We start from the raw sequence: 194,708 nt of genomic DNA, 5'->3' as shown, positions 1-194,708 counted from the left end.
TTCGACGTGTCTTTCGTAAAACCTTTTTGTTAAGGTCATTTATGGATGAAAAGTAAAAGCGCCATCACTTTCGCGATGACGGCTTTATTTTGTCAGTTTTTCAGTGGCCTCCCCGAACTAAAGGAAGTTTTAAATCAGTGAAAAATCAACACTGATTTAAAACAGAACCTTAGTTTAAAATTTCTTCATTTTATTGCGCAACTCCGCTCTTATTTCTTGACGCATGGTATTCGTGCATAGATGTAGCTATTATGCTTGAAACTATTACTATGAGATACTGCAGTATCATAACTGGCAACCAAATTACTATGGCTAACCCATCACCTAAGTCATCTATTCCAGTATGTCTCACAAATAAGGTTAAAGCAAATATAACTGAATATATTGGAAATGATATAGCAACAAAAGCTATATTTAATTGACTTTCATCTAAAAGAAAAATACTTGTTAATAAGCTTAAAATAAAAAAAGGAAACGCTACCTAAAGCTAATAATTTATAATTGATAAGCAAACTAGAATATTTTAACAATTTATAAGTATTAAATCTAGCTGCTACAGCAAGAATGATGCTTATCCCAACAAAATATTTTATCATAAAACTTATTGATGCTTAGTATCCTTAATAGTGAAACAATAAATTTAGAAGGAATAATGAATATAAAGTATGTACCAGTTTTGCGATACATAAGCGAAGAACGTAAAGCCCTAATTAGTATAAGTAGTTTAAAAAAGACCATACCCTTATTAGAATTGGTGCGAGAACGGCCTGGACAAAAGAGAACAGGAACTTTTCAAGATACTTATCTAGAGGATTTCAGCAGATTTAAATTTCCAATACTAATAGATATACCTGCCTATATGAATATAAATAAAGGAACTAGGGATGGAGTTAGAGATTTTGTAGATAAATTCAAGCAAAACATACATCTAAAAGTAGATTATTATAAACTTCTAAGTATAAATAAGAATATAATACCAGTACTTTCATATATGCCAAAATGTGTATATGTTCAGGGTGAACTTAAACTTGACTATTTAGAACTTAAAAAAAGCTTTAATAGAGTTGCCTTCCGCATATTTAATTCCAAACACCTCAATGCCATGCTGATAGATATTAGCAAAGTTATTACCAATAATGACATATTGATTTATGATTTGGATAAAGCCTCTCCAAATGATCCTCAAGCAGCAATTATAATCCGATGGGTTAACAAACTTAAGTCCACTGTTAAATTTACCTCTATAATAATAAGATCTTCTATAAATAGCGAAGTTAAATACAAGAATCTCATTGATGGAAGAATTGTGAATGAAATTGATAATTCTCTGCTAAAGGACTATGTTAAATTAGGGTTCAACGCTTTCGGGGATTTTGCTGGCATTAGAAAAGATTCAACAATCTCTAAAGGTGGATATGCTGTAGTAAGTCCAGGTTTTTTGCAATATTCCTGGCACATAAACAGCTTTATAGGCTATAAAGCACGCTTTGATGACTATAAAGAGTTTATTAATCATATAAAACCTAGCATTACTTCCTCAACGTATTGGAAGCGATATACAGATAAACACCATAAAAATTGTCCTGGCTGTTTAGGTTTGGAAGCAGGCTCAAGTACTCAATACCGTGACTGGAAAAGATATGCTCTTCAGCATTATTTATATACTATGGAAGAATTTCTTTGATTAATTCTAATACTGAAAGCACTTGGGTTATTCTAAGTGCTTTTTACTTGCTTTGAAACAGGAATTAAAAATAATAGACTATATTATTTTTAATGCAAATGCACAAAATCATTAAACGTATGAAGATAAAACTTGTCTCCTTTTTTATTGAATTTTATTATGCTTATTGAGCAGTTCTCAGGAGGATTACCAAAGAAAAATCTTTTTTCCTGAGCAATATTAAGAATACCGCAAATTATTGAACGTATTACACCTCCATGTGTAATTATTGCAACACGTTCAAAGTCATTTTCAATTATCTGATCAATAGATTCTTTACATCTTTTCCAAACCATTTCACCATTTTCACCATTAGGGTAAGGTATATCCTTTTCAAACTTTGACCATTCTTTAAAAAGCTCAGGATAATTATCCCAGGTAGATAAATAAATATCTCCCATATTAATTTCTCTAAAATTTTCATCCTCTATCACTGTACTTTTTACTGAATTATTGAAAATTTTTGCAGTGTCAACTGCACGAGATAAATCACTGCAATAAATCCTGTCAAATTTAATATTTTTACAGCTTTCAGCAAGCTTTTTAGCCTGCATATATCCTTCTTCAGTCAACTTAGGATTTGCAGTGAATTTCTCTTTATCATAATTATCTAATCCATATTTATGACAATTCCCATGTCTAATCAAATAAATTTCCATGCTTATCCCTACTTTCTAATTGGCTCTATTTTAAACCAGTGTCGATTTTTACACTGAATTTATGCATTTGAAATTTCAGTCAAACGCTTTAAATCAATAATTCTATAGCCATAGGCTTCCCTTTTAAGAATACCTTCTTGGCAGAAAGCGGACAAAACATATAAAAAATGACGATAACTCACTCCCAAGTATTCTGAAGCTTCAGTATGCTTTTCTCTATAAATATTTTCATGCGAGGTCATAAGAATAAAATTTGCAAGTCGATTTTCCAGAGTGTAAGACTGATTTTTGGTGTAATTGGAAGTATTAGCAATGGCTTTCTTACTTAAAAATGCACAAAGATAATTTAAGAACTTCACGTCAGAAAGAAGTTGCGTTTTGCAAGCATTAATATCAATACCATAACAAATACATTTACTAGTAGCTTTTATAGCATTAGCGGTTTTCTGTGCCTCTAATAGTTCCATCTCACCTAAGAAGCTTGGAGACGTAATAAAATTTATGAGGGAAACTTTCCCATTAGCATGAGTAAGATACAACTTAGCCTTCCCTTCAATCAAATAATATAGATAATTAGGCTTGGTTCCTTCCTTAAAAATATGCTCCTCTGCTTCAAACTCAAAGAGCTTCAGATAATGCCTTACATCAAAATCAAAATATTCTGCCATCGGATATTTCTCTAAATATACCTTCTTTTGCTCTAGCGATAATTGTTTCATATACCGTCTCCTAATGTGTGTGAGATTTCTCATATCAATATAAATATAAGATATATATAATACAAAGTAAAGGAGGAAGAAAGCTTATGAATCAAAAAGATTATTGGAATAATGCAGCAGAATCAAAGGAATTCACAACAAAAATACAAATAGCTGAATTAGAAAAGTATGTGGACAAGAAAGCTTTTGTATTGGATGTGGGCTGTGGCTATGGAAGAACATTAAATGAACTACATGAGGCGGGTTTCACCAATACCCTAGGCATTGATTTTTCAGAAAAAATGATAAAGCGTGGAATCAAAATGTTTCCCGAGCTGAATTTAAAGGTTAAAAAATCAGCTGCTATAGATTTGGAAGCTAATAGCGTAGATGCGGTGATTTTATTTGCCGTTCTAACATGTATAGTAGAAAACAAAGAACAGACGTACCTTATTGATGAGATAAAACGAATTTTGAAGCCAAATGGCATTATTTATATCAATGATTTTCTGTTAAATGAAGATGAACGAAATATTAGAAGATATGAACAATTTAGAAATAAATATGGCAGCTATGGGATTTTTGAATTACAGGAAGGTGCCCTGTTAAGGCATCATGAAGAAAATTGGATAAAAGAACTTCTTAAAGATTTTAACATATTGGAATATCATAATCTAATTCATAAAACAATGAATGGACATGTATCAAAAGGATTTTATTATATAGGAAATAAGAAGGCCCGGCTAAGTAATTAAGGCTGCTGTTAATAAATTTAAAATGAAGTGTAATTATGATTTAATGAGAAAAAGCGCTCATCTAGCAAGGATTAGTACTTTTTCTCAATGATTGCTCAATGTTATTTATCAGCACTAAATTTTTCTTATTTAGATAATAACCGCTATTTTAAAATCACTCTACATATTCAGTAACTAAATCAGTAAAAAGAATACCTTCTAAATGATCTATTTCATGGCAGAAGCATTTTGCTAAATCTCCAGTACCTGTCAATATGATCTCTTCTCCATTTTCGTTTAATGCTTGTACTGTTACTTTAGCAGGTCTTGTCAGCTTCCCCCATTTATCTGGAATACTTAAACAGCCTTCTATAACTTCTTGAGTTCCTTCCTGCTTAATTATCTTGGGATTTACTAATTTTATAAGGCCTTGTCCCATATCTATTACAACTAATCTCTTTAATATGCCTACTTGTGGAGCAGCTAATCCTGCACCATTTTCTGAATTATACATGGTATCAGCCATATCATTTAGAATTTGTCTTATTTTATCATCTACCATTTCAACTGTTCTGCTTTTTTTACTTAATATTTCATCACCATACAGTCTAATTTGCCTTAAAGCCATTTAAACAACTCCTCTGCTTTGTTCAGCTCTAGATTTTCTTTCACTTTCTTCAAAAAGAAAAATATCCTCTATAGGTTTATGAAAGATTTTAGAAATATCATAAGCTAGCCATATAGAAGGCTCACATTTTTCTGTTTCTATAGCATTAATGGCTTGCCTCGATACGCCTATAAGCTGCCCTAACTGCTCTTGTGTCAATCCAAGGGCTTCTCTAAATTCTTTTAACCGATTTTTCATAAATCATCACCTCTATAACGTTTACCTTACATAGCAAATGTATCACTATTTAATTTTTATGTCAAGTTAACCTTACTCGTTAAATTTGTCATTAACTATTTTAGGCTTTAAAACTTCATAAAAAATCCATATTAGCTGCTTGTTTTTTCAATGCTAATATGGATTGGGTGATAAAGTTATATTATATATAAATTAGCTTGCCTTTTCTAATTTCTTTTGGCTCTTAGCAAAGCCTATTTGTGAAAAAGAGTATATAACCAGTGCTGCCCATATAACGCAAAAAGCTATCATATCAACTGCTTCAAAACTTTCATGATACACAAAAACTCCAATAATCAAGCTTATGGTTGGAGAAATATACTGTGTGAAGCCAATCAAGGATAAAGGGAGTTTCTTTGTGCTACTTGCGAAAAGCAGCAGCGGGACAGCTGTAATTACACCAGCTCCCATAAGCAATAGGATTACCAATGTACCTTCTGCCCTGAAAGCACCTATTCCGCTAACCTGCCTTGACATAATATATATTGCGGCAAGCGGTGTAAGCATAGCTGTTTCAAGAGTTAGTCCAACTATAGCGTTAGCCTTAACTGATTTCTTGATAGCTCCATATAACGCAAAAGAAATAGCTAGTCCCAATGAAATCCACGGAATCTTACCATATTGCACTGTTTTTATTAAGACACCAATAGCAGCAACAGCAAGGGAAGCCCATGTCCAATAGCTAAGCTTTTCTTTGAAGATTATAACTCCCAGCAGCACTGCTAATAGTGGATTTATATAATATCCAAGGCTTGCGTCTACAATCTTATCTGAATTAACAGCCCAAATATACAATCCCCAATTAAAGGCGATTAAAATTGATGCAATAAATATATAAAATATTTGTTTCTTGTCTTTAGCTATGCGCTTTAATTCATTCCATTGTTTTGTTACTGCGATTATTAAAACTGTAAAGACAAAGGCCCAAACAATTCTATTAGCTAAAATTTCTATTGGAAACACTCTATCAATAAGTTTCCAGTATACAGGCAGAATCCCCCATAATACATATGCAGCAATTGCATATATTACACCCACAGTCTTTTCGTTGTTCATTTAATTTCCCCCAATTCTGAATCTGTTTTTTAATTTTTATCTTGGAAACATATAATCCATAACATTTATCTCCTAAAGTTTATTTCTTAGCATTTACAAGTCATACAAATGCTCTCACTCTAATAGAAGGCTTTATTCTTGTTTACGCAAAATAACTTCTGCAGCTCAAAATAATAAAGTATAATAATACTATAAAAGATTATATAATATAAAAAGCTTTTTATATACAGTTAAAAAGCAATATTTAATATTAAACAATGATTTTAAAAGTAATTTAGAAAAGTTAGGAAGTGCTGTTTTGGATAAGCATCAAGAAAATAGACAAGCAAAGAAAAGATTATTATGGGAAACATTGATTGTCATTGCCATTACCATCATATTGTTTTTAATATTTAATAATCTCAGCTCAATTATCCCCATACTTCCTGTAATATATCTTTTAATTGAGAGAAAAGAAAGACATCGTTCATGGTCAGAAATAGGTTTTAAAATACGAAATATTTCTTTTGATTTAAGAATTGTTTGGTATTTTATCTTATTAGTTGGTGCAATTTCGCCGCTTTTAACATCTCTAACAGGAAAGTATTGTGTCCCCGGATATATTGAGCATGTAAAATCAAGATTACCCATGGATCTAAATACAATAATGTCTGCAATAATAGCAATAGCAATCGGCTCATTCTTAGAGGAAATTATTTTTAGGGGCTTCATTCAATACAGATTAGAATTGTTTACAACACCTGTTAAATCTATTATTATATCGTCTTTTCTTTTTACTTTTATGCACTATTCTAAAGGAAGCTTTCTTATTGTAACATTAGATATGCTTGGAATATTTATAGATAGCATAATATATGGAATTATATTTACAAAAACTAAAAACATATTCGTCTCATGGATTGCACATTATTTAAGTGACCTCATTGCTGTCATATGTTTATTATACTTTTATTAGTGTCAATAAAACTTATGGTAAATCAAATCGTACGAAACTATTATGAAAAATGCTTATGATTATTTATTTTCAATTATACAGTCTATCTCAACCAACCAGGTTCTGATATTGTTACTGCCTATTTTTCCAAGAGCTCTAATAGCCGCTTTTTTTACATCCTGCAAACTTAAGCCGTAGAGGCTTAATCTATCTTGATTACCTTTCACCATATAAAATAATTCCTTTGCCTCCGCTGAATTAATTGATACATTTTTTAACTTTCTTATAAGTTCTGGAAATTCTGCTTCAGAAAACTCATGCTTATCCTCGAGTAAATCAGGCAGTTTGTCATAATTCATTTCGGGTTTTATATTTTTATTAGAAGAAACAGCCTTTCTTTTATAACTGGATCTGCCTCTTCTTTTTTCACTAACAAGCTTCCTAAGCTTTTGAACCTGCCTATCTAGCAAAGGCAGTCCAACCTTAAGCTGCTCTAATATATCCTTAGGAAGCTGAAAACCATCTGGAAGATCAATAGGAAGATTCCAATTTACGCTAACTTTATCCAGTATTTCATCTCTCTCTAAATCTATCTTCTGTAAGCCTTTTGCTATTAGCATAACTGTTTCAGGAGCCAACCCCGTATGCTGCTCAAAATGCACACTGCCAAGCTTATAAATTTTGCCTGTGCTTTTATGCCGCACAGTGTACCTATATCTGAGAGGTCTCCCACATTCACATCGGCACTCACTATTCACCTTGAAATTATCTTCAAAATCCACCAAGATCCATTCTAATAGTTTTTCCATAGCTTCATCGACGTTCTCTAAATTTTCCTCCGTAAGCACTTCTCCCTTTTTCTTAGCCCAAGCATTTAGCCATTGTGTCTTCTTACCTCTTATAATATACTCATTAAGAAATATTTTCTGCTTATCATTCAGTGAGTTATAGGTCTCATCTAGTAATTTGCGATTATATTTTTCCATATTACTCCTCCTCCTGCACTGCATTAGCAGACTATATTATCAAATCATACTCGTTTTGATGAATAGTCTATTGAAAAAATAAAAATTATAATTAATTATTCTAAAATGGATTTTACCAGCCTGAATTATTCTGTGTATCATTAGTGTTATTATTATAATCAGAGCTTTGGCTGTAATCATAATTAGTGATATCTGTACTTTGCTGATAATCAGCACTGCTATTAAAATTATTGCTTTGTGATTGACCTGCATCAATACTTTGTGAATAATCATTATAGCTGCTAATATCATTATTTTGTGAATAATTCACTGAATCATTATAATAGGTATTATTGTCTATTGTAGTATCTTGATAATTCTGGTCATATGAATTTCCATTACTAGACCCGTATCTCTTGCCAAAATTTCCAATTAATATTATTACTAGAAATATAAAAATTAACATTCCCATAGCTATCACTTACTTTCTTTTAAATTTCTTTTTTGCAAACTTAACTAGCTTGTATACTCCTTTCCCAACCTGCATTAAATCTGAACCGGATATATTTATATTTACATTACTTTCGTTCACATAACTTTTAGGTTCTTCATCTTTTTTCACATTTTTATCATCTTCAGCTGAAGCTGCTACTACTTCGGATGATATTTTTATAATTGAAGTCTTTTGTTCTTCTTCAATATCCTTAAGTACTTTTAAAGATAAAGAAAGCATAAAATCCTTTGGATTGTATTTATTAAAATCTTTGTATGTCAAGTGCTTTTTAAGCCTTATATTTTCCATATTTATTTCTATTTCATTATTTTTAATTTTTTCTTCATAAGATTCCTTGATAAATTTATATGTATCTTTGATCTCATTATATTCCTTTATATTTTCAGCATTAAAATATTCGTCATATTCATCTCTAACTTTTTGAAAATAACTTTGCTTTTTCTTTTTATCAAACACAAAAATCACCTCGATATGTTTATTCTACATATTTTAGTGATTTCCTGCTTCTACCACTGCAAAACAAACTTGAAGTTGCATCCATCAAAAATACATTTTTTAGTCTTCATTTAGCTAATGGTTAATACAATAAATTATAAATATAAGCAAAATAATGTTTATAATAGTTGAAATACACATATTAATTAATTTGTTTTTAACAAGTAACTTATCTTTAAAATTAACGATAAGCTTGTATAAATCTTTGTACCACCATATAGTAGACAAAATAATGCCTATTATCGCAAATATAAATTCCATATTTAATACCAATCCTTTTAAAGTTTAATATAATAATTTTTTTATTTTTATATAATTTATAAATTCTAATTATTTTATTGCCAAGAAATATTATTTAGGTAGCAGCTCATATTTTTATGTGTTCAAAGAGTAACACATATACAGTATATGGGGCAACCATTGGGGTATACATTAGATATTTTGAGTAATATTCATCAACTGCCTTGTAAATGTATGGCATAAACACAAGTTACTAATGTAATTTGAACTTCTAATATAAAAGTAATGAGCAATATAAGAAGTTTATTAATTTTTACCATTTTATCACCTTTTTCATTAACATTAGTTTTATTTTCTGCTTTAATACTAAAATTTTATTATATGGCAGATAAATTTAATATAATTGCTGGATTCTTTACCCATGAGTTATGTATAATAGAATGTACCCTTAGAAATATTTGTTTTTACTTTAGGGTTAACTTAACAAATAAAAGGAGATTATTATGATAGAATACAAATTTGATACACAACTGTTAATTGCAGGAAAAAACCTTTCAGAAGATGCCATCAATGAATATATAACTAAAAACTTTCAAGGAGATTCCTTACTTGCGGTTGGAGATGAAGAGCTTATTAAAATTCATTTTCACACAAATACCCCTTGGGAAATACTGGAGTATTGTGCTTCCTTAGGAGATATTCATGATGTAGTTATAGAAAACATGGAGAGACAGTCCAATGGACTTCATGGCTAAACAAAACATAAAAACGGACATGCTTAAGCTTGCCCGTTTTATTTATAAAGTAATTTATTTTTCAAGCTCTATAAACAAAAACAACATTACAGAATTTAACAGTTGCTTACCGGCACAAAATATTATTTATTTACTGCTCTTTTATTAAGTATCTGATATATAAAATTTATGAAATATGTCAGAATAATTGGAACGACTGTACATGCTAGACTGTATGAGCTTCCCTTTCCATTATCAATACTAAAATATATCTTAAAAAAATTAATATTACGTGCATAAGCAAAAACTTGAATACTTAAAAATAAAATGCAATAAATTATCAGTGAGGTCCTTAATTTATTAAATCTTTCAAATAAAATGACACAAATAGTTAATATCAAACAAATGTTTCCTATAATTGATAAAAAGGCAATATTAAAGCTGTTCCCTATAAAAAGCCCAATTAAATAAATGGCAAAGAGAATATATACTATAATTTTAAATTTATTGTTATTTATAGTTCTCACATAAATCACTCCATTTTGAAATTAATTACTAAACACCTGCTTAAAATCCAAGCTGCTTATTTCTTAATTGCATAATCTATACTTCACTTCTCACTTATAAGTTTCAATCACTTTTCGTTCCAATTATAACATTTACTTGAATATAATGTATATATAAAAATCACACCATTATCTAATATTGTCTGCCCAGTTGTCCTGGCATATTTTTCAAATTGACACCTGACCTTTTCATCTTCATAAAAAATCAAACCCTCATCCGGAAATATGTCTCCTGCAATAAAGTTGTGACAAGAGAAGCATTCGCCTCTTTCCTGAAAGGCTTTTATCTTATAAAATCTTTCCTTCAGTAATTTTTTTCCTCTTCTCCTAGCTCTTTAACATGCAAATTAAAACCTCCCATAAATATCTATTCAATAACTGATATATACAAATATTATATATGTTTCAAACATTTAGTGATTATTTATTTTATATGTTAATGCTTTTTCAGAAATAGCATACAGCTTATGCGGATTTATTATTATCAACATCTCTTTTACACATCTGACCAAAATAGGCGAATTTTACTCCAAATAAGTATATCAGCGCTCCTAGTACAACTAAATATAATAATATGAATATTGGATTTAAAAATGAACTAGGAACCGAATTATATAAAGTTAAAGATCCGAAGAACATAAATATTACTCCTGCTCCCCACTTTATGTATACTTCTGGTATGTGTCTGCACATCCATGCTCCAAATAAAATTCCTATTCCATCTGCTATTAACATTCCTACTGTTGTCCCCATTAATATAAATAAGGGCTGCTTATTTTCAGCAGCAATAGTTATGGTCATGAGCTGTGTTTTATCTCCCATTTCTGCTAAAAAGAATGCAATAGCTACTGTAACTATAGGACCAAACTTTACTTTTTTATCTTCCTCTCCCTCCAGTTTATCTCCTCGAATAGTCCATAATCCAAAAACTAAAAACAAAACTGCAGCAACAAGCTTAACTGCGCCCATAGGTATTACAGTGCTTAAGTAGCTTCCAACTAAAACCGCTACAGCGTGATTTAAAATAGTAGCCGCTAATACCCCCAAAAGAACTTGTTTTACCTTATACTTGCTTGCCATAGCCATAGCTAAAAGCTGTGTCTTATCTCCCATTTCAGCAACCACCACAAGAAGCAAGGCTTTAATAAATGATGCCATATTTATCTCCCCTTAATTAAAAAAATTGATTAATAAAAAAATTATTTTCCCTCCTATCTAAATTGTGTTAAAAATAAATAAAGACCTTTAACACAAAGAAAACACACTATGTAGAAATCTTTTTTGATGAAAGAATTTATAACATCAAAAAAGACCTCTAACACAATGGATTCATTGTGCTAAAAGTCTCACTTAACTAAAATCAGTTACGATAAAGCCAGACCAAGGGTCAGTATGTTGACTTTATCACCTTTTTAAGGCAGTTACTCCCTTTTAACTATAAATATTTAATTACTACTAAAATTATATTATATACTATTGTTATTTGTCAATTGATATCCAGAATAATATTATACTTTACTCATAAATTGCATATTTACAACTGTATTAGTAAAGTTTTAATTGCAATTCATTATCAATTGATATTTTATATTTTTGGGTATCCAAATTAAATAGCATTACACAATTACATTTTCTTTAATATTCCCACTGTAAATTCTGTGCCTTCTCCAACTTTGCTTTCAACCTTAAAGGTGCCTCTATGTGCATCCACAATAGCCTTTGCTATGGTAAGTCCTATGCCAGATCCTCCAGTTTTCCTGTTTCTAGATTCATCCGCTCTGTAGAATCTGTCAAAAACATGGGAAATATCTTTTTCAGCTATACCTATACCGTTGTCCCTAACCTTAACAAGTATATATTCCTTATCTTCACCTATGAACACCTGTACTTCTCCGCCTTTAGGCGTATATTTAAGAGCATTGGATAAAAGATTTATAATGACCTGATTGATTTTATCCTTATCTCCATAGACCTTTTCAGCCCTCTCATAAAAACGCAGCTTAACCTGTTTATTGATAAATTCATTCTGAAAGTTTAAAACTATATTTTTTATTGCCTCACTTATATTGAACTTAGTTTTACTTAGTATAAGATTTTCACTTTCATATTTGCTCAAGGTTTCCAAGTCTCCAACAAGACGCATTAGCCTTTCTATTTCCTCCTGGCAGCTGGCAAGCCTTTCTGGAGTAGGCTGCCAAAGTCCGTCCATCATTGCCTCTATGTGACTATGTACAGTGGTTAATGGAGTTCTCAGTTCATGGGACACATCCTTCGTAAGGCGTTTTCTCATTATTTCTTGTTCATGAAGAGAAGCTCCAAGATTGTTAATAGTTAAAATCAACTCATTTATCTCCGTTATATCAGCTTTTTTATTTACCTTTTCATTGAAATTACCTATTGACAGCATCTTGGCTGATTTTATTACACTCAGTATAGGAGTGCTTAGCCCTCGTGCCATTAAAAAGCCAAGAATTAAGGCAACAATTAAAACTACAGAACCAATACCTAGAACTATGTTATTTAAGGTATTTAAAAACATTATCTCATTATCAGTGTAAAAGTAGGGACCAAAATAACCTATATCAATGCTGCCAACTACACTTTTGCTGTTTGTGATTTCATAGCTATTCTTTGTATACATACCCTTCCAGTTTGGATAGCGTGAGACCATGCTTGCTGTAAGATGCTTTTTTACAATTTCACACTTATCATAATCATAGGTGGAAGCATCCCATATAATCTTCCCTGAAGCATCTTTCACGGTTATAAATAAGCCCTTATCAATGGCATTAAAGCCTATATTCCCTATTACCTGGGTGTTCCATTTCTGATGGGAACCAGCTAGGTACTGCATACTTATATTTTTAACTATGTTTTTGTTTTCACTGTCCTGCTCAGCAATAACAAAATTCTTAAATTCCGTTTTTAGAAATAAATTTAAAAAAGAACAGATTAAAACCACGCAGATAATAGTTAACAGCATATAGGACAAGGATAATTTAAATCTTAAAGACTTAGCCATTTTTCCCACCGCCGAATCTATAACCAGTACCATGAACGGTCACTATATATTTAGGCTGTCTAGGATTGAGCTCAATTTTTTGCCTGAGGTTTTTTACATGGGTATCTATAACTCTATTATAGCCAAAATTCTCTTCTCCAAGCACTATATCCATAAGTTCTTCTCTCGTAAAAATTTTTTGAGGATATTTCAGTAAGGTCATTAGAAGCTTGAATTCTGTAGAAGTTAAATACAAGGAATCTCTATTTTTTCTTACTTCATGCTTAAGCACATCTACCACTAAATCATCATCCAGCTCTATTATATCTGACAGAGGCATTGCTTCATCACTTAATCTCCTCAATAACGCCACCACCCTTGCCACTAGCTCTTTCACGCTAAAGGGCTTTGTGATATAGTCATCCGCTCCCATATAAAGTCCAGCCACCACATCACTCTCATCAACCTTTGAAGTCAGCATGATGATAGGCACTCTGGATTTCATTCTGATATTTTTACATATATCTTCTCCTTTTATATCTGGAAGCATCAAATCCAGGATCACAAGATCAGGATTTTCTTTATCATATGTCTTCAGTGCCTGAGTTCCTTCGTAGGCCTCAAACACCTCAAACCCATGATTCTCCAGATACAGCTTTATCACTTCCACTATTTTCACTTCATCATCTATCACAAGAATTTTCTTTCCTTCAAGCATACCTTTGCTCCTTATCTTTAGATGTTAAATTCTATTACTTATTATTTTTTATTGAAAGAAAGATAAATATACCTACTGCATTACTCTTCTAGCAGTTACATAATCACTTCTTGTCATGGCAGAAACCTTAACTACATCCCCTGTGTGAGGTGCATGTATATATGTATTATTTCCAATATATATTCCCATATGATGAGGATTGCTCCAACTGCCAAAGAATACCAAATCCCCCGGCTTAAGCTCATCCCTTGATACCTCTGCTCCATCCTTTATCTGGTCATAGGTTGTCCTTCCAAGGTGAATTCCAAAATGCGCATATACATATTGTGTGAAACCTGAACAATCAAAGCCAGGAATTGGGCTTGTGCCTCCCCATACATAAGGAGTTCCTAGAAAATTAGAAGCATAAGCAATTATTGAATTGCTTGATATAGGTGATCCTCCTCTAGATAGAGAAATCTTAGGAGTGTTTTTCTTTATCAATGCAATTTGTTTAAGGGTATCGTTGACCTGAGCCTGAGATGAATTTACTTGTGAGCCTAAAGCTGCTTGCTGACTTTTTAGTTCTACAGCAAGGATTTTTTGCCTTTCTTTTGTGGAATTCAACTCCCCAATTTTATTACCATTTTCTTTATTCAGTACAACTAGCTTTTCCTTTTGTTTCTGAAGAGAGGCCTTTTCCTTTTTAACCTTATCTTGACTGCTCTTTAATTCGTCAATAACCTTATTATCATAACTCACTATTTTACTTACTAGTTCTATCCTTGAAATTAAATCTCTTGTGCTTTTTGAATCAAGAAGAATTTCTATATAGTCTAGCATACTATTCTTATACATAGCTCGTACCCTTTCACTTAATAAGGCATCCGCTTTATCCACCTCCTGCTGTGAATTATTAAGTTCAATCTCTGCACCACTTATGCTCTTCTCAATATTGGCAATACTCTTCTTATTTTCATCTATATTTCCCGAAATACTTCCAATCTTATCATCTAATATTTCAATATTCTGCTCCATACTATCCAGCTTACTCTGTACATTTTGAAGCTGAGCCTTGTCACTTTTCAATTGATTTTGCTGTCCTTGAAGCTTATCCCCCATTGAATCCGCCAATGCAGTGCTATTCATTAAGGACATAGCAAGCATCACCATTACAGCACTTTTCTTTAGTTTATTCATCTCTGTACCTCCGCTATTAAAATTCTTTTTCATAATAGCATAAGGTTGTGTGATAATTATGAAGTTTAGAGTTAGATTGTGTCTGTTCGTGTAACATTTTCAATTTGATTGTCATACAATAAATTATAACAAAAGAATAATTTCCATGTTGGTGGATTTAATAAACTCCAGATTAACTTTTAAAAGGAGGATTTAATATGTCTAATTGTATCTGCAACTTTCCGACTCTTGTAATATTAATTCTCATCGTTCTTCAATTTTCAAGACGTAAAGATGGACACGACGATGATGCAAAAGACAGTCCAGTAGGAAATGGCATATTATTTATCATCGCATTATTCTTCCTTTCTTGCGCTTCTTGCAGAAATGCAGAATACTAATATAGCCTATCTTAGGAGGGTCAAGTCCCTCCTTAATTATTATTTTTATAAAAAAAGATGTCCTATACTAAAATAAGACATCCTTTTTATTATAAATTTTTCTTATAGATTTCTAATAATCTTAAATAATGATTTGCCTCCCTTAAAGTGTGATCTCCTAGCAGCGGCACTATGATTGATCTTATTTGACAATCAATCAAACCTGAGGTTCCTTGTGCTTTAAAGTTTCTAATACTTATTGTAGCTCTGAGATCATTTTCAGTTATATTACAAATACTATCATTCAAAGCTATCGATTGCGCAGTTAAAATATCAAACTCATTTCCGAAATTATCTGCAGTCCTTATTAAAGCATCTTCTGTAGGATCTAAAAGTCCTCTTATAAACTTGGCATGTTCAGCCATTATTCTATTCCAGAATCTTTGCTGCTCTACAGCTTCACGAGCTAAATCAAATTGAATTCCATGCTGCAGCCTATATAACATCCTATGATATAAACGTGCTTCTCTTCTTATATGATCTATTAAAAGAGGATAATTAGTTGTAAATAGGCTGCAGTAAAGCATACCATTCAAAATATTTGTTTTATAATCAATCAATGCTCTAACAGCATGCATAATCCTATTATTTAAATCTCTTACAACAAACTCTAATCCTTCTGGATATGCTTGTCCATGACTTGGCACTATATCAGATTCAGCTACTGTAACATCTGAATTCAGCGCTACACCAGTATAAAACGAAGTAGCTTTTTCCGCTGATAAGGTAAATCTTGTAACAAGCTCTCCGGAATGTTTTACAAAGGGAGTAATAACTCCATTGGATAGTGCAATTGTTTCAGTCAGAAAACCTGTAAATAAATCTTTAAAATTATCTCCTTCTTGGGCAAGGTTCGCATTTTTGGGGGTGAAGCCTGCCTCTAAAAAAAATGAATGTTCCTTCATTATTCTCAGAAAAAATAAATTTAACTCTAAAGATTGCCTAATGAAGTCATCTGCCAATAACATACATTTCACCTCTCTAGATAAATGCTAATAATTATAAGAAAAATATTGTTTGCTTTTGTCGAATTACTATTTTGTAGTAATATTATATGTTTATCCTTTCTGTCCGTTACATTTTATCCATCATTGTGGATATATAACATGATTTTTATCCATAAAACGTGTTTTTACTCTTAATTTGTTTTATTTAAAGATATGTAGTATTTTTTTGTCGACAAAATCTCGTTTGATTCATATAATGTACTATGCAAGTTTTTATACTGATTTCAACATTATATGATGAAAGGAGCGATAAATTAATGGAAAGAATTTATAATGAACGTGGCACTCGAACAGGTTATGTTAAAAATAATACTATTTACGACGGACAAAATAACGTAATGGGCTATATGTCTGGACCTATGATTTTAGACGGAAATGGTAATACAGTAGCTTATATGAATAATGGCGTTATATATGCTGCTAACGGAATGCCAGTTGGATCTTATGATGATCCTCCTGCTGATCCTCCTGTTGGTTTTCGTTTTAGACGTAGATTTTTCTTCCCATTTTTCCCATTTTTCCCATTTTTCTTTCCATTCTTCCCCTTCTTCTTTTAATGTTTTTTATTAAATCAAGAATGTGGTATATGAATAATAACCTTGGCTTTTTAATAAGTCAGGGTTTTAATAGTATATTTGATTTTTTTCGTAAAATGAAAAAGCCCTGCTAACAAGGGCTTCTCATTTTATTAGTATTCTATTTTAAAGGATTTACTGCATTCCATTGCCCTTCTTTTCCCGTAGTTATTTCTAAGAGCAAGGGCTTATCAGTTTATTCTTTTTAATCTTTATTCGTAAATATAAAATTGTTTATAGCATAGGCGATTCCAGATTCATCATTTGACTTAGTTATATATTTTCCAACCTTCTTTATTTCCTCCACGGAATTTTCCATAGCTATTGGCATACCTGCATACTGCAGCATTTCCAAATCATTATAATTATCTCCAAAGGCTATAACTTTCTCTCGGCTTATTCCTAATTTATCAATCAATATTTTTAATGCATTACCCTTAGAAATATTTGCAGCCATAATATCTAAAAGGCAGTTAGCTGAACTTACTACTGTAAGTTCAGCAAAGTGAGAAAATTTATTTTGAAGCAACTTAACCTGCTCATTGTCATCACAAACCATTAAAATTTTTAATACATTTATATTATCTATAATTTCAATAGAGGTACTATCTATATATCCTATTGGCAGCTGCAAATCTTTATCTAAAATTTTATTAAGATTTTCAAATTTAGTAGCTCTTGGATTATTTCTATTTGAATATACCATATTAGCTGTATACACAAGAAAATTTATATTAAAATCCATGCAATAGTTTAAAATCATTTTGCTAAGATTTGGAGCTATTTCTTTTGAATAAATAATCTCTCCCGTAGTAATATTTCTAATTAATCCTCCATTACAGGATATTACATGGCCTTTCAAATCTAGTTGTTTTATGAAACTCTTCACCATAAGATCAACTCTGCCTGAAGCAATAATTACTTCCACTCCATTTTGCTGAAGTTTTTTTAGTGCTGCTTCATTTTCTTTTGATATAATATCTTTTGAATTTAATAGTGTCCCATCCATATCACATAAACATAACTCATAATTCATCATATGGTATCTTCCCCCTTCATCTAATATGTTCTCTATCATAGTATAACATTTACTTACCTTTTTCAAACTTATAAATACACAACTATATCTAATGCCACCATATGTTACTACTTTGCTCCTGTAATAGTGATGATTATGTCTCCATTGATTTTGAAAGAATCCTTAAACATATTAAAAATACTCTACATTATCGCTGCCTTAGGTGGACTTGCTTGCATTGCAGGGATAAGTCAAAAATCGGGTGCAAATGATTTTATTGGTATTTTATTTGGTCTTGGAGCTGCAATTCTGTATGCAACTGTAATGTTTTTAAATAAAAGATTGAAGGATATCACTGGAATTGAAAGTTCTATTGTACAATTGGGAATTTCCGCCGTATCACTGCTTCCATATGTACTAATGAACGAAAGGCTTCAGCTTTATAAACTCACAGCAACACCGATTGTATTGCTTTTAATTATAGGCGTTATTCATACTGGAGTTGTGTATCTATTTTATTTCTCATCTATGAGAGAACTTTCTGGTCAAAGTATAGCATCTTTAAGCTATGTTGACCCAGTGGTAGCAATCATCTTATCATCAATAGTTTTACATGAAAAAATGACCCTTGTGCAAATGCTTGGAGGCATATTGATATTAGGAGCCGCTTTTTTCAATGAGCTATTTATTCAAAAGAAAATTCAATAAATTTACGTAAAAAATAGCAGCTCCCAAACTCAAAATTAGAAGCTGCTATTTTTACCTGAAAATTTAATGAATTAGATGAAAATCTCCACAGCAAAGCGAATTCCCTTCAGGAAGTTTATTTAAAAGTTGTAACATCTCTTCCTTATCATTTATTTTATTAGTCCCACCATATCTATAAAATTATTAGTTTGCTTACTTATATTTAAAGTACTAGATATAATAAAATATATCATTAATTTATTGAATTCATTAGATAACTCATGACTCTTTATTCTTTCATTACCAGTTACAAGACTCTTTGGTAATAAGGATATTCCCATATCCGCTGCCACACATCTTATAATAGACTCCAGCGAATCCATCTCAATAATTTTGTTTGGAGTTTTTTTGTTTGCAAGTATCCACTTTTCCAAAATTCCTCTATAAGGACAATCCATATTGTTATTTACTAGAATGGGTTTTTTTAACAATTCTTCTTTTTTATTAATATGGGCAGAAGATATAATAACTAATCCTTCAGTAAAAGTAAACTCTTCTCTAATACCCCTTTGTTTAGTAGAAACATTAGTAAAAGCACCATCAAGCTCTCCATTTATAACCTGCTGTATAAGATTTTTATGGGTATCTGTTTTCAAAGCTAACCTTACATCAGGATATTTTTCCGAATACCTGCTTAAGCATTTAGGCACTATAGAAGCCGATATGGTTTGAGTGGCACCTATTTTTAAAGTGCATCCGCTTTTATCACCTTTAAAGGCTGCTTCAGCTTCATCTAGCAAGCTTATGATTTTTTCCGCATATGCAAGCAACTTTTCTCCGTCCTCCGTAAGAGTAACTCCTTTATTATGCCTTAGTAGTAAGGTAGTGCCAAGTTCTTTCTCCAGCAACTGTATACGCAGAGTTACGTTTGATTGAACATAGCCCATCTTTAAAGCCGCTTTAGAGATAGAATTTTCATATGCTACAATTTGAAATATTTTCAAGTCATTACTTTCCACTTTTCGTTACCCTCTTTTCTTAGTAATAAATATAATTTTAACATATTTTACTTATTAGGGTTTGTTTATGTTTGTATTATTTTAAATGATATTTGTGATGATTAATAACTATTATTCATAGGTTGTAAACCAATATATAATAGAAGCATTGATATAAAAGATGAAAGAGGTGCTAAAAAATGCTTGCAACACAATACAAAATAACATTGCCAAAGGATTACGACATGGATATAATAAGGCATAGAGTTGAAAATAATGGTTATAAAACAGATGGTTTTTATGGTTTAAAGTTTAAACTATATCTCATAACACAAAAGGGTGAAAATAATGATCTTCAAAATAGCTACTCACCTTTATACATTTGGACTGATAGTGATGGTTTGAACAAATTTTTATTTGATGGTTTCTACGACAATATAATATCTTCTTTTGGATGGCAGCAAGTGAATATCGGTGTAACTTTAATTGACAAAACTACAAATAAAATTAGAGGATGCAAATATTTATTTGAAATTACGGGAGACATTGAGCCTCAGGAGAGCTTAAGTAATTTTCAGCATAAAATTGAAGAAATACTTCCAAAAATTGAAGATGCGGAATATGTAGTTATATATAATCCAGATAAGTGGAGATACTCTGTATTTTACTTTATAGATGCTTTAAGCAAAATTAAAATAGAGAAAGGAACAATATATGAAATTCTTCATGTATCACAATAAATAAAGACTTTGATTTATCTTAAATATCAACATCTTAAAAAGAATTATGTAATATTATTATATATATATCAATAGCAAAGGAGCTACGAGTATGACATCAATATTATTAGTTGTAATCTATATTGCATTTATCAGTCTAGGCTTACCGGATTCCATTCTTGGTTCTGCATGGCCATCTATGTATGGACAATTGAATGTACCAGTGTCTTATGCAGGAATCATCAGTATGATTATTGCTGGGGGAACCATCCTATCCAGTTTGCTCAGCAGCAAATTAATCAGAAAAATAGGTACAGGATTGGTAACCAGTATTAGTGTCTCAATGACTGCAGTAGCTCTATTGGGCTTTTCATTTTCTCATTCTTTTTGGCAGTTATGTCTTTGGGGAATTCCCTATGGACTTGGGGCTGGAAGTGTGGATGCAGCTCTAAATAGCTTTGTGGCACTGCACTATAAGTCACGGCATATGAGCTGGCTGCATTGTTTTTGGGGAATTGGCGCAACAGCAGGGCCCTATATTATGGGACTTTGCCTGACTAATGGTCTTAAATGGAATTCTGGATACCAAACAATTGGTATCCTACAAATTATTCTTGTTATTTGCTTAATTATATCTTTACCTTTATGGAAAGCAAAACAGGAAGCAAGTTCTGAAAAAAAACATGAGGTTAAAAATCTCAGTTTAAAGGAAACTATAAAACTTCCAGGGGCAAAGTCAATATTCACAGCATTTTTCTGTTATTGTGCACTTGAATCCACAACAGGTCTTTGGGCAAGCAGCTATATGGTGCTTGCCAAGGGAATTGATGCCAAGACAGCTGCAACATGGGCATCTCTGTTTTATCTTGGAATAACAGTTGGACGTTTTATCTGTGGCTTCATTACGGACAAGTTGGGTGATAAATACATGATACGCATAGGACAGTGCATATTAGCATTTGGTATCCTGCTACTACTAATTCCTGCTGGAGATATTTTAACTCTTATGGGGCTAATTCTGATAGGTTTAGGCTGTGCACCTATTTATCCTAGCATTATTCACGAAACTCCTGCTAATTTCGGTGCTGATAAATCCCAGTCCATTATGGGTGTACAGATGGCCTGTGCCTACGTTGGAACTACTTTCATGTCACCACTCTTTGGTTTAATTGCAGAATACATAAACATAACTTTATATCCAATATATTTAATATTTTTCGCCATTATTATGGTTTTAATGGTAGAAAACATGAATAAAATTCATGATAAACAAGTTTTATAGCTAATAGAAAGGAGGATGTTTATTTCGAATATATATAAGTAACTCTTATGAAAGCATTTAATATACTATTAGTGATTAGACTTATAATTGTATCAATATGAAGGAGTATAGTATGTATAACAACCAATTTTCCAGTTGTCCTTACTACATTGATAATGCTGTGTCCTCTTCCTTCCATGAAAAATTGAGATATTCAGCATATAAATATGCGTTTGCAGCCTTTAGTGGTACCGTTACGCGAATTGAGGATTTTTCTCCAAGTCAAGCTGATGCATCCATGGGCTGCTATAAATTAATGTCTTTGGAGAGCATTGACAAAGTTCCTGTTAATTTTGTAATTTCTCCTCAAACTTATTTTGTATATCACAAGGTAGTGGAAGTAGGCGATGAGGTAACTGGGTTTTATGATGCAAACGCACCTGCCATTCTTATTTATCCTCCACAATATCCTGCAATTGTTATAGCAAAAAACGAAGTATATCAAAATGTTACTGTAGATTATTTTGACAATCAACTTGTAAGCAGCAATGGAAGCTTAAAACTTAATATTGATCCCTCCACTGAAGTAATTCTCACCAATGATCAACCTTTTAACATACATCCTGGGAATAGAATCTTAGTGGTTGTCTATGGACCTACTACTAAGAGCATACCTGCCCAAACTGAACCCTATAAAATAATTGTTCTTTGCTGAATTGATATATTTTTCCAATGTAAAAAGACATTTGTTTTACGTGCAAATGTCTTTTTGTATTGATTTTCATATAATAATTCTGTTTTATTTACTAAGATTTTAGTTTTTCATCCTCTACAGGCGATAATAATTCCTCCACTACTTTATGAATACTTAGGCTATCCTTATCATTAATCCATATATCTTTGACGACTATGTACCTGCAAGTGCTTTCCTTACTCTTTAAATAATTATATATTATGTGTGCTTCATCTATTTGGTCTTTACCAATATTTACAGAGTTTTTCAGAGCACCACAAAAATGAACTAGAATATTGCTTTCAAATTTATGCTTTAGTTCATTAATATTAAAATCGCTAAGCTTATATCTTTCACTGAAGATAAGTTCATTATATCTTATCAGAAAAAACTTGATTTCTTCATCATTTAAAAACTCTATTAAAGCAATATTTTTATTTTTCTCTATAAAGCTAATAATTTTTGCAGTGCTTACCAAATGCTTTACTGCTTTTATATAATCTCTATATTTAGCTGCAGTTTCAAAATTAAATTCAGTTGCTGCAGCATTCATCTCCTGCTCTATTTCTTCAAGAATGCTCAAATCAGTACCCTTAAGCAGGTTTATAATTTTTTCTAATATAGCAAAGTAATGCTCTTTAGAAGGATTAGCACTGCACATGCCAAGACACATACCCATAGAATACTTTAAACAGCCTGAAGCTTTTCTTGAGCTATTGGTGCACAATATTTTATTGTATTCCTTGATGGCATTAAGTCCATTTTCCACAGTATTTGCACTAGTATAAGGCCCAAAATAAAGTTTTTTCTCCTTGCTATCTATCTGGTTGCAGATTTCAATAGTTGGATATTGCTCCTCCATATCTATCTTTATATAGCAATAGCTCTGAGGACTTTTCATTTGCCTATTGTATCTGGGCTTAATTTCTTTTATTAATCTGCATTCAAGCAGCAAAGCTTCAAATTCAGTATCTGTCAGCCCGTAATCAAAGTCCTTAAGGTTTTGCACTAGCTTTACCACTTTAGGTGAATGGGCTTTCGAATTTACAAAATAAGATCCAACTCTACTTTTTAGATTTTTAGATTTACCTACATAAATAATAGTGTCTAAGGAATCTTTCATGAAATACACTCCCGGTGAAGAAGGGAGCCTTTTAACTTTTTCTTTTATATCCAAAATTATGTCCTCCCTTAGATGCAAGTATATGTTAGACTTCAAATTTATCTATAGAAGCTTTTAATTCATCAGCTAGTTTCTTTAACTGTTGTGTATTGGAAAGGATCTGTTCAATATTTGCCAGTTGCTCTTCACTTGCTGCAGCAACCTGCTGAGAAGCAGCAGAATTTTCTTCAGTAGAGGCTGATAAATTTTCCAGTATCTCAACCATTTTGTTCTTTTCATTGCTCATATCCGTATTGCTGTACTTAATGCTATTAATATTATCAACTATTTTGTCTATGGCTATGACAATTTTATTGAAAATATTCTCTGTAGTCTTCACAGCCTCTTCTTGCTCATTGGCAATAACTGTACTTTCCTCCATAGCTTGCACAGCCAATTTTGATTTATCCTGTATACCATCTATTAATTCTTTTACTTTGCCAGCGGCTTGTGCTGATTCGTAAGCTAACTTTCTAACCTCTTCAGCAACTACTGCAAAGCCCTTACCCTGCTCTCCTGCTCTAGCAGCTTCTATGGCGGCATTTAAAGCTAATAAATTAGTTTGAGAAGATATTTCGCTGATAGCTTCTGTGATATAGCCTATTTCCGTAGAAATTCCATCTACTTCATGGATAATTTCACTTGCCTTAATAGTTGAATTATTGTTATATTTTGATTTTTCAGCAAGCAGCTTGACTATGCTTAAGCCTTCGTGTACAAAGCTATTTGCTTCTTCGCTAGTATGGCTTGATTGAGTTGTAAGTTCTATAACATAATCCATCTTATCTGACAAATTTTTAATTCTACTTACACCATTCTCCGTATCTCTTGCCTGATCACTTGAAGCTTTTGCAATACCATCCACTGAATTTGCCACTTCATTTATAGATGAAGTATTTTCAGCTACTATTTTATCTAGTACTTTTGTGGAATCAACTACAACTTCCGTAGAATTTTTAATAGAGCTTATCAATTCTTTTATATTTTCAACCATGGCTTTAAACGATTCATTAAGTTTTCCAGTTTCATCTTTGTTTTTAATCTTCAATTCAGGAACATTAAAATTACCTGAAGCCACAACGTCAACAGCTTCACTTATTTTACGTATAGGATAAGATATGTGTTGTGCAAAGATAAATATTATTAAAACTCCAATAATTGTAATAACCACTAATACAATAAGCGTTATTTTTAATATCTCAGCTGAGCCTTGGTTGAAATCTGACATATATGTTCCTGCACTAACTACCCATTTCCAATTAGGATCAGCTTTCTGATAGGTTATTTTTTGAGCAATAGTACTTGAATTAGGAAGGGTCCACCAATATTTAACATATCCTCCCTCGCTATTCCCCACTTTTATCTGCTCTTGTACTAAATAAGAGCCATTCTTTTTATCTTTGGTATTCCATACATTCTTGCCTTCTAAGCTTGGATGAGCAGCTTCATTACCTTGTTGATCGTATGCTAGTAAATATCCATTTTTGCCAAGATCTATACTTTTATTAATAGGTCTTGTCCCATCTGTATTTTTCTTTCCCAGCATAAATTCTCTAACAGCTTCTTGAGCTTGGTCTAATGATAATTTACCTTCATCTACTAACTTTTGCTCCTTATCAATTTCTTGCAGAGTCATTTCAACACTATTTTTTAGAAGAATCTTTCCACTATATTCTAGTTGCTGTGAACTAACATAGTAGCTAATAAAGCCTAAGAGTAGAATTGGTACAATCAATAATAACAAAGAAATTAAAACAAGTTTAATTTTAATTGTAAAATTAATTGATCTCACCTTTTTCTTTTTCATAGAATAACCCCCATCAATACATTAAATTATGTTTGATTATCTATTCTACAAAAAAGTACATTTTCCTTTATATTGTTTAATTTATTTTTCGACATAAGTTTAGTTTGTTTGATACTTATTTATCATTAGTTTATATAAAAATATATGTTTTTCACTATTTATAAATTTCATTAAATTTGCATTCCAAAAAAATCCATATGGATATTATTGATTAACCTTAACAGACTAAAGTTTATATTTATAGCACCTATATCTATCCTTAATCTCAAAGCCTGAGGACAAAGCTATATTTAATTCCTCTGAACTGTCTTCATCAATAAAATATACAATTTCCTTCAATGCGCCAAATTCCTTATATAAGTTAAACAGCATTTCATTTATTAAAATACCTTCAATACCGTTATTTTTATATTCCTCATCAATAAATAATCCAAAAACCTCTGCTCCGTCTTTGAAGGTTTTAACAAAAATGCTCCCGTGAATGGCTTCATCCTGCCTGAAAACAAATACTCGAAAACGCTCCATATCCTTATGTAAATTCTTGCTGTTATAGTACATTTCAAAAGGAATTGCATATTTATCATGAAATGCAGCATATTCTTCAAAATTATTTTCAGTAATTCTTTCTACTTGTTCATATTCTTTATTCACAGGCGCTGATAAATTATAGAGCCTAGTGTCTATACTATGATCTAGGCATTCAATATTATTTCCCATAAAATACTTATTTGCATTTTCATTATCAATAGGAAACCCTATATATATTTCATATCCATGTAATTCCTTGCTTATGTAACCAATAAATTCTTCTGCAATTTGTCCATAATCTTCTTTTATTAAAAACATCTCTGTTTGAGCATATTTTTCGCTGGGCTCCCAGTAATACATACAAACTCCGCGTAACACATTTTCATTGTAGCAAGCTATTACCTTTCTATTTTCTTCTCTTATAGACCTTTCAATAGCTTCCTCAGTCTCTTTTATTGTTTTTTTTCTTGGATAGCTAGCATAGAAGTTATTCTGCCCAAGCTCCCATGCAAATTCTATTACTTCTTCAGTGTTATAAATTGTTTTTATCATATCCTCACCCCAACAGCTTATTCTAATCATATAGAATTTTTATTACGTTTTTATGTAATTATAACATTTATTTGTATATATTGTATATTTATAAATATTCCGATTCAAAGAAGCTAATAAGCAAAAGGTATCTGCAATATGAAGAAGCAGATACCTTTTGGCTTAAATATGTATATATTAATCTTTTATTACATCTTTTATATCCAATGTCACAATACCATCCGACAAAACAAAACATGGAATTCCTATCTTTTTTTCATCTTTTATTTCCTCAAAAAGATGACTTTCATCGCGAATTGCCATAAATTCTTTCAGCGCCGCAAGGTCTTCGCAAAAATCCCTAAACTGAAAAGCTATATTTTTCTGCTTCAATTCTTCTATAGCATCTATTGTATCCGAACATAAACTGCTTCCATAAATAATCATACATAACACCACTTTCATTAGTTCATTTAGAATAACGGCTTATAAGGTAAATACTTATGTCATTATTTTTAGATAATTATCTTCATTAATATTTTTCAGTATACAATAAATTAATATATAAGTAAACTAGCAATCAATCCATATATAATGCCTATCTTTGTTTGTCTTTTCTATTCTTCCATTATTATTTAAAGCTACTTTTATTGAACTTTTGTTTTCATTTCTTACTGTAAGCAATACTTTTTCTAAGTTCATTTTTCTGGCTTCTTCGATTATGAATCTCAGCAAAATTGTGCCATATCCCTTATTTCTTTCACTTTTGCGTATTGCATAGCCTACATGTCCACCTTCTTCTCTCAATTTATCCGTTAAAAAGTGTCTCAAATTTCCTCTTCCAACTGGTTTTCCATTAGCAAAAAGCCAGTAAGTGCTTGAAGGTACTTGCCAATCTTTCAGTCCAATTCCATTAGACTTATCCTCGCTTTGAATAAGCCACTGCTTATATTCTTCAAAAGTCATTCCATTTACAGTATTCATAAAACCATTTTCATCTTTTGGAATTTCCTGAAGCATCTCATAAATATCCATATCATCACTTACTGATAATTTTTTCAATTCTAAATTTATATTTTCAAATTTGCAATCCATTGCCTTCACTCCTTTACTATGTATAAACACTTTTTACTATATATCAACTGTAATATCATCCTTAAGCTCCCTAGTAAATATCTCTACAAGCTTTTGCTTCTCATTCCAATAGTATTTAGCTTTTTCCGTTACCATAGAATTAACTAACCGCTTATTATTTCCCATAACTATGTGTTCATAAACATCTTCATAGCTATTGGCTCCATTAATCCCTTTATCTAATGTGTACCATACCATCCTCAAGGCACCTTCTTCATCCAGTAAATCAGCTTCAAGAAGTAGCATTAACTCTATAGGTGTATCTTTTTCCTTTAGCAATTCCTTGGAAGAATGAAGATATATTAAGTTTTTTACCTTTTCAATAAAAGATAAATCCATTCCAGATTTTATACCATATTCATAAAAAGCCTTTGCTCCACGTTCAGAATGAGACTTTTTACCTTCCGAGGAATATCCTATATCATGGAAAATTGCTGCAGTATATAAGGCTTCTATATCTACATCTTTTCTTCCTTCTGCAAGTCTTTTAGCCCATCCAAATACGCGTAGAGTATGCTGATATTTAGATTTAAATTCCATAAAAGGATTAGGAGGCACCTCCCCATCATGTGCAATTAAATATTCTTTTACATACTTTAAATGTTCTTCATACAATTCATTCATATCCTTAAATATATCCTCCTACCTATGTGCACCTCTATGCTTTCTCATATCAAATAAAAGCTCGGTAAACCAATAATCAATGAATTCACCGCTTTTAACTAATTGCATGATTTCCTCCTTACTGGCCCATTTAACCGTCTGAACTTCTTCATATTGTAATTTTAAATCTTTAATATCTATTTCCCGCTCCAAAAGATAGTAATCATCAAAGCCTACTTCGAAATTTACGGTGAAAAATGGTCTTTCTTTTGATAAATCAATTTTATAGCCTATTTCTTCAAAAGTTTCTCTCTCAGCTGCCTCTATGCTTGTCTCCCCGAACATGGCACTTCCTCCAACAGTGATATCCCACATATTAGGCCATCCTGTCTTCCATGGCTGCCTCTGCTGAATTAACATTTGATTTTTTGAATTAAAAATACAAACATGGATTACAAGGTGAAAATCCTCTTTACCGAATTCACTACCTCGTTCCATTGTTCTGCCAGTTAAGTTTCTATTTTTATCGTAAATATCCCATAATTCCATAATAATTCACCTCATAAAATTTATTATTTTTCAATGAACCTCATCGTTAAAACGTGCAAATTCTAACCCTTCTTCTCCTAATTTCAGAACTATCTTGTCTTTATAATATACCCCTTCATATTTTGAAAGAGCAACTCCTTTGCTAATACTACCTATAAGAACCTTTTATCTATTCTTACTATTAGTTTTTCACACTACTCTTATCAAAGCTAATTACAGTTGTTCCCATATCCACTGGAGTATCTTTACTTTCCAAAATTGCATATCTAACCCCATTATCTGAAGAAGTCTTTGCTATTTTAGGGAAATACATAGACTGTCCCGGTATAAATTTATTTTTATCTGAATAAGTATCATATCCAGTATCTTTAATAATCTTTCCATCTGTTTCATACTCTTCCAGCTTATTTACTAAAAACTTTCCGTCATCCTGCAGACTTCCTTTAATTATTCTTACATATCCTTCTTTACCACTATTAAAGGAATCAATAAATTTATCCATCATCGATATATTATATACTTCAAGCTCTTTACCATCCTTCTTTGAAAACATTATTACGCTGCCATTTTTTAAAGATGTCTGAAAATCTCTGGCTTCTTCTATATCAGTTTTCTTTAAATCCGTTACTTCCTTGAAGGATAGCTGCAATGTCTTAGTTACATCCTCATTATTTTTATTAAAATAACCTGTGCCTTCAGCATAAGTGGTGGTCTTATTACTGACATTTTTATCGCCAGTTTTACCACTTGTACAGCCTGCAATAAATAAAGTTACCATTACAAGTAGTGGCAATGTTTTATACTTTTTCATGATATTTCTCCTTATCCTATTTATATCAATTCTGTATAGCAAGTTTATTGTAAATGTAATAACCTTCTTTATAAACCTATTTTTTCAAATACATTCTTATTATATCATATTCAATAACCTTACATTAACTACTTATAAAAAATAAGGCTATGTATTAAAAAGATGTTGATAAAGACGTTTTTCGTCTAGCATGGTTTCTTTCAGAACCCATGTAAGTAACTCTAAGGGCCGCTTTGTTATAATTAGCTACCAATTTTATTGCGCCATCCATGGCGCTAAAATTGCTTTGCCCGTCCTGGGCAAAATTACGCCAATTATAAGTCGCAATCCCTAAGAGTTTCTAGAACTTAAACGATAATATCAACATTTTAAAACATAGCCTACCGAACTGAAGGAAGTTTTAACTCAGTGTAAAAATCAACACTGAGTTAAAACAGAACCAAAAATATTAATAGAGCAGCTGCTTTTCAGCACTCTATGGCATACCTTGTATTATTTTGATATAATTATGCTATGTTTTATACGTATGCTATATAAAATATCCTGCTAAAGGAAGGTTTAATAAAATGAAAATCGCAATCTGTGACGATGAAGCTGTTCAAATTAAATATATTGAAAATCTTGTAAAAGTTTGGAGCAAGGAAAAAGCAGACACCTGCTGCATTGAAGGTATTTACAGTGCTGAGGAATTTCTGTTTAAATATGAGGATGGAAATCCCTTTGATTTAATTATACTTGACATACAGATGAAGGACATAAACGGTATTGAACTGGCTAAAAAAATTAGATTCACGGACAAAAATGTAAAAATTATATTTCTAACAGGCGTAAAAGACTATGTATTTGATGGCTATGAGGTAGGTGCAGCAAGATATATATTAAAGCCACTGAAAGAAAATGAATTCTTTCAGCTGCTAGATGCTATCATGGAAGAAATAACAAACAATCCTGATAATTATTTTGTATTTTCCTATTTAGGTGAAAATATGAAATTATCCTATAAGGATATTATAAAAATTGAAGTTCAGGGACATTATATTAATATGCTTACGGTGGATAAGGAATACACCTGGAAGGAAAGCCTTCTTAAAATGGTAGAAAAACTTAAGGATAAAGGCTTTGTACTAGCAAATCGTTCTGCCTTAGTTAATGTGATGCATATAGATAGAATTACAAAAGAGGAATGCATTCTCTGCAAAAATATAATAGTACCTATCAGCAAGAGAAGCTATAAGGAAGTTAATCAAGCCTTCATAGCTTATTATATGTAGGAGATGAGGCATGTTGAAAATAGTGATTATATTCTACCCTGCCTTTCTAATTATACTATTCACTCTCCTTCAAATAATGAGCAAAAAAATATCCTTTGTTTATTACGGACTTTTTTATGCCATCATGATAACAATGATATATGGAAATATAATTTCATCTTGGGAGCTTCAACTTATTATAGATGTTACTTCTACCTTAGTGCTGCTGTTATCTTTGCAAAATAGTATATTTATACGAAAAAATTATGAGGACAAGTTTGGTGTGTATCAGGATAAGGTACTTGCTAATCAGATGGAAGAGGTAAATAGTATTTATCTTACCATGAGAGGCTGGAGGCACGATTATCACAACCATATGCAAAAAATAAAGGCCCATATAGCCATGAATCAGATAGCTGAAGTAAAGGAATATCTTAATCAGTTAGAGAGCGACCTAGATTCCATTGATGTTAAATATAAGTCTGGAAATGTAAGTCTTGATGCCATATTAAACAGTAAATTATCTGTGGCAGAAAAGCTATGCATCAATATTAACTGCAAGGCTGCAGTTCCTGAAAAATTAAGTATTTCTGATATAGATCTCTGCGTTATTATAGGCAATTTAATAGACAATGCTATGGAAGCCTGTGAGAATATAAAATCAGGCGAAAAAAAATTCCTTAGAATATATATTTGTGTACGAAAGCAGCAGCTATACATATCTGTTACAAACTCTACAAACGAGCTTATAAGAAAACTTAATAAGGAATATATAAGCAGTAAACGTGGTAATCATGGGCATGGACTTAAACGAATAGACAATATAGTTGAAAAGCATGAAGGCTTTATCAATCGCAAGAATGAACCTGGTGTATTTGCTACAGAAATTATGCTTCCCTTAGCTCAAATATAGACTAATCATATTTTCTATTCGTGTACGATTTTTTACCGCTGGTGCACGAATTTTTTTTATGATTTTATACTGTGATAATATGTGCTTAGACAGATTATATACGAAAGGTAGGCATTATGGCAATGTCAGAAAAAAATAATGAAAATGACAACACTGCAAAATATAGTATTTTTAATAACATTATATTCATCTTCAAGGAAGAAATACAAGATTCTCCTAAGACAATATGGCTTCTTCCTATAAATATTATTTCAGAGTTTTTAGTACCTTTTATTGGAACTGTTATACCAGCCTTGGCGTTAAGCTTAATCACAGGAAATAATGGTGCAGGATATTTTGCTTTGGAAATAGGTGCAGTTTTAATTCTATATACAATTATTAATGGTGTTCAGAAATATTCTTCCACTTTAATGGATTATCAGCATGTATTTACACGATGTTATAATTTTACAAAAAAATTGATTTGGAAGAGTATTAATACCGACTATAACAATATTGAACCGTTGAAGCAGCAGCGACTTATGGAAAAAGCCAGTGAGGCGATCAACACTAATTGGGTAGGCATAGAGCTTATGTATAAAAGAACTCCTACTGCAATTATAAATCTTTTAGGAATGCTGAGTTATGGCACTGCAATAATGGTATTAGACCTAAGAATACTCGTAATTCTCATATTTATGAGTATATTTAACCTAAAGTTAAATGAATATGCCAGAAATTATATGATCAAAAGAAGAGAAGAAGAAACTTTCCTAAATAGAACCATTAATTATTTATATGATAAATCAGTGTCCTTGGAAAACGGCAAGGATGTGAGAATATATTACATGGAAAAATGGTTTAGGAAGATTTTTCAAAACACCATAGAAAAATTAGTAAAATTGAGAGCCAGCATAGAAATGCGACGGTATCTGCCTGTAGCATCAGATACAATATTTTCAGCATTAAGAGACTCTGCAGCCTATATAATTCTTATTACCCAGATACTACACAATAAAATTTCTATTTCTGAATTCACTTTATATATAGGGCTTATCTATGGATTTTCAAATTGGCTATTTGGCTTTGTAAATGCTTATAGTGAAATAAAAAAAGCCAGTGTGCAGGTTAATGATTTTAGATATATGCTTGAATTTCCTGATAAGTTCAAGAGAAAAGGCGGCATTAATATACCTTCAAAGGAGCAATATCCTTTAACTATAGAATTTAAGGATGTATCATTTAGGTATGAAGGCGCAGATAAAGATACATTATCCCATATTAACCTCACCATTAAAGCTGGTGAAAGGCTTGCACTGGTGGGTCATAATGGTGCAGGCAAGAGCACTATAGTGAAGCTTCTTTGCGGTTTTTATCACCCTACCTCAGGAGAAATCTTTGTAGGTGGACACCCTATCAGTGAATATAATGTTGATGAATATTATAAGCTTATAGTAGCCGTATTTCAGGATATTAATCCCCTATCCTTCACTATTGCTGAAAATATTTCTGGTAAAACTATAGAGGAAACTTATATGCCTAAAGTTAGAGAAGCTTTAAAAGCTGCTGGATTATATGAAAAAGTAGAAAGTCTTAAAGATAAGGAAATGAGCTATATAACCCAAGTATTCAGTAAAAATGGCCTTCAGCTTTCTGGAGGAGAAACTCAAAAGCTTATGCTTGCCAGAGCTATTTATAAGGATGCTCCTATAATGATATTGGACGAACCTACTGCAGCTCTTGATCCTATAGCAGAGAGTCGAATGTATGAAGAATATAATAGCCTTACCTCTAATAAAACTTCTATATTTATATCCCATAGATTAGCCAGCACTAGATTTTGCGATAAAATTGTATTCCTAGAAAATGGGCGCATATTAGAAATCGGAACTCATGACGAGCTTATTAAAATGTCAGGAAAATATACAGAAGTTTATGAGGTGCAAAGCCATTATTATAAAGATGCTAATATAGAAGATGGCAATTACTATGCAGTATAAGGAGGTTTAAGAATGTCTGAAATTAGTAAAAGTAAAAACAGCATAATCAAGGATACTATAAAAATAATGAAGCTGGTGCACAATATGCTGCCTTCCTATATTCCGCTTATCACCCTTCAAACTCTTATAGCAGCAATACTTCCATTTATAAATATATTATATGGAAGCAAAATAATTGATGGAATTGTAACTAAAAAAAGTAAAAACGCTCTTATTTCCTATGTAATGATAATGGTTATTAGCAATCTGATTCTTGGGCTTATACACTTTGCACTGGATAAGAAACGCTTAGTTAACGAACAATATATTGAGAAAATTAATAAAGCAAAGCTTGGTGAAAAATCCTTATCTATAGATTATGAAATATTAGAAAAAAAGGAAACCCTAGAGCTTTTACAGAAAGCAGCTGATGGAAGCAATTCCAGCGGAGGACTTACTAATTTATGCTCTAATGTGGTGGAGCTTCTTCAGCAGATATTTTCAATTATTTATGCTTTGCTGCTTTCTATAGGCTTATTCACATCCATTTCCAGCAATAAAAATGGAAATTTGTTTAGATTTATGAATTCACCTATAAGCAGTGTTGTTCTGTTTATATTTCTTATAATTGCTATACTTTTTTCTACCATAATTAGCAAGCAGTATTCAAAAATGAAATACAACTTTTATATAAATAACGTAGATAGCAATCGTAAATTTGGATATTTCTTTGATTTTATGTACAACTACTCTATTGGTAAGGATATACGAATTTTTCAGATGGATAAATTCTTAGATAAAAAGATGCTAAATATTTTTGGTGAGTTAAAAAAATCCTATACAAAATTATTTAAAAGCAGTATAAAATTCGAATATTACATTATAGTGCTTAATAAAGTATGGGAATATGCAGCTTACCTATTTGTAGGAATTAAAGCAGCTCTTGGAATAATCACTATTGGTAAACTCACCTTATATGTTGGTGTGCTCAAGCTTTTGAACGCATCAATTACAGAGCTGTTTTCAAAATACATCAACCTAGGAGTAATGTGCACATATATAAAGAATTATACCACCTTCCTAGATATAAAAAATGAAAAATACGAGGGCACTCTTCCTGTAGAAAAACGTCTGGATAATGAATATGAACTAGAATTTAAAAATGTGTCCTTTCATTACCCTAACAGTGAAGAAATGATATTAAAAAATATATCCATGAAGCTGAAGGTTGGCAACAAAATGGCAATTGTAGGCAGGAATGGTGCAGGCAAAACCACCTTCATAAAGCTTCTATGCAGACTCTATGACCCTACTGAGGGTGAAATTCTATTAAACGGCATCAATATTAAAAAATATGACTACAATGAGTACTTGAAGATATTTTCCGTAGTATTTCAGGACTTTAAGCTTTTTTCCTTCTCCGTGGCTGAAAATGTGGCCACCAGTGAGGAATACGATGAGGCTGCCATTTGGAAATGCTTAGAGCAGGCTGGCATTAAAAGCCGAATAGAGAAACTTCCAGAAGGTATTACTACCAGTATCTTTAACAATCAGGAAAAAGGTATAGAAATATCCGGCGGAGAAGCCCAAAAGCTTGCCATTGCAAGAGCTCTCTATAAAGATGCTCCTGTGGTGATACTGGATGAGCCCACCAGTGCTTTAGATCCTATATCTGAATTTGAAATCTATGAAAAATTTAACGAATTAGTTCAAGAGAAAACCTCCATATTCATATCACACCGAATGTCCAGCTGCAGAATGTGCAATAACATATTAGTGTTTGATAAGGGGCAGATAGTTCAAATTGGGAATCATGAAAAGCTAGTTAATGATAAAGAAGGTGTGTATTATTCACTTTGGGAAGCTCAAGCAAAATATTATATATAAAAAACTGCAGCTCAGCTAAGAATCGGCTAAGCTGCAGTTTTTTAATTTATGCTATGAATAAATCCTACTATGTATAAATATTATTTTAAATATATTATAATTTAAAGGGTAGATTATCTATATGAAATTATTTTTATGTTAATCCATTAAAGAGGTGTTATACAATGATATTGGAAAAAAGATTAGCAGAAAAAAGATTAACTGAAGCCTATATAAATGCCAAAATCGAAGATTTTGATGATAATTCTAAATATGTATTTTTTAGCGACTGCCATAGAGGAGTTAATACCCTCTCTGACGAATTTGCTAAAAATGAAAATATTTTTTTGTTCGCATTAGAATTCTATTATAACAAAGGATACACTTATGTGGAGCTTGGTGATGGAGATGAGCTTTGGGAACATTCTAATTTTAAACATATAAGACTGGCACATGACGAAGTATATTCTCTATTAAAAAAGTTTTTTGATGATAATAGATTGACTATGTTATATGGCAATCACAATATACATTTAAAATATCGGGATTTCGTTAAAAGAAATTATTATAAATTCTATGATGATTATAACGAGGAGGAAGTAGAGCTGTTTCCAGGCATTACTCCATATGAAGCAGTAGTATTTAAACATAAAAATACTAAACAGGAAATACTAGCTATTCACGGTCATCAAGGAGATAGAATGAATGACAGGCTGTGGCACTTTAATATGCTTACAGTACGGTATTTTTGGAGATTTCTTCATTCAATAGGTTTTATAAATCCTGCAAGTCCAGTAAAAAGCTCAGATAAAATTCATAAAATTGAACGTATTTATAGTGATTGGATTGAAAGAAACAAAATTATGGTAATATGCGGTCATACTCATAGACCACATTTTCCAAAATCTAATGAATTGCCTTACTTCAACGACGGTTCCTGTGTCCGAGCTAGCGGAATACAAGGCATAGAAATATCAGATGGAAAGATTGCCCTAATTGAATGGAAAATCAGGACGGATCTATACGGAAAACTTAATATAAAAAGAAAAATATTAAGAGGTCCTGAACCAATTGAGAGCTTTGATCTAAGAAAAATGTGACTAAGAAAGGTGCAGTTTTGGTGGCTGTACCTCCTTATTTGTCGCTATAATGATATCTGCAAGCTAAAATAAATATATTTTTCTCATCTATCTTATAAATAAGTCTATCTTTATCATTGATTCTTCTACTCCAAAATCCTGCCAAATTTCCAATCAAAGCCTCCGGTTTTCCGATACCTGTATTACCATTTCGTGATATATCTTCAATAAGCTGATTTATTTTTTTTAATGTTTTTTTATCCTCAGTCTGCCAATAAACATAGTCGTTCCATCCATTTGTTGTGAATACTTTATTCATTCATATCTACCTCAATGAGCTCATGCGCAGATATATTTCCCTTTTCCAGTTGCTCTTTTGATTCCATCAGCCAATCATAATTTGCCTTATTTCCCATCACATGCACATTTTCCAGCAAATTATTATAAGCCTCCTCTGACATCATAACCACATTTTTATTATCTTTTCGTGTAACAATCATAGTCTCATAATCATTTGTCACTTTGTCCATATAGTTTTTCATATTTTCTCGTAAATTTGTATAATTAACAGCTAACATACTATCACCTCCATTTAGTACAGTATTCTGTACTTTTATTGTACCGTACAAAATACTGTACGTCAATTACATTTTATTATATGCGTATAATTCTAAAAAATGCAACAAATACTTCTACTCATTCACAGTCCTTAATGAATTTTGAAAGCTAGTTTTACTTACATATTCATCTATAAGCCTGATATCTCTAATATCTTTTTCTCTTCCTAATTGTATCTTTTGCTTTTTTATGCTTTCTAAACTTGCTACTGGCAATCCATCAATGAATATTATTTCATCTACAAACCAGTTTTCTAGTATTTCTATTTTATCGTTTACTTCTACAATTTTTGAATTATCCTTTGCCAATCTGTACTTACATCCTTTTTCAATAAAATGTTAAACTAAATTTGTAGTGCATCCTAGGTCAATATCTCTTGTAGTTTCTTTAACTCCATGAATTACTAATCCAGCTCCAGAAGTTATCCAATATTCATTCAAAGGCAAATCCACATCTTTAAGAATTTTAATTATATCTTCTTTATATAACATTTTATTCCTTTCCTAACTACATTTCGTTATGTCGCTTCCCTCAAATTAATAGTATAAATTAACTGCCTTAAATAAATTCTAACCATCTTGCCCATACCTTAATTGATCTCCCATATATTCACTTCTCTCTCGCCATTTAATGCCTTTAGAAGCAATCCACATGGTATCATTATCATTAGAATTTTCTATATCCCAATCTTCCTGATCAGCCCAGTAATATATTCCATCTTTATATTCACAAGTTGCCTCAGAAATACAGTAAAAATAATTAGGCGGCGTTGAAACAATGCTCATTCTTTCAATATCACTGAAGAATATTTCTATTGCTGAAGGATTTATAAACTGCCTTTAGAATAAAATTTTAGCATTCAATGTGCAATCGCCGCAACCCATTCCTAAATCATTATTAATAGAATAACTATTCCATAAATGGATCTCACGTAGGCATCCATCATGAAACCACCCAAATGCATTTAATAATTTTTTTATATCATTCTCATTTTTAACATCTATCCAATTCATAGTTCAAGACCTCTTGTACTACATTTTTCCATTTTAATTATAGCATTGATTTGTAATAATACAATTTGTAATTTGAAAATCATAATTCTCACCTGCAGATAAATCTACTTTAGTGATATATTCATACATTAAGCGATTAATATTCCTTCCAAATATGTTGCTTTCGGACAAACATTAAGTTTTAAATTCGTATTTAGTAGTAATAATCGTGTACTTATTCCGAAATTATTTTGCAGTAACTATGAATTTAGGATTGAGAGTAGAAGTGGTTTTATTGTAATTATAGGTAAAACAAATTATAGAATCAGTGTAAAATAATTTTATGGACTTAATTAATGAACTAGAAAACTAGATATCGCGATAACTAGTTGAATCAATACTTATTTTAATCATTAACAATACTTTTTTCCTTATCACTGTCCATATTATAAGCTTCTGCCTGCATAGTAAAAAGCTCCGCATATAGACCATTATTTTGCATTAAGCTATCGTGAGTGCCTTCTTCAACTATTTTTCCTTGGTTTAAAACTAATATTAAATCCGCCATTTTCACAGTAGAAAATCTATGAGATATCAATATACTTGTCCTGTTTCCCACTAGCTCTTTGAAGTTTTTAAATAATTCATATTCCGATTTAGCATCCACAGAAGCTGTTGGTTCATCTAATATAAGTATTGAAGCATTACTCATAAATGCCCTAGCTATAGCTAATTTTTGCCATTGTCCTAAAGATAATTCCACGCCGTTTTCCCATATCTTTTCAAGCTTTGTATCAAATTTATTATCTAACTTATCTATAAAATCAAAAGCTCTAGATTTTCTAGCACAACTCTCTATTAGTGTCATATTATCCTTATTCTCTATATTTCCAAAGCCTATATTGTCTTTTACCGTAAAAGGATATTTCATATAATCTTGAAACACCACACTAATACCTTTATATAAGGATTCAATGCTATATTCTTTAATATTGACACCATCTATATAAATTTCTCCTTCAGCTGGATCATAGAGTCTAGTTAATAGTTTTATAAGAGTAGTTTTGCCACAGCCATTAAGCCCCACAATAGCACAGCTTTCATTGGCTTTTATTTTAAAGCTCACATTTTTCAATACATAATTATTTGAATTAGGGTACTTAAAGGAAACATTCCTAAATTCAATACAATTCATAACAGTATTATTAAATATTTTTGAAAGTGCATTATCTGATATTTTAGGCTTTAAATCAAGCACATAAAACAAATTTTCTATATAAAGATTATTTTCATACACCCCAGTTATGCCTCCCAAAGTTTCTTTAACAGAGGTATCCACATTAGTTAGTGCAGACATATACATGGTCATTGAGCCTATAGTCAGCCCTCTAGATAGCGTAAGGAAAATAATATAAAGTTTATAAATATACGAAATCACAGTATTTAAGCAGTCTATCAAGCTTAACTCTTTAAATTGTTTTTTACCAACATTTTTATCCTGCCTTAAATTTTCACTGTATATAGATAATATTATATTTTGAAAAAAATGCCCTATTCTATTTAATTTTACTTCCTTGATGCTATTGTAATGCAGCATGATTTTCTGGAGATTCCTTGCGAATCTTGTTTTTTCCGTCCTTTTACTATAAACATCGTATATCATTCTAGATATTTTCACATCTACAAAAAACATAGGAATAGCTGTAAGCATACATAACCCTAGCAATAGCGGATTTAGCTGAATAACTATCACAACTGCTCCCACTAATATTGAAAAGCTTTTTATCATATCCGTTATTCCATATACTATGGATATGGTTGCAGAGGATGCCTGATCATTTGCTTTTTGCATCTTGTTATAAAAATCGCTATTTTCAAAATATGAAAGATCCAATTCGTTAGATTTTTCAATAATAAGTTTAGCTATATAATTATTTAATTCTTTTACCTGTATTCTGCAAAAATAAGCATTAACCCTATTTATTAAGGAGGAAAAAACAGCTAATCCAAATTCCACTGCAACCCAAAAATAAACAGCATGTACATAGCTTTTATTATTTACAGCTAAAACTACATTATCAATTATGTATTTAGAAACTACAACATTTAATGAAATTATGATACCATTGAAAATAGTTATTATCAGAGTAACTATGGAACTTATAGTGGAACCTTTCAGTATTATTTTAACTGTTCTTAATAAAAAATTCATAACATTCTTCACATTATCAGCTACTTTATGAAATTTACTCATACTCTATTTTCCTTTCACCTTTATTTCATTGAAAAATATATTCCCTGTATAAAATTCCTAATATACAGGGAATGTATTTATATTGAAATTATTAGTGTGCTGCTTCATTATAAGCCATATTACTATTTGCTGAACTATTAGCTGAGCCATAAGAACATTCACAAGCACATGCTGGATTTGAAGGATTATAATCATTACAAGGTTGATATTCAGTTTGTTGTGGGTAATTATTAGAACAAACACATGCACAATTTCTATAGTTAGCTTGTACATCTAAAGCCTCTATTGTTCTACCTGCTGGATTTACTAATTTCATCTTTAAATCCCCCCCCTTTCTTATAAATATAGTTTTTTATAATAAACTTTTAATCTTTATATGAAAAATCAAAAGCCTATTATTCCAAAATTAAATTCAAGGACTCTATTAATTTTTTTATATTTATGCCAGGGTCTTTCTTGGAATTTATTGCTACGAATATATCTTTATTTTTTAGCATAGCGCTTGTTTTTATGTTAAATTCATCCATTTCTATTTTGTTAATAACCAAATTGCACATATCATATTCCTGCTTTATAGAAATCACTGGCTCATTATACAAATAATTGTCTATACATTCCTTTATTAAATATCTCTCACCAATACTTAGTGAGTGCTGATATTGATTATTTAAATTTACTAAAAAATTTTCTTTATACAAATTAAATTTTTCAGCTTTCACCCCTAATAAGGCAAGCTTTCTAATTATTTTTATGGCAAATTCAAGCTTATCTTTTAAATTTTCAATTACTTTTAATTGCAAAACATTATAACTGCAATTTTTGAGAATTCTTTGCGATACAAAATCTATCTGCTTATACTTTAGATCATTTAAGGTAAATTCTTCACTGATATAATCACTAAGAAAGTTTAATTGAAAATACTCAAATATTTTTTTTTCTAAATCCAGTTTTGTTTCATATTCTAAATCTGGTTTTGAATAATAAAATTGAATTTCATCCTCTTTTAAATCTTGAAAGATATTTATGGATGCTTTATTTTCAGTAAAATTATCTATTTTATCCAATATAAAATTTGATGAAATATCATCTTTATTCTGCATATCAGAAAAAGCTTCAATTAAATATTTCTCCATATCTAATTGATTAAAATTGCCAGTTACAATAATAGAAGCATTTGTAGGCTTGTACCACTTGTGATGAAAGCGTAAAATAGAATCATAATCAAAAGTATTTATATTTTCTACCTTTCCTATAGGCATCCTGTTTTTTAAATTTCTCAGTGCTATAATTTGTGGAAGTATTATTTCCTTTAGTTTATAATTTGCCTTTGTAGTCACACTGAAAATCTCATTGCATACTTCAGACCTTACTTCCTCCATAGGAGCTTCAGAAAAATTATTTCCAGATAAAATATTTTTTAGAGCATATAAATCATCGGCTAATTTTTCAGTGCTGCATTTGCATAAATACACAGTTTCCATGAATTTTGTATATCCGCAAATTCTATGTTTAATTTGATTTTCATATGGATTTATCATGTTACTGTGAATACAAAAATGTTCGGTAAAGTGAGAAATCCCTATTTCATTCTTATTTTCCATAAGGGAACCTACTTTTATAACCAAAGCAATACTTACTTCCTCACCGCTGCAGTTATCCTGGTACACATAATAGGTTAATCCATTTGAAAGAGTATTTTTTCTGAGTTTATTGTCATATTCTAAAGCTTCAGCTTTCATAATCTTTAAAATATCTCTACATCATTCATATATTCTAGGCTTTCAGCATCGTTTTCAAGGCACTTATGATAAAAAATCAAATAGTTTAACAGTGATTCCCTTGAATTATTACAGTAATATCTTTTCTTTTCGATATCAAATTCTTTATCAGTATAGCATTGACCGTGACAGACCCTGCACATTCTAGCACCCCAGCAACTACTACAATCCTTAATGGATGCCTTAACATAATCATCTATTAATTCTCTCTTTATCTTTTCTTTGTCCAATCCTTCATATATATTTCCTATGATAGGTGAACCATCTATTCTTTCACAAACTAAAAAATTGCCTTTTATCGTAACATATATTTTTCTACTTCCAGGTATGCAGCATCCATTTAAATAATATTTATCATTGCACTTTTTAAACAACTGCCTTTTTTGAATCTTAATAAGTGGACTCTCGACTACACTCTTAGCAAAGAATTCTTTATCCTCTTTACCCTTAAGTCCATTATTATATTTATTTTTAGACCATCTTAATAATGGGCTTTCTATTTTGTTAGTATTATTTTTATTAGCTATATTCGCTTCTTTGTAATTAATATTAGTCACATTAGGATAAGAAACTATCTTGCCAATTTCCCTAGGCAGCCAATCTAAGCTATCAAAGAAATTGTTTATCTTTTCTAATTTTTCCTCACTGTAGGGTGGAGCAAAAACCATGCTGAAGGTTATCCTATTTTTAGCCTCATCTCCAAATGCCTCTATTAAGCTTTTCAATCCCTTTATTGCCCTAGAAAAGCTTCCAACTCCATTAATATCTTTCCTATAGGCATTATGTATATCCTCAGGACCATCAATACTGCAGGCAATACTTAATCCATCCACTGATGCAAAATATTCTGCCTTTTCTTTGGTCATTAAGGTTAAATTTGTTGTAAAGGAAAAAGTTAATTCCCTGTCAGTAATTATCTCTTTAGCGTATTCTATAGAATATTTCAATAAATCGTAATTTATTAATGGTTCTCCTCCATAAAAGGTGACTGAAACTCCCTTTGTTTTACTACCATGTTCTTTAGCATATTCAATGCTCTTTTTAGCAACTTCTTTTGTCATATTTTCATATCCAAAATTTCTTTTTCCTTCATAGTTATCATTATAGATACAATACCCACATCGTAAGTTGCAGGCTTCTGTAAGTTCCAGTATAATTTGATCCAATTCACCATTTAAGCTTTTATCAAATTCTTCAAAATGACCAGAAGAGCAAAATTTAAAGTTATTAGGACCTGCTTTTAATATATCTTCCTCTTCTATTGCTTGTTTAACGTTTACTAAGGCTTCATGAAATTTTTCATCCTTAGTATCAAGCTCCATTATTTCCTCAAGCTCCCCTGAGATAATTTTCTCTAATATTTCATACTCATTTTTTTCACAGCTCAGCACTTTATTTGTACCTGTGTCATAAATATAATTATTTAAATCCGTTTTAAATAGTTTCGCCAAAGGCTTGGCCTGATAAGTATTTTCCTTAAAAAAATCCATGTATTCCTTTACATTGTATGTGGCTTGTCTCATGTTTATCATATTTTGACACCTCCAATATTTATGCTTTAAGTTTACCTTAAATGTATTTTTTTGTTAAACACCATATATTGTAATATTAGCCAATATTTCCTTTTCATTTGCATATACGTAAGTATTCTCTTTAACATAATTACTTTTTCGCAAAAATATGATCACCCTAGTGGATGACCTAAATTTTCACAAATTTCATTGTCTTTACCTAAACACCAAAGTAAAGCTCATGCCCTCTTTTTCGCATTGAGCAAACACTTCCCCATCCATCTTCTCCATTATATATTTGCAAATATACAGCCCTAGACCATTGCCCTGTTTGTCTTTTGCATTACTAGCCCTGTAGAAGCTGTCGAAAATATGATTGAATTCATTTTGATTTACGGTTTTGCCGCTGTTATATATTTTTATCAGTTGGCAGTAATCTTCTTCGTAAAAGGATATTCTTATTTCTTTTCCGTTCCCATATTTAAAGGCATTTTCTAAAATATTGCCTATGACTTCAAAGCTTCTGTCAATGTCCCCTTTGATTAATTTATTGCTGTAGTTCTCCACAACAAAATCTATCATTTTAAGACTGGATTCCTCTTGGTAGGTGGCTATAACCTTGTCTATAAGCGTACTTAAATAAAATTCGCCCTGTACCACCTGAATTTCAAGCACATCCTCACTGGAGGTTTTTATTATTTCCTTCACAAAATTCTCTATTTCCAAGGACTTTTCCTGTATTTGCTTTGCTGCAAATATCTTCTTTTCATCAGTAGCATAAAGTCCCTCTACTATAGCCTTTGCATAGAGCTTGATTGCATTTAATGGAGTTTTTATATCATGAGAAATAGAAAGTACTAAAAGCTTCTTCTCCTTCTCCAGCTTCAGCTCCTTTATTTTATGCTGCTCTAAATTTTCCCGAAGCACATTAATCCCCCAAATGAACCTTCCAAAATATCTATTTTTATTTTCCTTAATTCCTTTTTTCAAATTGCCCTTGGATAGTTCATAGGGCATGTCACTTATGATATTAAAGGGCTTTAGAATTACATTTCTTATATAAATTAAAATGGATGCTATTATGGCTGCAAATATAAATAATATAATCTCTGCTTTCACAAAAAGCTTTTCATTAAAATTACTACCAGAGTAATCAAATCTTAAATATCCTGTCAGCTTGTCTTTATCATATACTGGCCTAATTTCATATTCTAAGCCATTATGACTTTTGTAGAAGTCATCAATACTATCCTTGCTCTCCCCGTCAATGGGTAAAAAGGTCACTGCCTTTACAAATTTGTAGTTCTCCAATTTAGGCTTCACAAAAACTGGCTGCTGCTTTGCCTCATAGTAAATTTCATTTATTTCTACCTTGTACTGACCATCTGAGCCACTATTTTCTCCAAGGTAAAAAGCTAAAGCTGCAGACAGCAGAAGGTATAAAACTGCAATGCCTGCCAGTATTTTATCAAATTTCTTCATATTTATAGCCTACTCCCCATAGGGTGACAATTCTCTTAGGCTGTTTTGGATTATCCTCAATCTTGTCCCTAAGCATCTTAATGTGAACGGTAATAGTTTGATCCTCGCTAAAGCTATCTTTTCCCCAAACCTTATTGAATAAAAAGTCTTTCCTCAAAGTTTTATTTGGATTTTCCACCAGCAACAGCAATAATTCAAATTCCTTAGAGGTCATATTGATAAGTTTTCCATTCACATACACCTGATGTGCTTCCTTGTTTATTGAAATAGCTCCTGAATTAATAATTTTACGGTGATCTTTCAATTCATAATTTCTTTTCATAAGCACTGAAAGCTTTGCACTTAAAATGTCCACATCCACTGGTTTTTCAATATAATCATCAGCTCCAAGGCTAAAGCCATTAATCTTATCCTCTTTCCCAACCTTGGCACTTATAATAACAATTGGAGTATCCTGTTTCTCTCTTATAGAAGAGCAAACACTAAAACCATCTATTCCAGGAAGCATAATGTCCAGAAGCACTATTTTGCAAGTATCATTTTCCAAATACTCTAGGGCTGCCTCTCCACTTTCCACCTTCGTAATAGTAAAGCCATCCTTTTTTAAAAAGCTGCCTATTAAATCCCCAAGCTCTAAATTATCCTCTACCAGAAGCAAATCCACCATTTTACCATCCCATTTCCATTAGCCAATTATTTACCTTTCTTTCCCTGTCCTTAAAGCTATTTTCCTCAAGGAACTTGCCAAGCACAATATTCCCTTTTATAGCTCCATCTTCAATATACATTATTCTATCACACTTTGCCGCTACCTTCATATCATGAGTAACTAGCATCACTGTTGTACCATCTCTATTAATTCTATTAAGTTCTTTCATAACCTCTTTTGAGTTTTGCTGATTTAGCGCCCCTGTAGGCTCATCTGCAAAAATCATTTTAGGAGAATTAATAAGACTTCTGCAAATGCAGGCCCTTTGCAGCTGTCCTCCTGAAACCTGGTTTATATCATTTTCAGCAATTTGGCTAATTTCAAGCTTATGCATAAGCTCTTTAGCCCTATCATTAATTTTCTTCTTATCTCTCAGCTTTTTTGATTGATATGATGGTAGTATAATATTATCATATATTGAAAGATTTTTTAACATATGCATCTGCTGAAAAATAAATCCCATTTCATCCAGTCTTAAATCGCTGATTTCATTTGAGGAAAGGCTTTCAATATCTCTCCCAAAATAATTGACCTTGCCTGCAGTTAAACTATCCATTCCACTGGTTACATAGAGGAGGGTTGATTTTCCTGAGCCGCTGGGTCCCATCACTGCCACCATTTCTCCCTGCTGGATTTCAAAATTTATATTTCTTAACACATTATTCTGCACCTTATTTACAATATAGGTTTTACACAAATCTACAACCTTTAATGATTCCATATATAATTCCCACCTTATTCCATATTGTTTATTTCTTTTAGATCTACTTTTTTAATTAAGCCTGAGCTAAAGTAAGCAATAGCTGTAGTTATCACAAGCAGCACCAAGGGGTAAAATAAATATACCTCTTTTGCATCTATCTTGTATTCAATGTTATGAACTCCCATCATGCCAAATATCTGGCCTATGGTAATACTTGAGAAAAACTTAGAGGATATTATGGCTAATATAATACCCACAGTAAGCACCATGCTTATTCTTGCGGTCTGCCAATACCTAATGGCGCCATTCCTAAAACCTATGCTTTTAAGCATTGCTATTTCCCCTTTTTCCTTGTTAATGAAGGTCTTCACCATCAATATTGTGATTAAGGCATTAATTGCTATAACTATCAGAACAATTAAATTTTTCATAGCACCCAACTGCTCCAAGGAGCTGCCTAAAAATCTTGACACATATTGCTGAGGATTTTTGATAGAATAGCTAGGGTATTCCTTCTTCAGCTTGTCTATCAATGCTTGTGGATCCGTGCTTCCTTGAAAATTCCCTTGAAATGGGAAAAGTAGTGCTAAATATTTAAAGTCCATATCCATGGCAGGACTTAATCTAACCGATTGTCCCATATTGGTCATGCTTTCATATAGGCCTGTTACTATCAGTTCCTTTTTACTATTTCCCAATTGCATAGTCACAGTATCTCCTATGGACACCTTTAATTTATTGGCTACACTTTCTGTTAAGGCTATTTCATTTTCAAGCCTTGGCATTCTGCCCTTCAAAACATTATTGTTGGGAGTATCTTTGTTAATTGATTGCAATGACATTAATGTAAGCACATTATCCTTGTCCCCAGCATAAAACTTCAGTCTATAAATTACCTGTCCATACAATTTCATATTCATTCCCTTGGCACTAAAGTTTTCCTCTAGCTTATTTAAATCATTTATATATTCAGCTTTACTCATATCTTTAATATATTTATCCATGTTATCCGGTTCTATTAATACATCACTATACTCTAAGCCAAAGCTCCTAATTATATGTCCGTCCTTCAAGGTGTTTATGGCATTCATAGGTACTATGATCAAAATAGTTCCTATGCAGAAGGTTAAAATCAATACTACAAACCGCCTAATATTATGTGTAATATCATTTAATGCCAAGAAAAAAGGTACTGTTACCTTCCCATATTTTCTTAGCTTAAAGCCACCTTTGCTCTTAAAACTTTCACCCGTGCTTCCATTTCTTATAGCATCTATTGCAGAAAATTTATTTAACCTTCTTGTACACATATAGCAAAACAAAATTACTATTAAAACTATAAAGATGGAACATACAGCATTTACCATACTATTTCTCGAAGATGCCTTCATCAATATATTTGCAGAGGATTCTTCAAGCAGAACATCACTGAAATAGAAGCTTGCGCCAAAGCCAATTAATGCCCCTACAATTGTTATTGCAAAATATTTTATTAAATAAAGCTTTTTAATTTGAAAATCTTTAATACCTATAGCCTTCATTATGCCTATTTCCTTAAAATCATCCTGAAGAGTAAAAATAATTGTAAATCTTAAAATCAAAAATGAAATTATAATAAGGCAAAGGCTAACTATAATTAAAATTGCTGAAGGAAGCATATCCAAAACAAAGCTTTGGTTAATAAATGACTTATCAAAATTTATAATTGTATTGCAATTTATATGCTTAAATTCTTTTTCTAGGGCTGCTGTATCCTTTGACATTATATAATAGTTGTTCATAATGCCAGCTTCCTTGTAAGCTTTAAATACTTCATAATCCTCATCACTTATGAGAAGCCTCTTTGTCTCATTCATGCTGGAACCAAAAATAGCATCCTTGGTGAATAATTTTATTGTGAATTCCTTATTTATATTGCCAAGAGTTATCCTTACCTTATCTCCCTGCTTCAAATTATTTTTCACCTTGTCCGGTATGGAAAAAGCTATTTCTCCAGGCTTTAGCTTCACTTCATTTCCCTTATCATCCAGTAGTTTGCCAAACTTTTTAGGCTGAGCTTCTATAAAAATATTGCCAAAGGGTTCAAATGCCATTTCTGTGCTATTTTTCTCTATCTTAATATTTTCTTTAGATAATACGGTGGAGCTGTCCACATCATAATCATCTATTAGCTTTGAGCTATTAAGCCAAGCATTGAATTCCTTATTGTCATCCTTGCCATAGGAAGAAATAATGTAATCCGGTGCTTTAGCTTTGTCATGAAAATAATTAATGGACTGTGATATGGTTATTAAATTATTTACACTGCTGGCCAAAAAGGTAGCCGCCAAAATAATGAATATTAAAAGAATAATATTCATAGACTTTTTTCGTTTTAAATCTCTCTTTAGTATTCTAAAAAACATAAATCTTACCTCTCATAAATTATTTACTACAATCCTATTATAAAATGTCAATTATTAAATAATCCTTAAATATATTAATATTTAATTGTAATTAAAATAGTAAACTGATTATGCTGTACGGTAACCACAATATTCAGCTAAAATATAGCGATTTTGTTAAGAATAATTATTATAAATTTTATGATGATTACAATGAAGAGGAAATACTAGCTATTCATGGTCACCAAGGAGATAGGATGAATGATAGGTTGTGGCATTTTAATATGCTCACCGTAAGATATTTTTGAAGATTTCTCCATTCCGTAGGCCTCATAAATCCTGCAAGTCTAGTAAAAAATTCTGAAAAAATTCATAAAATTGAACGTATTTATGCTGATTGGATTGAAAATAATAAAACTATGATAAGCTACGGTAATACTCATAGGCCACATTTCCCGAAGCACAAGTAATTACCATATTTTAATGATGGTTCCTGTATACGTTCTAGTGGAATACATGGCATGGAAATTTCTGATGGAAATATTTTTTTAATCCAGTGGAAAATCAGAACAGATATAAATGGTAGTCTTAATATTACAAAATCAGTTTTGAGAGGACTAGAACCCCTTGAAAATTTTAATTTGAGAAAAAGAGGAGAGTGAACAGTATGTAAGAAGGAATAAGTAAGAGTGAAGAGGTATTTAAGAAATCAGTTTGCCAAACTGATTCCTCACCTTATTTCTTCAACCTTACTTCTTACTTATTATTTCTACAGCACATCAAATGAATAGCCTTCACTTTTAAGATATTCTATTATACTAGGAAGTGCATCAGCAGAATTCTGCCTCTGAGCAGAGGTATGCATAAGAACAATTAGATTATTCTTATGTCTAGATGTCATTTTTATATTTTGCAAAAGCTACTGAGGAGTCTTGTTCTCAGGAAACTCTGCATCATGGCTATAGCTGTGATTTCCAATTACGTGTCCCTCTGCCTTAATTCTTTTTACCACAGCCTCATTCCCAACAGTATTTTTCCCAATCAAGAAAAAGGTGGCCTTAATTCCATACTTTTTTAAGGTATCTAGCATTTTTGGAGTTACATTTCCAGAAGGTCCATCATCAAAGGTTAAATATGCAACCTTTTTCACCTTAGGAACTGGTGGTTGTGCAACTGGATTTTGCGGTGCAGTTGGTTTTGCAGCCGGTGGCTTGGCTTCTTGAGTTTGGTTAGCTGCAATAGATGGTAATTGCTGTACATTCTCAAATAAGGTAAGTGCTTTTATGGATTCAAATAGAATTGTGTTTTTAGTTGTATAAATCATTGCCATCCCCATCATTTCATATACTTATCCACTAATTCATAGCATCTTTCTTTTGTGGAATCTGCTAAAGATCCTTCATATAATACCTTTTCCATAGTGCCACCTGCCATTTCTGCTGAAGCTTTTTTAGCTTTAGCATCTCTATCTTTAATCCACCCAAGCTCTTCGGTCTGTAAATTTTTCATATCACTTGAAGATAGCTGACCCTTCAAGATTCCATAAATAGCATTTAATTCATCATCCCATTGCTTATATTCCTCACAGGCTTGTTGGTACATATCATTAGTGGAAGCAGATTTATTGTCAGAACTCTTGAACCCTGCTTGAATTTTATCTAGTTTGTCTTTATATTCTTGCTTTTTAGTCTTTTGATTAACGTCATTGCTTTCTGTACTAGATTTAATATCAGTTATTTTAATTTCAATATTGTCCGTATTAAAATCATACCAAACCGCGTCCTTTTTATTATCTTGTGCTTTAGTAAAATTATTATAAGCCTCTTCAGTAACAGCCTTGTTATCAATATAGTATGTGTGGGTTAAATCATCACCTTTTTGCACTGAGTCCTTATAGCCCAAAATCTGTAGTTTACTAACATCATTTTCAAAGCTAATTTTCCCATATCCATTGTTAAAGGCACTATTTGAGAAACCAACTGATCCATCTGCTTTGAGATTAGCAAAACCTCTCAGCACCTGAATATATCCGTTGACTTTCTTGCCATTATAATGTAATACTTCGTAAAATTCTACGAAATCTCCAGTAGTTAATTCCAGCACAACTTCAGGCCTTCCATCTCCATCCAAATCAAGTACTGCAAAATGTTTTAATTTGAAGGTAGTTTCATAAATTTCTCCATTAGTCAAAAAATCCTTCAAGTATACATCCTTTTTATTATCACTGCTATAAAATTCAGCTTTATTTTCCAATACTGCTTTATAGGCTTCAATTGCTTGGTTTGTATTATCATCGGCTAATAATTGAGTCTTTGAATTTTTATTATCATCCACAGAGGCTACCTTAGCATCTGTATTTATACTTTTATTATCTGAGTTTGAACCGCTATTTTTATTTGAACATGCAGTAACTGAAATACCTAATATAAGTACCATAAGTATACTTAGTATTTTACCATTCATACAATCACTCCTAATATATAATCAAAGTAAAAAATGTTATATTCTTGTATTCTATACTATTCAATACGCCCAAATAGTTTTAAGGTTCTTGAATAAATTTCTATTTTGGAGTAAATGAGGTTTCAGCATTATATGTATTGCCCTTATATGTTATAGTTATGTCCACATTCACAGTATACCCTGCTGTAGCCCTGCTTATGTCTACCTTTATTGGAGCGCCCACATTCCCACTTATAGGTGTATTCTTACTTTTGTAGTTACATTGTCCTACAAAGGTTCCACCAGGGCCGCTAACATTAATAGTAATTCTTTCATTTTTTGATGGAGTAGAATCACTTACGCTTACTGAAAAGCTTACATTTTCTTTTTGTACAGGTGCTGGAGTAGACGCCGGTGCAGTAGTTGAAGCCTTAGTTTCAGTATTACTTTTAGTCGGTGCCTGATTATTGACTTGAGAAGTTGGTTTTGCTGCTTGGTCCGAGTTGCTACTTGAAGCTTTATCAGCGGTATTTGTATTGCCAGTTGTTACAACACTATTGCCACTTTGCTGAGTTTTTGTTTCAGGTTTGCTGGTAACCGCACTATCTGTTTGCTCACAGCCAGAAAGCACAAAGGCACTAGCTACCAATAATACCGCTAACTTTTTTGTAATGTTTTTCATTTTATCTCATCTCTTTGCAAAAATAATATTTATTTTAACATAAATTGACATCTTTTGCAAAATAAAAAACACTATTAAAGATATTAGCAGCTATGCATGAATATTTTCTGGAAACATCAAATTGTTACTATCAAATATTTTTTCCATATTTCCTCGTACAAATAGAGTGGTGTCCTCTTCCTTGTGAAGATTAACTGCAAGCTCTTGCGTGTTCACTGGTGTAAATCTAAACTGCAGCTCTGTTACTATATTAAAGTTCCACGCAATGCGCTGTGATACTTCCTCTAAAGTTAAATTGGATTTTCCTAAAATATCATAAACCACAACTGCATTATCTTCTTGCTCCATGCAGAATATTAGATTTGCTTCTTGGTCATACCAAACATGCTCTGCAAAAACTCCCTGATAATAAAATTCATGAAGTATTTCATTATCAAGCATACTTAGGGCAGAATAATTAGAAAGAATTTTATAATGTGCCTTCACAAGTTCAATATTTTCTTCTATTTTCATATGAAGCTTATCCATTGTCACCTTCTGTTTGCCTAATACAATCATAGAATATTCATATTCCTGCTTTTTTGTAAAACCAAATTTAGGATAATACTCTAACACGCTATCGTTGGCAAACAAAAATATTAAATCACAATGATTTTTCCATCTCTCACAAATCTGCTCCAATAGATACCTTCCAAGGCCCATTTTCCATATTCAAACCTTCTTTATTTCATGATAGTATATTTGCTATAACAGCTTCAAGCTGCCTGTAATTTTATCTATCTCTTCTGATTTTGCAGGTCCTATAGCCAAGCAAGTTACAGTGTTTACCCCTTTAAACATGGTTACTCCAGCATCAACAATCAGTGAAACTGGTAGATTACTTTGCTTGGTCTGGTTGTAAATATCCATTAGCTCATTTTCAGAATTAACATATAAGCATATTTTAGCAACTCCACCATTTAGCCATTCATCTAAGTCTGAGCCCTTATTTACTTCTAATGATAATTGATATTTTCCTTTATTCCCATCAGCAGCACCTTCATCCATACTTTTGCTGCTTTTAAACATATTTAATACTACATCCAAGGAAGCATGACTGCCTTGTGCAATCATTTTACCTTTAGTCATTTGTAGATCTTTTCTCATTACAATTACTTGTTTTACCATTTTCTAAACATCCATTTCTTATTTCATATTAATTAGCGTTTGCCCTAATTTCTTTCTTTAGTTCCATAATACTTTAATTTAAGTTCAGCTCCAAAGTAATTTTTTTATCCGAGATCGATTGTATATTAATTTCTCTTCATTTTGCTTATGCTATTTTCTTTTACCATGTTCATCAAAATTATTCTTTAAGGCTATCTCCGTAGGAAATATAGAACCAATTAAGAAAATAAGTTGAATACCACAAAGTATTCCACCAAAAGTTCCTACAATTTTTATACTCTTTCCAATTATAAACAGCATAGCTATAGCAGAAAGAACAATCATAATGCATCCTACTTTTAACCATAACTTTCCACAATAATGATGTGCAAACTCCCACGTTTCTTTGCTTTTCATAGACATAGTTGTTCGATATCCAAAGAATTCGTTGATTTCCTTTGGTACGTTTTTGATGAAATATTTACCCAACATAATCATTATTAATGGAATTAATAAATCCATAACCATCATAAAAATCCAAAACCCCATTACTGTTTTGCCTCCTTAATTCTAAAGTAATCAATTTGAAAAAACTCTTTTCATTTATTTAATTATATATCATATAAATGAAAAGATATAAATATTTTGCATTTTATAGTGAATTTTCAACTCAGTTCATGAATAAAGTTCAAAATTAAAATCAACATAAAATGAAGCTATTTTATCATGTTCCATTATAAAAATTTGCATACTTATATTGGAAAAATAATAAAAATTAAAAAAATGTTAAAATATCCTTTAACCATGTTATAATGCAATGGTAATAACCATTTAATGGTGATGAGATATGAGTGGAATGTAGAGTTATACCTGTAGGTGAAAAGCTTAGAAGGTTAAGGGAAAGATATGGATTAAACCAGGATGAAATTGTGGGCACCGATATAACCCGAAATCTTATAAGCAAATTGAAAATAGCAAAGCTAAATTGACTAGAAGTACCGCAGAAATAGTTATGAAACATGCTGTAGAAAAACTAAAAGAAAAAAACCTTCCAATAGATATTGACATAGAATATCTATTAGAAGATGAAGAAACTCAAGCTAGAAAGATACTTGATGGATTCATTGAGGAGCTTAGAGCCCTTGCTGAAAATAAAGATGATAAGTATGTAGAAAGTTTTAAGAAAGCTGAAGAATTTTTATTAGAATGGAATTTCATAGATAAAAAGATAATTATTTGTGAGATCACTGGCGATTATTTTTATAGTAAGAATGACTTTTGAAAAGCTTCACTTTATTATGAAAATACTAAGTGCCTTATGAATTTAGATATGGAATTTGAACCGTTAATTCAGCTATTACAGAAGCTTTCTAACACGTATTCTTATATGGGTAATCTTAGAGAAGGAATAAATACTTGTAATTATGCTTTAGATAGATTTCCTGAAATGGATAATGGAAAAAAGATAGGATTTTTATTTAATATTGGACTTTATTATAATGAGCTTAAGGAATATGAAAAGTCTTTAGAATATATAAACAAAGTAATTAACCTGGCAGATAGCAATACAAAAGTGCGGCTTATGAGATACCATCAAGATACCAGCCAATAAAGCTCCCCATCTACCACATCCGATAACACTAATTCTTTTGAAAGTTTTTTCTGCATTATTCGAATTAATATCTTCATTAAATTTTATTTTTGAAATATGTGCTTTTATTATATCATCAACAGATACACCATATAATTCAGATATTTTCACCAATAACTCTATATCTGGAATAGAACTTCCTTTCTCCCATTTTGAAACTGCCTATCTTGAAACACATAATTTATTTGCCAGTTCGTCTTGGGTAAGTTTGTAATGTTTGCCTAGTTCGGATAAATACAACCCAATATCGCTATAGTTCATATGATCACCTCCACTGTAATTATATCTTATATTTAACCCCATAAACAGCGAAAGCATTTTGCATTTTAAGGAATATAGAGCAACTGCCCCAGCATTTTAACAGCTGATTTTTCAAGCACAATACAACAGCTAGCTATATAGTTTTATAGTTAGCTAGTTATATATTTATCTAGCAGCTGTGAGAATCTGAATTATAGAAATGAACAATTAAAGCTTTTCCTGTCATTTATATGTATTAATCAACCACAGCATTAAAATGCTTTGGCAAGAGTTTGGCAAAATAAAAAACACCAACCATAGAAGTCAGTGTTTTCAATAGCGAGATAAGTCTGTAAGCCGAGTTCTGTGTTTGACAGTCATCTATCTAGGCCTGCTGTTACCAGTCAGACTCAAGCGACGCACCCGGAGACGGGACGGGCAGCCCCATTAGTCTCCCTATTCGGTCTTGCTTCAAGTGGGGTTTACATAGCCGCAAAGTCGCCAATGCGCTGGTGAGCTCTTACCTCGCCTTTCCACCCTTACCAGAGCCAAGCTCTGGCGGTATATCTCTGTTGCACTTTCCTTAGAGTCGCCTCCACTGGGAGTTACCCAGCACCCTGCCCTATGAAGCTCGGACTTTCCTCTCCCCGGCATAACCGGGCAGCGACTGTCTGGCTTACTCGCAAGGTATATAGTATCATATAATAATCTACATTTCAATGGAATATTATGTATATATCAATATTTTTATAGAAAGTTATACGGACTCTTATTTTTCTCAGAAATCAGCACCTTTAAATCCATAGCTCTCTCTTTAGCTATTTTCTCAAATTCTCTGCCGAAATATTTCATAGCTGGCCACTCGGTATCAAAGTGTCCCGCATCAATTACTGCTATTTTTTCTTCGAAGAAGTCACTGACATGGTGATAGCTGGTGTCTCCTGTGATGATGCAGTCCGCTCCCATTTTTTTAGCTAACGAAAAATAATCTTCACCACTGCCATTTATTACAGCTGCCTTTGTTATTTCCCAGTCAGGTTCCCCTGAATATCTTAAATGCTGCATTCCAAAGGCTTTTTGGCAGTCTTCTATAACTTCCTTTAGGCTTTTTGCCTTTGGCAGCTTATATATACGTCCTACCCCTACAGCATCACCATTTTTATCTTCACCGCTAACTTCCATGATTTCAGCAGCTTCATATTTAAGAAGCTTCATCACAATATCATTCAAACCATTTTTAACAGAATCAAGATTAGTGTGACTGGCATATACATTTATATCATTTTTAATCAGCATTCTAAGCTTTTTTCCTATAAGAGTATCTTCATTTATATTTGAAGGCTTTAAAAACAATATAGGATGATGAGCTATGATTAACTCACAGTTCTTGTCTATGGCCTCCTTAATGACCTCTAAGGTGCAGTCTAAGGTAAATAGCACAGAGCTTATAGCAGCATTTTTATCTCCAAGCATTAAGCCTACATTGTCATAGCTTTCCTTAAATCTTGCTGGAGCTATGTTTTCCATTATATCCATTATATCTTTAAGAATTACAGACATCTTATTACCTCCTTTAATGCTTTATTTTTGTTTTCTATAAAATTCTTTCTTTCCATAGAAGCTTCTGAATCCACTTTTATGGCAGATAAAATTTTGTTGTTTAAATCTATCTTATAATCAATGAAATTCCTAAGCAGCGGATGCTTTTTTTCTAGAAAAATAGGACTTATTTCGTATTGAAGTTCCTCTAAATACCTTGGTTTGCATCTACCTGAAAGCTTTATAGTTTCATAATATTTTCCCTCATCATAGCATAGATCTTCCTCTAGTATTTTATACCCATTTTCATATAGAAACTTCCTGAGTACATCACTGTGCTGAGCTGGTGTCAGTAGGCAAAAGGAAAGTGAATCATATATATCTTCTCTTTCGCTTATTATGTCTATGATAAGATTGCCGCCCATACCTGCTATTATAGCTCCCTCTGCTTCTCCTGCCTTTAAGGTGTTAAAACCGCTGCCTATTCTGCACTGAATTTTATTTTCCAGTCCGTAGAATTTTATGTTTTTCTCTGCCTTTTGTATAGGACCTTTATTTATATCCGAAGCAATAGCTTTATTGCAAATATTGTCCAAAAGTAAATATATTGGAAGATAGGCATGATCCGTACCTATATCTGCTATAGAATCACATTTATCTACCATATCCGCTATAGATTTTAATCTGTTACTTATTATCATTTGCTTCCACCCTGTCTATTAATTAATATATAAAAGCTATGTTTTAAAGCATTGGCCATATTAATGAATATAACCTATCTTTTAAAACATAGCCCTAATTTATGCAAACTTGAATAATATTCTAAGCTGTAAAAACATGAATATAAGCACCACAAATAAAGATACATATAGATATTTATATGCAGACTTTTTATCATATTTTGCACTAAAGTATGCCGCGTAATACATACAAAAAAGTATTATCATATTAAAAACACCATAGGTCATCTGCTTGAAGGCAAATTCCTTGCTAGTTCCAAAATCCGTAGGGATGAATCTAGCATTAAAGGTTAACGGCATCTGCTGCGGCATGGCATTTCTAAGATATAATATAAAGGGATTTAGTGTGAGTATTATTATTAATATAGAAACCAATACTAAAGTCACAAAAAATTTTTTATCCTTATATAGCTCTACATTTTTATTGGGAACATACTCTTTAATATTATTATCAATATTTTTCTGCTTTAATATGTCTATTATCTTGTCCAAATTCTCAGGTGAAATACCATAACACATCTTCTCCGTCTTCAAGAATAATACAGCTTTATTAGAAGATACGTACATGTAGGTAGTACCAATTTTATCTATTATATTCCTTCCATAAGCGAACTTATCGCTGCCTATTCCTGAAAGCTTTATGCTGTGTATATTTTTTTCTGAGATTTCGTAGCCCATTATATCATTATAAAATATCTTTGTAGATTTTAGTCCCCAAAAATAGCTTATAGTTATATTATCTTCGTATACCATGTACTTAACGGAAAAATCCATAAGTAAATAGTACAAATAATATACATCCACAAGTATCAAGCCTATCTTTAATACATTATAAACTACATAAGAATCTACTAGCTTTAATAATATTACTATAAATGCATTGAACAGCAGTGCTAAAAATATAGCATACATGCTGGCAATACCTCTAATAGGTTTATATATTTCCATAAGACCACCCTTCCAGATTAATATTATAACATACTTTATCATTACTGTTAAATAACAGAGCACTATGCCCTTTTCTAGAAGCATGTGCTCTGTTTATTAATCTAGATAATCCTTAAGTTTTTTGCTTCTGCTTGGATGCCTTAGCTTTCTTAAAGCTTTTGCTTCTATCTGTCTTATTCTTTCACGAGTAACATTAAATTCTTTTCCAACTTCCTCAAGAGTTCTAGCTCTTCCATCATCCAGCCCGAATCTAAGTCTTAATACCTTTTCTTCTCTTGGAGTTAAAGTATCTAATACATTTATAAGCTGTTCTTTAAGCATAGTGAAAGCGGCTGCTTCTGCAGGTGCTGGAGCGTCATCGTCTGGAATAAAGTCTCCTAAGTGGCTGTCTTCTTCTTCACCTATAGGCGTTTCAAGGGATACTGGCTCCTGAGCTATTTTCATTATCTCACGTACCTTATCTACAGGCATCTCCATGATTTTAGCAACTTCTTCTGCTAAAGGCTCTCTCCCTAGCTCCTGAAGCAGCTGTCTTGATACTCTTATAAGTTTATTTATAGTTTCTACCATATGCACAGGTATTCTTATTGTTCTTGCCTGGTCTGCAATAGCTCTTGTTATTGCTTGACGAATCCACCAAGTAGCATAAGTACTGAATTTGTAGCCTTTTCTATAATCAAACTTTTCTACTGCTTTTATAAGACCTAAATTACCTTCTTGAATCAAATCAAGAAAAAGCATACCTCTTCCTACATATCTTTTAGCTATGCTTACTACTAGTCTTAAATTAGCCTCTGCCAACTTTTTTTTAGCGTAGGAGCTTCCTTCTTCTATCTTTTGTGCTAAATCTATTTCTTCTTCAGGAGAAAGCAATGGAACCTTTCCGATTTCCTTCAGGTACATTCTTACAGGATCATCTATTGCTATGCCTTCTGGCACTGAAAGATCCAGCTCCTCTTCAGTCACCTCTATTTCAGCCATATCTCCTATAACATCTATACCCATGGATTCTAGTACTTCATATATTTTTTCAACCTGCTCTGGACTAAGTTCAACTTCCTCCAGCTCATCCATTACCTCTTTATATGTTAACGTACCACTTTTCTTACCCTTATCTATAAGTTTTTTTACCACTGCCATCTTAGTATCTTTCATTAATGTTTCCTCCTTCCGCAGAACTACGCTTTTTCAATTTCTCTTTTGATTTGTATGAGCTGTCTTGCAAGTTCTAAGGACTCATCTAACTGCCCATTCTCTTCGCATTTCTTTATCTTAGCCATAATATGATTTTTTTCTTCCTCCAATTTGTACTTTTTAATCTCTTTAACGTAATCTATAATAAGTTGCTTATTTTCCAAATCTTCCTTCATCAAGTCTATTTCTTTAATAATAATCCACTCTTTAGAACTGTCAATATCTTCACATCTATCTTCAACATATCTTTCTATATCTCTTATTCCTTCTGACTTTGCGGCATTTATTAACTCAAATATTTTTTTATGTCCGCTAATTATTAACATTTCTTCTCTTACTGTTTCCAAAATATATTTATAACATTCATCATTTATATACATTATCTTCAAAAGAGTTCTTTCCGCCTTTAAATAGGCTGGTTCTATATATAATTTATAACCAATTGTTGGAATATTATTCATATTATTGTCTTTCTTGTTTTTCTTTGTCAAATCATTGTTAAGAAGATCATATATGGCTTGTTCTTTTATGCCCGTGTCCTGCGACATTTTTTTTATATACACATCTTTTTGTACTGGATTCAGCTCTGACAATATATCAGTGACGCTGCTCACGTATTTTATTACGTGTTCCTCATTTTTAAAATCTAATCCCCTACCTGCTTCTTTTATTTTATATTCTATGAGAGGAAGTGCATTTTCCATAAGATTTTCAAAAGCCTCTTTTCCATTGGCTCTCACAAATTCATCCGGATCTTTTCCAGATGGAACTCTTAATATTCTTACATCAAAGCCTTCATTTCTTAATATTTCCATACCTCTCATTGTTGCAGCAACACCTGCACCATCAGCATCATAAGCAAGTATTACCTTATCTGCATATCTTTTTAAAAGCTTTGCCTGGTAAACCGTAAGTGCCGTACCAAGTGATGCAACCGCATTAGATATACCATATTGATGAAGCGATATGCAATCCATGTATCCTTCCACTATAACAATAACTCTTGAACTATTGTTTTTAATAGCGAAATTCAGGCCATAAAGATTAGTACCTTTTTGAAATAAAGTGCTCTCTGGAGAATTCAGATATTTTGGTTTAGAAGCATCCAATACTCTCCCTCCAAAGCCTATGACTTTACCTCTGTAGTCAAAAACGGGAAACATGACTCTATTTCTAAACCTATCATACATGTTTCCTTTCTCGGATTTTATTATAAGCCCAAGGTTAAGCATATCTAGTTCGGTATATCCTTTTGATTTTAAATACTTTAGTAATGCATTCCACGAATTGTCAGCATATCCCAGTCCAAATTTTTTAATAGTATTGACTCCTATGCCTCTAGCTTTAAAGTATTGCTGTGCAGTCCTATTAATCGTTATATTTCTATAAAAATATCTTGCTACCTCTATATTTAATTTATATAGCTTTTCTTTAGCTGCTTCTATGGATTTTGTTTTTTCATCCTCATATTCTATTGATATATCAGCTCTCTTTGCAAGATATCTTACAGCCTCCATGTAAGTCATATTCTGGGTCTTCATTATGAAAGTGAATACATTACCAGCTTCGCCGCATCCAAAACATTTGTAAATTTGTTTATCACTGGATACGCTGAAGGACGGAGTTTTCTCATGGTGAAACGGACATAGTCCAGTATGATTTCTACCACTTTTTTTAAGTCTCACTACTTCAGATATTATTTCAACTATGTCACTCTCGTCTCTGATTTCTTGCATAACTTCTTCTGGAATTCTCAAAAAGGCATCACCTATCTTCAATAAATAAGAAGTTTTTTTCCACAAGTTCTATAATATTCGACACAAAAATTAAAAATCCTTCTAACTATTTATATAAATTTTAATTTTTTTACACGTTAATTATTTTTTTTACTTTTTCACATTAAACTTATCTTTAAAACACTGATATCGCCTTTAGTTTTGCTTAAGAATATTTTTTTAAATACAGCGTTTTATTATAATTTTATTTTGTCAATGATATAATAAAAATATTCCTATTTGAGGAATTTCATGATAAAAAATACTAATATATTACTAGCTTAGGAACATATATATCATTAAATACGTATAGACAAAAGTCATCGCTCATACCAGAAATATAGTCTGTCACTCCCTGGTAAGCTCCTTCTCTTTCTGAAATCTCTCTATAGAATTCAGGCAGTTTATCTAAATTTTTTAAGAAATACTCGTACACCTGTCTTACTACAAACTGTGCTTTCTCTCTCTCTTGTTTTAATATATCGCCCTTATATATATTCTTAAACAAGAAATTTCTAAGCTTAACCATAGCGTCCCCTACTTTTTCGCTGAGAGCTACTTGAAGTTCTCCTTTATTTATGTTTGCAATGGTTGTGTATATGCAGTCTTTTACTAAGGTATCAATTCTTTCACCGTGACTTATACCTAAAGTATCTATTATATCCTTAGGTATATCTTCTAATTTAAGTATTCCTGCTCTTATAGAATCATCTATATCATGATTTATATAAGCTATTTTATCGCTGTACCTCACAACCTGCCCTTCTAATGTATATGCTTTACTTTTGATATTATTAAACCCACTATGATACAAAATTCCATCTAGTACCTCTGGAGTAAGATTTAATCCCTTTCCTTGCTTCTCTAAAACTTTTAGCACCCTTACACTGTTCTCATTATGCTTGAAGCCTCCAGGTATAATTTCGTTAAGCACTTCCTCACCCGTATGAGCAAAGGCAACATGTCCTATATCATGTCCTAGAGCTATAGCTTCAATCAAATCTTCGTTTAGCCCGATACCTTTTCCTATGGTTTTGGCTACTTGAGCTACTTCTAAGGTGTGCGTAAGCCTAGTTCTATAATGATCTCCCCAGGTTTTTATATATACTTGAGTTTTATGCTTCAACCTTCTAAAAGATTTGCTGTGTATTATTCTGTCTCTATCTACCATATAAGCGGTTCTTATCTCATCTTCGTTTTCCTTTGTGTCCCTTTCGCCATGGTTTTTAGATAATTTTGCAAAAGAATTTAATAAAATAGTCTCGTTATATTCTATCTTTTCTCTTATATTCATCAAAAACCACCCCTTATTTTTTCTATTCTATAAAAGTTTAAAAACTCCTTTTTTTTATGTAATTAATGTATATTAATTCTCAATCTATAATATGTTTATAATGGAACATTTTTAAAAGGTGGGATAACTTATGGCTTATGAAGCAGTGAAATATAGCATTGAAAATTTGTCGGATAAAGAAATTAAAGATAATGTACTCTCCCATTATGGGCTTGAATATTCCGATATGTCACAAATTAAATTTAAAGATACTGATAAACAGAGAGCTGTATACAAAGTTGAATATTCTAACAAAAGTTACTGCCTTAAAAAAGTATATTTTAATGAACAAGACTTACTGTTTGTATATTCCTCCATAGAATGGCTTCACAGAAATAACATAAATGTACCTAAGCTTCTGCCTACAAAACATTCTGGCAGATATGTACTGTATAAAGGTATGCTTTTTATATTAACTCCTTGGATAGAAGGATCAAGATGTAATTATGATAACATAGATAACATACTAGCCTCCAGCTTAAATTTAGCTAAAATGCATAAATGCTCTAAAAATTTCAGTCCAATAATAGGAAGCAGAGCTAGATCAGGCTTTGACGATATGTTTACTTCAACCCAAAAACATTTTAATCAAATACTTACATCTTCAAATATGGCTTTTACTTATAAAGACAAATTTTCCAAAACCTTTTTGCAAAAATTTGATTCAAATCTAATATTGGCTAGGAATTCATTGAGTTTAGCTTCTAAAATTAATTCTGCAAACTTAGAAACTTGCTTATGCCATATGGATTATGTTAATAAAAATATTATTTTCGACACTAATAATGATTTATGGGTCATCGATTTTGACAAATGCCGAATTGATTACAAGGTTCATGATATATCTTATTTCCTTAGGCGTCTATTAAAAAGAGACAATACTAAGTGGGATATTGAAATTGCTATTAATTCCTTAAAACAATATGAAGAAATACTTCCTATAAATTTGGACGAATATAAATATATAATGTGCTATTTATGTTTTCCGCAGAAATATTGGAAGATATCCAGAGACTATTATAACAACATACAGAAGTGCAATAAAAATGCTTTTAATCTTCTTTTAAATAAAACTGTGGAAAAAACCGAATCTCAAGTTGAATTTATGACTAATCTTAAGGAATATGTAGAAACAAAATTCCATACAAAATTATAAGAAAAAGTCTATATCTTAAAATAAGCAAAAATTAAAACTGCTTTAAAACAAAGCTAAAAAAAGAAGCCCACATATAAAATGTAAGCTTCTTTTTTTATATATTAGTATAAACATTTTCTAAAGACAAATCATTATCTTGGATTTTTTACCTGTGCCTGTGCTGCTGCCAATCTTGCAAGAGGTACTCTAAAGGGTGAACAAGAAACATAATTAAGTCCTACATTGTGGCAGAACTCAACGGAGGATGGATCTCCACCATGTTCACCGCATATACCTAATTTAATATCAGGTCTAGTTTCCTTTCCAAGCTTTGCAGCTATCTTTACCAATTCTCCTACTCCCTGCTGATCAAGCTTTGCAAAAGGATCTGATTCGTAAATCTTTTTATCATAATAATCCTTCAAGAACTTGCCTGCATCATCTCTAGAGAAACCAAAGGTCATCTGAGTAAGGTCATTGGTACCAAAGGAGAAGAACTCTGCTTCCTTAGCTATTTCATTAGCTGTAATAGCAGCTCTAGGTATCTCTATCATAGTACCTATATGATATTTCATATCTATTCCTTTTTCTTTTATTATAGCTTCAGCGGTATTAACCACTGTATTCTTGACATATTTTAATTCCTTTATCTCTCCTACTAGAGGTATCATTATTTCTGGAATGATGTTCCATTCAGGATGCTTTTCGCTTACCTCTATGGCTGCCTCTAGCACTGCTCTAGTCTGCATTTCTGCTATTTCTGGATAGGATACTGCCAATCTGCAGCCTCTATGCCCCATCATTGGATTAAACTCATGCAAAGAATCTACAGTTGCCTTTAACTCATCGAAAGTAATACCCATCTCCTTTGAAAGAGCCTCTATATCCTCAGCTTCGGAGGGTAAAAATTCATGTAATGGAGGATCCAAGAATCTTATGGTAACTGGTCTGTATTCCATAGCCTCATATAAGCCTATGAAATCTTGTTTCTGCATAGGAAGTATCTTATCTAATGCCTTTCTTCTCTGCTCCTCAGTCTTTGCAACAATCATTTCTCTAACTGCTGCAATTCTATCCTCTGCAAAGAACATATGCTCAGTTCTGCAAAGCCCTATTCCTTCTGCTCCAAATTTAACAGCTTGAGCTGCATCTCTTGGAGTATCTGCATTAGTCCTTACTTTAAGACTTCTAATCTCATCGGCCCAGGCCATAAAGGTACCAAAGTATCCGCTTATTTCAGGCTCTACAGCAGGTATTGCTTCACCATATACATATCCGTTGATTCCATCTATAGATATGTAATCCTCTGTTCCATATCTCTTCCCATTAACTTCAAAATATTTTTCTTCTTCATTTACTCTAATATCTCCGCAGCCAGCTACACAGCATGTTCCCATACCTCTAGCTACAACTGCTGCATGAGAGGTCATACCTCCTCTTACTGTAAGTATGCCCTCTGATGCTATCATTCCTTCTATGTCTTCTGGTGAGGTTTCTAATCTTACAAGTACAACTTTTTCTCCTTTTTCATGTCTTTCCTTCGCTTCTTCTGCAGTAAATGCTACTTTTCCGCAGGCAGCACCTGGAGATGCTGGAAGACCTTTAGCGATTGGAGTCGTTTTCTTTAAAACCGTGCTGTCAAAAGTTGGATGAAGAAGTGTGTCAAGCTGCTTAGGCTCTACCTTCAATAAAGCTTCTTCTTTAGTCAGAAGACCTTCTTCTACTAAATCAACAGCTATTTTTAGTGCGGCCTGAGCTGTTCTCTTTCCATTTCTAGTCTGCAAAAAGAATAGCTTTCCATCCTCTATAGTGAATTCCATATCCTGCATATCCTTGTAATGAGTTTCAAGAGTATTCACTATACCAATAAACTGATTATAAACCTCTGAATTTCTTTCCTGAAGAGTTGAAATATCCTCAGGTGTTCTTATTCCAGCAACTACATCCTCTCCCTGAGCGTTCATAAGATATTCAGCAAATATATTTTTCTCACCTGTGGATGGATTTCTGGAAAATGCAACTCCTGTGCCTGAATTGTCGCCTTTGTTACCAAATACCATTTCCTGCACATTTACTGCTGTTCCCCAGTCACTAGGTATATCGTTAAGTCTTCTGTATACGTTTGCCCTAGGATTGTCCCAAGACCTAAATACAGCTGTTATTGCTTCTATGAGCTGTATCTGAGGATCTACTGGAAATTCCTCGCCTTTTTCTTTTTTGTAGAGTTCCTTAAATTCTTTAACTATAACCTTTAAATCATCAGCTGTTAATTCTGTGTCATATTTGTAGTTGTTTTTTTCTTTGACTTTATCAAGAATATCCTCAAAAAGCCTTTTTTCCACTCCCATGACAACATCTGCAAACATTTGTATAAACCTTCTGTAGGAGTCAAATGCAAATCTCGGATTATTGGTGAGCTCTGCCATAACTTTCACAGTTTCATCGTTTAGGCCCAAATTTAAAATTGTATCCATCATTCCTGGCATAGATACTCTAGCGCCAGATCTTACAGACACCAATAATGGGTTAGGTCCTTTTCCAAAGGTTTTTCCTGTAATTCTTTCAAGTTCTTTAAGTGCAACATCTACTTGCTCTTTGACCTCTGGAGAAATCTTTTTTCCATCATCATAATACTTGTTGCAAGCCTCTGTAGTAACTGTAAAACCTTGAGGAACTGGAATAGCTAATCTAGTCATACCTGCGAGATTAGCGCCTTTTCCGCCGAGAAGGTTTCGCATGTGTTCTGTACCTTCACTAAAAAGATACACATACTTATTGTTTACCATCATAACACTCCTCCGATTTGTATCAATCTATTTACTAACGGGATTTACCCCTTTAGTGCTAAATAATACTATTCATTTTCGCTTAAATTAACGAACAATTTGGTTATGTTAGTCTTTGAAACCTTTCCTACAATTTTATAAACTTCTTTGGTATCTTGAAAATCTCTCTCAATTACCGGCAAACTATCTACTTCATGATCAATTATTCTTTGTGCTGCAAGGTAAGCGCTGTCCTCTTTTTCAATAAAAACAATATTAGGCATCCTTGTCATTATGATACCTACAGGCACCTTATGTATGTCAGTGTTCCCTATGGCTATTTTCAGGAAATCTTTTCTGGATGCTGCTCCTATAAGCAAGCCATTGTTCTGTATAAACAATGTGCCCACATCATTTAAAAATAATGTGACAATAGCATCATATACAGTAGTTTCTTCTGTTACTACCACTGGATCTGACATTATATCCTTTACTTTTATGCCTATTATGTAATCATACAATGCGTTATCTGAATTTTTCTTTGAGCATACATATCCAACCTTTGGCCTAGCCTGAAGAATATCGCTCATTGTAAGGATTGCCAAATCAGCTCTCAACGCTGCTCTAGTAAGTCCAAGCATACTGGCAAGAGTGCCGCTTGTTACCGGTTGATTTTCTTTTACTAGTTCTATTATTTTATTTTGTCTAGCTGTTAGCTTAATAACCTTCACCTTCTTTCAAAGCATGTCTATCCATTTAAGGAACTTACATATACTATATGCAAATTTCTAATATAGCCTTATTTAGAGAAAAGCCCTTAGTAAGCTATACCTATACGTAGCGGGCTTTTCTCTAAAATTGAAGAAATGACTATTGGTTACAAGCTTTTATACAATATTTGTAATTTAATATAATGTTTTACAAGTCAATTATAAATCATTACATTAGTTTTGTCACCTTATTTTTTATCATTTTCTTCTTCTTTATCTTCCTCTTTGAATTCAACAGTATATTTATAAACATTAGATTCTGATTCATCTTTTGAATTTTGGCTATTATTTTTCATTTTTGTTTTTATATCTTCAGCAAAATCTGTAATTTTTCCCTTAACATCTTCTGCAATATCGCTAAATTTGTCACCAAAATTAGTTATTTTATCTTTTACATCATCTACGGTACCTTTTATATATTTATTTACTACTTCTACTGATCCATCTTCCTTAGTAATTTCTACAGTTACTTTTGTAACCACAGCGGTTACTAAGCCTAAAGTGAATAGCGGTGTAGCAAACACTGCAGTAAGTCCTGTTACAGTTAGTCCAGCAGTTATAGGCAGATCTATTAAAGTCCTGTCATCCTTTTTTACTTTAATTCTAGTAACATTTCCTTTGTTAATTACGTCCTTTATCCAACCTACGAACTCTTCCTTTGTGTTGTAGAAGGTCCCTTTTCCTTTTTGCTTATTTTCAAGATAAACAAGAGCTTCTAATACATCTCCGTCAGCTACCTCTAAAGCCTCCTTGGCTTCAGCGTAAGTAATACCTGTTCTTTCTCTGATTTGGTCAACTTTTTCAAGAGTAATTTCACTCATTTTTTTCACACTCCTTTATAAAATCAAACATTTGAAGACTTTTAGGTACTCTAGAATAACTGTTGGATATAAGTAGTAACAATGTCTTTTTTAGTTCTAGCTTAGCTTCCTCTGAAATATTTAATCTGTATATTTTGTCCATAGGTGTAGAATTAAGAAATTTCAATAAATTATAAGTTACCCTACTTATACCAAAGCCACCAGATTTATTGCAATCATCACATATACCTCCATAATATTGAAGACTTATATAGTTGGACGAATTAATTTTTTTTCTGCACAGGCTGCAATAGTTTAAATTAAGTCCATACCCTGTATTGCGAAGCACATTAACTTCATAAGCTCGAAGTAATAATTCATTGTCCAATGCCTTACTTTTAAGGAGATACAGTGTGGTTACCAAAATTTTAAACAATTCTCTATTGCTCTCTTCCTCTATCATTGAGATGTCTATTAGCTCACAAATATAGGAAGCATAGGTTAAAGAATCTAAATCATTAAGAAATTCTTGAAAGGAATTGATTATACTTCCCTCATTTAAATTATACATTCCTTTGCCTCTATATACCATATACTGGCCGAAACAAAAAGGTAATGTAACGGATAAAAATTTGCTTTTGCTTCTTTTAGCTCCACGAGCTATGACATTTATCTTACCAAGTTTATCTGTAAATATAGTAACTATTTTATCATTTTCTCCATAGTCTCTAACTTTTATAACTACGCCTTTACAATCAAATCCAGCCAGAAAATCATCTCCATTGTCATAGGTTACAATAATTTTAAGCTTTTATAAAAATAAAAGCAACTATTGTATGTGAAAATTTTGTATACTTTATTATAAATTTTTATTATTATATCCCAAACTATTTAAGAAGGATTGATTATCTCTCCATTCCTTTCTAACCTTTACCCAAATATTCAATTTAACTCTTTTGCCAAGCATTTTCTCTATATCGCTTTTTGCATATTTGGTTATGGTAGAAAGCATGCTGCCTTCTTTTCCTATTATTATTCCCTTATGAGAGGTTTTTTCGCAGAGCATGTTAGCTTCAATATTATACTTCCCATTTTCATCCTGTTTCATAGTCAATATTTCCACGGCAATACCATGTGGAACTTCTTCCTTTAGAAGCTTTAAGGCTTTTTCTCTTATTATTTCCGATACTACGAATCTTTCCTGAACATCTGCTACCATATCATCAGGATAGTACTGAGGTCCTTCAGGTAAATTATCAACAATCAGCTTCATTAAGGTATCTACATTCTTACCCTTTAAAGCTGATATAGGTATTATCTCTTGAAAGCTGAAAAATTCGGAATATCTTTTTAAGGTTTCGGCTACTCTGGTTTGAGTATTTTCATCAACTTTATTCAATACCAAAAATACAGGCTTGCCGCAGTCCCTAAGCTCTTCTAGAATCATTTCGTCACCGCGGCCTATCTCAGTGTCTGGATTGGTTAAAAAAAGAATCAAATCTACATTTTTCATGGAGTCCTTTGCTATTTTAACCATGAACTCTCCAAGCTTATGCTTTGGTTTATGTATTCCAGGAGTATCTACAAAAATAATTTGATAATCCTTTTCTGTCAAAATAGTATTAATATTATTTCTTGTAGTTTGAGGTCTGCTGGAAACTATGGTTAGCTTTTGCCCCATAATTTTGTTTAAAAGAGTTGATTTCCCAACATTTGGTCTTCCTATTATAGTTACGTATCCTGATTTATGCATTATTATTCTCCTTGTAAATGTCGTTTTTAGTAAATGCTCCTGGTAAAATATCCTTCAATTTAAAAATTTTATATTCCGTTTCATTCTTAGCAACTATTATTTCAGTATCTTCCTGTGAAAATTCAGCAATTACCTGTCTGCATATGCCGCAGGGATAGGTATAGTCATTCAAATCTCCTACAACTGCTATTGCTTTTATTTCTGTGCTGCCTTCAGATACAGCTTTAAATATGGCTGTTCTTTCAGCGCAGTTAGTAGCTCCAAAGGAGGCGTTTTCTATATTACAGCCTGCAAATATCTTATCATCCCTTGTGAGAACTGCTGCTCCTACTTTAAATTTAGAATAGGGCACATATGCTTTCTCTCTTATTTCAAGCGCTTCTTTAATTAAAAAACTATAATCCATAGTGTATATCTCCTTTTAAAATCTATGATCATTTAGCTGAATACTCTAAATATAAGAAGTGTAAGTATGGTGCCGAAAACCGCCCCAACTATAACCTCGAATACGGAATGTACCTTTGAATCCACTCTGCTTTGCGCCACTATAAAGGCTAAAAGATAACTTAACATTATAGGTAGTGGTTCTTGTGCAATGAGTGCTATGGTAGTAGCTATAGAAAAGGCTATGGCACTATGTCCGCTTGGCATTCCTCCCTTAAGCGGAGTACCTTCACCGAATATAGCTTTAACTACTATAGTTATTATGCTCACCATTGCTAAAATTACAAATAGCATATATGGATTTGAATGTTTTATTTTATTAACAACCTCAAAAGAAACCTTTGCTAACTTTTCTCCGAATATTATATAACCTACAAAAACTGCATTAATGGCTGTAACAAGCACTGCTCCAGCAGCGGTATTTTTAGCTATTTTGGCAAGTGGGTGATAATAGTTTGTGGTAGCATCTACCGCACTCTCAATAGCAGTATTTATAAGTTCTGCAAAGACCACCATAGTTATAGTGAGAGTTAATACTAAAAGTTCCGTTTTGCTTATATCATAAAAGAAGCATGCTGCCAAAACCACCAAAGTAGCCACCATATGTATTCTCATATTTCTCTGGGTTCTTACAGCATAAATAATTCCTTCAATTGCATAATTTAAACTATCTGTTAATCCTCTAAGTTTCATAACTACTACCTCTACATCATCTACTTATTTTGTATTTTGATAATATTTCCTCTTCTCTTTTGCGCATTCTCTCTTTATCCTTCTCCACCATATGGTCGTAGCCGAGAAGATGAAGGACAGAATGAACTACAAGATAGCTCATTTCTCTAACAAAAGAATGTCCAAATTCTTTTCTTTGCTCTTCTGCCTTCTCCAAGGAGAGCACAATATCCCCAAGCACTAGCTCTTCTCCATCTAAATAGGATATATCAAAATCTTTTCCCTCATAGCACTCTTTAAATACCTTGCCTTCCTCATAATCAAGCATTGGAAAGGAAAGTACATCTGTAACTCTATCAATTTTTCTATGCTCTTTATTTAGTTCCTTTATCTCATCATTATCAACTAGAACAACGCTTATCTGGGTCTTGCAATTCACTCTCTCTTCCTTAAGCGCCAAGTTTATTACCTGATTGAGTATATCCTCGTATTCTTTTTCCCATTTTATTTTATCCTGTTCGTTTTCAATTAGTAACATTTATATTGTCTCCTATCTCAACCTTTTTATTTTCCTTTGGATATTCTATTCTCTTATGATACATCGCTACTAATGTCTTTAAGAAAACCTCTTTAATTTTTTTGATTTCCTTCATATTAAGCTCGCTCTCACTTAACTGTCCATCTTTAAATTTATCCTCAAATATGCAATCAACCATTTCTTCTATTTTCTTATTGTCTCCGCTGCCTACAGCCCTTACCGCAGCTTCCACACTATCTGCCAGCATTACTATGGTAGCTTCCTTTGAGGTTGGAATTGGTCCAGAGTATCTAAAATCTTCCTCCAAAACCTCTTCAGGATTATCGGAGCTATTTTTCATAGTAACATAGAAATATTTAACCAAAGAATTCCCATGGTGCTGCTCTATTATATCTAAAATAGATTGAGGCAATTTATACTCTTTAGCTAATTCTAAGCCATCCTTCACATGAGATATTATGATAAGTGCACTTAAGTTAGGAGTTATCTTATCATGAGGATTTTCTGTATTCATCTGATTTTCCTTAAAAAACAATGGTCTTTTTATTTTTCCCACATCATGATAATAGGCACCCACTCTTGCCAAAACTGAATTAGCTCCTACAGAATCCGCTGCAAGCTCTGCAAGATTAGCTACTAATATACTATGATGGTAGGTTCCTGGAGCCTCCATAAGCAATTTCTTTAATATTGGATGATTAGGATTAGCCAGCTCCAGAAGCTTAAATATGGTAACTATATCAAAGGAGCTTTCCAGGAAAGGAAGCAGCCCTAGAGTTAGCACACCGGATAATATGCTTCCTACGCACACAAAACCAACTTTTTTTAATATTTCAGATATATTATTGCTTAAAAGTATTCCTACGCTAAGAATGCAAGCCACATTTATTATCACTATAAAAACCGAAGAAAATAATATATCATTTCTGCTTTGAGTTTTTTGAAGAAGAATAACTCCTATAATGGCATTTAAAAATACCAGTATAGCTATTTCCACATTAAATTCGGAGGAGGCTACTACAAAAACTGAGCTAAATGCACTTACCACCAAAGATATCCTGTAATTCATAAGCAGAGTAAGCAGCAGCGGCAAGCAGGCAAAAGGTATCATATATGGCGAAACCACCCCTAGTGCCCTAGAAATACCCACTGATAGTATCACTAAAAGATTTATCAGCACCAAATTTTTAATATTTTTTACTATATCCTTGTGGTATCTGAATAGGTAAAACCAGATAAGTAATAAAATCAATATTACAAGAGCACCTAAGCTTATATAAATGCTCCATTGAAACAGCGAGTTATTGTTTAGCAATCCTAATTTGCTCATTATTTGCAAATCTTTATCTGTAACCTGTTCTCCGCTTTTCACAATAATCTGATCTTTTTTTATCACTACATTCTGTACATCTTTTACCGCTTCCTTCTTTAGGCTTTCCGTTTTTTCAGAATCAAAGAAAAAATTTGGTTTTATTTGAAAATCGGCAATATTTATAGCTAATTGCTTAGATACTAATGAAAATGATGTGGAATTTATACTGCTTTCTATGGATTGCTGCGCTTTTTTAACATCTTCAGAATTATTTTCTTCTATTCGGCTATTATCATACATATCTGAAACAGCCTTGCTAATGGCCTCCTGAAGAGCTGTCATGTCAACTTGTTTCATGGTAAGCAGATAATTATAATCTGAATCATTAAGATTTATATTAGCGGAAGACTTAAATTTATCAATTTTCTGCTTGATATCTATATTTTCTCCTTGTACATCGTATAGGGAAGAAAAAAAACTATTTATATTACTTATGGCGGTATTTTTTACTCCATTTTCCTTTTCATATTGAAGAGGAACATCCTCCTGAGCTTTTTTGATTTTCAAATCCGTGGAATACTGATCAACAATTTCTCTAGGAGCTTTAATGTCATACTTGGCTATATCTCCAGCACTTAGAGTGTATCTTTTTGTAGTGACAGTTGTAACGAGTATAAAATATATAGAAAAAAAAGTAACAAAAAATACCGATATTACCTTAAGCGTACCTATTTTAAATTTACGTTTCTCTTTGTTTCCCCTCAAAAATATTCACCCTCTAACTTGCCACTAATTTGGCTGCGTATCCTCTATTCCTATGCTTTGCCTTACCACAAACACAATTTTTATGTTTAGACTATCACCCTGCTCTTCACTAGTCTTTATTGTATCTATTACCTTCGCAGACTTATCTAGTTTTTCTTCAGTAGTTTTATAGTAATCCTGCTCTGCCTGTTCCATTAAAGTATCTTTGTCTATACTGTATTCAACAGGTTTAGTTTCTCTATATATCAAGCTTTTAACGGTTCCTTTATCTTCTTCTATTGTATCATAAGTAGCAAATTTATTTAAACTTTTTTTTAGATAAATTTTCTTTCCGAATACAGTGATATATTTATTTTCAAGCGTTTTTCCAGTAGGAACATATTTCACACCTTTCATTAATACTTTTCTGTTATATTCATAAAAAGTTTTAGCCATCACTTCTCCATCAGCATGCACAGTATATGTACTTCCCTCTTTTCCCTGCTCACCTTTTATGAGCACCTGACCTTTAGTAACTATATCCCCCTCTTTAACTATCGCTGTCCCTGAAGTTGTATAAACCTTATCTACCTCTCCATCCATGCTGGCTATTATATTACAAGGATTAGTATTTTTATTTATTGATGGAGGTTCTGTTCTTTCAGATACTTGAACCGTCAATCTAGAGCCTTCTATCCTTGCCTTAACCCACATTATATTGTCATTCAGCTTAACCATCTTGCCTTCTATAGAATAGACATCTATATCTTTCTTCATAATGCCTGGACGAATATTGCATTTATTAAGCATTTGCCTTATTTCATAGGGGCTTATATATTTATCCGGCACTATGTTTATAGTCCACACAAAGGAAGATAAATAGAAAAGCCCTGCAAAAAAAATCACTATTCCTGTAATAAGTGAAGCCTTCTTTTTTGCCCTCATGTAGTAAAAATAGATTCCCTCTCCGCCTACAACTTTAATCTTTGCCTTATTTTCATCTGCTATTTTTTTTATGGCATCATAATCATTTATATATATTTCCATATTTACAGTGGAAATATCTACTCTCACTAGTTTTTTTACGCTGATTTGATTTTTCCAAAGTGCATTAATAAATCTTTCAGGAAATAAAGTTCTTGCTTCTATCATTATTGTTCCATTGCTGAAATTAAATAAACTCATGATTTATCATCCTCATAAAGAATTGATTTAAATTTACCTCCTATAGTTATAGTATCTCCCCCTAAAAATAGAATTTCGAATCTCTCACCTGAAATTATTATATGTCCTACATTGGAGTTAATCCTCACTTCTTTTTCTCCAAATCTTGCTATTCCTTTATGATTTTCTATAGTTATTTCATCATTTCCTGTGATGCTTATTTTAGGAACATTTAATATTAAATCTCTCGGAAAATCTAATTTGTTTGCTATATTTTCCTTGGCTCTGCTAATCTTATCATCCATAAATTCACCTCAAAAACTATTTTCATACTAAATTTATGTATGCTTTTTTAAATAAATGACAGTTACAGAAATTACAGGACTAAAGCATAAAAATAAAACCATGTTTTAAAATGTGAGTTTTTAAAACATGGTTTTATCAGCGAATACTTATTAAAAATGGATTACAGAATAAAAAGGCCCAGAACCCTGAACCTTTATTTTTATTAGCTTAAATGCTCTTTAACTAACTTACTTACAAGCTTTCCATCTGCTCTTCCTTTAACTTTAGGAATTACAGCTGACATAAGCTTTCCCATTTCCTTTATGCTATTTGCCCCTACTTCCAAGGCCGTAGTACGAACAATTTCTGAAATTTCATTTTCACTTAACTGCTGAGGAAGGTAACCTAACAAGATCTCTATTTCTTTGTTGTTTTTATCAACAAGATCCTGCCTGTTTCCTTTTTCAAATTCCACAATAGCTTCACGCCTTTGCTTTACTTCCCTAGCTAATATTTCTATTATATCATCATCACTAGCAGCTCCGCTGCCACTTTTCTCTAGATGTAAAATCGCAGCTTTTGCCATGCTAATAGTATCAGCCTTCAATTTATCCTTAGCCTTTAAAGCTTGCTTCCAATCTTCTTGAAGTCTTTCTTTAATTGGCATAACGATACCTTCTTTCAAATGTTCTATTTGAATTTTCTTTTTCTTGCTGCTTCAGATTTCTTTTTTCTCTTTACGCTTGGCTTTTCATAATGCTCTCTTTTTCTAACTTCAGAAAGCACACCAGCTCTAGCGCATTTTCTTTTAAATCTTCTTAAAGCACTTTCAAGTGTTTCGTTTTCTCCAACTCTTATTTCTGACATCAATTATCCCTCCCTCCGCTAGCTCTAATCTTATTGCATAATAAAATCAGCCTTTGGGTACAAATAACACATTGTTTATTATACATTATGTTGTATTAAACTGTCAAGAATTTCTCAGTAAATTAGCCTATTTTAAAGCACATGCATCACAAAATAAATTATTGCTCCTTAGCCTGGTGGCCAAGTCATATCTCTGCCTCCTAGCAAATGATAGTGCAGATGCTGAACGGTTTGTCCTCCCTGCTCACCACAATTATTAACTATTCTATATCCTTTTTCAGAAACACCAAGTTTTTTTGTTATTTCCTTTGCAGACAAGAAAATTTTACCTATAAGTTCGCCATCTTCCGCATTTAACTGGTTAACACTTTGTATATGCTTTTTAGGTATTATAATCACATGTACTGGAGCTTCTGGACTGATATCATAAAATGCCAAAATATAGTCATCTTCATATACTTTCTTTGAAGGTATTTCACCGCTCACTATTTTGCAAAAAATACAATCGCTCATCTTCGTCCCTCCTTTTTCTGCTTCTATATATCCATATTATACCTCTATTGCTGTTCCATATGCAAATTCAACCTGAGATTTTTCTATTTTTGTATCTATGATTTTGCCTGTTGGATCAGCTTTTTTAAATTCTGTTATAACTTTTATATAATTTGAGGTATAACCTTCATACATATGCTCTCCTAGGGAAGTTTTTTGTTCGTAAAGAACTTTCATATTTTTTCCTACATATTTTTCAATAAACATAGCTTCATTCTTATCATTTAGCTCTATAAGAAGCTTGCTTCTCTTATCCTTAACCTGGGGAGTTACATCATCCTTCATTTTTGATGCAGCGGTACCTTTTCTTGGGCTGTATTTAAATATATGAGTCTTGGATAATTTTATGTCTTTTAAGAATTCATAGGTTTTATTGAATTCCTCTTCAGTCTCTCCAGGAAATCCAACTATGATATCGGTAGTTATAGACACATCAGGCATTCTTTCTCTAAGTCTAACCACGATTTCTTCGTACAGTTTTGAAGTATATCTTCTATTCATTCTTTTTAGAGTTTCATCACATCCGCTTTGAAGGGACAAGTGGAAATGAGGACATAATTTTTCAAGCTTTACTATTCTCTCTAAAACTTCCTCCGTAAAAAATGTTGGATCAATGGAACCTATTCTTATTCTTTCTACGCCTTCTACCTCGTTTACTTTTTCCAATATATCCACTAAAGTTATATTTTCCTTCAAGTCCACTCCATAGGAAGCAGTATGAATACCTGATAATATTATTTCCTTAAAGCCATTTTGAGCTAATTCCTTAACTTCTCTCATAATATTGTCAGGTGCCTTGCTGCAAACAGCTCCTCTTGCATAAGGTATAAGGCAATAGGAACAAAATCTATTGCATCCGTCCTGTATTTTAAGAAAAGCTCTTGTTCTATCTTTATAGGTTTCTATGGATAGTTCCTCAAACACATTATCCTTTAATATTGGATTAACTTCCACTATCTGAGTTTTTTCATCTCTAGCTCTGTTAACCCAATATACAATGTCACCCTTGTTACGACTTCCAAGCACTACGTCAACACCTTCAAATCCTGCTACTTCCTCAGATGCTACTTGAGAATAGCAGCCTACTACAGCAATTATAGCATCGGAATTCTTTCTTCTGGCTCTCCCTATCATCTGTCTTGATTTTTTGTCTCCCATGCTTGTAACTGTACAGGTATTAATCACATATACATCAGCAAATTCTTCATATTCTACCACATCATAACCATCGCGAATAAATTTTTCTGCCATGGCCTCAGATTCATATATATTAACTCTGCATCCTAGGGTAGCAAATGCAACTTTCATCAAATTTTTCCTCCCATATCTCCAAGCTCATATTCTAAAATAGCACTGCAAACTATACCCGCAGTCTCTGTTCTTAATATTCTAGGACCTAAAGTTACAATATAAGCACCCATTTCAGATAATTCATCAATTTCGCTTTCTTCAAATCCGCCTTCTGGTCCTATTATAACTGCTATGTTATAAGCCTTATGCTTAAGGTCTGAAACCATCTTTTTTATTCCAAGACCTGCTTCATTTTCATAAGGAACAACTATGGTATCAAAAGCTTTAAGAAGTTCTAACAGTTCATTAAATTCTATAGGCGAAGCTATCTTTGGTATGGAAGATCTCTTACATTGTTTGCAAGCTTCCAAGGCAATTCTCTGCCATCTGTCGGTCTTTTTATATTCACCGATTTCATTTTTTACTACTACTCTTCCTGTTATTATAGGTATTATTTCATTTATACCTATTTCGGTTCCCTTTTGCACGATGTAATCCATCTTAGCAGACTTAGGCAAACCCTGAAAAAGAGTTATTTTAATTGGGCTTTCACTGCTATCCTGAACTTTTTCTAATATAGAAATATCTACCGCTGCTTTATTTACATTTTCTATGCTTCCTAAGTACTCATTTCCTCGAGTATCATTGATTACTATTTTGTCTCCAGCCTTAAGTCTGATAACTTTATATATATGTTTAACATCATCCCCAGTTATAGTTGCTTTTGATTCGTTTATACTGTCAGGTGTCACAAAAAACTTATGCATATTTTCACTCCTATTTATTATACACAGCAGTTATGCAGAGCCACTCACCATCATTCATTATTTCCTCTACTTCAAAGCCTTCCGCTAATAGTTTATTAACTACCATGTCTTTTCTATCCTTAATTATACCCGAAGTAATAAATCTTCCGCCTGTTTTTATAAAATTCTTTACGGAATCCACTAGAATTACTATAACTTCTGCAATTATATTAGCTACTATCACATCAGCTTTTCCTTCTACCACATCCATAAGATTTCCGTAAAGCACTTCTATATTGTCAAGATTATTGTACTCTACATTTTCCTTTGCAGAGTCTACTGCTACAGGGTCTAAATCCACACCTACAACATTTTTAGCACCTAATTTTGCTGCAGTTATAGCAAGTATTCCAGAACCTGTTCCTATATCGAAAACTTCACTGTCTTTTTTTACATGCTTTTCTAAGGATAATATGCACATTCTTGTAGTCTCATGAGTTCCAGTTCCAAAAGCCATGCCCGGATCAAGTACTACTACCATTTCTCCATTTTTAGCTTCATATTCTTCCCATAAAGGCTTTATAATTATCTTATCTCCTATTTTAGTAGGCTTATAATATTTCTTCCAATTGTTTGCCCAGTCCTCTTCTTTTACTAGCTGGCAATAAACTGTGCCTTCACCTATATCTATTCCCATGTCCTTTAATTCTTCAAGCTTGCTTTTTACATAGCTTTCAAGCTCAGCTCCATTTTCAGTGTCATTAAAATATCCCTTTACTACAGCTGCTTTTCCTTTATACTCTAGAATGTTTATATCTGCAAAATCCCAGGTAAGAGGTCCCTGTTCCCTTTGAAGTATATCATTTGGATCCTCAATAGCTACACCTTTTACATCCATACCATAAAATATGCCCGATATAGGCTCTATAGCTTCGCTTTTAGTAATAATCTTAACTTCGTACCATGTGCCGCTCATTTTATCATCCTTTCGTAAATTAATAATAAACATAGCAATACGGAAAAACTTCGCCCGATATACAGACGAAGTTTCCATCTATTTACCAAATATTTTTCCCATAAAAGAACCGCCCTTTTTATCATCGATAACTTCTTCACCAAAAAGCTCCATGTAATTTTTCAAGGCTTCCTTCTGCTTCTCATTGAGAGTCTTTGGTATATCTACAACTACATTAACGTATTCGTCACCTTTACCTGCAGAATTAACTCTCTGTACCCCTTTGCCCTTAAGTCTGAAAATAGTACCTGATTGAGTTCCAGCTGGAACGGAATATTTTACATCCCCATCTACTGTAGGAACTTTTAGTTCAGTACCAAAAACCGCCTGACCAAAGCTTATGTGCGCATCTATGTGTATATCAAAGCCTTTTCTCTTAAATAACTGATGATTAGAAACCTTAAGATTTATATATAAATCTCCTGCTGGCCCACCATTGGCACCATGCTCTCCTTGTCCTCTTAAAGGAATAACATTTCCAGTATCTACACCTGCAGGTACATTAACTGTTATGGTTCTATTTTTTCTTTCCTTTCCAGTTCCATGACAATGAGTACAAGGATCAGTAATTATCTTACCCTTACCTCCGCATTTATCACAAGTGCTCATACTTACAAAGCTTCCAAGCGGAGTATTTCTCTGAGTTCTAACCTGACCTGTTCCACCGCATTTATCACAGGTTTTAGGAGATGTGCCTGCCTTTGCCCCTGAGCCGCCGCAGTGTTCACAATTCTCACGTCTTGTCACATTTATTTCTTTCTTTGCTCCAAAAACAGCCTCTTCAAAAGTTAAAATTAATTGAACTTCAAGGTCAGCACCTCTTTCAGGAGCATTCTTACTTCTTCTTCCTCCTCCTCCTGAAAATCCACCTCCAAAGAAGGAATCAAATATATCTCCAAAACCACCCATTTCGGAAAAGTCAAAGCCGCCTCCATTGAAGCCACCGTCAAAACCACCCTGGAAATCTGCTGTTCCATATTGATCATATCTTGATTTTTTTTCTGGATCAGAAAGTATCTGATAGGCTTCATTTATTTCCTTAAATTTGTCTTCTGCTTCCTTATCACCTTTATTTTTATCTGGATGATATTTGATAGCCAATTTTCTAAAAGCCTTTTTTATATCATCATCGCTGGCATCACGCGAAACCCCTAATACTTCATAATAATCCTTGCTTGCCATCCAAATTTCACCACCTACATATATTGATCATAAATCACAAAACAATCTCATACATTATATACTTAAATTTAAAATAGGGAAAGGGTAAATTAGCCCTTTCCCCTATTTATTTTTGCTATTATATATTATTTGTTATCGTCAACCTTGAAATCAGCATCTACTACATTATATCCGCCATCATTTGATGAAGTTCCTGCATTTGGATTAGCTCCGCCCATGTTATTAGGATCAAAGCCTGCACCCTGTGCTCCTTCTGCTCCTCCATTAGCTTGATATATCTTTGCTGAAACAGCGTAGAATTCCTGAGTAACTTCTTCGCTAGCTTTCTTTATAGCTTCTAAATCTTCTCCATCTTTTACTGCTCTAAGAGCTGATAATTTGTCTTCAATTTTGCTCTTATCTTCTGCACTTACTTTGTCTCCAAGATCCTTAAGAGTCTTTTCAGTCTGATACAATACTTGATCTGCATTGTTCTTAACTTCTATTGATTCTTTACGTTTCTTATCCTCTTCAGCAAATCTTTCTGCTTCTTTTACAGCCTTATCTATTTCACTGTCGCTTAGGTTAGTTGAAGCTGTTATTGTTATGTTAGCTTCCTTTCCTGTTCCCTTGTCTTTTGCAGAAACATTTACTATACCATTAGCATCTATATCAAAAGTAACTTCTATCTGAGGAATTCCTCTTGGTGCTGGAGCTATACCTGAAAGAGTAAACTGTCCAAGTGATTTATTATCATTTGCCATCTGTCTTTCGCCTTGAACTACATGTATTTCAACAGAAGTTTGGCTATCAGCAGCTGTAGTGAACACCTGGCTCTTTCTAGTTGGTATTGTTGTATTTCTTTGAATTAATGGAGTTGCTACTCCTCCCATAGTCTCTATTCCAAGAGTAAGTGGTGTTACGTCAAGAAGCAATATATCCTTAACATCACCAGTAAGAACACCTGCCTGAATTGCTGCTCCTACAGCAACACATTCATCAGGGTTAACTCCCTTTGATGGATCCTTTCCTGTGAAGCTTTTAACTGCATCTACAACTGCTGGTATTCTTGTAGATCCACCAACAAGTATTACCTTATCAACTTCATTAATGCTTAGCTTAGCATCTTCAAGAGCTTTTCTCATTGGCTCTATTGTTGACTGTACTAAATCATGAGTTAATTCATTGAATTTAGCTCTTGTAAGGTTCATGTCTATATGCTTTGGACCTGTTGCATCCGCTGTAATAAATGGCAAGTTTATGTTAGTCTGCATTGAAGATGAAAGCTCTATTTTAGCTTTTTCTGCAGCTTCCTTTAATCTTTGAAGAGCCATTTTATCATTTCTTAAATCAATACCATTTTCACTCTTAAAGGTTTCAGCTATATAGTCCATTACCTTCTGGTCGAAGTCATCTCCACCAAGACGAGTATTACCATTTGTTGATTTAACTTCGAAAACTCCATCTCCAAGTTCAAGTATGGATACATCGAAAGTACCACCACCAAGGTCGTAAACTAATATCTTATGGTTTGAATCTGTCTTGTCAAGACCATAGGCAAGAGATGCTGCTGTTGGCTCGTTTATTATTCTTTTTACATCAAGACCAGCTATTTTTCCTGCATCCTTAGTTGCCTGTCTCTGGCTGTCATTAAAATATGCTGGAACTGTGATAACTGCTTCTGTAACAGTTTCTCCAAGGTAAGCTTCAGCATCAGCTTTTATTTTCTGAAGTATCATTGCTGATATTTCCTGTGGAGTGTACTCTTTTCCATCTATATCTACCTTATGATTAGTTCCCATGTGTCTCTTTATAGAAATTATTGTTTTATCAGGATTTGTTATTGCCTGTCTTTTAGCAACCTGACCTACTAGTCTTTCTCCACCTGCCTGGAAGGATACTACTGAAGGAGTAGTTCTTGCACCTTCTGAATTAGCGATAACTACTGGTTCTCCTCCTTCCATAACAGCTACACATGAATTTGTTGTTCCTAAGTCAATACCTATTATTTTTCCCATTTGATTTACCTCCTTATATTTACAAAAACAATGTTCTATTTTCTAAAAATGTTAATTAGCCACTTTAACCATGCTATATCTGATAATTTTTTCGTCTTTTTTATAGCCTTTTTGAAAGACCTCAGCGATGGAATTCTTTCCGAAATTTTCATCTTCGATGTGCATGACTGCGTTGTGAAGATTGGGATCAAATTCTCCCTCTGAAGGAATTTCTTCAACTTTTAATTTTTCAAAAGCATTATTAAATTGTCTAACTGTCATTTCAATACCCTTTTTCAAATCTTCTAAGCTTGATTCTACAGTTGCTGCCCTTTCAAGACTATCTAAGACTGGCAAAACAGCTGCTATTACCTCTGCACAAGCATCGTTATATATTTCTTCTTTTTCCTTGGCAGTTCTTTTTCTAAAATTATCATATTCAGCATTAGTTCTTAAAAGTCTATCTTTTAATGCTTCAAATTCATTAGTTGCTTTAAAAAGATCACTTTTAAGCTTAGAATTATCTTCTTTTAGCTGCGCTAGTTGTTTTTCAAGAGCCTCTGCTTCATCTTCTTCATTATTTTTTTCAAATTCAATATCTTCTAAAACTTCTGCATCTTTTTCATTTTCTTCTTTAGAAGTATCAGTTTCATTTTCTTGTATTAATTCTTCTTTAGACTCTAGTGTATCGTCCATTTTATCTTTCTCTGCCATCAACTCTACCTCCATTATTTTATGAACTTATCAGTTCAATATGTGATTACCAATCGTCATAAGTATTTAAATTCTTATTTACTGTATCAATGACTCTATTTAATATTGTTATCACCTTAGAATAGTCCATTCTTGTAGGGCCAATTATTCCTATGGACCCAGAAGATTTATCTCCTATAAAATAGGTTTTAGAAATAACGCTATAATCTTTAGCCTCAGGAATATAATTTTCTTCTCCTATGCTAACAACAGTCCCTTCCATATCAGGAAGCAGCTTCTTCAAGAATTCTTTATCATTAATAAAGCTTAAAAATTCTCTTGCTCTTTCCATATCCTTATACTCTGGATATTGAAAAATATTAGTTTCGCCTTCCATGAATACATTTGAGCTGTCTTCTTCATTAAGGCATTCATAAAGAACCGGAATTATAGCATTAAATATATCATCATATCCTATCAAGTCTTTCTTTAAATTATTTATAACTTCTAAGTTAATATCCTCTATAGTTAAACTTTTTAATCTTATATTTAGAATATTATTTATTTTTAGAAGTTTATCACTGCTGATAGAATTGTTGATTCTTATGATGTTGTTTTTAATTATACCGCTGTCGGTCACAATAACTGATAAAAGATTATTGTTGTCTATACTTATCAATTGTATAGTTTTCAGGCAGCTCTTTTTAACTGATGGAGTCTTCACCACGCAGGCTAAATTAGTTAGTCTAGATAGCAGAACTGTAGCCTTCCTTAATACTTTATCTACTTCAAACAAAGCTGCATTAATAAGCACACCATTAATAAGCAATTCTTCTTCCAAGGATATATCTCCAGGCTGCATTAGCTTATCGACATATAATCGGTAACCTTTGTCTGATGGCTTTCTTCCGGAAGATGTATGAATATGTTCTAAATACCCCATATCCTCCAAGTCTGCCATTTCATTCCTTATGGTCGCTGAACTAAGTCCTATGTCATACCTTCTTGAGATAGTTCTCGACCCAACAGGCTCTCCGGTTTTAATGTAGTCATTGATAATGGCTTGAAGTATCCTTATTTTTCTTTCATCAATTTCCATACTATCACCTCTTTGTTAGCACTCGCATTTGCTGAGTGCTAATGACTACGATTTAAAAATAACATTAACAAATTTCTTTGTCAACTTCACATATAAATTGATATAATATGAGTTTTTGTAATTATTGGCTTTTATCGTGCTATATCTCTTATAATCTCACGTTTTCTAATGCTTTTATCACAGTAAATATTCGCACATAATGCTGTTGGATACTTGTATACCATCGTGAGTTAAAAACACCTTGTCTCCATTAACCTTCATAAGATTTAGATCACAAAATTTATTTGTTATATCTCCATATACTTCATTAAAATCTTTTTTAAATCTACCTCTGAATTCCTTCATGCTTATCCCTTCTAGCATCCTCAGTCCCATAAACATGAATTCTTCCATATCATCCTTGTTAGTGTTATTAATAGTCTCTACTGTAGCACTGCCTTTAGATTTTATACCTATTATATATCTTTCTATATGAGCTTCATTTCTATACCTTTTTTTATTAATATATGAATGAGCTGCTGTGCCGCATCCTATGTAATCCTGCAGCTTCCAATATTTTATATTATGCTTGCACTCATAGCCTTCTTTTGAAAAATTTGATATTTCATATTGTTTATACCCTTTGCTTTTCAATATGTTTATAGCCGCTTCATACATTTCTCTTTCTTTATCTTCTTTAGGAAGCTTTAGCTTTCCTTCATTATTAAGCCTATAGAAAGGAGTTCCTTCCTCTACTATTAAGCTGTAACAGGAAATGTGCTCAGGCTGCAGTTCCGTTAAATTATTCAAGGTTTCTTTGAATTCCTTAACTGTCTGATTAGGTAGTCCAAAAATTATGTCCGCATTAATATTATCAAAGCCGCATTTTCTTATTAATTTATAGCTTTCAATAAATTCTTCGATTGTATGAATTCTTCCTATGTCTTTTAATATTTTATTCTGCCAGGCCTGAAGTCCAATACTTATTCTGTTAACTCCAATTTTTTTAAACAGCTTAAGTTTTTCTTCATCCACACTGCCAGGGTTGCATTCCACAGTAAACTCTGTACCTTCTGCTATATCCAAAGTGCTAAATGCTTCAGATAAATTTTTCCATCCCTCCAAAGACAAATAGGTGGGAGTTCCCCCACCTACGAAAATACTGTCTATCTTTTCTCCTTTGCAGGAATTCATAATTTCTTTACAGAGAGCCTGTGAATAGTTTAACATTTTCTCTTCCATGTTGCTGTAAGAGCAGAAATCACAATATGCACACTTGCTTTTACAAAATGGAATATGAACATATAATCCAGTCATAGTATCTCTCTCCTTATTCTACTTTTAATACCGCCATAAATGCTTCTTGAGGAACTTCAACAGATCCTACCTGTCTCATCCTCTTTTTACCCTCTTTCTGTTTCTCTAAGAGTTTCTTCTTTCTCGTTATGTCACCACCATAACACTTAGCAAGCACATCTTTTCTCATAGCTTTTACAGTTTCCCTAGCTATTATCTTGGCACCTACTGCTGCTTGAATAGGAATTTCAAATAGTTGTCTAGGTATTATCTCTTTCAGCTTCTCAGCTATGTTTCTTCCTTTGTTGTAGGCTCTTTCCTCTGGCACTATCATGGAAAGAGCATCCACTATATCTCCATTTAACAATATATCAAGCTTCACTAATTTAGTCTGCTTGTAACCTTTAAATTCATAATCTAAGGATGCATATCCTCTGCTTCTTGATTTTAATACATCAAAGAAGTCATATATTATTTCGTTAAGAGGCATATCATAGTTTAGAACTACTCTTGTAGTTTCTATGTAACTCATATCAATGAAGGTTCCTCTTCTAGTCTGGGCTAAATCCATTATAGCTCCAACATATTCCGTAGGAGTTATTATAGAAGCCTTAACAATAGGCTCTTCCATATACAATATCTCTGATGGCTGAGGAAGATTAGTTGGGTTTGTAACTTCTATTACCTGATTATCTGTTTTAGTAACTTTGTAAATAACAGAAGGAGCTGTGGTTATAATATCTATATTATATTCTCTTTCTATTCTTTCCTGAATTACTTCCATATGTAAAAGTCCAAGAAAACCGCATCTAAAACCAAAACCTAAGGCAATTGAAGTTTCTGGCTCAAAAAACATGGCTGCATCGTTAAGCTGAAGTTTTTCTAAAGCTTCCTTTAGCTCTTCATATTTTGCACCATCTACAGGATAAATACCGCTGTACACCATAGGAACTGCTGGTCTGTAGCCTGGAAGCGCCTCTTCTGAAGGATTCTTTGCATCGGTTATGGTATCGCCAACTCTAGCATCTCTAACTACTTTAATGGAGGCAGTTATGTATCCTACGTCCCCTGCTCTAAGTTCTTCTACTGGAAGAAAGTTAGGAGAAAACACTCCTACTTCCGTAACATCATATACCTTATTAGTAGCCATAAGCTTTATTTTTGTACCTACTTTTACTGTTCCTTCTTTTACCCTTACATAGCATACTACACCTTTGTAGCTATCATAATAGGAGTCAAAAATAAGAGCTCTCAGCTTTCCGTCTTCATCCCCTTCAGGAGAAGGAATAAGTTCAACTATCTTTTCTAAAACCTTCTCTATATTGAGTCCTACCTTTGCCGAAATCATAGGTGCATCTTGAGCTTCGATTCCTATTACATCTTCAATCTCTTGTTTCACTTCCTCTGCTCTTGCGCTTGGAAGATCTATTTTATTTATTACAGGAACTATTTCCAAATCATGATCTAAAGCTAAGTAACAATTAGCAAGGGTCTGAGCTTGTATACCTTGAGTAGCATCCACCACTAATATAGCTCCTTCACAAGCTGCCAAGCTTCTTGATACTTCGTAATTAAAATCCACATGTCCTGGAGTGTCTATTAGGTTTAGGACGTATTCCTCATTGTCAGTTCCTTTATAGATAAGCCTTACTGCCTGGGATTTTATTGTTATTCCTCTTTCCCTTTCCAGCTCCATATTATCTAAAACTTGTTCTTCCATTTCTCTCTTAGTTAATGTGCCTGTTTTTTCAAGCAATCTATCTGCGAGAGTTGACTTTCCATGATCTATATGTGCAACTATACAGAAATTTCTAATGTGTTTTTGTCTATTACTCTGCATATATCATATTCTAAAGTATCTTGTACCTTAGAAATCTTCACCCCCATGTAAATTCTATATAGATGTTAAATTAGACAAGGAATGTTTTAAATCAGTGTTAAAAATCAATACTAATTTAAAATAGAGCCTTAAATTAAAATCTATAACCTTCATATTTTAACATATATAATCAAACTAAATTATAACATAGTGCTCACAGGTAGTGTCAATCTTATTTTTTAACGTCCATATATTCTTTTCTTTATCAAATCAATAAAACTTGTATTTATGTATATTATTTTATTTCCTAAAGAAATTTTAATGTCCAAGGGACTGTTGTAATACATTCTCAGTTTGATATTCTTAGAAGAATCCAGTACAAATTCACCATAGGCTTCTGGCTTTTTTTCATTATCTTTATATATACCTTCATAATTGCTCTTTTCATAGGCCCTGCCATTCATTTTATTTAGCTGCACATTAACAAATACAATACCAAAGGTAAAAATTAAGAACAAGGTAAAGAACACTAATTTATATTTAAACTTTATCACTAAAAGCACCCCTATAATCATAAATAATTTTAAATAAGTGCTGATACACAGCACTTATCTAAAAGAAAACTTATTTAAAAGGATGCTCATTTATTAGAATTTTATTCACCTTTTGCTATTTAAATATTCAGCTATGAGCCTAGAAATATATTTTCCTGAATTTTTGGCTTCATCCGCTGTGCTTATTTGAGCACCAACTTCTAATAAAAAAGCATTATTGCTCATATCTTGATTGAAGTAATCAGTACCATAATTATACCAATATATCCCTCTGCAGTATCCTGGAAATAGTTTATCTGAAATGCCTATCATACTATTTACTATTTCCATATTATTATTTAAATGCGGATTTTTTTTGGTCATTACAAATCTTATTTTAGATACATTGTTTCCATTTATTTTGGTGGTAACGTCATCCCTATTGTATTCAGCATCTCTATGAAGGTCAATAATAATATCAAAATTTTTATATTTATCTAAAGCTTTCTGTAATGTATTTCTTGAAGTTGAATATGCCTTTAAATAATTTAAACTATTATTTGTTTTATCATTAATGGCGGCTATTCCATAATTAGTTTTTAAATCATCAACAATCACATCTCCTACTGCACATACATTTTTATTTGGATCTTCGCTTTGAAAATCTTCATTATCTGTTCCAGCGTAACTTTCGTGTGTATGTGAATGATATATGTATACTCTTGGCTTGTTAGGATCATAATCAAATTTTATGCTTGGATTTTGCGTATTTACTAAATTGCCATTTGAATTTTGCTGAGTTTGCTGTGCATTATTGTTATTTGTATTATTAGCGTTCTGCTGAATCAATTCATTATTGGATAGATTGAAGGATTCTATATTCATAACTGACTTAGTTTCAGCGTTACTGTTGTAAGAATAACTTAATCCAATCTGTCCAAAAAAACTTATTTCCTTGCTCATAAGTGCAAGAGGATTGTATATATCAATTCCTAGAAGCTTCATAGCTTCTCGCTTTACAGATATATTTTCCTCGGTGACCAGTTCATCTTTATAGTTAGTTCCTCTTATGACCGGCATAGTCATGTTTAAGAACTTTGCATATAATATACTGTTATATATTTCTCCATTGCTCTTATTTAGAAATATCCCATTCACCACAAATATTGCAGTAACCATCGCAATTATAAAGCTGAGTGCATAAGGAATAGTATTCATTCTATTGTTATAGGTTTGTTTGTATACCAAAATAATCCCCTCCATCTCTAGTTATTTTTATTGATAGTTATATATATGAGGGGATCTTTGCTAATATGAAAAACCTAATTTAGAAACTTATTTATGTCATCAAGCTCTAAAGCCGGCTGCAGAGAAATATTAATTCCATTAGCAATTATTTTTGAAAGAGAATCTATAACCATATCCACTTCTTTAGGAGTAACCATGAGATTACCTCCATAGGGATCAAGAACTTCTCTTATCATTCTAGCCTTATCCTCCTTATTCATGCATTTAAGCAAATCATAAAACTTGCTGCCTTCTGTGGCATTCTCAATCATCTCATCCACCACTAAATCTATGGTATCGTTAGCCATAGTAGCCGCATCTACCACAGTTGGTACTCCTATAGCAATAATTGGCACTCCTAAGGATTTTTCACTTAATTCCATCCTCTTATTTCCCACTCCGGATCCTGGTGATATTCCAGTATTCCCTATTTGTATAGTTCTGTTAACTCTGTTGAGTTTCCTTGCAGCTAAAGCATCTATGCATATTATTATATTGGGTTTTATTCTATCCACTAAACTTTTTACTATTTCTACACTTTCTATTCCTGTAGTTCCAAGTACACCTGGTGCTATTGCGCACACAGGCCTTATTCCCTCATCTATGGAGTCAGGTATAAGCTCTCTAAGATGCCTTGTTATCATAAGCCTAGAAACTACCTTGGGACCCAGTGCATCCGGTGTTATATTCCAGTTTCCAAGTCCCACTACTAATGCTGTCATACCCTTATCTATGTTAATGAGAGGTTCCATGCATTCAGCTAGAGCTTTGCTAGCCTCATCAATAGCATCACCATCGTAATGCACAAAATTGGGGAGGTCTAAAGTTATATACTTCCCTATGGGCTTTCCCATTTTTTGCTCCCCCAGCTCATTTACTATAGTAACATCAGTAATCTGGAAGTCACCTATCTTATAATCCTTATAATCCACTCCGTCAGTTTTCCCTTTAGTCTCCTGCGAATATATCTCTCTTGCCTCCACTGCAAGATCTGTATGTATATTTCCCATAAAACTTTCACCTACCTAAAATATCAATTTTATCTTTATGACATGTTTCAAGCATTCATTTAAAGTTAAGTTTATTATTTCTAATTTTATGAAGAGTTATACTAAACTACGAACTTATTTTTAGCTAAAACTATTGCTAAAACTATTCTGTAAATTTTGCTTGAAGTACTTTTATTTTAATGTTATAATATCATTTGTTGAATAAGACTCGTGTAGCAATTCCCCAAGCTGCGAGACCCTATTACGATAAAGGGGGTGAATATTAACATGGCAAATATTAAATCAGCTCAGAAGAGAATAAAAGTTACTGAAACAAAAACTTTAAAAAATAAGATGGTTAAATCCGCTTTAAAGACAAAAATAAAAAAATTTGAAACTGCTGTAGCTAGCAACAATGCTGAAGATGCAAAGGTTGCTTACATAGACGCTTCAAAGGCTTTAGATATGGCTGCTTCAAAGGGAGTAATCCATAAAAACATGGCTGCTAGAAAGAAATCAAGATTAGCTGCTAAGTTAAATGGTTTAAGCGCATAATAAATAACCGGTTGTATAGCCGGTTATTTATTTTTTGCCTGATTTTTTGTTCTATTTTAGATTTCAACTATATAAATAGATATCTAGTTATATAGTTGAAAATCATTAGGAAACTCTTGCTGAATTTATTATAAGCATTTCCATCTGTATCTTTTTGTCCAATCCAGAACTCTTAAGCGCCTTTTCGGTAGAAAGGCAAAGCTTCATGCAAGCCTTTATCTGATTAACAGAAAACTTTCTGCTTTGACCTACAAGCTTCTCGCACACATAAGGGTGAAGCTTTAATTGTCTCGCCAAGAAAGTGCTGTCTTTTCCTGCTTCCACTCCAATTTTTATACTGTAAAGAAGCTTAAACTGCCTTACTATCATGTACATTATAGATATTACATTTTCTCCCTTAAATATGAGCTCATTAAGTATATTTAAAGCTTTCTCCGGCCTCTTCTGAGAAAGGAAATCTACCAAATCAAATATATCATCATCACTTACATTAGGCATTAAATCAGTAATATCCTTCTTTGTGATTTCTCTTTCCAAAGTATAGTCAACTAATTTGTCCACCTCATGTAAAATCATGTCCATATTGTTTTCTATATTATCACAAAAGTATTTTAAAAGAGCTCTGTCTAAGTTTTTACCCTTTTCCTCAAATAATGAATTAACTTTTTTATATAATCTCTCACCTTTTAATTTGTCAGCTTTTATAACCTGACATTTCTTTTCCAACTTTCTAATATTGCTTCCAGGTTTTTCTCTGTCATCTTCAAAAACATAATACATAAGCAGTATGCACTGTGAAGGCAGATTGTCCAAGTACTTGCTAATGAGATCAAACTTTTTTTTATTTTCCCTATCTTCCCCATCTTTTAAGAAAGAGCTTCTATATATAACTACTACCTTCTTCTCACTCATAAATGGTAAGGTTTCACAGGCGTTTATAATATCATCGTAGGATACTTTACTGCCGTCAAATTTAACAAGGTTTAAGTCTCGGAAGCTGGAATCGATGACAGAGCTTATAATTTCCTCAATGGCATCTTTAATAAGCTTTTCGTCTGCTCCGCAGAAAACGTAACAGTTTTTTAATTGTTTTTTATTTATATCCTGCATTAATGCATCAATTTCCATTAGATTCATTCCTTCACTAAGTTATAAATAATCGTCCATTTTTTATTTCCACAGAAATGAGCCTATCATAATGATTGTAACTCTTTTCATAATATACATATATTATATCATAATCTGATTCATTTTTCATAAATTGAGTCTTCTGTAAAAAATCCAAATAGGACTTTTGATTATTTTTTATTATATATACTTTTCCCTTATCCATTTCCTTTTGTATTTCTATCTTAATGCCCTCATTAAGTTTATTCAATTGTATATCTTCATCAACATTTTTTATTTCAAGCACATTAAATTTCTTTTTTATATAATCCTCATTATCTGAAAGAGGTTTGAAAGTATATAATACTGATTTAAAGCCATATCTATATATTACTCCATTACTATTTCCAAGCTTCACATAGTCTAATTGAGTATAGTAACTATAATAGCTAAAAGCATACAATATTATGGTAAATAGTGGCATGTATATAAATTTTCTTTTTCCACTCTTAATTAATATATATGATATGTATATCATCATGAATACCAGAGCATCTATATATGATAAATATAACAAACCACTGTATATATTAAGCAATATTTGTTTTCCACCGCTAAGAGCAAGCAGTGCCAATTTAAGTGGAATGCAAGTGATTTTAAATAAAAAATAGCTTTTAGAAACAAGCATAGACAGATTTCCTATGACCACTATTGCAGAATATATTGGAACTATTAATATATTTCCTTGGAGCATGGATAAGCTTACAGAATTAAAAATAGCTGTGCATACAGGAAAGGTAAATATCTGAGCACTAAGACTTAAAGCTATATATTCATCTAATTTTCCAGGTAAGAAGTACATGGCTTTCCTAAATTTCTTATAATATAAGGTTATTCCTAATACAGCTAAATAAGATAATATGCAGCCTATATCTAAAACATAATATGGATAAATAAGCATGAGTATTAATGCAGACAGGCTTATAGATGATAAGGCATCATAATTTCTATATACTTTTTTGGAGATTTTGAGCACTACTATCATCACCCAAGATCTAAAGGTCGAACCACTAAAACCTGTGAATAAGCAGTATAATAATGATATAAATATACCTCCAAATACACCTAAAAACATCTCACATATTTTAAATATGAGCGCCATATGCATTCCAGAAACACTTATTACATGTATAATCCCCAGCTTGCTCATGTCTTGTTTTTCTTCATTTCCAATATAGGAAACATCACCAAAAGCTGCGGCCATAACCTCTCCTGCCTGAGTTTTTCCTAGGAGCTTAGAATATTTATTATAAAGCTCTTCTTTAAAAGAGTAGATTTTTGTTATAAAATCATCCTTCACATTAGAATATTTTTTTATATCGAATTCTCCAACTATTCCTTTTTCAAATTGAGGCTTAAACTTGTAGCTTCCCTCTGCAAAAATAGTTTCTCCTGCCTTAATATTCTTTAAATCTCCATATACAATTACCTTTCTATTCCTTATCCTGCCTTCACAATTATAATCTCCTATTGCTTCTATTCTAATATCTTCTTTATATGAAATTGATTTATGAAAATAACTATAATAATTTAGAAATCCTGAAACCAGAAAAATAAAAGCTATAAAAACATATTTATTATTCTGAGTAAGCATCATTATGATAAAAAACGCAACTGGTAATACAATCCACATGTTTGTGCCTATCAAAAGCTGGTAAGAACTATAGCAGCCAATTAGCGTAGCTATACAATAATAAACCATGGGTTTTCTATCTATCATAAAAAAATAATCCTCCTGGCCTCACTGTGATAAAAATAATATATCCACATTATTGCCAAAAAGGATTTATATAAATCATTTAATTTGAGTTACTATCATAGCTATATTGAGCATTATCATTACCCCATACAGTATATTAGCAACAGTTATGGCTTTTTTCCCTTTTATTCTGTAAAAATTCACTGATATCATAAGTATTATATTTAGCAATAAATACATATCAATAGCTATATATTTCTCAATTATTTTTTTAACTACAATCACAGCAATTAAAATAAAGACGGCTTTTATGTAGGAAAGCATTACAATATTTATCACTTTTTGAGGCTGCCTTTCATATTTGATTTCTGCTATATAATCATTTCTATCTTTGACTTTATCTAATAATATCACCATAGCTAAAATAGTTACATTAAAAAAGTTTATCCAAAATATTTTGTTAAAATTACTTTCTGATATATTAGAATTTGATCCTGTATATAGATAAACCAGCAATACACTACATAACGTAGATAATATAAAAGATATTGTGTTGTCTATTTTATTTATGTAAAAGTATCCATCATATATGAATTTAAGAAGATTTTCTAAAATTCTGTCGGTTATGCTTATATGAGTTAGTGCTCTCACCACTCCGGATAGATTAGGTCTAATAGCAATATTTATATCTGACAAGGAAGCAGACGCTATATCGCTGCTTTGTTTAATGGTGCAAGCTACATTAAATCCATTGTCTTTAACTGCTTGTACAACTTTCGCTTTATTTTCAGGTGATATTTTCGAATATACTTTTACGGTTTTAGAAAGTTTTTTAAATTCAGTATCGCTTATATTGTCTATCTCTACCCCTGTTAAAATCTCATTAATATTTTTCACGAGTCCTAAACTTTTTGCCCATCCGAAGGAAGCTAATTTTGTATCATCAGTTATAAAAATCGGCTCAATCTCCAATTCCATTATTTCTTTTAGAAATTCATCCGCATTATCCTTCTGTAAATCCTGCATAGCAAACACTCCAACGAACACCATATTGCTTTCTATATTTTCACTTAATGTAGGTTGATAATTAAAATTTCTACAGGCAAAAGCCACTACATTCAATCCCCTGCTTTCAAGATCCATAGCATTTTTCTTTATTAAATCAATATCTTCTGAATGTAATTCAGTTTCTACACCATCTTTCATTATAAATGTACAGGAATCCAGTATGCTGGTCAAATACCCTCTTGTACATGCTCTATATTTCCCCGAAATTTCGTATATGAAAGTTAATAATTTTCTTTCAGGATCAAAGGGAAGCATGCTTATTTTTCTACAGTTTTCACTACTTATATCGTACTTGCAATGATTTTCTACATAGTCAACTAAGCTCTCATCAATTATTCCATTGTAATCTTTCGGAGCTGCATCGAAGCCGCTATAATTATTACATAATACTGCTAATTGAAACATCCTCAATATATTATAATCCCTGAGTTCATGTATATCCTTAACTGAGAAAAGCCTATCATCAGTAAAAATGAATTTTACAATCATCTTATTTTCGCTGGTTGTACCGTACTTATCCATTATAAATACATCTGTATTGCATAGATTAGTAAGAGGTGAAAAGCTAAACACTTCACTCTCCTTATTGTTTATAAAGGCTTTTTCAATAGCTAAAAACATTAGTAATACTAGTGCTCCACCATTTACAGTGGTTACTAAAAAAACAGTTCTTAATGCCTCCATTATGCTATAAGAATTATTATAAAACACATAGTAAGCTGCACCAATTATAACTTCAAATAAAAAAACTATCAGTGCATGTACTGCAAATACCCCTTTTATTTTTGAAGCCACTCTTCTTTTATTTCCTATAGTGATATTATTTAAGGCATTCAATTGTTCATAAGCTTTGGTAGACTTGCCAGCAGCCACCACAATCCCTTTACAATACCCATTTATGATATTAGTAGTTTTAAAAAGCATATTTTTCATTAAAGAAATGTTTTCTATCTCTTCATCAATTTTAGTAGAATATTTTTCTACAATATTACTGTCTCCTGAAAGATTTCCTTCTCTAACTTTTAATTTTTCAGCATATACAATTCTCATATCAGCAGGTACCACATCACCTTTGATCAGATTTACAATATCACCTACCACTAGCTCCTTGGATTTAATCTTCGTCCTCGTTCCATCTCTGATGACATTTACCATGCTATTATTAAGTCTTATAACATTTTTGAAATTGTTATATCTATTTATAATATAATAAAGCTGCAGCGCTATAACTATCAAGGTTATCACCGAAACAGCAAAGGCTGGAACCAAGATATTGGCTTTGATAAGTATGCATATATCTAAAACCGCTGCTATAAACCATATTTGCATAAAAACTCTAATAGCTTCAAAAAAATAATTTTTAATTTTAAATTTTATATTATTGTCCCCGTAGGTCCTGCGTCTTAACTCTATTTCATCGGATTTTAATCCTTTCTCTCCATCACTTTTTAGCAAGTTAACCACTGCGCTCCAGGATTTTCTGTACCAATCTACCATGCTTATTCCTCCAGATATAATTAATTCACGCACAATTTATCTTTGAATTTATCCAATGTTTTATCCCCTATTCTTCCCACCTTTTTCAAATCCTCTAAACTCTTGAAATCACCATTTTTTTCTCTATAATTTATTATATTTTGAGCAGTAACCGGACCTATACCTGGCACTTTTTCTAGTTCTTCTACGGTAGCTGTATTTATATTTACAGCACCTGAATCAGAATTCTGCTGAGAATTACTGCTGGCTATATTAGCTGCCGTATTGGAAGTATCATTTTTATCCTTAATATAAATACAATCTTCATCCTTCAGCTTTTTAGCTAGGTTAGGCAGTTTGTCTTTATCTGCATTTTCTGTTATCCCTCCAGCTTTATCTATTAAATCCCTAATTCTAGTACCATTTGCCATGGAATATACCCCAGGTTTTAAAACATCGCCTTTTATTTCAACAACTATATTCTTACTTTTTATATCGTCAGTTTCTGTAATTTCTTTATTTTTTTTATTATTAATATCATCAGATTTTTCGTCTTCTATAAAAATATCATCATTCTTATTACTGGTCTTGCTATCATTAAAAAAGCCAACCAATACAAAGGTCAAACTTAATAACGCTAATATGCTGCAGCCTATTATTTTATTTTTCTTTTTCATAATGACCGTCCTTGTTTATATTTTAGATTCTGTTTTAAATCAGTGTTGATTTTTACAATGATTTAAAACTTCCTTCATTTCGGAAAACTATGTTTTTATAATTACATTATTGACATTTTTAAAAATATATATCGCATTAAGTATATTTTTTTGTTATAATTTATAATGGATATTAATTTATTAATTATAAGTTTTAATTTAATTGAAAAATAAATTCTATTTTATATAAAGTAACAGAGCAGATTTTTAACTAACTATTGGAGGATACCTATGAAAAAATTCGCTATCTTTTTTATCATATTTATTTTATTTTTTGTGAACATACCTTACGTGAGCTATGCCCAAGGAAATAGTCCTGAACCAAATTCTGCTGCAGACAGTGCAGTGCTTATAGACGGTAACACAGGAACTATCCTCTATTCTAAAAATCCTGATACTGCATATCCGCCTGCATCTACTACAAAGATAATGACAAATCTGTTAGTTTTTGAAAAAGGCGGTCTTGACACTAAGGTAACTATAGGAAAGGTTCCTGCTTCTATAGAAGGAAGTTCCATAGGTCTTAGAGAGGGTGAAGAAGTAACAGTAAGAGATTTGCTATATGGATTAAATCTTCAGTCTGGAAATGATTGTGCTTATGCTTTAGCTGAATATGTTGCAGGCTCTGCAGATAAGTTTGTAGAATTAATGAACGCTAAGGCAAAAGAGCTAGGCGCTACAAATACTAACTTTGTAAATCCCTGCGGATTATACAATAAAGACCATAAAACCAGCGCTCATGATTTAGCATTATTTATGAAAGCATTAGTACAATATAAGGAATATCAGCAAATTTCTCAGACCATAATATACAAGATGCCTCCTAACAATAAAGTTCCAGAAGGAAGAACTATATCAAATGAGGATAAGCTGATAACCAAAAACTCAAAATATTATTACAAGGATGCCATAGCCGGCAAGACTGGTTATACTATAGATTCTCTATTTTCTTACACCGCTGCAGCTGAAAGAAATGGTCAGCTTTTAATTGTAGCCTTTGTTCATTCAAAAGAAAAAAGCTATTACGATGAATCTAAAGAACTTTTCGATTACGGTTTTAATAATTTCTCTAACAAGAAATTATTTAGCAAGGGTGATTCTATCGGAACATTTAAACTTTCAAGCAGCGTATCAATACCCGTTACTGCTTCACAGGATTTTCTTTACACCGAGAAGAACGGAGATACTACTACACCTGTAATACAAGATTCTTATAATAATAATTTATCTGCCAAAAATCCAATAAAAGCTGGCGATGTAATAGGCAAAGCTAATATATTATTAAATAATGCTCAAATAGGCACTGTAGATTTACTCAGCAGCAAAGATTATACTCCTGCTGCTGCTAAGAATGAAACTTCGAAAAAAAGCGGCTCAGCTGTACCAAAGGTTATCTTAGCAATTGCAATAGTCGTGGTATTATTAAGAATAAGAGCAGTAAATATCAAAAACAAAAGATATTTAGCAAGAAAAAGACTTAGGTAATCCTCTTATTACCTAAGTCTTTTTAGTTTATCTATAAGCTGTTCCATATCATATGGAATTTTACATACTAAATTAATTAGTTCTTTCTTTCTTGGGTGAATAAAACTTATTTTGCTGGCATGAAGTGCCTGCCTATCTATCAGCTCTCCATCCTCACCTTTACCATATAAAGTGTCACCTATTATAGGATGTCCCTTATGGCTCAAATGAACTCTTATTTGATGAGTCCTTCCAGTTTCCAGCTGCAAATTTAAGATGTCAGCATTTTCAATATGTTCTGCTACTTCATAATGGGTTATGCTTCTCTGACCTCGCTCATCTACTATTCTTTTTATGCTGTCTTCTGAGTCTCTATATATAGGTTCATCAATAGTTCCTTTTTCTTCAGCTAGGTTTCCCCATATAACTGCCGTATAACCTTTTTTAAAAGCATTCTTTTCCATTTCTTTAGCTAAGAACATATGGCTGTACTGGTTTTTAGCAATAACTATAAGCCCAGAAGTGTCCCTATCTAATCTGCTTACGAGTCTTACAATACAATTTTCTCCGTTAGCTTTAAAATGATATAACACTCCATTAGCCAAGGTTCCCACAGGATGACTCTTAGTAGGATGAACTACCATAAAAGGAGGCTTATTAATTACTATCAAGTCCTCATCTTCAAAAACTATATCCAGATCCATTTCTTCAGGCAGAATATTCTGCTCTTCGAACTTGCTTAAAGTAACCTCTAACTTATCATTAGACTTTAAGACATAATTTAATTTAGCAACATTACCATTAACCTTTATTCTTCCCTCAAAAGCTGCTGCTCGAATAAGCCTAGTGGACAATTCTTCTGCATTTTTCAGATAATCCCTAAGCTTTCTTCCTGCTGCTTCCTTATCTATGGTAAAGTATAATTTACTATCCATTTACTTTACGACAGCTATGGCTTCTATTTCAATAAGCGCATCTTTAGGAAGCTTAGCTACCTGCACGCAGGATCTTGCTGGCTGATTTTCTTTGAAATATTCTCCATATACCTCATTCATTGCAGTGAAGTCATTAATATCCTTCATGAAAATAACTACTTTAACTACATCTTCAAGTTCAGCTCCACCAGCATTTAATATAGCTTTCACGTTATTAAGTGATTCAGCGGTAGCCTTCTTTATATCATCTTCAACTAAAATTCCCGTATTCATATCTATAGGAAGCTGTCCAGAAGTATACACAAAATTGCCAGCTTTTATTCCCTGTGAATATGGTCCTATGGCTGCAGGTGCTTTTTCTGTTTTTAAAATTTCTTTCATTATAAATCCCCCTAATAAAACTTTAATTAAGTTTACTTATTAAATCTTTATTTTGCTTTTCATCATACACAAAATATGATACACCATCTAAATACTCTATGTCACCCTTTAATGTGGAAATTGTATAGCCTTTTTTCAAACTATCAGAAAACAATAATCCATATTTAAGAATGGCTTTTCCATTCATATTAGTTTTTATATATTTAGGCATTGCGCTCAAGACGCTAGGAATTTTAGTGATCATAGATGGGCTTTTAAGCTTCTCTATTACTTTGTTTATGAACTCATGCTGATTTGCTATTCTGTCTAAATCCCCCATAGCGAGTCCAGTTCCATCGTTATTTTTTCTCCATCTAAAAAATTCCTCTGCCTTCTTTCCATCTAAATGAATGCTTTCTCCCTTATTAAAATGTATATGGAGATTCTGAGCAGTATCATCATAATCCATATTATTTTTTATTTCCATATCTATTCCGCCAATAATATCAACTATGTTTCTAAAGCCAGAGTAATCAACATATGCATAATAGTTTACATCTATGTTTAGCATATATTCAACAGCTGCTATCGTCAATTTAGGTCCGCCATATACACTTGCAGAATTTATTTTATCGTTTTTATTGTTAATCTGTATTAACGTATCTCTAGGTATAGATATAATACTAAGCTTTTCTTCCTTAGGATTATAATTCAAAAGCATAAGTGTATCTGTTCTGCTGTAACTGATATTTTTTTGTCCATTCCCTATATCAACTCCAGCAAGTAATATATTTACTGGAGAATTATCATTTTTTACTTCATTAGGTTCTACAATATTATCCTTTGAATTAAATCCATTTAGATATGTATATATACTAGATCCCCCAATTATAACAGCTGTAATACCTATAATTAAAATAAATAAAGTTATAAACTTTATATTTTCTTTAGTGCTAGATTTCACTTTTATCCTTTTTAATATGAATAAGCATAAAGTTTCTTGCTAAAACAGTATCCGGATGCAGTAGATCTTTTTTTCCTACAACGTATTTGATAGAATTTTCTAGGGCTTCAAGAAGAGTTTCATCCAAATTTAAAAAAGCTTTCTCTCTGAAATATTCAACTTCAGGAAAATTTCTTGATGGTTCAATATAATCAGCTATGTATATTATTTTTTCTAGAAGAGACATGTTTTCTCTCCCAGTAGTATGGTATCTAACCGCATTTAGAATATCTTCGTCTATTATGCTCATTTTCTCCTTAGCTATTATAATAGCAACTACACTATGAAGTAATTGAGGAGCATTTACTTGAACAAAATCCGGTTCATATCCACCTTTTCTCACAATTTGAAGCAGTTCTTCATTCTTCATATTTTTAGCACAATCATGTAAAAGTGCAGCAGTTGCAGCAGCTTTCTTACTAGCGCCATATCTCTCTGCCAATTTAACTGCTGTATCTCTCACACCCATAACATGATTGAATCTGCGCTGAGGAAGCTTCTGCTTTAAGAAGGTTAGTATATCTTCTTCATTCCACATCTATATCCTCTTCCTTTTTATATAACTCATTCTTATTAATTATTTCCTGAACCCCTTCAGGTAGAAAAAAAGAAATATTCTTATTTTCACCTATGCATTTTCTTATATAAGTAGATGAAATCTCAAGCAAAGGAATATCCAAAAACAGGATATCTTTTTTATATTTCTCTTCTACTTCTTTCTTTTTAGCATGAATTTCTTCTAAACTATATCCACTGCGTTTAAATACTGCTAAAGTACAACCCTGCATTATTCTATCTACATTTTTCCACTTATCCAAATCGAAAAGGCAATCACAGCCGCAAATAAAATACCATTCAGTATTATTGCCATCTTTTTCATTAAAATATTCAATGGTCTGAAAAGTATAACTAAATTCTTCTTTTTTTATCTCATAATCGCTTACTTCCATCCCATCCCTATCTTTAACGGCCTGCTTTGCCATTTCGTATCTCAATTTACCTTCAGTAATATGTTTATTTCTTTTATGCGGAGGATTGCCGGAGGGCATAATCATTAATTTTTCTAATCCCAGCTTCCATATTGCTTCCTGAGCAATATAAATATGCCCTATATGAATCGGATCAAAGGTTCCTCCAAAAATCCCTTTTTTAATCATGCACATCTTCCTTTAAGGCAGTTCAATTTTAGGTTTCTTAGCAGATTTTCTATATAAGACAATCTTATTGCCAATTGCTTGAATTCCTTCGCAGCCTAATTCCTCACATATTATGTCACTGGCTTCTCTTGCCTCATATCCGCTATTATTAAGAATCTTAAGCTTTATTATTTCTCTAGCCTCTAATGCATCATCCACCTGTTTTAAAAAGGTTTCTTCTATGCCGCCCTTTCCAATTTGAAATATAGGGTCCATATCATTAGCTAGAGATCTTAAATAACTTCTTTGTTTGCTTGTTATCATCTTTTACCTCGCAATAATATTTTATAGTGTAATGTATAAAAAATATGATGTTTTCTTAAAACACAGCCAATTTTTAAAGTAAGAAATCGAACTCAAAATCATTGAGCCTTACTGTATCTCCATCTTTTATTCCTAACTCTAAAAGCTCATCAAAGATTCCTTTATTCTTAAGTACCTTATGAAAATACTTTAATGAATCCGGCTCATTTACATTAACCGCTGCCAGAAGTCTGTCTACGAAGCTTCCTTCTACAATATAAACATCGTCCTCAACTCTTATATCATAAGTAAATCTCTTTTCTTCAGGTACAAATTTATCTTCTTCCTTAATTTCAAGCTCTGTCACTGGTATGGTACTCAAAAGCTCTGCTGCTGCCTTCATAAGTTCGTCAACACCCTGTCTGCTGGCAGCTGAAATTTTATAAATCTTGTCATACCCCATTTCCTTTAGCTTCTTTTTAAAGTTTTCAAAAACTTCATCATCAAAAAGCATATCAGATTTGTTAGCAGCTACTATCTGAGGTCTATCCCAAAGCTTTACACTGTATTTTTTAAGCTCTTCATTAATTTTAATAAAGTCTTCTACAGCGTCTCTTCCTTCCACACCACTTATATCCACCACATGAATAAGTACTCTGGTTCTTTCTATATGCCTTAAGAAGTCCAAGCCTAAACCTATTCCTTCGGAAGCGCCTTCAATTATACCTGGTATATCAGCTATTACAAAACTTTCTATTCCAGGCATGCTAACCACACCCAAATTAGGCTTCAATGTTGTAAAATGATAATTAGCTATTTTAGGTCTAGCCTTTGAAACCACTGAAAGCAATGTGGATTTACCTACATTAGGGAATCCCATTAAACCTACATCAGCTAAAAGTTTAAGTTCAAGCGTAATATATCTTTCTTCCCCAGGCATACCAGGCTCGGCAAAGCTAGGTGCCTGTCTGGTAGCAGTAGCAAATTTAGCATTTCCTTTTCCGCCTTTTCCACCTTTAGCTACTACAAAGGTTTCTCCTCCATGAGAAAGATCCGCCATTATTTTACCGCTATCAGTATCTTTTACTATGGTGCCTGTTGGTACTTTTATATATAAAGTCTCTCCATCCTTACCATAGCATTTAGAACTAGATCCATTAACTCCTTTTTCAGCCACATACTTTCTTTTATAAGTAAGGTCTATAAGCGTGGTCATATTGCTATCTGCTACTAATACTACGTCTGCTCCTCTTCCACCATCTCCGCCATCAGGTCCTCCTAATGGTACATATTTTTCTCTTCTGAAGGATATTGCACCATTTCCGCCATCTCCAGATTTAACAAATATTTTAGCTCTATCTATAAACAAAGCAATCACCTCTTTTCTTATTATTTCCGCAAATTTGTAATGCTATCATTAAATAAGCTATGTTTTAAATGATTCTAAAACCTGCAGAGGTAAATTAAAACACAGCCATTAAATAAAAATTTTATATTAAGAGTAAAAAAGCACCCTACCGGGTGCCTTTTTTTACTCTGCTAAAACTTCTTCTACATCTACTGGATATACACTTGCTTTTTTCTTATCTTTTCCAACTCTTTCATATCTTACGATACCATCGATCTTAGCGAAAAGAGTGTCATCACTGCCCTTACCAACGTTAGCACCTGGATGAATCTTTGTTCCTCTTTGTCTAACTAGAATGTTTCCAGCTAAAACGAACTGTCCATCAGCAGATTTTACTCCCAATCTCTTGGATTCACTGTCTCTACCGTTTCTAGTACTACCCATTCCTTTTTTATGAGCACATAACTGAAGGTTTATTAGTAACATATCAACGCACCTCCTCTATAAATACTTTTATATATTCACTATAAGTAATTTCTAATCTTTGAAGACCTAATAGCATTGTTTCAAGAAGTACTTGACAACTGCTGATAGCTTCAATTGATAATTCAGATATATCAAGCCTTATATCTCCTTCTTCAGCCACATATGAAGCATCAATTCCAAGCACCTCAGTAACTCCAATTATGGTTACTTGAGCTAGATTGGATACTACTCCGCAAACTAAATCATCGTAAACCATGGTATCACCATCCTGATACTCAGCATGACCATCAACATTGTAACCTATTAGAATTTTAGACTTAATATCTCTTTTAAATTGCACAGTTATCATACTATGCCTCTATCTTCTCAACAACCAACTTAGTGTATGGTTGTCTGTGACCTTGCTTTCTTCTATAATCCTTCTTAGGCTTATATTTGAAAACTATAATCTTCTTTGCCTTTCCTTGAGCAGCAACTTTTGCAACAACCTTTGCGCCTTCTACTGCTGGCTTTCCAACAACAACTTCTCCGTTATCCTTAGATACAACAAGAACATTATCAAGTTCAACTGTGGAGTCAACTTCAGCTTCAAGTTTTTCAACGAAGATAACATCTCCTTCAGAAACCTTGTACTGCTTTCCTCCAGTAACTACTACTGCGTACATTAAAACACCTCCTCAAACCAGTCTCGCCATCTCAGGTACATATAAATATGTTTAAAACCCTATGTGTGCGGTCTACAAATGCCATTCTAACATATATAAATTGCTTTGTAAAGAAAATTTATCCCCTAATTTGATATTTTTCAGCATCTTCCAACTGATTATTAAATATTAAAGGTTTTAATTTAAAATTATCCATGTCATTTATGTATTTAACATATATTCCTTTATTTTCTCCATTTATGCTTTCGATAAATCCATTCTTATCTTCTTCAATATGCATTTTATAGTACTCATTAATGGATATTAAAATATTATTGATACCTTCAGCTTCCATCTTTAATACTTCATTTCTGATAAGCATGCATATATAACTAAATTTTAATTTTCTTCCTTTTCCTTCACATTGACTGCAGTTTTCTTCTATGTATTCTGATATGTTTTTTCCTCTTCTTCTTCTAGCTATCTGAATTAATCCAAGCTCCGTAAATGGAAATATCACCGTTTTATTCTTATCTCCAGAAAAACCGTTTCTTATAACTTCAATAACCTTTGATTTGTTTTCTTCAAGATGCATATCAACAAAATCTATAACTATTATTCCGCTTAAATTTCTAAGCCTTATCTGCCTTGCTGCTTCAGCCGCAGCTTCCATATTAGTACAGAAAGCTGTCTTTTCAAGCTGTGAAGGTGACACATTTTTTCCGCTGTTTACATCTATAACATACATAGCTTCTGTCTTATCAATTATTATATAGCCGCCGCATTTTAAATTTACTCTGCTGCTTCTAAGATGAAGTATTTGCTTTTCTATATTTTCTAAGTCAAAAAGAGAGCAGTGTCCATCATAATACTTTACTTCCGATATTATATCTGCCTTATCTTCTATAAATTCCATTACTTTTTCATAGTCCTTCTGGCTATCTAAAACTATTCTTTTTGTAGAAGCATCCACATTATCTCTTAGAGTTCTTAAGAGAACTCCTCCTGCATCGTAAAGAAGCTCGGGCTTTATAGAATACTTCGCCTTTGCAGTTATTTTTTTATAGGCAGCATACAATTCATCTATTTCTTTGTTTATATCCTCCACATTGATTGATTGAGCATTTGTCCTTATTTTTATACCTATTTCTTCTGGCTTATTTATATTGCTTAATATATATTTTTTGAAGTCCTCATCATATATTTTGCTGGAAAAACTTACAAAGTTATTATCTGTCATGATTACACAATATCTTCCTGGTATAGTGAAGGCGGTAGTAATCTTTGCGCCTTTATCCCCTAGTTCTTCTTTTACCACTTCTACTATAACTTCATCATTCTTCCTTATATTTTTTTTCTCATACTTTCCTTCCATATACAAAAAAGCATTCTTTTCAAGTCCAATGTCTACAAAAGCACCTTTAATAGCGGGAACTATATTCTTTATTACTCCTTTATACACTTGTCCAGGATAGGGATTTTTCTCCTCTTCTTCCAAAAAACAATCCACAAGTATACCATTTTCTTTTATAGCTATTCTCAGTATTTCTTCTCTTCTCTCTATAAAAAGTTCTTTAATTGTAAATCGCCCCCTATAAGGGGATGTCGCAAAAATATCATTAATTTTAAGATAATAAGATACGCTTAGTAAGCGATAAATTTCATTTAAGAAGTAAGAATTAAAAAATTAATAGTTAGTGAGGAAATCGCTCTTTATGAACCGATTTCTTTGAACTATAAGTTTATAAAAAATTCAGCAAGTCTGAATTTTTACCTTCACTTTTAATTCTTACTTTTTAATCATTAATTTGTTCTCATCTATTTCTCTTTAAAATAACTTTATCTTCATTGTGCGACAGCCCTTTAAATTTCAAAACTTCTAATTAAAATATTTATATATAGGTACCATTTTTCCTTTTTTTTCTGCAAGCATTTCTTTTCTTTCCATGTTTACAAAGGCATTTTTAAATCCTTCACCTTTGCTTATTATAAAGCTACTCAAAAGTTCTGCTGAAAGATTTTCTCTGCTTCCACAGCTTATTACTGCAGCTATCTTTATATTCTCTTCCGAAACATAGTATTCAAATTTTTTAACCATAGGCTTTATATCAATAAGCTTTTCGCCTTTTTTGCTCTTCTTTAAAGTTTCCCAAGTTTCTTCCTTCATCAATCTCTCAATGCTTTCAGCTGCAGCCTTACTATCTTCTGTTTTGATAGTTATCTCGTATTCCGCTGCATCAATCAGCGCCATAACTTGAGGAATCTTTTTTTCTTGAGAAGGGGGCTGAATCACCTTAACTGCCTCAATAAACCTTATACCTCTTGGCGCATTTTCATTTAGGGAAGCTATAATAGCTTTTTCATCAACTTCCTCAGTAAATACCACATCCATATATTCTCCTTGGGAGTACATACCTACTGACAAAGGCTGAGCTATGGACATGTTCATGTGAGGATTGAAGCCTTGAGAGTATTCCACAGGCAGTCCTGCTCTTCTCACCACTCTCTGAGCCGTTCTCATAACATCTAAGTGAGAAATAAATTTTATTTCATTTTCCTTGGTAAATTTAATTACATATCGCACCCTGGAAGCACTTCCCTTCTTTAAAGTTTACATTTATGCCGCAGTTTTTGCATCCTTGTCTGCAATCAGGTGTAAGCTCTGCATTTTTTGCTTTCTCATTTTCATCTATTAGAAATGTCTTATTTACACCTACGTCAATAAAATCCCAAGGCAATATTTCACTATATTCTCTGCTTCTATAAGCATAAAAATCTCCATCAACATTGCACTCTTTAAAAGCTTCCATCCATATATCAAAGCTGAAATATTCAGACCAACCATCGAACTTAGCACCTTTTTCATGCGCCTTTATTAAAACATCGCATATCCTTCTATCTCCTCTAGCCACAGCAGCTTCAAGATAGCTAACTAGAGATTCATGCCAATTGTAAGTAAGATTTCTGCTCTTAACATTTTTTCTAACTGCATTTATCTTTTCTCTTACTGCTTCCATTCTGTCCTGAGGTGCCCATTGGAAAGGAGTGAAGGGTTTTGGAACAAATATGGATGTACTCATGGTAACCTTAAGTCCCTTATTTCTTTTTTCCTTAGGCACCTTATAGTATTCATCTACAACCTTTTGTCCAAGTTCTGCTATGCCTACCACATCTTCGATAGTTTCATAAGGAAGTCCAAGCATGAAATAAAGCTTAATAGTTGACCAGCCTGCTTGAAAAGCATCCCTTACAGAATCAATTAAATTCTCTTCTGTTACGCATTTATTTATTATGTCTCTCATCCTTTGGCTTCCGGCTTCAGGCGCAAAAGTAAGCCCTGTCTTTCTGACCTTTTGAATTTCATTTATGAGATCCACAGAAAAAGAATCTATTCTTATAGAAGGAAGAGAAACCCCTACTTTTTCTTCCTTATGCTTCTCCATAAGCGAAAGCACTAGATTTTTTATATCTGAATAATCGCATATGCTTAAAGAAGTAAGAGATATTTCCTCATAACCTGTGTTCTTAAGCAAAGTATCTGCCTGTTCCATAAGCTTATCTGAAGCTTTTTCTCTTACAGGTCTATATATCATTCCGGCCTGACAGAATCTGCAGCCTCTTGTACATCCTCTGAAGGTTTCCAGCATTATTCTGTCATGAACTATCTCTGTATAAGGTACTATCATATCCTCAGGATATACTGCATCATTCAGATTAGGAATGAATCTTTTAGTTACCTTTTCTGGAACATCCTCATATTTAGGCTTAAAGGATTTTATTGTATTATCTTCATTGTAATCTACTTCGTATAATGAAGGTACATAAACACCCTTTATGTGTGATGCCTCTCTTAAAAATTCCTTTTTGCTCTTCCTTCCTTTAAAGCTTTTGTAAAGATCCATCACTTCATTTAAAGCTTCTTCTCCTTCTCCAAGCTGGAATAAATCAGCTATATCATAAAGGGGTTCAGGATTATAAGAACAGGGACCTCCGCAAATTACAATAGGATCTTCTTCTCTTCTTTCTGAAGCTCTTAATGGAATATTGGCCATGGAAAGCATATTCAATATATTAGTGTAACTCATTTCATATTGAAGAGTGAAGCCTACAAAATCAAACTCAGAAAGCGGGTCCTTACTTTCCAAAGCATAAAGAGATATATCATTATCTCTCATTTCTTTCTCCATATCCGGCCAAGGTGCAAAACATCTCTCACAATAGGTGTCTTCTCTCAAATTTAATATGTGATAAAGTATTTTCATTCCTAAATGAGACATTCCAACCTCGTAAACATCTGGGAAACAAAATGCAAATCTTATATCTACCGAATTTTTATCCTTTACTACACTGTTTAATTCACCGCCTATATATCTAGCTGGTTTTTCAACCTTAAAAAGTATATCATCGTTAACTCGTTTCATCCTTATAATTCTCCATTCTTGGTATGATGTCATAAAACTATATACATTCTAGCATAGTAACTGCTAGTCAACAAGGCTATTTTCTAATGATCTTCCAGTAACTCCTCCATGGTTATATTGCCATATTCCTTAAGAGCGGCTAGCAATTCTTCTTCATAAACCACATCAAGCACTCTCATCTCATCATCTAATACTACAAATACATTATACTTGTTTTTATCCACAATACTAAGTATATCCAATAATTGGCTTTTATAATGTACAGACAAGCTTCGATTTTCTATATATTTTTTTTGAAGAAATTTTCTCTTTTTTCTAGCTATGTCCGCCATAATAATATACACAATCCTTTCCTTTTCTTTATAGGAGGATATAATTATAAATGCCGCCATTATGCAGGTATTATAATCAAAAACCTTTAAAAAAAGCAAAAAAATAAAGATGCCTAAAAAAAAGTATCCTAATATTATGCTTACTATTACGGTTATCTCATTAGCTCTTCTATAAATATACCTAGTGCTTAAAAAATCTCTTAAAATTCTTCCCCCATCTAAAGGGAAAGCCGGTATCAAATTAAATATTCCTAGCGAAAGATTGCTTTTAATTAAGGCATCAATCATATGGCTGTCATTCACCTGACTTACCAAATAACATAAGCCTGCCAGGAATAAATTGAAAAGGGGCCCAGCGATGGATATGATAAAATCTTCTATAGGCTCGGCCTCATCTAAATCCTTTAGTTTTAGTACAGCTCCGATAGGAAGTATTCGAACATCAAACCCTGAATAACCAAAAGCTACTGCAGTAAAATAGTGCGCAATTTCATGAAGAAAGACTAACATAAAAGAAATAATAAGTTCGCCTTTGAATCCAATAAATATGAGCAAGATAACATAAGGAATAAAAAATCTATTAAGTTTTACCATTCGCCACTCCTAAATATTGCTGTTTAACTAATTGGTTTAAAAATTGAAATATTCCTTTGGATCTCTCTCTTCACCCATATAAAGAAATTTAAAATATATTTGAGATGAACTGCCGAGAGTATCTCCTTTCTTTAACTTCTGCCCCTTCTTAACACTTACATTTTCAAGAGAATAATATTGTGTTTCTATGCCATCACCATGATCCACAGAAACATAATTTCCAAGCTTAGAATCATTGCCCACACTTTCTACAGTTCCATCAAAACAGCACTTAACATCGGTTTTTTTATCTGAACTTACCTTGGCACCCTTTGAATCGCTTGCTAATATCTTTCCCTGCACTGGAGGTACATAATTTTGCTTCACTTTTTCTTCCAGAGATATTCCTAGTCCCATATTCATTTTGAATTTATCTATATAGTCTTCTAATTCACTTTCTACAGAATTAGGATCAAAAGTTATTATTTTATTATATATCTCATCATAGTTATAGCTGCGGTTTACCTGCTGTTTTAAGTATGTATATATCATTGAAGTCTGGGGATTCTTATAAAATTTACATATCAAAACTATAAATATTAAAATAAGCACTCCTGCCAGTTCCTGCAATATCCTTTTAACAAATATATTTTTACTAAAGTTGTTTCTATCCCGTCTAATATTTTTTTTAGCATATCCATTTCTTTTCATCATGGATGAGTAATAATTTTCGTATTGAGAATCATAATTTCCCATATTTAAGCTGCCTCCTTAGTTTTTTATTTCACCATAAAATATATTAAGCTAAGGAAACAAATATGATAAAAGCCCTAATATATTAATGAATATATTAGAGCTTTTCTGTAATTGATTTTCTATAAAATATCAGTTTTGTTTTCTTGCTGTTAGAGCTTTTACAAATACTTCTGCAGAACCTAAATTAGTTGCAAGCGGAACGCAGTGTACATCGCATATTCTTAATAAAGCAGTAACATCTGGTTCATGAGGCTGAGCAGTTAATGGATCCCTTAGGAAAATAACAAAATCCATCAAACCTTCTGCGATTTTTGCTCCTATCTGCTGATCTCCTCCTAATGGACCCGATAAAAATCTGTGAACCTCAAGTCCTGTAGCTTTTGATATTAAGGTTCCAGTGGTTCCAGTAGCGAACAATTCATGTTCCTTAAATACATCCACATATCTCTTCACAAAATCAATCATATCTTCTTTTTTCTTGTCATGAGCTATTAAAGCAACCTTCATCCTATTTCCCCCTATGTATAATCATTTATATAAAGTTAATTTTTTTGCTTCTCATACCAATATTCATAATCAAGCCTAGAGCTATAAAATTACTTAGCATTGAGCTTCCGCCGGAACTCATAAAAGGCAATGTTATACCGGTTATAGGCATAACTCCTATGGTCATTCCTATGTTTTCAATTATAGAAAACAATAGTGAAGAAAAAACTCCTATACATACTAAGCTTCCAAACAAATCCTTGCTCTTCTTGGAGGCTCTGATTATCTGAGCTAAAAGAAGGAAGTACAAAAATAAAAGAACAGTTCCTCCTATAAAGCCCCACTTCTCACCTACCATGGCAAATATAAAATCTGTATTATTCTCAGGAACAAACTGAGCCACAAAACCAGACATGGCCTTAGTGCCTGTTTTTACTCCGTTACCAAAGATTCCACCTGAACCAATACCTGTCATGGATTGAATAAGCTGAAGCCCAGCTCCAAGCTGATCACTTTCTGGATGAAGAAAAATCGTAAGTCTTTTCTTCCAGTATGCCTCCATCAAACTTGAATTCCAAAGCACTGCCACTAGTGCTACTAAAGCTGTTATTCCACCAAATATTATTCTTAAATCCAATCCTGCTATAAAAAATATACCTAATACTATAAAAAATGAAACCATGGTCATTCCCATATCTGGCTGAATTACTATAAGTCCCATAGGTATTATGGCATAGAAGGCAAGTATGAAAAAATTCTTTATATTATTTATCTTTCCTTCCATATCATCAAGTTTCTTTGCCAGCATCATTATCATAGCAACCTTAGCAAATTCAGAAGGCTGAAGAGCTCTGCTTCCAATTCCTATCCATCCCCTAGCACCATTTACTACATTACCAAACAAATCAACATATATTAATAATAATATATTAGCCCAATAAAATATGGGTGTAATTCTCATAATAGTTGAGGAATCTATAAGCAATATAGCGTACAAAAACAAAAGAGATATAAGTAACCAGGCAATCTGTAGTTTTACAGCTGAGCCTCCTACAGCAGCATATATATTCAAACATCCAAAACCAACTATCAATATAGCTATAAAAAGTATTCCAAAATTAATGTTCCGTAAAAATTTTCTTTCTAAGATAAGCTTTTGAAGCATGTCCTTCCCTCCAGTATTAATGTCCTACCATAAAATTATATCAATATATACGAATAAATACCATGATGAGTTTTATTTTGCTCAAGTTTTTTCTACACATTTCAAGTAAGTATTGTTACATATAGATAAATATTCTTGGAAATATACTATTTTACTAAGGGACAATGTAAATTTTAGTATAAAAATGATGCTAAAAACTTTACGTCTTCAAATCGGGACAGTTCTCGGCTACGAAGCTTTGGCTTCTCACAGAGAACTGTCCCGATTAAAAAATTGGATATTGTCTTTTCTAAAATTAAGCCTTTGAAAACAAAAGCGAGTAGTTTTTTAGTCCCAAACTACCTATTAATTTTCCTTATAGGAATATTAGCCACTAATGCTGGGAAGTTTCCTTCTGCTTCATCAGTTCTGGTTAAAGCTATCTCTACTTCAGAATTATCTATTTCCACATACTTGGAAATAACCTGAAGTATCTCTCCTCTTATTTTGTCTACAATTTCTGGTGATATGGTAGCCCTATCATGAATTAATATAAGTCTTAACCTGTCCTTAGCAACATCCTTTGATGAGGTTTTACCGATACCAAATACTTTTAAAAGATCCATGACTCTACCCCCCTATTTTAAATAGCTTTTTCAGTGAGTTTATTATTCCTCCACTTTCTCCCTCTAAGTTTAAAAGCGGAACTTCTTCTCCTAAAATCCTTTTTGCAATATTCTTAAAAGCTTGTCCAGCTAAAGCTTTGTCATCTAAAACTATAGGTTCTCCTTTATTAGTTGATACTGTTATATTTCTATCATCTGGAACTACCCCAATAAGCTTTATAGAAAGTGTATCAATTATGTCGCTGATATTAAGCATGTCTCCCTTTTTAACCATATCAATATTCAACCTATTAATTAAAAGTTCATGCCTGTCCAAACCTTTTGCATCCAGTTTTCCTATTACTCTATCAGCATCTCTTACAGAAGTAACTTCAGGATTTACTACAACAATAGCTCTGTCAGCTCCAACCACTGCATTTTCAAAACCTTGCTCTATACCAGCAGGACAATCTAATATAACATAGTCAAATTCCTCTTTAAGCTCTAAAACTAATTCTTTCATAGCTTCTGTACTTATATCATTCTTGTCCCTAGTCTGTGCTGTAGGAAGCATAAAAAGACTATTTAGTCTCTTATCCTTTATAAGAGCCTGTTTAAGCTTACATCTTTCTTCAATTACATCTATTAATGTAAACACTATCCTGTTTTCCAATCCCATAAGTACATCTAAATTTCTTAATCCTGTATCTCCGTCTACTACAACCACCTTTTTTCCCATAGATGCAAGAGCTGTACCTATGTTGGCTGTAGTAGTGGTTTTCCCAACTCCGCCTTTACCTGATGTAATAACAATAGCTTCTCCCATTTTATTCCTCCTGTAATTATAAGTATTTATTTAATAAATACGGTTCAACCACTATGGAACCATCTTTAATTTTTGCCACTTCTGGATACTGAGGTTTTTCATTATCCTCAGGGGATCTTGTTATAAGCTTATCTATTTGAAGTATCTCCGGCTGAAGAGCAAAAGCTGCAACTATAGCTTTATCACTGCCTCCCATTCCTGCCGATACATGACCTCTAAGTTGTCCAAGCACAATGACATTACCTAAAGCATATACTTCAGCTCCAGGATTAACATCTCCAATTATAACTATGTTCCCAGCATACTCTATTCTCTGACCGCTTCTTATGGTTTTTCTTAAAAATTTTGTTTTTCCTTCATATACACCGCTAAAAGCCTTACCTGTCTTTTCTTCCACTTCTTGAAAAATACATTCCTTAATCTGAAACTCATTAAGCAGCAGTTCTTTAAGTCTTGTACTATCTTTTTCATTAATATATTTAAGTTCTGCGGTAATTTTAAGACTTGATCCTTTATAAAATCTTTTTCCCCTAGACAGCTTTTCTACAAGAGCTCCTAGCATATCATCAAAGTCTTTAAATTTATCCATATTTATTACTGCGTTTAGTCCTTCTTTGTTACCTTTTATCAATATTCCGTCTTCCATAGCACAAACCTCCACAAAGAACAATAAGCACTAATACTATTTCAACATATGTATATAAAATTCCTTCTTATTTTTAATAATTATAAATAAAATATTTAAATTAATTTTACCACAAAAGCAAACACCTCTAAAAGGTATAAAATATACCAAAAGAGGTGTTTAAAAATCAACATCCTTTAAAAGATAGCCTATTTATTTTTTATATCCACATTGTATTGAAATTGATAGTTTGGATTTGCTTTAAGTATATCATCCTTTAGATATTGCTCATATATGGCCTTTGCCACTGGTGCTGCATAGCCACCATGTCCTCCATCAAATATTACTACACTCACAGCAATTTTAGGATTATTAGCCGGTGCAAAGCCTATATATACTCCATAGGAACTTCTTCCTACTCTTTCTTGCCCTCCATTATCTGAATAGGTTGCCGATCCAGTTTTTCCTGCAGTTTGGATTGGAAAATTATCGAAAGCTTTAGCTGCAGTCCCCCCTTCATCTGTTACCTTTTTCATTGCATCTTTTATAGTTGATATTGTAGTATCACTAAGCTGGGCCTTATCCATAATCTCTGGTTTTGTCTCATCTAACACATTTTCTTGAGAATCAGTTATTTTATCCACCAAATGCACTTTATATCTGGTTCCCCCATTTGCTAGTGTAGCCGCATAATTAGCTAGCTGCAGCACTGTAAACTGATTAGTTCCCTGCCCTATTGAAGCTTGATATACGTTCCCTGGGCTTAGAACCTGTGTCATAATTTCGTTAGATATGAAACCCGCCGTAGCCTCTGTCATGTATTTTGCATCGTCGCTCTTATATTTTGCCTTTTCTCCATCTGGAAGGGCAGCTATCAAATTTTTGTACATGGGCAAAAGATCTGCTTTAAGTCCGTTATATATTTCAGCTTTGTTAGTTTTATTGGTTATATAATAAGAAATCTTATTTTTTATAACTTTCTTAGCATCCCCTAAAGCGTCACTGTCGCTATCCTTTGCTGATATATCTAATGGAGTGAACTTTACAGTTAATCCACCGCCAGATTGGTAAAGTCCTTTATTGAACATCTCTGCTAATTTGAACTTATAATAATAAGCCTGTAGTGATCTGTTATAGCTGTCATTGTAAGTATCACCGAAGGCCTCTGAGATTTCAATTCCAGTTCCCTTCTTTGCCTTGGAAGCTGGATTCGCTCCCAATCCAAATCTCCAGGCATATTTCGCAAGCAAATTTAATCCTCCCTTTTTATATAACCTATCTCCCATCTCAAAAAAGAATACATTATCAGAAACTGTCATGGCCTGAACTATGTTTTCTATTCCCTGCCCCTGGTGATATTCGGTATAACCTTCACTATAGCCTGTAAAATTATTTTTACTGAATATACCTGTGCTGTTATAGGTTTCAGTTGGCGTTACTAATCCTTCTGTGAGAACTGCAGCTGCAGTGACTGGTTTAAAAGTGGATCCCGGTGGCACTGGATAAGAGGTAGCATAATTAAAAAATGGCTTGGGATATATATCATAATAATCTTTCCTAGTACCATCACTATTTTTAGGAAATAAATCATCTACTGTTACTTTAAGATTGTGCTTATTAATATAGTCCTTTGCGAAGGCTTCATAATCTGGATTAAATAGCTGATTATAAAGGCTTGTAGTAAGCTTTCCCGGCACAGAGAATATATTTGGATCGTAACTTGGATAGGATGCCATGGCAAGTATAGCTCCAGTGTTTGGATCAGTGGCTACCACCGCACCTCTCGTAGCATTTGCTGAGCTAGTAAATCCATCATAGTAAGGATCCGTCTGCAAAAATTTCATAGTATCCTCTAAAGACTGCTCCGCTACCTTTTGAAGGCTTGCATCTATAGTAGTAGTTAAGTTCTGACCCGGTGATGCAGTTTGCTTAAAAAGCTCATCAGTAGCTCGTCCTTGGTTGTTAACCTTTACCATGGACTCCCCTTTGTTTCCCTTTAGTCGTGCTTCATAGGCGCTTTCAAGTCCAGCCATTCCTATATAGTCAGCACTTGCATCATAGCCCTTTTCTTCATACTTCTCTTGACTGGAAGAATTTATTTTAGATATGTATCCAATAAAATTTGCACCTAAGGAGCCCTGAGGATAATATCTTATAGGCTGCATACTTACAGTTATGCCGGGAAGTCTGCTTTGCTGCTCCTGAAAAAGAAAGGCTGTGCTCTTATCTATATTTGAAGATATAACTACAGGCTTATAGCCAGAAAAGCTTTGTATATATATTTTATGCTTTACAATCATATATCTTCTTATTTCATCCTCTGAGTATTTTTTTAGCAGCATTTTTGTTATATCAGCATCAGTAAGCTTTTCAGACGCTTTTTTATTAGTTGGTCCAAATATATTTTCTTCATTTTTAATTATATTTTTATATTCATCATCACTAAGCTTCAGCAGCTTGTAAAGGTCATATTTAAATACTAAATAGTCAAAAACCTGTTCAGGATTTATTTTCATAAGCTCGGCATTAATTATGTTAACCTCATCATCATTTAAATCATTATTGCCCTTTTCAGGAAAATATTTATTTCTAAGTGCATCTCCAAGACCTATATCTTTTTTAAACTGAAGCTCCTGAGACTTCCTGCCATCTTCCGTGGTAGATGTGAATTCAAATCTAAAAGGATTGGTCTTCACAGGAAAATCATCCAATATTTCTTCTTTAGAAGTAGTTCCATCATCATTTGTTTTTTCACTGTTGTCTAAATAGGAAAATACCTGTTTAAAGGTATCAAAAAATTTTTTCTCACTTTCATCAGTTTTCATATACTGTAAGTCATAGCTTTGCTTATTAGATGCTAATTCAATACCGTTTCTGTCGTAAATTTTACCTCTGGGTGCAGCTTCTGGAATAAGTTTTACAGATTGGTTGCTTACTCTGCTTCTATATTCATCAGCATCTACTATTTGAAGATATGATAATCTTACACCTAATGATGAAAAAAGTAATGCCATAATAATTATAAGTGCTGTATATCTGTTAAATATATTTTTCTTTCTCATAGCCCCTTTTAATCCTCCCAAACACTTCTATATTTATATATTACCATATACGTAAATATTATACATATGGTTTATATTTTTTATAAACTATGTATTTTATTACCATTATTCTTGATTTTTTAATAAATTATTTTACCAAATATAAAAATGTACATTCATACAGAATAGAGTGAAAGAACAAAAAGTGGCTCCCAGCAATGTCATCCTTCAGAGAATAGTTCCATTGATTCAACTATATAGCTAGATATATAGTTATATAGTTTTCTATACATTAAAAAAAGACACCATATATAATGAGCTTCCTCATATCTATATAGTGTCCTTAATAAATCTTTATTTATTCTTTATATCTGAACTATATTTAAATTGATAATCCGGCTTAATTTTCAATATGTCATCCTTTAAATATTCCTCATACATAGCTTTAGCTACTGGAGCAACATAGCCTCCGTGACCACCATCAAATATAACTACGCTTATGGCAATCTTAGGATTATCTGCAGGAGCGAATCCAATATATACACCGTAGGAACTTCTTCCTACAGATTCCTGAACACCATTGCCTTGATAGGTTGCAGATCCAGTTTTACCCGCTGTCTGAATAGGAAAATTATCAAATACAGTAGCTGCAGTACCTCCCTCATCAGTAACCTTCTTCATGGCTTCCTTTATCGTGCTCATGGTTTCAGCACTAAGATTCAATTTATCCTCTACTTCCGGCTTAGTCTGCTCTACTACATTGCCATTAGCATCTGTAATCTTATCTACTAAATGAGCCTTATATCTAGTACCGCCATTGGCAAGAGTAGCTACATAATTTGCCATCTGCACCACAGTAAACTGATTAGTACCTTGTCCTATGGAAGCATTATATACATTTCCCGGGCTTAATATCTGAGTCATCACATCATTAGCTATATAGCTTGCAGCAGCCTCAGTCATATTTTTCGCATCGCTGCTGTTATATTTAGACTTCTGATTATCTGGCAGTGCTGCAATAAGATTATTAAACATTGGTAACAGATCACTCTTAAGTCCTTTATATATCTCTACCTTATTGGATTTATTATTTATATAATAAGCTATCTTATCCTTTATAACCTTTTTAGCATCTGCTAAAGCATCACTGTCATTATCATTTGAACTTATATCAAGTGGAGTAAATTTAACAGTAAAACCTCCTCCAGATTGGTAAAGACCTTTTTTAAATATATCCGATAAATCAAATCTATAGTAATAGGATTGAAGCTGCCTATTATAAGTATCATTATAAGTTTGACCAAAAGCTTCGCTGATTTCTAGTCCTGTTCCTTTTTTAGCATTAGAAGTTGGATCAGAACCCAAACCAAATTTCCAAGCATACTTTGCTAATAAATTCAAGCCTCCTCTATTGTAGAGCCTATCTCCCATTTCAAAAAAGAATGGGTTATCAGATATCATCATAGCATGAATTATATTTTCCACACCTGCTCCATATCCATTTTCATTATAGGTTTCGCTATAGCCAGTAAACCCATTTTTACTAAATATACCTGTACTGTTGTAATTTTCTGTTGGGGTAACTACTCCTTCTGTGAGTGCTGCTGCAGAAGTAACAGGCTTAAAGGTAGATCCTGGAGGCACTGGATAGGAAGTGGCATAATTAAATAATGATTTTGGATATATATCATACTTATCACTTCTTGTCCCATCGGCATTTTTAGGGAAAAGGTCATCCACTGTAACCTTTAACCCGTTCTTTGCAATATAATTTTTTGCAAAAGTCTCATAGTCAGGATTAAAAAGTTCATTATACATGCTGGTCGTAAGCTTTCCAGGCACTGAAAATATATTAGGATCATAGCTTGGGTAAGATGCCATAGCCAGTATCGCTCCAGTGTTAGGATCAGAGGCTACCACTGCTCCTCTTGTAGCATTGGCAGAACTTGTATGACCATCATAATTTAAGTTTTTCTGCAATTCTACCATTGTATCCCTAAGGGAGTCCTCCGCCACCTTCTGAAGATTTGCATCTATAGTTAAAGTAAGATTCTGCCCTGGGGAAGCATCCTGACTAAACAACTCCTCGGTAGCTCTTCCTTCTTTATTTACTTTTACTATGGAACCACCCTTAGTTCCCTTTAACTTATCCTCATAGGCACTTTCAAGTCCTGACATGCCTATATAATCCGTACTTGAATCGTAACCTTTTTCTTCATATTTCTCTTGGTTAGAAGAACCTATTTTAGAAATATAACCTATGAAATTAGAACCTAGTGATCCCTGAGGGTAGTATCTTATCGGCTGCATACTTACGCTTATTCCTGGAAGCTTGCTCTGTTCCTGCTCAAAAAGAAAGGCGGTATTTTTTTCTATATTTGAAGCAACAACTACAGGCTTGTACCCAGAAAAGCTCTGCAAATATACCTTATTTTTTATTACCATATATCTTCTGATTTCATCTAAAGAATATTTTTGAGTTAACATTTTAGTTATATCCGCATCATTAAGCTTATTTTTAGCCTTTGAATTTTTAGGTCCAAATATGTTTTCTTCATTATTCACTATATTTTTATTTTCTGTATCACTAAGTCCAAGCATTTTGTATAAATCATATTTAAAAACCAAATAATCAAACACCTGCTCAGGTGTTATTTTCATAAGCTGAGAATTTATATTTTTTAGCTGGCTGTCATTTAAATCATTGTTTGTATTAGCTTTTGGATAATACTTATTTCTCAAGGCATCTCCTAGCCCTATGTCTTTCTTGAACTGAAGCTCCTGAGATGCTTTTCCATCATCCGTAGTGGCAGTAAATTCAAATCTAAAGGGATTTACCTTTAGAGGAAAATCGTCATAGATTGTTTCCTTAGAAGTAGTTCCATCATCATTGGTTTTTGTACTGCTGTCAATGTACGAAAATACCTGCTTAAAGGTAGTAAAAAACTGAGCTTCGCTTTCATCTGTCTTCATATACTCTAAGTCATAGCTCTGTTTATTTGATGCAAGTTCTACACCATTTCTATCATATATTTTGCCTCTTGGAGCAGCTTCCGGTATTGATTTTATAGATTGATTATTAACCTTATCCTTATAGCTTTCTGCATTAACTATCTGAAGATAGGAAAGCCTTACTCCAAGCAGTGAAAAAATCAAAGTCATAATAACTATTAATGAAGTATACCTATTAAATATAGTTCTTTTTTTCATATATACTACTTAAAACCTCCATTCTTTTTTCATAAATGATTTCTGCATAAAATTATATATAATTCTATATAAAAATACGGATATTATTGTTGTGTAGATTGCTCTGTACAATATAACATTGTAATAAGTTTTTATCCCTACCACATATAAAAGCCCTACCACAATAGAAGATTTAAGTATGGACAAAAGAAAAAGTGAAAACACTGGTACAATTTTTTTTACCTTTATAATGTTTTCACCTATTATAGCTGCAATGAGACACACGCAGATGTTAGCTAATGGATTTATACCTATTATCCTAGACATATACAAATCTTGAAACAAACCAATAAATACACCAAAGATAACTGCATCAAATTTTTCACTGTTTATAGAATAAAAGATCATAAATATGAAAAGAAGACTTGGATAATACCCTTTAATAGAGAAAAAAGGCATCAAGGTATTATCCAATATGAAAAGTAAAAGTCCTATTAAAAAAATTATAATCCTTCTCATTTTATTTCATCACCCTTATATTCACTGCTATTTTTATCTTTAGGAATTACTATCAGTACTTCCTGAAGCTTATTAAAATTTACAAAAGGTTTCACAGTAGCAGTTTTCATAATTTTTGATGCATCTTCTTGAACATCAACCACTTCTCCAATTTTTACACCCTTAGGATAAATAAAATGGTTGTTATCGCTTTTGATAATATCACCTTTTTTAACAGTAGAATCTAAGGGAAGATTAGAAATTTCGCACATAAGATTGTTGTCACTGTCCCTATATCCCTTAACTATTCCTGTATCATTGCTCCCTTGAACGTAGGCAGCTATAGCAATGTTAGCACTGCCAAGAGTTTCAACTATAGAATAGCTGGAATTGGCTTCAGTAACTTGACCCACTATACCATCTTGAGTTATTACAACTCGTCCATCAATAACTCCATCCTTTGTGCCTTTATTTATGGTAAAGCTGCTTAGAAGGTCATCTCCTCTAGCTATTATTTCGCATCCTACATAATCATACTGCTGATTTGTTTTTGTAAAATTAAGAGCTTGCTGAAGTCTCTCATTTTCTGCTTTTAATTCATCATAATCATCAGCCTTACTTTGAAGATTAGCATTTTTAGCTTCTAACTGACTGTTTTGTTCCTTTATTTTTGAAAAATTAAAAACAAAGCTAAAAAAATCATTCACTTTACTGTTCGCACCATATAATACACCCTGCACCTTATTAAGAGTTGAACCTATACCATTCTCAATGGAGGTATTTTTATCCCTTTTAACTGTCACTCCAATTAATATTAAAAATGTAACTGACAGCAAAACTATTATTACTGCCAGTTTATTTCTAAAAAACTTCATATTTAGCCTCTTCTGTTAGCACTTAATTTATCAAAATACTCCAATGCCTTTCCAGCACCTAAAGCTACACAGTCAAGAGGTGTTTCTGCTACATGCACAGGCATATGAGTTTCATGATTTATTAAGCTGTCAAGTCCTTTAAGTAAGGCTCCACCACCTGCTAGCATAATTCCTTTTTCCATGATATCAGAAGCTAATTCTGGTGGTGTCTTCTCTAGGGTTGTTTTTATCGCATCTATTATAGCTGCTACAGGTTCACTTAAGGCTTCTCTTATTTGATCTTGGGTTATGGTTATGGTTTTTGGAAGTCCTGAAATCAAATCTCTTCCTTTGATTTCCATAGTTTCATCCTCTTCCAATTTGAAAGCTGAACCTAGCTGAACTTTTATAAGCTCTGCTGTTCTCTCACCTATCATAAGATTATATTCTTTCTTTATGTAGCTTATTATTGACTGATCCAATTCGTCTCCTGCTATTCTAAGAGACTTGCTTGTAACAATACCATCAAGAGATATTACTGCTACTTCAGTAGTTCCTCCGCCAATATCTACAATCATGCTTCCGGTTGGTTCATCTACTGGGAGTCCTGCTCCTATAGAAGCTGCCATTGGTTCTTCCATAAGAAGTACATCCCTTGCTCCTGCAGTTTTTGCTGCCTCGTTTATTGCCCTCTTCTCGACTTCTGTTACTCCAGAAGGATAGCATACAATTATTCTTGGACTGGTAAAATTGCTCTTTCCCATAGCCTTTGCTATAAATTTCTTAAGCATGGTCTGTGTAACATCAAAATCTGCAATAACTCCGTCCTTTAGAGGTCTTATAGCTACTATATTTCCTGGTGTTCTTCCTATCATCTTTTTAGCTTCTTCACCTACTGCCAGCACTTTTTTGTTTATGGTGTTTATAGCTACAACAGAAGGCTCCCTTAAAACTATACCTCTCCCTTTAACATATATTAGTGTATTTGCTGTTCCTAAATCTATTCCCATATCTTTAGAAATCGAAAATAATCCCATGAATAAATCTCCTTTCAATTATATGATTCCTTTGTCTTTTAAGCTTACATATATTCCATTTCCAATTATTACGTGATCCAATAACTCTATACCCAAAAGTTTACCACATTCCTTAAGTCTAAGGGTTATATTAATATCTTCATTGCTAGGAGTAGGATCTCCAGATGGATGATTATGACATATTATTATGGAAGTAGAACTCCTTTTTACAGCTTCTGAAAACACTTCTCTAGGATGAACTATTGATGAATTTACGGTACCTAATGATACGTCTTTAACAAGAGTTACAATATTTTTAGTGTTCAAATGTAACACTTTCAGCATCTCTTGCTTAAGGCTTCTCATAGATTCCATAACAATATAAGCGGCATCACTTGGCTGAGTTATTTTAAATTCCTCACCAGATTTGTAGGATTTAAGACGCTTTGATAATTCAACCATGGCAAGAATTTGAGCTGCCTTAGCATGCTTTACGCCCTTTATTTTCATAAAGTCTTCTGCACTAAAGTCCAAAAGTCCATTTATACCGCCGCATTCTTTAAGTATTCTTGCACACAAATTAATTATATTATCGCCTTGAATACCGTTTCTTAATACCACCGCCATAAGTTCAGTATTAGATAAAGTATCCACTCCATATCTAAACAATTTTTCCTGCGGTCTTTCATTTTGAGGTAAATCCATTATTTTAAGAACATTCATATTAACTGCTCCTTCTATAGATTTGCCCCCATACCCCTTAACATCTTTTTAAGCTTATTTAGCGGAAGGCCTACAACATTATAAAAACACCCATGTATTTCTTCTACAAAGGTACCTCCAATGCCCTGTATGCCATAGCTTCCAGCTTTATCCATAGGTTCACCGGTGTCTACATATTTTAATATTTCATTATCATCCAGCTTTGAAAAAACAACCTCTGTTACGGCATAATCACTTATGCTCTTACCACTTTCAGTATCTAGAACTGTAATGCCAGAATAAACCTTATGTCTATTCCCGCTGAGTATTTTTAGCATATCTATAGCCTCTTCTTTACTTTTAGGCTTTTCTAAAAGCTTATTTTGATATGCTACTACTGTATCACAGGCTAATATCAGCGCCCCTTCGTTAATTTTTTTACTAGTACTTAAAGCTTTCCCTTTGGATAATGAAATAACATAATCTTCAAAATCACCTTCAAAGCTCACACTTTCTTCGTCAAAACCACTGACAATTACTGAAAAATTTTCAGTAAGCCTCTTTAGAAGTTCAATTCTTCTTTCTGATGCCGATGCCAATACAATTTTCATATTATTCCACCTTAAAACCTTTTATAGAATATTATTGCCACAATTATACCAATTATAGACATAATATTTAATGTAAATTTTATTCCAAAAGTAATTTCTAAGATTATAAGATTAATATCTATTGGCGAAGTAGTACCTATTGTATATACGTGGCTTAAAAAATTTAGTGTACTATTGTGACCAAATAAGTTACCGATAAGCTCTCCTGCTATAGCGCCTAAGAGCACAACAAAGATAAAAAAAGCAGAAGACTTTGAAGTGTTTTTCAATTTCATCCCTCACTTTTGTTTTACATCTAATATAGTTTAACATTTAATATTAGCTTTAACAAGTGCATTGGTCTAAGAAATAACAACTTTTTTACACGGTTTTGGAATATTCTATGTAAAAAAATGAAAGAATTTCTGCAGTCTAAATTCATTTGCTAATAGTAGCTTTTTTGAGAGTAAAATATAAAGGCTATATTTCAAAATGTTAATAAATATCTACATTTTAAAACATAGCCTATACAAAAATACCATTTTATAAATATAAATTTCTAATTGCAGTTATTTTTATAGCTGTTTATGCCTTTTCACCTATTTTGCTTAAAATACTGAATATGTGTTTTAAGTAATCCTCTAAATTATCTTTATTAATTTCTTTTGGCATAGAGGCTATATATTTCTTTTCCTCCTGTACCATATCATAATCCTTTAAGCTCTTATCATTTAGCACTAATTTAGTATTTGACCAATTTTTAAGATCATCAGTAACATATGAGATTTGACCTTTTGGTTTCATAGCATTAATTATTTTCACATGCGCGTCTATAATCTCCCCCATCATTTTTACCGAATCATCCTTTACGTTAATATTAAAGGTCATTTTAGATGGAGTGAGCTGCTTGCTGCTCAAATTCTGCGAGACTTTATCTGCATCTTCTTTCTTATATATTCCTACCAAAACTCTATACTTGCCATTATCCTCCACAATGAATGGATTATTGTCATCCGAAAGTTTAGTTTTTAAAGCTGATGCATAATCTTTTACCTGAAAAAGCCCCCCCTGAAGCACAACAAAAGTATACCTTCCTAATTCTGCATTATTTTTATTAGAATCATTTCCTTTAGCCGCATCTCCCGTCCCATTTTTAAAGAATATACTTGACAGAATCGTTGCTATTACCACAGCAGCTAGAAGCATACTTACTATCATTATAAGAACAACCATTCTATCGTCTTTCTTCTTTCTAAAATCATATCTTGTGTATTTCATTTTATCACCCCTCACTCAAAATAAGTACCTATAATAAATATTTATTTTAAGTTAACATATTTTAGAACAATAAGGTGCTGATTAAAACAGAGACTTACTCACCGAATGAAGTTTTAAATAAGTGTAAAATTAACACTTATTTAAAACAGAGTCAAAAAGAAAAAACCGACTATAAAAAGCCGGATATAAGTTCAATAATAGCTATTTTAAATATCTAATTAATTTAGAAGCCTTCTGGCACCTGCATAATATCTTACATAATAATCTTCACTAAGATCACTTATTGTAACCTTATGACTTCCTGAGGATGCATGTATAAATTGTCCTTCTCCAATATAAATGCCCACATGTGATATTCCTCCGCCTTGTGCAAAGAATATTAAATCTCCTGGCGCTAAGCTTCCTTTCGAAACATTCTTACCAAAGGATGCTTGTCCAGCAGCACTGTGAGGTAATTCAATTCCTAGTGAACGATATACATAAGAAGTAAATCCTGAACAATCAAATGCCTTGCTTCCTGATGCTCCATATACATAAGGAGTTCCTATAAAACTATATGCATACTGCAATAATTTCACGGAACTACCCTGCGCATTGCTTGTCTCGCCTCTTGAGTAAGTTACATTGTCTTTATTATCAGAATTATTGACTTCTGTAACTTCCTTCTTATCCGAAACAACAATACTTTTATTAATTCCTATGGTAGCTGACCTAAGAGAGACTCCTTGAATTTTACTGATTGCTGCATCTGCTTTTACATTATAGCTTTGTAATTGTAAACATATACATATAACAATAATAAAAAACAAAGCAGCCAAAAGAAAAGTTCTAATCTTTGACATTTATAATCACTCCTCACTGCCTCCGGAGTTAGCTGTCGGGTTCGGTGGAGAAGATTCCCTACTGATAATAAATTATCAGATTAACCCCTATTTGTGGTTCCTCCGTACTAATATAGATTCGGCACAAGTAAAATTATAATTTTTATGCTTTGCAAAGTCAATAAAAAAGCTAATCATATTATGTATTTTTTTACTTTTTTATGAACTTATAAATATTTTTAACGTATAATAATAGATATGTAATTTTCAAATAAAAAATTACCCTAAAATTTCATTTCTTTTCAAAATAATCATATCCTTTTTTATATTACCGTCTTCAAAGAAATTTTTAGATACTCTTGAAAACATAAATTCATTCTTATTCCAAAAATTAAAAGCCTCTCTGCTTCCGTCCACAACTCCAGCTAGGCAATTTTTTATTCCCAGACTGGAATACAGATATTTTATTATTTCCCCAAGCACTTTACTTCCAATGCCTTTATTCCTGTATTGCCTATCTATTATGTAGCACCAAATAACAAGTTCTCCATTAGGATTAAATTCAGCCCTACCTTTAAATATTCCCAATATTTTATTTTCTCTTAATATTTTAAGAAAAATTTCATTTTCGCTTATATAGTATTCTACAAATCTTTCTCTTATCTCATCAATGTTCATCCAACTATTTTTAAAGCTTTCATCAATTTGCTCTCTCATCCAAATTTCTAGGTTATCTATATCTCGGTTATTAACACTGGATATGGATATATCATCAAAATACAACTCCATATCTAACATCACACCACCTCTTTTCTATATACTTAATTCAATAGTATAATTCTACACTGATATTAAAAATCCTTTTCTAGGAAAATTTTGTTTCAAAGAAATGCTTTAAATCAGTATAAAAATCAACACTGATTTAAAATATAGCAAAACGAAAAAGAGAGATCTCTCGATCTCTCTCTAAATATCGTTTTAAAATCCAAAATACCGGTACTCTATTTTGACCCCTATCTGTCGATAGGTGGGTGCCCTCACTGACGCTTCTATCTCAGCAATGCCTAAAAGGTCTCATAAGCAGTACATATACACATCAAAATATCGAACTCCCGCAATTGTGATGTAGGTTCAAAATAAGAGCTTAACGCATATTCCAGAAATTATGATGCGGAGAGCGGGACTTGAACCCGCATGGTCTCCCATACGCACCTCAAACGTACGCGTCTGCCGATTCCGCCATCCCCGCATAGGGTATTTCGTTTGTTACAAGTATAGATTATAATACCCTTCTATACATTTTGCAAGCACTTTTTTTCAAGATTATATATGATATTTTCTCAAATATTGTATACATTTTCTAATTTGAAAGCTGCTTTCCATAAATAAATTTATATATATTGTAATTAGTTTTAATTTTTTTAATATATTGATCCGTTTCTTTAAACGGAATATTGGTCAAGGTTTTACCATCCTTAGAATACTTTTCATTTTTAAGCCACTGCTCCACATTACCTCTTCCAGCGTTGTAAGCAGCCAGCATTAATTCATCGCTTCCAAATTCTTTTCTTAAGTTATTTAAATACCAGCATCCCATCTTTATATTTACTTCCGGATCGTAAAGCATAGATTGCTGAAAATTACTAATCTTCATTTGATCAGCAATCCACTGAGAAGTTTCACCTGTTATCTGCATAAGTCCATTGGCAGATTTATGCGATATAGCATTCTTATCATAATTGCTTTCAGCTCTTATAAGGGCAGCAACCAAATAGGGATCTATATTATATTCTTTAGAGAACTCTTTTATTATTTCTTCATGTTCTAATGGGTATGCTCGCTTCACTGCATATTTTGCTAATGAAACCAAACCAACCATAAGCGTAATAAGCAATACTGCAAGTGCGAGCAATCTTCTATTTCTATTCATACATTACCTCAATTTCATACTATTAAAAAGCCTATATTATTTATAAACATTTAATATACTTAATATTTCATCAACTTGAAGCCTTGTACTTTCTATACTTTTGCTATTATCGACTATAAAGTTAACCAATTCCTTTTTGCTGTCTAAGCTCATTTGAGAGTTTATTCTATTAATTATACTCTCTTTATCCATATTATCTCTTTGTTTTATTCTTTCAATCTGCTTATTTTTATCTACCCACACTAATATATTCATATCCATCTCTTCATGAAGTCCATTTTCTATCAGTGTAGGTGCATCTAGGATGCATACTCCTACACCTTTCTCTTCATAGGCTTTAAAATATTCATTTATTTCTTTTTTTATAGCGGGTATTAAAATATTTTCTAGTTTTTTTCTTTCTGATGGATATTTAAAAACATAATCACCTAAATATTTTCTTTTAAGATTTCCATAGTAATCAAAAAAATGATCACCAAAAATTTTTTTTATAGCTTCTTTTAAATCGGGATATTTATCCAGCACATCTCTAGCTATAAAATCAGCATCTATAATAGTCATGCCTTTTTCCATGAGCATTTTTGATACTGTACTTTTGCCTGAACCAATACCCCCAGTTAATCCTACTTTAAACACTCTCTCACCCTTCTTTTATTTGGCGTCATACCAGGTATGACCCACATTTATATCCACTTCAAGAGGTACGGAAAATTCAATAACATTCTCCATCTCTTCTTTTACTATCTTCTTAACTATTTCTTCTTCATCTTTCCATAAATTCACTATAAGTTCATCGTGAACTTGTAAAATCAATGTAGATTTAAGTTTATTCTCTTTAAATTTATTATAAACATTTACCATAGCTAATTTAATTATATCTGCCGCACTTCCTTGAATTGGCGCATTCATAGCCAGCCTATCTCCTAGTGCTTTAGTTATTTTATTTGAAGCATTCACTTCTGGAACATATCTTCTTCTATTCATTATTGTTTTTACAAAACTGTCTTTTTCAGCACTTTTTATTGTATCTTCAAGATATTTTTTAACTAAGGGATATCTTTCAAAATATGTATCCATATACTGCTTAGCTTCTTTTTTAGGTATTTTTAAATCTTTAGCCAAGCTAAAATCGCTTATTCCATAAACTATTCCGAAGTTAACCGCTTTCGCCCTGCTTCTCATAGTTTGCGTAACCTCTTCTATAGGCACTTTAAACACTTCAGAGGCTGTTTTAGTATGGATATCACTATGATGCTTAAAGGCAGATATTAAATTCTCATCCTTGGCAGCATGTGCAAGAACTCTTAATTCAATTTGAGAGTAGTCTGCTGAAAGTATGTCACATTCAGCGCTATCTGCTTCGAAAACCTTTCTTATCTCTTTCCCCATTTGATATTTTACTGGTATATTTTGAAGATTAGGTTCCGTGCTGGAAAGCCTCCCTGTAGTAGTAACAGTCTGATTAAAGTTTGAATGAATTCTGCTTTTTTCATCCATAACAGCTTTTAAGCCTTCTATATATGTAGAATAAAGCTTAGTAAGCTGTCTATAATATATTATTTTTTCTATTATAGGATGTTTATCAGATAATTCCTCTAAAACTTCTGCGTTTGTAGAGTACCCTGTCTTTGTTTTTTTGATTACAGGTAAATCAAGCTTTTCAAACAAAATTTTTCCCAACTGTTTTGGTGAATTAATATTAAAATTCTCCTCCGAAATAGCATATATCTCTTCTTGAACTTTGCCTATTTCCGAAGTGAATTTACTTTTAAGTTCCTCTAACTTTTCTGCATTAACTTTAAAGCCAATTTCCTCCATGCTAGCCAGTACCCTGCTCAAAGGAAGCTCTACTTCATAATAAAGCTTTTCCATACCAAATTCTTTAATGCTTTCATTAAGCTTTTCATACAGAAGTCCCAGCATAGAGTTCTCTTTAACTTCTAAAGCTACACCTTCTCCTAAAACATCTGTCCGCAAATAATCTCTTATTATATTTATAAGTTCATATTCCCCTTTAGAAGAATCGATTATATAAGCCGCTATCTTAACATCAAAAACTATACCTTCCAGTTCTATGCTATGCTTTCTTAGAGCGGTATAGGTGTTTTTCATGTCGTAGCCTATTTTTTTAATGCTGCCATTTTCAAATAATTTCTTTAAATTTCTTATGGTATTTTCAGAGTCTTCACTTAGCAATTGATCTATGTAAAATACGAAATTTTCGTTTTCTTGGGTTGAAAGCACTATATTTTTCAATTCAAGAGTGGAAAAATTGGTTTCATTATTTATATGAGACGTTATATATACCATGCTTTTACTTATTAACTTATTAATAGCCACCTCCAGGTTGCCAATGCTGCTAACTTCCTGAAAATCTATTTTTTCTTCAGCTTCTTTTTTTATATTGTCATTTTCTTTCTTAGGCAGTCTGTCAATAAGACTTTTAAATTGTAGCCTAAAAAATAGCTTTTTAATTTCTTCTACATCATAATCTTCTTTAGATTTTATGTCTTCCATATCTATTTCTATCGGTGCATCTACTACAATTGTGGCAAGCTTCTTGCTAAAAAAGGCGCTTTCCATATTTTCCACAAGATTTTCTTTTAACTTTTTCCCTGATATTTTATCTATATTCTTATAAACTTCTTCTATGCTTCCATATTCTTTGATTAATTTAAAAGCAGTTTTTTCTCCCACTCCCGGCACTCCAGGAATGTTGTCTGAAGCATCTCCCATAAGTCCTTTTACATCTATAAACTGAGTTGGAGTTACTCCAAACTCTTCTATCATTCTTTTTCTATCATAAATCTCTTTTTCTGTTATTCCTTTTTTAGTTATCACAACTTTTATATTTTCACTAGCCAGCTGAAGCGCATCTCTATCTCCGGTTACTATGTAAACCTCTATACTCTTATTTTCAGCAAACTTAGCTAAGGTTCCAATTAAATCATCTGCCTCAAATCCGTCAATCTCAAAGGAATTTATGGCAAATAGTTTAAGCATATCCTTAACCAATGGAAATTGCTGTGCAAGCTCCTCCGGCATTTTCTTTCTTCCGGCTTTATATTCATCATACTCCTTATGCCTAAAGGTAGGAGCTTTTCTATCAAATGTAGAAACTATATAATCCGGTTTTATTTCATCTTGTATCTTTAAAAGCATATTAGTAAATCCAAATACAGCATTAGTGTAAATGCCTTCTGAATTTGTTAGAGGGGGCAATGCGTAAAAAGCTCTATTTAATAAACTATTTCCATCCAAAATAACTAATCTTTCCATACTATTTCCTCCAAAATTTATTTGAGGCTGCACAATATTTTATATGTATGTGCAATTCCATAAATCATTTATTATTTTACCCTTTATTTATATTTTAGTCTATAGAATCAAATCATAATAAATATTTAATTAAATTCTATTGTAATCCTTCTCTTTCCTTGACGATATTTTGCTATATTGCTACACTTTAATTATCACAAAAGACTTTTAATTTTTTAGGTTTTAATGTAAAACATAAAAAATTTCATATATCTATTTCATTTTAAAAGGAGCAGACAAACTATGATTACAAGATTATTTTTAGTAAGACATGGAGAAACCGATTGGAATAAACTCGGAAAATTTCAAGGTAGCACTGATATAGAGTTAAATGAAGCTGGATTAAAACAAGCAGAATATGTAGCTCAGCAGCTTATAAATAAATTTGATGCAATATATTCCAGTCCATTAAAAAGAGCTTATAAAACAGCTGAAACGATTGCTAAAAGTAAGGACATTAAACCTTTGATATGCCCAGGTATAACAGAAATAAACTTTGGAGATTGGGAAGGCTTAACCGTCAGCGAGATAGAGCAAAATTTTCCCAAAGAATTTGCTTTGTGGAAAAAAGACACTGTGGAAGGGCCGATTTGCGGGGGAGATAAGAGTATAAAGCTGGCTTGCGAAAGAGCAAAAGCTTCAATTATGGATATAGTAAATTCAAACTTAGGCAAGGATATCGTTGTGGTGGCTCATGGAGGAATAATAAAAGCTGCTCTCATAGCAATATTTAATTGGGATATCAGCATGTATCACAAAATATTTTTAGGCAACACTTCTATCAGCGAAATATATTTTACAGATGAGTTAAAACCAGTTATCGTTACAATTAACGATACTCATCATCTTAAATTAGATTACAATTAATAGTGAAGGAAGGAAAATTTACATTTTTCCTTCCTTCATTCATTGCTATTCGACCTTCCCTAATAGAAAACTTACTATAAGTATAATAAAGACTAAAGCAGTTATCTTAGCATAAAGGAAGTCTTTTTCCTTAATAAATACCAATATAGATATCCCTACTCTAAACACAGGTGTAAGTATTAAAAGCATAAGTCCCGTAAGAATTATAGCATAGGCTTTTAAAGACGCAAGTCCTTTGAAAATTTCAACAGGAGTCTTAGGAAAATACTCTCCGTTATATCCGCTATTGCCTGTAAAAATAAATATCAAAAATCCCAAAGCTATAACAGCAGCACTGAGCATAACTCCAAATTTTAAAAACCTGCTTATGGTTAACTCCATTTCTTCTAATTCTTTGTTTTCCATAATTATAACCCAACTCCTTTAAAAATCATCTGTAAAGATACGTATACAAGTACAGGTATAAAAATAATTCTTATAGTCTTGCTTTTTAAATTTTGCATAATTTTTGTTCCGCCATTAGCTCCAATAAGCACGCCCAAAGCAACAGGGGCAGCAATTTTAGGATCTATAGCACCTCTTAAAAGATAAACCCCAGCACTGGCTGCTGCCGTTACTCCTATCATAAAATTGCTGGTGGCGCTGGATACCTTTAAGGGCAACTTCATAAATAAATCCATGGCCATAACCTTAAAAATACCACTTCCGATACCTAACAATCCAGATATAACTCCAGCTACATACATCATTCCAAATCCACCATATACACCAGTTACATTGTATTTTATATCCTTTTGCAGCACTTTGTCATAATAGCTGCCATTAAGTTTTAGCTTATCAGCAAGCGGATGAGGAGTGATATTTTGCGGTATCTCTTGATTCTTTTTTTTAAACATCATTATAGCTGAATACAAAAGTATGATGCCGAAAATAATATACAGATACTTAGGGGATATAAGTCCGCTGACAAAAGCTCCTGTTATAGCTCCAGTAGTGGTAGCTATCTCTAAAAACATGCCTACTCTTATATTAGTTATCTTATCTCTAACGTAAGCTACAGCTGCTCCGCTGGAGGTAGCTATAACTGAAACAATACTTGCTCCTATGGCATATTTTATATCTATGCCAAAAAATACAGTTAGCGCAGGGGTTATTATTATTCCGCCTCCAAGCCCAAGTATAGCTCCAAAAACACCTGCTAATATAGATAGAATAAATATTTTAAATGCAATCAAAACCAAAATCCATCACTCCTTCCTAAATATCCTCACCTTTATATTGCTGCATTATTCTATAAAAAGCAGAATAAGCAGCTCCTACTGCCATAGACTTGTTTTCAAAATATCCTCCTCTAATAAATTTCACTTCATATCCAGGAGATTTCTTCAAGGCTGTACTAGTGGCAAAATCATAAAAAATATTAGAATTATTTATTAGCGGACCGCTGAGTATTATAAGCTGCTGATTTAACATTTTTATAAAGTTTGCCATTACTGTTCCAAAGTATACAGCTGCATCTTTTATTATGTACTTTGCAATTTCGTCATTCTCTTCAGCTAAATCACAAACATCCTTATAGGTAATTTCTGCGCCTTTCTTCCATTTTTTCATCTCACTGATATATCTATTCTTTATCTTTTCTATGGATACATAATTCTGAAGGCATCCGTAATTTCCACACTTACACAGCTCACCATCAATGTCTATGATATTATGTCCCAAAGCATCTTCCATAATATTTTTTACAAGTTTGCCATTGCATATACTGCCTGTTCTTATACCTACACCACAATTTATATAAGATACGTTTTCCATTCCTTTTCCATGACCTATATGATGTTCCAGCATAACTGCAGCACTGGCTCCATGTTCAGTAAAAATCGGTATATTAAGCTTTTCGCTTAATTTTTTTTCTATGGATATTATATTGTTCTTAATTTTCTCTTCTATTCCCACAATACTTATTCCAATTCCAATAACCTTAAACAAAGGTGATATTCCATTGTAAATACTTATTATTTCTTCAGAGATTATATTAACATTCCTCTCATATTCAAAAGCTGCCTGAAGCTGTTTATATTTAATAACATTCATTTTTAAATCAGTAACTACTATATCCACATAAGTTCTAGAAATATCCACTCCTATAAGATAGTATTTGTTTATGTTTACATCAAATACTGTTGGCCTTCGCCCTCCAGTAGATTCTCCAACTGCCGTATCTACTACCAAATTATTTTCCATTAATATTTTCATACTGCGGAGAAGTGTACTTTTTTTCATTTTGGTAATATGTAAAAGTTCAGAATTAGTATAGGATCCATTTACGAATATTAAGTCAAACAGTCTTAAGCATCTATTATCAATATCCTTAAATATTTCTTCGTCTTTCACTGCAATTCCACCTCCACATATATGCTACCACACTTTATTTAATTTTGAAACAAAGTTTTCATCAGTATAGTCAAATATTAATATATATTCATATAAAATTTAGATATTGTTTTAAAAATTTTTTCTCAAAATTGGCTGCTAATATGTTATCATTTACTTATATATATAATTTAAAACCATTCTGTCTGCTTGCAAATTCAACTTAAATATGAAAGAGGGTCTTACATGAAAACATATACAAAAATACTTCATAATAATTTATCAAAAATAGTATTAATACTCGTAGGATCAATTTTAGCTGCTATCGGTCTAGAAATATTCTTAGTTCCTAATAATGTAATCGACGGAGGCGTAGTTGGTATTTCTATAATGGCAAGCTATCTTACAAACATACCATTGGGGTTATTTACTTTTGCATTAAATATTCCCTTTTTTATAGTAGGGTACAAGCAAATCGGTAAAACTTTTACTTTGTCTACTTTATTTGCAGTAAGTTGCTTCTCTATAGCAGTATCTTTTTTACACCCTATTCCCGGGTTAACTCACGATGTTTTATTAGCCTCAGTTTTCGGAGGAATAATCCTCGGTACCGGAGTCGGAATAATTATAAGAAATGGCGGTTCCTTGGACGGAACTGAAATAGTAGCAATAATTTTAGATAAAAAACTAAGTTTCTCTATAGGAGAAATTGTTATGTTCTTTAATTTATTTATATTGAGCAGTGCAGGTTTGGTTTTTGGCTGGGACAGAGCCATGTATTCCCTTATAACCTATTTCATAGCTTTCAAAGCTATAGATATAGTAGTGGAAGGTATAGATGAATCAAAAGCTATAATGATAATCTCTGAAAAACACGAAGACATATGCGAAGCTATAATGTCAAGACTTGGCAGAGGTGTAACTATATTAGATGGGAAAGGTGCCTACAAAGGCTCTCCAACTAACGTGCTTTACGTAGTAATATCCAGATTGGAAATCTCTAAGCTAAAATCAATAGTCCAAGGTTTTGATGAGGATGCTTTGGTAACCATAGGCAGCGTAGAAGTCTCAGGGAAAAAATACAAAAAAAGAGCTATACATTAGAAAAAAGGGCTGTTGCAAAAAGATTATTTATTTTAAGATATTAAGATAAGTTTAGTAAATGATATATTTCAATTAAGAAGTAAGAGGTAAAAATTAATAGTTATTGAGGAAATTGTCTCTTTATGAGCCGATTTCTTTAACTTATAAGCTTATAATAAATTCAGCAAGGCTGAATTCTTACCTTCACTTTTAATTATTAATTTTTAATCATTAATCTGTTCTTATCTATTTCTCTCTAAAATAACTTTATCTTCATTGAGCAATAGCCATTTTTATAAAACTACTTTCTAGTTATATAACCATGATATTTCAAAAATTCTGCTGTAAGAACTCCGCCGCCGGCAGCTCCACGCATGGTATTGTGGGATAAACTTACAAATTTATATTGATATATCTTATCTTCTCTAAGTCTTCCTACACTTATACCCATCCCATTCTCGAAATCTCTATCCAGTTTAGTTTGAGGTCTGTTTTCTTCCTGAAAATACTGAATAAATTTCTTAGGAGCACTCGGAAGATTCTTAACAGCATCCGGAATTACATAGTTTTCCCACAAATCTATTATTTCTTCCTTTGAAGGCTTATTCTTAAAATTTACAAAAACCGCTGCTAAATGTCCGTCTGTTACAGGCACCCTTATACATTGTGTGGTTATTATTGGAGATTTTGCATTAACAATCCCTCCGTCCTCTATGGTTCCCCATATTTTCAAGGGCTCTTTTTCACTTTTTTCTTCTTCTCCGCCTATATATGGAATAACATTGTCCAGCATCTCTGGCCAATCATTAAAGTTCTTACCCGCTCCAGATATAGCTTGGTAAGTACATGCAACTATAGTTTCTGGTTCAAATTTCTTAAGAGCACTTAATGCAGGCACATAGCTTTGTATAGAACAATTAGGTTTAACTGCTATAAATCCATTTTTAGTCCCTAATCTTTTTCTTTGAACATCTACTATTTCCATGTGATGCCCATTTATCTCTGGTATTATCATAGGTACATCGCTTTGCCATCTATTAGCTGAATTATTGGAAACTACAGGTGTTTCTCTCTTAGCATAGCTTTCCTCTAAAGCCTTAGTTTCTTCTTTACCCATAGAAACTGCACAGAATACAAAATCTACTTTATCACATATATCATCTACTTTTGCCGCATCCATTAAAATCATATTTTTAACTTTCTCAGGTATTGGTTTTGCCATTTTCCATCTGTTTTTAACAGCTTCCTCATAAGAAACTCCTGCTGATTTAGGACTTGCAGCTAATACTTCTATATTGAACCAAGGATGATTCTCCAAGAGACAAATAAATCTTTGTCCTACCATACCTGTAGCCCCTATTATTCCAACCTTTAATTTACTTTCCATAAAGTTTTCCTCCCCATAAGAAATTGATTATTCAATATATATATGTTACCATAATAATATGCATTAGTAAAATTGATAATTTCTATAATTATCTTCAATAATTTTGATAAGGATGATATTCAATGGATTTAAAGCAACTAAATACTTTTCTCACCATCGGCAGATTAAATAGTTTTACTCAAGCTGCTGAAGAGTTAGGTTATGCACAATCTACCATAACAACTCAAATTAAACTTTTAGAAGAAGAATTAGGCATACGCCTTTTTGATAGAATAGGTAAAACCGTTACGCTGACACACGAAGGAAAGAAATTAATTCCTTACGCAAAACAGATGATAAAATTATCCACTGATATTAAAAATATAGTTGGAAATCCAGAAACTCCAAAAGGCACTCTAACCATAGGTGCCGCAGAATCTTTATGTGTTATAAGGCTGCCCGAAATATTAAAAGAATACAGAAAACTTTATCCCGAAGTGGAGGTTTCCTTAAAATTCGGCAGCTGTGCAGATTTCAGGCATTACCTGAGAGACAACATTATAGATGTAGCTTTTTCCTTAGGCACAAGAATAGTATCCGAAGATTTTATAGCCTCCGTAGAGGTTGATGAACCTATGCTGCTTCTTGCCGCCCCAGGAAATCATATGTTGTCCAAGAAAAATATACAACCAGAAGATATTGAAAATGAACCTTTAATTCTTACAGAGATGGGCTGCAGCTATAGGGCTGTATTCGAAAATATTTTAAGCGAGAACAACTTGAAACCAAATACTATTTTAGAAACTGGAAGTGTTCAAGCTATAAAGCAATTCACTATGAGCGGTCTCGGCATAACTCTTCTTCCTAAGATAGCTGTTTACGAAGAGATATCTCAAGGAAGATTGATTCCGCTGGACTGGAGTGGACCAGACTTCGGAATCGTATCTCAAGTACTATATCACAAGGATAAATGGTTATCTCCAGCACTTAAAGCATTTTTAGAGCTTTCAAGCAAATTTATTAAACAAAGCACAAAAATCTAATTATTTTCTAACATTAACTCTAGCAATTCACTAAGCTTGTGGATTTCAAAATCACTTTTAATTTCATTAGTATTTTCTAATAGGCGAGGGTTATACCAGCAGGTAGTTATATTTGCGTTTATCCCTCCCTGTATATCTGCAGTAAGAGAATCACCAACCAATAGGATTTCATCTCTATCAACCTCTCCTATTTTCTTAAAGGTATAATCAAAAAACTCCAATTGAGGTTTTTGATATCCAGTATCCTCTGATATAATCATATCATTTATATAAGCTTTTAATGCAGAATTTTCCAATCTTCTTTTTTGAGTTTCAGAAATTCCATTAGTGACTATTATAAGCTTACACTGGGTGCTTAAAATTTTGCATACCTCTTCTGCCTCATCCATTAAAAATATGCCATTTCCTAGCTCGTCCATATAATCTTTATTAAACAGTTCAGCATCTCTTGCTACCTTCATTATCTTAAAAAGCTCTTCAAATCTTTTGGTTTGCAGCTCATCCTTTGTCACTAAAGCCTTTTCATAATCAAGCCAAAGCTGTCCATTTATTTCTCTATACTTATTATGTATATAATCTTCATATTCAATACCGTTACGTTTCAAAGCATTTATAAGAGCAACCTTCTCAGCTTTATCATAATCAAACAATGTATTATCCGCATCAAATAGTATCACCCTGTATTTCCCCATCTTCATCACCTTCCCTTAAAAATCTTATAATGACTATAATCTAATCTAAATAAATTGTCAAATATATAGCAAAAGGCTATGTTTTAAAAGAATGCTGATATAGGCTTTTGTCGCTTTTAGCATGTTTTTTTCAGAACCCATGGATGAAACTTCAAAAATAATATCAACATTTTAAAACAGAGCCTTATTAAAAATCACTTTACCGAACCTGCCACAAATCCATTGTATATATATTTTTGCAAAAGCAAAAACACCATAGTTGTTGGTATCATGATCAATATTATACCCGCACATATCACATTCCACTGCCCTCCATAGGGTCCCATGAATTTGTATAACGATAAGGACAGCGTCTGAAGATCTTGATCAGGCATATACAAATAAGGTATATAGAAATCATTATAGATTCCAACTCCTTTAATTATTATTATGGTAGCAATAGCTGGCTTTAAAAGCGGCAATATTAATTTGTAGAATATATAAAAATATGATGCTCCTTCCAGCATGGCAGCTTCATCTAAGCTTATAGATATAGAATCCATAAATTGCATCATTATGTATATACTCATAACATCCGCCCCAAGGTATAAAACTATGGCGGACCATCTTGTGTTAAAAAGTCCTAAACTATTTATGATTTTAAAGGTTGTTACTTGAGTTGTTACCATAGGTATAAGCATAGCCGCTAAATAAAGCAGCAAAATAAATTTCTTACCCCTGAAAACAAACCTATGCAGTACAAAAGCAACCATAGCTCCAAATAACACTATACCTATCAATGCTATTATCATTATTATCGCCGTATTTATAAGCCCTTTTAACATTCCTCCAGTTATAAATGCTGTACTAAAATTTTCAAAATACAGAAAGTTTTTAGGTGGTGATATCTTAGAGGTAATATCAAACTCATTAGCGGTCTTAAAAGCTCCAAATACAACTACTAAAATAGGTACAATAAAAACCAGAGCAAAAAATATTAATGAAAGATACTTAATAAATATCAAAAAATATCTTTTCAGCATATAGGCACTATTATTCATTATGCTTCCTCCTTAAATAGACTCTGCTGCAGGATAGTAACAACAGCTACTATTAGCAAAACAATGACAGCCATAGCTGACGCCAAACCTACTCTATTAAATTTGAAAGCTGTATAAACAGTCTGAATTACGAAGGTCATACTATTATTAGCTCCTCCCGTCATTATAAATGGTATCTCGAAAACGCTTATAGCTCCCGACACATTTAATATAAGCGCCAACTGAACCATTCTCTTAACACTTGGGAGAAGTATGAATCTTACCTTTTGCCATTCATTGGCGCCATCTATATCAGCTGCCTCCAGCACTTCACTTGAAATTGATTGAATTGCTCCTAGAAACACAATAAAATTAAATCCCATATATCTCCATATGGATACAAAAGCTAAGGATAAATTAATTATATGTTCATTTCCTATCCATTCTCTTATTAGAGCTCTTAACCCTAAAAGTTTCAATATGCTATCCAAAGTTCCATCAGGCCTAAAGAAAAATATGAAAATAAGAGAAACCGCTACACTATTTATTAAATACGGAAAGAAAAACAGAGCTTTAAAAGTGTTCTTCCACTTTGTCTTTGTACTTAACACAGCAGCTAAATAAAAAGCTATTATTAACTGTATTATTCCTCCAACAAAATAATAAACACTATTTTCGAATACAGTAAAATAATCTTTGTTAGTAAAAACTTCAATGTAATTATTAACGCCAATCCATTGTTTATTTGGACTAAAGCCATTCCAATCATAGAAGCTATACCTCACCATATTGAAAGTAGGTATATAGGTAAATGTGATCAAAAATATTAATGGAATAACTAAAAATAATGTTATAAGTATATTCTTTTGTTTTTTATAACTAAGTTTTGAAAACATAAAATCACATCCTTTGGCAGCAATAGATAAAAATTAGGGGAATTCCAATTCCCCCAATTTTTAATATCCTAACTTTTTCTTTGCATCTGACCATTTTTTATTTAAATCATTCAATACATTTATATAGTCAGTTTGACCTTTTTTAGCCGCTAGAGCTACCTGCTGTTCATAATCTCCGCCGCCATTTATATCTACTCCCGAATTATCTGCAATCTTCTGTCTCTTATCAGATTCGGTATCTGAGGTTACTATAGTAATAAGCTGAACTCCTGAAGACAAAAATTCTTTTATGACAGAATTTGAGGATGCTTTGCCTGTTTTAGAAGGTATAAAACCCTGAGTATCAGCGTAATCAGAATTAATGAAATCATATAAAAAAGCTTTAGCTTCTTTTATATTTTTACTATTTTTATTTACTCCCATGAATAAATCCGGACTTGAAACAGAATATGTTTTTCCAGAGTTATCTATGGGAAATGCCATGTATCCTATATCATCTTTATTGGTTGCTTTACCCTGAATTTGTGAAATAGCCCAAGTTCCTAGAGGCATCATAGCTACTCTTCCTTGACCCAAATCAGATTTTGACTGCTCCCAGTTAGTTGTAGTTATATCCTTTTCTACCCATCCGCTATTTACAAATTTATATAATATATCCATAGCAGTTCTCAAAGGCTGACCTGCAGCAAAAGGTTCATTGATTTTAACTACATCATTCCATAGTGTTCCGGCTTTTGAAGCAGTCATACCTACAGTATCCCAAGCAGATAAGGGCCATTTATCTTTAAAGTTTGTAGCAAGAGGTATAATTCCTGCTGCATTAAGTTTGCCTGCTGCTGCATATAGATCATCTAAAGTAGTAGGAAGCTTATCTATTCCTGCCTTTTTAAATGCCGCCTTGTTATAAACAATTCCTGTAGCACTTAGGCCGTAGGTTAAACCATATACAGTGTAATCATTGCTGTTTGCATTCTTTACAGCATAAGTTGTATTATATGCATAGTCCTTGTTTTGGGCATCTGTATTTTTACCCAGCGGTTCAAAGAACTGCGGCAAATCACTTACAGATATTCCTGTAGGTATGCACAGCACATCTCCATAATTCTTAGAATTCATTCTTACCTTAACATCATCATAATAATTTGTTATGGCTTCCCACTTAATATTTACCCCTGTTTTTTCTTTATATTTCTTCGCATAATCCTTTAAATAAGTATCTACAATATCTGTTCTATTAGTAAGTACAGTTAAATTCACAGTGCTGGTTCCTGGAGTTCCTCCTTCGGATGTCTTTTTGTTACATCCAGCGAATATTCCAAGAGCTATCTGAACAGACATTAGTAATGCTATTACTTTTTTCATATCTATTACCCCATTTCTTATTTGTTATTCTTCGAATATATTTTTATCATTTTTAAGCTTTATATACTTTTAAGTAATAAAAAATGCATTCGCCATCTTCATGACAAATGCATTTTTTATTTTATTAACTACACTGTTTATTAAATATGGAAAAAAGAATAACGCTTTAAATACTTTTTGACCTTTTATCTTAGTATTAAGCATTACCGCTAAATAAAAAGCTATTATCAGCTGAATTATTCCTCCTATGAAATAATACAAACTATTCCTAAAAACAATGTAATAATCAAAATCTTTTGATGCTTATAATTAAGCTTAGAAAGCATATTCTCACATCCTTAAATAAATTATAATTTTCTTTCAAAATATCTTTTGTATAAAAGTAAGGAGGAAAATATCCTCCTGCTTCAATTAGTATTCTAATTTTGTCTTTGCGTCAGCCCATTTTTTATTCATATCATTCATTAGATTTGCATAATCTGACTGACCTTTTTTAGCTGCTAAAGCTACATTTTGTTCATAAGCTCCACCACCATTTATGTCAACTCCTGAATTGTCAGCTATTTTTTGTCTCTTATCTGCTTCATCACCATTTTTTCCATCTTTTGTTGTTATAAGCTGAACTCCTGAAGATAAGAAGTCTTTTATAACAGTATTATTAGATGTCATTCCTTTTTTAGCTGGGATAAATCCTTGAGTATCTGCATAATCAGAGTCTAAGAAAGAATATAAGAAATCTTTTGCTTCTTTTGTATGTTTGCTATTCTTATTTACAGCAAAGAATCTATCTGCACTTGATACTGAATATAAGCTTCCAGAATTATCAGTTGGAAATGCCATATATCCTAAATCAGTCTTTGAAGCTTCCCAGTTTGAAGTAGTTATATCTTTTTCTACACAGCCGCTATTTACGAATTTATACAATATGTCCATAGAAGTTCTCATAGGTTTTCCTTCTGCAAACGGTGCTGAATCGTCTTTAATTGTATTCCAAAGATCTCCGTCTTTAGTCAACTGCATCCCAGCTAGACAATGGCCACTTGTCCTTAAAATTGATTGCCATTAGTATGATTCCAGCAGTATTAAATTTTGCAGCATCTGCATATAAATCATCTAAAGTTTTTGGAGTAGCTGTTATTCCAGCTTTTTTAAATGCAGCTTTGTTGTATACAATTCCTGTAGTATTAAGACCATAAGTTAAACCGTATACAGTATAGTCTCCTGATGAGTTGTTAACTGCATCCTGTGTGTTGTAAGAATAGTCTTTATTCTTAGGCTCTGTTTTAAATCAGTGTTGATTTTTACACTGATTTAAAACTTCCTTCAGTTCGTTAGGCTATGTTTTAAAATGTTGATATTATCGTTTTAGTTCTAGGAACTCTTGGGGATTGCGACTTATAATTGGCGTAATTTTGCCCAGGACGGGCAAAGCAATTTTAGCACCATGGACGGCGCAGTAAAATTGGTAGCCAATTATAACAAAGCAACCCTTAGAGTTCTTTTACGAAAAACGCCTTTATCAACATTCTTTTAAAACATAGCCTATTCTTATCGTCTGTATTTTTTCCAAGGGGTTCAAAGAAGTTAGCAAAGTCGCCTGTTGCAACGCCACTAGGAACCAATAATACATCACCATAATCACTTGAATTCATTTTTACTTTTACGTCATCATCATAGTTAGTTATGGTAGTCCATTTTATAGTAACTCCTGTTTTCTTTTTATATTTGTCTGCATAATCTTTCAAATACGTGTCCTGTAAATCTGTTCTATTGAAAAAAACACTTAATGTAATATCTTTAGATCCGCTTCCTCCTGGCTTACTGCCACATCCAGAAAGTATTCCAGCGGCAACTGCTGCTGTCATAACAATAGCTAATACTTTTTTCATAAAACTCCACCACTTTATTAAATACATTGTATATGTTTTCATATGTCGATATATTACTTAACAAGTTTTGTTCGTCCTTTACTTTTTACTGCATATTGTTACTTTGTTTTTTATTTTTTGACATTCAGCAATTTTTTTTGATATAAATAACCAATATTGTTGTAACATGTTTTATTTAAACAAATATAATGTAATTAGAAATAGAAATTTAAATAAACTTATTTCTGGATACTCTTACTATATAAAATAAATTGATAAACTCATTAAAAGGAGTGTAAAAACTATGGATAATAAAGAGATATTAACTTGTGAAAAACCAGAAAAAAAGCTGCTCCAAGTTCCTGTAGTAGTAGGCTTTGGTGAGAAACAAGAATTAGTGGTTAAGGTTATTAAAGTAGCACCTCCAAGCCCTCCTATCTTCAGAATTGTAGATGTAGATAAAACTGTAGTAATCACTAATTTCGGTATAATTCCTCCGTGTAAGCCATATGGTGACAAATGGGTTGGAAAGGTAATTTTAGATGGCTATATAGATAAAAATGTACTGTATAAAACTATCTCTGACACTGAAAAAGATGCTGTAAACGGGCCAGTATTTCAATTTACTACAAGAGTAGATTTTGCGACTTTCGTAGACGTATATGCTGACGAACCATTTGACAAAGATGATAATGTAGAAATACTAGAAGCCTTTGTAGAAGGGGAAAAAGAAGAATTACTTGATCCAAATCCTGCAGAATCCTGTGGACCAGATTGGGCTGTAACTTATAATAAGTTGCTTGAAAAAATGGTTGTTAAAATAAAACTTAAAGTTACAAAAATAGAGCATATTCATGTTAAAGTAGAAAAAGATCATCATTTTGACGAAAAAGAATGTTAAATACTTTAGGCACGTTAATCAAATTAACGTGCCTAAATATTAGTCAATCTTTTTTAGCTATTTCCTTTAATGTGTCTAGATCCATATTCATCATTTCTTCTATAGAGTATTTTTCGTCATTGAATTGAAGTACATCAATTTCCTCATCCTTTTCTTCATTTTCACTTGATGTATGTTCCTCCTCTGATACCTCAGTGGATTCATTGTCGTTTTCTTCTGTTTTTTCATTATTTTCTCCAACCAAATACGAAACCTCTATAGGTGCCTCTATCTGTATCTTAGAAATGTGATTTCTTCTGTCTAGTATAAATTTACAAGCAGGTTCAAAGTTAATTTTTTCTACTGTTATGTCCTCTTCCTTAACCTCTTCACAATTTATTACATCACAAAAGCTTTTTTTAATTGTTCTTATACTATAATTATCATCTCTCCTATTGGAGTTTCTTTTGTAAAACACATATACTTGATATTCACCAAATATACCTATTTTACCCTGAGGCATTGTTTTCACAAATATATCTAAAAGCTTTGTTTTGCAATCAATTATACTGCTATATTGAAAATCAGATAATTCTAAAGTCTTTGAAAAACCTTTAGTGACTGTTGACATTTTTACTCTCCTATATTTATTATTCTATTTATATAATATAGTGAGTCTAATAAATTGTTGACATTAATTCTTCTAATTTTTTAGCTATTGCTTTTTTCATTTTACCGTGCTTTTTCTCAGTAAATTGATGTTCCTCTTTCATCCAATTTTCTTTAGGATATTTCCATACTGGATTTTTTCTAAGCTCCTCTTCCTCCCACTGATATCTAGGAAAAATATGAGCATGCAAAAATGTATCTAGATTTCCAAGAATATCATAATTGATCCTTATGGGATGACATACTTCAGTTATAGCATCTCCTATCAAAGTCATATCCAGCAAAAATTCTTTTCTTTTAATGACATCTAAATCATTTATACTGTTTACCTTTGGATATGCAAGCAGCACACAGTATCCAGGCAAAAACTGGGGGTCTCCTATAACAGCAAACCCACTTCTCATTCTTAGTAAAACTGTTGGGTTATCTCCCTTTAAAGCTGAACCTATTCTATCATTTTTCCAATCCATCATTTGACCTCCTGCTTTCGAATAATCCACTGCTTTTAGTTATTTCCATTCTTCCACATTCATTAAGCTTGTTTCTAACAAATTCCTCAAATTGAGTTTTATTATCTTTTAAGATTTCCTTAATATTTCCATGGGTAGAGAACAAATAATTAAGTAATGGTTCTGATTCATTCACTATGAGTTTGTCATCATAGTCATATCTATTGATGTCAAAAAAGTATTTTTCTAGTTGAACCTTACCATTTTCAAGTCCAAATTCTTCAGCGAGATCTTTTTCAGTAAGAAAAATTCTATCATCATATTCTTTACAAAGCTTGTCCAGTTCTTTCATATGCTCTTTCCCTACGGTTGAGCAGTAAAAATATCCTCCTGATTTTAAAACTCTTTTTATCTCGGAAAGCACCTTTTTCCTGTCACTGCAATAGAACAACATATGATTAGCTATTACCACATCAAAGCTTTCATCTTTATAAGGAAGTCTGTTTGCATCTGCTACTTCAAAAATAAATCTAGATCTATTATCCCCTAAATTATTTTTCGCATCTTCAATCATACCCCCAGATATGTCCGTCAAAACAATATTGCAACCTTTAGGTATGTAATCTATATTAGTAAGCCAAAACGTCCCTATGCCGCAGCCTAGTTCTAAAATATTCTTCCCTGCCTTTAGCTTCATTTTCCCCAGCATCCATCTAAACCACCCTGTTTTATTTGTACTGAATTTATCATGCAAGCTTATCCGTTTTATTAAATTAGAAGAATTTCTATATTGCTCTAATATATTTCTCTCCATATTTATTACTTTAATTACGTCTATTACCTTATCCCAGTCTACTTCATCTCCGCTATTAACCATTATTTCAGCTGAATTTATAGCTTTTTCTACTAGTTTCATATGATTCATCTTATTACTTATAATTTCCTTCTGCACTTTCATAGACTGCTTCAAGCTGAATTTTTTTTCGTTATCCAGCACTTCTTTTATCTCATTTAAAGAAAATCCTAAATATTTTAAAGTCAATATTTTTTGTAATCTAGCGAAATCCTCCTGAGTATACAATCTATATCCAGCCTGAGTATAATCATGAGGCTTCAATATATCCTTTTTATCATAATATCTTATGGTTCTTATAGTTACGCCAGCTTTTTCAGCGAATTCACCTGTAGTAAACAAACTATTTTTCATTATATTTTATATTCCCCCTCATAAGAAATTCTTTATTTAAATAATAATGCGTGACCTTAGGTAATGGTCAAGATATTTTTTATATTTTAGTTGCGTACTTAAATATTTTTTATGACTAAGCTCTATATTATGTAAAATAATATAATAATAATCCGTGAATAGTTAATTGCCACAAGGCTTTTTCTATATTTTAACATTTATTTAACTAGCGTCAAATCTTCAAAAAAGTAATATTATGGTACAATTTACATGAAATACTTAAAAGGGGGATGTTAAATTTTGTTTAGCTTAAAAAAATCCATCAAAAAAATATCATTACTATTAACACTACTATTAATAATCTTTAATTTTTCTACAGAATTTCCACTAAAGGTAAAAGCTTCAACTAGCGATAAAACTTTTGATTTAATTGAAATCACTGATTTTCACGGTGCTCTGGAGGATACTAGCAATCCTCCTAATCCAGTAGCCTCAGTGCTAGGAAATAGAATCAAAGCTATTAAAGCCAATAATCCAGACACAATTGTATTTGGCGGAGGAGATCTTTACCAAGGAACTGCAATTTCTAATATACTAAAAGGTGTACCAGTTCAGAAGGTGATGAGCAATATAGGCATGGAACTTACCGCATTAGGTAACCATGAATTTGATTGGGGACTGGACACAATTACAAACACTACTATGGAAAGAGCCAGCTACAATATAATTTGTGCAAATCTATATAATAAAAATTCTGATGGCTCTGCTGGTTCTAGAGTTTTCGATCCCTATAAAATTATCACAAGAGATGGAGTAAGAATAGCTTTTGTTGGAGCCATTACAAATGATACTCCAAATATAGTTATGCCTGCATATGTAAAAGATAAAATATTTACAAATGCTGCCACAGAAATCAATTCTGTAGCTAAGGATATCAAAAGCAAAAACTTGGCAGATGTTACTATAGCTGTAGTTCATGAAGGCGGAGATGTACTAGATACTATTGTAAGTAAGCTATCCAACGTAAATGCGGTATTTGGTGGCCATTCCCATACCATAGAAGAAAAGCTTGTCAATGGAATCCCTGTAATAAATTCTAATTGCAGCGGAAAAGGTTATGGAGATTTAAAAATGACTGTGGCTCCGGGTAACAAAATAAGCTTTTCCAACGTCACCTCCAGCTATGTTGCTTTAGACAATTCCAATGGCTATAAAGCTAAAAATCCAACGAGAGATGCCTCCATAGATCAAATAGTTAATGATGCAAAGACTGATATTGGTCCTACCGTTAATAAAATAATCGGCAGCATAAATTCTGACATAAATAGATCTCAGGATCAGCAACCGTATGGAGAATCTCCGCTTGGAAATTGGGCCTCCGATGTTGTAAAAAAATACACAAAAGCAGACATAGGAATTGCCAATAATGGAGGCCTAAGAACGGACTTTAGCAAAGGAGCTATAACCGTTGGTCAGATTTATGCTTTTATGCCCTTTGATAATGAAATCGACACTGTAACTGTTAACAAAAGTCAGCTAAAAAATATTTTAGAGCAAGCCGTAGGCACCTACACCGATCCTAATAATCCTAATCAGAGTATAGGCGGAAAAGGCATTCAGGTTTCAGGTATTAAATTCACTTACGATCCATCAAACCCTTACGGCAGCAAAATTTTAACTATAACAAGAGAGAATGGTGCTTCTATAGGAGACAGTGAAAGTTTAAAGCTTGCTGGACCAGATTTTATACTTACTGCTGGAGATGGCTTCACAGAATTTAATGATTCTTCTATTAAGCCTACTCTATTTGATACCCATAAACTAGTAAGAGATGCATTAATTGATGATGTTTCTGCAAATGGAACAATTAAATATGTTATGAATGACAGAATTATGCCACAAACACCATCAACACCTTCAAATCCTAGCAATCCTGCCATAACTAGTATAAAGGATGCAAGAAAGCTTACTTCCGGCACTGTAACAGTAACAGGGATAGTCACCACTGTAAGCGGAAGCAATGTGTTCATTCAGGATGCTACTGCTGGCATATGTGTTTATAACTCTAAGGCTAAGCTTACATTAAATAAAGGAGATAAAATTCAAGTCACAGCACCCATATCAGTATATAATAACCTTCTAGAGATCACTCCCCAGAAAGACAGTGATGTCACAATTATCAACCATGGTAATGCAGTTGCTGCAAAAACCATCAACATAAGTGATATCAATGAAGATTTAGAGGGACAATTAGTACAATTAAATAATGTTATTTTAGATAGCTATGATCCAGCTGGTGATTCAATAATAAAGGATAAAACAGGAAGCATAAGTATCTATAAGATTCCTGAATTAAATGGAGTTGCAGCAGGGGATACTGTAAATGTAGCAGCAGCTATCTCTCAGTATCAATCAAATTACGAATTGCTTGTGGACAATGCTTCTAACATAACAAAAGTTACTGGAAGCGGAAATCAAAGTTCTACTGCAACTATATCCGTGTTGGCTACATCTGATATTCACGGAAATGTACTTAATTATGATTATGCCTCTGGAAAAGCACCCTCCAAGTCACAGGGTTTGGCTAAAGTGTATACCTACGTAAAGAGTGTCAGAGCTTCCAATCCAAATGTGATGCTTATTGATGATGGAGATACAATCCAAGGAACTCCCCTCTCTTATTATTTTGATAAAATTGATACTACTTCCGAATATCCATTAATGAAAGTAATGGGTGCTATGCATTATGATACCTGGACACTAGGCAATCATGAATTCAACTATGGTTTGGATACTTTAAACAGAATTATAAACGACGCAGATAAAGAAAATATAAACGTGCTTTCAGCAAATACTTATAAAAATGATAATACAAACTTTGTTAATCCCTATTATATTAAAACCTTTAATGTTAATGGAAAATCCATTAAAGTTGGTATATTAGGACTCACTACGAAATGCATACCAAACTGGGAAGATCCTTCTCATTATAGCGGACTTCACTTTAACGATCTAGTGTATGAGGCAGAATTATGGGTTCCAAAAGTAAGAGCTGCTGGTGCAGATGTAGTGATAGTAGCAGCTCACAGTGGTGAAGAAAGCGCTTCAGATATAATACCAGAAAACCAAGTAAAGGCCATGGCTACTCAGGTTTCTGGAATAGATGCTATTGTTGCAGGACATGTCCACAATACAGTAAATGATTTAAGCCTTAAAAATCCAGACGGAAAGATTGTCCCTGTGGTTGAACCAAACAAATGGGGAACTTATGTATCACAGATAGATATAAATATCGATGCTAACGGAAACTTCACTGGATTATCTACAAAAAACGTACAAATGACTGATAGTATCTCAGAGGATCCAGAGATAGTTAATATAATTCAGCCTTACCAAAATAAAACTTTAACTTATATTCAAACTAAACTGGGAACCTCCACTGGTGAATATAGCGGTGATGGTCAAACTATAAAGTCTACTGCCATAATGGAACTAATAAATAAAGTGCAAAAGGATGCTGCAGAAACAGAACTGTCTATAGCTGCGCCTTTAAGCTCTTCTGCTTATATTCCAAAGGGTGATGTAACCATAAAAGATATCATGTCAGTATATGTATATGAAAATTATCTGTACGGAGTAAAAATGACCGGTAAACAGCTTAAGGATTGGATGGAATACTCCGTTAGATATTACAAGCAATCAAATAATCCAAGTGATGCCATTGCAAAAGACAGCACTTTAAATGTTCCTGATTATAATTTAGATGAATTATACGGCGCTAGCTACGATGTAGATTTAACCCAGCCTGCTTGCACCATTGACCAAAATACTGGAAAAGTAACCTCTGGCAATAGAATAAAAAATTTAAAGTTCAATGGTAAATTGGTTAAAGATACAGATACTTTTACTGTAGCCATAAATGATTATAGATATAACGGCGGCGGTGGATTTATGAAAGCAGCTGGTATCAGCAGCACAGATTCAAGCATAGTAACTTATAGTTCTGCAAAAGCCTTAGGTGATGATGGTCAAGTTAGGAGCTTAATGATGAACTATATTAAAGCTAATAAAGTAATAACCCCAGTATGTTCAAACAACTGGAAACTTTATACCACCACTGTAGCTCAAGAGGCAGATAGTACTACAGTTATACCAGCTCCAGTTATTGTATCTCCAGTTTCTGATAGTACAGCTAACAATCAAACCTCCTCAACTCCAGCTAGCAAAACTTATAATGAAGATCAAAAACTACCTAAGACTGGTGCTTTGATAGACCAATCAGTATTAACTGATATTGGTAGTCTAAGTTTATTGATAGGAATATTATTGTTTGGTTACGACATAATGAAAAGGAAAAAGCTAAATAAAGGCTGATTGAAATTTTGTTTCAAATGAAATAATAATTAATGGCTTAAAACACAACATGCTTTAAGCCATTTTTTCATACTTTATTCTATATTGGATAAATCATATATTCTTATAGAGTTTGCTATATTAGAAGAGTTTCTTTCCTTGCTATTACTATTTTTAGAATTTAATTCACCGTCAGAAACAATTTTCCCATTTTGTTCAATCCAATTTATAATTTGTGAATTGCCTCCGCCTCCACTGCGCATACCTCCAGAAGAAGCACTTGCTCCACTTATAAGCGCATATCTAAGCTGACCTGAACTGACAACTTGTTTAAACTTATCCAATGTTATTATTTTGTCATTACCGCTATACCCTCCAATAGTCATCACTGGTTCCCCTGTTTTTAGTATTAAATCAGATGCATAGGTCATTGCTGACGGAACTGCAGCCAGATACTTAGATCCATTTCTATTTTCCTCCAAAAATCCTATCAGTTTTGAATCTATTTTTTCGTTAGAAAATGTATTTCTATTCTGTTTATTAGAAACAAGTTCCAAGCCTGCTGATGGGCTGCTTCCATTCATAGGATAAAATACAGTTGTAGCCGACCAAATTAAAGATGGAAGCAGCATTCCAATCAGTGCTGTTATGATAAATGTTTTATTAATCTTTTTATATTTGTTTCCAATAGCTAAGTTAATAATTATAAATACAGCTGCTGCTAAACATAAAATAACAGTCAATATAAAAGTTATTTTATAAGCCATAGATGTATTGTACTTAGTACTCAGAATATTTATTTCTACTAAACCATTTATAAGCAGTGACACTGGCAAAATAAACTTTTTCCAGGATTCTTCTCTGTAAAACTTAAGCATAGCAGCAAAACCAATGCCTGAAAGAGCAGAAATAGCCGGTGCCATTGTAGTCATGTAATAAGTATGAGTTATACTCCTTGAAAAACTAAAATATATAAATTCCGTGGCAAGCCAAATTCCCCAAAACACTAAGGATATTTTTCTACTGCTATCAAAAGGTCTTTTTAATTTTTCTTGCAGAGCTGCCACTATAAATCCAATGATAGAGAAGGTAAGAAGCCATCCTATTTGATCAGATAAATTATTATAGTAGAACAATCTATTAATGCCTGGAGTAGAATTATTGTTACTAACAGGCCCCCTAACCATAGAAAAATCATTTCTATTTCTATCAAAATTACCTTTTTCATCAAAACTTAATTTATAAACATTATTTCTATTTTTTGATTTATCAGGTTGTTTCTGCTGATTTACGGCTCCTTTTGCTTCACTTGTCTTTATACCTACTCTTTCTAGTCCATTATGGCCTATGATAAGCTGCATAACAGAGTTGTCGGTACTACTTCCTACGAAGGGTCTTTGGCTTTTAGGAACTAAATCAACTATTATAGCCCAAGATAATGATATTATAATCAGTACTAGAGCTCCTGCAGCAAGATGCTTTATTCTTGTTTTTAGGTTAAATCTATTATAAAGCAAATAAGCTATATAAATAGCTGGAACGATCATGTAAGCTTCCACCATCTTAACATTAAAGCCTATGCCTACAAACACCAAGCTAATCATAAAATATTTAAAAGTTTTCTCCTCCGTAGCTTTTAAAATAGCCCAAGCTGCCAGCATTAAAAATAAAACCAGCATATTATCTATAGTATTATTTCTGCTTGCTGCTACAAATATTGGAGTTATAGATAATATTAACGCGGAAAATAATCCAGCAATATTGCCGAAGTACTTTTTAACAATCCTATACATTATCCATACTGACAATACCCCAGCGGCGGCCTGAGGAAGTATAACACTTAATCCGCTAAATCCAAATATTTTCGCAGATATTGTTTGAATCCAGAATCCTACAGGTGGTTTATCAATGGTAACAAATCCAGAAGGGTCTGAAGATACAAAAAAGAAATTTTTTAAATTCATCAACATGCTCTTTACTCCTGCCGAGTAATAGGTATTAGCATAATTCTCAATGCCTAAATTAGCAAAATTCAACATAGCCGATAGTAATAAAATTAATATTATTCCTATATTTTGCTTTAAGATCAATGATTTCTCTCTCAAAATAATACCTCCTACCATAATGAAATTTTTACTATTCTATTATTGTTGACATATTTTTTTGTATTTAGCACTATAAAAATAATTCTGTTTAGTGTAATTTGAGTGTTGGATTTATTAATAATGTGTAAACTTATTTTATACTGCAAATAGAACTCTTAATGCTTTCCTAAAATAATACGATTTTTTAATAAAAATACGACAATTCATCATTACTTTTATAGATTTTTGAGTTATAATATTCCATATGGTTAAATTTACATTTTTGGTAGACCTATAGAAAGGGCATTTTCAATGGATATAAAAGAGAATAAAATTTTTTTAAGCAAAAGAAGGTTTTTCAGAGTATATGTTGATGTGCCGATTTCACAGAAGTGTCAATTGTAGAATTAGATAATAGAGAAGTTAAAACAAGTACAAGCTTTATATGTGTTAAAGATATTGGAATTGGAGGCCTAAGATTTTCATCAAAATTGAAGTTTCCAATGGGAGATAGTATAGTCTACCAATTTAAGATTCCTATTTTACATAAAAGATACTTTATTAAAGGTAACATAGTATGGAAAAAAGAACAAGAAAATAACGAAATTCATTATGGAGTAAATTTTATTATTGATAAGTGCGATAATTGTAACTACTTCACACTATTTAATAACTTAGAATTAATCATAAAGCGTAACTCAAAAAATCACGGCTGCAAATTCTGCGACCTTAATCAATGTCCTAACAAGCTTTAATCAATTTGGGAATTAAGGCTTTATATAAGCATATCCTTGGTTTTGCTTAATTACAAGCTCTAAAGCTCCAGCTGGAACTATGTCTATAAATTTCATTAGTTCCTCTTTTTTTATGTTATTTGAATTTAATGCATTATTACAGGCTACAAACTTAACTCCCTTCTCACTTAACTCCTGCATGGATGCTAATATCTTTTTATCACTATCTAAAATACAGCCCTTAACAGCCTCTCCATTTGCTAACACCTCAATATCCACTTTTTCAATATCTACCGCGTTTAACAAATTAGAAACATTTTTTAATACTATCCCCCATTTGTGTAGTTCATCTACATGGAATATAGCTTTTATTTCATCCATTTTATTTTCTCCTTTCATTATTTAGTGTACAATGCACCAAACTTGCCATTGCTATGTTTTAAATCTATTTATAGATAACTTCAAATTCTTCGAATACTACCAAGGAATCAGAAGCAAATTGCATTCCTAATTCTCTTAACTCTGCTGTAAAAAAATCTATATGCACTTTTTGCCAATATTCTAGGGTTTTATCTCCCTCTCCTTCTATCTCAGCTAATTCTTCATCTACTTCATTAAAAGGAAGCACTGTTACTTTTTTAGTTTTTATTATGCATTCTGCAATTCCGTCCCAATTTGTAATGATGCTATAGCTCCCAACCTTAGGGAGTTACTCGTTTTCCACTTGATATAAATAATAAAGAGAAGTGGCTCCCTTTTTGTAGAATTTATAATTACATTATACATAAATTCTCACAATAAATGCACTATTTTAGGTAAGATTAATATAAATCATTTGAGCAAAGTGTATTTTTAATTAAAAATAAAGGCTTAGCATTTAATATTGATGATAATATTAAAGGTTGGCCTTCTGAACCAATTATATTTTTTCACTTAACTGTTATTTGATTTCATCCATTCATCACTACTTATTACATCACTAAATTTTAAACTTTGAGTAATTAAAGTAACTTTATGGAGTTCCTCACTGCTTACAACACCAACTTTATTATTTACATCGATAGTTCCAGTAGCATCTGATAAAAATTCAACATAGTATCCTTTATGAAATGCTTCTCTGGATGTTGTATCACAGCACATTTGAGTCATATATCCTGAAATAACCACTCCTGTTATATTTTCTTTTTTCAATATTTCTTCCAAATTAGTTTCATAAAAACTGCTTGGTTTAGTTTTCTCAATAAGATAGTCATAAGATTTTTCAATAATTTTTGGATGTATCTGCCACTCATTTGAATTTCTAATAAATGTATCTCCTGAAATACTTGCATGTTGAACAATTATAATAATCATATTATTTTTTCGTGCATGATCCATGACTTTTAGTATGTTATCAAGACTATTAATAGGATAGGTTACCTTTAATTTACCAGTAAAATATTCATTTTGGACATCAATTACAAGTAATGCTTTTTTCATTTTTATTCCACCTTACATTTAATGATTTGCTTATATTTGTTATACTAATGTTATCTTAAATTAAGGTTGAAATGTGAGAGGAATTCATTGGTTTTCCTTTAAAAATGAAAGGATTTTTTGCATTATGGTTGATGAAATAGATTTAAAAATTTTGGATATGCTAAAGATTAACTCAAAAATATCACTTAAAGAAATTGGTGAGCATATTCACTTAACTCCTCAAGGAGTATCCAATCGAATCATACGGCTTCAAGATTTAGGTATTATAACTCAGTATACTATCTGCACTAACAATTCTTTGCTTGGCAAAAATATTATTGCATTTATTACTATTTTCATGAAAACAACAAAACACGATAAATTCGTTAGGTTTATTAAAGCAAATACAATTATAACTGAGGCACATAGAATTAGTGGTGATGGATGTTATTTACTTAAAGTCGTTTGTTCCAATATGGATGAAATCAATTTATTGCTTGATAATATTATGGAATATGGTACTTACAGATTGAATTTATCTACTTCTACAATTACCGGATAATAATATAACCCTCTTTTTAAGCGAACGTAAAAAGACACGTTACATTAAATTTCTTTAATATACGTGTCTAATGTTTTTTAATTAATACAGGTCAATTACTATTTGCTCATTGCTTCTTCTATAGCAACAGCTACAGCAACAGTAGCACCAACCATTGGATTGTTACCCATTCCTATAAGACCCATCATTTCAACGTGAGCTGGAACTGATGAAGATCCTGCGAACTGAGCATCTGAATGCATTCTTCCCATTGTATCAGTCATACCATAAGAAGCTGGACCTGCAGCCATGTTATCTGGGTGAAGAGTTCTTCCAGTACCACCACCAGATGCTACTGAGAAGTATTTCTTTCCTTGATCATTACATTCTTTCTTGTATGTACCTGCAACTGGATGCTGGAATCTAGTTGGGTTAGTTGAGTTTCCAGTTATTGAAACATCAACGCCTTCCTTGTGCATTATAGCAACGCCTTCTCTAACATCGTCAGCGCCGTAGCATCTAACTTTAGCTCTTTCTCCGTTGGAGTAAGCTGTTTCTTTAACTATTTTAAGTTCTCCAGTATAGTAATCAAACTGAGTCTGAACATAAGTAAATCCGTTGATTCTAGAGATTACCATTGCAGCATCTTTTCCAAGTCCGTTAAGTATAACTCTTAATGGCTCTTTTCTTACTCTGTTTGCTGATTTAGCAAGTCCGATTGCACCTTCAGCAGCAGCGAAAGATTCATGTCCTGCAAGGAATGCGAAACACTTAGTTTCTTCTCTTAAAAGCATTGCAGCAAGATTTCCATGTCCTAAACCAACTTTTCTGTCATCTGCAACAGAACCTGGTATACAGAAAGACTGTAAGCCTTCTCCTATTGCTTCAGCAGCTTCAGCAGCCTTTGTACAGCCCTTCTTTATTGCTATTGCAGCACCTACAGTGTAAGCCCAGCAAGCATTTTCGAAGCATATCTGCTGAATTCCTTTAACCATATTATAAACATCTATACCTTTTTCATCACAAACAGCCTTAGCTTCTTCTATTGAATTTATGCCATACTTCTGTAATGCTGGTATGATTTGATTAATTCTTCTTTCATAACTTTCAAATAATGCCATAATTAACTCTTCCTCCTTCTCTTATTCGTGCCTTGGGTCGATTAACTTAGCAGCTTCAACAAATCTACCATAAGTACCAGTAGCATTCTTTATTGCTTCGTTAGCATCAACACCCTTTTTAAGAGCATCCATAACTTTACCAAGGGATATAAATTCATATCCTATAACTTGTCCATCATTGTCTAAAGCTATTCTGTTTACATAGCCTTCAGCCATTTCAAGATATCTAGTTCCCTTAGCCTTAGTTCCGTACATAGTACCAACCTGGCTTCTAAGTCCTTTTCCTAAATCCTCAAGACCTGCTCCTATTGGTAATCCACCTTCTGAGAAAGCACTCTGAGTTCTTCCGTATACTATCTGTAAGAATAATTCTCTCATTGCTGTATTTATAGCATCACAAACTAAGTCTGTGTTTAATGCTTCAAGTATAGTCTTTCCAGGAAGTATTTCTGAAGCCATTGCAGCTGAATGTGTCATTCCTGAACATCCAATTGTCTCAACTAGAGCCTCTTCAATAACACCTTCCTTTACATTTAATGTAAGCTTACAAGCACCCTGCTGTGGAGCACACCAGCCCACTCCGTGTGTTAAGCCTGATATATCCTTTATTTCTTTAGCTTGTACCCATTTTCCTTCTTCAGGAATTGGTGCTGGTCCATGGTTTGGTCCTTTAGCTACACATACCATTTGTTCAACTTCATGTGAATAGATCATAATTCAATCTCCTTCCTATATTTCTTTTACATAATTTATATTGCCTCGCTTGGACTAAAATAGTCCCGCTGGGTCATATGTAAACCGAGTTCAAATCTATTTTAACAAATATACTTGAAAGTAACAATACGTTTGCGACAAAATTTGCTTATTTATCTTCTATTTACTTTCTAGAAATATATTCCACAGAAAATAAAGTATAAAAAATTATTGACATATTATCCCCATCATGATATTATATCAATGTTCCCGCCGAAGTGGTGGAACTGGCAGACGCGCTGGACTCAAAATCGTGTTTACAAGCCACACAAAATATTATAAAATTATTGTATATTTATTAATATGCTGATGTGGCGGAACGGCAGACGCATCGCACTCAAAATGCGACGACCACAAATCGTGAGGGTTCGAGTCCCTCCATCAGCACCAAATGAAAAGTGTATAAAAATACACTTTTTTTATTTTTCTGCATGTTTATAAAAAATATAGTCGTACGCATATTTTTTTCTATCATTTTTTAAATTTTTTATAAAAAACTTGCTTTTTATTTTTATTTAAAATATTCTAATGTTAGTTTCTTATTCATATTATCTTTTTTAAAAAATTTCTTAATTGAAAGGCACTTTTGCAGAAATGCAAGGTGCTTTTTTATTTCCACCCAAAAGCCATTAAATTTTTTTATCAAAAAATTGAACGACTTTTAGGCGGGCTGAAATTGTTTTTCATTGGCTTGTATTAATACAAATTGACCCAAATTAATTTCTATTAATTTATATTAATAGAATCCTAAACCCTTGATTTTACTATGTTTTAGAACGTTTTTAAAAATGCTTAAATCGTATTTACAGCAAAAAATAGCAGTAAAAACTGCTATTTTCTATAAATTTTTGATATATGCTTGTGCAATATCCTTGCGATTTTCTCCATGCCCAAGGAAATTACTAACCTTATCTATTGCTTCTTTTTTATTATAACCTTCGCTTATAAATTGTTCGTATTTTTCTGTTGCTACCATCTTGCGAATTGCATGTATTCCAGATTTCGCATCGCTATACTTATTTAATTTTAATTCTTCGGAAGAACAAGCACGATTAAGCCATCTATCTATAGATTCGGCTTTTATGCCTACTATATGGTCGGTTGGGTTTGTTAATCCTCTTTCTTGTACAATTTCTTTTATTCTATCCATTTGTTCTTGTGTTACTTCTATATCTCTTGACTTTCCACCCTTGGATTCGTGAATGTGTATTGTATTATTACTAAAGTTAATATCCCTTAATTGTAATTTTTCTAATTCACTTGCACGAAATCCACAAATTCCTGCAAGTTCCACAGCAATCGGTGCAAGGCTTTTGCTATCTTTCCCAAATTCTAATATTCGGTTAAAATCTGACCTTTCCATGAATACGTTCCTTATTTTACCTTCCATGCTTATATTACTTTGAGGAGCAACAATATTACCCCTCCAATGTACATCTGCAGTTTCAAATGTTTTATTAACAAGAATTTCAATTTTATTTAGTCTGCTTACATAATTCTCTAAAGAATTTCGATTGCAGGTGTCGGCTTTACTTTTCAAAAAATCTTGAATATTACTTGCTGTTATATCTTTTATTTGCTTTGTACCAAAATTCTCTTTACAGAAAACAGCCAATTGCGAAGATATATCTATCAAACTCTTTCTTTCCGCATAAGACCAAACACGTCCCATAGTGTCCTCAGTTCCGCTGTGCTGTCCTCCTTTAGCAGAATGTTTATCAGAGCCACTTTCATTAAAATTTCTATCTATACAAGTTAAAAACTGATGTTTAAGACTAGCCATAATATCACAACCTTTCTAATTTTATTTGCGACATATATTGTCGACACAATTTCACCCCCTTAATTTCTTTATTTATATCTTTATTTATTTAAAATTTATCAATATTCAATCAAAATTCGTTATAAATAATTAAATATAGGCATTTAGCCTAATTTAATTATTAAAAACTACGTTTTTATTGTTTTTACTCCTTTTTATTATAGAAAATATATCTATTAACACGCACTATACGGGATTAACACACTTGTTCACTATCGTGTCCAAGCGTTAATCCCGATAGTAGATATATGTATTATTTTTTTAGAGTGCCTTTCAGCACCCTTGAAAATCCCTTTGCCTTCGGCAAGGGATTTCTCCCAAGCCATAGCCTCTTCAACACACTTTAAGTTAAGACTACACCACTAATCTTACGATTTAGTAAATACGCTAAGATTAGTAAAAAAGCACATTTTATAAGCAAGTATGTTATTGCAACTTATAAACATGCAACCCACACCAAAACGGTGTAAAAATACCAACTCTATATAGAGTTAAAAAATAGTTTAGTAATAAAGTAATAATAGTTTAGTTCTTTGCAATTTAAAAAATCTCCAAATCTTATAATAAAAGTTGATAATTTAAAATCCTCCATTGTTCTTAAAAAGTTATAGTCTAAAAATCTCCAAGTTATATTAAAAAGTTATAAATAAAAATATCTCCAAGTAGTATATAAAAAAGTTAAAGTAAAATAAAAATATCTCCAAGTAATATAAAAAATAAAATATAAAAAAACTCTTGCATAATATAAATAATGGTATACATACATGTAAATATTAATAAATCAGTTTTTCAAGTTTTTCTTTTCATTATTAAAGAAATAAAGAAGAAATAAAGTAAAATAAAAAAAGCTTGGCTTTTTTTATTTATAAAGAAGGGGAGAAAGATATATTTAACAACAGCATAGCAACGCAGAGCGTTGCTGATGGTGTAAGGAAGAATTGGCTTTTTTTGTTCCAATATGCTTTATTTTCTTTTTAACCTCTATATAGCAAAATGAAGTCAATTTATGCATTAAAAAAAGCAAGTATGAAACTTGCTTATTTAATAATTATATCTAACATTTGACTTTGTTGTTGCTCTTGGAATTGTTGCATATTTTCTTGTAACTCTTGTTGCTGTTCCATTTGCAATTGTGTATTAAGCATAAAATCTTCTTGCATATTTATATGCTCTTCCTCTTGTTGCGTAAAATCCGTTGTTACTTCTAGTTTATTTTCCATTAATTCTAACTGCATAATATAATCTTCTGTCCAATCCTTTTCGTTTGCCATATCGTAAGATGGCTCATTTTCATTAGTTTTAGTTTCGTATTTATCGCTATCAAATTTATCTAAAAAATTAGATTGACCATCTAAAAAATCGAATTGTTTTTCAAGAGTTTCTATAGGATGTAAGGTTTCATTTATTTTATTACTTGCGGTATTTATCGCTGAATCGATTGGGTGCATTAGGTTATCCATCGTATCTGTAAGAGTATTTGCAAGAAATTCTGTTACTATATCATTAAATCCAAACCCATCCTCCCCAGGTTTTGAAATAAAGTCATAACCCTCATCAGACCTAAAAAAGATTAGATTATCATTACCGAATAGGTTATTCATTATTTTTGTACCAAAATCTGTTGGTTCACTTGGTTTAAAATCTTCCATACCTCCTAACCCTTGTGCTTTATCAAATATTTCTTCTTTTGTCATTCCTTCCGTAGAAAAATTATTGTCTTTAAGAAAATCTTTGAGCATATCAAATTTTTCGGCTACTACTGCTGTAGTTGTTGCATCTGCTGTTGCAACTTTTACTAATAATGCAAGAAGTGGATTAGCACTACTTTGTCTAACAGGTATTAAACAAGCAGTAAATATTATAGTAAATGTAGTTGTTAATAAAATGTTTTTAATTATTTTATGTTTCTTATTCATGTTATCAGCCTCCTTTATTACTTTTATTACTTTTTTAAAATAATAATAATAAAAGGATAACTTTTCAAATCTTTCTTAAAAAGAAAAGAAGTAGTGCTTTTACACTACCTCTTTTCTAAAGTCTTTTTTAATACTTATGATTGGGATTATTACTCCCTTGTTGCAAGTTTTACTCGAATAGATACTTAATTAATTGTTAAATTATCCTTTTGTACGTACATATAAATAAAACTCTATTAATATAAAAAATTTATAAATACTCTTACATTCGTATTAATTATATCTCCTTGCAAATAATATAGCAAATTATGGAAACAACATCAACAGTTTATAATGTTTATAATAGATATTTTATTGATTTTGTCTATTCCGCAAAAGTAAACTCAAGCGAACTATTAATTTATACCTTTTTTGCTATTGTTTTTGCTATAAAAAATAACGTTATTTTTTCCGTAAAAAAAGTTGAAGTTTTACGGAAGATGTGGTTCAATTGGATTCAATAAAATTGAAAGGAAGTGATACTTATGGAAAATAATATCTATGGATACATACGAATCAGTACAAACGATGGGAGTCAGAAAATTGACAGGCAGGTGGATGCTCTATTAAAATATGTAAAACAAGAAAATCTTTTTATCGACCGCATGAGTGGTAAAGATTTTAATAGGGAAAATTACCAAATCTTAAAGAGGATAGCAAAGAAAAATGATGTCGTTTATGTTAAATCTTTAGACCGTATGGGAAGAAACAAGACGCAGACTAAAGAGGAATTAGAATACTTTAGAAAACAAGGTATAAAGATTAAAGTATTAGATATTCCTACAACAATGCAGGATTTCTCCCAAGGTCAAGAATGGTTATTTGACATGGTTAATAATATTTTAATAGAAGTTTATACAACCATAAGCGAAAATGAACGCAGGACTATTCGTGAAAGGCAAAAAGAGGGGTACGATGCATGTAAGGCTAGAGGGCAAAAGTTCGGCAGACCACAGGCTCAAAAGCCAAAGTCGTGGGATAAATATTATAAGTTATATATAGATGGGAAGATAACAAGTACAGAATTTATGCGTTTAGTAAACCTAAAAAAAACTACATTTTATAAGTTTTTAAGCATGGAAAAAGACACTAAAAAATAGTGTCTTTTCTATTTTCTAATAAATATATTATATTTTTAAAGATTTATTTTTAATTATAAGCAATTATATATAAATAGAATTTATTATATAAGATTTATAATAAATATATTATGTTTTCAGAGCATAAAAAAAGAGATAGTTGGTTTACTATCTCTTTTACTTATTTAACTAATGTAGAAGTTGTATTTATATCTGTGGTTTCAGATGTAATTTTTGTTATAGTGCTTGGTTCAAATTTTTGCCCTTGCTCTAAATAGATTTTAAAATCTTTCATCAAATAACTTTGCAAAACATCTTCTTGTTTTACAATATTTTTCGTAGGTACTTCCCCCTCACGAGAAATAAATCTTGAAACCATATAAGTACCATCCTCATCTTGTTTTAGCCAATATTTTGTAGTTACAAGTCTATTATAAAAATATGTGGTTTTTGTTACTCTTGGTGTAGATGTAATATAGTAGTATCCGTTTCGGGGAGCAATAAAAGTAATTTGTTGCTTATCAAATTTCTCTCCTAGACTTTGGGTTATATTTCCTTCTTTCTCTCCATAAGAAAATGTCCACCTCCAGTCCTTTCCAACGGTTGACTCACGATTCTTAGTGGCTTGATTATCTGTAATAACAAGTCTATCGCTATCATCAATCCAAGAAATACTACTATTAACTTTATCCCATAAAATTTTATCATACCATTGTGTAGTTGGTGGCTTAGGCTTTGGAATAGATGGCTTATTATTACTTCCGCCACTATTACTATTTCCCCCTGTATTAGCATCATTTCCATCAAGGACTTTGCCGTTTCCAACTGCATACACATTTACATTTGTATTTATAACACAGAAACTTATTATTAAAAATAAGATTACTAAAAATTTATATTTCTTATTCATTGTTATCGCCCCCTTGTATATTTTTATTATAAGAAAATAATATTTAAGAAAGAATTGTTTTTCAACTTTTTTTGCATAAAAAAATAAGTGTGTTTAAACACACTTACTTTATATCAAATGCATAACTTTTTACTAACCATCCGTTATCTTCTTTTACAAGTGTTGCAGATATTTTTACATTGTCTACGGAATTGGAATAGTCTTTTCCGTTTTCCGTATAGGATTTAACGTTTTGTTTTGCAGTAAATATAACATCAATTACATTTTCACTTTTTTGCTCTATGGAATCTATAGTTATACTTTCTACGTTGGCGATTCCTTTATTTTTTTTAATTCTGTTACATTGGTCTACAAAACTTTGCTCTACCTCTAATTTTTGTGAATCTTGTGTTTCAAAATTCTTTATTTTCTTGTAGTCATCAACTGTATATGTTGTATAGTCAAAAGTTAATCCGCTTCTTGCAAAATTCAATAGTAATGGTTGCAATTCTTTTTTAAGAGCCTCCTGCTTATCTTCAACCTTTTGTGTTTCCACTTGTGTAGTTGTAGTATTTACTGCTTTTTTAGTAGTACCACAGCCTGTAAGTCCTCCAATTAGTATTATAATTAAACTTGCTATCATAAGTATTTTTAGTTTCTTGTTCATGTTATCAGCCCCCTTTAATATATAAAATTATGTATCATGGTGGTGATGTTAACATGCACAGGTTGTAAAAGCAATATTTTTTTAGAATTATTTTACAAAAGTATAATTGCTATGAAATCAATTTTAGAGTGTAAAAACATAATATATTTATTACACTTTGTAATTATATTTAGTTAATATAGAATATTTATACCTAGTTATTACTTTATAATAATTTCATTATATTTTTATTATGGAATTACAACTATATACATATATTCCAAAATCAAAAATAAATGTAAAAAACATAATATATTTATTATGCTTTATAACTATAATTAATTAATATAGAGTATTTATATGTATTAATTATTTTATGATAATTTTATTATAAATATATTGTAAAATAGAAGTAGGTATATGTAGGATAAAAAAGATAGATATGGTATAATAATAAACATATTAATTCATACTTGTAATCTAATGTGAATTTAATGATAAAATTATTATTTAAGCCTTGAATGTTATGGAGAATCTTGGGGAGAAATATAAAATATTAAGGAGGGGTTACATAGTGGCTTCAGTAACACAAAGAATAAAACAGATAAAGCAACCTACTGGCGGATATATAAAACCGAAAGAGTTTGCCGTTATAAATTTAAACGATGGTATTGACTTGAAATGTGACGAAAATATACATAGCAGTTTAGTAGGCATAGCAGTAGATTATATGACAAGATATATTATAGGAACTCCAAAGGAGGAGGCATTTAGAATTTCACTTTTAGGTGCTTCTTTAATTAAAGATGAGCCTTATGCGAAAAAATTATTAAAAGGTATATCAGGTTTAGATGATAACTCTATATCCAATGCCTGTAAATTAGCAGGGTATGATGTTTGCTTTAGAGCAGGTTTAATTGGATATAAACCTGTTAAAAATATTGAACCTGATATTGATACTATATTTAATATTAGAACTATGGTTAATAGGAGCATAAATTTTATTAAGGAATATGGCCCTATAACTAAGGATGGTTTCACATTTGAAGGTGGGTACACTGACGTAGTTTCAAAGGGTGATGGTGATTTTCTTACTGAAGATACTTTATGGGATTTTAAAGTTTCAGTAAAAGCACCTACCAATGCTCATACTTTGCAATTGCTAATGTATTATTTAATGGGAATTCACTCAATACATAAAGAGTTCAAAGCAATTAGAAACCTAGGAATATTTAATCCTAGATTAAATAATGTATATTTACTAGAAATAGGTAAAATTTCTAATGACATTATAGAACAAGTCTCGTCGGAAGTTATTGGATATTAAAACATATATAAAAGATAATAAATATTAGTTTTTTATTGAAATAAGAGAGCATTTATTGCTCTTTTTATTTATCCTAAAAGTATTTTTAAAATGTTCATCTAAAAGCCTTAAAAGTATTGATAATGCAATATTTCTTATATAATTTTCTCTAAAGTTTAAGCATTTCTACAACAAGTATAGCGAGCAGTAGACAAACTTTAATTTAAAATTGTTTTCCTGCATTTTTCTTGTTTATTTTTCTTTACATTCACAAAAAAACTTCTTAGCTAAAACGCTTTGCGTTTTAGCATATAAGTTTCTTGACAGCACAAAAAGACTTACTTTTTTACATTTTTAAAAAATAAGCCTGTTTAATATTCAATTTTTTAAAGATATTTCTAACTTGCAAGTTCAAACAACTCCTTATCATTCACTCCGATTTTTTGTAAAAATACGTTATACTTTCTACATACACTTACGTCTTGTATTTGTCTATAATATTTTATATAGTTAAAGTCAGTTGCATCATTATTTTTCTTTAATGCGTCTCTGCTTACGTTATATGCAGAAATACTTACAAATACAGAAAGTATCCTTATTATCTCTTCTAAATCTTTTTTATCAAAAGTGTAATTCTTATTCATGTATATATTTTCATAAGTTTTATTGTAAATATTTACTTTCTTATATTCTTTACTTTCATTTATTTTATTTATATATTTATTGATTTGCTTGTAAAAATCTTCTTTCTGCATATCATGTAAGAACATATTAAATTTATATACTTTCTTTAAATCTCTGCACTCTTTTGTATAGAAGAAGAACTGCACATTTTTAAATTTCTTAAGTTCCTTCTTATTGTCTTTCTGTTGTATTTTGTACTTTGCGTCTTTTAATTGCTTTTGTACATATTTGCTTACATATTCTTTTGTTTGCTTTATACCTTTTTCGTTAGTTGTATTTATAATCTTATATGTTATATAAACATTGTTTTTACTTGTTCCTACGAGTTTGCGAGGCTTGAATTTAATATTTTTCTCTTCACAGTATCTATCAAACATTCTATTTGCTTTATGTTGTATGATATCATATTCAAATTTTGTAGCGTTGTATATAAAGCCATGAACGTGCAGATAGCCATTTATGTGCTCTTCTAAGACATAAGACACTCTGAGTTTAATTTCATTACTTTTATAAATTTCATAGTTTAATAGTTTAATATATTTGTTTGCTAAGTTTTTCATGTCGCTACGCTTTTTAACAGCATAGCGAGTATCTATCGTGAAGAAAATTACTTTATTACTTCTGTCTACATTTAACGAATGTATATTATAAAACTCGTCTAATGCATTTTCCATAGTTCTTATTTTGTTTGCTTTCTCTTTCTTTGCTTTTATTTCTTTAAGTTCTTTTTTGCTTAAGTCTTTCTTATTTTTCAAAGTTACAGTTGTAGTCTTTACATTGTCTTTTATTTCAGTATTGGATTCTGCAATAATATTACTATCATTTTTACTCTTATTATTTGCAATAGTAGTATTACTGTAGTCTTTACTTGCAAATAAATAGTCTTTTATATATATTGTATTATCAAAAAAATTTACTTTAACTATCATGTTTGTTTCGCTTAACATTTTACATCCCCCCTTACAGGGAATATAAAAAAGGCTGTACCTTATTTTAGTTGTACAGCCATACCGAAAAATTTCTATCTAAAATTGTATATAAAACTTGCTTTTCAATTGTAAGCATAGTATTATTATTACATAATAATTGTTACAAATTCTTTTAGATAGAATGTTGATTTTGCTTTGGTCGGCTGTCAACATTCTTTTTTTATCTTTATTTATACATTATTTTCACCTTCTTATATTCCGTTCTCATAATTTTATTATTGGTGTTTATTGTAAATTAAATAAAAGCAAGAGTCAAATTTTATATGTTAATTCTATAAAAATTCTTTTTTGTTGAATTTTACCACACGTCATATAAATAAAAAAATCCAAGTTTTAATGCTTGGATTTTCTTATTTTATTCTTTATCAACATTCATTTTTATTGCTTTTCTTCCGTTCTTTTGTTTAATATCTGCCATTACAGATAAAGGAGAATTATTGAAAAAATCACGCCTAATATCCTCTTGCAGAAGATTTAGGTACACCATCGTAGTTTGAATCTGTTTGTGAGCCATTAAACGCTGTAAAACCAATAAACTACCATGTTCAAATGACCCGTTTTTACTTCTACTCCTTATATATTCAAGGGCAAATGTGTGGCGAAATTTATGAATATTGCATCTTACGTCTTCACCTAAAAGTTTTTTACAATAAATATTTATTCTATCTTGTACAGTTCTTTTTGCAATTTTTTCTCCAAATTGTGTACAAATCAAGTAATTATCTTCATCAAAATCGAAAGTATTAATATATTCTTGTAAATTTTTTTTGAGATAATTGTCTAATGGCAATATAAGTTGCTCCCTACCTTTTGTAGTATTAATTCTTATTTCTTTCTTTTCAAAGTCTATGTCACCTATGCGAATGTTGACTAAACTATTCAATCTTACTCCAGTGCCTAACAAAGTTAAAATTGTAATATAGTCCCTATAAATTGCAAGTGAGCCTTTTATAGCAGGCTTTATTAACATTTTCTTTATTTGCTCTTGAGTAAAAGTTTCAATAATTTCTTTATCTTCTTTTAGTTGCTTTATCTTTAGTTTTTTAGTCATATATTCATTTTCAAATAGATAGTTATAAAATGACCTCAACGCTCTTAATCGAATATTAATTGAACTTGTTTTATTTGCGTTTTCTCTTAAAAAGTCTATATAGTCTTTTAAATCATCTTCTGTAAAATCAATAGGTCTTTCAATTCCTTCAGGTTCAATAAAATCACGATAGAAGTATTTTAGATTATCCCTATAAAAAACGAGTGTCTGTGTGGCACAATTTCTTATCCTTCTATCTTCTAAAAAACTTTCTATAGCCATATTCCAATTGTTTGGAATTTGATTTCTCTTCTTTATCTTTTGCTCTTTCCTTTGTTTATTATGTATCTCTTTAGGTGTCTTTTCTCTAGTTAGTTCTTCATAATCAGCATCTAAAAGTTTATCAATACTCATGTATTTTACCCCCTAAAAAATCGTTTTGCTGTTATAAATTTATTATAACAGTCGTGCGTGTATTTTTCAATGTATATTTTTACAAATTGGATAAATACATGTATTTTCAATGCTTTCAGCCCTTTAAAATACCACGTTGGACTCAAAATCCAGTGGTGTAACAACCGTGCGGGTTCGATTCCCGCCTTCGGCATTAATAAACAGTTAAAGTGGTTTTTGAGATATCTCTGAAACCGCTTTTTTATGTCCATTTTTAAGATAGTCCTACATATTTCATATTCTGCAATTATGCTTCATTGTATATATCATCTAATCCGTCAAGAATGTTTTTATCAATCACATAACTAGCATTAAATTCATTACATTTAAACTCTAAAGTTGTACTCAAAAAACCAAGACTTATTTTCTCACCATTTGAATATGTTATTGCTACAATATATCCTTCCCCTGAAAGACTTTCATTGCTTATTTTTTTAACTTTTACTCTGTTTATTAAATTAATTATCTTTTTTATATCTGCATCATTTGCAACCTTTTTGTCTATATAACTTCTATTTGTAATTTTCAATTCTTTAATACCTTTACCACTAACAGGTAACGGATTATCCTTATTTTCATTTGTGTCTTTAGATGAACAAGCAACAGAAAACATTGTCATGATAATTAAAAAGAATATAATTATTTTTCTTTTTTCAGGCTTGCCATAATTTATTTTAATAACCTCCTTTCGTATAAAATTAAATATTAAATTTTTGTCAATATAATATTATCATTTTCTTCGTTGTATTGGTATATATTTCAATAAACATATCTAATTTTTAGAGTTATTTCTCTATTTACTATATTTTTTAATGTTTGTACACTCTCACCTATAATTTTAGTAATCTCAATTAAGCTATCTATGCCATTATAACTATATAACTAGGTATAGTGGCATATCTTCTGAATTTGTTAAGCTTAATAAACTGAGATAGTGCTTTAAAAATACTAATACCCCACTTTCTCATTTAAGTGAGGTATTTAATCTATTATGCATTCATTTTTTGCTTAGCTAATTTATTGCTCCACTTTTCACATCTGTCTCCCAGATAACCTATTATGCACTGATCATCGGAAAGTTCCACTACTTCACAACCGTTATAACAGCCATTGCATTCAAAGCTTCTGGATTGAAAATTGCTGTCTCCTATTTCAAACCCTCTAAAATTAGTCATTCCTTTTCTATCAACTGCTTCTTTTGCTAATATCGCCGCTCCTATAGCTCCCATAACGTTATAATGTTCAGGTACATATATTTCTCTTTGTAAACATTCCCGAAAAGCTTTTTTCATGCCTAAGTTTGCTGCAACTCCTCCTTGGAAAAATATTTTCCCTTGTATAGTTTTTCCTTTGGCCACGTTACCTAAATAGTTCCTTACCAGTGCATCACAAAGCCCTCTTATTATATCACTTTGATTGTATCCTACCTGCTGTTTATGTATCATATCTGACTCTGCAAAAACTGCACACCTTCCTGCAATTCTTACTGGAGCTTCAGACTTAAGAGCGTACTCCCCAAAATTCTCTATAGCAATTCCAAGTCTTTCAGCTTGCCTGTCAAGAAAAGAACCTGTGCCAGCAGCGCATACAGTATTCATGGCAAAATCCGTAACTATCCCTTTTCTTAATATTATTATCTTGGAATCCTGCCCTCCTATCTCTATGATAGTTTCTACATTTTCATCCTCAGAAAGTGCAGCTACTGCATGTGCAGTTATCTCGTTTTTTACTGCATCTCCTCCAATAATGTATGAAGCAATAATTCTCCCGCTACCTGTAGTTCCTATACCTTTTATATCTGAATTATCATATTTCTCAGATAGTTTTTTAAATGCGCTTTGAACCACCTTTATTGGATTGCCCATAGTTCTTAAATAAAGTTTATCTGTTACATTAAATTTTTCATCTATTACCGCTACATCTGTGCTTACAGATCCTACATCAACACCTATATAATACATTTTTATCTCTCCTTTCCAAAAGATCCACAAAAGCTTCTAATCTTGTTATATAGCCTCCTTCTCCAGAAAGCTCATCTACTATTAATGTCATTATAGGAAAATCTTTATCTTTTGATATGCTTGGTAGTATAGCTTTCGAAACAATTTCAGGCATACAACCTGTCGGAAATATTTGAATAGCACCATCGCAGCCATGCTTTTGAGCCAGCACAGCCTCTCCAACACATTCTCGTCCATGCCCCCCTATGTAGTAGGGTAAATACTTTTGAGATGCTAATCTTATATCGAGAGAATTAAGCCTAATAACTGACATAAGAAGATTTTTTACCCACCAACTTGGGTACAAGGTTCTAGTGCTTATAACTCCGTAATCCATAAGCTTCTCTTCTAGATATACATTAGTAAAGGGTTCTATAATGGTATATATTTCTCCTATAATAGCTATCTTTATAGGAGTTTTACTATTATCCAGAGCTATATTTTTTAGTTTATTTTTATAACTTTTTAATACCTCAAGCATCTGTCGGCTTCCTTTGGATTGAGATACATCCCTTCTACAGTTATATAATAAATCTTTACATTCTCCTCTTTTTTTCTCGAAGCCAGCCTTTATCTTTACCTCTTTTTCAAATGAATCCATTAAATTAATAACTTTTAGTGCATTTGCCGCTGCAGATAATTTTGCTATTAAAGGTAAGTCACTGCCTTTAGATATGTAACTTATTCTCTTCATAAAATCATCTCTTCCTATATCCTTAGGTGAATCTACCACTATGAGCTTCAAATCATTCTTTATTTTTTTTAATATATTAAGCTGAAGTTCACAATATTCACCATATCTGCAAGGTCCGCAGCTTCCAGTTATGATAATGGTATCTGCACCTTTTTCTATAGCTTCAATATAATTTCCTACCATTATTTTAAAGGGAAGGCATATCTCATCTGGTGCAAATTTTTCTCCTAAGCTTAAAGAATTTTTATTGCTTGGACTTGGTATTATGCACTCTATGCCTAAATCATCCATAAGAGCTTTGCCGGCTACATATGAATTACCCAAGTTTGGGAAGCTCACCTTCATTTAAATTCCTCCTTTCAAGCATATCTTTAAAAGCTTCTATTCTTGTATCTAATCCTGCCTCTCCTGTATGCTCATCTATTTTAATTATCATAAAGGGGAAATCTCCAAGCTGCTCTCTTATAAGCTCTATAACTACTGAATCTATACCGCATCCAAAAGAAGATATATATATCATTCCATCCACGGCCTTGGTATGATAGAGATACATTGCCGCACCATAGCTTCTTCGTGCAAAAGTCCAGAATGGCTTCTTAAAGAGTGTTTTAATCTCTTCATCTATAATATCTTCTCTCACATTTTCTTCCGTAAATACATTGAAGTCCATGCTTTTGAGTTTTCTTTCTATATTCATATTGCAGAATTCATCGCTTATACTATAAGGGTGACCAAGAAGCGCCACATTGATATTAAAGTTTTTATTGTCTATTTTTTGATGGACTTTTTCAATAGTTCTTATTTTTCTAAAAGCTTCCTTACTTTTATTTTTTGATGTACAGCTTTCTGATATGCTTAAAAACCAGTTAAATAAATTTTTTTCATTAAAAGCATAAATGGGCATTTCAGTAAGTTTAGGAAGATTATCAATAGAACTTTTAAGCATCTCTATAATTCCACAAAATTTAGGACATATAAATTCATCTTTTTTAATTTGCATTATTCTGGGAACTACTATTAAATCACACTTATCTTTTAACCAATCCACATGACCATGAAAAACCTTTATCGGAAGACATGCTTCATCTACACAGCAATTTACTCCTCTATCTAATATTTCTTTATCTGTATTTGGAGATACTATGTAATCAATACCCAATTCCTTTAGATAATCTTCTACCATATATCCATATTTCCAATACATCAATCCTTTGGGTATACCAATCCTCATATCATCACCTGCTTTAATTTATATAAATTAGTTTTTAGTTATACATATATAAATATTTTCCTTTATTGCTATGTTTTATTCTCATATTTAAAAATATTTTTAATTTGTGAAAATCCTTTGTTAAGTAATAATTTTCTTGCAAACCTCATATTTTTTATTATAGATATTTATAATTTTCTGACATATCTACTGCTTTAAATAAAGTTTTATAACTCCATTCAGTTCAGGGGGTAACGCTGTGAAAAAAATATTTGTTTACATATCAATAATATTATCAATGCTGTTATTTACAGGATGTTCCATGGATCCTCTTGTAAGCTTTGTGCAAGGTAAAAAAAGCTCTTCAAATTACTATACTCAAAGTATGGTAAATGACATAAAAAAATATAATATAAAAAACATCACGGTACTGGAAACAAATCTGCAAAAGGAAAAGAAACTTGACAAGGATGACACCGTTTTATTTTGCAATTTTCTTACTTCACTAAATGCTAAAAATTTTAAAGGTTCTTCTCAAAATAAAAAGCCTGCCTACAAATTTTTTGTTGACACCAATAAAAATAAATATGTTATTAATATTTATGATGAGAAAAATATTTCTTTATTTCCTTGGGATGGCATATACGAAATGGATAATATCGACATGTCTGATATAAAAAAGTTATATAATTTATATGATTTGTGCCATTATTGGTTTAGTAAAACTCAATATTGAATCTTCACATTAGGATTTACTCACATTAGAAATCTACTAAAAGTAATGATATAATACTGTTAGAAAATTTTCTTAAGCATTACTTTTACAAGGAGCGATACGATGAAACATAAAATAGATTTACACCTTCACACCACTGCTTCTGACGGCAAATTGTCACCATCGGAATTAGTAGCTTTGGCAGTGAAAGAAAATTTAAGCTATATAGCTGTTACAGATCATGATACTACTAAGGGATTATCAGAAGCCTTGAAGTCTTCAAGAAATTCTGGAATTACTGTTTTTCCTGGAATAGAATTATCAACTCAAAAAAACGGTGAAAATGTCCATATTTTGGGGTACTTTAATAGTGAGGATTATTTGAGCGACAAATTCCAAGGTGAACTTAAGAGCATGGAAGAGCATAGGAAGTGGAGAAGTAGAAAGATAATAGAAAATTTAAAGAAATATTTTGATATCAGTCTCAATTATGAGAATATATTAAATAAGGCAAAAGGAGTCATAGGTAGACCTCATATAGCAAGAGCCATACTTGAAGCTGGCTATGATTTTAGCTGGGAATATATTTTTGACAAACTCATTGGAAATGACAGCCCCGCTTATGTTCCAAACAAAAATTTATCCCCGAAAGAAGGCTTGAGGCTTTTGAAATCTGCTGGTGCTATAACAGTTCTTGCTCATCCTGTACTAGTAAAACAGAATTCAGCTGAAGATCTATTAGCTCTTGATTTTGACGGTATAGAAGCCATATATTCTTTAAATGAAGAAAATGACACTAAAAATTTTGTTAATTTAGCTATTAAAAATAATAAAATTATAACCTGCGGCTCAGATTACCATGGAGGAGATATAGGCGATACAAAACATGGCTATATAGGCAGCCTTGAATATCCCGAAAATTATTTTAATAAATTTAAAAATAATTTTTTATTATGAATAAAGCTTTTTATAAAAAAGTAGATTATGTGATTAAGCTGTAATCACATAATCTACTTTCATATCATGCTCATACATAGGAATTGAATCCAATATCTGAAAATCATAGGCTACTCCTATTTTTACAGCATCTTTCTTCAGCTTTGGTATGTACCTATCGTAAAATCCACCACCGTAGCCAATTCTTCCGCCACTTTTTTCAAATGCTAGTCCAGGTACTATCATTAAGTCTATTTCATTAGGATTTAATATTTTTCCTTCATAATTTTCGGGTTCCAATATTCCCATTTTATTTGGTCTTAATTCTTTAAGACTATCGATAACCACAGCTGCCATACCTCTTTCCTTAGAAATCACCAATGGAACAGCTAAGGTTTTTCCTTGTTTTAAGGCATAATCTATAAACTTATGCGTATTAACTTCATTTTGAAAACTTACAAAAGCAAAAATGCATTTTGCCTCATTAAAATGCTGACTCCCAATTAGAGAAGAATATATTTTTTCGTCCTTTATTTTCTTTACATCCTTATCCATATCAGCTCTTAAATCAAAAATATATTTTCTAACCCCAGCTTTGGTCATTCTTTGTCTGCATCTCCATTCTTTTATTTATGGTATCCACAGGGCTTTCTCTACTCATTAAATTGTATCTATAATTAACTGCTGCAGCCTCTATAATTACTGCTACATTTCTTCCCGGCCTTATTGGTACGACTATTTTTTTAACCGGCACCCCTAATATATCCATGGTCTGATTATCTATACCTAATCTATCGTAATTTTCATCAGATTTCCACTGCTCTAGACTTATAATAAAATCTATGTTCTTTTTATAAAGAATTGAGCTCAAGCCATAGAGGGCAGGAACATCAATTATACCCATTCCTCTTACTTCCATCATCCCTCCTGTAATAAAGGGAGATCTTCCAGCAAGCATTCCGTCAATATTCTTTATATCTACAGCATCATCAGCCACCAATCTATGACCCCTTTTAATCAGTTCCAAAGCAGTTTCACTTTTACCTATTCCACTTTCACCAGTGATAAGTATACCTATTCCATATACGTCCACAAGTACACCATGAAGCCTTGTTTCCGGAGCTAATTTATCAGATAGATAATTTGTCAATCTACTTATAAACTTAGTTGAACTCATATTGGTTCTTAAAAACCATCTATCATATTTTGCGGCATAATGAGTTATTTCAGGCTGAGGATTAAGTCCTCTAGTTATAATTACACAGGGAGTTTCAAAGGAAAAGAACTTATTTAATCTTTTCTTTCTGAGCTCAGGCTGCATTCCCTCTAAAAAGCTCCATTCTGCCATTCCTATTACCTGAATTCTCTCATTTGCAAAATAATTATAAAAGCCTGTAAACTGAAGTCCAGGTCTATTAAAATCACTCACATCTATTATATTATCTTTATTTCCTTCATTTAGCATTTCTAAATTTAGGTCTTCTATTAAATTCTGTATCAATACTGACATAAATACACCCCAATCCTACGTATATAATTCTGCACTAAGACAAATAAATTATACCATATTCAATTATATGAGGAAATTACATTATTATTTTTTTATTTTTTATATGTATCTTTCGACTATTTTCAATATTTCATAATTTATATTTTGTTTTTTGGAATTATTGATACGTTTACATTTTACATAATTGAAAATGGTCAACATTATTGTAAATTAATGTAACTGATTTATTATTGCAATTTGTACTATTTTTGGTAAAATAGATTTTGCGTAACAAATTCACTATATATAGGTTATGTTTTTAGTTTACAAACATTTTAATTACTTTATTTACCAAAAATATATATGAATGCGCATAATTAAAAATAAGGTGTGATTTTTGATGAATAACAATTACTTAATAAAAAACATTGAGGTATTAAGAGAAAAATTGTACTCTTATCTCATTTATTTAGAGCCAACTGATAATAAAGTTGTATATCTAAGTCAACAATTGGACAAGCTATTGGTGTTATATGAATCCTATAAGAATCTGGAGAGCGTATCACTATCATAATGAAAAACACCTCAAATGAGGTGTTTTAACTCGTTCCCAATATGCCGTGATCCTAAATGTTCACAACCTGCTATCTTGCAGGTGGGTTCTTCTCATCATACCTCAGTCGTCTCCATCTTGGAAATCCAATACAGCCTATGCTGCTGGAGCTTGACACATTATGATTGATGAAAATCCCGTTATTATTTCGTAGGTTGAACATATTAAGCCACGCACATCTCAGGATTAATAGATACGTTTTTAATGTAATTATATCACATATCCCTGTATCTTCAATGTCTGATATAAGCTGCTTATACTAAAAAATAAGGTATGTAAAGCCAATGCTATGATAAGCTTTACATACCTTAGAATTTCTCTTTTTTTTAAATCTTTTTAGAAGAATTTCACTCTAAATTTCAAGCTCTTCTAACACATCTTCTATCTCGAATTCATCATCTTCTTCTCCAATTACTGCAATGAATTCACAATAGTCATATTCTTCCTTATCCACATCATATGCAACATATTGTGCTTGGACTTCCTGTGATTCCATTAGCTCTTCAATAATTTCCCCCACATTATCTACAGCTATTTCACTTAAATATGGAAGGAAATATTCTGAATACCACACTTCTCCCTGTGACTCTTCTTTACATTCATCATCAGCATAGGACCTTGCCGCAGATATTTCTTCTTCATCAAAATCGTAGAAAAGTCTCATAATCATTAGATTATTTTTGTACTTTATTTCCTCATGCTCTTCCATACCACTTTGTTCAAAATAGTTTATGATTGCTTTTTTATCCATTTTTCCACCTCCACAAAATATATCTGTATTTTTTATAAGCAGGCTATGTCTTAAAAGAATATCGGTATAAACTTTGGTAGAATATCAATATTTAAAACAGAGCCTATAAATATAAAAAATTTTATTCACCATAAAGTAATTTAGAATACTCTTTTTTTACTTCGATAAATTCTTTATCATCTTCAACCATATTGTAAACAACTTTTCCATCTTCTTCATCTACTCTAAATACAAAAGCATCATCTTCATTTCCATCTGTAGGTGATAATATAAGATATTCTAATTCGTCTAAATATATTTTTGCTACTATTTCAAGCTCAACCTTATTGCCATCTTCGTCTTTAAATGCCATTACTTCTTTTTCTTCCATAAGTAACACTCCTTTTCCATAATCGTGCTAAAGCATATTTTACCATAGTAATATCCATATGTATAGATATACAAGCTCTTAATTGATAATCAAGATATCTTATATATCTTTTTAGCCTTATCTACATACATTATTCCATCTAGATGATCTATTTCGTGACAGAACACTTTTGCGAGTAGTCCTTCTGCATTATATTCCACATTCTCACCTTTCATATTCATGCCTGTTACTTTTATCCGCTTTGGTCTGACTAATTCTCCTTCATATCCTTCATAACTCAAGCAGCCTTCTACACTAATTTCTTTTCCATGCCTTTCTACAATCTTAGGATTTATCAATATTATGCTTTCACTGTCTTCTGTAAGCTGGATTATTATAACCCTTTTTAACACTCCTATTTGTGGTGCTGCCAAGCCTACTCCTTTTCCCTTTAGCGTATCCTTTAAATCTTCCCCTAGCTTAAATATTTCTTCATCAATTGTTTCTACTTTCTTGCAAGTTTTTTTTAGCATTTTATCTCCATACTGTAAAATTGTTCTTTTTGCCATTCCTTTAAGTCTCCCCCTATTACTATATATAATAAAATTCTTCTATTAATTTGTTGGAGTTTAAAAACACATAAAAGCATCTTCTCTCTAGAATTAGTCCATTATTTAAAAACATAGGTATATCAATAGAGAAGTCCTCCAGGTGTATTCTATTAAGTGTCTCTATATTATTTTTGCTTGCAAATTTTAATTTTAATTCTCTTTCTTCATCTTTAGCTATATCCCTGCTTAAAAATTCAGGTATCCAGTTCTTCTTGTTAGATCTAATAAAATCATATTTAATTAAATCTTTTAATACCTGCTCATCCTTAAAAACATATTTTTTATTAAAATCTAAAATTATCTTATAATAGTCTGCAAGAGATATATTTCTGTTGAAATAGCCCATCGATTCATATAGCTGGGAAAATTGAAAAAATAAATTAAAGGGATTATCTATTCCATCCAGCATAAATTTCATCACATTTCTAAAATTTCCACTATTATAATATCTGTCTACTATTTCTTCAACCTTTTTTAAGGTTATGAGTTCATCATAGGATATGTCGTTAGATCTCAATATCTCGTAGGGAGCGTAATCCGAATATATTATTCCCCATTTTTCTGTCTCTTCTCTCATTAATGATCCCTTTAGCATTTTAAGAAATCCAAGCTGAATTTCATCTCCTCCCATATAAAATACTTCATTAAAAGAATTGATAAAAGATTGGAAATCTTCTTCTGGAAGTCCTGCGATTAAGTCTAGATGCAGATTTATATTATCAGTTCTTTTTAGCTTCTTTACGATGTCAGCTAATTCCTGTACATTCATAGTCCTATCTATGTTAGTTATTACTTTAGGATTTGTTGTTTGAACTCCTATCTCAAACTGGAACCTACCCTTTGGTGCCTTTGACAGAAGTTCTATATCCTCTTCTGAAAACAGGTCCGCTGATATTTCAAAATGAAAAGTAGTGTCTGTGGATAAATCCATTAAAAATGTCCATATTTCTCTAGAATACTTCTTATTGCAGTTAAAGGTCCTGTCTACGAATTTAACTAAAGGCACTCCTTTTTTTATTATTCTTAATAATTCCTGCTTCACCAATTCAATATTTTTAAATCTTACTCCTTGAGTTGTAGAGGACAAACAATATTTACAACTAAACGGACATCCTCTCATAGACTCATAATAAATTATCTTATGCTCAAAGGACTCCTCCTCTCTATATGGAAATGGAAGCTTATCCATATTCATAAGAGACCTATTGCCATTGAATTTAATTTCGTTACCTTCTCTATAATATATCCCTTTTATACCTTCTATGCCTAAATCACCATTTTTATATAAAATAAATTCTCTGAAGGTTTCTTCACCTTCTCCCTGAATAACATACTCTCCAACATTGTTTAATAAAAAGCTTTCGCTGTCATAGGATACCTCAGGCCCACCATATAAAATTTCTATATGCCTATCCACCTTTTTTATTAAATTAGCAAGTTTTATTATCATTTCTATATTCCATATATAGCAGGAAAAAGCAATAATCTCAGGTTTCTCTTTCATTATAAGCTCAAGTACTTTTTCTATTCTATCATTTATGGAAAATTCGCATATATCACATTTATAATCAATGTCCTTAGTGTATTCTCTCAAATACCTAACCGCCAGATTAGTGTGAACAAATTTAGCATTGATGGCGCATAATAGTACTTTCAATGTTTATTTTCTCCTTTCGTTTTGCCCTTATATAGAAAATTTCATCATTTTCTTTTGTATCAACTATATCAAAGTAATTTTCTATTATCCTCTTTGTATTCTCAGCTGTTATGCTTACAAAGGGATTTAATTTTCGTATCTTAATTTTCTTTGTTTTATTGTTGGGAAGTTTCGTAGTAATATTTAGATTAATGATACATCCTCTAGGCTTTTTTATATCCCATATCATTATTTCTCCCCTGCTTTTCAAATATTTTAATGCACTTTCTATAAATCTTTTTCTTGAAGACAATGTATTCAGCTTTCCTATTGAAAAAAAAAGTGATACCACATCATAGGATTCTGAAATAATTATATCCTCATCCTCCTTACACAGATATTCTACAGCTATTTCATCCTTTGAGGTTTCTTCCGTTTCCCTGCATAAGTTATATATGACTCCGTAATTTTCATCACCAATATCTATTATATCACCTTTTATCACTATTTCATTCATATCTATTTCAACTGTATTTTTAATATAGCTTAATCCCATAAATTGAAAACTCATAACACGCCCTCCAACACACTAATTTTTTACATCGTTCTATTTAGGCTATGTTTTAAAATATTTATGTTATTTCTAGAGTTTGGGACCCTTAAGGCATTTATCAGCATTCTCTTAAAGCATAGCCACGTTTTAAAGTAAATTCTTAATTTTATAATTCAACAAAAAAATAAAAAGTCCTCCAGTTACTGGAAATATATTCTTCATTGTAAAAAAATATAAATATAATTACAAGAATAAAAAAAGCTACATACATTAAAGTACATAGCGAGATAAATATTCTTTCATTGTATTAACTTCTTCATAATTATTTACATTTTTCTTATATATCTTTACTCTTTCTTCTGTAAAAATTACTTGTGGAACATTATCATACTTACTTTCATTGATTAGGTAGCCTTCTATGTATTCTTCATCAGCGCTATAATTATGTAGAAATATAGTATTTTCATACATATCTAAAGCTGCAATTGAAACCCTCTGCTCTTCGTTAACCGTAATTATTTTACCTTTTTCTACATCAAAAATCTCCACAGGCTTTAACGAGCCATCTCTGTGATATCCTTTAGTAAAAAGAAGTCCATTAAATTTTGAATTACTCACATCTAAAAAAGCTACATATACAAAGCTGTCTTCCCTAGATAATTTCTTCCTTTTCCTTAGATTTTCCTTCATGCTTTCACATTGCCTAAGGGCATTATTTACTGATAACTTATATATCTGTTTTCTTAGAAATGAAGGCTTATCATACACTTTAATCATTGTTGAAGCCATATTAAATCCCCCCGAAAAAAACGCAACTTTCTTTATAATATGAAATAATTATACAACATTTTTCTCATTTTAGTCAAACATTTAATTAGATTTAATTTTGGCACAACCACAAACTAATAATTGGATTTTATGTAATATTAGAGAATGTTTTTTAGTATGTTTGCCCCCTCTATATTTTTTAGTTTAATTTTCTTGTCATAAATGCATTATTTATACTATCACGTATATATTATTTTTTTATGAATACATATTAGTGTAAGCAATAAAAAGGATTTTATATGGTAAAAATTGATTCCTTTATAAAAAATTCTTTTCTCTTAATAACCTCCAATTTAACTACTGGAATACTAGGATTTATTTTTTCAATAATACTTTCTAACGCTCTTAAAGCGGAAGGCATGGGGTTATATGGACTAGTTATGCCAGTGTATAATTTATTTATCTGTTTAATTTGCGGAGGAATAACCACCGCCGTATCAAAAGTAAGTGCAGAATATTATGCTAAAAAACAATATGAAAATTTAAGAAAGAGTATAAATACTACTTTAGTTTTCAACTTAATATGGGGATTAATAATTATTTCACTAGTTTATTTGTTTTCACAAAGTATTTGTACATACATAATAAAGGATCGCCGGACGGTTTTTGCTTTAAAGCTTACTTGTCCCGCTATGCTTTTCATTTCATTAACCAGTACATTAAAAGGATATTTTTATGGAATATTAAAAGTAGGCGTACCTGCTTTTATAGATATATTTGAAAAATCAGTAAGAATATTGATATTATTGAGTGTACTTAAAATAACTGAAGCAACCTCATTAACTGCTACGGTAACAATTGCATATTTAGCTCTATGCATAGGTGAATTTATATCGTTAATATTTCTTTTTTCATATTATAAATTAGATATAAAAAAGTATAATAACCGCAGCCTAAAAAGCGAAGGCAGAGGGCAATTAATATTTGATGTGTTGTACATATCTATGCCCCTATGTATAAATGGTTTTTTGACAACCATACTGTCTACTACCTCTGCTCTTATTGTGCCTAGAAGACTGATGCAGGCGGGCATTGCCTACCAGGACTCTCTATCCTTAATAGGAAGATTTAACTCCATGGCAACTGGGATAGCTTTTTTTCCACTTATAATAGTCTCTTCTATAAGCACATTATTAATACCAGATATATCTCAAAGTTTAAGCAAAAAAGACTTTATAGCTGTAGAAAAAAGAATTCAATGGGTTCTCAGAATATCCTTTGTTCTTGGAATGTCTACATTAATTATCTGCATGGTGCTTGGAGATAATCTTGGTAGGATGTTTTTTAAAAGAGATGACTTAGGAGATTTTATTAGATTTTCAGCTTTATCAGCTCCTATTTTATTTACTATGGTATCTAGTATTGGTATACTAAATGGTCTTGGTAAACAAAATATTATCTTAAGAAATTCTATTATAACCTCTATTACAGAATTGATTTTGCTATCTATATTGACTGGCATACCATCTATAAACATATATGGTTACGGCATAAATATTTTTATTACTTCTACCCTGTTGTTAGTTATGAATTTATCTGTTATATCTGATTATATTAAATTAAAATTCAATTTAGTAAATGTGCTTATATTTATACTGGTGGCTCTTCTTTTCTATGACTTGATGAAATTTTCATTCATCTATATTTTATCTAACAAATTCATTGTCAAAAATATCCTATTAATATCTTTAGGTTTTTTAATGACTCCTTGCTGTATTATAATGATGAGACTAATTGAAAAGAGAGAATGATTATCTCATTCTCTCTTTTATAAAGTTAGGCATAATTTTCACTAATCTAGGAGGCAGTGTGTTCATATCCTTTTTAGTTATTCCTCCGCAAAGCACTAGTGAATAAGCATATACGATTCCACCTACAGCTATAGCTACTATAATAACTGTAAATTTGAAGGTAGATCCCATAGCTTTATTTGCAAATAATTTATCTAAGGGCAGCTTTACTGCGTATATTGAAATAGCCATAAAAATGGAGGCTATGACTGGTCTTATTGCATACCTTAAAGTTCTTATTCTTATGCCTAAAGTATTATTTATATATGTCCTATTTATAAGTAAAGGTATTAAAAAGCATAGAATATTTCCAAATATGGCTCCAAGAATATTAATGGATGGTACAGCCACAAATATATAATTAGCCACTATTTTAACAATTATGCCCAAAAGCATCGACAGCGTAACTGCATACATTTTCCCCATTCCCTGAAGAATGGTGTTTTGTATTTGCACTATAGACATTAAAACTATAACCACGGCTCCAAACTTCATAAGCAGAGTCCCATCTTTAGCACCATTAGGAAATAACACATAAAATATATTTCCACCTAAAACGGCCAGTCCAACTGCCGAAGGAACAGAAATCATAAGACAAAGCTTAAACGCATAACCTATCTTAGCTTGTAATAGCTTTCTATCTTTTAACGCTGCTGCTCCTGAAATAGACGGAAGTATAGCTGCACTTAACGCGGAAATTAAAGTTATAGGTACATTTATCAATGTATTATATTGTGATAAAGTACCATACTTTTCGTTAGAAATAAATCTAGTAAATCCAGCCTTCATTAATCTATTTCTTATATTAAATGTATCAACCAAGTTTCCTGCATTCTGGAGTCCCACGCTCATGGTTATTGGAAATCCATAATGAATTATTCTTCTAACTAAGGTTTTAGGCGCAAGCCTTGCTTGCTCCTCATAGGTCTCTCCCTTAGGAAGCTTTATAACTTTATTTTTTTCATACATAATCATCAGATATATACATGCAAAAAGAGCTCCAGCTGTAGTTCCCACGGTGGCACCAGCCACTCCATACTCAACATTTGACTTAATTAATATAGCTGCAAATACCAGACTAAAAACAGTGTTTAGAACTTGTTCACCAACTTGAGATACAGCTGTAGGTGTCATATTTCCTCTTCCTTGAAAATATCCTCTATAGGCAGATAATACTGCCGTTATAAGAATCGTAGGTGACAATGCCAGCAAAGATAAATAAGCTTCTTTTGCGTTACCTAAATTTGATAAAGGTTTTGCTAAAATTATCATAAGCAATGCCATAAGCAGGCCCAAAGCAAGCAGCATAGCTCGAGCTATTTTGAAAGCTCGAGATACATCTTTATATCTTTTTTGTGCTATTAGTTCAGAAATAAGTTTAGATATAGCTACAGGTATTCCCGAATTTGTTAATACATATATAACCGTAAAAATAGCATAGGTAGTACCATAAATACCATAACCATTTTGGGTGAGAATACGTGTTAAGAAAGGTACGTATAAAAGTGAAAGTACCTTTACCAACATACTTGCTGCTGATAGTATAGCAAATCCCTTAGTGGTAGACTGCTCCTTCATTAATCATAAACCTCTCTATACTAAAATTTAAATACATCATTTCTTATTTTTTTAAAAATTGGAGGAAGGGTTTCCGCAACAGTTTTATTGTTCATATAATTAAGTTTTTCTGGACAATTAGAAAATATTAATTTATAAGCATATAGGAATTGATAGTCAAGACCAAATTTATTAAAAAAGAAACTGTTTAGCTTTTTATCCCCATACTTGCCGTCCCCTACTAGTGGATTACCTAATTCACTTAAATGAGCCCTTAATTGATGGCTTCTTCCAGTAATAAGTTCAATTTCTATAAAAGAAAAGAGCCCATTGCTTTGTATATTTTTAACCTCCATAGCGATTTTTTTAGAATCCTTTACTGGCTCAAAATATACTTTAGAAATATTATTTTCCTCATCTTTTCTTATGTATCCTTCATATATTCCATCCTTAATTCTTCCTTTTACCAAGCAGGAATAATATTTTTTTATATCCCTTTCTCTTATCATTTCATTAAGAAACCTTAAGCTTTCATAGTTTTTACCGAATATAACCATGCCAGAAGTATTTCTATCAAGTCTGTTGCAAGATGCCGGAGTAAAGGTTCTTTCACTTGAAGGATCATAGTCTCCTTTTTCTACCAAGTATGATATGACAATGTCGGTTAAAGTAGGTTCTCCATTTTTTTTATCTGAATGAACTAAAATATTAGGTTTTTTTTCTACAATAACCATATTTCCATCTTCAAAGCTTATCTTTAAATCTGCATTTACTTTAATATAATCAGGAGACTTTTTTTCATTTGATTGCAAATTTATTAAAAGCTCATCTCCCTCTATAAGTGCATACTTCTCTTTAGCCTTTTTACCATTAACTTTTATATCCCCAGTCCTTATACCTCTATAAATACCGCTAAGAGGAACATCCTTTAGGTATTTTCTTAAAAACTTATCTAACCTTTGCCCTGCCTCATTCTGTCCTATAGTTATCTTCATCAGTACCTCCATATTAAATTATATTAAAAACTAATTAGAATTCTGTAAATAATCAAAAGCTGCCTTGCACTGGATGGCAACACCATATTGCAAGCAATTTTCATCTATATCAAAAAGGCTTCCATGAGCTGGATTCACTATACCTTTTTCTTTGTTACCACTTCCGAGGAAATAAAATGCTGCATCCCTCTCTAAAGAGAAGTAAGCAAAACTTTCCACTCCCATGCTAGGATTTTCCATATTAAACACATTATCTGCCCCTATTACATCCTCAGCACTTTTTCTTACTAAATCCACCATAAAATCATTATTATAAAGACAAGGATAGCTTTCCTCTATTTCAACTTCACACTTTCCTCTCATGGACGCTGCTATGCCTTGAGCTACTTCTTTAACTCTCTTTACTACATATTCTCTATGCTCTGATTTCATAGTTCTTATTATGCCGCCTATATTAACTTCTTCTGGTATTATATTTTGTGCACTTCCTCCATTAATATAACCAACAGTCACAACCGCAGGATCCACAGGAGGAATTTCTCTGCTTACTATAGTTTGAAGAGCAATTATTATGTTAGAAGCAATAACTACTGGATCTATGGTATCTTCAGGATGCGCCCCATGACCTCCTTTTCCTATAATTTTTATTTTAAAAGGATTTGATGCAGCGTTAACAACATTTTTCTTGATTTTAATTTTTCCACACTCTAAGTCTTCTGCTACATGAAGTCCTATAACTGCATCTACATGAGGATTTTCTAAAGCTTTTTCCGCTATCATAACTTTAGCGCCGCCTGTCGTTTCCTCTGCTGGCTCAAATAATAATTTAACATTTCCTTTAAGTTCAGATTTTATGCTATTTAATATTTTAGCCGCTCCCATAAGTATGGTCATATGTCCATCATGTCCACAAGCATGCATCCTTCCTGTGCTTTTTGAGGAATACTCACAAGCTTTTTTATCTTGAAGTGGAAGTGCGTCCATGTCAGCTCTTAAAGCTATAGTTTTAGAATTTTCACTGCTTTTTCCGCCACATATTATTCCACATATTCCTGTACCGGCTACTTCTGTATATTCAATTCCTTCAGCCTTTAGAAATGCTTTTATGGTTTTAGATGTATTAAACTCTTCATATCCAAGTTCAGGATTTTGATGAAAATATCTTCTCCACTCTACTAACTGGGTATATAAACCATTAGCTAGAGAATAAAAATCAAATTTATTTTCCAATATGTTTCCTCCTAACTTTACTGCCAATATATTTCTATCTCATCATTTTCTTTTAAATCATCATAGTAGCTTGCATTTTTACCATTAAGTTTCAATATGAGTTTTCCTCTTAGCACAGTCATATCAAAATTTATATAATTAAAAACATCTACAAAAATGTACTTTTCTTTTCCCTTAAGTTCAATCGTATCTGAATTAACTATCACCTTAACAGCCTTAGTAACTTTAGTTTCTTCTTTTATCATACGGTCATTTTCTATATTATCTTTATTCTGTTCCTCTCTTTTTGATGAATCAGAAGAAGTATTTACATCAACAATCATATTAATTCTATCTTCAAGTTTAATTTCATAATCATAATTTATAGGATATCCTCCCAAATAAAACTTTGCATCTGGCTCCACTTTACCAACATAATACTTTATAAAATCACCTAAGGTTTTAGCAACAACTATTTGAACTTCATCCTGTTCTTTAATAGTTTCTGTAAATTCAACTTTTTTACCGTTTACTATTGCCATAGGTTCTATATTACATATTTCTCCGTTAAAATAAAAGCTTAAAGAATCGTAAGTCAATGCATAATCCATAACTTTAGGTTCCGCATCTTTACCGTCCTTAGCGTATTTTATTTCAATTTTATCCCCTTCTTTTACTGAAGTATCTACAGAGGCCATTTCACCGTTAACTTTTATTTCAGCCGGTTCTGCCATAGTGCCAAAGGCCAAACGTTTTGCTCCGTTAAAATTAAATCTTATATTTTTTCCATTTCTAGCCAAAAGAACTTTAGCATTCACTCCAGCTTGAACCAAAACATCCATAACAGTATGCTTATTGTAGTTAAATAGACTTACTACGCTTCCGTTTAAGTTTACATCAATAAAATCATGTCCTATTTGTTTAATATAAGTAAGTGCTATACCAAGCACAGTTACTCCAGTGCTTCCCAAATTAACATCACTGTCAGCTACATCAACCACTGCCTCTCTGCCTCTTATTCCTATCCTTTGAGTTGGCAAATTCAGTTTTTCAGAAAGCATATCTATAAGCATTGGGGTATGTGCTCCTCCACCTACCAAAAAAACAGCATTTGGTGATTTACCACCATTGAGTTCAATTAGCTTGCTTGAAACTTCATCACTAAGCTTTGCAACCACTGGCTGAATTATTTTATATACTTCTTCCTTAGTTATCTCATTCTCTAAGCCCATTATGTCCATGTATTTTAACGAGCCTGTTAAAGATATCTGGCGTTTTATTTTTTCAGCCGTATTAAAATCCACAAGCAAATTCTGAGCTAAGACTTCTGTAACCTCATCTCCAGCTATCGGTACCATTCCATAAGCTACTATGCTGTCTTTGCTGCTTATAGCTATATCAGAAGTTCCCGCCCCTATATCTATAAGTGCTAAATTAAGCAATCTAAGATTTTGAGGTATAACTGCTTCCATAGCTGCAATAGGCTCTAAAGTTAAGCTTCCAACCTTAAGTCCAACCTTATCCATAACCGCATATAAGCTATCCACTACAGACCTTGGAAGAAAAGTTGCTATTACTTCTACACCAACTTCTTCACCTTTGTGTGATAATAAATTATTAATAACATACCCATTAAGATAATAATTTTTAACACTATATCCTACGCAGTACAGCTTACCTTGTGTATTCTTGTTTATAGATTCCTCTGCTTTCTTTACAGCAGTGAGTTCAAGACTTCTTATAATATTTCTATCAACTTCTTTGTCTTCATCTATATTAAATTCTGACTTTTCGGTGGATGTCTTCAGAAATCTTCCTGCTGCTGCAATGGCTACCTTTTCAAGTTTAATTTCAAGTTTTTCTTCCAGTGACCGCTTAACTTTATTAACTGCATTAGCTACCAAAGTTATATCATGTATTTGACCATCTAACATCGCACGCTCTTCATGCTCTACATAATTTTCATAAAGCACATGAAATTTTTTTTCTTTTAACACTCCTACTGTACCAATGACAGATCTAGTCCCTATATCCAATGAAAATATTGCTTCACTAGGATTAACTTTAGTGTTCATATATATCCAACCTCATCATATAATATAATTAATGCTCTAAACAAATTATATTACATGAATTTGCTACATTCAATTGATTTATTCCACATTCGTTTATAAATGGAGATATTTCTACAGTTTTTTCCTTGAAAACACCTGGCGAAAACATAAAAATATTTTCTTTTGCTCGTGTAATGGCTACATAAAACAACCGTCTTTCCTCTTCAATATTAGTTTTTTTATTTTCCCTTTCATAGGGAATCTGTCCATTTATGCAATTTACGATGAAAACATTATTGAATTCCATACCTTTAACTCCATGAATGGTACTTAAAACAACTCCATCTTCATTGCTTTTCCTTTTATCTATGTTTTTATTTATTTTTTCAACATGCTGAAAAAAGTTTGAAATAGAAGAAAACTGAGTAATACTGGAGTTGAATTCCTGCACTATATCTAAAATCTCTTCAATAGGCATACCACTTTTTTTAGAATATTCTTTAAGATAGTCTATATATTTTATTTTATACAATATATAATCAACTATATCCTCAATATCTAAGCTGTTAATCCAAAATATTTTTTCTTTCAATTTATGCAAATCCTTATATTGGTATATAGGAAGAGATGATATTGAAAACACAACATTGAAACAATCGCTTTTATATGGATACGATTTTAATTTATTTAAGTTCACTTTACTTATATATCTAAAGGGTCTGTTTACTATTCTTATAAAGCTTTCTCTATGAGTTAAATCCATGCTTAATCTTATATAGCTCATTATATCCTTACAAATAAAATGATTAAAGAAATTATAGCTCTTATCCAATAAAACAAAAGGTATTTTGCGTATGATAAGTTCATCTATTATGCTTCGGCTCTCAATATTAGTCCTGTATAAAATAGCATTATCCTTATATTTTATCTCATTGTTATATACTAAACTGTCTATAATGTCAATAATCTGCTTGCTCTGGTCCTTTTCATTTTTTATGCATTGAAAATTTACACTTCCATCCTTATTTTCATTGCATTTAAATATTTTCTTATTTCTCATTTCATTACAATTTATAAGATATGCTGATGCATCAACTATTTGTTTTCCGCTTCTATAATTGTTGGTGAGATATACCTTGCTTGCATTTAAAAAATGTTTGTGAAAATCCACCATGTAATTTGGCTTTGCTCCTCTAAAGCCATATATGCATTGATCCTCATCTCCCACAGCAAATACCGAATTGCCTTTTGAAAGAAGCTTTAGAAGATTCATTTGTATATCATCACAGTCTTGAAATTCGTCAACTAAATAATATCGATACATACTTTTATAATAATTCAATATGTCTTTCTCATTAAATAATTCTTTGGTTTTAGCCATTATATCATCAAAATCTAAAAGTCCCAGCTGCTTTTTATAATTTTCATACTCCAAAAAGCATTTTAAAAATACATCTTTACTTATAGGATAAAAAAACTTATCATTCTCTAGCCTTTCTTCTGTTTTATACCTTGATATAGAATTTATAAAGGTTTTTACTACTTCTTCTCCAGCTTCACCTATTATTTTTTTTAAATTTCTATTTATTACATTAAAAACATCAGCCTCATTAATAATTTTTATATTTCCTATGTGACTTCTCAAAATTTTATAAAAGAAAGAATGAAATGTACCAAAGAAAGGAATTTCTTTTTCAGAGAAATAAGCTTCATACCTCTTTCTCATATTTTCAGCTGCAGCTCTAGTAAAAGTAATAATAACTATAGAATTAGGCATTATTTCTTTATTTTTAACTAAATACCCTACTCTGTTAACAATAACGGTGGTCTTTCCAGAACCAGGCGATGCCACTACCAATACATTTTCATTTTGTGTTTCTACTATATTTCTTTGATTTTCATCCAAAATTAATTTATTTACCAATATCTAATCTCCTTTATAAAAGCTTTATCAAAATTATTGACATATGAATAAATTTCTATTCTTATATATCTGATTTATTTAAAATATATACTATTGTATAAATTTGAATGTAGTATTAAAATTAATGTTAATGTTTTATAAATTTTTTTTATAGGAGTTTTTATTATGAATTCTAATGGATTTGATGTGAAAAATGAAAGAAATCTAACTATGTTAGTAGATTTCTATGAGCTTACCATGGGAAATGGATATCTAAAAAACGGTGTAGGAAATAAAATTGCCTATTTTGATATGTTTTTCAGAAGAGTTCCAGACGGAGGCGGATATTGTATTATGGCTGGAGTAGAGCAGCTTATAGAATATCTTTCCAACTTAAAATTTACTGATGAGGATATACAATTTCTCAAAAGTAAAAATATATTCAGTGATGACTTTATAAACTATCTTAAAGACTTTAATTTTAGCTGCGATGTTTGGGCTGTACCTGAAGGTAACCCCGTATTTCCAAACGAGCCTTTGGTTACAGTAAAGGGCCCTGTTATACAAGCTCAATTCGTAGAAACAATGATTCTTCTAACCATTAATCATCAGACTCTCATAGCAACTAAAGCTAATAGGATTTGCAGAGCAGCTGATGGAAGACCTGTTATGGAATTTGGTTCTAGACGAGCTCAAGGTTACGACGGAGCTATATATGGCGCTAGAGCTGCAGTAATTGGCGGATGCTCTTCTACAGCCTGCACTATCTCTGAAGAAATGTTTAAGGTTCCTAGCACAGGTACTATGGCTCACAGCTGGGTTCAGTTATTTCCTACAGAATATGAAGCTTTCAAGGCATGGGCATTAACCTATCCAAATAACTGTACACTTTTAGTTGATACCTATAATGTGCTAAAATCAGGCATGCCAAATGCTATAAAAGTGTTTAAAGAAATTTTAGTTCCTCAAGGAATTAGACCTGCAGGCATAAGAATCGATAGCGGTGATATAACTTATCTTACTAAGATGTGCAGACAAATGCTGGATGAGGCGGGTTTTTCAGACGCTAAAATAATAATATCCAATTCCTTAGATGAGCATATAATTTCAGATGTGTTATCTCAAGGGGCAAAAGTAGACGGCTTCGGCGTAGGAGAAAGACTTATCACTGCTAAATCAGAACCTGTTTTCGGCGGTGTATATAAGCTTTCTGCCCTAGAAGAAAATGGAGAAATAATTCCTAAGATTAAGATTAGTGAAAACGAGGAAAAAATAACCAATCCTGGTTTCAAAAAAATATATAGAATATTTGAAAAAAGTTCTGACAAGGCAATAGCAGATTTGCTTACACTAAATAATGAGGTTATAGACGTTACTAAGCCTTTAACTATATTTGACCCTGTATATACTTGGAAGAAGAAGAAAATTAAGAACTATTACATTAAAGAGCTTCAAGTTAAAATATTCGAGAATGGGAAAACAATATACAAAAGTCCTGATGCTCTCACATTGAGAAGTTTTGCTAAAGATGAAGTAAATAAGCTTTGGCCTGAAGTGCTAAGATTTGAAAATCCTCATAATTATTATATAGATCTATCTCAAAACCTTTGGGATTTAAAACAGTCTCTTCTTCATAAGCTTTCTGGTAATTTTGAAGAATAATTTAAAGCAGAACCTTTGTAAAAAGTCAAAGAGGTGCTTACACGCTTTTACAAAAGCCAGTAAGCACCTCTATTATATAGGCAAACGTTTAAATATTTAATGCATACCCTTATTCATTAAATAAATGTCAGACCCATAATATCTAAATAATTTTTATTAAAAATAGTTTTTTACATAAATTCTTTCTATAAATTGCTTATCTTCTTCATTATCATATGTCAAATCAAACCCAGCTATCTCTTTCATATTTATAGTGCTTTTTGCCTTTGATTTTCTAAAAGGACATCCTTCACTATCTTCTTCATAGTGATAAAACGGGCATTCTTTATAGCAATTTATTTTTTCATCAGAAGTTGAAAGAAATGGACACAAACTCATAAATAACTCCCCCACCTATGCTTAAAGCTTATTCTCATTATGATAGTTAATCATAATACAAAAGCTAATATATGTAAATATATTTCAGTAGAATTAAATAATTTTTAGCAATTTTAACATTTTAGCAACAAATATATAAATAAAATGCACATAAATGTTAATTTATGTGCATTTTAATATTGTTATTTCAATTCTTTTAAAACTTCAAGCAGATAGTTCCAAGTTCTTTCTGTGGAAGATATGCTCAATCTTTCATCAGGAGTATGAGCATCATATATATTAGGACCAAAAGATATCATATCTATTGCTCCAAATTTCTCTTCAAGGAATCCACACTCAACTCCAGCATGTATAGCCACTACTTCAGGCTCTGCATCATACATTCTCTTGTATACTTTTTTTAGAATTTCTCTAAGCTCTGAATTAGCATTATATTTCCATTCTGGATATTCTGAAGTAACCTTAACTTTAGCACCTAAAGCCTCTGCTATGATTATAGTTTGATTAAGTATATCGTATTTAAGAGTTCTTACAGAGCTTCTTACAGCACTATCATAGTCTATTTCATTTTCCTTGGTAGTAAGTACACCTATATTGGTAGAGCTTTGTACAAGTCCTGCTATGTCTGTACTCATAGTATATATACCATTAGGAATAACATTTAAAAGCTTTATAGCTTTATCCTTTGTTTCCTTAGAGAATACTTTTTCCTCTTTTGCATCAATCACATCTAGTTCCACTCTGATATCTTTATCACTGTTTCTATATTCATTTTTAAGAATAGATTCCCACTCTTCCACTTTAGCTTTTATTTTATCCACATCTTCATGCTTAACTATAATAAAAGCTTCGCTTTCTCTAGGAATAGCATTATTTTTAGCTCCTCCGTTTATTGCAGAAAGCTCAAATTCAACACTTTTTGCAATATCATATAATAGTCTTCCAAGAGTAACATTGGCATTGGCTCTTTCCAATTTTATGTCAGATCCAGAATGACCGCCCTTCAATCCTTCAATTCTTAAATGAAGGTGTGTTCCTTTTATACTGCTTTCAGTCCATTCTATTGGAAGTGCTACATTGGTTCTCATGCCGCCTGCGCAGCTTACTAAAAGCTGTCCTTCTTCTTCTGAATCTATGTTCAGAAGTCTTCTTCCATTTATATGATCTGGTTTTAAATTCATTACTCCAGACATACCGCTTTCCTCA

193 protein-coding genes, 2 tRNA genes, 3 other RNA genes, 3 pseudogenes and 1 riboswitch (1 of these 202 cut by a window edge) are annotated in these 194,708 nt (G+C 32.1%); of the genes and pseudogenes, 37 read left to right on the top strand and 164 right to left on the bottom strand.

From position 1 onward, the window contains the following. The first annotated feature begins 251 nt into the window (after positions 1-251). Complete coding sequence (locus IAI10_RS01715) at positions 252-422, top strand: hypothetical protein (protein ID WP_315671571.1); 171 nt, start codon at positions 252-254, stop codon at positions 420-422. Between the two features lie 230 nt (positions 423-652). Beyond that, positions 653-1,684, top strand: a complete 1,032-nt coding sequence (locus tag IAI10_RS01710; protein ID WP_315671570.1) for a beta family protein — start codon at positions 653-655, stop codon at positions 1,682-1,684. Positions 1,685-1,773: 89 nt separating this feature from the next. On the opposite strand, the gene IAI10_RS01705 is transcribed toward IAI10_RS01710, so the two are convergent. Together IAI10_RS01705 and yeiL are read right to left on the bottom strand one after the other, a co-directional pair. Next, the gene (locus IAI10_RS01705; protein ID WP_315671569.1) at positions 1,774-2,382 is read right to left on the bottom strand and encodes a histidine phosphatase family protein; all 609 of its coding nucleotides are present in this window, start codon (positions 2,380-2,382) and stop codon (positions 1,774-1,776) included. A gap of 59 nt (positions 2,383-2,441) precedes the next feature. Next, positions 2,442-3,101 (bottom strand): transcriptional regulator YeiL, encoded by a 660-nt coding sequence (yeiL, locus tag IAI10_RS01700; RefSeq protein WP_315671568.1) that lies wholly within the window; start codon positions 3,099-3,101, stop codon positions 2,442-2,444. An 86-nt stretch (positions 3,102-3,187) separates the two neighbouring features. Here yeiL and IAI10_RS01695 point away from each other — a divergent pair, with 86 nt between their 5' ends. After that, positions 3,188-3,835, top strand: coding sequence for a class I SAM-dependent methyltransferase (locus IAI10_RS01695; RefSeq protein ID WP_315671567.1), 648 nt, complete (start codon positions 3,188-3,190; stop codon positions 3,833-3,835). A 154-nt stretch (positions 3,836-3,989) separates the two neighbouring features. Here the strand turns inward: IAI10_RS01695 and def (IAI10_RS01690) are convergent, their stop codons facing one another. The 3 genes from def (IAI10_RS01690) to rarD all read right to left on the bottom strand — a co-directional run bounded on the left by def (IAI10_RS01690) (position 3,990) and on the right by rarD (position 5,774). Further along, positions 3,990-4,442 (bottom strand): peptide deformylase, encoded by a 453-nt coding sequence (def, locus tag IAI10_RS01690; RefSeq protein ID WP_315671566.1) that lies wholly within the window; start codon positions 4,440-4,442, stop codon positions 3,990-3,992. Then, entirely contained in the window at positions 4,443-4,679 is a 237-nt protein-coding gene (locus IAI10_RS01685) for a helix-turn-helix transcriptional regulator (protein WP_315671565.1), read from the bottom strand. A 192-nt stretch (positions 4,680-4,871) separates the two neighbouring features. Further along, positions 4,872-5,774, bottom strand: a complete 903-nt coding sequence (rarD, locus tag IAI10_RS01680) for an EamA family transporter RarD (RefSeq protein WP_315671564.1) — start codon at positions 5,772-5,774, stop codon at positions 4,872-4,874. Between the two features lie 298 nt (positions 5,775-6,072). Between rarD and IAI10_RS01675 the strand changes: the two genes are divergently transcribed. Then, a complete protein-coding gene (locus IAI10_RS01675; RefSeq protein WP_315671563.1) occupies positions 6,073-6,729 on the top strand; it encodes a type II CAAX endopeptidase family protein in 657 nt (218 codons plus the stop codon). A 59-nt stretch (positions 6,730-6,788) separates the two neighbouring features. Here IAI10_RS01675 and IAI10_RS01670 read toward each other — a convergent pair whose 3' ends face one another. The 3 genes from IAI10_RS01670 to IAI10_RS01660 all read right to left on the bottom strand — a co-directional run bounded on the left by IAI10_RS01670 (position 6,789) and on the right by IAI10_RS01660 (position 8,643). Next, complete coding sequence (locus IAI10_RS01670; RefSeq protein WP_315671562.1) at positions 6,789-7,694, bottom strand: hypothetical protein; 906 nt, start codon at positions 7,692-7,694, stop codon at positions 6,789-6,791. A gap of 112 nt (positions 7,695-7,806) precedes the next feature. After that, positions 7,807-8,145, bottom strand: coding sequence for a hypothetical protein (locus tag IAI10_RS01665; RefSeq protein ID WP_315671561.1), 339 nt, complete (start codon positions 8,143-8,145; stop codon positions 7,807-7,809). Positions 8,146-8,154: 9 nt separating this feature from the next. Continuing rightward, entirely contained in the window at positions 8,155-8,643 is a 489-nt protein-coding gene (locus tag IAI10_RS01660) for a hypothetical protein (RefSeq protein ID WP_315671560.1), read from the bottom strand. Positions 8,644-9,425: 782 nt separating this feature from the next. Between IAI10_RS01660 and IAI10_RS01655 the strand changes: the two genes are divergently transcribed. After that, on the top strand, positions 9,426-9,677 hold the full coding sequence (locus IAI10_RS01655; protein WP_315671559.1) for a kinase to dihydroxyacetone kinase: 252 nt from the start codon (positions 9,426-9,428) through the stop codon (positions 9,675-9,677). Positions 9,678-10,687: 1,010 nt separating this feature from the next. Here IAI10_RS01655 and IAI10_RS01650 read toward each other — a convergent pair. The 4 genes from IAI10_RS01650 to IAI10_RS01635 all read right to left on the bottom strand — a co-directional run bounded on the left by IAI10_RS01650 (position 10,688) and on the right by IAI10_RS01635 (position 15,120). Continuing rightward, the gene (locus tag IAI10_RS01650) at positions 10,688-11,380 is read right to left on the bottom strand and encodes a TMEM165/GDT1 family protein (protein ID WP_315671558.1); all 693 of its coding nucleotides are present in this window, start codon (positions 11,378-11,380) and stop codon (positions 10,688-10,690) included. 466 nt (positions 11,381-11,846) lie between these two features. Further along, positions 11,847-13,244: an ATP-binding protein gene (locus IAI10_RS01645; protein ID WP_315671557.1), complete on the bottom strand. Its 1,398-nt coding sequence runs from the start codon at positions 13,242-13,244 to the stop codon at positions 11,847-11,849. Next, complete coding sequence (locus IAI10_RS01640; RefSeq protein WP_315671556.1) at positions 13,237-13,941, bottom strand: response regulator transcription factor; 705 nt, start codon at positions 13,939-13,941, stop codon at positions 13,237-13,239. The genes IAI10_RS01645 and IAI10_RS01640 overlap by 8 nt, the downstream gene beginning before the upstream one ends. A 72-nt stretch (positions 13,942-14,013) precedes the next feature. After that, on the bottom strand, positions 14,014-15,120 hold the full coding sequence (locus IAI10_RS01635) for an NlpC/P60 family protein (RefSeq protein ID WP_315671555.1): 1,107 nt from the start codon (positions 15,118-15,120) through the stop codon (positions 14,014-14,016). A 197-nt stretch (positions 15,121-15,317) separates the two neighbouring features. Here IAI10_RS01635 and IAI10_RS01630 point away from each other — a divergent pair, with 197 nt between their 5' ends. Further along, positions 15,318-15,500 carry a hypothetical protein gene (locus tag IAI10_RS01630; protein ID WP_315671554.1) on the top strand — a complete coding sequence of 61 codons (183 nt, stop codon included), beginning with the start codon at positions 15,318-15,320 and terminating at the stop codon, positions 15,498-15,500. 89 nt (positions 15,501-15,589) lie between these two features. On the opposite strand, the gene IAI10_RS01625 is transcribed toward IAI10_RS01630, so the two are convergent. Beyond that, entirely contained in the window at positions 15,590-16,507 is a 918-nt protein-coding gene (locus IAI10_RS01625; protein ID WP_315671553.1) for a DUF2935 domain-containing protein, read from the bottom strand. 296 nt (positions 16,508-16,803) lie between these two features. On the opposite strand from IAI10_RS01625, the gene IAI10_RS01620 reads away from it, so the two are divergent. Next, positions 16,804-17,103 carry a 5-fold beta-flower protein gene (locus IAI10_RS01620; RefSeq protein ID WP_315671552.1) on the top strand — a complete coding sequence of 100 codons (300 nt, stop codon included), beginning with the start codon at positions 16,804-16,806 and terminating at the stop codon, positions 17,101-17,103. Positions 17,104-17,326: 223 nt separating this feature from the next. Here the strand turns inward: IAI10_RS01620 and IAI10_RS01615 are convergent, their stop codons facing one another. Continuing rightward, positions 17,327-18,160 (bottom strand): Cof-type HAD-IIB family hydrolase, encoded by an 834-nt coding sequence (locus IAI10_RS01615; RefSeq protein ID WP_315671551.1) that lies wholly within the window; start codon positions 18,158-18,160, stop codon positions 17,327-17,329. A gap of 42 nt (positions 18,161-18,202) precedes the next feature. Between IAI10_RS01615 and IAI10_RS01610 the strand changes: the two genes are divergently transcribed. Continuing rightward, the gene (locus IAI10_RS01610; RefSeq protein WP_315671580.1) at positions 18,203-18,847 is read left to right on the top strand and encodes a DMT family transporter; all 645 of its coding nucleotides are present in this window, start codon (positions 18,203-18,205) and stop codon (positions 18,845-18,847) included. Positions 18,848-18,996: 149 nt separating this feature from the next. On the opposite strand, the gene IAI10_RS01605 is transcribed toward IAI10_RS01610, so the two are convergent. Beyond that, positions 18,997-19,845 carry a LysR family transcriptional regulator gene (locus IAI10_RS01605; RefSeq protein WP_315671550.1) on the bottom strand — a complete coding sequence of 283 codons (849 nt, stop codon included), beginning with the start codon at positions 19,843-19,845 and terminating at the stop codon, positions 18,997-18,999. Positions 19,846-20,024: 179 nt separating this feature from the next. Between IAI10_RS01605 and IAI10_RS01600 the strand changes: the two genes are divergently transcribed. From IAI10_RS01600 to IAI10_RS01590, 3 genes are all read left to right on the top strand, one after another. Next, entirely contained in the window at positions 20,025-20,564 is a 540-nt protein-coding gene (locus IAI10_RS01600; protein WP_315671549.1) for a DUF4865 family protein, read from the top strand. A 91-nt stretch (positions 20,565-20,655) separates the two neighbouring features. After that, on the top strand, positions 20,656-21,825 hold the full coding sequence (locus tag IAI10_RS01595) for an MFS transporter (protein WP_315671548.1): 1,170 nt from the start codon (positions 20,656-20,658) through the stop codon (positions 21,823-21,825). A gap of 112 nt (positions 21,826-21,937) precedes the next feature. Beyond that, entirely contained in the window at positions 21,938-22,519 is a 582-nt protein-coding gene (locus tag IAI10_RS01590) for a hypothetical protein (protein ID WP_315671547.1), read from the top strand. A 91-nt stretch (positions 22,520-22,610) separates the two neighbouring features. Here the strand turns inward: IAI10_RS01590 and IAI10_RS01585 are convergent, their stop codons facing one another. The 8 genes from IAI10_RS01585 to IAI10_RS01550 form a co-directional block, all read right to left on the bottom strand. Further along, positions 22,611-23,714 (bottom strand): UvrB/UvrC motif-containing protein, encoded by a 1,104-nt coding sequence (locus IAI10_RS01585; protein WP_315671546.1) that lies wholly within the window; start codon positions 23,712-23,714, stop codon positions 22,611-22,613. Positions 23,715-23,745: 31 nt separating this feature from the next. After that, positions 23,746-25,506 carry a methyl-accepting chemotaxis protein gene (locus IAI10_RS01580; RefSeq protein ID WP_315671545.1) on the bottom strand — a complete coding sequence of 587 codons (1,761 nt, stop codon included), beginning with the start codon at positions 25,504-25,506 and terminating at the stop codon, positions 23,746-23,748. A gap of 225 nt (positions 25,507-25,731) precedes the next feature. Further along, positions 25,732-26,586: a hypothetical protein gene (locus IAI10_RS01575; RefSeq protein WP_315671544.1), complete on the bottom strand. Its 855-nt coding sequence runs from the start codon at positions 26,584-26,586 to the stop codon at positions 25,732-25,734. A 177-nt stretch (positions 26,587-26,763) separates the two neighbouring features. After that, the gene (locus IAI10_RS01570; RefSeq protein WP_315671543.1) at positions 26,764-27,012 is read right to left on the bottom strand and encodes a glutaredoxin; all 249 of its coding nucleotides are present in this window, start codon (positions 27,010-27,012) and stop codon (positions 26,764-26,766) included. 126 nt (positions 27,013-27,138) lie between these two features. Next, positions 27,139-27,660: a GNAT family N-acetyltransferase gene (locus IAI10_RS01565; protein WP_315671542.1), complete on the bottom strand. Its 522-nt coding sequence runs from the start codon at positions 27,658-27,660 to the stop codon at positions 27,139-27,141. A 36-nt stretch (positions 27,661-27,696) separates the two neighbouring features. Next, the gene (locus IAI10_RS01560; RefSeq protein WP_315671541.1) at positions 27,697-28,323 is read right to left on the bottom strand and encodes an HD domain-containing protein; all 627 of its coding nucleotides are present in this window, start codon (positions 28,321-28,323) and stop codon (positions 27,697-27,699) included. Positions 28,324-28,341: 18 nt separating this feature from the next. Further along, on the bottom strand, positions 28,342-28,851 hold the full coding sequence (locus IAI10_RS01555) for an NUDIX domain-containing protein (protein ID WP_315671540.1): 510 nt from the start codon (positions 28,849-28,851) through the stop codon (positions 28,342-28,344). A 181-nt stretch (positions 28,852-29,032) separates the two neighbouring features. Next, entirely contained in the window at positions 29,033-29,662 is a 630-nt protein-coding gene (locus IAI10_RS01550) for a hypothetical protein (RefSeq protein WP_315671539.1), read from the bottom strand. A 566-nt stretch (positions 29,663-30,228) separates the two neighbouring features. On the opposite strand from IAI10_RS01550, the gene IAI10_RS01545 reads away from it, so the two are divergent. The 5 genes from IAI10_RS01545 to IAI10_RS01525 all read left to right on the top strand — a co-directional run bounded on the left by IAI10_RS01545 (position 30,229) and on the right by IAI10_RS01525 (position 36,749). Beyond that, positions 30,229-30,933 (top strand): LytTR family DNA-binding domain-containing protein, encoded by a 705-nt coding sequence (locus IAI10_RS01545; protein ID WP_315671538.1) that lies wholly within the window; start codon positions 30,229-30,231, stop codon positions 30,931-30,933. Between the two features lie 10 nt (positions 30,934-30,943). Beyond that, positions 30,944-31,825 carry a GHKL domain-containing protein gene (locus IAI10_RS01540; protein ID WP_315671537.1) on the top strand — a complete coding sequence of 294 codons (882 nt, stop codon included), beginning with the start codon at positions 30,944-30,946 and terminating at the stop codon, positions 31,823-31,825. 116 nt (positions 31,826-31,941) lie between these two features. After that, positions 31,942-33,804, top strand: coding sequence for an ABC transporter ATP-binding protein (locus tag IAI10_RS01535; protein ID WP_315671536.1), 1,863 nt, complete (start codon positions 31,942-31,944; stop codon positions 33,802-33,804). A gap of 12 nt (positions 33,805-33,816) precedes the next feature. Beyond that, complete coding sequence (locus IAI10_RS01530) at positions 33,817-35,670, top strand: ABC transporter ATP-binding protein (RefSeq protein WP_315671535.1); 1,854 nt, start codon at positions 33,817-33,819, stop codon at positions 35,668-35,670. Between the two features lie 164 nt (positions 35,671-35,834). Then, positions 35,835-36,749: a metallophosphoesterase family protein gene (locus tag IAI10_RS01525; RefSeq protein ID WP_315671534.1), complete on the top strand. Its 915-nt coding sequence runs from the start codon at positions 35,835-35,837 to the stop codon at positions 36,747-36,749. Positions 36,750-36,783: 34 nt separating this feature from the next. Here IAI10_RS01525 and IAI10_RS01520 read toward each other — a convergent pair whose 3' ends face one another. The 21 genes from IAI10_RS01520 to IAI10_RS01420 all read right to left on the bottom strand — a co-directional run bounded on the left by IAI10_RS01520 (position 36,784) and on the right by IAI10_RS01420 (position 53,978). Beyond that, complete coding sequence (locus tag IAI10_RS01520; RefSeq protein ID WP_315671533.1) at positions 36,784-37,047, bottom strand: Txe/YoeB family addiction module toxin; 264 nt, start codon at positions 37,045-37,047, stop codon at positions 36,784-36,786. After that, positions 37,040-37,306 carry a type II toxin-antitoxin system Phd/YefM family antitoxin gene (locus tag IAI10_RS01515; protein ID WP_315671532.1) on the bottom strand — a complete coding sequence of 89 codons (267 nt, stop codon included), beginning with the start codon at positions 37,304-37,306 and terminating at the stop codon, positions 37,040-37,042. The genes IAI10_RS01520 and IAI10_RS01515 overlap by 8 nt, the downstream gene beginning before the upstream one ends. 114 nt (positions 37,307-37,420) lie before the next feature. Next, positions 37,421-37,654, bottom strand: a complete 234-nt coding sequence (locus IAI10_RS01510) for a hypothetical protein (protein ID WP_315671531.1) — start codon at positions 37,652-37,654, stop codon at positions 37,421-37,423. A 30-nt stretch (positions 37,655-37,684) separates the two neighbouring features. Next, complete coding sequence (locus IAI10_RS01505) at positions 37,685-37,837, bottom strand: hypothetical protein (protein ID WP_315671530.1); 153 nt, start codon at positions 37,835-37,837, stop codon at positions 37,685-37,687. Positions 37,838-37,915: 78 nt separating this feature from the next. After that, on the bottom strand, positions 37,916-38,131 hold the full coding sequence (locus tag IAI10_RS01500) for a hypothetical protein (RefSeq protein ID WP_315671529.1): 216 nt from the start codon (positions 38,129-38,131) through the stop codon (positions 37,916-37,918). 54 nt (positions 38,132-38,185) lie between these two features. Further along, positions 38,186-38,359: a hypothetical protein gene (locus IAI10_RS01495; protein WP_315671528.1), complete on the bottom strand. Its 174-nt coding sequence runs from the start codon at positions 38,357-38,359 to the stop codon at positions 38,186-38,188. 385 nt (positions 38,360-38,744) lie between these two features. After that, entirely contained in the window at positions 38,745-40,592 is a 1,848-nt protein-coding gene (locus tag IAI10_RS01490; protein ID WP_315671527.1) for an ABC transporter ATP-binding protein, read from the bottom strand. 91 nt (positions 40,593-40,683) lie between these two features. Further along, on the bottom strand, positions 40,684-40,908 hold the full coding sequence (locus tag IAI10_RS01485) for a hypothetical protein (protein ID WP_315671526.1): 225 nt from the start codon (positions 40,906-40,908) through the stop codon (positions 40,684-40,686). A gap of 79 nt (positions 40,909-40,987) precedes the next feature. After that, positions 40,988-42,331: an insulinase family protein gene (locus tag IAI10_RS01480; RefSeq protein WP_315671525.1), complete on the bottom strand. Its 1,344-nt coding sequence runs from the start codon at positions 42,329-42,331 to the stop codon at positions 40,988-40,990. Between the two features lie 5 nt (positions 42,332-42,336). After that, positions 42,337-43,902, bottom strand: a complete 1,566-nt coding sequence (locus IAI10_RS01475; RefSeq protein ID WP_315671524.1) for a radical SAM protein — start codon at positions 43,900-43,902, stop codon at positions 42,337-42,339. A gap of 195 nt (positions 43,903-44,097) precedes the next feature. Then, the gene (locus IAI10_RS01470) at positions 44,098-45,363 is read right to left on the bottom strand and encodes a HAMP domain-containing sensor histidine kinase (protein WP_315671523.1); all 1,266 of its coding nucleotides are present in this window, start codon (positions 45,361-45,363) and stop codon (positions 44,098-44,100) included. Continuing rightward, positions 45,350-46,030: a response regulator transcription factor gene (locus IAI10_RS01465; protein ID WP_315671522.1), complete on the bottom strand. Its 681-nt coding sequence runs from the start codon at positions 46,028-46,030 to the stop codon at positions 45,350-45,352. The genes IAI10_RS01470 and IAI10_RS01465 overlap by 14 nt, the downstream gene beginning before the upstream one ends. Before the next feature lies 1 nt (position 46,031). After that, on the bottom strand, positions 46,032-46,793 hold the full coding sequence (locus IAI10_RS01460; RefSeq protein ID WP_315671521.1) for an ABC transporter ATP-binding protein: 762 nt from the start codon (positions 46,791-46,793) through the stop codon (positions 46,032-46,034). Between the two features lie 14 nt (positions 46,794-46,807). Beyond that, entirely contained in the window at positions 46,808-49,180 is a 2,373-nt protein-coding gene (locus tag IAI10_RS01455; RefSeq protein ID WP_315671520.1) for an FtsX-like permease family protein, read from the bottom strand. Positions 49,181-49,928: 748 nt separating this feature from the next. Then, entirely contained in the window at positions 49,929-50,060 is a 132-nt protein-coding gene (locus tag IAI10_RS01450) for a hypothetical protein (protein ID WP_315671519.1), read from the bottom strand. Between the two features lie 18 nt (positions 50,061-50,078). Continuing rightward, the gene (locus IAI10_RS01445; RefSeq protein WP_315671518.1) at positions 50,079-50,483 is read right to left on the bottom strand and encodes a polysaccharide deacetylase family protein; all 405 of its coding nucleotides are present in this window, start codon (positions 50,481-50,483) and stop codon (positions 50,079-50,081) included. Between the two features lie 11 nt (positions 50,484-50,494). Beyond that, positions 50,495-51,622 (bottom strand): lysozyme inhibitor LprI family protein, encoded by a 1,128-nt coding sequence (locus IAI10_RS01440; RefSeq protein WP_315671517.1) that lies wholly within the window; start codon positions 51,620-51,622, stop codon positions 50,495-50,497. A 100-nt stretch (positions 51,623-51,722) separates the two neighbouring features. Next, a complete protein-coding gene (locus IAI10_RS01435; protein WP_315671516.1) occupies positions 51,723-52,283 on the bottom strand; it encodes a hypothetical protein in 561 nt (186 codons plus the stop codon). A 90-nt stretch (positions 52,284-52,373) separates the two neighbouring features. Further along, entirely contained in the window at positions 52,374-52,964 is a 591-nt protein-coding gene (locus tag IAI10_RS01430) for a hypothetical protein (protein ID WP_315671515.1), read from the bottom strand. A gap of 63 nt (positions 52,965-53,027) precedes the next feature. Further along, complete coding sequence (gene pth2 / locus IAI10_RS01425; protein ID WP_315671514.1) at positions 53,028-53,450, bottom strand: aminoacyl-tRNA hydrolase; 423 nt, start codon at positions 53,448-53,450, stop codon at positions 53,028-53,030. 150 nt (positions 53,451-53,600) lie between these two features. Then, a complete protein-coding gene (locus IAI10_RS01420) occupies positions 53,601-53,978 on the bottom strand; it encodes an SdpI family protein (RefSeq protein ID WP_315671513.1) in 378 nt (125 codons plus the stop codon). A 302-nt stretch (positions 53,979-54,280) separates the two neighbouring features. Here IAI10_RS01420 and IAI10_RS01415 point away from each other — a divergent pair, with 302 nt between their 5' ends. From IAI10_RS01415 to IAI10_RS01405, 3 genes are read left to right on the top strand one after another with little or no spacing between them, the layout of a single operon-like run. Next, positions 54,281-54,418, top strand: a complete 138-nt coding sequence (locus IAI10_RS01415; RefSeq protein ID WP_315671512.1) for a hypothetical protein — start codon at positions 54,281-54,283, stop codon at positions 54,416-54,418. Next, the gene (locus IAI10_RS01410; RefSeq protein ID WP_315671511.1) at positions 54,415-54,711 is read left to right on the top strand and encodes a hypothetical protein; all 297 of its coding nucleotides are present in this window, start codon (positions 54,415-54,417) and stop codon (positions 54,709-54,711) included. Before IAI10_RS01415 ends, IAI10_RS01410 begins: the two co-directional genes overlap by 4 nt. A gap of 48 nt (positions 54,712-54,759) precedes the next feature. Beyond that, positions 54,760-55,041 (top strand): tetratricopeptide repeat protein, encoded by a 282-nt coding sequence (locus IAI10_RS01405; protein ID WP_315671510.1) that lies wholly within the window; start codon positions 54,760-54,762, stop codon positions 55,039-55,041. Here the strand turns inward: IAI10_RS01405 and IAI10_RS24620 are convergent. The 8 genes and pseudogenes from IAI10_RS24620 to IAI10_RS01370 all read right to left on the bottom strand — a co-directional run. After that, positions 54,955-55,230: pseudogene (locus IAI10_RS24620) on the bottom strand (helix-turn-helix domain-containing protein); the annotation flags it as partial. The gene IAI10_RS01405 and the pseudogene IAI10_RS24620 overlap by 87 nt on opposite strands. Positions 55,231-55,656: 426 nt before the next feature. After that, positions 55,657-56,003, bottom strand: an RNA gene (gene rnpB / locus IAI10_RS01400) — RNase P RNA component class A. Positions 56,004-56,067: 64 nt separating this feature from the next. Continuing rightward, positions 56,068-56,880 (bottom strand): Nif3-like dinuclear metal center hexameric protein, encoded by an 813-nt coding sequence (locus IAI10_RS01395; RefSeq protein WP_315671509.1) that lies wholly within the window; start codon positions 56,878-56,880, stop codon positions 56,068-56,070. Further along, positions 56,871-57,560 carry a class I SAM-dependent methyltransferase gene (locus tag IAI10_RS01390; RefSeq protein WP_315671508.1) on the bottom strand — a complete coding sequence of 230 codons (690 nt, stop codon included), beginning with the start codon at positions 57,558-57,560 and terminating at the stop codon, positions 56,871-56,873. The genes IAI10_RS01395 and IAI10_RS01390 overlap by 10 nt, the downstream gene beginning before the upstream one ends. A 99-nt stretch (positions 57,561-57,659) precedes the next feature. Then, positions 57,660-58,547: a PH domain-containing protein gene (locus IAI10_RS01385; protein ID WP_315671507.1), complete on the bottom strand. Its 888-nt coding sequence runs from the start codon at positions 58,545-58,547 to the stop codon at positions 57,660-57,662. A gap of 96 nt (positions 58,548-58,643) precedes the next feature. Next, a complete protein-coding gene (gene rpoD / locus IAI10_RS01380) occupies positions 58,644-59,702 on the bottom strand; it encodes an RNA polymerase sigma factor RpoD (protein WP_315671506.1) in 1,059 nt (352 codons plus the stop codon). 23 nt (positions 59,703-59,725) lie between these two features. Continuing rightward, the gene (gene dnaG / locus IAI10_RS01375) at positions 59,726-61,498 is read right to left on the bottom strand and encodes a DNA primase (protein ID WP_315671505.1); all 1,773 of its coding nucleotides are present in this window, start codon (positions 61,496-61,498) and stop codon (positions 59,726-59,728) included. Positions 61,499-61,781: 283 nt separating this feature from the next. Further along, a complete protein-coding gene (locus IAI10_RS01370) occupies positions 61,782-62,810 on the bottom strand; it encodes a deoxyguanosinetriphosphate triphosphohydrolase (RefSeq protein ID WP_315671504.1) in 1,029 nt (342 codons plus the stop codon). 130 nt (positions 62,811-62,940) lie between these two features. Between IAI10_RS01370 and IAI10_RS01365 the strand changes: the two genes are divergently transcribed. Beyond that, the gene (locus IAI10_RS01365; RefSeq protein WP_315671503.1) at positions 62,941-64,005 is read left to right on the top strand and encodes a CotS family spore coat protein; all 1,065 of its coding nucleotides are present in this window, start codon (positions 62,941-62,943) and stop codon (positions 64,003-64,005) included. 131 nt (positions 64,006-64,136) lie between these two features. Here the strand turns inward: IAI10_RS01365 and ppdK are convergent, their stop codons facing one another. The 26 genes from ppdK to gpr all read right to left on the bottom strand — a co-directional run bounded on the left by ppdK (position 64,137) and on the right by gpr (position 90,575). Beyond that, a complete protein-coding gene (gene ppdK, locus IAI10_RS01360; protein WP_315671579.1) occupies positions 64,137-66,770 on the bottom strand; it encodes a pyruvate, phosphate dikinase in 2,634 nt (877 codons plus the stop codon). Between the two features lie 68 nt (positions 66,771-66,838). Beyond that, positions 66,839-67,480 (bottom strand): helix-turn-helix transcriptional regulator, encoded by a 642-nt coding sequence (locus IAI10_RS01355; protein WP_315671502.1) that lies wholly within the window; start codon positions 67,478-67,480, stop codon positions 66,839-66,841. 227 nt (positions 67,481-67,707) lie between these two features. After that, the gene (locus IAI10_RS01350; protein WP_315671501.1) at positions 67,708-68,340 is read right to left on the bottom strand and encodes a DUF4342 domain-containing protein; all 633 of its coding nucleotides are present in this window, start codon (positions 68,338-68,340) and stop codon (positions 67,708-67,710) included. Further along, the gene (recO, locus tag IAI10_RS01345) at positions 68,333-69,088 is read right to left on the bottom strand and encodes a DNA repair protein RecO (protein WP_315671578.1); all 756 of its coding nucleotides are present in this window, start codon (positions 69,086-69,088) and stop codon (positions 68,333-68,335) included. The genes IAI10_RS01350 and recO overlap by 8 nt, the downstream gene beginning before the upstream one ends. Before the next feature lie 90 nt (positions 69,089-69,178). Then, on the bottom strand, positions 69,179-70,072 hold the full coding sequence (gene era, locus IAI10_RS01340; RefSeq protein ID WP_315671500.1) for a GTPase Era: 894 nt from the start codon (positions 70,070-70,072) through the stop codon (positions 69,179-69,181). After that, positions 70,065-70,478 (bottom strand): cytidine deaminase, encoded by a 414-nt coding sequence (locus IAI10_RS01335; protein WP_315671499.1) that lies wholly within the window; start codon positions 70,476-70,478, stop codon positions 70,065-70,067. The genes era and IAI10_RS01335 overlap by 8 nt, the downstream gene beginning before the upstream one ends. 32 nt (positions 70,479-70,510) lie before the next feature. Next, positions 70,511-71,209 carry a diacylglycerol kinase gene (locus IAI10_RS01330; protein ID WP_315671498.1) on the bottom strand — a complete coding sequence of 233 codons (699 nt, stop codon included), beginning with the start codon at positions 71,207-71,209 and terminating at the stop codon, positions 70,511-70,513. Between the two features lie 16 nt (positions 71,210-71,225). Next, on the bottom strand, positions 71,226-71,726 hold the full coding sequence (gene ybeY / locus IAI10_RS01325) for an rRNA maturation RNase YbeY (protein WP_315671497.1): 501 nt from the start codon (positions 71,724-71,726) through the stop codon (positions 71,226-71,228). Further along, positions 71,713-73,803 (bottom strand): HDIG domain-containing metalloprotein, encoded by a 2,091-nt coding sequence (locus tag IAI10_RS01320; RefSeq protein ID WP_315671496.1) that lies wholly within the window; start codon positions 73,801-73,803, stop codon positions 71,713-71,715. Before IAI10_RS01320 ends, ybeY begins: the two co-directional genes overlap by 14 nt. Positions 73,804-73,827: 24 nt before the next feature. Next, positions 73,828-74,967, bottom strand: a complete 1,140-nt coding sequence (gene yqfD, locus IAI10_RS01315) for a sporulation protein YqfD (RefSeq protein ID WP_315671495.1) — start codon at positions 74,965-74,967, stop codon at positions 73,828-73,830. Further along, positions 74,964-75,251, bottom strand: coding sequence for a sporulation protein YqfC (gene yqfC, locus IAI10_RS01310; protein WP_315671494.1), 288 nt, complete (start codon positions 75,249-75,251; stop codon positions 74,964-74,966). Before yqfC ends, yqfD begins: the two co-directional genes overlap by 4 nt. Before the next feature lie 203 nt (positions 75,252-75,454). Beyond that, the gene (locus IAI10_RS01305) at positions 75,455-75,898 is read right to left on the bottom strand and encodes a GatB/YqeY domain-containing protein (protein WP_315671493.1); all 444 of its coding nucleotides are present in this window, start codon (positions 75,896-75,898) and stop codon (positions 75,455-75,457) included. Between the two features lie 23 nt (positions 75,899-75,921). Further along, positions 75,922-76,098, bottom strand: a complete 177-nt coding sequence (gene rpsU / locus IAI10_RS01300) for a 30S ribosomal protein S21 (protein ID WP_021801013.1) — start codon at positions 76,096-76,098, stop codon at positions 75,922-75,924. A gap of 168 nt (positions 76,099-76,266) precedes the next feature. Next, positions 76,267-76,611 (bottom strand): histidine triad nucleotide-binding protein, encoded by a 345-nt coding sequence (locus IAI10_RS01295; RefSeq protein WP_315671492.1) that lies wholly within the window; start codon positions 76,609-76,611, stop codon positions 76,267-76,269. Positions 76,612-76,647: 36 nt separating this feature from the next. After that, on the bottom strand, positions 76,648-77,958 hold the full coding sequence (gene mtaB, locus IAI10_RS01290; RefSeq protein ID WP_315671491.1) for a tRNA (N(6)-L-threonylcarbamoyladenosine(37)-C(2))-methylthiotransferase MtaB: 1,311 nt from the start codon (positions 77,956-77,958) through the stop codon (positions 76,648-76,650). Continuing rightward, the gene (locus IAI10_RS01285; protein ID WP_315671490.1) at positions 77,958-78,707 is read right to left on the bottom strand and encodes a 16S rRNA (uracil(1498)-N(3))-methyltransferase; all 750 of its coding nucleotides are present in this window, start codon (positions 78,705-78,707) and stop codon (positions 77,958-77,960) included. The genes mtaB and IAI10_RS01285 overlap by 1 nt, the downstream gene beginning before the upstream one ends. Positions 78,708-78,717: 10 nt before the next feature. Further along, positions 78,718-79,662 carry a 50S ribosomal protein L11 methyltransferase gene (gene prmA, locus IAI10_RS01280; protein WP_315671489.1) on the bottom strand — a complete coding sequence of 315 codons (945 nt, stop codon included), beginning with the start codon at positions 79,660-79,662 and terminating at the stop codon, positions 78,718-78,720. Between the two features lie 78 nt (positions 79,663-79,740). Then, positions 79,741-80,883 (bottom strand): molecular chaperone DnaJ, encoded by a 1,143-nt coding sequence (gene dnaJ, locus IAI10_RS01275; protein WP_315671488.1) that lies wholly within the window; start codon positions 80,881-80,883, stop codon positions 79,741-79,743. Positions 80,884-81,008: 125 nt separating this feature from the next. After that, a complete protein-coding gene (dnaK, locus tag IAI10_RS01270) occupies positions 81,009-82,880 on the bottom strand; it encodes a molecular chaperone DnaK (protein WP_315671487.1) in 1,872 nt (623 codons plus the stop codon). A 51-nt stretch (positions 82,881-82,931) separates the two neighbouring features. Continuing rightward, positions 82,932-83,573 carry a nucleotide exchange factor GrpE gene (grpE, locus tag IAI10_RS01265; RefSeq protein ID WP_315671486.1) on the bottom strand — a complete coding sequence of 214 codons (642 nt, stop codon included), beginning with the start codon at positions 83,571-83,573 and terminating at the stop codon, positions 82,932-82,934. 46 nt (positions 83,574-83,619) lie between these two features. Next, positions 83,620-84,651, bottom strand: coding sequence for a heat-inducible transcriptional repressor HrcA (gene hrcA / locus IAI10_RS01260; protein ID WP_315671485.1), 1,032 nt, complete (start codon positions 84,649-84,651; stop codon positions 83,620-83,622). Positions 84,652-84,828: 177 nt separating this feature from the next. After that, positions 84,829-85,947 carry a radical SAM family heme chaperone HemW gene (hemW, locus tag IAI10_RS01255; protein WP_315671484.1) on the bottom strand — a complete coding sequence of 373 codons (1,119 nt, stop codon included), beginning with the start codon at positions 85,945-85,947 and terminating at the stop codon, positions 84,829-84,831. Between the two features lie 13 nt (positions 85,948-85,960). Beyond that, positions 85,961-87,766: a translation elongation factor 4 gene (gene lepA / locus IAI10_RS01250; RefSeq protein ID WP_315671483.1), complete on the bottom strand. Its 1,806-nt coding sequence runs from the start codon at positions 87,764-87,766 to the stop codon at positions 85,961-85,963. A gap of 218 nt (positions 87,767-87,984) precedes the next feature. Next, positions 87,985-88,299 (bottom strand): hypothetical protein, encoded by a 315-nt coding sequence (locus tag IAI10_RS01245; RefSeq protein ID WP_315671482.1) that lies wholly within the window; start codon positions 88,297-88,299, stop codon positions 87,985-87,987. A gap of 105 nt (positions 88,300-88,404) precedes the next feature. Then, positions 88,405-89,526 (bottom strand): stage II sporulation protein P, encoded by a 1,122-nt coding sequence (locus IAI10_RS01240; protein ID WP_315671481.1) that lies wholly within the window; start codon positions 89,524-89,526, stop codon positions 88,405-88,407. Positions 89,527-89,600: 74 nt separating this feature from the next. Then, entirely contained in the window at positions 89,601-90,575 is a 975-nt protein-coding gene (gene gpr, locus IAI10_RS01235) for a GPR endopeptidase (protein WP_315671480.1), read from the bottom strand. Positions 90,576-90,842: 267 nt separating this feature from the next. Here gpr and rpsT point away from each other — a divergent pair, with 267 nt between their 5' ends. Next, the gene (gene rpsT / locus IAI10_RS01230) at positions 90,843-91,109 is read left to right on the top strand and encodes a 30S ribosomal protein S20 (RefSeq protein ID WP_315671479.1); all 267 of its coding nucleotides are present in this window, start codon (positions 90,843-90,845) and stop codon (positions 91,107-91,109) included. A 105-nt stretch (positions 91,110-91,214) separates the two neighbouring features. On the opposite strand, the gene holA is transcribed toward rpsT, so the two are convergent. The 4 genes from holA to IAI10_RS01210 form a co-directional block, all read right to left on the bottom strand. After that, a complete protein-coding gene (gene holA, locus IAI10_RS01225; protein WP_315671478.1) occupies positions 91,215-92,237 on the bottom strand; it encodes a DNA polymerase III subunit delta in 1,023 nt (340 codons plus the stop codon). Positions 92,238-92,253: 16 nt separating this feature from the next. Beyond that, positions 92,254-93,996, bottom strand: a complete 1,743-nt coding sequence (locus tag IAI10_RS01220; protein WP_315671477.1) for a ComEC/Rec2 family competence protein — start codon at positions 93,994-93,996, stop codon at positions 92,254-92,256. Positions 93,997-94,071: 75 nt separating this feature from the next. Further along, on the bottom strand, positions 94,072-96,540 hold the full coding sequence (locus IAI10_RS01215) for a cation-transporting P-type ATPase (protein ID WP_315671476.1): 2,469 nt from the start codon (positions 96,538-96,540) through the stop codon (positions 94,072-94,074). Between the two features lie 20 nt (positions 96,541-96,560). Next, complete coding sequence (locus IAI10_RS01210; protein ID WP_315671475.1) at positions 96,561-97,196, bottom strand: helix-hairpin-helix domain-containing protein; 636 nt, start codon at positions 97,194-97,196, stop codon at positions 96,561-96,563. Positions 97,197-97,466: 270 nt separating this feature from the next. On the opposite strand from IAI10_RS01210, the gene IAI10_RS01205 reads away from it, so the two are divergent. Then, positions 97,467-98,720, top strand: coding sequence for a D-alanyl-D-alanine carboxypeptidase family protein (locus IAI10_RS01205; protein ID WP_315671474.1), 1,254 nt, complete (start codon positions 97,467-97,469; stop codon positions 98,718-98,720). 8 nt (positions 98,721-98,728) lie between these two features. Here the strand turns inward: IAI10_RS01205 and IAI10_RS01200 are convergent, their stop codons facing one another. The 36 genes from IAI10_RS01200 to polA form a co-directional block, all read right to left on the bottom strand. After that, the gene (locus IAI10_RS01200; protein ID WP_315671473.1) at positions 98,729-99,634 is read right to left on the bottom strand and encodes an RluA family pseudouridine synthase; all 906 of its coding nucleotides are present in this window, start codon (positions 99,632-99,634) and stop codon (positions 98,729-98,731) included. Continuing rightward, complete coding sequence (locus IAI10_RS01195; RefSeq protein WP_396334329.1) at positions 99,635-100,015, bottom strand: RidA family protein; 381 nt, start codon at positions 100,013-100,015, stop codon at positions 99,635-99,637. Between the two features lie 22 nt (positions 100,016-100,037). Beyond that, positions 100,038-100,958 carry an LCP family protein gene (locus tag IAI10_RS01190; RefSeq protein ID WP_315671472.1) on the bottom strand — a complete coding sequence of 307 codons (921 nt, stop codon included), beginning with the start codon at positions 100,956-100,958 and terminating at the stop codon, positions 100,038-100,040. Further along, positions 100,948-101,535 (bottom strand): bis(5'-nucleosyl)-tetraphosphatase (symmetrical) YqeK, encoded by a 588-nt coding sequence (yqeK, locus tag IAI10_RS01185; RefSeq protein WP_315671471.1) that lies wholly within the window; start codon positions 101,533-101,535, stop codon positions 100,948-100,950. Before yqeK ends, IAI10_RS01190 begins: the two co-directional genes overlap by 11 nt. Continuing rightward, a complete protein-coding gene (gene nadD / locus IAI10_RS01180) occupies positions 101,525-102,154 on the bottom strand; it encodes a nicotinate-nucleotide adenylyltransferase (protein WP_315671470.1) in 630 nt (209 codons plus the stop codon). The genes yqeK and nadD overlap by 11 nt, the downstream gene beginning before the upstream one ends. 12 nt (positions 102,155-102,166) lie before the next feature. Continuing rightward, entirely contained in the window at positions 102,167-102,457 is a 291-nt protein-coding gene (yhbY, locus tag IAI10_RS01175; RefSeq protein ID WP_315671469.1) for a ribosome assembly RNA-binding protein YhbY, read from the bottom strand. A gap of 73 nt (positions 102,458-102,530) precedes the next feature. Next, complete coding sequence (gene obgE / locus IAI10_RS01170; RefSeq protein WP_315671468.1) at positions 102,531-103,805, bottom strand: GTPase ObgE; 1,275 nt, start codon at positions 103,803-103,805, stop codon at positions 102,531-102,533. A gap of 162 nt (positions 103,806-103,967) precedes the next feature. Beyond that, on the bottom strand, positions 103,968-104,270 hold the full coding sequence (gene rpmA, locus IAI10_RS01165) for a 50S ribosomal protein L27 (RefSeq protein ID WP_315671467.1): 303 nt from the start codon (positions 104,268-104,270) through the stop codon (positions 103,968-103,970). A gap of 1 nt (position 104,271) precedes the next feature. Then, complete coding sequence (locus tag IAI10_RS01160; RefSeq protein ID WP_315671466.1) at positions 104,272-104,619, bottom strand: ribosomal-processing cysteine protease Prp; 348 nt, start codon at positions 104,617-104,619, stop codon at positions 104,272-104,274. Position 104,620: 1 nt separating this feature from the next. Then, the gene (gene rplU / locus IAI10_RS01155) at positions 104,621-104,935 is read right to left on the bottom strand and encodes a 50S ribosomal protein L21 (protein ID WP_315671465.1); all 315 of its coding nucleotides are present in this window, start codon (positions 104,933-104,935) and stop codon (positions 104,621-104,623) included. 118 nt (positions 104,936-105,053) lie between these two features. Then, positions 105,054-106,445, bottom strand: coding sequence for an Rne/Rng family ribonuclease (locus tag IAI10_RS01150; protein ID WP_315671576.1), 1,392 nt, complete (start codon positions 106,443-106,445; stop codon positions 105,054-105,056). Positions 106,446-106,793: 348 nt separating this feature from the next. Continuing rightward, positions 106,794-107,498, bottom strand: coding sequence for a TIGR03936 family radical SAM-associated protein (locus IAI10_RS01145; RefSeq protein ID WP_315671464.1), 705 nt, complete (start codon positions 107,496-107,498; stop codon positions 106,794-106,796). Next, the gene (locus IAI10_RS01140; RefSeq protein ID WP_315671463.1) at positions 107,482-109,335 is read right to left on the bottom strand and encodes a TIGR03960 family B12-binding radical SAM protein; all 1,854 of its coding nucleotides are present in this window, start codon (positions 109,333-109,335) and stop codon (positions 107,482-107,484) included. Before IAI10_RS01140 ends, IAI10_RS01145 begins: the two co-directional genes overlap by 17 nt. Before the next feature lie 83 nt (positions 109,336-109,418). Then, the gene (locus IAI10_RS01135) at positions 109,419-110,261 is read right to left on the bottom strand and encodes a M50 family metallopeptidase (RefSeq protein WP_315671462.1); all 843 of its coding nucleotides are present in this window, start codon (positions 110,259-110,261) and stop codon (positions 109,419-109,421) included. Between the two features lie 36 nt (positions 110,262-110,297). After that, positions 110,298-110,996: a M23 family metallopeptidase gene (locus IAI10_RS01130; protein ID WP_315671461.1), complete on the bottom strand. Its 699-nt coding sequence runs from the start codon at positions 110,994-110,996 to the stop codon at positions 110,298-110,300. A gap of 129 nt (positions 110,997-111,125) precedes the next feature. Then, the gene (gene mgsA, locus IAI10_RS01125; protein WP_315671460.1) at positions 111,126-111,503 is read right to left on the bottom strand and encodes a methylglyoxal synthase; all 378 of its coding nucleotides are present in this window, start codon (positions 111,501-111,503) and stop codon (positions 111,126-111,128) included. 25 nt (positions 111,504-111,528) lie between these two features. Further along, positions 111,529-112,647 (bottom strand): rod shape-determining protein RodA, encoded by a 1,119-nt coding sequence (rodA, locus tag IAI10_RS01120; RefSeq protein ID WP_315671459.1) that lies wholly within the window; start codon positions 112,645-112,647, stop codon positions 111,529-111,531. A gap of 338 nt (positions 112,648-112,985) precedes the next feature. Beyond that, positions 112,986-113,252, bottom strand: a complete 267-nt coding sequence (minE, locus tag IAI10_RS01115; protein ID WP_315671458.1) for a cell division topological specificity factor MinE — start codon at positions 113,250-113,252, stop codon at positions 112,986-112,988. 4 nt (positions 113,253-113,256) lie between these two features. Further along, positions 113,257-114,057, bottom strand: coding sequence for a septum site-determining protein MinD (minD, locus tag IAI10_RS01110; RefSeq protein WP_315671457.1), 801 nt, complete (start codon positions 114,055-114,057; stop codon positions 113,257-113,259). Between the two features lie 16 nt (positions 114,058-114,073). Further along, positions 114,074-114,703: a septum site-determining protein MinC gene (gene minC, locus IAI10_RS01105; RefSeq protein ID WP_315671456.1), complete on the bottom strand. Its 630-nt coding sequence runs from the start codon at positions 114,701-114,703 to the stop codon at positions 114,074-114,076. A 188-nt stretch (positions 114,704-114,891) separates the two neighbouring features. Next, entirely contained in the window at positions 114,892-117,744 is a 2,853-nt protein-coding gene (locus IAI10_RS01100; protein WP_315671455.1) for a penicillin-binding transpeptidase domain-containing protein, read from the bottom strand. A gap of 333 nt (positions 117,745-118,077) precedes the next feature. Continuing rightward, complete coding sequence (locus IAI10_RS01095; RefSeq protein ID WP_315671454.1) at positions 118,078-120,933, bottom strand: penicillin-binding transpeptidase domain-containing protein; 2,856 nt, start codon at positions 120,931-120,933, stop codon at positions 118,078-118,080. Positions 120,934-120,942: 9 nt separating this feature from the next. Beyond that, positions 120,943-121,431, bottom strand: a complete 489-nt coding sequence (gene mreD, locus IAI10_RS01090; protein ID WP_315671453.1) for a rod shape-determining protein MreD — start codon at positions 121,429-121,431, stop codon at positions 120,943-120,945. Further along, positions 121,428-122,285: a rod shape-determining protein MreC gene (gene mreC, locus IAI10_RS01085; protein WP_315671452.1), complete on the bottom strand. Its 858-nt coding sequence runs from the start codon at positions 122,283-122,285 to the stop codon at positions 121,428-121,430. Before mreC ends, mreD begins: the two co-directional genes overlap by 4 nt. A gap of 2 nt (positions 122,286-122,287) precedes the next feature. Continuing rightward, positions 122,288-123,301 (bottom strand): rod shape-determining protein, encoded by a 1,014-nt coding sequence (locus IAI10_RS01080; protein ID WP_315671451.1) that lies wholly within the window; start codon positions 123,299-123,301, stop codon positions 122,288-122,290. Positions 123,302-123,319: 18 nt separating this feature from the next. After that, positions 123,320-124,003 carry a DNA repair protein RadC gene (gene radC / locus IAI10_RS01075; protein WP_315671450.1) on the bottom strand — a complete coding sequence of 228 codons (684 nt, stop codon included), beginning with the start codon at positions 124,001-124,003 and terminating at the stop codon, positions 123,320-123,322. 14 nt (positions 124,004-124,017) lie between these two features. Further along, entirely contained in the window at positions 124,018-124,593 is a 576-nt protein-coding gene (locus tag IAI10_RS01070) for a Maf-like protein (RefSeq protein ID WP_315671449.1), read from the bottom strand. An 11-nt stretch (positions 124,594-124,604) separates the two neighbouring features. Then, positions 124,605-124,862 (bottom strand): DUF4321 domain-containing protein, encoded by a 258-nt coding sequence (locus IAI10_RS01065; RefSeq protein ID WP_396334328.1) that lies wholly within the window; start codon positions 124,860-124,862, stop codon positions 124,605-124,607. Between the two features lie 295 nt (positions 124,863-125,157). Continuing rightward, positions 125,158-125,850, bottom strand: a complete 693-nt coding sequence (locus IAI10_RS01060; RefSeq protein WP_315671447.1) for an SPOR domain-containing protein — start codon at positions 125,848-125,850, stop codon at positions 125,158-125,160. 218 nt (positions 125,851-126,068) lie between these two features. Next, entirely contained in the window at positions 126,069-126,692 is a 624-nt protein-coding gene (locus tag IAI10_RS01055) for a C40 family peptidase (protein WP_315671446.1), read from the bottom strand. 2 nt (positions 126,693-126,694) lie between these two features. After that, positions 126,695-126,826: riboswitch (cyclic di-AMP (ydaO/yuaA leader) on the bottom strand. A gap of 124 nt (positions 126,827-126,950) precedes the next feature. Continuing rightward, on the bottom strand, positions 126,951-127,469 hold the full coding sequence (locus IAI10_RS01050) for a GNAT family N-acetyltransferase (RefSeq protein WP_315671445.1): 519 nt from the start codon (positions 127,467-127,469) through the stop codon (positions 126,951-126,953). A gap of 180 nt (positions 127,470-127,649) precedes the next feature. Further along, positions 127,650-127,837: non-coding RNA, 6S RNA (ssrS, locus tag IAI10_RS01045), on the bottom strand. Positions 127,838-127,840: 3 nt separating this feature from the next. Then, positions 127,841-127,920: transfer RNA gene (locus tag IAI10_RS01040), tRNA-Leu, on the bottom strand. A gap of 111 nt (positions 127,921-128,031) precedes the next feature. Beyond that, a complete protein-coding gene (locus IAI10_RS01035; protein ID WP_315671444.1) occupies positions 128,032-128,601 on the bottom strand; it encodes a lytic transglycosylase domain-containing protein in 570 nt (189 codons plus the stop codon). A gap of 36 nt (positions 128,602-128,637) precedes the next feature. After that, a complete protein-coding gene (coaE, locus tag IAI10_RS01030) occupies positions 128,638-129,237 on the bottom strand; it encodes a dephospho-CoA kinase (RefSeq protein ID WP_315671443.1) in 600 nt (199 codons plus the stop codon). Positions 129,238-129,252: 15 nt separating this feature from the next. Continuing rightward, on the bottom strand, positions 129,253-131,880 hold the full coding sequence (polA, locus tag IAI10_RS01025; RefSeq protein WP_315671442.1) for a DNA polymerase I: 2,628 nt from the start codon (positions 131,878-131,880) through the stop codon (positions 129,253-129,255). A gap of 282 nt (positions 131,881-132,162) precedes the next feature. Between polA and IAI10_RS01020 the strand changes: the two genes are divergently transcribed. After that, positions 132,163-132,786 carry a histidine phosphatase family protein gene (locus IAI10_RS01020; RefSeq protein WP_315671441.1) on the top strand — a complete coding sequence of 208 codons (624 nt, stop codon included), beginning with the start codon at positions 132,163-132,165 and terminating at the stop codon, positions 132,784-132,786. A gap of 45 nt (positions 132,787-132,831) precedes the next feature. Here the strand turns inward: IAI10_RS01020 and IAI10_RS01015 are convergent, their stop codons facing one another. From IAI10_RS01015 to IAI10_RS01005, 3 genes are read right to left on the bottom strand one after another with little or no spacing between them, the layout of a single operon-like run. Further along, positions 132,832-133,191 carry a DUF1634 domain-containing protein gene (locus IAI10_RS01015; RefSeq protein WP_315671440.1) on the bottom strand — a complete coding sequence of 120 codons (360 nt, stop codon included), beginning with the start codon at positions 133,189-133,191 and terminating at the stop codon, positions 132,832-132,834. Between the two features lie 2 nt (positions 133,192-133,193). Next, complete coding sequence (locus IAI10_RS01010) at positions 133,194-134,027, bottom strand: sulfite exporter TauE/SafE family protein (RefSeq protein ID WP_396334327.1); 834 nt, start codon at positions 134,025-134,027, stop codon at positions 133,194-133,196. Between the two features lie 16 nt (positions 134,028-134,043). Further along, complete coding sequence (locus IAI10_RS01005) at positions 134,044-135,180, bottom strand: ROK family protein (RefSeq protein ID WP_315671439.1); 1,137 nt, start codon at positions 135,178-135,180, stop codon at positions 134,044-134,046. 225 nt (positions 135,181-135,405) lie between these two features. On the opposite strand from IAI10_RS01005, the gene IAI10_RS01000 reads away from it, so the two are divergent. Next, a complete protein-coding gene (locus tag IAI10_RS01000; RefSeq protein ID WP_315671438.1) occupies positions 135,406-136,263 on the top strand; it encodes a YitT family protein in 858 nt (285 codons plus the stop codon). Positions 136,264-136,543: 280 nt separating this feature from the next. Here the strand turns inward: IAI10_RS01000 and asd are convergent, their stop codons facing one another. Further along, positions 136,544-137,629: an aspartate-semialdehyde dehydrogenase gene (asd, locus tag IAI10_RS00995; RefSeq protein ID WP_315671437.1), complete on the bottom strand. Its 1,086-nt coding sequence runs from the start codon at positions 137,627-137,629 to the stop codon at positions 136,544-136,546. Positions 137,630-137,751: 122 nt separating this feature from the next. Here asd and IAI10_RS00990 point away from each other — a divergent pair, with 122 nt between their 5' ends. Then, positions 137,752-138,651: a LysR family transcriptional regulator gene (locus tag IAI10_RS00990; protein WP_315671436.1), complete on the top strand. Its 900-nt coding sequence runs from the start codon at positions 137,752-137,754 to the stop codon at positions 138,649-138,651. On the opposite strand, the gene IAI10_RS00985 is transcribed toward IAI10_RS00990, so the two are convergent. The 7 genes and pseudogenes from IAI10_RS00985 to IAI10_RS00960 form a co-directional block, all read right to left on the bottom strand. Continuing rightward, entirely contained in the window at positions 138,648-139,343 is a 696-nt protein-coding gene (locus IAI10_RS00985) for a YjjG family noncanonical pyrimidine nucleotidase (RefSeq protein ID WP_315671435.1), read from the bottom strand. The genes IAI10_RS00990 and IAI10_RS00985 overlap by 4 nt on opposite strands. Before the next feature lie 194 nt (positions 139,344-139,537). After that, positions 139,538-140,383 carry a carbohydrate ABC transporter permease gene (locus IAI10_RS00980; RefSeq protein WP_315671434.1) on the bottom strand — a complete coding sequence of 282 codons (846 nt, stop codon included), beginning with the start codon at positions 140,381-140,383 and terminating at the stop codon, positions 139,538-139,540. Further along, on the bottom strand, positions 140,383-141,258 hold the full coding sequence (locus tag IAI10_RS00975) for a sugar ABC transporter permease (RefSeq protein WP_315671433.1): 876 nt from the start codon (positions 141,256-141,258) through the stop codon (positions 140,383-140,385). Before IAI10_RS00975 ends, IAI10_RS00980 begins: the two co-directional genes overlap by 1 nt. 60 nt (positions 141,259-141,318) lie before the next feature. Further along, positions 141,319-142,620 carry an ABC transporter substrate-binding protein gene (locus tag IAI10_RS00970; protein WP_315671432.1) on the bottom strand — a complete coding sequence of 434 codons (1,302 nt, stop codon included), beginning with the start codon at positions 142,618-142,620 and terminating at the stop codon, positions 141,319-141,321. A 411-nt stretch (positions 142,621-143,031) separates the two neighbouring features. Then, entirely contained in the window at positions 143,032-143,634 is a 603-nt protein-coding gene (locus tag IAI10_RS00965; protein WP_315671431.1) for a hypothetical protein, read from the bottom strand. Continuing rightward, positions 143,627-143,872, bottom strand: a pseudogene (locus IAI10_RS24615) (extracellular solute-binding protein); the annotation flags it as partial. The pseudogene IAI10_RS24615 and the gene IAI10_RS00965, both read right to left, overlap by 8 nt. Before the next feature lie 238 nt (positions 143,873-144,110). Next, positions 144,111-144,509, bottom strand: a complete 399-nt coding sequence (locus IAI10_RS00960; protein ID WP_315671430.1) for a hypothetical protein — start codon at positions 144,507-144,509, stop codon at positions 144,111-144,113. 283 nt (positions 144,510-144,792) lie between these two features. Between IAI10_RS00960 and IAI10_RS00955 the strand changes: the two genes are divergently transcribed. Next, entirely contained in the window at positions 144,793-145,389 is a 597-nt protein-coding gene (locus tag IAI10_RS00955; RefSeq protein ID WP_315671429.1) for an SPOCS domain-containing protein, read from the top strand. A 43-nt stretch (positions 145,390-145,432) separates the two neighbouring features. Here IAI10_RS00955 and IAI10_RS00950 read toward each other — a convergent pair whose 3' ends face one another. Genes IAI10_RS00950 through IAI10_RS00940 form a run of 3 tightly spaced genes read right to left on the bottom strand, consistent with a single transcriptional unit; the run spans position 145,433 to position 147,693 of the window. After that, the gene (locus IAI10_RS00950) at positions 145,433-145,999 is read right to left on the bottom strand and encodes a hypothetical protein (RefSeq protein WP_315671428.1); all 567 of its coding nucleotides are present in this window, start codon (positions 145,997-145,999) and stop codon (positions 145,433-145,435) included. Positions 146,000-146,045: 46 nt separating this feature from the next. Continuing rightward, positions 146,046-146,507, bottom strand: a complete 462-nt coding sequence (locus IAI10_RS00945) for a hypothetical protein (protein WP_315671427.1) — start codon at positions 146,505-146,507, stop codon at positions 146,046-146,048. Next, on the bottom strand, positions 146,491-147,693 hold the full coding sequence (locus IAI10_RS00940) for a methyltransferase domain-containing protein (protein WP_315671426.1): 1,203 nt from the start codon (positions 147,691-147,693) through the stop codon (positions 146,491-146,493). Before IAI10_RS00940 ends, IAI10_RS00945 begins: the two co-directional genes overlap by 17 nt. Positions 147,694-147,972: 279 nt before the next feature. On the opposite strand from IAI10_RS00940, the gene IAI10_RS00935 reads away from it, so the two are divergent. Further along, entirely contained in the window at positions 147,973-152,046 is a 4,074-nt protein-coding gene (locus IAI10_RS00935; protein ID WP_315671425.1) for a 5'-nucleotidase C-terminal domain-containing protein, read from the top strand. Positions 152,047-152,120: 74 nt separating this feature from the next. On the opposite strand, the gene IAI10_RS00930 is transcribed toward IAI10_RS00935, so the two are convergent. Next, entirely contained in the window at positions 152,121-154,130 is a 2,010-nt protein-coding gene (locus IAI10_RS00930) for a glycosyltransferase family 39 protein (protein WP_315671424.1), read from the bottom strand. A gap of 371 nt (positions 154,131-154,501) precedes the next feature. Between IAI10_RS00930 and IAI10_RS00925 the strand changes: the two genes are divergently transcribed. Continuing rightward, a complete protein-coding gene (locus IAI10_RS00925) occupies positions 154,502-154,864 on the top strand; it encodes a PilZ domain-containing protein (protein ID WP_315671423.1) in 363 nt (120 codons plus the stop codon). A gap of 12 nt (positions 154,865-154,876) precedes the next feature. On the opposite strand, the gene IAI10_RS00920 is transcribed toward IAI10_RS00925, so the two are convergent. The 3 genes and pseudogenes from IAI10_RS00920 to IAI10_RS00910 all read right to left on the bottom strand — a co-directional run bounded on the left by IAI10_RS00920 (position 154,877) and on the right by IAI10_RS00910 (position 156,322). Then, positions 154,877-155,224: a DsrE family protein gene (locus IAI10_RS00920; protein WP_315671422.1), complete on the bottom strand. Its 348-nt coding sequence runs from the start codon at positions 155,222-155,224 to the stop codon at positions 154,877-154,879. Positions 155,225-155,288: 64 nt separating this feature from the next. Continuing rightward, positions 155,289-155,537: pseudogene (locus tag IAI10_RS00915) on the bottom strand (ASCH domain-containing protein); the annotation flags it as partial. A gap of 239 nt (positions 155,538-155,776) precedes the next feature. Beyond that, positions 155,777-156,322, bottom strand: coding sequence for a cysteine hydrolase family protein (locus IAI10_RS00910; RefSeq protein WP_315671421.1), 546 nt, complete (start codon positions 156,320-156,322; stop codon positions 155,777-155,779). Between the two features lie 124 nt (positions 156,323-156,446). Between IAI10_RS00910 and IAI10_RS00905 the strand changes: the two genes are divergently transcribed. Further along, entirely contained in the window at positions 156,447-156,863 is a 417-nt protein-coding gene (locus IAI10_RS00905; protein ID WP_315671420.1) for an Lrp/AsnC family transcriptional regulator, read from the top strand. Positions 156,864-156,961: 98 nt separating this feature from the next. On the opposite strand, the gene IAI10_RS00900 is transcribed toward IAI10_RS00905, so the two are convergent. Beyond that, on the bottom strand, positions 156,962-157,963 hold the full coding sequence (locus IAI10_RS00900; protein ID WP_315671419.1) for a GGGtGRT protein: 1,002 nt from the start codon (positions 157,961-157,963) through the stop codon (positions 156,962-156,964). 21 nt (positions 157,964-157,984) lie between these two features. Continuing rightward, on the bottom strand, positions 157,985-158,677 hold the full coding sequence (locus IAI10_RS00895) for a hypothetical protein (protein ID WP_315671418.1): 693 nt from the start codon (positions 158,675-158,677) through the stop codon (positions 157,985-157,987). A gap of 344 nt (positions 158,678-159,021) precedes the next feature. Here IAI10_RS00895 and IAI10_RS00890 point away from each other — a divergent pair. Beyond that, positions 159,022-159,106 (top strand) — tRNA-Leu (locus IAI10_RS00890). Positions 159,107-159,554: 448 nt separating this feature from the next. Here the strand turns inward: IAI10_RS00890 and IAI10_RS00885 are convergent. Beyond that, positions 159,555-160,499: a site-specific integrase gene (locus IAI10_RS00885; protein WP_315671417.1), complete on the bottom strand. Its 945-nt coding sequence runs from the start codon at positions 160,497-160,499 to the stop codon at positions 159,555-159,557. A gap of 1,076 nt (positions 160,500-161,575) precedes the next feature. Then, complete coding sequence (locus tag IAI10_RS00880; protein WP_315671416.1) at positions 161,576-162,454, bottom strand: hypothetical protein; 879 nt, start codon at positions 162,452-162,454, stop codon at positions 161,576-161,578. 524 nt (positions 162,455-162,978) lie between these two features. Between IAI10_RS00880 and IAI10_RS00875 the strand changes: the two genes are divergently transcribed. After that, positions 162,979-163,593, top strand: coding sequence for a recombinase family protein (locus IAI10_RS00875; protein WP_315671415.1), 615 nt, complete (start codon positions 162,979-162,981; stop codon positions 163,591-163,593). Positions 163,594-163,753: 160 nt separating this feature from the next. On the opposite strand, the gene IAI10_RS00870 is transcribed toward IAI10_RS00875, so the two are convergent. Both IAI10_RS00870 and IAI10_RS00865 read right to left on the bottom strand, forming a co-directional pair. Continuing rightward, positions 163,754-164,482, bottom strand: coding sequence for a hypothetical protein (locus tag IAI10_RS00870; protein ID WP_315671414.1), 729 nt, complete (start codon positions 164,480-164,482; stop codon positions 163,754-163,756). Between the two features lie 103 nt (positions 164,483-164,585). Beyond that, the gene (locus IAI10_RS00865; RefSeq protein ID WP_315671413.1) at positions 164,586-165,128 is read right to left on the bottom strand and encodes a hypothetical protein; all 543 of its coding nucleotides are present in this window, start codon (positions 165,126-165,128) and stop codon (positions 164,586-164,588) included. A gap of 553 nt (positions 165,129-165,681) precedes the next feature. On the opposite strand from IAI10_RS00865, the gene IAI10_RS00860 reads away from it, so the two are divergent. After that, positions 165,682-166,434 (top strand): hypothetical protein, encoded by a 753-nt coding sequence (locus tag IAI10_RS00860; protein WP_315671412.1) that lies wholly within the window; start codon positions 165,682-165,684, stop codon positions 166,432-166,434. Between the two features lie 377 nt (positions 166,435-166,811). Here IAI10_RS00860 and IAI10_RS00855 read toward each other — a convergent pair whose 3' ends face one another. The 6 genes from IAI10_RS00855 to IAI10_RS00830 all read right to left on the bottom strand — a co-directional run bounded on the left by IAI10_RS00855 (position 166,812) and on the right by IAI10_RS00830 (position 173,494). Next, positions 166,812-168,044 carry a hypothetical protein gene (locus IAI10_RS00855; RefSeq protein WP_315671411.1) on the bottom strand — a complete coding sequence of 411 codons (1,233 nt, stop codon included), beginning with the start codon at positions 168,042-168,044 and terminating at the stop codon, positions 166,812-166,814. Positions 168,045-168,441: 397 nt separating this feature from the next. Continuing rightward, entirely contained in the window at positions 168,442-169,530 is a 1,089-nt protein-coding gene (locus IAI10_RS00850) for a tyrosine-type recombinase/integrase (protein ID WP_315671410.1), read from the bottom strand. Between the two features lie 286 nt (positions 169,531-169,816). Further along, positions 169,817-170,098 (bottom strand): hypothetical protein, encoded by a 282-nt coding sequence (locus IAI10_RS00845; protein WP_315671409.1) that lies wholly within the window; start codon positions 170,096-170,098, stop codon positions 169,817-169,819. 460 nt (positions 170,099-170,558) lie between these two features. After that, entirely contained in the window at positions 170,559-171,530 is a 972-nt protein-coding gene (locus IAI10_RS00840) for an acyl-CoA dehydratase activase (RefSeq protein ID WP_315671408.1), read from the bottom strand. Continuing rightward, positions 171,511-172,608, bottom strand: a complete 1,098-nt coding sequence (locus IAI10_RS00835; RefSeq protein ID WP_315671407.1) for a 2-hydroxyglutaryl-CoA dehydratase — start codon at positions 172,606-172,608, stop codon at positions 171,511-171,513. The genes IAI10_RS00840 and IAI10_RS00835 overlap by 20 nt, the downstream gene beginning before the upstream one ends. Beyond that, a complete protein-coding gene (locus IAI10_RS00830) occupies positions 172,580-173,494 on the bottom strand; it encodes an acyl-CoA dehydratase activase-related protein (RefSeq protein WP_315671406.1) in 915 nt (304 codons plus the stop codon). Before IAI10_RS00830 ends, IAI10_RS00835 begins: the two co-directional genes overlap by 29 nt. A gap of 238 nt (positions 173,495-173,732) precedes the next feature. On the opposite strand from IAI10_RS00830, the gene IAI10_RS00825 reads away from it, so the two are divergent. Both IAI10_RS00825 and IAI10_RS00820 read left to right on the top strand, forming a co-directional pair. After that, positions 173,733-174,209, top strand: coding sequence for a DUF4883 family protein (locus tag IAI10_RS00825; protein ID WP_315671405.1), 477 nt, complete (start codon positions 173,733-173,735; stop codon positions 174,207-174,209). Positions 174,210-174,311: 102 nt separating this feature from the next. After that, positions 174,312-175,145 carry a PHP domain-containing protein gene (locus tag IAI10_RS00820; protein ID WP_315671404.1) on the top strand — a complete coding sequence of 278 codons (834 nt, stop codon included), beginning with the start codon at positions 174,312-174,314 and terminating at the stop codon, positions 175,143-175,145. A gap of 33 nt (positions 175,146-175,178) precedes the next feature. Here the strand turns inward: IAI10_RS00820 and IAI10_RS00815 are convergent, their stop codons facing one another. Further along, the gene (locus tag IAI10_RS00815; RefSeq protein ID WP_315671403.1) at positions 175,179-175,727 is read right to left on the bottom strand and encodes a 5-formyltetrahydrofolate cyclo-ligase; all 549 of its coding nucleotides are present in this window, start codon (positions 175,725-175,727) and stop codon (positions 175,179-175,181) included. After that, positions 175,708-176,634, bottom strand: coding sequence for an HPr(Ser) kinase/phosphatase (hprK, locus tag IAI10_RS00810; RefSeq protein WP_315671402.1), 927 nt, complete (start codon positions 176,632-176,634; stop codon positions 175,708-175,710). Before hprK ends, IAI10_RS00815 begins: the two co-directional genes overlap by 20 nt. A gap of 379 nt (positions 176,635-177,013) precedes the next feature. On the opposite strand from hprK, the gene IAI10_RS00805 reads away from it, so the two are divergent. Further along, complete coding sequence (locus IAI10_RS00805) at positions 177,014-177,187, top strand: aspartyl-phosphate phosphatase Spo0E family protein (RefSeq protein ID WP_315671401.1); 174 nt, start codon at positions 177,014-177,016, stop codon at positions 177,185-177,187. Between the two features lie 29 nt (positions 177,188-177,216). On the opposite strand, the gene ssrS (IAI10_RS00800) is transcribed toward IAI10_RS00805, so the two are convergent. From ssrS (IAI10_RS00800) to IAI10_RS00770, 7 genes are all read right to left on the bottom strand, one after another. Further along, a non-coding RNA gene (gene ssrS, locus IAI10_RS00800) (6S RNA) lies at positions 177,217-177,416 on the bottom strand. Between the two features lie 162 nt (positions 177,417-177,578). Then, positions 177,579-177,977: a hypothetical protein gene (locus IAI10_RS00795; protein ID WP_315671400.1), complete on the bottom strand. Its 399-nt coding sequence runs from the start codon at positions 177,975-177,977 to the stop codon at positions 177,579-177,581. A gap of 121 nt (positions 177,978-178,098) precedes the next feature. Next, positions 178,099-178,347 (bottom strand): DUF1292 domain-containing protein, encoded by a 249-nt coding sequence (locus tag IAI10_RS00790; protein WP_315671399.1) that lies wholly within the window; start codon positions 178,345-178,347, stop codon positions 178,099-178,101. A gap of 89 nt (positions 178,348-178,436) precedes the next feature. After that, on the bottom strand, positions 178,437-178,895 hold the full coding sequence (gene def, locus IAI10_RS00785; RefSeq protein WP_315671398.1) for a peptide deformylase: 459 nt from the start codon (positions 178,893-178,895) through the stop codon (positions 178,437-178,439). Positions 178,896-178,917: 22 nt separating this feature from the next. Continuing rightward, positions 178,918-180,594 carry a B12-binding domain-containing radical SAM protein gene (locus tag IAI10_RS00780; RefSeq protein ID WP_315671397.1) on the bottom strand — a complete coding sequence of 559 codons (1,677 nt, stop codon included), beginning with the start codon at positions 180,592-180,594 and terminating at the stop codon, positions 178,918-178,920. Continuing rightward, positions 180,563-181,144, bottom strand: a complete 582-nt coding sequence (locus IAI10_RS00775) for a hypothetical protein (RefSeq protein ID WP_315671396.1) — start codon at positions 181,142-181,144, stop codon at positions 180,563-180,565. Before IAI10_RS00775 ends, IAI10_RS00780 begins: the two co-directional genes overlap by 32 nt. A gap of 252 nt (positions 181,145-181,396) precedes the next feature. Beyond that, positions 181,397-181,915 (bottom strand): hypothetical protein, encoded by a 519-nt coding sequence (locus IAI10_RS00770; RefSeq protein WP_315671395.1) that lies wholly within the window; start codon positions 181,913-181,915, stop codon positions 181,397-181,399. Between the two features lie 278 nt (positions 181,916-182,193). Between IAI10_RS00770 and spoVB the strand changes: the two genes are divergently transcribed. After that, complete coding sequence (gene spoVB / locus IAI10_RS00765) at positions 182,194-183,705, top strand: stage V sporulation protein B (protein ID WP_315671394.1); 1,512 nt, start codon at positions 182,194-182,196, stop codon at positions 183,703-183,705. Here spoVB and IAI10_RS00760 read toward each other — a convergent pair whose 3' ends face one another. Genes IAI10_RS00760 through IAI10_RS00740 form a run of 5 tightly spaced genes read right to left on the bottom strand, consistent with a single transcriptional unit; the run spans position 183,706 to position 191,483 of the window. Next, positions 183,706-185,322 carry a polysaccharide biosynthesis protein gene (locus IAI10_RS00760; RefSeq protein ID WP_315671393.1) on the bottom strand — a complete coding sequence of 539 codons (1,617 nt, stop codon included), beginning with the start codon at positions 185,320-185,322 and terminating at the stop codon, positions 183,706-183,708. Positions 185,323-185,342: 20 nt separating this feature from the next. Further along, on the bottom strand, positions 185,343-186,296 hold the full coding sequence (locus IAI10_RS00755; protein WP_315671392.1) for an RluA family pseudouridine synthase: 954 nt from the start codon (positions 186,294-186,296) through the stop codon (positions 185,343-185,345). 30 nt (positions 186,297-186,326) lie between these two features. Continuing rightward, entirely contained in the window at positions 186,327-187,526 is a 1,200-nt protein-coding gene (locus tag IAI10_RS00750) for an amidohydrolase (RefSeq protein WP_315671391.1), read from the bottom strand. A gap of 17 nt (positions 187,527-187,543) precedes the next feature. After that, complete coding sequence (locus tag IAI10_RS00745) at positions 187,544-189,580, bottom strand: cell division protein FtsA (protein ID WP_315671390.1); 2,037 nt, start codon at positions 189,578-189,580, stop codon at positions 187,544-187,546. Between the two features lie 28 nt (positions 189,581-189,608). Continuing rightward, positions 189,609-191,483, bottom strand: coding sequence for an ATP-dependent helicase (locus tag IAI10_RS00740; RefSeq protein ID WP_315671389.1), 1,875 nt, complete (start codon positions 191,481-191,483; stop codon positions 189,609-189,611). A gap of 165 nt (positions 191,484-191,648) precedes the next feature. Here IAI10_RS00740 and IAI10_RS00735 point away from each other — a divergent pair, with 165 nt between their 5' ends. Continuing rightward, complete coding sequence (locus IAI10_RS00735) at positions 191,649-193,124, top strand: nicotinate phosphoribosyltransferase (protein WP_315671388.1); 1,476 nt, start codon at positions 191,649-191,651, stop codon at positions 193,122-193,124. 156 nt (positions 193,125-193,280) lie between these two features. On the opposite strand, the gene IAI10_RS00730 is transcribed toward IAI10_RS00735, so the two are convergent. Beyond that, positions 193,281-193,502: a hypothetical protein gene (locus IAI10_RS00730; RefSeq protein ID WP_315671387.1), complete on the bottom strand. Its 222-nt coding sequence runs from the start codon at positions 193,500-193,502 to the stop codon at positions 193,281-193,283. A 182-nt stretch (positions 193,503-193,684) separates the two neighbouring features. Beyond that, positions 193,685-194,708, bottom strand: partial view of an aminoacyl-histidine dipeptidase gene (locus IAI10_RS00725; protein ID WP_315671386.1) — the 3' portion only. The gene runs 434 nt beyond the window's last position; 1,024 of the gene's 1,458 nt are visible here — the last part of the coding sequence; its start codon lies beyond the right edge, outside the window; its stop codon occupies positions 193,685-193,687.

This window comes from Clostridium sp. 19966 (assembly GCF_032335695.1).
GTDB lineage: Bacteria > Bacillota > Clostridia > Clostridiales > Clostridiaceae > JACTOJ01.
This window is presented reverse-complemented; position numbering and strand designations above follow the sequence as displayed.

Bases quoted from the DNA above. Each gene is read 5' to 3' on its own strand.
- def (WP_315671566.1), bottom strand. From the start codon at position 4,442: ATGGCTTTAAGGCAAATTAGACTGTATGGTGATGAAATATTAAGTAAA.
- IAI10_RS00880 (WP_315671416.1), bottom strand. From the start codon at position 162,454: ATGAATAAGAAACATAAAATAATTAAAAACATTTTATTAACAACTACA.
- IAI10_RS01385 (WP_315671507.1), bottom strand. From the start codon at position 58,547: ATGGAAATATATAAACCTATTAGAGGTATTGCCAGCATGTATGCTATA.
- IAI10_RS01205 (WP_315671474.1), top strand. From the start codon at position 97,467: ATGAAAAAATTCGCTATCTTTTTTATCATATTTATTTTATTTTTTGTG.
- IAI10_RS01535 (WP_315671536.1), top strand. From the start codon at position 31,942: ATGGCAATGTCAGAAAAAAATAATGAAAATGACAACACTGCAAAATAT.
- IAI10_RS00945 (WP_315671427.1), bottom strand. From the start codon at position 146,507: ATGGATTGGAAAAATGATAGAATAGGTTCAGCTTTAAAGGGAGATAAC.
- IAI10_RS00745 (WP_315671390.1), bottom strand. From the start codon at position 189,580: ATGAACACTAAAGTTAATCCTAGTGAAGCAATATTTTCATTGGATATA.
- IAI10_RS01490 (WP_315671527.1), bottom strand. From the start codon at position 40,592: ATGAGTAAATTTCATAAAGTAGCTGATAATGTGAAGAATGTTATGAAT.
- IAI10_RS01565 (WP_315671542.1), bottom strand. From the start codon at position 27,660: ATGGATTGCAAATTTGAAAATATAAATTTAGAATTGAAAAAATTATCA.
- radC (WP_315671450.1), bottom strand. From the start codon at position 124,003: ATGAATGTTCTTAAAATAATGGATTTACCTCAAAATGAAAGACCGCAG.
- IAI10_RS01135 (WP_315671462.1), bottom strand. From the start codon at position 110,261: ATGGTAAAACTTAATAGATTTTTTATTCCTTATGTTATCTTGCTCATA.
- hrcA (WP_315671485.1), bottom strand. From the start codon at position 84,651: ATGGAAATTGATGAAAGAAAAATAAGGATACTTCAAGCCATTATCAAT.
- prmA (WP_315671489.1), bottom strand. From the start codon at position 79,662: ATGAGCGGCACATGGTACGAAGTTAAGATTATTACTAAAAGCGAAGCT.
- rpsU (WP_021801013.1), bottom strand. From the start codon at position 76,098: ATGTCAGAAATAAGAGTTGGAGAAAACGAAACACTTGAAAGTGCTTTA.
- IAI10_RS01550 (WP_315671539.1), bottom strand. From the start codon at position 29,662: ATGAAAAAGTATAAAACATTGCCACTACTTGTAATGGTAACTTTATTT.
- IAI10_RS01285 (WP_315671490.1), bottom strand. From the start codon at position 78,707: ATGCATAAGTTTTTTGTGACACCTGACAGTATAAACGAATCAAAAGCA.
- mreD (WP_315671453.1), bottom strand. From the start codon at position 121,431: ATGAGAAGGATTATAATTTTTTTAATAGGACTTTTACTTTTCATATTG.
- IAI10_RS00835 (WP_315671407.1), bottom strand. From the start codon at position 172,608: ATGAAGGTGAGCTTCCCAAACTTGGGTAATTCATATGTAGCCGGCAAA.
- yqeK (WP_315671471.1), bottom strand. From the start codon at position 101,535: ATGTGGAATGAAGAAGATATACTAACCTTCTTAAAGCAGAAGCTTCCT.
- hprK (WP_315671402.1), bottom strand. From the start codon at position 176,634: ATGTCAGTATTGATACAGAATTTAATAGAAGACCTAAATTTAGAAATG.
- IAI10_RS01395 (WP_315671509.1), bottom strand. From the start codon at position 56,880: ATGTCTGTAATTCTTAAAGATATAATGGATATAATGGAAAACATAGCT.
- IAI10_RS01215 (WP_315671476.1), bottom strand. From the start codon at position 96,540: ATGGTAGATTGGTACAGAAAATCCTGGAGCGCAGTGGTTAACTTGCTA.
- IAI10_RS01640 (WP_315671556.1), bottom strand. From the start codon at position 13,941: ATGCTTGAAGGAAAGAAAATTCTTGTGATAGATGATGAAGTGAAAATA.
- IAI10_RS01440 (WP_315671517.1), bottom strand. From the start codon at position 51,622: ATGAATGGTAAAATACTAAGTATACTTATGGTACTTATATTAGGTATT.
- IAI10_RS01330 (WP_315671498.1), bottom strand. From the start codon at position 71,209: ATGAAACTTAGAGGATTAACAGATAGTTTAAATTATGCAATTGAAGGA.
- IAI10_RS01590 (WP_315671547.1), top strand. From the start codon at position 21,938: ATGTATAACAACCAATTTTCCAGTTGTCCTTACTACATTGATAATGCT.
- IAI10_RS00910 (WP_315671421.1), bottom strand. From the start codon at position 156,322: ATGAAAAAAGCATTACTTGTAATTGATGTCCAAAATGAATATTTTACT.
- IAI10_RS00855 (WP_315671411.1), bottom strand. From the start codon at position 168,044: ATGTTAAGCGAAACAAACATGATAGTTAAAGTAAATTTTTTTGATAAT.
- polA (WP_315671442.1), bottom strand. From the start codon at position 131,880: ATGGAAAGATTAGTTATTTTGGATGGAAATAGTTTATTAAATAGAGCT.
- IAI10_RS01465 (WP_315671522.1), bottom strand. From the start codon at position 46,030: ATGGTGGATTTGCTTCTGGTAGAGGATAATTTAGAGCTTGGGGATTTA.
- yhbY (WP_315671469.1), bottom strand. From the start codon at position 102,457: ATGATAACAAGCAAACAAAGAAGTTATTTAAGATCTCTAGCTAATGAT.
- IAI10_RS01450 (WP_315671519.1), bottom strand. From the start codon at position 50,060: ATGACATCTAGACATAAGAATAATCTAATTGTTCTTATGCATACCTCT.
- IAI10_RS01575 (WP_315671544.1), bottom strand. From the start codon at position 26,586: ATGATAAAAACAATTTATAACACTGAAGAAGTAATAGAATTTGCATGG.
- IAI10_RS00850 (WP_315671410.1), bottom strand. From the start codon at position 169,530: ATGAGTATTGATAAACTTTTAGATGCTGATTATGAAGAACTAACTAGA.
- IAI10_RS01060 (WP_315671447.1), bottom strand. From the start codon at position 125,850: ATGAAATACACAAGATATGATTTTAGAAAGAAGAAAGACGATAGAATG.
- IAI10_RS00760 (WP_315671393.1), bottom strand. From the start codon at position 185,322: ATGAAGGAGCAGTCTACCACTAAGGGATTTGCTATACTATCAGCAGCA.
- IAI10_RS00730 (WP_315671387.1), bottom strand. From the start codon at position 193,502: ATGAGTTTGTGTCCATTTCTTTCAACTTCTGATGAAAAAATAAATTGC.
- IAI10_RS00830 (WP_315671406.1), bottom strand. From the start codon at position 173,494: ATGAGGATTGGTATACCCAAAGGATTGATGTATTGGAAATATGGATAT.
- rarD (WP_315671564.1), bottom strand. From the start codon at position 5,774: ATGAACAACGAAAAGACTGTGGGTGTAATATATGCAATTGCTGCATAT.
- IAI10_RS01505 (WP_315671530.1), bottom strand. From the start codon at position 37,837: ATGTTATATAAAGAAGATATAATTAAAATTCTTAAAGATGTGGATTTG.
- IAI10_RS01435 (WP_315671516.1), bottom strand. From the start codon at position 52,283: ATGAAAAACATTACAAAAAAGTTAGCGGTATTATTGGTAGCTAGTGCC.
- IAI10_RS01515 (WP_315671532.1), bottom strand. From the start codon at position 37,306: ATGTTAGCTGTTAATTATACAAATTTACGAGAAAATATGAAAAACTAT.
- IAI10_RS00955 (WP_315671429.1), top strand. From the start codon at position 144,793: ATGGATAATAAAGAGATATTAACTTGTGAAAAACCAGAAAAAAAGCTG.
- mtaB (WP_315671491.1), bottom strand. From the start codon at position 77,958: ATGAAAGTTGCATTTGCTACCCTAGGATGCAGAGTTAATATATATGAA.
- IAI10_RS01615 (WP_315671551.1), bottom strand. From the start codon at position 18,160: ATGATGAATTATGAGTTATGTTTATGTGATATGGATGGGACACTATTA.
- IAI10_RS00985 (WP_315671435.1), bottom strand. From the start codon at position 139,343: ATGGGGAAATACAGGGTGATACTATTTGATGCGGATAATACATTGTTT.
- IAI10_RS00970 (WP_315671432.1), bottom strand. From the start codon at position 142,620: ATGAAAAAAGTAATAGCATTACTAATGTCTGTTCAGATAGCTCTTGGA.
- yeiL (WP_315671568.1), bottom strand. From the start codon at position 3,101: ATGAAACAATTATCGCTAGAGCAAAAGAAGGTATATTTAGAGAAATAT.
- ppdK (WP_315671579.1), bottom strand. From the start codon at position 66,770: ATGGTAAACAATAAGTATGTGTATCTTTTTAGTGAAGGTACAGAACAC.
- IAI10_RS01560 (WP_315671541.1), bottom strand. From the start codon at position 28,323: ATGAATGAATTGTATGAAGAACATTTAAAGTATGTAAAAGAATATTTA.
- grpE (WP_315671486.1), bottom strand. From the start codon at position 83,573: ATGGCAGAGAAAGATAAAATGGACGATACACTAGAGTCTAAAGAAGAA.
- IAI10_RS00770 (WP_315671395.1), bottom strand. From the start codon at position 181,915: ATGGCTTCAACAATGATTAAAGTGTATGATAAGCCTTCATTTCTAAGA.
- IAI10_RS01710 (WP_315671570.1), top strand. From the start codon at position 653: ATGAATATAAAGTATGTACCAGTTTTGCGATACATAAGCGAAGAACGT.
- IAI10_RS01455 (WP_315671520.1), bottom strand. From the start codon at position 49,180: ATGTTTTTTAGAATACTAAAGAGAGATTTAAAACGAAAAAAGTCTATG.
- IAI10_RS00990 (WP_315671436.1), top strand. From the start codon at position 137,752: ATGGATTTAAAGCAACTAAATACTTTTCTCACCATCGGCAGATTAAAT.
- minD (WP_315671457.1), bottom strand. From the start codon at position 114,057: ATGGGAGAAGCTATTGTTATTACATCAGGTAAAGGCGGAGTTGGGAAA.
- IAI10_RS01100 (WP_315671455.1), bottom strand. From the start codon at position 117,744: ATGAGAAAGAAAAATATATTTAACAGATATACAGCACTTATAATTATT.
- yqfC (WP_315671494.1), bottom strand. From the start codon at position 75,251: ATGGATGATAAGATTAGCAGAGCCAAGGAAAATATAGCAAACAAATTA.
- IAI10_RS01600 (WP_315671549.1), top strand. From the start codon at position 20,025: ATGCTTGCAACACAATACAAAATAACATTGCCAAAGGATTACGACATG.
- minC (WP_315671456.1), bottom strand. From the start codon at position 114,703: ATGGAAGACGGAATATTGATAAAAGGTAACAAAGAAGGACTAAACGCA.
- nadD (WP_315671470.1), bottom strand. From the start codon at position 102,154: ATGATTAAAAAAGGGATTTTTGGAGGAACCTTTGATCCGATTCATATA.
- IAI10_RS01305 (WP_315671493.1), bottom strand. From the start codon at position 75,898: ATGCCAATTAAAGAAAGACTTCAAGAAGATTGGAAGCAAGCTTTAAAG.
- IAI10_RS00875 (WP_315671415.1), top strand. From the start codon at position 162,979: ATGGAAAATAATATCTATGGATACATACGAATCAGTACAAACGATGGG.
- dnaJ (WP_315671488.1), bottom strand. From the start codon at position 80,883: ATGGCAAGCAAGGATTATTATGAAGTATTAGGGGTTTCGCGTGATGCC.
- IAI10_RS01295 (WP_315671492.1), bottom strand. From the start codon at position 76,611: ATGAGCGATTGTATTTTTTGCAAAATAGTGAGCGGTGAAATACCTTCA.
- IAI10_RS01685 (WP_315671565.1), bottom strand. From the start codon at position 4,679: ATGAAAAATCGGTTAAAAGAATTTAGAGAAGCCCTTGGATTGACACAA.
- IAI10_RS01530 (WP_315671535.1), top strand. From the start codon at position 33,817: ATGTCTGAAATTAGTAAAAGTAAAAACAGCATAATCAAGGATACTATA.
- IAI10_RS00795 (WP_315671400.1), bottom strand. From the start codon at position 177,977: ATGGATAAAAAAGCAATCATAAACTATTTTGAACAAAGTGGTATGGAA.
- lepA (WP_315671483.1), bottom strand. From the start codon at position 87,766: ATGCAGAGTAATAGACAAAAACACATTAGAAATTTCTGTATAGTTGCA.
- holA (WP_315671478.1), bottom strand. From the start codon at position 92,237: ATGGAAATTGATGCATTAATGCAGGATATAAATAAAAAACAATTAAAA.
- IAI10_RS01655 (WP_315671559.1), top strand. From the start codon at position 9,426: ATGATAGAATACAAATTTGATACACAACTGTTAATTGCAGGAAAAAAC.
- IAI10_RS01480 (WP_315671525.1), bottom strand. From the start codon at position 42,331: ATGAAAGCTGAAGCTTTAGAATATGACAATAAACTCAGAAAAAATACT.
- yqfD (WP_315671495.1), bottom strand. From the start codon at position 74,967: ATGAGTTTATTTAATTTCAGCAATGGAACAATAATGATAGAAGCAAGA.
- IAI10_RS01220 (WP_315671477.1), bottom strand. From the start codon at position 93,996: ATGATAGATAGAAAACCCATGGTTTATTATTGTATAGCTACGCTAATT.
- IAI10_RS00920 (WP_315671422.1), bottom strand. From the start codon at position 155,224: ATGGATGAAATAAAAGCTATATTCCATGTAGATGAACTACACAAATGG.
- IAI10_RS00895 (WP_315671418.1), bottom strand. From the start codon at position 158,677: ATGATCTATTCACATGAAGTTGAACAAATGGTATGTGTAGCTAAAGGA.
- IAI10_RS01130 (WP_315671461.1), bottom strand. From the start codon at position 110,996: ATGGGAAATTATGATTCTCAATACGAAAATTATTACTCATCCATGATG.
- IAI10_RS01195 (WP_396334329.1), bottom strand. From the start codon at position 100,015: ATGAAAGAAATTTTAAAAACAGAAAAAGCACCTGCAGCCATAGGACCA.
- IAI10_RS01545 (WP_315671538.1), top strand. From the start codon at position 30,229: ATGAAAATCGCAATCTGTGACGATGAAGCTGTTCAAATTAAATATATT.
- IAI10_RS01625 (WP_315671553.1), bottom strand. From the start codon at position 16,507: ATGTTATTGGCAGATGACTTCATTAGGCAATCTTTAGAGTTAAATTTA.
- IAI10_RS01210 (WP_315671475.1), bottom strand. From the start codon at position 97,196: ATGAAAAAGAAAAATAAAATAATAGGCTGCAGCATATTAGCGTTATTA.
- IAI10_RS01335 (WP_315671499.1), bottom strand. From the start codon at position 70,478: ATGGATTATAGTTTTTTAATTAAAGAAGCGCTTGAAATAAGAGAGAAA.
- asd (WP_315671437.1), bottom strand. From the start codon at position 137,629: ATGGAAAGTAAATTAAAGGTTGGAATAATAGGGGCTACAGGTATGGTA.
- IAI10_RS01160 (WP_315671466.1), bottom strand. From the start codon at position 104,619: ATGATAACTGTGCAATTTAAAAGAGATATTAAGTCTAAAATTCTAATA.
- era (WP_315671500.1), bottom strand. From the start codon at position 70,072: ATGCATAAATCAGGATACGTAACTATAATAGGAAGACCAAATGTTGGG.
- IAI10_RS01670 (WP_315671562.1), bottom strand. From the start codon at position 7,694: ATGGAAAAATATAATCGCAAATTACTAGATGAGACCTATAACTCACTG.
- def (WP_315671398.1), bottom strand. From the start codon at position 178,895: ATGGCAAAAAGAACAATTTTACAGTATGGAGATAAAATGCTAAAAAAA.
- IAI10_RS01470 (WP_315671523.1), bottom strand. From the start codon at position 45,363: ATGAAGAAATTTGATAAAATACTGGCAGGCATTGCAGTTTTATACCTT.
- IAI10_RS01635 (WP_315671555.1), bottom strand. From the start codon at position 15,120: ATGAATAAACTAAAGAAAAGTGCTGTAATGGTGATGCTTGCTATGTCC.
- IAI10_RS01525 (WP_315671534.1), top strand. From the start codon at position 35,835: ATGATATTGGAAAAAAGATTAGCAGAAAAAAGATTAACTGAAGCCTAT.
- IAI10_RS01420 (WP_315671513.1), bottom strand. From the start codon at position 53,978: ATGGGGTTTTGGATTTTTATGATGGTTATGGATTTATTAATTCCATTA.
- IAI10_RS00735 (WP_315671388.1), top strand. From the start codon at position 191,649: ATGAATTCTAATGGATTTGATGTGAAAAATGAAAGAAATCTAACTATG.
- IAI10_RS00950 (WP_315671428.1), bottom strand. From the start codon at position 145,999: ATGTCAACAGTCACTAAAGGTTTTTCAAAGACTTTAGAATTATCTGAT.
- IAI10_RS01080 (WP_315671451.1), bottom strand. From the start codon at position 123,301: ATGGGATTATTTTCGATTTCTAAAGATATGGGAATAGATTTAGGAACA.
- rpmA (WP_315671467.1), bottom strand. From the start codon at position 104,270: ATGTTACTAATAAACCTTCAGTTATGTGCTCATAAAAAAGGAATGGGT.
- rplU (WP_315671465.1), bottom strand. From the start codon at position 104,935: ATGTACGCAGTAGTAGTTACTGGAGGAAAGCAGTACAAGGTTTCTGAA.
- rodA (WP_315671459.1), bottom strand. From the start codon at position 112,647: ATGCTTCAAAAGCTTATCTTAGAAAGAAAATTTTTACGGAACATTAAT.
- IAI10_RS00940 (WP_315671426.1), bottom strand. From the start codon at position 147,693: ATGAAAAATAGTTTGTTTACTACAGGTGAATTCGCTGAAAAAGCTGGC.
- IAI10_RS01140 (WP_315671463.1), bottom strand. From the start codon at position 109,335: ATGAAACGAGTTAACGATGATATACTTTTTAAGGTTGAAAAACCAGCT.
- IAI10_RS01645 (WP_315671557.1), bottom strand. From the start codon at position 13,244: ATGGCTAAGTCTTTAAGATTTAAATTATCCTTGTCCTATATGCTGTTA.
- IAI10_RS01540 (WP_315671537.1), top strand. From the start codon at position 30,944: ATGTTGAAAATAGTGATTATATTCTACCCTGCCTTTCTAATTATACTA.
- IAI10_RS00805 (WP_315671401.1), top strand. From the start codon at position 177,014: ATGAATAACAATTACTTAATAAAAAACATTGAGGTATTAAGAGAAAAA.
- IAI10_RS00840 (WP_315671408.1), bottom strand. From the start codon at position 171,530: ATGTATTATATAGGTGTTGATGTAGGATCTGTAAGCACAGATGTAGCG.
- IAI10_RS00790 (WP_315671399.1), bottom strand. From the start codon at position 178,347: ATGGAAGAAAAAGAAGTAATGGCATTTAAAGACGAAGATGGCAATAAG.
- IAI10_RS01705 (WP_315671569.1), bottom strand. From the start codon at position 2,382: ATGGAAATTTATTTGATTAGACATGGGAATTGTCATAAATATGGATTA.
- IAI10_RS01715 (WP_315671571.1), top strand. From the start codon at position 252: ATGCTTGAAACTATTACTATGAGATACTGCAGTATCATAACTGGCAAC.
- IAI10_RS01595 (WP_315671548.1), top strand. From the start codon at position 20,656: ATGACATCAATATTATTAGTTGTAATCTATATTGCATTTATCAGTCTA.
- IAI10_RS01405 (WP_315671510.1), top strand. From the start codon at position 54,760: ATGGAATTTGAACCGTTAATTCAGCTATTACAGAAGCTTTCTAACACG.
- dnaK (WP_315671487.1), bottom strand. From the start codon at position 82,880: ATGGGAAAAATAATAGGTATTGACTTAGGAACAACAAATTCATGTGTA.
- IAI10_RS01095 (WP_315671454.1), bottom strand. From the start codon at position 120,933: ATGAAAAAAAGAACTATATTTAATAGGTATACTTCATTAATAGTTATT.
- IAI10_RS00870 (WP_315671414.1), bottom strand. From the start codon at position 164,482: ATGAATAAGAAATATAAATTTTTAGTAATCTTATTTTTAATAATAAGT.
- IAI10_RS00905 (WP_315671420.1), top strand. From the start codon at position 156,447: ATGGTTGATGAAATAGATTTAAAAATTTTGGATATGCTAAAGATTAAC.
- IAI10_RS01495 (WP_315671528.1), bottom strand. From the start codon at position 38,359: ATGAATTGGATAGATGTTAAAAATGAGAATGATATAAAAAAATTATTA.
- IAI10_RS00755 (WP_315671392.1), bottom strand. From the start codon at position 186,296: ATGAAGATAACTATAGGACAGAATGAGGCAGGGCAAAGGTTAGATAAG.
- IAI10_RS00960 (WP_315671430.1), bottom strand. From the start codon at position 144,509: ATGAAAAAAGTATTAGCTATTGTTATGACAGCAGCAGTTGCCGCTGGA.
- IAI10_RS01485 (WP_315671526.1), bottom strand. From the start codon at position 40,908: ATGAAATTAGTAAATCCAGCAGGTAGAACAATAGAGGCTTTAGATGTA.
- IAI10_RS01650 (WP_315671558.1), bottom strand. From the start codon at position 11,380: ATGGCATCATTTATTAAAGCCTTGCTTCTTGTGGTGGTTGCTGAAATG.
- IAI10_RS00865 (WP_315671413.1), bottom strand. From the start codon at position 165,128: ATGAACAAGAAACTAAAAATACTTATGATAGCAAGTTTAATTATAATA.
- IAI10_RS01555 (WP_315671540.1), bottom strand. From the start codon at position 28,851: ATGGAATTATGGGATATTTACGATAAAAATAGAAACTTAACTGGCAGA.
- IAI10_RS01015 (WP_315671440.1), bottom strand. From the start codon at position 133,191: ATGGAAAACAAAGAATTAGAAGAAATGGAGTTAACCATAAGCAGGTTT.
- IAI10_RS01000 (WP_315671438.1), top strand. From the start codon at position 135,406: ATGAAAACATATACAAAAATACTTCATAATAATTTATCAAAAATAGTA.
- IAI10_RS01620 (WP_315671552.1), top strand. From the start codon at position 16,804: ATGGAAAGAATTTATAATGAACGTGGCACTCGAACAGGTTATGTTAAA.
- ybeY (WP_315671497.1), bottom strand. From the start codon at position 71,726: ATGTTACTAATTGAAAACGAACAGGATAAAATAAAATGGGAAAAAGAA.
- IAI10_RS01460 (WP_315671521.1), bottom strand. From the start codon at position 46,793: ATGGAATCATTAAAGGTTGTAGATTTGTGTAAAACCTATATTGTAAAT.
- IAI10_RS01580 (WP_315671545.1), bottom strand. From the start codon at position 25,506: ATGAAAAAGAAAAAGGTGAGATCAATTAATTTTACAATTAAAATTAAA.
- IAI10_RS00820 (WP_315671404.1), top strand. From the start codon at position 174,312: ATGAAACATAAAATAGATTTACACCTTCACACCACTGCTTCTGACGGC.
- IAI10_RS01475 (WP_315671524.1), bottom strand. From the start codon at position 43,902: ATGATAAACATGAGACAAGCCACATACAATGTAAAGGAATACATGGAT.
- IAI10_RS01350 (WP_315671501.1), bottom strand. From the start codon at position 68,340: ATGAGTGAAATTACTCTTGAAAAAGTTGACCAAATCAGAGAAAGAACA.
- IAI10_RS01665 (WP_315671561.1), bottom strand. From the start codon at position 8,145: ATGGGAATGTTAATTTTTATATTTCTAGTAATAATATTAATTGGAAAT.
- IAI10_RS01695 (WP_315671567.1), top strand. From the start codon at position 3,188: ATGAATCAAAAAGATTATTGGAATAATGCAGCAGAATCAAAGGAATTC.
- IAI10_RS00885 (WP_315671417.1), bottom strand. From the start codon at position 160,499: ATGGCTAGTCTTAAACATCAGTTTTTAACTTGTATAGATAGAAATTTT.
- spoVB (WP_315671394.1), top strand. From the start codon at position 182,194: ATGGTAAAAATTGATTCCTTTATAAAAAATTCTTTTCTCTTAATAACC.
- hemW (WP_315671484.1), bottom strand. From the start codon at position 85,947: ATGACTGGATTATATGTTCATATTCCATTTTGTAAAAGCAAGTGTGCA.
- IAI10_RS01570 (WP_315671543.1), bottom strand. From the start codon at position 27,012: ATGATTATTTATGGAAGCAGTTTATGTTCGGATACAATAGATGCTATA.
- rpsT (WP_315671479.1), top strand. From the start codon at position 90,843: ATGGCAAATATTAAATCAGCTCAGAAGAGAATAAAAGTTACTGAAACA.
- IAI10_RS01070 (WP_315671449.1), bottom strand. From the start codon at position 124,593: ATGAAAATTGTATTGGCATCGGCATCAGAAAGAAGAATTGAACTTCTA.
- IAI10_RS01500 (WP_315671529.1), bottom strand. From the start codon at position 38,131: ATGAGCATTGTTTCAACGCCGCCTAATTATTTTTACTGTATTTCTGAG.
- IAI10_RS00975 (WP_315671433.1), bottom strand. From the start codon at position 141,258: ATGTTTTCAAAACTTAGTTATAAAAAACAAAAGAATATACTTATAACA.
- IAI10_RS00815 (WP_315671403.1), bottom strand. From the start codon at position 175,727: ATGACCAAAGCTGGGGTTAGAAAATATATTTTTGATTTAAGAGCTGAT.
- rpoD (WP_315671506.1), bottom strand. From the start codon at position 59,702: ATGAAAGATACTAAGATGGCAGTGGTAAAAAAACTTATAGATAAGGGT.
- gpr (WP_315671480.1), bottom strand. From the start codon at position 90,575: ATGGGAAATATACATACAGATCTTGCAGTGGAGGCAAGAGAGATATAT.
- pth2 (WP_315671514.1), bottom strand. From the start codon at position 53,450: ATGGTAAAACAAGTAATTGTAATGAGAAAAGATCTACAAATGACTAAA.
- IAI10_RS00980 (WP_315671434.1), bottom strand. From the start codon at position 140,383: ATGAATAATAGTGCCTATATGCTGAAAAGATATTTTTTGATATTTATT.
- IAI10_RS01050 (WP_315671445.1), bottom strand. From the start codon at position 127,469: ATGTTAGATATGGAGTTGTATTTTGATGATATATCCATATCCAGTGTT.
- mreC (WP_315671452.1), bottom strand. From the start codon at position 122,285: ATGAAGTTTTTTAGAAATAAACTGGCAGTAATAATAGTTTTGCTGTCA.
- IAI10_RS01035 (WP_315671444.1), bottom strand. From the start codon at position 128,601: ATGAATAGAAATAGAAGATTGCTCGCACTTGCAGTATTGCTTATTACG.
- IAI10_RS00775 (WP_315671396.1), bottom strand. From the start codon at position 181,144: ATGAGTTTTCAATTTATGGGATTAAGCTATATTAAAAATACAGTTGAA.
- IAI10_RS01055 (WP_315671446.1), bottom strand. From the start codon at position 126,692: ATGTCAAAGATTAGAACTTTTCTTTTGGCTGCTTTGTTTTTTATTATT.
- IAI10_RS01200 (WP_315671473.1), bottom strand. From the start codon at position 99,634: ATGGATAGTAAATTATACTTTACCATAGATAAGGAAGCAGCAGGAAGA.
- minE (WP_315671458.1), bottom strand. From the start codon at position 113,252: ATGGATCTTTTAAAAGTATTTGGTATCGGTAAAACCTCATCAAAGGAT.
- IAI10_RS01390 (WP_315671508.1), bottom strand. From the start codon at position 57,560: ATGATAATAAGTAACAGATTAAAATCTATAGCGGATATGGTAGATAAA.
- IAI10_RS00900 (WP_315671419.1), bottom strand. From the start codon at position 157,963: ATGGCATTATTTGAAAGTTATGAAAGAAGAATTAATCAAATCATACCA.
- IAI10_RS01365 (WP_315671503.1), top strand. From the start codon at position 62,941: ATGGCTTATGAAGCAGTGAAATATAGCATTGAAAATTTGTCGGATAAA.
- IAI10_RS01630 (WP_315671554.1), top strand. From the start codon at position 15,318: ATGTCTAATTGTATCTGCAACTTTCCGACTCTTGTAATATTAATTCTC.
- IAI10_RS01520 (WP_315671533.1), bottom strand. From the start codon at position 37,047: ATGAATAAAGTATTCACAACAAATGGATGGAACGACTATGTTTATTGG.
- IAI10_RS01445 (WP_315671518.1), bottom strand. From the start codon at position 50,483: ATGATTTATACAACTAAAAACACAATTCTATTTGAATCCATAAAAGCA.
- IAI10_RS01370 (WP_315671504.1), bottom strand. From the start codon at position 62,810: ATGAATATAAGAGAAAAGATAGAATATAACGAGACTATTTTATTAAAT.
- mgsA (WP_315671460.1), bottom strand. From the start codon at position 111,503: ATGAAGGTTGCTTTAATAGCTCATGACAAGAAAAAAGAAGATATGATT.
- IAI10_RS01020 (WP_315671441.1), top strand. From the start codon at position 132,163: ATGATTACAAGATTATTTTTAGTAAGACATGGAGAAACCGATTGGAAT.